This window comes from Mesorhizobium sp. SARCC-RB16n (assembly GCF_008520305.1).
Taxonomy (GTDB): domain Bacteria; phylum Pseudomonadota; class Alphaproteobacteria; order Rhizobiales; family Rhizobiaceae; genus Mesorhizobium.
The window spans coordinates 85966-316651 of the sequence record NZ_ML703264.1; the positions used below are offsets into that span (position 1 = coordinate 85966).

The 230686-nt window shown below is 62.0% G+C and carries 186 protein-coding genes, 3 tRNA genes, 4 pseudogenes and 1 riboswitch; of the genes and pseudogenes, 84 read left to right on the forward strand and 109 right to left on the reverse strand.

What is annotated here, in order from left to right; translation table 11 throughout:
* The first annotated feature begins 308 nt into the window (after positions 1–308).
* From zwf to edd, 3 genes are all read left to right on the forward strand, one after another.
* A complete protein-coding gene (gene zwf / locus C7I87_RS11275) occupies positions 309–1781 on the forward strand; it encodes a glucose-6-phosphate dehydrogenase (protein WP_149904284.1) in 1473 nt (490 codons plus the stop codon).
* Positions 1763–2479: a 6-phosphogluconolactonase gene (pgl, locus tag C7I87_RS11280; protein WP_149904285.1), complete on the forward strand. Its 717-nt coding sequence runs from the start codon at positions 1763–1765 to the stop codon at positions 2477–2479. Before zwf ends, pgl begins: the two co-directional genes overlap by 19 nt.
* 73 nt (positions 2480–2552) lie before the next feature.
* Positions 2553–4376, forward strand: a complete 1824-nt coding sequence (edd, locus tag C7I87_RS11285; RefSeq protein ID WP_149904286.1) for a phosphogluconate dehydratase — start codon at positions 2553–2555, stop codon at positions 4374–4376.
* Between the two features lie 67 nt (positions 4377–4443).
* On the opposite strand, the gene C7I87_RS11290 is transcribed toward edd, so the two are convergent.
* The 4 genes from C7I87_RS11290 to C7I87_RS35195 all read right to left on the reverse strand — a co-directional run bounded on the left by C7I87_RS11290 (position 4444) and on the right by C7I87_RS35195 (position 8836).
* Positions 4444–6096 (reverse strand): vWA domain-containing protein, encoded by a 1653-nt coding sequence (locus C7I87_RS11290; RefSeq protein WP_149904287.1) that lies wholly within the window; start codon positions 6094–6096, stop codon positions 4444–4446.
* A 72-nt stretch (positions 6097–6168) separates the two neighbouring features.
* A complete protein-coding gene (locus C7I87_RS11295; RefSeq protein WP_149904578.1) occupies positions 6169–7167 on the reverse strand; it encodes a GlxA family transcriptional regulator in 999 nt (332 codons plus the stop codon).
* Positions 7168–7195: 28 nt separating this feature from the next.
* Positions 7196–8095, reverse strand: coding sequence for a bifunctional methylenetetrahydrofolate dehydrogenase/methenyltetrahydrofolate cyclohydrolase FolD (folD, locus tag C7I87_RS11300; RefSeq protein ID WP_149904288.1), 900 nt, complete (start codon positions 8093–8095; stop codon positions 7196–7198).
* Between the two features lie 180 nt (positions 8096–8275).
* Positions 8276–8836, reverse strand: a complete 561-nt coding sequence (locus C7I87_RS35195; protein ID WP_188393813.1) for a hypothetical protein — start codon at positions 8834–8836, stop codon at positions 8276–8278.
* Between the two features lie 836 nt (positions 8837–9672).
* On the opposite strand from C7I87_RS35195, the gene proC reads away from it, so the two are divergent.
* Entirely contained in the window at positions 9673–10488 is an 816-nt protein-coding gene (proC, locus tag C7I87_RS11310) for a pyrroline-5-carboxylate reductase (protein WP_149904289.1), read from the forward strand.
* 12 nt (positions 10489–10500) lie between these two features.
* Here proC and C7I87_RS11315 read toward each other — a convergent pair whose 3' ends face one another.
* The 3 genes from C7I87_RS11315 to C7I87_RS11325 all read right to left on the reverse strand — a co-directional run bounded on the left by C7I87_RS11315 (position 10501) and on the right by C7I87_RS11325 (position 12515).
* Positions 10501–10893: a type II toxin-antitoxin system VapC family toxin gene (locus tag C7I87_RS11315; protein ID WP_149904290.1), complete on the reverse strand. Its 393-nt coding sequence runs from the start codon at positions 10891–10893 to the stop codon at positions 10501–10503.
* Entirely contained in the window at positions 10893–11135 is a 243-nt protein-coding gene (locus C7I87_RS11320; protein ID WP_149904291.1) for a type II toxin-antitoxin system VapB family antitoxin, read from the reverse strand. Before C7I87_RS11320 ends, C7I87_RS11315 begins: the two co-directional genes overlap by 1 nt.
* Positions 11136–11201: 66 nt before the next feature.
* On the reverse strand, positions 11202–12515 hold the full coding sequence (locus tag C7I87_RS11325) for an NAD(P)H-dependent oxidoreductase (protein WP_149904292.1): 1314 nt from the start codon (positions 12513–12515) through the stop codon (positions 11202–11204).
* Between the two features lie 337 nt (positions 12516–12852).
* Here C7I87_RS11325 and C7I87_RS11330 point away from each other — a divergent pair, with 337 nt between their 5' ends.
* From C7I87_RS11330 to C7I87_RS11340, 3 genes are all read left to right on the forward strand, one after another.
* Positions 12853–14259: a PTS galactitol transporter subunit IIC gene (locus tag C7I87_RS11330; protein ID WP_149904293.1), complete on the forward strand. Its 1407-nt coding sequence runs from the start codon at positions 12853–12855 to the stop codon at positions 14257–14259.
* 71 nt (positions 14260–14330) lie between these two features.
* Positions 14331–14792, forward strand: a complete 462-nt coding sequence (locus C7I87_RS11335; RefSeq protein WP_149904294.1) for a PTS sugar transporter subunit IIA — start codon at positions 14331–14333, stop codon at positions 14790–14792.
* A gap of 19 nt (positions 14793–14811) precedes the next feature.
* Positions 14812–15099 carry a PTS sugar transporter subunit IIB gene (locus C7I87_RS11340; protein ID WP_149904295.1) on the forward strand — a complete coding sequence of 96 codons (288 nt, stop codon included), beginning with the start codon at positions 14812–14814 and terminating at the stop codon, positions 15097–15099.
* A 35-nt stretch (positions 15100–15134) separates the two neighbouring features.
* On the opposite strand, the gene C7I87_RS11345 is transcribed toward C7I87_RS11340, so the two are convergent.
* The 3 genes from C7I87_RS11345 to C7I87_RS11355 all read right to left on the reverse strand — a co-directional run bounded on the left by C7I87_RS11345 (position 15135) and on the right by C7I87_RS11355 (position 23625).
* Entirely contained in the window at positions 15135–16523 is a 1389-nt protein-coding gene (locus tag C7I87_RS11345; RefSeq protein ID WP_149904296.1) for a multicopper oxidase family protein, read from the reverse strand.
* Between the two features lie 124 nt (positions 16524–16647).
* Positions 16648–18273, reverse strand: a complete 1626-nt coding sequence (locus C7I87_RS11350) for a peptidoglycan L,D-endopeptidase MepK (protein ID WP_149904297.1) — start codon at positions 18271–18273, stop codon at positions 16648–16650.
* 651 nt (positions 18274–18924) lie between these two features.
* Positions 18925–23625, reverse strand: coding sequence for a DUF3320 domain-containing protein (locus tag C7I87_RS11355; RefSeq protein ID WP_149904298.1), 4701 nt, complete (start codon positions 23623–23625; stop codon positions 18925–18927).
* A gap of 598 nt (positions 23626–24223) precedes the next feature.
* On the opposite strand from C7I87_RS11355, the gene C7I87_RS11360 reads away from it, so the two are divergent.
* From C7I87_RS11360 to C7I87_RS11380, 5 genes are all read left to right on the forward strand, one after another.
* Positions 24224–25201, forward strand: coding sequence for a helix-turn-helix transcriptional regulator (locus tag C7I87_RS11360; RefSeq protein WP_149904299.1), 978 nt, complete (start codon positions 24224–24226; stop codon positions 25199–25201).
* A 149-nt stretch (positions 25202–25350) separates the two neighbouring features.
* Entirely contained in the window at positions 25351–26478 is a 1128-nt protein-coding gene (locus C7I87_RS11365) for a metallophosphoesterase family protein (RefSeq protein ID WP_149904300.1), read from the forward strand.
* Positions 26475–29090: an AAA family ATPase gene (locus tag C7I87_RS11370; protein WP_149904301.1), complete on the forward strand. Its 2616-nt coding sequence runs from the start codon at positions 26475–26477 to the stop codon at positions 29088–29090. Before C7I87_RS11365 ends, C7I87_RS11370 begins: the two co-directional genes overlap by 4 nt.
* On the forward strand, positions 29090–32422 hold the full coding sequence (locus tag C7I87_RS11375; protein WP_188393814.1) for a TM0106 family RecB-like putative nuclease: 3333 nt from the start codon (positions 29090–29092) through the stop codon (positions 32420–32422). The genes C7I87_RS11370 and C7I87_RS11375 overlap by 1 nt, the downstream gene beginning before the upstream one ends.
* Positions 32423–32426: 4 nt before the next feature.
* Positions 32427–33110 carry a HEPN domain-containing protein gene (locus tag C7I87_RS11380; protein ID WP_149904302.1) on the forward strand — a complete coding sequence of 228 codons (684 nt, stop codon included), beginning with the start codon at positions 32427–32429 and terminating at the stop codon, positions 33108–33110.
* Positions 33111–33362: 252 nt separating this feature from the next.
* Here C7I87_RS11380 and C7I87_RS11385 read toward each other — a convergent pair whose 3' ends face one another.
* The 21 genes and pseudogenes from C7I87_RS11385 to C7I87_RS11480 form a co-directional block, all read right to left on the reverse strand.
* On the reverse strand, positions 33363–33923 hold the full coding sequence (locus tag C7I87_RS11385) for a hypothetical protein (protein ID WP_149904303.1): 561 nt from the start codon (positions 33921–33923) through the stop codon (positions 33363–33365).
* A 159-nt stretch (positions 33924–34082) separates the two neighbouring features.
* Positions 34083–34457: a hypothetical protein gene (locus C7I87_RS11390; RefSeq protein WP_149904304.1), complete on the reverse strand. Its 375-nt coding sequence runs from the start codon at positions 34455–34457 to the stop codon at positions 34083–34085.
* 79 nt (positions 34458–34536) lie between these two features.
* Positions 34537–37452: a helicase-related protein gene (locus tag C7I87_RS11395; RefSeq protein ID WP_210250628.1), complete on the reverse strand. Its 2916-nt coding sequence runs from the start codon at positions 37450–37452 to the stop codon at positions 34537–34539.
* A gap of 101 nt (positions 37453–37553) precedes the next feature.
* A complete protein-coding gene (locus tag C7I87_RS11400) occupies positions 37554–39365 on the reverse strand; it encodes a phospholipase D family protein (protein WP_149904306.1) in 1812 nt (603 codons plus the stop codon).
* Positions 39362–40573: a DUF6361 family protein gene (locus C7I87_RS11405; protein WP_149904307.1), complete on the reverse strand. Its 1212-nt coding sequence runs from the start codon at positions 40571–40573 to the stop codon at positions 39362–39364. The genes C7I87_RS11400 and C7I87_RS11405 overlap by 4 nt, the downstream gene beginning before the upstream one ends.
* 183 nt (positions 40574–40756) lie before the next feature.
* On the reverse strand, positions 40757–40981 hold the full coding sequence (locus C7I87_RS36740; protein WP_149904580.1) for an integrase core domain-containing protein: 225 nt from the start codon (positions 40979–40981) through the stop codon (positions 40757–40759).
* Positions 40968–41319 (reverse strand): annotated as a pseudogene (locus tag C7I87_RS11415) (transposase); the annotation flags it as partial. The gene C7I87_RS36740 and the pseudogene C7I87_RS11415, both read right to left, overlap by 14 nt.
* A gap of 49 nt (positions 41320–41368) precedes the next feature.
* Positions 41369–41593: a hypothetical protein gene (locus C7I87_RS11420; RefSeq protein WP_149904308.1), complete on the reverse strand. Its 225-nt coding sequence runs from the start codon at positions 41591–41593 to the stop codon at positions 41369–41371.
* A 616-nt stretch (positions 41594–42209) separates the two neighbouring features.
* Complete coding sequence (locus C7I87_RS11425; RefSeq protein WP_246696251.1) at positions 42210–44810, reverse strand: DEAD/DEAH box helicase; 2601 nt, start codon at positions 44808–44810, stop codon at positions 42210–42212.
* A gap of 79 nt (positions 44811–44889) precedes the next feature.
* Complete coding sequence (locus C7I87_RS11430; protein ID WP_149904309.1) at positions 44890–46569, reverse strand: site-specific DNA-methyltransferase; 1680 nt, start codon at positions 46567–46569, stop codon at positions 44890–44892.
* Entirely contained in the window at positions 46547–47755 is a 1209-nt protein-coding gene (locus C7I87_RS11435) for a hypothetical protein (RefSeq protein ID WP_149904310.1), read from the reverse strand. The genes C7I87_RS11430 and C7I87_RS11435 overlap by 23 nt, the downstream gene beginning before the upstream one ends.
* A 152-nt stretch (positions 47756–47907) precedes the next feature.
* Complete coding sequence (locus C7I87_RS11440) at positions 47908–50637, reverse strand: SNF2-related protein (RefSeq protein WP_149904311.1); 2730 nt, start codon at positions 50635–50637, stop codon at positions 47908–47910.
* A gap of 330 nt (positions 50638–50967) precedes the next feature.
* Positions 50968–51600 (reverse strand): hypothetical protein, encoded by a 633-nt coding sequence (locus tag C7I87_RS11445; RefSeq protein WP_149904312.1) that lies wholly within the window; start codon positions 51598–51600, stop codon positions 50968–50970.
* 603 nt (positions 51601–52203) lie between these two features.
* On the reverse strand, positions 52204–52818 hold the full coding sequence (locus tag C7I87_RS11450) for a hypothetical protein (RefSeq protein WP_149904313.1): 615 nt from the start codon (positions 52816–52818) through the stop codon (positions 52204–52206).
* Entirely contained in the window at positions 52802–53200 is a 399-nt protein-coding gene (locus C7I87_RS11455; RefSeq protein WP_149904314.1) for a hypothetical protein, read from the reverse strand. The genes C7I87_RS11450 and C7I87_RS11455 overlap by 17 nt, the downstream gene beginning before the upstream one ends.
* Positions 53197–53691: a hypothetical protein gene (locus C7I87_RS11460; protein ID WP_149904315.1), complete on the reverse strand. Its 495-nt coding sequence runs from the start codon at positions 53689–53691 to the stop codon at positions 53197–53199. The genes C7I87_RS11455 and C7I87_RS11460 overlap by 4 nt, the downstream gene beginning before the upstream one ends.
* 1609 nt (positions 53692–55300) lie before the next feature.
* The gene (locus C7I87_RS35200; protein ID WP_188393815.1) at positions 55301–55465 is read right to left on the reverse strand and encodes a hypothetical protein; all 165 of its coding nucleotides are present in this window, start codon (positions 55463–55465) and stop codon (positions 55301–55303) included.
* A 198-nt stretch (positions 55466–55663) separates the two neighbouring features.
* On the reverse strand, positions 55664–56476 hold the full coding sequence (locus C7I87_RS36745) for an NYN domain-containing protein (protein WP_149904316.1): 813 nt from the start codon (positions 56474–56476) through the stop codon (positions 55664–55666).
* A 42-nt stretch (positions 56477–56518) separates the two neighbouring features.
* The gene (locus tag C7I87_RS11470) at positions 56519–56911 is read right to left on the reverse strand and encodes a hypothetical protein (RefSeq protein WP_149904317.1); all 393 of its coding nucleotides are present in this window, start codon (positions 56909–56911) and stop codon (positions 56519–56521) included.
* A gap of 539 nt (positions 56912–57450) precedes the next feature.
* The gene (locus tag C7I87_RS35945; RefSeq protein WP_149904318.1) at positions 57451–59025 is read right to left on the reverse strand and encodes a site-specific integrase; all 1575 of its coding nucleotides are present in this window, start codon (positions 59023–59025) and stop codon (positions 57451–57453) included.
* A gap of 92 nt (positions 59026–59117) precedes the next feature.
* Positions 59118–59192 (reverse strand) — tRNA-Thr (locus C7I87_RS11480).
* A gap of 125 nt (positions 59193–59317) precedes the next feature.
* Between C7I87_RS11480 and C7I87_RS11485 the strand changes: the two genes are divergently transcribed.
* From C7I87_RS11485 to yacG, 9 genes are all read left to right on the forward strand, one after another.
* The gene (locus C7I87_RS11485; RefSeq protein ID WP_188393831.1) at positions 59318–59530 is read left to right on the forward strand and encodes a hypothetical protein; all 213 of its coding nucleotides are present in this window, start codon (positions 59318–59320) and stop codon (positions 59528–59530) included.
* 129 nt (positions 59531–59659) lie between these two features.
* Positions 59660–60952, forward strand: a complete 1293-nt coding sequence (murA, locus tag C7I87_RS11490; protein WP_149904319.1) for a UDP-N-acetylglucosamine 1-carboxyvinyltransferase — start codon at positions 59660–59662, stop codon at positions 60950–60952.
* 180 nt (positions 60953–61132) lie between these two features.
* Positions 61133–61564 carry a DUF2948 family protein gene (locus C7I87_RS11495; RefSeq protein WP_149904320.1) on the forward strand — a complete coding sequence of 144 codons (432 nt, stop codon included), beginning with the start codon at positions 61133–61135 and terminating at the stop codon, positions 61562–61564.
* Positions 61565–61571: 7 nt separating this feature from the next.
* On the forward strand, positions 61572–62864 hold the full coding sequence (gene hisD, locus C7I87_RS11500; RefSeq protein WP_149904321.1) for a histidinol dehydrogenase: 1293 nt from the start codon (positions 61572–61574) through the stop codon (positions 62862–62864).
* A 6-nt stretch (positions 62865–62870) separates the two neighbouring features.
* Positions 62871–63356 (forward strand): UPF0262 family protein, encoded by a 486-nt coding sequence (locus C7I87_RS11505; RefSeq protein WP_149904322.1) that lies wholly within the window; start codon positions 62871–62873, stop codon positions 63354–63356.
* Positions 63344–63814 carry an arsenate-mycothiol transferase ArsC gene (locus tag C7I87_RS11510; protein ID WP_149904323.1) on the forward strand — a complete coding sequence of 157 codons (471 nt, stop codon included), beginning with the start codon at positions 63344–63346 and terminating at the stop codon, positions 63812–63814. Before C7I87_RS11505 ends, C7I87_RS11510 begins: the two co-directional genes overlap by 13 nt.
* Positions 63815–63901: 87 nt before the next feature.
* Entirely contained in the window at positions 63902–64120 is a 219-nt protein-coding gene (infA, locus tag C7I87_RS11515; protein ID WP_006329283.1) for a translation initiation factor IF-1, read from the forward strand.
* A gap of 18 nt (positions 64121–64138) precedes the next feature.
* Positions 64139–64765 carry a Maf-like protein gene (locus tag C7I87_RS11520; protein ID WP_135881027.1) on the forward strand — a complete coding sequence of 209 codons (627 nt, stop codon included), beginning with the start codon at positions 64139–64141 and terminating at the stop codon, positions 64763–64765.
* Complete coding sequence (gene yacG, locus C7I87_RS11525) at positions 64762–64959, forward strand: DNA gyrase inhibitor YacG (RefSeq protein ID WP_140758913.1); 198 nt, start codon at positions 64762–64764, stop codon at positions 64957–64959. Before C7I87_RS11520 ends, yacG begins: the two co-directional genes overlap by 4 nt.
* Before the next feature lie 14 nt (positions 64960–64973).
* Here yacG and C7I87_RS11530 read toward each other — a convergent pair whose 3' ends face one another.
* The 6 genes from C7I87_RS11530 to C7I87_RS11555 all read right to left on the reverse strand — a co-directional run bounded on the left by C7I87_RS11530 (position 64974) and on the right by C7I87_RS11555 (position 74031).
* A complete protein-coding gene (locus C7I87_RS11530) occupies positions 64974–66344 on the reverse strand; it encodes an alpha-glucosidase/alpha-galactosidase (RefSeq protein WP_149904324.1) in 1371 nt (456 codons plus the stop codon).
* A gap of 19 nt (positions 66345–66363) precedes the next feature.
* A complete protein-coding gene (locus C7I87_RS11535) occupies positions 66364–68031 on the reverse strand; it encodes an ABC transporter ATP-binding protein (RefSeq protein ID WP_149904325.1) in 1668 nt (555 codons plus the stop codon).
* 10 nt (positions 68032–68041) lie between these two features.
* Entirely contained in the window at positions 68042–69178 is a 1137-nt protein-coding gene (locus tag C7I87_RS11540; protein ID WP_149904326.1) for an ABC transporter permease, read from the reverse strand.
* The gene (locus C7I87_RS11545; RefSeq protein WP_149904327.1) at positions 69179–70186 is read right to left on the reverse strand and encodes an ABC transporter permease; all 1008 of its coding nucleotides are present in this window, start codon (positions 70184–70186) and stop codon (positions 69179–69181) included.
* A gap of 136 nt (positions 70187–70322) precedes the next feature.
* On the reverse strand, positions 70323–72404 hold the full coding sequence (locus C7I87_RS11550) for an ABC transporter substrate-binding protein (RefSeq protein WP_149904328.1): 2082 nt from the start codon (positions 72402–72404) through the stop codon (positions 70323–70325).
* A 160-nt stretch (positions 72405–72564) separates the two neighbouring features.
* Positions 72565–74031: an alpha-glucosidase/alpha-galactosidase gene (locus C7I87_RS11555; RefSeq protein ID WP_149904329.1), complete on the reverse strand. Its 1467-nt coding sequence runs from the start codon at positions 74029–74031 to the stop codon at positions 72565–72567.
* A gap of 246 nt (positions 74032–74277) precedes the next feature.
* Between C7I87_RS11555 and C7I87_RS11560 the strand changes: the two genes are divergently transcribed.
* Positions 74278–75153 carry an AraC family transcriptional regulator gene (locus tag C7I87_RS11560; RefSeq protein WP_149904583.1) on the forward strand — a complete coding sequence of 292 codons (876 nt, stop codon included), beginning with the start codon at positions 74278–74280 and terminating at the stop codon, positions 75151–75153.
* Between the two features lie 21 nt (positions 75154–75174).
* Here the strand turns inward: C7I87_RS11560 and C7I87_RS11565 are convergent, their stop codons facing one another.
* From C7I87_RS11565 to C7I87_RS11585, 5 genes are all read right to left on the reverse strand, one after another.
* Positions 75175–77202, reverse strand: a complete 2028-nt coding sequence (locus tag C7I87_RS11565; RefSeq protein WP_149904330.1) for an aldo/keto reductase — start codon at positions 77200–77202, stop codon at positions 75175–75177.
* Positions 77203–77239: 37 nt separating this feature from the next.
* Complete coding sequence (locus tag C7I87_RS11570) at positions 77240–78319, reverse strand: ABC transporter ATP-binding protein (RefSeq protein WP_149904331.1); 1080 nt, start codon at positions 78317–78319, stop codon at positions 77240–77242.
* Between the two features lie 8 nt (positions 78320–78327).
* Entirely contained in the window at positions 78328–79164 is an 837-nt protein-coding gene (locus tag C7I87_RS11575) for a carbohydrate ABC transporter permease (protein WP_149904332.1), read from the reverse strand.
* Complete coding sequence (locus C7I87_RS11580) at positions 79161–80021, reverse strand: carbohydrate ABC transporter permease (protein WP_149904333.1); 861 nt, start codon at positions 80019–80021, stop codon at positions 79161–79163. The genes C7I87_RS11575 and C7I87_RS11580 overlap by 4 nt, the downstream gene beginning before the upstream one ends.
* A gap of 132 nt (positions 80022–80153) precedes the next feature.
* On the reverse strand, positions 80154–81425 hold the full coding sequence (locus C7I87_RS11585) for an ABC transporter substrate-binding protein (protein WP_149904334.1): 1272 nt from the start codon (positions 81423–81425) through the stop codon (positions 80154–80156).
* A gap of 104 nt (positions 81426–81529) precedes the next feature.
* Between C7I87_RS11585 and C7I87_RS11590 the strand changes: the two genes are divergently transcribed.
* Both C7I87_RS11590 and C7I87_RS11595 read left to right on the forward strand, forming a co-directional pair.
* Complete coding sequence (locus C7I87_RS11590) at positions 81530–82402, forward strand: helix-turn-helix domain-containing protein (RefSeq protein WP_149904335.1); 873 nt, start codon at positions 81530–81532, stop codon at positions 82400–82402.
* Positions 82403–82574: 172 nt separating this feature from the next.
* Positions 82575–82650: transfer RNA gene (locus C7I87_RS11595), tRNA-Phe, on the forward strand.
* A 39-nt stretch (positions 82651–82689) separates the two neighbouring features.
* Here the strand turns inward: C7I87_RS11595 and C7I87_RS11600 are convergent.
* The 9 genes and pseudogenes from C7I87_RS11600 to C7I87_RS36755 form a co-directional block, all read right to left on the reverse strand.
* Positions 82690–83448, reverse strand: coding sequence for a KS-MAT linker domain-containing protein (locus C7I87_RS11600; protein ID WP_373424684.1), 759 nt, complete (start codon positions 83446–83448; stop codon positions 82690–82692).
* Positions 83422–84548: pseudogene (locus C7I87_RS36750) on the reverse strand (polyketide synthase); the annotation flags it as partial. The pseudogene C7I87_RS36750 and the gene C7I87_RS11600, both read right to left, overlap by 27 nt.
* A 5-nt stretch (positions 84549–84553) precedes the next feature.
* Complete coding sequence (locus tag C7I87_RS35205; RefSeq protein WP_188393818.1) at positions 84554–85093, reverse strand: LLM class flavin-dependent oxidoreductase; 540 nt, start codon at positions 85091–85093, stop codon at positions 84554–84556.
* Positions 85084–85596: an LLM class flavin-dependent oxidoreductase gene (locus C7I87_RS35210; protein ID WP_188393819.1), complete on the reverse strand. Its 513-nt coding sequence runs from the start codon at positions 85594–85596 to the stop codon at positions 85084–85086. The genes C7I87_RS35205 and C7I87_RS35210 overlap by 10 nt, the downstream gene beginning before the upstream one ends.
* 118 nt (positions 85597–85714) lie before the next feature.
* Positions 85715–86641, reverse strand: coding sequence for a sugar ABC transporter substrate-binding protein (locus tag C7I87_RS11615; RefSeq protein WP_246696254.1), 927 nt, complete (start codon positions 86639–86641; stop codon positions 85715–85717).
* 32 nt (positions 86642–86673) lie between these two features.
* Positions 86674–87672, reverse strand: coding sequence for an ABC transporter permease (locus C7I87_RS11620; protein ID WP_149904340.1), 999 nt, complete (start codon positions 87670–87672; stop codon positions 86674–86676).
* The gene (locus tag C7I87_RS11625; RefSeq protein ID WP_246696255.1) at positions 87669–88667 is read right to left on the reverse strand and encodes an ABC transporter permease; all 999 of its coding nucleotides are present in this window, start codon (positions 88665–88667) and stop codon (positions 87669–87671) included. Before C7I87_RS11625 ends, C7I87_RS11620 begins: the two co-directional genes overlap by 4 nt.
* Positions 88664–89599, reverse strand: coding sequence for a sugar ABC transporter ATP-binding protein (locus C7I87_RS36450; RefSeq protein WP_373424685.1), 936 nt, complete (start codon positions 89597–89599; stop codon positions 88664–88666). The genes C7I87_RS11625 and C7I87_RS36450 overlap by 4 nt, the downstream gene beginning before the upstream one ends.
* Positions 89600–89707: 108 nt before the next feature.
* Positions 89708–90150: pseudogene (locus tag C7I87_RS36755) on the reverse strand (ATP-binding cassette domain-containing protein); the annotation flags it as partial.
* Between the two features lie 312 nt (positions 90151–90462).
* Here C7I87_RS36755 and C7I87_RS11635 point away from each other — a divergent pair.
* The 3 genes from C7I87_RS11635 (at position 90463) to C7I87_RS11645 (ending at position 93255) form a co-directional block, all read left to right on the forward strand.
* Positions 90463–91137, forward strand: a complete 675-nt coding sequence (locus C7I87_RS11635) for a GntR family transcriptional regulator (RefSeq protein ID WP_149904341.1) — start codon at positions 90463–90465, stop codon at positions 91135–91137.
* Positions 91138–91172: 35 nt separating this feature from the next.
* Positions 91173–91502, forward strand: coding sequence for an L-rhamnose mutarotase (locus tag C7I87_RS11640; protein ID WP_149904342.1), 330 nt, complete (start codon positions 91173–91175; stop codon positions 91500–91502).
* A gap of 241 nt (positions 91503–91743) precedes the next feature.
* Complete coding sequence (locus C7I87_RS11645; protein ID WP_149904343.1) at positions 91744–93255, forward strand: UxaA family hydrolase; 1512 nt, start codon at positions 91744–91746, stop codon at positions 93253–93255.
* Between the two features lie 40 nt (positions 93256–93295).
* Here the strand turns inward: C7I87_RS11645 and C7I87_RS11650 are convergent.
* A pseudogene (locus C7I87_RS11650) lies at positions 93296–94259 on the reverse strand (aldo/keto reductase).
* 242 nt (positions 94260–94501) lie between these two features.
* On the opposite strand from C7I87_RS11650, the gene C7I87_RS11655 reads away from it, so the two are divergent.
* From C7I87_RS11655 to C7I87_RS11665, 3 genes are all read left to right on the forward strand, one after another.
* A complete protein-coding gene (locus C7I87_RS11655) occupies positions 94502–95248 on the forward strand; it encodes an SDR family NAD(P)-dependent oxidoreductase (RefSeq protein WP_149904344.1) in 747 nt (248 codons plus the stop codon).
* Between the two features lie 6 nt (positions 95249–95254).
* Positions 95255–96286, forward strand: coding sequence for a beta-ketoacyl reductase (locus C7I87_RS11660; protein ID WP_149904345.1), 1032 nt, complete (start codon positions 95255–95257; stop codon positions 96284–96286).
* 136 nt (positions 96287–96422) lie between these two features.
* Entirely contained in the window at positions 96423–97691 is a 1269-nt protein-coding gene (locus C7I87_RS11665; RefSeq protein WP_149904346.1) for an AGE family epimerase/isomerase, read from the forward strand.
* Positions 97692–97893: 202 nt separating this feature from the next.
* Here the strand turns inward: C7I87_RS11665 and C7I87_RS11670 are convergent, their stop codons facing one another.
* From C7I87_RS11670 to C7I87_RS11680, 3 genes are read right to left on the reverse strand one after another with little or no spacing between them, the layout of a single operon-like run.
* On the reverse strand, positions 97894–100944 hold the full coding sequence (locus C7I87_RS11670) for an efflux RND transporter permease subunit (protein WP_149904347.1): 3051 nt from the start codon (positions 100942–100944) through the stop codon (positions 97894–97896).
* Entirely contained in the window at positions 100941–102059 is a 1119-nt protein-coding gene (locus C7I87_RS11675; RefSeq protein ID WP_149904348.1) for an efflux RND transporter periplasmic adaptor subunit, read from the reverse strand. Before C7I87_RS11675 ends, C7I87_RS11670 begins: the two co-directional genes overlap by 4 nt.
* Complete coding sequence (locus C7I87_RS11680) at positions 102056–103120, reverse strand: efflux RND transporter periplasmic adaptor subunit (RefSeq protein WP_149904349.1); 1065 nt, start codon at positions 103118–103120, stop codon at positions 102056–102058. The genes C7I87_RS11675 and C7I87_RS11680 overlap by 4 nt, the downstream gene beginning before the upstream one ends.
* Positions 103121–103247: 127 nt before the next feature.
* Between C7I87_RS11680 and C7I87_RS11685 the strand changes: the two genes are divergently transcribed.
* Positions 103248–103880, forward strand: a complete 633-nt coding sequence (locus tag C7I87_RS11685) for a TetR/AcrR family transcriptional regulator (RefSeq protein ID WP_149904350.1) — start codon at positions 103248–103250, stop codon at positions 103878–103880.
* 81 nt (positions 103881–103961) lie between these two features.
* On the opposite strand, the gene C7I87_RS11690 is transcribed toward C7I87_RS11685, so the two are convergent.
* From C7I87_RS11690 to C7I87_RS11700, 3 genes are all read right to left on the reverse strand, one after another.
* Positions 103962–105098: a patatin-like phospholipase family protein gene (locus C7I87_RS11690; protein ID WP_149904585.1), complete on the reverse strand. Its 1137-nt coding sequence runs from the start codon at positions 105096–105098 to the stop codon at positions 103962–103964.
* 235 nt (positions 105099–105333) lie between these two features.
* The gene (locus tag C7I87_RS11695) at positions 105334–108486 is read right to left on the reverse strand and encodes an efflux RND transporter permease subunit (RefSeq protein ID WP_149904351.1); all 3153 of its coding nucleotides are present in this window, start codon (positions 108484–108486) and stop codon (positions 105334–105336) included.
* Positions 108483–109559, reverse strand: coding sequence for an efflux RND transporter periplasmic adaptor subunit (locus C7I87_RS11700; protein ID WP_149904352.1), 1077 nt, complete (start codon positions 109557–109559; stop codon positions 108483–108485). Before C7I87_RS11700 ends, C7I87_RS11695 begins: the two co-directional genes overlap by 4 nt.
* A 243-nt stretch (positions 109560–109802) precedes the next feature.
* Here C7I87_RS11700 and C7I87_RS11705 point away from each other — a divergent pair, with 243 nt between their 5' ends.
* The 7 genes from C7I87_RS11705 (at position 109803) to C7I87_RS11735 (ending at position 119263) form a co-directional block, all read left to right on the forward strand.
* Positions 109803–110489 carry a response regulator gene (locus tag C7I87_RS11705; protein ID WP_149904353.1) on the forward strand — a complete coding sequence of 229 codons (687 nt, stop codon included), beginning with the start codon at positions 109803–109805 and terminating at the stop codon, positions 110487–110489.
* A 2-nt stretch (positions 110490–110491) separates the two neighbouring features.
* Positions 110492–111790 (forward strand): HAMP domain-containing sensor histidine kinase, encoded by a 1299-nt coding sequence (locus tag C7I87_RS11710; protein WP_149904354.1) that lies wholly within the window; start codon positions 110492–110494, stop codon positions 111788–111790.
* A 147-nt stretch (positions 111791–111937) separates the two neighbouring features.
* The gene (locus C7I87_RS11715) at positions 111938–112774 is read left to right on the forward strand and encodes a DUF3313 domain-containing protein (RefSeq protein ID WP_149904355.1); all 837 of its coding nucleotides are present in this window, start codon (positions 111938–111940) and stop codon (positions 112772–112774) included.
* Between the two features lie 102 nt (positions 112775–112876).
* The gene (locus C7I87_RS11720) at positions 112877–113236 is read left to right on the forward strand and encodes a hypothetical protein (RefSeq protein ID WP_149904356.1); all 360 of its coding nucleotides are present in this window, start codon (positions 112877–112879) and stop codon (positions 113234–113236) included.
* A 253-nt stretch (positions 113237–113489) separates the two neighbouring features.
* Complete coding sequence (locus C7I87_RS11725) at positions 113490–115007, forward strand: efflux transporter outer membrane subunit (RefSeq protein ID WP_149904357.1); 1518 nt, start codon at positions 113490–113492, stop codon at positions 115005–115007.
* Positions 115008–115090: 83 nt separating this feature from the next.
* The gene (locus C7I87_RS11730; RefSeq protein WP_246696258.1) at positions 115091–115744 is read left to right on the forward strand and encodes an aspartyl/asparaginyl beta-hydroxylase domain-containing protein; all 654 of its coding nucleotides are present in this window, start codon (positions 115091–115093) and stop codon (positions 115742–115744) included.
* 816 nt (positions 115745–116560) lie between these two features.
* Positions 116561–119263 (forward strand): EAL domain-containing protein, encoded by a 2703-nt coding sequence (locus C7I87_RS11735; protein WP_210250629.1) that lies wholly within the window; start codon positions 116561–116563, stop codon positions 119261–119263.
* Between the two features lie 19 nt (positions 119264–119282).
* Here the strand turns inward: C7I87_RS11735 and C7I87_RS11740 are convergent, their stop codons facing one another.
* Positions 119283–119504 (reverse strand): hypothetical protein, encoded by a 222-nt coding sequence (locus C7I87_RS11740; protein WP_149904359.1) that lies wholly within the window; start codon positions 119502–119504, stop codon positions 119283–119285.
* Between the two features lie 858 nt (positions 119505–120362).
* Here C7I87_RS11740 and C7I87_RS11745 point away from each other — a divergent pair.
* The 4 genes from C7I87_RS11745 (at position 120363) to C7I87_RS11760 (ending at position 122789) form a co-directional block, all read left to right on the forward strand.
* Positions 120363–120659, forward strand: coding sequence for an adenylate cyclase (locus tag C7I87_RS11745; RefSeq protein WP_149904360.1), 297 nt, complete (start codon positions 120363–120365; stop codon positions 120657–120659).
* Between the two features lie 334 nt (positions 120660–120993).
* Complete coding sequence (locus C7I87_RS11750; protein WP_149904361.1) at positions 120994–121434, forward strand: hypothetical protein; 441 nt, start codon at positions 120994–120996, stop codon at positions 121432–121434.
* Positions 121435–121682: 248 nt separating this feature from the next.
* Positions 121683–122171: a hypothetical protein gene (locus C7I87_RS11755; protein WP_246696259.1), complete on the forward strand. Its 489-nt coding sequence runs from the start codon at positions 121683–121685 to the stop codon at positions 122169–122171.
* Between the two features lie 282 nt (positions 122172–122453).
* On the forward strand, positions 122454–122789 hold the full coding sequence (locus tag C7I87_RS11760; RefSeq protein WP_149904362.1) for a hypothetical protein: 336 nt from the start codon (positions 122454–122456) through the stop codon (positions 122787–122789).
* Between the two features lie 84 nt (positions 122790–122873).
* Here the strand turns inward: C7I87_RS11760 and ggt are convergent, their stop codons facing one another.
* The 3 genes from ggt to C7I87_RS11775 all read right to left on the reverse strand — a co-directional run bounded on the left by ggt (position 122874) and on the right by C7I87_RS11775 (position 128232).
* A complete protein-coding gene (gene ggt, locus C7I87_RS11765) occupies positions 122874–124613 on the reverse strand; it encodes a gamma-glutamyltransferase (protein ID WP_149904363.1) in 1740 nt (579 codons plus the stop codon).
* Positions 124614–124728: 115 nt separating this feature from the next.
* Entirely contained in the window at positions 124729–126021 is a 1293-nt protein-coding gene (gene rhaI / locus C7I87_RS11770; RefSeq protein WP_149904364.1) for an L-rhamnose catabolism isomerase, read from the reverse strand.
* A 108-nt stretch (positions 126022–126129) separates the two neighbouring features.
* Positions 126130–128232: a bifunctional rhamnulose-1-phosphate aldolase/short-chain dehydrogenase gene (locus tag C7I87_RS11775; RefSeq protein WP_149904365.1), complete on the reverse strand. Its 2103-nt coding sequence runs from the start codon at positions 128230–128232 to the stop codon at positions 126130–126132.
* A gap of 188 nt (positions 128233–128420) precedes the next feature.
* Here C7I87_RS11775 and C7I87_RS11780 point away from each other — a divergent pair, with 188 nt between their 5' ends.
* The 7 genes from C7I87_RS11780 to C7I87_RS11810 all read left to right on the forward strand — a co-directional run bounded on the left by C7I87_RS11780 (position 128421) and on the right by C7I87_RS11810 (position 135562).
* Complete coding sequence (locus C7I87_RS11780; protein WP_149904366.1) at positions 128421–129224, forward strand: DeoR/GlpR family DNA-binding transcription regulator; 804 nt, start codon at positions 128421–128423, stop codon at positions 129222–129224.
* A 54-nt stretch (positions 129225–129278) separates the two neighbouring features.
* Positions 129279–130274 carry a rhamnose ABC transporter substrate-binding protein gene (gene rhaS, locus C7I87_RS11785; RefSeq protein ID WP_149904367.1) on the forward strand — a complete coding sequence of 332 codons (996 nt, stop codon included), beginning with the start codon at positions 129279–129281 and terminating at the stop codon, positions 130272–130274.
* Positions 130275–130358: 84 nt separating this feature from the next.
* A complete protein-coding gene (locus tag C7I87_RS11790; protein WP_149904368.1) occupies positions 130359–131900 on the forward strand; it encodes a sugar ABC transporter ATP-binding protein in 1542 nt (513 codons plus the stop codon).
* Positions 131897–132877 carry an ABC transporter permease gene (locus C7I87_RS11795; protein WP_149904369.1) on the forward strand — a complete coding sequence of 327 codons (981 nt, stop codon included), beginning with the start codon at positions 131897–131899 and terminating at the stop codon, positions 132875–132877. Before C7I87_RS11790 ends, C7I87_RS11795 begins: the two co-directional genes overlap by 4 nt.
* The gene (locus tag C7I87_RS11800; RefSeq protein WP_149904370.1) at positions 132874–133875 is read left to right on the forward strand and encodes an ABC transporter permease; all 1002 of its coding nucleotides are present in this window, start codon (positions 132874–132876) and stop codon (positions 133873–133875) included. Before C7I87_RS11795 ends, C7I87_RS11800 begins: the two co-directional genes overlap by 4 nt.
* Positions 133875–134189 carry an L-rhamnose mutarotase gene (locus tag C7I87_RS11805; protein WP_149904371.1) on the forward strand — a complete coding sequence of 105 codons (315 nt, stop codon included), beginning with the start codon at positions 133875–133877 and terminating at the stop codon, positions 134187–134189. The genes C7I87_RS11800 and C7I87_RS11805 overlap by 1 nt, the downstream gene beginning before the upstream one ends.
* On the forward strand, positions 134186–135562 hold the full coding sequence (locus C7I87_RS11810; RefSeq protein WP_149904372.1) for an FGGY-family carbohydrate kinase: 1377 nt from the start codon (positions 134186–134188) through the stop codon (positions 135560–135562). The genes C7I87_RS11805 and C7I87_RS11810 overlap by 4 nt, the downstream gene beginning before the upstream one ends.
* A 441-nt stretch (positions 135563–136003) precedes the next feature.
* Here the strand turns inward: C7I87_RS11810 and C7I87_RS11815 are convergent, their stop codons facing one another.
* Together C7I87_RS11815 and galE are read right to left on the reverse strand one after the other, a co-directional pair.
* Positions 136004–137254: a D-amino acid dehydrogenase gene (locus C7I87_RS11815; RefSeq protein WP_149904373.1), complete on the reverse strand. Its 1251-nt coding sequence runs from the start codon at positions 137252–137254 to the stop codon at positions 136004–136006.
* 116 nt (positions 137255–137370) lie between these two features.
* The gene (gene galE / locus C7I87_RS11820; RefSeq protein ID WP_149904374.1) at positions 137371–138366 is read right to left on the reverse strand and encodes a UDP-glucose 4-epimerase GalE; all 996 of its coding nucleotides are present in this window, start codon (positions 138364–138366) and stop codon (positions 137371–137373) included.
* A 280-nt stretch (positions 138367–138646) separates the two neighbouring features.
* On the opposite strand from galE, the gene hemA reads away from it, so the two are divergent.
* Positions 138647–139924, forward strand: a complete 1278-nt coding sequence (gene hemA, locus C7I87_RS11825) for a 5-aminolevulinate synthase (protein WP_149904375.1) — start codon at positions 138647–138649, stop codon at positions 139922–139924.
* Positions 139925–139951: 27 nt separating this feature from the next.
* Here the strand turns inward: hemA and C7I87_RS11830 are convergent, their stop codons facing one another.
* Positions 139952–141118, reverse strand: coding sequence for a pyridoxal phosphate-dependent aminotransferase (locus C7I87_RS11830; protein WP_149904588.1), 1167 nt, complete (start codon positions 141116–141118; stop codon positions 139952–139954).
* Between the two features lie 108 nt (positions 141119–141226).
* Positions 141227–141649 carry a large conductance mechanosensitive channel protein MscL gene (gene mscL / locus C7I87_RS11835; RefSeq protein WP_149904376.1) on the reverse strand — a complete coding sequence of 141 codons (423 nt, stop codon included), beginning with the start codon at positions 141647–141649 and terminating at the stop codon, positions 141227–141229.
* A gap of 251 nt (positions 141650–141900) precedes the next feature.
* Here mscL and C7I87_RS11840 point away from each other — a divergent pair, with 251 nt between their 5' ends.
* Positions 141901–145410, forward strand: a complete 3510-nt coding sequence (locus C7I87_RS11840) for a PAS domain-containing hybrid sensor histidine kinase/response regulator (protein ID WP_149904377.1) — start codon at positions 141901–141903, stop codon at positions 145408–145410.
* 65 nt (positions 145411–145475) lie between these two features.
* Here the strand turns inward: C7I87_RS11840 and C7I87_RS11845 are convergent, their stop codons facing one another.
* Both C7I87_RS11845 and C7I87_RS11850 read right to left on the reverse strand, forming a co-directional pair.
* Positions 145476–146135, reverse strand: a complete 660-nt coding sequence (locus tag C7I87_RS11845; protein WP_149904378.1) for a response regulator transcription factor — start codon at positions 146133–146135, stop codon at positions 145476–145478.
* A gap of 122 nt (positions 146136–146257) precedes the next feature.
* The gene (locus C7I87_RS11850; RefSeq protein WP_149904379.1) at positions 146258–146692 is read right to left on the reverse strand and encodes a hypothetical protein; all 435 of its coding nucleotides are present in this window, start codon (positions 146690–146692) and stop codon (positions 146258–146260) included.
* Positions 146693–146799: 107 nt separating this feature from the next.
* Here C7I87_RS11850 and C7I87_RS11855 point away from each other — a divergent pair, with 107 nt between their 5' ends.
* Complete coding sequence (locus C7I87_RS11855) at positions 146800–147150, forward strand: DUF952 domain-containing protein (protein WP_149904380.1); 351 nt, start codon at positions 146800–146802, stop codon at positions 147148–147150.
* Complete coding sequence (locus C7I87_RS11860) at positions 147147–148226, forward strand: quinone-dependent dihydroorotate dehydrogenase (RefSeq protein ID WP_149904381.1); 1080 nt, start codon at positions 147147–147149, stop codon at positions 148224–148226. The genes C7I87_RS11855 and C7I87_RS11860 overlap by 4 nt, the downstream gene beginning before the upstream one ends.
* Here the strand turns inward: C7I87_RS11860 and C7I87_RS11865 are convergent.
* Entirely contained in the window at positions 148219–149559 is a 1341-nt protein-coding gene (locus tag C7I87_RS11865; RefSeq protein ID WP_149904382.1) for an MATE family efflux transporter, read from the reverse strand. The genes C7I87_RS11860 and C7I87_RS11865 overlap by 8 nt on opposite strands.
* A 129-nt stretch (positions 149560–149688) precedes the next feature.
* Here C7I87_RS11865 and C7I87_RS11870 point away from each other — a divergent pair, with 129 nt between their 5' ends.
* Positions 149689–150591, forward strand: a complete 903-nt coding sequence (locus tag C7I87_RS11870) for a histone deacetylase family protein (protein ID WP_149904383.1) — start codon at positions 149689–149691, stop codon at positions 150589–150591.
* 3 nt (positions 150592–150594) lie between these two features.
* Here C7I87_RS11870 and C7I87_RS11875 read toward each other — a convergent pair whose 3' ends face one another.
* The 3 genes from C7I87_RS11875 to C7I87_RS11885 form a co-directional block, all read right to left on the reverse strand.
* Positions 150595–150858, reverse strand: coding sequence for a DUF6460 domain-containing protein (locus C7I87_RS11875; RefSeq protein ID WP_127278856.1), 264 nt, complete (start codon positions 150856–150858; stop codon positions 150595–150597).
* Between the two features lie 97 nt (positions 150859–150955).
* Positions 150956–151789 (reverse strand): glycosyltransferase family 32 protein, encoded by an 834-nt coding sequence (locus C7I87_RS11880; RefSeq protein WP_149904384.1) that lies wholly within the window; start codon positions 151787–151789, stop codon positions 150956–150958.
* Between the two features lie 5 nt (positions 151790–151794).
* Complete coding sequence (locus tag C7I87_RS11885) at positions 151795–152733, reverse strand: hypothetical protein (protein ID WP_149904385.1); 939 nt, start codon at positions 152731–152733, stop codon at positions 151795–151797.
* Between the two features lie 453 nt (positions 152734–153186).
* On the opposite strand from C7I87_RS11885, the gene C7I87_RS11890 reads away from it, so the two are divergent.
* From C7I87_RS11890 to C7I87_RS11930, 9 genes are all read left to right on the forward strand, one after another.
* The gene (locus C7I87_RS11890) at positions 153187–153804 is read left to right on the forward strand and encodes an outer membrane protein (RefSeq protein ID WP_149904386.1); all 618 of its coding nucleotides are present in this window, start codon (positions 153187–153189) and stop codon (positions 153802–153804) included.
* A 187-nt stretch (positions 153805–153991) separates the two neighbouring features.
* A complete protein-coding gene (locus C7I87_RS11895; RefSeq protein ID WP_149904387.1) occupies positions 153992–154378 on the forward strand; it encodes a hypothetical protein in 387 nt (128 codons plus the stop codon).
* A 46-nt stretch (positions 154379–154424) separates the two neighbouring features.
* Positions 154425–155099 (forward strand): response regulator transcription factor, encoded by a 675-nt coding sequence (locus tag C7I87_RS11900; RefSeq protein WP_149904388.1) that lies wholly within the window; start codon positions 154425–154427, stop codon positions 155097–155099.
* Positions 155096–156526 (forward strand): sensor histidine kinase, encoded by a 1431-nt coding sequence (locus tag C7I87_RS11905; RefSeq protein WP_149904389.1) that lies wholly within the window; start codon positions 155096–155098, stop codon positions 156524–156526. Before C7I87_RS11900 ends, C7I87_RS11905 begins: the two co-directional genes overlap by 4 nt.
* Before the next feature lie 125 nt (positions 156527–156651).
* Positions 156652–157677 (forward strand): glycosyltransferase family 2 protein, encoded by a 1026-nt coding sequence (locus C7I87_RS11910; protein WP_210250630.1) that lies wholly within the window; start codon positions 156652–156654, stop codon positions 157675–157677.
* On the forward strand, positions 157670–158371 hold the full coding sequence (locus C7I87_RS11915) for a class I SAM-dependent methyltransferase (protein WP_149904390.1): 702 nt from the start codon (positions 157670–157672) through the stop codon (positions 158369–158371). Before C7I87_RS11910 ends, C7I87_RS11915 begins: the two co-directional genes overlap by 8 nt.
* 117 nt (positions 158372–158488) lie before the next feature.
* Positions 158489–159979 (forward strand): hypothetical protein, encoded by a 1491-nt coding sequence (locus tag C7I87_RS11920; protein ID WP_149904391.1) that lies wholly within the window; start codon positions 158489–158491, stop codon positions 159977–159979.
* A 211-nt stretch (positions 159980–160190) separates the two neighbouring features.
* Positions 160191–162122: an acyltransferase family protein gene (locus tag C7I87_RS11925; protein WP_149904392.1), complete on the forward strand. Its 1932-nt coding sequence runs from the start codon at positions 160191–160193 to the stop codon at positions 162120–162122.
* A 52-nt stretch (positions 162123–162174) separates the two neighbouring features.
* Positions 162175–162248: transfer RNA gene (locus C7I87_RS11930), tRNA-Gly, on the forward strand.
* A 58-nt stretch (positions 162249–162306) separates the two neighbouring features.
* Here the strand turns inward: C7I87_RS11930 and C7I87_RS11935 are convergent.
* The gene (locus C7I87_RS11935) at positions 162307–163068 is read right to left on the reverse strand and encodes a Stf0 family sulfotransferase (protein WP_149904393.1); all 762 of its coding nucleotides are present in this window, start codon (positions 163066–163068) and stop codon (positions 162307–162309) included.
* A gap of 318 nt (positions 163069–163386) precedes the next feature.
* Here C7I87_RS11935 and C7I87_RS35215 point away from each other — a divergent pair, with 318 nt between their 5' ends.
* Positions 163387–163821 carry a hypothetical protein gene (locus C7I87_RS35215; RefSeq protein WP_188393821.1) on the forward strand — a complete coding sequence of 145 codons (435 nt, stop codon included), beginning with the start codon at positions 163387–163389 and terminating at the stop codon, positions 163819–163821.
* Here C7I87_RS35215 and C7I87_RS11945 read toward each other — a convergent pair.
* Positions 163799–164788 carry a LysR family transcriptional regulator gene (locus tag C7I87_RS11945; RefSeq protein WP_149904394.1) on the reverse strand — a complete coding sequence of 330 codons (990 nt, stop codon included), beginning with the start codon at positions 164786–164788 and terminating at the stop codon, positions 163799–163801. The genes C7I87_RS35215 and C7I87_RS11945 overlap by 23 nt on opposite strands.
* Positions 164789–165079: 291 nt before the next feature.
* Between C7I87_RS11945 and chvE the strand changes: the two genes are divergently transcribed.
* The 5 genes from chvE to C7I87_RS11970 all read left to right on the forward strand — a co-directional run bounded on the left by chvE (position 165080) and on the right by C7I87_RS11970 (position 170829).
* On the forward strand, positions 165080–166150 hold the full coding sequence (gene chvE, locus C7I87_RS11950) for a multiple monosaccharide ABC transporter substrate-binding protein (RefSeq protein ID WP_149904395.1): 1071 nt from the start codon (positions 165080–165082) through the stop codon (positions 166148–166150).
* A gap of 165 nt (positions 166151–166315) precedes the next feature.
* Positions 166316–167848 (forward strand): multiple monosaccharide ABC transporter ATP-binding protein, encoded by a 1533-nt coding sequence (gene mmsA, locus C7I87_RS11955; RefSeq protein ID WP_149904396.1) that lies wholly within the window; start codon positions 166316–166318, stop codon positions 167846–167848.
* Positions 167845–169131, forward strand: coding sequence for a multiple monosaccharide ABC transporter permease (gene mmsB, locus C7I87_RS11960; protein WP_149904397.1), 1287 nt, complete (start codon positions 167845–167847; stop codon positions 169129–169131). The genes mmsA and mmsB overlap by 4 nt, the downstream gene beginning before the upstream one ends.
* Before the next feature lie 202 nt (positions 169132–169333).
* Complete coding sequence (araD1, locus tag C7I87_RS11965; protein ID WP_149904591.1) at positions 169334–170326, forward strand: AraD1 family protein; 993 nt, start codon at positions 169334–169336, stop codon at positions 170324–170326.
* 233 nt (positions 170327–170559) lie between these two features.
* A complete protein-coding gene (locus C7I87_RS11970; protein ID WP_149904398.1) occupies positions 170560–170829 on the forward strand; it encodes a hypothetical protein in 270 nt (89 codons plus the stop codon).
* A 62-nt stretch (positions 170830–170891) separates the two neighbouring features.
* On the opposite strand, the gene C7I87_RS11975 is transcribed toward C7I87_RS11970, so the two are convergent.
* Entirely contained in the window at positions 170892–171986 is a 1095-nt protein-coding gene (locus C7I87_RS11975) for a 2'-deoxycytidine 5'-triphosphate deaminase (RefSeq protein WP_149904399.1), read from the reverse strand.
* A 78-nt stretch (positions 171987–172064) separates the two neighbouring features.
* Positions 172065–172142: riboswitch (SAM riboswitch) on the forward strand.
* A gap of 57 nt (positions 172143–172199) precedes the next feature.
* Here C7I87_RS11975 and C7I87_RS11980 point away from each other — a divergent pair.
* Positions 172200–173390 (forward strand): O-succinylhomoserine sulfhydrylase, encoded by a 1191-nt coding sequence (locus C7I87_RS11980; protein ID WP_149904400.1) that lies wholly within the window; start codon positions 172200–172202, stop codon positions 173388–173390.
* 27 nt (positions 173391–173417) lie between these two features.
* On the opposite strand, the gene C7I87_RS11985 is transcribed toward C7I87_RS11980, so the two are convergent.
* A complete protein-coding gene (locus C7I87_RS11985) occupies positions 173418–174569 on the reverse strand; it encodes a ceramide glucosyltransferase (RefSeq protein ID WP_149904401.1) in 1152 nt (383 codons plus the stop codon).
* 219 nt (positions 174570–174788) lie between these two features.
* On the opposite strand from C7I87_RS11985, the gene apaG reads away from it, so the two are divergent.
* Entirely contained in the window at positions 174789–175181 is a 393-nt protein-coding gene (gene apaG / locus C7I87_RS11990) for a Co2+/Mg2+ efflux protein ApaG (RefSeq protein ID WP_140706123.1), read from the forward strand.
* A 91-nt stretch (positions 175182–175272) separates the two neighbouring features.
* Here the strand turns inward: apaG and C7I87_RS11995 are convergent, their stop codons facing one another.
* The 3 genes from C7I87_RS11995 to C7I87_RS12005 all read right to left on the reverse strand — a co-directional run bounded on the left by C7I87_RS11995 (position 175273) and on the right by C7I87_RS12005 (position 178578).
* A complete protein-coding gene (locus C7I87_RS11995) occupies positions 175273–176304 on the reverse strand; it encodes an Hsp33 family molecular chaperone (protein WP_149904402.1) in 1032 nt (343 codons plus the stop codon).
* Between the two features lie 146 nt (positions 176305–176450).
* Entirely contained in the window at positions 176451–177362 is a 912-nt protein-coding gene (gene argF, locus C7I87_RS12000) for an ornithine carbamoyltransferase (protein WP_149904403.1), read from the reverse strand.
* Between the two features lie 16 nt (positions 177363–177378).
* The gene (locus tag C7I87_RS12005; protein ID WP_149904404.1) at positions 177379–178578 is read right to left on the reverse strand and encodes an aspartate aminotransferase family protein; all 1200 of its coding nucleotides are present in this window, start codon (positions 178576–178578) and stop codon (positions 177379–177381) included.
* Between the two features lie 356 nt (positions 178579–178934).
* On the opposite strand from C7I87_RS12005, the gene C7I87_RS12010 reads away from it, so the two are divergent.
* Positions 178935–179453, forward strand: coding sequence for a GcrA family cell cycle regulator (locus C7I87_RS12010; protein ID WP_149904405.1), 519 nt, complete (start codon positions 178935–178937; stop codon positions 179451–179453).
* 135 nt (positions 179454–179588) lie between these two features.
* Here the strand turns inward: C7I87_RS12010 and C7I87_RS12015 are convergent, their stop codons facing one another.
* From C7I87_RS12015 to C7I87_RS12025, 3 genes are all read right to left on the reverse strand, one after another.
* Complete coding sequence (locus C7I87_RS12015; protein WP_149904406.1) at positions 179589–180596, reverse strand: magnesium and cobalt transport protein CorA; 1008 nt, start codon at positions 180594–180596, stop codon at positions 179589–179591.
* A 92-nt stretch (positions 180597–180688) separates the two neighbouring features.
* Positions 180689–181414, reverse strand: a complete 726-nt coding sequence (gene phoU, locus C7I87_RS12020; protein WP_149904407.1) for a phosphate signaling complex protein PhoU — start codon at positions 181412–181414, stop codon at positions 180689–180691.
* A gap of 116 nt (positions 181415–181530) precedes the next feature.
* Complete coding sequence (locus C7I87_RS12025; protein WP_149904408.1) at positions 181531–182796, reverse strand: ATP-binding protein; 1266 nt, start codon at positions 182794–182796, stop codon at positions 181531–181533.
* 105 nt (positions 182797–182901) lie between these two features.
* Here C7I87_RS12025 and ppk2 point away from each other — a divergent pair, with 105 nt between their 5' ends.
* Positions 182902–183813, forward strand: a complete 912-nt coding sequence (gene ppk2 / locus C7I87_RS12030; protein ID WP_149904409.1) for a polyphosphate kinase 2 — start codon at positions 182902–182904, stop codon at positions 183811–183813.
* A 64-nt stretch (positions 183814–183877) separates the two neighbouring features.
* Here ppk2 and C7I87_RS12035 read toward each other — a convergent pair whose 3' ends face one another.
* From C7I87_RS12035 to C7I87_RS12045, 3 genes are all read right to left on the reverse strand, one after another.
* Positions 183878–184627 (reverse strand): enoyl-CoA hydratase-related protein, encoded by a 750-nt coding sequence (locus C7I87_RS12035; RefSeq protein WP_149904410.1) that lies wholly within the window; start codon positions 184625–184627, stop codon positions 183878–183880.
* A complete protein-coding gene (locus C7I87_RS12040; RefSeq protein ID WP_149904411.1) occupies positions 184624–185262 on the reverse strand; it encodes an acyl-homoserine-lactone synthase in 639 nt (212 codons plus the stop codon). The genes C7I87_RS12035 and C7I87_RS12040 overlap by 4 nt, the downstream gene beginning before the upstream one ends.
* 98 nt (positions 185263–185360) lie before the next feature.
* On the reverse strand, positions 185361–186092 hold the full coding sequence (locus C7I87_RS12045) for a helix-turn-helix transcriptional regulator (protein ID WP_149904412.1): 732 nt from the start codon (positions 186090–186092) through the stop codon (positions 185361–185363).
* Positions 186093–186351: 259 nt separating this feature from the next.
* Here C7I87_RS12045 and C7I87_RS12050 point away from each other — a divergent pair, with 259 nt between their 5' ends.
* Positions 186352–187203 carry a transporter substrate-binding domain-containing protein gene (locus C7I87_RS12050; protein ID WP_373424672.1) on the forward strand — a complete coding sequence of 284 codons (852 nt, stop codon included), beginning with the start codon at positions 186352–186354 and terminating at the stop codon, positions 187201–187203.
* 19 nt (positions 187204–187222) lie between these two features.
* Here the strand turns inward: C7I87_RS12050 and C7I87_RS12055 are convergent, their stop codons facing one another.
* Positions 187223–187636, reverse strand: coding sequence for a tellurite resistance TerB family protein (locus tag C7I87_RS12055; protein ID WP_149904413.1), 414 nt, complete (start codon positions 187634–187636; stop codon positions 187223–187225).
* Between the two features lie 158 nt (positions 187637–187794).
* Here C7I87_RS12055 and C7I87_RS12060 point away from each other — a divergent pair, with 158 nt between their 5' ends.
* On the forward strand, positions 187795–189441 hold the full coding sequence (locus C7I87_RS12060) for a lysine--tRNA ligase (RefSeq protein ID WP_149904414.1): 1647 nt from the start codon (positions 187795–187797) through the stop codon (positions 189439–189441).
* Here C7I87_RS12060 and C7I87_RS12065 read toward each other — a convergent pair.
* Together C7I87_RS12065 and C7I87_RS12070 are read right to left on the reverse strand one after the other, a co-directional pair.
* Positions 189407–190267, reverse strand: coding sequence for a thermonuclease family protein (locus C7I87_RS12065; RefSeq protein ID WP_373424674.1), 861 nt, complete (start codon positions 190265–190267; stop codon positions 189407–189409). The genes C7I87_RS12060 and C7I87_RS12065 overlap by 35 nt on opposite strands.
* A 10-nt stretch (positions 190268–190277) precedes the next feature.
* Positions 190278–190913: a S24 family peptidase gene (locus C7I87_RS12070; protein ID WP_149904415.1), complete on the reverse strand. Its 636-nt coding sequence runs from the start codon at positions 190911–190913 to the stop codon at positions 190278–190280.
* Between the two features lie 282 nt (positions 190914–191195).
* Between C7I87_RS12070 and C7I87_RS12075 the strand changes: the two genes are divergently transcribed.
* Positions 191196–192812, forward strand: a complete 1617-nt coding sequence (locus C7I87_RS12075) for an ankyrin repeat domain-containing protein (RefSeq protein WP_246696260.1) — start codon at positions 191196–191198, stop codon at positions 192810–192812.
* 53 nt (positions 192813–192865) lie between these two features.
* Here the strand turns inward: C7I87_RS12075 and C7I87_RS12080 are convergent, their stop codons facing one another.
* The 6 genes from C7I87_RS12080 to C7I87_RS12105 form a co-directional block, all read right to left on the reverse strand.
* Positions 192866–193408, reverse strand: a complete 543-nt coding sequence (locus C7I87_RS12080) for a thioesterase family protein (protein ID WP_149904416.1) — start codon at positions 193406–193408, stop codon at positions 192866–192868.
* Between the two features lie 9 nt (positions 193409–193417).
* Positions 193418–195637, reverse strand: a complete 2220-nt coding sequence (locus C7I87_RS12085; protein WP_149904417.1) for a 3-hydroxyacyl-CoA dehydrogenase NAD-binding domain-containing protein — start codon at positions 195635–195637, stop codon at positions 193418–193420.
* Positions 195638–195650: 13 nt separating this feature from the next.
* Positions 195651–196859 (reverse strand): acetyl-CoA C-acetyltransferase, encoded by a 1209-nt coding sequence (locus C7I87_RS12090; protein WP_149904418.1) that lies wholly within the window; start codon positions 196857–196859, stop codon positions 195651–195653.
* Positions 196860–196893: 34 nt separating this feature from the next.
* A complete protein-coding gene (locus C7I87_RS12095; protein WP_149904419.1) occupies positions 196894–198066 on the reverse strand; it encodes an acyl-CoA dehydrogenase family protein in 1173 nt (390 codons plus the stop codon).
* 46 nt (positions 198067–198112) lie between these two features.
* Positions 198113–199903, reverse strand: coding sequence for an acyl-CoA dehydrogenase (locus C7I87_RS12100; RefSeq protein ID WP_149904420.1), 1791 nt, complete (start codon positions 199901–199903; stop codon positions 198113–198115).
* A gap of 265 nt (positions 199904–200168) precedes the next feature.
* Entirely contained in the window at positions 200169–200630 is a 462-nt protein-coding gene (locus C7I87_RS12105) for a MerR family transcriptional regulator (RefSeq protein ID WP_149904421.1), read from the reverse strand.
* A gap of 455 nt (positions 200631–201085) precedes the next feature.
* On the opposite strand from C7I87_RS12105, the gene C7I87_RS12110 reads away from it, so the two are divergent.
* From C7I87_RS12110 to C7I87_RS12125, 4 genes are all read left to right on the forward strand, one after another.
* Positions 201086–205126 (forward strand): peptidoglycan-binding protein, encoded by a 4041-nt coding sequence (locus C7I87_RS12110; protein WP_149904422.1) that lies wholly within the window; start codon positions 201086–201088, stop codon positions 205124–205126.
* Between the two features lie 192 nt (positions 205127–205318).
* Positions 205319–206242: a sulfite exporter TauE/SafE family protein gene (locus C7I87_RS12115; RefSeq protein WP_149904423.1), complete on the forward strand. Its 924-nt coding sequence runs from the start codon at positions 205319–205321 to the stop codon at positions 206240–206242.
* Positions 206242–207030 carry a TIGR02186 family protein gene (locus tag C7I87_RS12120; RefSeq protein WP_149904424.1) on the forward strand — a complete coding sequence of 263 codons (789 nt, stop codon included), beginning with the start codon at positions 206242–206244 and terminating at the stop codon, positions 207028–207030. Before C7I87_RS12115 ends, C7I87_RS12120 begins: the two co-directional genes overlap by 1 nt.
* Before the next feature lie 170 nt (positions 207031–207200).
* On the forward strand, positions 207201–208457 hold the full coding sequence (locus C7I87_RS12125; RefSeq protein WP_149904425.1) for an Hsp70 family protein: 1257 nt from the start codon (positions 207201–207203) through the stop codon (positions 208455–208457).
* A 2-nt stretch (positions 208458–208459) separates the two neighbouring features.
* Here the strand turns inward: C7I87_RS12125 and C7I87_RS12130 are convergent, their stop codons facing one another.
* Positions 208460–209356 carry a LysR family transcriptional regulator gene (locus C7I87_RS12130; protein ID WP_149904426.1) on the reverse strand — a complete coding sequence of 299 codons (897 nt, stop codon included), beginning with the start codon at positions 209354–209356 and terminating at the stop codon, positions 208460–208462.
* 278 nt (positions 209357–209634) lie between these two features.
* Here C7I87_RS12130 and C7I87_RS12135 point away from each other — a divergent pair, with 278 nt between their 5' ends.
* The 3 genes from C7I87_RS12135 to C7I87_RS12145 are packed head-to-tail and all read left to right on the forward strand — an operon-like array spanning position 209635 to position 214237.
* The gene (locus C7I87_RS12135) at positions 209635–212565 is read left to right on the forward strand and encodes a molybdopterin oxidoreductase family protein (RefSeq protein WP_188393822.1); all 2931 of its coding nucleotides are present in this window, start codon (positions 209635–209637) and stop codon (positions 212563–212565) included.
* The gene (locus C7I87_RS12140) at positions 212562–213296 is read left to right on the forward strand and encodes a 4Fe-4S dicluster domain-containing protein (RefSeq protein WP_149904427.1); all 735 of its coding nucleotides are present in this window, start codon (positions 212562–212564) and stop codon (positions 213294–213296) included. The genes C7I87_RS12135 and C7I87_RS12140 overlap by 4 nt, the downstream gene beginning before the upstream one ends.
* Before the next feature lie 5 nt (positions 213297–213301).
* Positions 213302–214237 carry a dimethyl sulfoxide reductase anchor subunit family protein gene (locus C7I87_RS12145; RefSeq protein WP_149904428.1) on the forward strand — a complete coding sequence of 312 codons (936 nt, stop codon included), beginning with the start codon at positions 213302–213304 and terminating at the stop codon, positions 214235–214237.
* Between the two features lie 3 nt (positions 214238–214240).
* Here C7I87_RS12145 and pdeM read toward each other — a convergent pair whose 3' ends face one another.
* The 5 genes from pdeM to C7I87_RS12170 all read right to left on the reverse strand — a co-directional run bounded on the left by pdeM (position 214241) and on the right by C7I87_RS12170 (position 220234).
* A complete protein-coding gene (pdeM, locus tag C7I87_RS12150; RefSeq protein WP_149904429.1) occupies positions 214241–214957 on the reverse strand; it encodes a ligase-associated DNA damage response endonuclease PdeM in 717 nt (238 codons plus the stop codon).
* A complete protein-coding gene (locus C7I87_RS12155) occupies positions 214954–217488 on the reverse strand; it encodes a ligase-associated DNA damage response DEXH box helicase (protein ID WP_149904595.1) in 2535 nt (844 codons plus the stop codon). Before C7I87_RS12155 ends, pdeM begins: the two co-directional genes overlap by 4 nt.
* A gap of 67 nt (positions 217489–217555) precedes the next feature.
* Positions 217556–218416 carry a C40 family peptidase gene (locus C7I87_RS12160; protein ID WP_149904430.1) on the reverse strand — a complete coding sequence of 287 codons (861 nt, stop codon included), beginning with the start codon at positions 218414–218416 and terminating at the stop codon, positions 217556–217558.
* A gap of 30 nt (positions 218417–218446) precedes the next feature.
* Positions 218447–218797 carry a MarR family winged helix-turn-helix transcriptional regulator gene (locus C7I87_RS12165; RefSeq protein WP_140507608.1) on the reverse strand — a complete coding sequence of 117 codons (351 nt, stop codon included), beginning with the start codon at positions 218795–218797 and terminating at the stop codon, positions 218447–218449.
* A 72-nt stretch (positions 218798–218869) separates the two neighbouring features.
* Positions 218870–220234: a leucyl aminopeptidase family protein gene (locus C7I87_RS12170; RefSeq protein WP_149904431.1), complete on the reverse strand. Its 1365-nt coding sequence runs from the start codon at positions 220232–220234 to the stop codon at positions 218870–218872.
* A 129-nt stretch (positions 220235–220363) separates the two neighbouring features.
* Here C7I87_RS12170 and C7I87_RS12175 point away from each other — a divergent pair, with 129 nt between their 5' ends.
* Positions 220364–221194, forward strand: a complete 831-nt coding sequence (locus C7I87_RS12175; RefSeq protein ID WP_149904432.1) for a tetratricopeptide repeat protein — start codon at positions 220364–220366, stop codon at positions 221192–221194.
* An 82-nt stretch (positions 221195–221276) separates the two neighbouring features.
* On the opposite strand, the gene C7I87_RS12180 is transcribed toward C7I87_RS12175, so the two are convergent.
* From C7I87_RS12180 to C7I87_RS12220, 9 genes are all read right to left on the reverse strand, one after another.
* The gene (locus C7I87_RS12180; RefSeq protein ID WP_149904433.1) at positions 221277–222302 is read right to left on the reverse strand and encodes a type II secretion system F family protein; all 1026 of its coding nucleotides are present in this window, start codon (positions 222300–222302) and stop codon (positions 221277–221279) included.
* Positions 222303–222311: 9 nt separating this feature from the next.
* Entirely contained in the window at positions 222312–223325 is a 1014-nt protein-coding gene (locus tag C7I87_RS12185; RefSeq protein WP_149904434.1) for a type II secretion system F family protein, read from the reverse strand.
* Between the two features lie 29 nt (positions 223326–223354).
* Positions 223355–224860: a TadA family conjugal transfer-associated ATPase gene (locus C7I87_RS12190; protein ID WP_149904435.1), complete on the reverse strand. Its 1506-nt coding sequence runs from the start codon at positions 224858–224860 to the stop codon at positions 223355–223357.
* 23 nt (positions 224861–224883) lie between these two features.
* Positions 224884–226173, reverse strand: coding sequence for a CpaE/TadZ family protein (locus tag C7I87_RS12195; RefSeq protein ID WP_149904436.1), 1290 nt, complete (start codon positions 226171–226173; stop codon positions 224884–224886).
* A 47-nt stretch (positions 226174–226220) separates the two neighbouring features.
* Complete coding sequence (locus C7I87_RS12200; RefSeq protein ID WP_149904437.1) at positions 226221–226952, reverse strand: CpaD family pilus assembly protein; 732 nt, start codon at positions 226950–226952, stop codon at positions 226221–226223.
* Between the two features lie 14 nt (positions 226953–226966).
* Complete coding sequence (locus tag C7I87_RS12205; RefSeq protein WP_149904438.1) at positions 226967–228481, reverse strand: type II and III secretion system protein family protein; 1515 nt, start codon at positions 228479–228481, stop codon at positions 226967–226969.
* Positions 228478–229293 carry a Flp pilus assembly protein CpaB gene (cpaB, locus tag C7I87_RS12210; RefSeq protein WP_149904439.1) on the reverse strand — a complete coding sequence of 272 codons (816 nt, stop codon included), beginning with the start codon at positions 229291–229293 and terminating at the stop codon, positions 228478–228480. Before cpaB ends, C7I87_RS12205 begins: the two co-directional genes overlap by 4 nt.
* Positions 229294–229503: 210 nt before the next feature.
* Positions 229504–230022, reverse strand: coding sequence for an A24 family peptidase (locus C7I87_RS12215; protein ID WP_149904440.1), 519 nt, complete (start codon positions 230020–230022; stop codon positions 229504–229506).
* Between the two features lie 187 nt (positions 230023–230209).
* On the reverse strand, positions 230210–230386 hold the full coding sequence (locus C7I87_RS12220) for a Flp family type IVb pilin (RefSeq protein WP_095198356.1): 177 nt from the start codon (positions 230384–230386) through the stop codon (positions 230210–230212).
* Positions 230387–230686 lie beyond the last annotated feature (300 nt).

Genomic DNA, 230686 nt, shown 5'->3' on the forward strand with positions numbered 1-230686 from the left:
GCGAATAGGATTCGCCCGACCTGCTGTAAGCTTCTGTTTTATGCACGTCGTTATCCCGGAACCGAGGACGCTTCCGGGCGACATGCATTGGCTTTCGTCACATTCACGTTCTATGCTGCAACTGCGAAAGCTTGCGGCAGTCGTCGCTTGTCGACAAGCCTCCGGCTGGCGCCAGTGTCAAGCGCGCACATGTGGACCCAATCAATATCCAGGGATGGTCCTCGATGTGACACCGTGGCACTGGAAAATTTAAATCGATTAGAATATATCAGCCGCGTACTCGCGACCGGCGTCAGAGCGGACAGACCATGACCAGCCAGATCATCCCCGTCGACCCTTTCGACTTCATCATCTTCGGCGGCACCGGCGACCTGTCGGAACGCAAGCTGCTGCCGTCGCTCTACTATCGCCAACGCGACCATCAATTCTCGGAGCCGACGCGCATTATCGGCACATCGCGCTCGAAAATGAGCGACGAGGAATTCCGGGCCTTCGCCAAGCAGGCGATTTCGGACCACGTCAAGCCGGCCGACATCGACGCCAAGGAATTGAAGACCTTCCTCGCCCGGCTTTCCTACGTCTCGGCCGATGCGACGAACGGTGCCGGCTTCGACAAGCTGAAAAAGGCTATCGGCGAGAGCGACCAAATCCGCGCCTTCTACCTGGCGGTGGCGCCGGCGCTGTTCGGCGATATCTCGCACAAGCTCAAAGAGCACAATCTGATCACGCCGAATTCGCGCATCGTGCTGGAGAAGCCGATCGGCCGCGACCTCGCCTCGGCGCGGGCGCTCAACGACTTGGTCGGCGACGACTTCCACGAAAGCCAGATTTTCCGCATCGACCATTATCTCGGCAAGGAGACGGTGCAGAACCTGATGGCGCTGCGCTTTGCCAATGCGCTCTACGAGCCGCTGTGGAATTCCGCCCATATCGACCACGTGCAGATCACCGTCGCCGAGACCGTGGGCCTGGAAGATCGCGTCACCTATTACGACAAGGCCGGTGCGCTGCGCGACATGGTGCAGAACCATATGCTGCAGCTGCTTTGCCTCGTCGCCATGGAGGCGCCGTCGTCGATGGACGCCGACGCCGTGCGCGACGAGAAGCTGAAGGTGCTGCGGGCGCTGAAGCGCATCAACGGCAACGAAGCGCCAAAGCACACCGTGCGTGGCCAATATCGCGCCGGCGCCTCGGCCGGCGGACCTGTGAAAGGTTACGTCGAGGAGCTCGGCAAGGACAGCAACACCGAGACCTTCGTCGCCATCAAGGCCGAGATCGGCACCTGGCGCTGGGCAGGTGTTCCGTTTTATCTCAGGACCGGAAAGCGGCTGGCGACCCGGGTTTCGGAAATCGTCATCGAGTTCAAGCCGATCCCGCATTCGATCTTCGGCGATAGCGGCGCGGGGCCGATCTTCGCCAATCAGCTGGTCATCCGGCTGCAGCCGGATGAAGGCGTCAAGCAGTTCATCATGATCAAGGATCCAGGTCCGGGCGGCATGCGGCTGCGCCAGATCTCGCTCGACATGAGTTTCGCGCAGTCTTTCGACGGCCGCGCGCCCGACGCCTATGAACGGCTGATCATGGATGTCATCCGTGGCAACCAGACCCTGTTCATGCGTCGCGACGAGGTGGAAGCCGCCTGGAAGTGGATCGACCCGATCCAGAATGCCTGGGAAGGCGCCAAGCAGGAAGCACAGGGGTATACGGCAGGCACATGGGGGCCGTCGGCCTCGATAGCGCTGATCGAACGTGACGGGCGGACATGGCACGAGAGCAATTGACCAGCGCCGGCTACAACTGGAACGCTTTTCCCGACCGTCCGCAACTGGCCTCGGCGCTGGCTGGCCGCGTCGCCGACCGCCTGACAAAGGCGATCGGCGAGCGCGGGACGGCGTTGCTGGCTGTCTCCGGCGGCACGACTCCGGCAAAGTTCTTCGCCGCGCTCTCGGCGGCGCCGATCGCCTGGGACAAGGTGGTCGTGACGCTTGTCGACGAACGCTTCGTGCCGGCCTCCTCGCCGCGATCCAATGCCGGGCTGGTTGCCGCGAACCTGCTGCAGAACGCGGCCAAGGCTGCCCGTTTCGTTCCACTCTACCACGAGGCGGCCGGCATCGAGGATGCTGCCGCATCGGACGATGCGGCACTGCGATCCCTGCCCTGGCCGCTCGATGTCGTGATTCTCGGCATGGGGCCTGACGGCCACACTGCCTCGTTCTTTCCCGATGCCGACGATCTGCCGAAGCTGCTCGACCCGGCCTCCGACAGGATGATCCTGCCCGTTCATGCCAAAAGCGCCGGAGAGCCGCGGCTGACCCTGACACTCGCCCGCATCATCGACGCGGGTTTCCTCGCCTTGCACATAGAGGGCGAGGACAAGCGCATCGCCTTCGACAACGCTGTCGCGCCCGGACCGCGCAAGCCGATCCGCGCCGTGCTCGACGCATCGCCCAAGCCCGTGGAGGTTTTCTGGGCGCCCTGACTACAAGTTTATGAGTGGTCCCGGCAACGGCGGGAGGATGTTTCCGGGACCTCGCCTGAAAGGACCTGATGCCATGACCGCAAGACGCGATATCGAAGCCATCACGGAGCGGATTCGCCAGCGCTCCAAACCGGGTCGAGAGCGCTACCTCAGCCGTATCGCCGAAGCGTCGAACCAGACCGCCAACCGGTCGGTGTTGTCCTGCGGCAACCTCGCCCACGGCTTCGCGGTGTGCAGCCCTTCGGAAAAGCTGGCGCTCGGCGCCGACAAGGTGCCCAATCTTGGCATCATCACCTCCTACAACGACATGCTGTCGGCGCATCAGCCCTTCGAGACCTTCCCCGCCGTGATCAAGGAGGCAGCGCGCGAGGCCGGAGGCATCGCCCAGGTCGCAGGCGGCGTGCCTGCGATGTGCGATGGCGTGACACAGGGCCAGCCCGGCATGGAGCTGTCGCTGTTTTCGCGCGATGTCATTGCCATGGCTGCGGCGATCGGCCTGTCGCACAACATGTTCGATGCCGCCGTCTATCTCGGCGTCTGCGACAAGATCGTGCCCGGACTGGTGATCGCCGCACTTACCTTCGGCCATCTGCCGGCGGTGTTCATCCCGGCCGGACCGATGACGACGGGCCTGCCCAACGACGAGAAGGCCAAGGTCCGCCAGCTCTATGCCGAGGGCAAGGCAGGTCGCGCCGAACTCTTGGAAGCCGAGTCCAGATCGTACCACGGGCCAGGTACCTGCACCTTCTACGGCACGGCCAATTCCAACCAGATGCTGATGGAGATCATGGGCCTGCACACCCCGGGCGCTTCCTTCGTCAACCCCGGAACGCCATTGCGCGACGCCTTGACCCGCGAAGCGACGAAGCGGGCGCTGGCGATCACCGCGCTCGGCAATGCTTATACGCCGGTCGGGCGGATGATCGACGAACGCTCGTTCGTCAATGGCGTTGTGGGGCTGCACGCCACCGGGGGCTCGACCAACCACACGATCCACCTGATCGCCATGGCGGCGGCGGCCGGCATCGCGCTGACCTGGCAGGACATTTCCGACCTCTCGGAAGCGGTGCCCCTGCTGGCACGGGTTTATCCGAACGGGCTTGCCGATGTGAACCACTTCCACGCCGCGGGTGGGCTCGGCTTCCTGATCCGCGAACTGCTCGACGAAGGCGTCCTGCACGAGGATGTGCAGACGGTGTGGGGCGAAGGCCTGCGGCCCTATGCGGTCGAGGCAAAACTTGGCGCCGACGGCAGCGTGGTGCGCGAGGCGTCACCGCGTGCCAGCGGCGACGAAAAGGTGCTGGCGCCGTTCAACAAAGCGTTCCAGCCGACCGGCGGTCTCAAGGTGCTTTCAGGCAATCTTGGCCATGCTGTTATCAAGACTTCGGCCGTCAAGCCGGAGCGACGCGTCATCGAGGCGCCGGCCAAGGTGTTCGACAGCCAGCAGGGGCTGAACGACGCTTTCAAGGCCGGTACGCTCACCGGTGATTTCATCGCCGTCATCCGCTTCCAGGGGCCGAAGGCCAACGGCATGCCGGAACTGCACAAGCTGACCACCGTGCTTGGCATCCTGCAGGATCGCGGCCAGCGTGTCGCGCTGGTCACCGACGGACGCATGTCCGGGGCCTCCGGCAAGGTGCCCGCGGCGATCCACGTGACACCGGAAGCGGTCGAGGAAGGACCGATCGCGCGTATCCATGACGGCGACGTCATCCGCCTCGATGCCGATGCCGGCACGCTGGAGGTGCTGGTGCCCGGAACGGAGTTCGCGCTGCGCCGCACCGCCGAAGCCGATCTCATCGGCAACGAATTCGGCTTCGGCCGCGAGCTTTTCGCCGGCTTCCGGCAGTTGGTGGGCCGCGCCGACCACGGGGGCAGCGCCTTCGGAACCGCCTGACGCATTCCATGCGGCATGAAAAAGGGCGGCTCGCGGCCGCCCTTTTTGCTGGTCAAAATCGCAATCTCTATTGCACCGTCAGTTCGACCCGCTCTCCAGCCTTCACGGTCACGGCGCCCTCCTTCTTGGTGTTGTCCGATTTCTCCGAGACCACCGTGTAGTCGCCAGCCGCTAGCGCGGCCTGATACTTCTCGTCATAGGCGTAGCCGATCGACTTGCGATTGCCATTGATGTCCTTCTTCGCCTCGAAAATCTCGATCTTGGAGGTGCCGGGCGCCGTGATCGCCAGCACGCCGGCATTCATGGCGGCCTTGAGGTCCTGGAACTCGCCGACCTTGACGCTGAAAGGCTGTTCCACGACGGCGAGGTCAACCGTCGCGATCAATACATAGTCATCGGGCGGCAGGTCGAACTTGCTGTCGGGGCCATAGGCATAAGTGACCTCGTCGCGGGTGCCATCGATCTTCTTCTTGGCCTTGAGCACCTTGAAGCCGATGCCTGAACCGTCGGCCTTGTCGCCGCCGGCCGTATAATATGCGTTGGCAACGACATGGCCGATGCCGACGATAATGTCCTTGTCGATCACCCTGCCGGCAGCGAGCGGGATCGTTTCTGTAACCACGCCCTGTCCGATCGTGACGGTCACTTTCTCGTCGCCGGCCGGCAACACGACTTTGGTGTCTCCATAATAGGTCGGAGGGTTGTCGGCCCCCGGATAAGCGATCACGACAGCCGCACCGCCGGCCACATCGGCACCTTGGCTGGGGCGCGGATGCAGGATGAGCGTGCCGGCATTCAGGGTGAAAAGCGGCTTGTAGACCTGGCCTGCTTCGATCTTGATCTTCTGCTCGACCTTGGCCTCGCCGTCGCGCGCGACGATGACGTAGTCGCCCGGTTCCAGATTGGCTTTGTAGTCGCCGTATTCGGTGGTGATGTTGTTGCCGCGCGTGCCGTCCGATTTGGCCTTGTAGACTTCCCAGGCATTGCCGTCGGTGACGGGATCGCCGCCCTCGGCCAGCACCACGGTCGGCATGAAATTGAACTCGGGCTTTGCCGGCTCCGGCGCTGGTGCCGGTGCTGGCTCGGGCGCCGGTGTCGGCGCCGCGACGGTCTCGACCAGCGCTTCCTGCAGCGCCTTCTCGTCGGAGGCCTGGATGTACTTGCCCCCGGTGTTATCGGCGAGGCAAGCGATCTGCTTGCCTTCGTCGGCGGTCAGGCCGAAGCCGACCACATCGGCGGTGAAATCGACGCCCGAGGCCTTGAGTTCCTTGCCAAGCGCGCAAGGATCGCCGCCGCAGGTTTCGAGCCCATCGGTGATGAGGACGACCGTCGCCTTGTCCTCGGTGTATCTCAGCGCTTCGGCCGCCTGCTTGACGGCTGCCGTCAGCGGCGTCTTGCCGAGGAACTTCATACTGTCGGCGGCGGCCGAGATGGCGCTTGCCGAACCCGGCTGAGGCGGCACGATGAGCTGGATGTCGTCGCAACTGCCCTTTTCACGATGGCCATAGGCCATGAAGCCGATCTCGTCGTCGGCGGGAACCGATTGAAGCACGGTCCTCAGCGATTCACGGGCGATTTCCAGCTTGGGCTTGCCATCGATCTGCGCCCACATCGAACCGGAGGCATCGAGAATGATGATGACCTTGTTGGCCGCGAAGCCGAATGTCGTCATCGACAAAAGGACGATCGCCGCAGCGACGCTCCGTGCAAGTCCCGCCATCGAAATCTCCTGAGTAGCCACCCCGTCCGCGATGGGGAGGCTATTTGACCTCTCATCGGGACACAAGCCTGCTCAGTACGTCGTGCGGCGCTCTTCAGAAGGCGGGCGGCCAAACTGCAGCCGATAGCTCTGGGCAAAATAGGAATGCGAGGTGAAGCCCGTCGCGATCGCCACATCGAGGATCGGCATGTTGGTCTGACGCAGCAATTCGCGCGCCCGCTCCAGCCGCAGCCGCATATAGTAACGCCCGGGCGTGACGTTGAGATGGCGCAAGAACAGCCGCTCCACCTGGCGCACCGAAAGGCCGGCCGACTTGGCGAGTTGCACCGCCGACAGCGGCTCGTCGAGATGGTCGGCCATCAGTTCGACGATGCGCCTGAGCTTCTCCGACTTGCCCGTCAGGTCGCGCTCCGGCCCGACGCGCTGGCGATCTCCGGCGGAGCGGATGCGTTCATGCTGGAACTGGTTGGCGACGCCATTGGCGAGGTTGGAGCCGAAATCGCCACGCACGATCTCCAGCATCAAGTCGATCGAGGTGGTGCCGCCGGCGCAGGTGTAGCGCTTGCGGTCGATCTCGAAGACATTGCCCGTGCAGTTGATGTCGGGAAAGCGCTCGACGAAGCCGGCGCGGTTTTCCCAATGGATGGTGCAGCGATAGCCTTCGAGCTGGCCCGCCTCGGCCAGCAGGTAGGATCCGACCGACAAGGCACCAAGCGCGTTGCCGCGCCGGCCCCAGCTGCGCAAGGCCGCCAGAACCTTGCTCTTGCCGGGAAATTCGGTGGTCAGGCCAACCGAAACGAAAAGAATATCGACCGGCGGCAGATCGGCGACCGCGTAGTCGATCTTGAGCGGCAGGCCGTTGGAGGCCATCACCGAATCGCCATCGGCGGACACCGTCGTCCAGCCATAGAAATCGCGGCCAAGCAGGCGGTTCGCCGACCGGAACGTGTCGATCGCGGCGGCCAAGGAGAACATGGAGAACTTGTCGACCAGCAGGAAAGCGAACTGCCGGCCGCCTTGAACGGGATCATTCGTGACCGGCCGTTCCGGAGAAACAGGGGGATTCGGCAATGCTGCGGCTTTCAGGGTCAACCCGGGCTCAGAAGGAAGGCCGCTTCAATCCGGCCGCAAGGTAGGCCGAAGCTAACGTATTGGCCATCAACATGGCAATGGTCATCGGCCCGACACCGCCGGGCACCGGCGTGACCGCGCCAGCCGCCTTGGCCGCTTCGGCATAGGCGACATCGCCGACGAGGCGCGATTTACCCTCGCCCTTCTCGGGAGCGGGAATGCGGTTGATGCCGACATCGATGACGGTGGCGCCGGGCTTTACCCAATCGCCCCTGATCATCTCCGGCTTGCCGACGGCGGCGACAAGGATGTCGGCCGTGCGGGCAAGCGCCGGCAGGTCCTTGGTGCGGCTGTGAGCGATGGTGACGGTGCAGTTGGCGGCAAGCAGCAGATTGGCCATCGGCTTGCCGACGATGTTGGAGCGGCCGACGACGACGGCGTTGAGACCCGACAGGTCCTTGCCGCGCACGCGCTCGATCAGGAGCATCGAGCCGGCGGGTGTGCAGGGAACAAAGGCCGTGTCGAGTTCACCGGTGCCGAGCTTGCCGACATTGATGAAATGGAACCCGTCGACGTCCTTCTGCGGCGCGATCGCCTGGATGATCTTGCCTGCATCGACATGGGCGGGCAGAGGAAGCTGGACCAGGATGCCATTGATGGCCGGATCGGCGTTGAGTTCGGCGATGAGCTCGAGCAGCGCCTGCTCTGACGTTTCCATCGGCAGCGTGTGCTGAAGCGAATGAAAGCCGCATTCCTTGGCGGTGCGGGATTTGGAGGCGACATAGACCTGGCTCGCCGGATCCTCGCCGACGATGACAACGGCGAGACCTGGCTTGGCCTTGCCCCTGGCGACCAGTTCGGCGGTCAGCGCCTTGACTGTTCCCACTACGTCTTCCGCAACGCTCTTTCCGTCAATCACTTCGGCCATGAACCACCCTCAACATCGTTCCGCCTGCCGCCTTCGGAAAACACAAAGCAGCGGCGCCGGCAATCTGCAGCGCGGCATTGTCACGAAAATACAAGCCCGCAATCCCGTCAAAGCGCCTTCCCATGCCGTTTACGCGAAACCGGCACGGTTTTGTTCGGCCTCCGCAACTTATCTGGTGGCTCAGAAGTAGCGGCGACGGGTGCGGCTTTCCGTGAGTTCGCGGACCGCTTCGCGGAATTCGCGCAGGCTGGCGCGAATCTCTTCGACCGATGATTGTTCGCCACCCTCCTCGACCGGGAGTGGCCTTGCATGCGGAGCGGCTGGATGGGCCGGCGACTGCGTCGGAGCGGGCGGTGGCGGATACGGCATCCGTGCTGCATAAGGCCCCGCCGCGGCTTGCACGTAGGGATGGCCCGTCTGCGACCGAGGCTGCCCCTGGGGATAGCCCAGCGGCTGCGCATAGGGAGAGGACGGCAAGGGCGGAGCTGGATACGGCGCTTGTCGCGGCATCAGGGGCGAACGCGAGGGCGAGGCCATCTGGCGCCCATACCCGGCATCGGTGCCTGGCTGGAAAGATGATTGCGAATAATCCAGGCCAGCCGCCTGCCGAGGCCCGAAACCGGACTCCGGATAGCCAGGGAATATCGGAGCGTTGGCCGGCCGGCCGTTGTCGGCAAAGGCGGGTAAGGCGAACTCGCTGGACATGTCGTCGTCGGCTTCGGCCGACGGCTTGCGGGACATGGCCTTTCGCAATTTCGATATGAGTGTGCCGATCCTCCCGGGGCTTTCGTCCGCACCGCCATTGGAGGACGGGTCGGCTCTGCCCGTTGCGCGGGATCTGGTTGCATCATGAGCGCGACCCCCCGCTGGAGGCCTTCCGGAGCCAGCCTTGCGCGCGGCATGTCGGGTGGCAGATCGCTGGTGCCGATCTGCCCCCGCGAACGCCAGGCGTCGTCGGCTTCAAACGGCTGCTCCTCGTCAGGGGGGAACCGCGAAGCGCCACCGGCGACAGACTGCGGCGGGCTCGGCTTCGTCTCGCGCCGGGAACGGGCCAGGCGATGTCGGGTGGCGGCATCCTGGCGCCATGAGGGGTCCGCGCGGTCTCCTATCGACACCAGCGACGCGTCGTCCTCGCCACGCAAGGCCTCGCCAAGCGCCAATAAGGAGCGCTCGCGCTTCCAGCCCTCACGGTTTTCCCTGTCAACCATTGTCGTGGAGCTTTACCCTTCAGTCGCTTGGCAGCGACGGCCGGCCATTCGTTAAGCCACGCTAAACAGGCATAGGAAACAAAAGGTTAATTTCCGGAAGATGATGGCAAGGATTCACGCCATGGCTGCAAGAGCTTTCAACACCTTTCTTCATCGCACCATTGCGCGACTCTATGCGCATTCCGCCTCGAGAGCTTCTTCTTCCATCGTGGCGATCCGGTCTGGCTGTTCTTCGTGCTCGGCGTGCTGGGCCTCAGGCAAGTGTCGCTGCGACCGATCGCGGTGCGCACGCCTGCTCATCGGCCCTGAGAGGGCTTTCCCACCGGTCCGCGAGCGTCTATGTCATGCCTTTCCTCGGAGGGGCTCTCGATGACGATCAGGCTTGTTCTCGCCGGCTGCGGCAATATGGGTTACGCCATGCTCTCGGGTTGGCTGAAGTCCAGCAAGCTTGCACCGTCGACCGTTTTCGTGATCGAACCCAACGCCGACCTGCGCAATCGGGCCGCCGCGATCGGCTGCGGCACGGCGGTGGAAGCCGGCGCGATTCCGGCCGATGCCGTGCCTGAACTCGTCGTCATCGCCGTGAAGCCCCAGGTGATCCGTGACGTCACCGCCGCCTACAAGCGTTTCGGCGACGGCCGCACCACTTTTGTAAGCATCGCCGCCGGCACGCCCGTCGCTACCTTCGAGGAAATCCTCGGCCACCGCGCGCCGATCGCGCGCTGCATGCCCAACACGCCCGCGGCAATCGGCAAGGGCATGATGGTGGTGTTTTCCAATCCCCTGGTTTCCAACGACGCCAGGCGTTTCGTCGCCGACCTCTTGTCGGCCAACGGCGAAGTGGCCACCATCGATGACGAGGGCCTGATGGATGCGGTGACCGCCGTGTCCGGATCGGGTCCGGCCTACATCTTCCATTTCATCGAGGCGCTGACCATGGCTGCCGAGAAGGCCGGCTTGCCGGCGGCGACCGCCAGGCTGCTCGCCATGCAGACCGTCTACGGCGCCGCATCGCTCGCCGCCGAAAGCCGCGAGGATCCGGGCGTGCTGCGCCAGCAAGTGACCAGCCCCAACGGCACGACGGCAGCCGCGCTTGGCGTGCTGATGGGCGAGGACCGGCTGACCAACCTGCTCACCGATGCGGTGGAAGCGGCACGGCTGAGGTCGATCGAACTGGGGAAATAAGCGGAATGTCCGCTAGGCGAGATCGGTGTACGAAAAGTCGTTGCCTTTGTAGAGCAACACCGAGCCGTGGCTCTTTGCGCAAGCATAGGACAGGCAATCGGCAAGGTTGAGCTGCGCGGGATGCCCACTTCCCTTTCCGTAGTCTGAAAACGCCTGGATCGCGAGCTTGGCGTCGCCGGCGTCGATCGACACAATTTCGATTTCAGCCTCGTGCAGAAGCGCCTCTATCGCCTTTTCCGCGACCACCGGCTCGATAGCAAGCATCGTAGAAAGCCGCATTGACGCTTCGAGCACCACCAGCGCGGACGTAATCTTGCGAGGTGCAGCCGCGATCCGATTGCTCCACTCGCCGGCATCCCCTTCTCCTGAAAGAATTGCGACGACTACGGAGGTGTCGACGACCATCAGGGATGTCCCCACATGTCGTCGATTTCATCCTTGCTCATAGGTCGGCCGCCGTGGCCGGCTTTGGCTTTAAGTTCATCGGCGATGGCAGCCAGCCGTTTCGCCAGGGGAATGTGCCGGCTCTCCCGTTTCAATTCAGACTCGAGCGCTTCGATAACCGCTTCGGTCATCGAAATCTTGCGTTTGGCGGCGAGCCGCTGTGCCAGTTCACGTGCACGCGGGTCTCTAATCTGGAGGTTCATTGGTCGATCCTCAGCGACATTTGCCACTACAATGTAGTGCATTTGTCATGACAGCGCCACAACGACCTATTTTCCGTACAGCATTTCATCCTGCAGCCGGCGCAAGGCGAACAGCCGTGTCGTCTGGTCGGGCGCCGCATTGTCGGCGGTCAGCAACTCGCCTTTCCTGACCGGTTGCAGCACCTTGCCGCCCTCGAGCAGGCCGACCGGTATCGCGCTCTGGGCGCGGGCTTCGCCGACGGTCATCGTCCAGGAGCGGTAGCAGGTTTCGCCGATCGCATCGAAGGTCTCGCCGGCCGCGAGATCGCGCTTGGCAACGGCGCAAACCTCGGCAACCGGCCGCGGCAACGGCACCATGTCGGGTTTGCCGAACAGCACGATACGGGCCGCTGTCAGCGGCACTTCCAGCGACGTCAGATGGTAGGGCCGGAACAGGCTGTAATAAGGACCGTGGCCGATATGCAGGTCGTCCATGCGCTCGATGATGCGCTGATGCGTCGCCTCGACGATGACGAAGACGCCGGGCGCCACACCCTTGCCGATGGTGTAATCGACGACGCCCTTCTTCAGCAGGAGGCCACCGTCCTCGCGCGGGATCAGCACCTTGACGAGGTCGTCGCGATCGGCCTTGGGACCGTGCATGCCAGGCACGTCAGGCACCAGCCCGGTGGCGTTGGCGATGGCGCACATCTCGACCATGGTCTTGGAGCCGTCGACGAACTCGACCAACATGCGCGGGTTCATATTGCGGCGGGCCGCTTCCTCGCGATAGTCGTCGGGCACGGCATCATGGTTGAGCGGATTGTTCTTGCCCTTGCCGGCCGAGACGATGGTCAGGCCGAGCGCGGAGGCGAACTCGATCAGTTCCATGCAGCTCGACGGCTCGTCGCCGGCACCGACCGAATAGACGACGCCAAGCCGGTCGGCCTGCTGCTTGAGGTAGCAGCCGATGGTGACGTCGGCCTCGACATTCATCATCACCAGATGCTTGCCATGCTCCATCGCCATCAGATCGAAATCGGCGGCGACGCCAGGGTTTCCCGTGGCGTCGATGACGACGTCGATCAGTGGATTGGTCACCAGCATCTCGCTCGAGGTGATGGCTATTTTTCCCGCTTCGATCGCGCCGGTGATTTTCGATGCGGTGTCGGCTTCGACCGCCATCGCCTCGTCACCATAGGCGATGCGGATGGCGTCGCGTGCGGTGTGCGGGCGACGGGTGGAGACGGCGCAGACCGAAATGCCCGGCATCAGCATGCCTTGCGTGACGAGGTCGGTTCCCATTTCGCCGGAGCCGATGACGCCAATACGCACGGGCCGGCCCTCGGCGGAGCGTCTGGCGAGATCGCGGGCAAGTCCCGTCAAGGCGACATTGGTCATGCAGGGATGTCCACAGCTTCTTGATTTAGGGCCGGATTAGCAGGGACAGGTCGCCTGTGCCAACGAAACCACTCGCGGGCGGCGATTCCCAGCGAAAATCCTCCGGGAAAAACGCCTTCACTTTGGCCGATTGGCCCAAAGGGTTGGCAATTGACATTTTTGTGGACAATCGGAATAAAACATTCGTTTCCTGAGAAAGGCAAATGTTCATTCCGTGTTCGAATGTGCATTCCGCCTCTCGTTAGGTTTGGGGAGGCCTTTCCGCCAAGGCGCGGCAAAGGCGTGGGAGATCAACGGAGCATTTCGGGCAGGGCCCCGCGGCTCCAGGGGAGGAAGAATGGATACTCTACTCGCTGGCCTCAAGGGGGCCATCGATACGCTCGGTGCGACAATCCTGCTGCCGATCGTCATTTTCATCATTGCCGTGGTTTTGGGCGCCAAGGTCAGCAAGGCCTTTCGCGCCGCCATCACCATCGGCGTCGCCTTCATCGGTATCAACCTTGTGCTTGGCCTGATGTTCACGTCGATCGGCGACGTGGCCAAGGCCATCGTCACCAACACCGGCATCCATCGCGACATCATCGATGTCGGCTGGCCCTCGGCGGCCGCGATCGCATTCGGCTCCTCGGTCGGGCTGTGGGTCATCCCGGTCGGCATCCTGGTCAACATCGTGCTGCTGCTGACACGCATGACGCGCACGCTCAATGTCGACGTCTGGAATTTCTGGCATTTCGCCTTCGTCGGCTCGCTTGTCGTGGCCGCTACCGACAATCTGGCCTACGGCATTGCGATCGCTGCCCTCGTCGCGGCGCTTTCGCTGCTTTTCGCCGACTGGTCGGCGCGCGCGGTGCAGCAATTCTACGGCGTTCCCGGCATCTCGGTGCCGCACCTCGCCTCGGCGCAGATCCTGCCGATCGCCATCATCCTGAACTGGATCATGGACCGCATTCCCGGCATCAACCGCATCAACATCAACACCGAAACCATCGAGCGCCGCTTCGGCGTGTTTGGTGAACCTGTCGTGCTCGGCCTCATCATCGGCCTCGTGCTTGGCGCCATCGCCTTCTACAATGCCGGCGACCTCGGCACTGTGCTGGCCAAAGTGCTGGGCACCGGCATGACACTTGCCGCGGTCATGCTGCTGCTGCCGCGCATGGTGAAGATCCTGATGGAGGGCCTGCTTCCGGTTTCCGACGCGGCGCAGGAATTCGTGCGCAAGCGCACCGGCGACCGTGAGCTTCTCGTCGGCCTCGATTCGGCGATCCTGATCGGCCATCCCGCCGCGATCTCGTCGTCGCTGATCCTGGTGCCGATCGCGATCATCCTGTCGGTGATCCTTCCGGGCAACCGCGTCATCCTGTTCGCCGACCTGGCGGTCATCCCGTTCATCGTCGCCATGACCGCGCCGCTGGTCAAAGGCAATGTGTTCCGCATGGTGGTGATCGGCACGGTGACCTTGGCGATCGGCTTCTATGTCGCCAACGCGCTGGCGCCGCTGTTCACCAGTGCGGCCGTCGCGTCGGGCTTCAAGCTGCCGGCGGATGCGCTGCAGATCACCTCGGTCGTGGACGGCTTCTTGTGGGTGCCCTACGTGATCATCGAGGCGATCCAGGGACTTGGCCTCGCCGGCATCATCGTCATCGCGGTGATCATCGCCGCGCTGTTCGTACTGTACCGCCGCAATACGCTCGGCTGGGAGCGGGCAGCGGGCGCCGAGGACGAGCCGGTCGAAGGCACCGCCTGAGCGTCAGCGGCTTCAATCTGAAACAATCGTGCGCCTCCCCCGGGGCGCACGATTCATCGACGGAGCAAGACATGTCCGACGGCCTCATGCAGCTTCTGGATCCCGAAGCGATCGTGCTCGGGTCCGATGCCTCGACCAATGAGGAGATCATCCGCATCCTCGCCGGCCGGCTCGAGGCCCTTGGCTATGTCAAAAGCTCCTACGCCGACGCGGTCGTGCGCCGCGAAATGACCATCCCGACGGGACTGCCGCTGGAGCGCGCCGACAATGTCGCGGTGCCGCACACCGATCCCGAACATGTGCTGAAGCCCGGCATCGCAATGGGCACTCTCAGAAAGCCGGTGACCTTCGCCAACATGGAAGACCCCGACGAGACGCTACCTGTCGGCTTCGTCTTCCTGCTTGCCATCAATGACAAGGACAAGCAGATTGAGGCGCTGCAGTCCGTCATGGCCACTATCCAGAATCCAGATGCATTGGACGGCTTGAGGTCGGCGAGGACGCTCGACGACGTGCGTGCCGTACTCGGCTGATAACCAAGGAGAAGCAAAGATGGCCAGACAGAAGACAATTCTCTTTGCCTGCGGCACCGGCATCGCCACCTCGACGGCGGTCAATGTCGCCGTCACCGAAGCGATGAAAGCGCGCGGTCTTACCTTCAACGCGCAGCAGGCCAAGGCAACCGAAGTGCCGGGGCTGGCCGATAGCGTCGACTTCATCGTCGCCACCACGCCGATCTCGGCCTCGGTGACCAAGCCGGTAATCAAGGGCCTCGCCTTCCTCACCGGCGTCGGCAAGGACAAGGTGCTCGACGAAATCGAGGCGCAACTGCGCAAGTAGGCAGCGGACAACGCAAGCTATCGATGGCCTGGCTTTCAGACCACCCTGACGTAGCTCGTCATGCCTGATTTCTGGTGCTCGATGATGTGGCAATGCAGCAGCCAGTCACCGGGATTGTCGGCGACGAAGCCAAGGCTCACCTTCTCATTGGGCTGGATGAGGTAGGTGTCCGAAATCAACGGCTGCACCGGACGCGTCGAGGACGACAGGACCTTGAAGCTCATGCCGTGCAAATGCATCGGATGCGACTGCGGCGTCAGGTTCTCCATGTCGATGATGTAACTTTTGCCCAGCTTCAATTCGGCCAGCGGCGCGGTCGGATCGGGCGTATCGCCCGGCCACGGCACTTTGTTGATCGCCCAGAAACTGTAGCCGAGTGAACCGCATATGCTGTCGCTCGGGACGTTCTCCGCCGTGGCGCTGAGCGCCAGCGAAATATGCTGGGCAGCGGTGAGATCGACCTCGGCCACGGGATTGGCCTCCAGCGATGCAAGATCGCGACTATCGCGCTTGAGCGAGTTGCCCGTCGCGCGCAGCGTCGCCAGCACCTTTGGCCTGGTGCCCCTGACGTCCCGCAGGCTGACGATCGCGCCCTCTTCATCGGGCATGCGGATGACGAGTTCCATGCGTTGCCCCGGCCCCAGCAGCAAGGCGTCGGGCGAAAAGCGCTGTGGCACCGGATTGCCGTCCAGTGCGATGACGTCAGCTTCGGCGCCGTCGACGCGAAAGGCGTAGATTCGGGTGACATCGGTGATTGCAACGCGCAGCCGCACCAACCCGCCGGCCGGAGCGTCATATTGCGGCTGGTCGAGCCAGTTCGCGGTGCGCATCGTGCCGTAGGTACCGGTTCTCGCCGCATCGCGCGGCCGGAACTGGTCGATGAACTGAGCGTCGTCGCCAAGGCGCCAGTCGCGCAGATTGAGGGCATATTCGGCGTCGAATTTCGGATCGTTCGGGTTCTCGACCACGATCACACCGGTCAGGCCGTGCCCCATCTGCTCCAGTGTGTTGCAATGCGGATGGTACCAGAAGGTGCCAGCGTCGGGCGGCGTGAAGGCATAGTCAAAATGATCGCCGGTGTAGACATAGGGCTGCACCAGGAAGGGCACGCCATCCATCTTGTTCGGCAGGCGAATGCCATGCCAATGGATGGTCGTCGGATCGTCGATGGCATTGACGAGACGCGCGGCGAAGGGTTCGCCTTTTTTCATTCGCAGCACCGGAGGCATTCCGGCGTTGCCGTAGGTCAGCACATTGTTGGTCTGGCCGACATCCATGAGCCTCGCCTGGATTTTCGCCGTCTGCAGCACCACCGGCTCAGGCGTGGCCGCGGTCCAGCCGCCACTCCTGCCCATGGCGGCAAGCCCGACCCCGCTCACGCCGGCGATGGCGGCCGTTTTGAGAAGTGCGCGGCGTGTGATCATGTTGCGCTCCAACGGAAAAGCTGACTGCCCTCCACATCTTTTCCGTTCATAGCCGGACTGGCGCCCGTTTGCCAACGACCGGTCAGGCGGCTTCTCGTAGCCAGTGAAAGGATGCGCTCCAGCTTTATTTGAAGCTGGCGATGGGCAGGAATTTCACAGCGGAGCCGGTGAAGCGGCGGTGATCGGACGTCTGTCCTCGTGGCTTGAACCCATCGAGATAGACCTGCTCGGGCGCCGTGCGGATGAGATTGGCGGCAATGATAGTCGCCGCTGCCGACGCGGTTCCGCCGGTGATGCGGCGACCTGTCTCAAGCGGCACAATGACGGCGGTGGTTTCGGGATCGAGACGTGGCTGGACACGGTCGGCCTTCGGGCTGGTCCTGGCACGATCTTCGGGTTTCGACGCAGGAACTGCAATCCGCTGGCCAGCCAGCGGATCGAGACCATCATCGGCGTGATGCATGGCCAGCAAGGCACCGATGGCATCGGCGGGTTTGGCTTCCGGCTGGTGCGCCGCACTTGCCTGGTCCTGCGGTCGCCACGTCGGCACTGGGATGTTGAGCGCCACCATCTCCGGTGCGCCGGCCGCGGCAGCGGCATCCACCTTGGCCGGAGGAATTTCGGCATTGGCTGCCGCCGGCTCAGCCCGCGCTGGAGATGCGCTGGCTACGGCGAGCGGCACGGTTTGCTGGGTTGGAATGCTGGCCGCGAGCCCGGTGCGCGGTGCGAAAGCGGGTAGCGGCACCGTGCCGGGCGCCATCGCCATGACGATCGCTTCAGGCGTCTTCGCAGGCGTTTCTTCGGCCTGACCGGCGGAAGCGATCTGGATATCCGCCCGCTGGGCTGCCTCCGGCGCCACGATGGCGGTGCCCTGTCCGGTCGTCTTGGGTTCACCGGCCTGTTTGGGTTCAACCGACTTGGCCGGCTTGCGTGGCGCAGGCACCGCTTGCGCGGCATCATTCGCTTCGTCCGCCCCGCGCCCACCCAACAGCGACGCCAGCAGACCGCGCGCCGGCCTGCGCTGGCCGCTGTCGGCGCTTGCCAGTTCGATGTTGGGCGTGCCGGCGGCCTTGCGCGATTTGTAGGCCGCAAACGCCTGCTCGTAGCCAGGCAACGGTTTGCCATCGCTCGGCACATGCAGCGTATTGCCGTTCGGGAAGACCCTGGCGAGTTCCTGGCGGCTGATGCCCGGCCAATGCCGCACATTGCCGACGTCCATGTGGATGAAGGGCGAACCGGAGGTCGGGTAATAGCCGACGCCGCCGCCCTGCATCTTGAGGCCGATGTCGCGCAGCTTCTTCAGCGGCACATCCGGCAGGAAGAAGTCCATGGCGCGGCCGACCATGTGCTGGCTTTCCCGGGCCACGCCCTTCGAGCGGCCGCGCAGCATGGCGTTGGTCGCCGGCGAGCGATAGGCGCTGACCACATGGATATAGGCTGTCGAGCCGCTGGCGCGGTAAGCCTGCCAGACCAGGTCGAGCAGGCGCGGGTCCATCCTGGTCGGCTCGTTGCGGCGCCAGTCGCGCAACATGAAGTTGATCTTCTTCAATCCGGCCTGATCGTAACGCCCGTTGCGCTTGAAGACGATCTCGGCCTTCTCGCCCGTATGCAGATGCTGAATTCGCAGAGCGCGCGTTTCGGCGAACGCATCGGTGATGCACATGCAGAAGAAGGCGACCATGAAGGCCGGCAACCGTGTCCACCAGCGGAAACCGCCGGGCGCGTTTTGTTCGCTTTCAATCACGTTCATGCCTTGCACATCGTTCCTGTTTCGGGCGATTTGACGTCTTCGCCGGATCCAGAGCCTTTTTTCAGCGCTCCCCCCGGCGGCGGCTTGGCCAGGCGCACAGGCAGCCATCCGACAACACGTCATGTCGAAGAACAGCATCTTGGTTAATGAATCGTGTCACGCGGGGAACGCGTTTCGACTGGAGATTGCCTAATGCCACTTTTTGGCGGAGGCCATGTCGTCTTCCGGCCGATCACGGCGCGCCAACGGCAGGCGCCGTCGGACTGTCCACATTTCTGGCGGCTGCCGATCGGTACGGACAGACCTGAAGTGCCAGCACAAGGGATGGTTTCGGAAAATCTGGTGCTGCGAGAGAGGATTGAACTCTGAGTAACTTCAGTAAAATCAACCACTTACGTCATCATTTGTAACGCTGTGACGGTCGAAAAATGACCGGGAAAATCACTCCTATCCCGTGGCTTTTTCTGGGCGCCAAAGACCGAAAACCCTCTCTGATTCTTAAAGGCGTTCTAGATCAAGCCTCTATTTAAGAGACCCTGCTTCATGTCCCCAAGCACGACGAATGGAAATCCAATTACGACGAGCCATACGCGCCGTGGTGGTAGATCAGCGCCCGTTGCAAGGCTGGCCAGCGAACTCCCTCGGACTGTGTTATCGCGCTCCGTCGGGCGCCATGAGAGCATCATTGATCACTTCTGCCAAATCGTTTCCGACTCGCTGAAATCCCAAGAGCCGCGCTACCGCGCGGGTTAGGTCCTCGGGCGGCATGCCCCCACTTTCCGAACGAATTCGCTGAGCTGCGGCGGCTATTTCCATGGGTGGGAGATAGGCGGCCTTAAGCAGACTGCCGGTTTCGGCACAGCGGTCCCGGATGGGCGGGTTTTGGGCTTGGTCAGATGTTAAAAGGAATGATCCTGTCCATCTCACCGCGTGGTCTCTCTGCGTAGCGAGACGGGCGGCCCGCCCGGCCGTTTCGACGATACGATTGCCGGCCCGCGATTTGCCGAAAGCAGAAGTAATGCGCCGCGCCACCTCGTCGATGTGGATCGGGCCTTCGATCCCGACGATTTTCACAACTAGGTCCGCAAGCTGGGCAATGGGAGCCTCGTGCGGCTCAAGGCTGGACCGCACGGAAAGCTCGGCGCGGACATAGGCCGGGGCCGTCAAGGTAAGGTGGGCGATTTCGACCGATTGGTCCGCAATTTCCTGCTCCAGCGGAGCTGGCCGGAAAGCCCCGTGATTTGCACCACGCACGCGAATGCCGTCCTCAACCGTCAGCCTCGCCTGGTCAAGTGCTGCGGACAGCCGTTGCATCTCGCGGACACGATGATGGAACCAGTCGGTGCTCCAGATGCGATGGAAACCCCAGCCGAGGTTCTCCAGGACATCCTGACGCAAACGATCACGCTCACGTGCCCACAGGGCGGCATGGTAGGTGGCACCATCGCACTCCACCGCCAACAGATACTGCCCCGGACGATCGGGATGACGCACACCAAGGTCGATCCGGAACCCAGCCGTCCCGACCTGTGCATCAGCCAGATAGCCGAGTGAGCGGATTGCCGCGGCTACATCTTCCTCGAACGGGCTGTCGGCATCGAGGGCGCTGGCCACGCGCTCCTCCATGATTCCGGTCTTGGCAAAGTCGAGGAAGCGTTTCAGAACCCGCGGACCTTCACGTTTGCTGCGCGTTGGGTCGATATGACCTGGGTCGAAGGAGGCGAAGACTTCGCAGCGAACTCTCGCACGGGAGAAGAGGACGTTTAACCGCCGTTCACCACCTTCGCCATTCACTGGTCCGAAAGACATAGAAGCGAGCGGACCGTTGGGCTCCTGCGGTCCATAGCCCACTGAGATCAGGATGACATCGCGCTCGTCACCCTGCACGTTTTCGATGTTTTTGACGAACACATCCTCATGTCGTCCCTCGCGCAGGAAGCCATCCAGCACAGGATCGTGACGGCGCTCGAGTTCGAGCAGCTCAGTCAACATGTCGGCCTGCGCCTTTGAGAAGGCGACGACTCCGAGAGAAAGGTCGGGCCATGCTCGAGCGTGTTCCGCCATCCCTCGCACGAGGGCTTGTGCCTCGATCCGATTGGTGCCCTGGCGGCCAAGTCCGCTGCCACCGCGTGCGTATACGCCTGGAACGCGTCGAAACTTCAATCCGTAGTCATCGTCGAGTTGCAGCGGTGATGGTGGCAGAACAAGGTTATCACCGTAGAATTCGGCATTCGACACCCTGATCAACGATGGATCGCGCGACCGATAGTGCCATTCCAACATTCGCGAACGGAGGCCACGTGCCTCACACAGCGACAGGATGCTTTCCATGTCAGCTGCGGTGGCGCCGAGCGGCGCATCCTCGTCCTCGTCCTCAATATCTTCAACATCGTCGACCAAACGGTCGAAGAACGAAGTCGGGGGTAGTTGCTTCTGGTCGCCCACCACCACGATCTGACGGGCTCGGGCGACGACGCCCAAGGCATCTTCGGGGCGAATCTGGGATGCTTCATCAATCACCAGAAGGTCGACGGTCACACTGTTGGGCGGCAGGAACTGGGCGACCGAAATCGGACTCATCAGCATTACCGGCTTGATGCGTTGCACCATGCTACCCGCATTCTTCATCACCCAGCGGATAGGTTTATGGCCACGCTTGCGTCCGATTTCGCCGCGGATGATACCCATCTCTCCCATCGTGCCGCGCGGCATCTGCTCGAAATGGCGTGACAAGATCAGGGTCTTGGCGGTCTCAATGCGATCTTTCTCCAGCTTGCCGAAAAGATGCACGAGGTCGTGCCGATCGAGCTGAGGTAGCATGTTCAATTGAGGTCGTGCGGCACGTGCCGCGTTCCAGCGGTCCTCTGCGCAGGCATAGGCAAACTCGCGTTCGGCTTCGTGGGACGCGAGACGTTCCTCGTCGACCGCGTTGACGATCGCCCCGGCTCCATTGCCGAATACCGCGGTGATGCTGCGCGCAAGTGCCGCCCAGTTCCCATAACGTCCGGTGTCCGCCGCCATCTGGGCAAAAGCGCTGGCCAGTTCAGGCAGCGGAGCCGTTTCGAGCGAATCGCCGATTCCTGCTTGCGCAAGATCAAGCCGCAATCGGAAAATCGGTGCCCGCAAACTGGCGCTGCAAGCCTCGATGCGGGCCCTTAGGTCGCGCGCAGTGCCGCGCGGATCGGGAAATGCGGCAAGCGCTTCCGTAACGTGAGCTGCCTCGGTAACGGCCCCCGACTGCTTGATCCCTGCCAACCATTCGCTGATGGCGAGCAGGGCCGCGAAAGGTGTGCGCTCACCGCGCCACTCGGCGCCAAGGGCCGTCTCCAGCCAACCTTCTTCCTCGGCCAGGCGTTTGCGTCGATTCTGGACTTCCGCCAGTTCGTCGACCAGCGCCAGTCGCTCTGCGGGTGCTTTAGGCAGCGAGCCTGATAGAAGGCTCGCCAATTCACCGGAAGCGCGGCGATAGGAACCAAAAAGTCGCGCAAAGAAGGAGTTTTGGCCGCGCACGATTGCCTGCCGCACCGCGCCGATACTGGCGTTCCAAGCCGGAGTTGCAAACTTTCCTGCTGCGGTAGCTTGAGCCGCCGCCCAGTCTGCACCAGCCCGCAACGCTTCGGCCTGCCGGGGTTGGTTCGCATTCGGAAACAGCGAAACTACTGATGCCGCTGCCCCAGAGGGGGCCGATCCGAACGCCTCGATCCCTGCGCTAATAGCCGAGATCTCGGCCAGGGTGCGCGGTTTCGGTTGGTGAAGTGTCTGCACAAGGTGCGCCGACGCGCTGCAGAGCTCCGAGATCGCGTTCGTCGCTGCGGCCAATTCGTTCCCAAGGCGCACCAAATCAGTGGGTTGCAGATCGAGATCCATGGTTCCCCGGAATGGATGCGCTTCAGACGGCCCCGCCGTTTCCAGCGCCGCGACGAAACTGGATATCGCCGCCAGCGCGCGCTGGCGTTCCTCCCGTGTCAGAGTCCCCAAACCTTCCTCGGAAATCGAGGGTGCCTTTGCCCCCTGACCGATGAAGCCAATGATTTCCGAGATTGCGCGGAAGGGGCTTTCGTTGCTCGGCGGAAGAGGTGTGTGCAACAGCGCCGTGATCCGGTTCAGCTCGTCACGGGTGAGGCGAAGCTGGGCGGGATCGGCGGCCCCCGGCAAAGCACGCGCACTGGCCATGAGCGTTCGGCCGAGTTCCTGCGCCAGGGCCTTCTTGTTGGCCGTGCGCGAGTGCAGTTCAAGGCAGATGTCGCGCAGTCCTGCCTTTACCAGACGGTCATGCACAACCGAAAGCGCAGCCATCTTCTCGGCGACGAAAAGCACTGACTTTCCATCGTAAGCCGCCGCTGCGATGATGTTGGTAATGGTCTGGGACTTGCCAGTTCCTGGTGGTCCTTGCACCACCAGGCTTGCGCCTCTCCGGACCTCTTCGATCACCTTGGTCTGCGAGGCGTCGGCGTCGATCACCTGGATGATTTGCGACGGATCGAGGTGGTCGTCGAGCTTGTCCTCGGGTCCAAAGAGCGGTGTATCGGCCTCGAACCCCTCGGCCAGAAGCCCGGCAAGCAAGTCATTGTCGGAGAGCGTGCCATCCGGCCAATTCGCCTGGTCGAGGTCACGGTGCATAAGTAGCTTGGCGAAGGAGAAGAAGCCGATCTGCATGCCGTCGGCATCGATTGACCAGCCCGATTGTGCTGAAACCGTTTCGGCCACGAGCGCGAAATACTGCGACGGGCTCCAGCCTTCGATCTCATCGATCTCCGGCAGGACGATCCCGAAATCCTGCCTCAGCCGCTCCTGCAGGGGAAGGTTCGTGGTGATATCATCGTCGCGAGACAAGATATCGAAGGTCGAGGTCCGCTCGTTCCGCACCAGTTGCACCGGCAGGAGGACCAGCGGCGCCTCACGCTGGATCTCGGATGTCGGGCTCTCGCGCCAACGCAGGAAGCCCATGGCCAGATAGAGGATGTTGAGACCCTGTTCTTCTTCCGCCGACTTTGCATCATGAGCCAGTCGCAGGAGACGCCGCGCCAGCGCTTCCGGTCCAAGGGGCGTCTCGATGAAATTGTCGCCATACCTTTCGGAACCGGCTTCGCGATCATCGTCGGACGAGGCGAGCAGCATTTCCTGCCCTTCCTCCACCTTGTCCTTCCCCATCGCCTTGAAGCGCATCCGCTTACCCTGAAGGCGCAGGAGTGCGAAAATGTCGTCCGAGCGTTCGTTGATCGCATTCAGGCAATTCGCGCGCTGATTGGCCCGATTGACGTGGATCAGCCGGTTTCGCGTTCCGGTTTCGAGGAGCTTGCGCCTCGCCGCCTCCAGAACTTTGGAAATCGCCTTTGTGTTGACTTCAAGCATTTGTCTGATCGCGAAATTCAGAATTGCGGATCGAAACAAATCCGGCCCCGGCAGCAGCACAGTTGCCGTCGCACTTCGCGCGCATCATTAAGGCGTTGACCATCCCAAGCCCCTTTTTCTTTTTGTCTGATCTAGACTAGGTTGTTGCCGCTGTTGGAATCAAGAGTTTGCAAGAATGATCACAGGTGAATTGCGTTCAAAAAGCGATACTTTCTAGGAGGCGGCATCGCGAATTTGTTCGAGGTGATCAAGCAGATAACTTTACCCGCTGTTTATGCGCGGGCTGGACGAGGCCGAGCAACATGAGTTTGGCGGTGATTGGTTCATATTTTTGAGCCGTCAGCCATTCTTGATAGTCGTTTCGCACCGGAAGCCCCTCGGGTGGCAGAAAATTTGACCTCACTGGCCCGCACTTACGTCCCCAAAGCCGCTAAAGACAGACTCGAAATCCATAGTCCAAGTGCTGCGAAGAAAAATTCTCTGGGGATAACAGTGGTCGCGCTGCTGTTTGAAGCACGATCTGCCTGTGTATTGTAGAACGGCCGATTCTCGTCACCCGTTGGGCTATTCGAGCATTGGGTCTGTTGTTGGAAACACCATGTCCTATTCCAAGGCAAACGAGCTTCTCAGACTGGCTGATTTCGCTTGCTCAAGGTTCCGCGGCGTCACGCTTACAGATATTTGTGAGCATTTCGAGGTAAGCCATCGAACTGCGCAGCGCATGACCTCAGCGCTCTCCGAGGCATTTCCACACGCTGTAGATGTCGTCGAAGATCAAACGAGAGAACGGCGCTGGATTGTTCGCGAGATCCCACTTGCTAGATTGCGGCTCTCCGGGGATGAGGAGCTCGAGGGGCTCGAATTCGCCATTTCTCGCCTTCGCGAAAGCGGTGATTCAAGGCAGGCTCGCGCTTTGGCGAGTCTTCGTGATCGTCTTCTGGCAGCGCTGCCGGTCACGGAGGCACGGCGCGCGGAAGCTGATGCGGAAGCGATGCTGGAAGTTCATGGAGTTGCCGCAAGGCCTGGGCCATTCGTTGCCGTTGCCCAGGCCGTTACAGACGCAGTGACCGAAGCGCTTCGCGGACCATACAAGCTTCGCTTCAGCTACAATGACAGTCTCCGTGTTGTCGAACCTTACGGCGTTCTTCTCGGAGCACGGCGCTACCTCGTCGGTAGGCAGCCTGACAAAGGACTGAAGCTTCGGCATTTCCGCTTTGACCGAATTAGAGCAGTTGAAGTGACCGACGAATGGTTTGCGCGAGACTTCGATTTTGATCTTGCAGCGCATGCAGCGCGAGCGTTCGGATCATTCCAAGACGATAGCCAGTTCGGTGAGGTCGTGTGGCGCTTCGCTCCTGAAGCGGCCGATCGCGCTGCGGAATGGCGCTTTCATCCTAACCAACGAGTGCGCGTAACTGAAGATGGCGCACTTGAAGTGCGGTTCGAGGCCTCTGGCTGGCTTGAGATGGCCTGGCACCTTTACCAATGGGGGGACACTGTCCAGGTCATCAAACCCAAAGAGCTTGCAGATATCGTTCACGCCGCCCGGAGGGATGATTTTGATGCACTCCCCTGATTGATGTTCACACTTTGTTCGATAATTCAACCTTTCAACGTTCGCGATCACTCCTCTGCATGACAGCTTCTGACACCCTCGCATGATAGCTCATTTGAATTCGGATCGCACTGTTGGGTCCGCCTCAATCTGGCTCTGGTGATCTTCACATGTTTCGTTTTATTCATTCGTCCGATCTGCACCTCGGTCGCAGGTTCGGCAACCTTCCGGAAGACGCGCGCGGTCGCCTGGTAGAGGCGAGGCACGCGGCGATAGGACGTCTGGCCGCTTCCGCACAAGATCACGGCGCAAGCCACGTGATGCTTGCTGGAGACGTTTTTGACACGGAAACGCCGTCCGACGCCGTTTGGCGTCACGCTTTGGCTGCGATGAGTTCCGTGCAAAGCCTTCAATGGTGGATTCTCCCTGGAAATCACGACAGCCTGGCGGCTGAGGCACTCTGGGGTCGCGTCCGCGCCCACGCCCCCGCGAACGTTCATCTTCTTGATGCGCCGGAACCAATCGAGATCGCGCCGCGGGTGGTTGTCCTGCCCGCTCCGGTGCCTCGCCGCTTTCCCGGCCGCGACCTGACTGAGTGGATGCCCCTTTGCGCTACTCCTGAGGACTACCTCCGGATTGGGCTTGCACATGGCGGAGTCCTTACATTTGGGTCCGAGGACGGCGGCGCCGAAATTATCCCCCCCGATCGTGCCAAGTCTGCTCGGCTCGACTACCTAGCGCTTGGTGATTGGCACGGACTGAAGCAGTTCGGCGATCGCACCTTCTACTCTGGCACGCCTGAGCGCGATCGATTCAAGCACGGCGGCCCCGGCACTTGCCTCGCTGTTACTCTCCTGGCTCCGGGCGCGGTGCCGGAGGTCAACACCATTCAGACCGGTCAGTTCGACTGGCAGGAAGCACCACTTCCACTCACACCTGCACAAGATGCAGTAGCTGCCCTGGAGATGCTGTTGCCGGCCGAAGGCAAGGCGAGGCGGGACATGCTTCTCAGAATTCGAGCCACCGGTTGGCTGGGCCTGCCAGCGCGCATGGCGCTGACACGTGCAGCAGAGCTTGCAAAGCCCGAGTTCTGGCATTTCGAATTCGACGATGCAGATCTCGCGACCGAATGCAGCCTGGAGGATCTCGACGGAATTGCGTTGAACGGCGCACTTCGGTTGGCAGCTGAAGGGCTCCATCAGAGGTCTGAAGACGCGGCAACGCCCCCCACGGATCGGGTGATCGCCGCGGCGGCACTTAGGCGCCTTTACAACTATGTGCAGGGAGAGACGCAATGAAGCTCCTCGCGATACGCCTCGATAATGTCCGACGGTTCACCGACCCTGTTGAGATCACGGGTATCGGAACCGGGCTGAACGTCCTTTCGGCCCCGAATGAGAGCGGCAAGTCGACCATCGTTGATGCGCTCCACGCGCTCTTTTTCAAAGGCTACAGGTCTTGGGACAAAGAGGTCGCGAGTCTTGCGCCGCATTCCGGCGGTGATCCTCAAGTGGCGGTCGAAATTGAGATTAACGACAACCGCTTCAAGGTGGAAAAACGTTGGAGCAAGACGCGCAAGGGCGAAGCCAAGGTCTTCCGCGGCGGGCACCTGATCAAGCAGGCGGACGATGCCGAGACATGGCTCGCCGAGGTGCTGAAAGCGCCGAAGGAAGGGGGGCCGGCCGGTCTCCTCTGGGTGCGACAGGGCTTGACCAGTCTCGACGAAGGCGAATCCGCCCACTCAGCACGGCGCGACTTGCTCTCTTCAGTCACCGGCGAGGTCGAAGCAATGACTGGCGGGCGTCGCATGGACGCGACGCGGGACCGTTGTCGGAGGGAACTTGACCGCTACTTGACCAGCAGCGGAAAAGCGAGAGTTGGCGGCCCACTAAAGTCCACGGAAGACGAGGTCTCGGCTCTCGATCTCCGACGCGATGGGCTTGCCGCCAAGGCGGCGTCTCTATGGGCGGAACTTGATCGCCGGCGCAATCTAAGGCGCGAACTCGCCAGTCTTGAAGACGGCGAGCAGGATTCGGGAAGGATGACGCGGCTCGCAGAGGCGGAGGCCGCCCATGACGAGGCATCCCGTCATGCAGAAGCACTTGAGCGAGCGATCGAAGCAGAAAGATCGAAAAGCCTTGAGATGGAACGAGCCCAGGAGAGGCTTGCGACAATCGAGGCCGCGCTTGCTGAAGAACGGAGTGCCGGAGCTGCCCTTGAGTTGGCCAAGGCTGACGCCGCAATCAAGGACGAGCGGCACCGCCAAGCTGAGGGTGTATTCATCGAGGCGAGAAGGAGTTTCGACAAGGCGTTCTCATCTGCCGAGACTGCCTCTGAAATCCTTCGAAGGGCACTACGTGCTCAGACATGCGCTGCGACAGCAGAGCGGCGAGCGGAGCTTACGCTTCGACTGGCCCAAGCCGAAGGCTTGCGGACCGAGCTTGAGAAAGCCGTAGCGGACGCCAAGGTTGGCCTCACAGACAAGGTGCTGCGTCAATTGGAGGACCGGGTTGGAGAGGTCCGGGTTCTACGAAAGGCACGCGAGATAGAGGCCGTCGCTCTCACGATGAAGTATGCCGTTGGGCGGAAAGATGGTGTCGCGCTCAACGGTAAGCCGATGCCCAATGGAAATCGTGTCGCAATACCCGATGGCGCCACGCTGGAGATTGACGGCATTGGACACCTAACGGTCCATCCCGGTGCACAGTCTGCCGCCGATACACTTGCGGTAGCCGAGAAAGCTCTTGCCGACGCACTTGAAGCGTCTGGCTACGAGACTATGGAGACCGCTCGAGCAGCCGCGCATCTCCGTCTCGAGGCCGAAGCTCGATACCGGAGTGCCGAGCACCAGTTAAACGGGGCGGCGCCGCATGGAATCGAAGCCCTGCGGGAAAGTATCGCGCGCCTGCCTGAACCCGTGGAGACGGAACCCGAACTTCCGAGCGCAAGAGAGGCTCAGGAGGCCGAGGTAGCAGCAAAACACGCTCTTGCAGAAGCAACCAGCACACTTGAGAAAGCCCGCTGTGCGTTCCAAATAGCGCAGACGGCCGCGGCCCGTGTTGCCGCAGCCGCAGAAAGCGCAGCGGAGAGGGTCTCCAGGGCGCTCTCCGCAGTCAGCGGCCTCCAAGATGCCGAGGCCGAAAAGACGCGCCTTATGAACGAGCTTCTTGTGCATCGGGCCGCGTTGGCCGAAGCGATTGGACAGCGCCAAGCAATCTTGGCCGTGGCGCCTGATCTTGAAGCGGCGAAGGCTGCATTACAACGTGCACGATCGGTCATCACACGCGCCGAACAGGACCGCCAACGCATTTGCGTTGATCTCGGAAAGTTGGATACGGCGATCGAGATGCATGCTGCGGAGGCCGTCGAGGAAGAGCTGGCCGACGTCGAGATCCGACTGAAAGCAGCGAGGCGCAGACTTGATGAGATCATGTTCGAGGTCTCAGTCCTGCAGATAGTGGACGAGGCACTTGAATCCGCCAGAACTGCTGCACGAGACCGCTACGTTGAGCCCGTCCTGCGGGAGCTTACACCACTCATCCGACTGCTCTGGCCCGAGGCTGAGCTTCGCTTCGATGCCGAGAAAGTCCTGCCGACGGCTCTGGTTCGAGCCGGAACGGAGGAAGACTTTGACATCCTGTCAGGCGGCACCAAGGAGCAGATAGCGCTTCTCGTGCGGCTGGCCTTTGCTCGAATGCTAGCGAAGGCAGGTAATCCCGCGCCAGTGATTCTCGATGATGCGATCGTTTACACCGACGACGACCGCATCGAGCGTATCTTCGACGCCTTGACGCGACAGGCACAAGATCTGCAGATCATTGTGTTTTCATGCCGACAGAGAGCCTTCCGAGATCTTGGAGGTCGGGGCCTCGCAATTATCGGCCAGGAATCTGTATTGGATGCCGCGTAATGAGACGCGACCGCAACGGGCTTCGCCTATCGGCCTCGGACTTGATGCGATTCATGGCCTGCTCGCACGCAGCACGCTTAGACCTCGCACATCTTGCAGGCGAGGGCCCGAAGCCGGCGGTTGACAGTGAAGACGCGGCCCTACTTCAAAGATATGGCGATGCGCACGAAGCGGCCCATCTGGCGCGGCTCGAAGGAAGCGGAAAGAGCATTACCAAGATTCAAAAGGATGGGATCGCCTTTGATGATGCTGTCGAAGCCACTCTCGACGCGCTTCGAACTGGCCCGGACATTGTTTTCCAGGGAGCGCTCGAAGGAGGCATGTGGGGCGGATACTCCGATTTCCTCGAGCGGGTTGATTTGCCCTCGAAACTCGGGGGATTTTCTTACGAGGTTACAGACACCAAGCTGAAGCGCAAACCTGCCCCGGCTCATGTCTTGCAACTCGTCCTTTATTCCGACCTGCTAGCAACTGCCCAGGGCCGTAGTCCAGAACATGCACATGTGGAGCTTGGTGACGGCAAGCGTTTCAGTTTCCGTCTCGCTGAATACGCTGCGTATGCTCGCGCGGCGCGGGAGAGGCTCGAGTCTTTCGTAGTCGAACCAACGAAGACCCGGCCTGTGCCTTGCGCGACTTGTAGCCTCTGCCGATGGCGCGAACACTGCGCGGAAGAGTGGGAGCAAGAGGACAGCCTTTTTCGCGTTGCCGGCATGACAAGAGCTCAAGTCGAAAAGCTTGAGGCCACCGGCATCACAACGATGGCCAATCTCGCCCAACAACGCGGCCGCGTGCCGAAAATGGCCGAGGCGACACTTGAGAAGCTCAGGACTCAGGCAGCACTGCAGCATGAGCGAAAGACTGGCGAACCGACCTATGCGCTGCGGCCTCCCCTTCCCGGCAAAGGCTTCGACCTGATGCCCCGGCCACATCCGGGCGATCTTTACTACGACATTGAAGGTGACCCGTTTTATGCTGAAACCAACACCGAGGGCCTCGAATACCTACACGGGGTCTGGGATGGGAAGGCTTTCAAAGCGTTCTGGGCTCATGATTTTGCGGAGGAGAAGGAGGCGATTGTCGCCCTTTTTGCCCTCTTCGAACAGAGGATAGCGCAGAACCCGCAAGCTCATATCTACCACTACGCATCGTATGAAATCAGCGCTCTTCGCAAGCTCGCCACTCGGCATGGCGTCGGCGAAGCGCAACTCGACCGGTGGCTGAGGGAGCGCCGTTTCATCGACCTCTATGCCGTTGTTCGGGGAGGCGTCTACGCATCTGAGCCATCCTATTCAATCAAGGACATGGAGGCTTTCTACGATCTTTCGCGCACAGGCGAGGTGACGACTGCAGGTGGATCCGTTGTCGCTTACGAGAAGTGGCGTGAAAGCCATGACGCCGCAATCTTGGACGAGATCGAGGACTACAATCGCATCGACTGCGTCTCGACGGAGCGGCTGCGCGATTGGCTACTCGCAATCCGGCCGGAAGGGCGCTGGCTGGAAGTCGGCGAAGGCCACACCGAGAAGTCAGTGGAGGCAGAAACCGAGGTTGACGACCTCACCGAGTTGCTGCTCGAATCCACTCTGCCCGAGGACCGTCGGCGGCTCTTGTATGACCTCGGCGTTTTCCATTGGCGCGAGCGCAAACCTGCTGCGTGGGCTGTCTTCGACGCCGCTGCGAAGGATTTCGACGAGCTCTGCGATGATATGGAATGCCTTGGCGGCCTCGTCGCTGACGGGCCGCAACGGCCGGTAAAGAGGTCGTATGAGCGAGATTACCGATACCCGCCGCAGGAGACGAAGCTCAGGCCTGGCAAATCCTCGCAGTTTGCTCTCGAAGGCGGTTTCGGACAGGTCGGCATCACATCGCTTGACCGGGGTGCTCGCCGGGTAACGCTGAAAATGGGGCCTAGCTCCGGCGAGACGCTCCCGGACCGTCTTGACCTTATTCCAACCTTCGCACGAGATGCCAAACCAATTCCCTCCGCAGTTCGCAAGGTTATCGGAGACCAATGCGGAAAGCGCACGAACAAGGCGGCCGAGGATCTCCTCTCACGCAATCCGCCGCGCTTCAAAAGTGTATCACCGCTTCCCCTGAATGAGGCGGCAGATCCCCTCCGAGGGACCATAGCAGCCATTCGGGCGATGGATGCGACCGTCCTGCCAGTCCAGGGCCCGCCCGGCACAGGCAAAACCTATGTCGCCGCGCGTGCCATCTTGGCACTCGTCAAGGACGGCCATCGTGTCGCCGTCACATCCAATAGCCACGAAGCCATCCGCAACGTCCTTATAGCCTGCGTAGATGCGCTTCGGGATGACGCCGACGTTGGCCTGACACTTGCGCAGGTCCAGTTCGCCCACAAGATTGGGGCCGACACTGGCGAGGCACCGGTTGGTTACGAGGCCATCGCCAGCGTGAGGAACAACGACGATTCTGCACTTGAAACAGCACAGGTAGTCGGCGGGACGGCCTGGCTGCTTTCGAGAGGCCAACTTGAAGGTGCATTCGAATACCTCTTTGTCGATGAGGCTGGGCAGGTTTCCCTCGCAAATGCGGTCGCAATGTCGAATGCGGCTAAGAATCTTGTTCTTGTTGGTGACCCGCGCCAACTTCCTCAGGTGATTCAGGGAGCGCATCCTGATCCGGCAAATCTCTCCTGCCTCGAGTGGGTTCTAGGCGAAGGGCAGAACGTTGCGCCGGACCGGGGGATTTTTCTTCCTGTCACTCGTCGCATGCATCCCGATCTCTGCAGCTTCATTTCATCGCAGTTCTACGAAGGTCGGCTGCATCCACACGAAACGACATCGCGGCAAGCAATCCATTCATTGGGGCTGCCGATTGCCGGCGCATGGCGGATTCCGGTAACCCACCAAGGGCGCGCGCAGGAATGTCCTGAAGAGGTCATTGCAATCCGTGAGAAGATTGACCTTCTGCTTGCCGGAAAATGGACCAACAGTGACGGTTTGGTGCGCACGCTACGGAAGGACGATATCATCGTTGTCGCTCCTTACAACGCGCAGGTGAACGCTCTGGTCGAAGCTTTGCCCGACATCAGAGCAGGAACCGTCGATAAGTTTCAGGGGCAGGAAGCTCCAGTTGCCATTGTCTCAATGACTGTGTCTTCAGCGGAAGAAACATCACGGGGCATCGAGTTCCTTTTTTCCCGCGAGCGGCTCAATGTCGCCGTTAGTCGCGGCAAGGCCCTGAGCCTCGTATTTTTTTCGCCTCGACTTCTGCAAACCTCGTGTTCGACGGTCGAGCAGATTCGTCTCGTGAACACGCTCTGCGCACTTCCCGATATGCCTGCGGAATACGATGAACGGACGGAATGAACCGATGAAGGACAACGCGGCAGCTCGGCTTAAATTCGAGGCGCTCAAGGAAAAGCAGCGTCAACTTCGGGCGGGTTTCCCCGAGAATTTCGGGCTTCGCGTCCATCGGTCGATCAGTTGGATTGGACGGGCTGAAGCCGAAGCCAACGATCCTGCTGCCGCGTTCCTCTTCCTCTGGATCGCATTTAACGCGGCCTACGCGGACGAGCGCGACGTGCGAGGTGAACGTGAAGCGTTCGCATGGTTCTTCGGAATGCTTCGCGACCTCGACAAAGACCGCCGCATCTATGACGCGGTCTGGACACGCTTTCCCGGCCCTATCCGCTTGTTTCTAGAGAATTGCTTCGTCTTTGGTCCGTTTTGGTCCCATCAGAACGGGATCGATGGCTACGACGATTGGGAGCAACGATTCAATGCCGCCAGGCGCGCCTTCCACGGCGCCCTTATGGCCCGCGATACCGCCAACATCCTGTCGATGCTGTTCGACCGCCTCTATGTGCTCCGCAACCAGCTTGTCCACGGGGGTGCAACTTGGAACTCGAGCACCAACCGCAACCAACTTCGTGACGGCGCGGACATCCTCGGGTTTCTCATTCCGATCATGATCGACGTCATGATGGACAACTCCGGCGAGGATTGGGGACGACCATTCTATCCAGTTGTAGAGAACTCGACCGTGTTGCGCTGACAAAATGGCCTGCTGCCGGCCGCAAGAAGCTGTTGTGAATAAACTGCGCGACCCGGCTGCGCCACTGCCGCGATAAATCCAACGCGCATATTGTTAATTGCAGGCAGGCTGAATGTATCTATCGCGATGTTCCGGTCCTTCGGGCCGTCATATGCCGTCCGGTCTGCAGTTGGCCTAGGCACTCAATTTCCCCCGTTCGCCTACGGTTGGCGAGACCTCAAAGGCGCCGACTAGGATCACAGAGGAGTTGATTTAAAGGAATAAGCCGCTCGGATATGCCTTCATCATTCGACCGGCTTCAGCATGCGTGATAACACGTTGAAAATGCGAAAGTCTTTGATCTGAACGCGACTCAGCACCGCAGAAAAGTATAGTTGTCCAATCGTCGTGTGCGTTCAGAGTGGGCCGATCTTGGTGGGTTTTGACAAAGCAGCTTGCACGGAGAGGGTAAGCCTCGGGCTGCCCAAAACGGAAAGGCTCTCCCTGATGCTTGAATTCGATGTGAACCGCCAGAACACGATCTAATGAGTTTCGAAAGAAGAAGATGGCATCGGATTCAAGCCCCTTGCTGCCCTCGATCCGACAACTGCAGCGGCTATCACGACCGCACCAGTAGTTGGCCCAAAAAGGTTGGCTTGTAGGCCGAATTCGCCACCGCACGGCACGCTGCTCATCAATCAGAACGTGACTGCCGGTGTAACTCCCCTCAACAGCCGTGCCTCTGAGCAGCCAATCTCTTACCTCTTGGGAGGTAAATACACTCTCGGCGATCGCATCCAAATAGGGTTGGGCCTTTCCGGAATAGGCAGGCATAGTGCAACCTCCCTCGGAACTATGACGTTACCCGGTCACATCAAATCTCAAAGCCGAGCCTAATCACGTCGTCTTCCTCGCCTGTGGCAATGCGCGTAACGGGACGAAATTCCTGATTACGTCAGCCGGGCGCTTGTGGCCTCTAGGTCCGGTGGGCATCTATTCGCTCCAGTCAATTGTAATGGTTACCCCATCTAGCAGATCGATGTCATCGATAAGCGTCTGGTCGCGATTCGATTTCAGATTGCCGTTGGCGATGCTGGCCATATACCCAAAGTTACTTGCCACTGTGCCCCCGCGTTGGCCCCATTCGGTATCGACGCCACTACCGTCCCCATAGGTCCAAGTCTGCTTACCAACCGGCACGCGATCATATTTCAGGTATTTGGCCATCTGCTTCGCGCGCCGCACAAACTCGGCACGCGAAGCGAATGAAAGTGTCTCCATCCGACCTGCTCCAAAGCTTTCCGCCAAAACATACAAATCATATAGGAATTCGGCCGGCATCGCGACAAGCGAAGCGTCAAATTTCAAATTGAGACACTAGCCCCTTTTCCAGGCATCGCGAAGTGAGACAGACCTACATTTCAGTCCCTCGCTCAGCCCAGCGATGCTACGAGCTGGCGTCCACTTCGGTGGGTCGGCGCAACCCTAAAGCTGACAGATCAAGCGCGAGCGGCTGAAGGTGATCCAGGGCCGCTTTGCCGCTCCTGGTCAAGATATCTAGGAAGTCCTCCTGGTTGGGCTGCCCAAGGGCCAATCGGTAGATGAACCTTTGTTCGCGCAATGCAGCGAAACGGCTGACGTCTCGGCCGAAAGGGCGCTCGAATATGTAGCGGGTTATCTCTGCACCGTCGAAGATCCACCACGGGCGAAGCCCGGACCAGTCGCTGTGGTCAGCGTCAGCGATAGCAGCCAACCGAAGCCAGGGCGACCTGCGATCCTCCCCGTTCCACAGCATCGGCTCGATCTCCCGAGCTAGCCCGCGGCGCACAGCAAGGCCTGCATAGCGTTGAATGCGTCCTTCCCGTTGTTCCAGATCCAGCGGATTGGACGAGAGATCCCAATGCGCAACTCGTGAGCACCATGGGTGGAAGTCCAATCCCTCCTGGCCGACAGAGGTCGTGACCAGCACGTGGGGCCAAAACGGAGTGTTGAAACTCCTTCGCACCTCGTCCGGGCGGACAGGCGTCCGATCCTCCTCACCGGGTTCGGCTGCAGCGGCTTCCGAGTCGCCAAAAGGCACCGCGACGTGACAGCGAAACCTGATACGGTCGCCCCCGCCGATAGGGTGGAAATTGAAGCCGCCAGCCACTAGAGTCAGGGTAGCGCGTAGGTCGTCTGCCATGCCCTGAGCCGTGGACAAGCTCTGGGACTGGATCCAGAAATGCTCGTCCAGAACGCTTTCAAGATTGCCGTCCCAAGCGGCCCTCATAACGCCCTCGACACTGCTAGCGCCGCCCAGCGCCGCGAGCATCACTGGATTATCGAGGTAAGCCCGAAGGCCCTGCCAGCACAGCCTGACTAGTGCTTGATAACCATCACCAAGTGCGCCGCCGGCATGGCGGAGAAGCGCCCGTCCAGCGATGACGCCCGGCGCTGACAAGGCATATTCAGCAAGGTCGGCCAGTTCTAGTGGCGAGATGGAGGTGAGAGCTGGGGTGGCCCTCCAGGCCTCTATGGCCAACTTTGCCTTCGCATCGGCGCCGACGACTCTTTCCCACGCGTCCGCCGAGGTCTCCGCTGTCCCGACCCGCTTCTCAAGGGCGGGCAAGAGACGTCCAATCGGCTGGTGTCGTCGGCGCGCCTTTGCCGTCCCACGATCCACATGGATAGCCGGTCTCAATTCCCTTAGCGCTTTAGCAATTTGCTCTCGCATGCGGCGCCGCACGTTCGCGAGACTCGCGCCAACTCCGGCGACCGCCAAAGGATCGGTGTTTCGGATCAGCCACGGCGACGGATGGAAGGCAGCCATGACCGGATTTGGAGTGTCCGACAGCTTTAGCCTGCGCCGTTTGACATATATCCCATAGCCCCCGCGGTCTCCCTTCAGCCACCGCGACTCCACACCGAAGCTCAACAAGGCCGCAACGCTTGGGGGCGTCGCCTTAAACCGACTGAACATAAGTAGCTTCGGATCAGCCCCCTCCCCGGCCCAGCCGCCCTGAAGGGGCCACCAAGCGAGAGACGGTGCTACCCAAGGCATTGCGAGTTGCTCTGGAGGTGCGGCCGCACCTAGTGCTCGGAGCTTGGCGTCGGGCCAATCGGCCGGCGCGTCCAGCTTGCGCTTCATAGTCTCGTTGACTGTCACGAGGCCCTTCATTGGCTTGAACTCGCGCCCGCGCCAAGCTGCATACCCCACGCCCAGGGACTGGGCCGGCAGGGGCACGGATGACCAATACGCCAAGGCCTCGCTGCGCTGCTTGTCGTCGAACGAACCAACAAGATGTCTATAGGCAGTTACATCCATAGTTGACAGGGGTGCGCGCAGCGGTGTTGTGCCCGTATCAATGCGGTTCAGTGCCAGTCCACCCACCCGCTCAGTGCGAGCCATTACGGGCTCAAGCAACGCCTTCAGCTGATCGCGCAGCCCGGCCGCCTTGCGGACGCCGGCCTCCATTGCAGCGGCATCGCCGTCTCCCGAAGAAACGATCTCATGTAATGCCTCGCCGAAAGACCCAAACAACCTTTCCGACTCGCCGCGCAGGTCTGCTCCGGCGAGGAACTCGATGAGATCGAATAGTTCCTTGTGCGCTTGGGCGCCCCGGCTCTCCTCCCATCGCGTCGCGAATAGTTTGTAGGGCGTCGCGGACAGGAACAGCAGGGCCGGCCCGCGCCGGCCCGACGCCAGAAGCGCCTTCACCAGCGGATTTGCCTGGCCGCCTTTGTCTAGGATGTGCCGATAGCGCTGGAACTCGTCGAAGATGACGATGTCCGGCGGCTGGTGCCGCAGGCTGGCAAGGGCGAGCGCCCGTCGAAGCCGCCCGATGAAGGCGCGTGGCGGCTTCCCCTGTATATGGGCGCGCATTGTGGCGGACACAGGCGCCTCGAACTCATCGGCGAGGGCCTCGCGAAAACGGGCGAGCAGGCCTACGGGCGCGGCCTCCAGCCTTTCCCGCGCGCGCTCAAGGGCACCTGCCCAGCCCGAAGTGGCATCAAGTCGCATGTAATCAGAACCCATCGCCCTCCACGCCGATGGAAAAGCCTTCTCCATCAGCAAGGAGATGTAGGCGCGCTCGCCGATGCGCCCGCCCGTAAGAGCCGAGCCCACTCTCGGAAACGAAGTATGCGGTGTCAGGGCGTAAACCACGACCGGGGTCGTTGGAGGGGCGAGAACCGCGATTAGGGATAGGCGGTCTGGAGTATCGATCGCCCGCTTCCGCTCCGCTTCCGGCAAGAACTCAACCACACGGGTCTTGTTCTGGGTAGCGACCGAAGTCCCGTTCGAGACGTAGAATACGACGAGTGGCTTACTCTTCCGCTTAGCCAACCGTCCGACGATCTCGCGCGCAACCACGGTCTTGCCCAAGCCGACCTCGTCCGCGACTAGGAAACGCCTGAGTCCGGTTTTGGAGGAGAATGCTGTGAGGGCTCGGTCCACCGTTGCAGTCTGGAACCGTTTGGGAGGTCTCATCGTCGTGTCCCTAGTCCGTGGCGGACCATTGTCCAAAGTTCCTTGAAGGCTTCGAGCTGAGCGTGGCCGGCGGGGTCGTCGACGACTGCCTGTTCAAGCACGGCGGGGAGGTAGTCCCTGATGCGCCTATCTGCCCGGTCAAAGCCGTTCCGGTCTCGCGCCCAGGCGCCCAAGATTTCCTCTAGGGTTGGCAATGCCTGGTCGACCCGCCACGCCGGTAGGGTCGAGGGCGGTCTGGCAGGCGGGAGTTCGTCCGATGTCCAGCTGTCGTCATCGCCGGCATTGGCTATCCCAACGAGAAGGCCGGCGATCCAGAGTAGGAAGCCTCGGACCCCGAGAAGACGGACGAAGGCGGCACGGTCCCGGTCGGGGCCTAAGGGCGGTTCCGCTGGCGCGCGCTGCATCCACTCCCGCCGCAACCCATCTTTCGATACGGCGAGTTGTATGAGTTCGGTCTGCTGATCCCGGGGCACCTGACCGAAGGCGATCTCTTGCTGCCCGCGCGGCCAGGGCGCGAAGTCTCCCGTGATAAGCCCGACCTCGAGGTGAATCGTGAGGTCATGAGGATGCGGGGTCGCCGCAGCGTGCACGAGGGTGAGCCCGGTGTCATCGATGCGGATACCGGCCCGCCAGGCGGATGCGACTTGGCTTCGCGCGACGTCCAACACGTCCGCCTCCAACGCGACATCCACAAGTTTCTCATGTGCAATGGGATCGACTGTCCGAGCAGATCCCAGAAGCACGAGAAGGCCTGCCTCTATCGTCTCAGTGATAGAGGCCTGGACGATGATCTCAACGTTCCGGCCTGTCCATGCCCGTGCCGTCGCATTGGCACTCCCAAGCCAGAGCTTGCGTTTCGTCCCCATCCGAAAGTGGAGTAGTTTAGCGTGAAGGCCCGCGTTCAATGTCTCCGTCTCAAGGAGGGCGGCGCCCGCCGTCTCAGCGACGGGAGAGCCAGGGTCGGAGGAAGGGTAGTCGGGCGCATCAAGGGCGTAAAGCGCTCCAAAGCGGGCTGTTGTCGCGGCAAGGCGCTCGATCTCGCGGGTCGTCGACAGGAGGATGCGCCGCCCATCGGCGACTTCGGTCTTGGCAACGTGGTTTAGGAAGGTGGCATCGATGAATGGACTGACCACGGTGAGTGCGTCGACGCGCCTCGGCAGTGTCGGCAATTTCGACCGGCCGTCTCCCTTGGCCATGAAGATGCTGTCGATCCGGGTGCCTGCCGGCGCCCGCCAGCGTAGCGCGGCCACCTCAGCGGCGAGGTGATCGGGCCGGACGCCTGGCAGATCCGCCTGGACGGCTAGAGCGTGGGCGATCCCCTCCACACCTGGGATCACCCGACCCTGGCGGCCGCCTCCGACTAAGACCAAACCGACGTCCAGGTTCTCTGGCGCTGTCAGATTCCGGCTACCGACCCACAGCCGCCATTCCGACGCCTTAACGCCGCAGAACCTGATCAGGGCGGCCTTGGGATGCCAGCTCCCCTCGCGCTCGTCGAACGGGACTTCCCGCAAGAACTGGTCGAGCACGCCGGTGAGTCGCGGCGTGTGGCGCATTTTGGCGAGCCGTCCGCGCTGAACCACGATCCTGGCTTTGCCGCGGAGGGTCTCAATGGCGTCGGCGAGGTCTCTTCGGCTGCCGTCGGTGTCGTCATTGTCACGCGCCACCAGCGCCAACAGGGCCGCCACAATCGCAACCGGGTCCGCGGAATAGGCAGCAAGCAGCGCGAGTTCGACGCCTGCGCCGGGCTCCGGCCGCAGGGCCTTCAGGTATGACTGGCTTGGCCAAGGCGTCGATGTAATCTTCATGCCTGGGACATCCGGATATCGCTGAGAAGTCGTCGGACCTGGCCCCACCGATAATGGAGTGGCTCGGCAAAAGGATGATCTTGCGAACGCCACTCCAGCCGTCGGTTGCGTCCGTCTCCGGTTTGGGGCAGCCGAGCCCGACCTCGCTTGCGACCCTCGGCCATGGCATACACTTCGAGCAGGTTGTCGGGCTGTCGCTTACCAATGTCCAGCCAGGCCAGAGTGGTGACGAGCACGTCGCGAAGTGCGGCAGGCAAAGAGCCTATGTCGTCCTCGACGAGGTTTATGACATGCCGCCCAAGCGAGAGGGCGGGCTCGCGGTGTTCGTGTAGGATCCGGAGTAGATCGTCCCGATGGATGCGAGGCGTATCCTCTTTGCCGTCCTTTCGGTCACGGAGCTCTTCCACCAGGGCGGCGTAGATTGCTCGACCGATCGCGGCAAGGTGGGACATCGCCTCTGCGCGCTCAAGCGGACCGCGGTCACGCCCCGCCCGACTCCTGACAATTGGCTGCGACGTGAACAAGGAGGATGGAGGCTTTATCCCGTCCTTGGTCAATCGGGCAAGCAGTGACAGAGTGTTCGATGTGGGTGGGCTACAGACCTGACTCAGGCGCTCTTTTAGGAAGCTCCCCTCGTCAGCGGTAAGGTCAAACGTAAGCGGGGTATTGGCTGTCCAATTGGCGGGCCGAGCCGGCAGAGTCACGAAGGGCGCGGTGAACCCCATGAGCGGCTCGTTGTCCGCATCCACGGTCCGCCTGGACGGACCCAGGAGTGCACGCACCTTCTGTCGCGTCGGCGGGCGGTCCAGCGGATCGCGGCGCAGAATCCCCCAAGCCGAGAGCGCGGTCCAGTAGATGGTGGACGGTGGGATATCCGCAGGATTGGGATGCACCTGCCCGCCGATAACTCCGCCCTGGCCCGATTCCTTCAAGCGCCCTGCTAGCCTCAGTTCAGCCTGCACGAGCGCACGCTTCGCATCCGCCTCGGGGCGGCCCTGCTGGTCTTCGAACTGCCATGGCACAAACAAAGCGTATCGGGCACGAGTGTGCAGAACCGAGGTGCCGGGGAAAAACCGGTCCGCATATCGCTGATGCAAAGTGAGAAAGCCTACCTCGTCGCGCACACCCTGGCTGCCGTCGTCGAGATGTGCTCGCGCCCGCGCCAATGCGTTGGCCGACAAATACGACCATCCGAACTCAGGATCCAAGTAACCCCCCTAACCCGATTACCATGTGAGCATTTTTCGGTTTGGAATACAATCTCCGATAAGCATCACCGGCGAAATTCAACCCACAAGCATTAATTGCTCTTCTCGCGCAAGATCACGGTCGTTAGATGAGCAGGACTCGTGGATTTCCTGTTGTCAGGATGCTCGGCCGTTCTATGGCGCCTAAGAAGATCTCTTGACCTGAGACCCTTGTTCCCTCCATTTCAATGGAGAGTCCGGCGCTTCATTTCTGGCCTCATGCGGCCTGTTTTCTAGCGCCATTTTTATGGCGAATTCGATGGGCGTGATGTTACCCAGGGCTGAGTGTGGTCTGTTGCGGTTGTAGTCTTCCTTCCATAGTTCGATTGCTGCCCGCGTTTGCGTGAGAGTGGAGAACGCTCGAGCGATCGACGAAAAGAGCCTTGCACGCCCGACGCTGGCTCACCCATGCCGCTCGCAGGCGTGGGCCACAGCGCATCGCTTGGCATCGGGCGTCACCATTTTTTTGCAGCGATATCCTTCAGGATGGCATTGTCCAGCAGCTTCTTCAGCTTGGCGTTCTCCTCCTCCAAAGCCTTCAGCTTGCGGGCGTCGGAAACGTCCATGCCACCGAACTTGGCCTTGTATTTGTAGAAGGTCGCTTCCGAGACCCCGTGCTTGCGGCACACATCGGCGGTCTTCATTCCCGCCTCCTGCTCCTTCAAAATCGCGATGACTTGTTCTTCCGTGAACCGTGAACGCTTCATTCGTCCGTCTCCTTGAGCGGGGCAGACTCTACCAAAAACTGGAGGAGCTTCAGGGTCTCAGGTCACTCCCTATAATGCGGGCGACGGCGCGGACGAGCCGATCATTCAGACTGGACATCTGCTCCCGCCCCCTCTCCAGGCGTTCGAAGATCGGCAGATAGGCGAGGCCGTGTTCCACCTGCGCCTGCGTCAGCAGCGCGACCGTGGCTAGGGCATCGTCGATCTGCTCAAGGATGATTTTTGTATTGGCCCCTATCCTGTTCGACGCCGACATATCGTTGACGTCACTCAGACTGCCGGCCCCTCCGAAGCCCGCGTTTAGCACGACACAGGCGAGAAAATAGGACTCTCGCTTGAGTTCTCCATCTATAAACACAGGCTTATTTCAAATGAGTGAGTGACCGATCGTCGCCAGATTCTGCTGGAGGGTCGAGCTCGGCTAACAGGCCCCCCACCGGCGCTACTCTCATTGATGAGCTTTCCCTGATACTCGGGCATGCGATTAGATGCCCGGTGCCTTTCGCCTCTAAACTCACCAATTCCAAGACATCGGATAGTTGGGTTTCTCTCTGCGGTCTCCCAGAGAAGATCGTTGGCGTCTCCGAAGTAAGCTCGGTAATGACTAATGATCGGAGAACTCTGCAGATCTTGAGCGCAGAAAGGGCACTATTGGTGTCCCTGCGCGGCCAACCGATCCACTATTTCCATGCCTTCTCCGACCCAAGCCTCGCCGCTGCGCCCGAGGTGGCCGAGATGGCCGAGATGGCCGAGATGGCCGAGATGTTCTTGCGCGGAAAGCACCTGTCCAAGCACCGAGCAGGCAAATGGCTAGAGTTTCTGGTGGGAAAAACCTGCCAAATAGGAATCGACGACAGATGCCCGCAGGCGGATCAGGCCAACCTGTGCTTTGCCATCAGGCCGGCAAGCGTCGCGCTTTCGAGAAGCGCGCTTTCGGGCACGATCGCGTAGCCCCAGGGCTTCGAGGCAGTATCCGTCGACATCCGATTGGCATGTTTAACCCACTCGCAAGCCGCGCGTGATTTGTCCTGAACCGTCTGGTCACTCACCTCACCGTCGGCCTTAATCTCAACGATCATTTTGTGCGCCGACATCTCTACGACGAAGTCCGGCTCGTAGGCCTTGCCTGATCGATATTCGATCTGGAATTGGCCAGGGCCTGGCTTCACCCAGCGCAGCACGTCTTTCTCGAATTCGCTGTCGATCAGCGCAGCGAAGCGGCGCTCGGTATCAGACTGGAACTTGTGAAAATTGTAGGGACTCTTGCGGGTGCCTTTGAAGACGTAACTTCTGGTCTCCGACAGTGGCCTCGCAGCCGAGCTTATGTCGAGCATCTTCGCGATGCTGGTTATGCTGACGCTCAGCGGCTTCAGCGACCGAAATGACCTTACAAGCTTTGCCTGGTAGTCCGCCGGCGTCTCGCGATAGTGGCCCTTCATCTGCGCAAAGATGAACTCGGCAATCGCCTTTCCATGCGCGAGCGCGACATTCTCTACATCGTCCTCGGTCGCGAGGTATGTTCGCAGATGTGACACTGCCTGACCGGCGAGCCGATAGAGAAGATCGGATTGTGAGTCGTAGTCGACCTGGTCGTAGTCGATGAGGTGCTTGACGACATAGTTTTCGAGCAGGCCTTCCTTCGGTCCGGAGATCGAGCGGGCTAGTTCGCGCTGGTTTTGGTCCCGTAGGTTCCGGATCAGGATCCGATCGGACAGCGGTTGATATCGGATTGTCTGTAGGCCCGTCAGATCGAAGGCGTCGAACCAGAAATTTACCTCTCGGCTTGGGATGACGACGATCTCAGGAATATCGATCGTATTCTCGGCAACGCTTGCGGTGACGATGCCGACGATCTCTTCGACTCGCGGCTGGGCGACTATGCCCTCCAGCGAGCCCTGGGCAGGCTGCAGGGCACGCCTAATGTCCGCAGCGAGCTGCTTTCGCACTTCGGGCGTCAACAGTTCGTGAACGCCCCCCTTGAGCTGTCGCTCATACTTGCGGGTGATGAAATCGAGCGCTGACTCAACGACCTTCCGGTCATCGACATGTTCGAAGATGGCAGCTTGTTCCTGCATCCCTTGGAATGCTGAGTCTCTGCCGAGCAGGGCTACCTCGAACGAGACAGGAATATCGATCACTCGTTCTGTTTCAGCCGGAACGTCCCCGCCTTTGCCGATCGTCAGCGTCTTGATCTGCACAAGCGAGTCAGCTTCCCTAGCTCGCTTGATCACTTCATCGAAGCGGTCATGCGCAATCACGGTCAGCGTGTCCACCGACTCGACGCCAGTGCGTTCGCCGTAGGGCAGGCGAAGTCCGCGGCCGAGCGTCTGCTCGGTTAGAATGTCGGAAGCAGACGCGCGGAGTGGGATGATCGTGTAAAGGTTGTTGACGTCCCACCCTTCCTTTAGTTTGTTCACATGGATGACGATCTCGGTGAGATTGTCGGTCTCCAGCCCGACCATGCGCTGGATTGCCTCGTCGCTTTCATCACCCCGAAGATTTGAATGAACCTCCGCGACCCGGCCCTTATAGGCACCCTTGAAAAACTCATCGCTTTCGATCCGAGTGCGTAGCGCGCTTGCATGGGTCGTATCCTGGGCGACGACCAGCACGAAGGGATGCACTCGGCTCCGACCTGATTGACGGGCGTAAAGGTCGAGTTCCACCTTCACATGTTCATGATAGTGAATGCCGTCTTCGAGCATTATGAGCTCGAGCTGGTGGTCGTTGAAATCGGCCCGGTTAAAGTCCGCTCGGGTCGCCACTGCAGGTTCTTTCACCATCCCGTCGGCCATGGCGTTGCCGAGCCCATATTCAAAGACGACGTTGCGAAACGCGGTTGACTTGGCGCCGACGGATTTCGGCGTTGCCGTCAGTTCCAGGCCGAGCGCCGGCTTCAATTCGTTTACTGCCCTCATGCCGCCACTTGCGCGATAGCGGTGGGCTTCGTCCATTAGCAGCACAAGATCGGGGAGTGCTGCCAGATAGTCGAAGTAGGATTCGCCGATGGTCTCGCGCATTGTGCGGATGCGCCCCTTGTCCTTGTTGATCTTGTCGACGTTGAAGATGTTGACGATGGCCTCACCGCCGAAGAGGTCGGAGCCTCGCACGCCTCGCCCCTCCTCCCAGGTATCGCCGGTGACTATGACAGGTGGCGTTTGGGCAAACTGGGCAATGCCGCGAAAAACATATTTCGGCGACGCCTGTTTCGAGAAATCGCCGACCAGCTTGTCATAGATCGTCGTATTTGGAGCCAGCACAAAGAAATTCTTCGAGCGGCCCGCTAGGTAGAGCCAAGCAATAAAGGCGCCCATCAAGCGGGTCTTGCCAACGCCAGTGGCGATGGCGAAGCAGAGAGAGGGAAAGTCGCGCTCGAAATCCTGCACAGAAGGATAGGCGACCTGGATTGCATCGAGTGCTGCGACTGAGTCACCGCCCTTCGCAAGGCCAATGCGGCCGACGATGTCAGCCAAGATATCGAGCGACTGCTCCTGTGGCGCGCGCAGCGACAGGCGCTGTGCGATCTGGCGGCGAATTCGGTCCTCACTCATCTCAGGCCTCGTCTTCGTCGGCGCTGAGGTTGAAAAGCGGCAGACCTGAATCCTTCTTGCGGGAACGTCCGAGCGTCCGTGGCTCCTCCGGCTCGTCCAGTGCAAGCGGCAGGTTTCGGATGTTCAGCGAATAGTCGTCGCGGCCCCATTCGCATCTCGACAAGATCGCAGTCGGGATCTTCACCAGCGTCAGATTTTCAAAGGAGTCCGGACTCGCATTGAACGCCTTGCAGCAGATCAGTAGCGAGCGGTCTGGCCCGACGTCTTCCGAGATTTTCCGACACGCATCATGTGTCAGGTTCTGCGTAGTGACGTAAATGAAGTCGGTCTCGGTCGAGAAGCCGTGGTTCCAATATTCGTCGGCGTTCTGAGAAGGCGCGTAGGTAAAACTCATGTGCTTGCACAGCGCCTCGGCGAGCATTGCGGCGTTGTAGTCCTTCGCGATGATCCAGTTGCCATATTTGTCGTGGATGAGAAGTGAGGGTGCGAGCCGGTAGAAACGGAACCCTCCGCCACCCTTCCAACCGACCGTTTCAGTGATACCGCCGGAATCGTCGCCGTCGATTACCTTCTTCAGGCGTGGCACGACGTGGGTCTCGGCGTGATTGCCGAGTTCGATCATTATCCAGCGCCGACCCATCTTGTGCGCGACTGCACCGGTTGTGCCCGAGCCGGCAAAGGAGTCTAGAACCAGGTCCCCGGGTGCAGTAGCAAGGCCTACAATTCGGGCTAAAAGCCGCTCAGGTTTTGGCGTGCTAAATGGGTCTGCGCCAAAAAGTTTGATAGATTCTTGCTTTGCTTCTTGAGTATGACCGACCTCTTCGTGTGACCAAAATGTCTGTGGCGTTATCCCTTCTTTCAACTCAGACAAGAACCTCTTTATCTGAGGAATTGCTGTCCCGTCTTTCCCCCACCATATCCTATTGTCTCTGTGCAAAGCCCAAAATTTACTCTCCTCCACGCGCCAATAATTCTTATTCGGCGGCCCGGCAATTACTCGTCCGGACGGAGACGTAATCGAATATATACCTTTACTGTAGAAATTTCTGGCCGACAAGTCACCTGGCTTCCATCGCCCTCGCGGATCATTGTCAGGGTTTCTATATGCAGCGTTTTGCTTATCTGACCTTGCCATTTGGTTTGGTGACCAACGGTCACCATTTTTTGCATAAACAATTACGTAGTCATGATCTTCGGAAAAGTGGCGAGCTGTTGATTTTGGCGAATAATTCTTGCGCCATATTATTGTGGCCACGAAATTGGCACGCCCAAACACCTCATCGCACAGCACCTTAAGATAATGCGCCTCGTTGTCGTCAATGGTGATCCAAAGCGAGCCGTCGTCTGACAACAGCGTTCTGATCATCTCTAAACGATCGCGCATCAGGTTAAGCCAGAGAGAGTGCTCAACGCCGTCATCATAATGCGTGAAAGCGCTCCCGGTGTTGTATGGCGGGTCGATGAATACGCATTTGATCTTGCCCGCAAAATTCGCTTCCAGCGCCTTCAGTGCCAGTAGGTTGTCGCCATGAACCAGCATGTTGTCGAAAATGTCGGCTTCCGACCTGCGCGCTGCCGCGTAATGCGACAGCGACGGATCTTCGATCAGGATTCGCGGCTCGAGCTTCGGTCGGTCGTCCTTGCCGATCCAGGTCAGTTCAAGCTTCTGTTTTTTCGACATCGCACTCAATCTGTTTGACGTTTGCTGTGGCGGAGACGTGCTCTTGCTCGTCCTCTGGACGCCGACGCGCAAGCAAATCTTCTCGTTCATCCGAAGAAGAATGACTTGCCGACGGCTGCGATCTGACCTGCACGTCTGGCGCCGCTTGGACTGGCGATTGGTCTATTGCTACTTTGACCTCCATTGCCATTTTCAGCTCGTCGGCAAGCCGAGTCCGTCTCAATTCTGCTTGGCGGCGGCTTCGTTCGCGATGTCTCAACGCAATTGCCCGTTTCCGTTCCATTTCTGCGAGGAATTCCTCCGGATTGCGGTTTTCCGGATGGATGCTGATCAGTAGTGAATGGCCCGCAAAATCGCCGTCGCGTGTTGATTTGGCGCCAACATCGCTGACACGCTGCTCCGGCATTGCCTTCGCCGGGATAACTTTGGCACCTCGGACGATCGCGGCCAATTTCTCGCCGCGTCGTTCTTCTAGCGGAATGCGATCCACCTGTTTGCTTCCAAGAGTGTCACTGGCATCCTGTGAGCGCCAACGCACCCGCTGATGGGCATGGACATCACGGTTAACGTGAGCTTGGCGAATGTGGTCGGTCGGTGAAAGAAACGACGGTGTCGACCTCGGCACCGAATCCCGGGCATCTCGGCCATGCCGGACGTTCCAATGCATGGTATAGAGATGCTCGATTTCTCCATGGCAACAGAGAGCGTCCATCACCTCTGCTTCAAAACTGTCCCGAGCCTCTCGGATTTTCATCACCCTAGCTTGCATCCATCTCTGAGCATCCATCTGCTTTCGTTCTAACAGATCGATCTGAGCACTCACACGCGCCTTTTGCTCTCCATCGCGAGGCTCGATCCGTAGCCAACGCCTGAGATTTTCGATGTAACCGTCGACCTGTTCAAGACTGTTGCGGCCACGGTTTTCTAGCCTGCTAACAGCGCGATCGAGATCGGCATCGGACTGTTCAAGCATGGATAGATGCTCAAGATCGCATGCACCCAAGAAATCCCAATAGAGCGCCTCAGACGCCCACTCGAGTTCAACTGGTGGCGAGTCTTCGGGATCTCTTGGAAGTGAGCACCCTAATTCAAAAAACTTAGCAGATAGCCATGGTGAGATTGACTCACCATCGTCGTCGATACAGGCGATTAGCGGAGCAGTCCAAGAACTGAATGACGTTTCCATCGTAGCCCGCGAAACCATTAGCCAGCCCGAACGATATCGAAGAGACCGGACCTCCCAGGCTGGGCCTGAAAAAGAATCAAGATACAAATCGCAAGCAATCGGCAGGCTGGCGAACTCACCGTAACTCGAGCTCGGCGCCCTTCTCATATTAGCTACTCGACCGACCAGCGAATAGTGAAAAGCAGGTTCTTCTGCGGTTGCTGGTTCAAGCTCTCGGCCACCTCGTCGAGCATGTCGGATACTTGTTTTCGCACCTCGCGGCGTCGCTCGTGTTTGGAGAGCTTCAGGTCATCCATCTGGCCTTCCAGCTTCTTTATTTTGCGTCCCAGGTCGAGTTTCTGCTCCATTGACGCATCAGGCGAACGGCGCTCCTTGCGCAGCCCTTTGATCTCGGTGTCGAGCACGCCGATCTGCGCATCTAGCTCGATTTCGATGTCCTTGGCGTAGTTGTCCAGCCGAGTTTCCTCTTCCTCAAGCCAGCGGAAGTTCTGTCTCTTCACCCGATCCGAGAAAGCCGAAAACTGGTTGTCTTCGATGCCCTGAAGGCCAGAAGCATCAATGGGGTCCCGCAATTCCTGAGCTTTTGACGGAATCATAAGCATGCGGTCAGCTGTTTCCGGGGGTATCGCAACTCCATCATCCGTCACGCATGAAAGCAGGAGCTCCTCCCGTGCTGAGTTGCGCGTTTGAATTTGCGCCTTCGAAACACGCAGCAGACCTGATTTCCCTACCAAATTCCTGACGTCGGCGAGCTGTCCGGGAAACGCATAGTCGGCCAGCGTGAAAAGCACCGATGTCGGGCTAGACGGCTCACCTCGCGCCTTTGCCTTTTCGACAATCTCCGTCGCGAGATTTCCGTCTGAGAGCCGAAAGAACTGCCAGTCGTGGTCATCAGCGTCGGGCCATTTGGTCGTCCAGGTCTTGCCTTCGTAGTCGAACCTAAAGATTGCGTCGTGGTGGAACCTGGCGCCTGACAACTCGGCTTGGGCCACAATGATGAGGCGCCGTGTGAAATCATTCACGGCGTTATCGAGTTCGCCTTTGCGACCCTTCAGCCGAGCGACGACATCTTGATCGAGATGCTCCAAAACCTTCGCGCGGGCAGACTGCATGTCCGAATCGATGCGATCCTGCAGCGTGGCTGTCAGAGCGTCGAACTGCTGAACAATTTCGGCCTCGGTTCGGCTGGACTGGACGATACCCAGGACTCGCTGCTCGAAGTCGACGCCGCGTTCGATGGTGCCGAGAACCTCGTCGCTTGATCCGAATACGCCACTGAATAGCTTGAATTTTTGATCGAGCAGCTCGTAGATTCGCTGCTCGGCCTGGTTCTTGCGGTTAAGCATATTGACCACGGTGACGTCGATCTTTTGACCATAGCGATGGCACCGACCAATGCGCTGTTCGACGCGCTGCGGGTTCCATGGAAGATCGAAGTTAATCACGAGCGAGCAAAATTGGAGGTTGATGCCCTCGGCGCCGCTCTCTGTTGCGATGAGGATCGTCTTGTCCTTGCTGCGGAAGGCATCGACAATCGCCGCTTTCATATCTGCGGTCCGCGAGCCGGATACCCTGTCAGTGCCGGCGTGTTCTTCCCGCCAAGCCTGGTAGAGAAACTTGCTGACGGGATCGCTGTTCGACCCGTTCAGAAGCGCGATCTGGCCGTTGTAGCCATTGGCAGCCAACAGCTCGCTCAGGTATTTCTGTGTGCGAACGCTTTCCGTGAAGATTACGGCTTTGCGCTGCCCCCCCTTGCCTGAGATTGCATCGAGAATGCCGGGGAGTTGTGTGAGGAGTTTTTCGCCCTTCGCGTTTTGGCCTATCGACTCTGCTAGGGCCAGGAACGACTTCAGCTCGTCCAACTCGACAGCCAACAAAGCCGCATCAATGACTTGTTCTTCGCCATCCTCTTTGTCCTCCAGTTCCTCAGCGATCTCCGCGATCGTCTCGATGTCGTCGGTAACGGTCTCGTCGACGCGTTGGCGTTTCTCCAGACGTTCTATCAGCGACCGAAGGTAACCGGTGACGGCAAAAGTCGAAGACCCTAGGATTTTGCGGACCTGAAGCACCACGAGTTGGTTGGCACGGTCACCATAGGAGATGGTGTCCTTGCGCTGCAGGAAGCTCGACACCTTCTCGTAGAGTTGGACTTCGAGGCTGGGCGGTTCGAAGTCGAAGACGACAGCGTTACGCTTGGTGAAGTTTATGTGACCGGCCTCCTGAACCTGCCGGCGCAGCGTGCGGTAGCAGACCGGTATAAGGCGCTCGCGCAGCGCCTCGAGAGAGGCAGGCGTGGCGCGAGCGCCAGTGTAGAGGGTCTTGAAGGCCTCCTCGCCGCCAAAATGATTGTCATCAATCATCGACACGATGCCAAAGAGTTCCATAAGGGAGTTCTGTAGCGGCGTTGCCGTTAGCAGCACCTTGAACGGATCCTTCAAGGCGTCTTTCAAGAGCTTCGATCGGAGAGCACCTGGTTTGTAGACGTTGCGCAACCGGTGTGCTTCGTCGAACACCACCAAGTCCCACTTGGTCAATGCGAGTTCATCGGCACATCGCGCCGCGAACTCATAGCTTGAGATAATGATTCCAGGAGCATCGCGGAACGGCTTGGCTCGCCCCTCCTTTTTCAAGATCTTGTAGGTAGCGGACTCCAAGATCGTTGCAGGCAGCGAAAACTTCTCCCGCAGCTCCTGCTCCCACTGCTTGCGCAGTGAGGCCGGGACAATCAGAAGGATACGGCGTTTCTGCTCCGCCCATTTCTGGCCCATAACGAGCCCAGCCTCGATCGTCTTGCCGAGACCCACCTCATCGGCAAGCAGCACACCTTTCGAGAGCGGTGACTTCAAGGCGAACAAAGAGGCTTCGACCTGATGCGGATTCATTTCGACCCGCGCCGCTGTCAGAGACCGTGTGAATGCGTCCTGCTCGAAGCCATCCAACGTTATGCGATGGCTGTGATAGTGCCCCTGAACTTGCGCGTAAGAACCCAAAATTCCCCCAAATTGATCTTACTCGAAACCAGACTGGCAAGTCGGATCGAGGATGCCCCAACGATTTCTACTAAGCCGATTCAAATCTCGCAACCTGGTGATACACAATTCGAGCACTCCCATTTGCTCGCAAAGATGCCAAGGCTATTTTGCTTGTTTGGTATCTATTTTATCCGTTCGAGAGGACAGTGCAGTCGCGGTCTGTCAGAGCCCGGTCAAAACTCATTCCGGGAGCAAGGTCCCGCGCGCCTGGGTGACCGCTATCAAGGCTTTTTTGGAGCGTCGACGGCGCTGTGCCTGCTTGTCCTGCTCGGCCTTTCGCGCCTTGCGTTCCTCGGGGGACATGCCGGCGAGTGACCGGTGCCGCCTAACGGGCCGGCCTTCAGCTTCCTCTCGGTCGAGTTTGGCCGCGTATCTCGCGCGCCGCTGTTCGGCCTTGCGGGCGAGGCGTTGACTGCGGGCCTTTTCCCACGCGTCGGACGGAGGCGAGCGCTCATCGTCCTGCCAAGCGGCACCGCTGCGCTGATATCTCGACGCCATCTTATTGATGGTGGCGAGGCGCTTCTCTGCGGCAGTCTGTTCAACTTGGGGCGTCATGTCGAAGTGATAGGCGGCTGCCGGCGCGGCCAAGCACCCATTGATCTCTTTAAGCTTCACCCGGCACCCAATCTCTGCGTCGGTAAAGGGGCCGTCGATATTGTCGAGCGCTGCCACCACCGGGTCGACGTCGCCGGACGTATCACGGTTGGTCTCATCCAGCGGCGTGCCGGGATTGATATCGTCGTGGAACAGGACGACGTTGTGCAGGAACCGTGCTTCCATTTCGTCGTCAGTGAGAGATCGATCAAGTTCCATGTTTGGCTTCCTATGGGTGTCGAGTTTGTGCGGCCACACGCGTGCGCCTGTCGTTATAGGGAGGGCGATTGCCAGCAGTCGGTCAAAGTTTGTTCAACGATTGTGACATTCCGCAACGAGATACAAACTGCTTCAGCGTATCTAATGCCCGAGGTTATCCCGCCGTCGGCGGTCGGGCCGGAGGATGATTGGGACATTAAGTCAGAAAGCCTGTCGCCTGCTTCGTATATATTCTATTCTTATCTATTCTATGTTACATATATACTAAACAGGCGACAGGCTTTCTGACTCTACACGGCCCTTTCCGGAAAATGGAATGCGGCTACCATTCGACCGGCCCAGCAGTATAGACGTGCGCCCTGCTGACCCGTCGAGATTCGCCTTGTATGCGATCCCACCATTCGACGGATTTTGTTCATCTTCAAGGTAGAGCTCCTGCAGAATAGGCGCGGCTAGGATATGAGCACACCAATACTGCTCATTCACTGAACGTGATCGAGCCTAACCCCGGGCTCGATCATAGAGCGTCGCAAATAGAGCCCGCCCAAGGACCGGCAGGCTTGTTTCTCGTGTCATTCCGCCGGCCGAAGCTAAGCCGCCTGCTTATTCGGTTGTGGCTGTGTCTCGGCCTTTTTCAGCGCTTCGGTCATAGCCTTTCGGAACACCTCGTGATCGGAACACCTCGTGACCGGCGATGTGGTAGAGCGTGGCGAACCTTGGCAGAACGCTTGCAAGTATTTTCATCAACCTGGTCGCCGCCTCGTCCGGGGACATAGACGCCGTTGAATTCGATGGTGCCGGTTTCGAGGTGGTCGACGGTGTTTCTGTCCATGGCGATTCAGCCGTAGCCACCGTCGGGCTTGTGGTTCCTAGCGTTAGTGTGGCCCCTGAGGCCACGGCCGACGTCACGTCATTGGCCGCCGTTCTGCTGGGCGCGTCCTTTGCCGGTGCCATGCCCTCATCCTTGGCATTGGCGATTATGTCCCTTTTTGACGTTGGCACCGGAGATCTTGCGCTTTCTGGTGCACCTCCAGCCGATGCCTTTGTCTTGCCGTTGGATTCAGCGATTGCCTGCTTGATGGCCTTCGATGTCGGCACTGGCTTTCCGGCCTTGAGATCAGCGACAATCTTGTTGCGGACCGGGGCAGCGTTCGGGGCAGCTAGAAGCCGCAAGCTCCCATCAGACAGATCGAGCGCGACGTCAGTGGTCTCGACCATGCGCGCTATGTTCATGAAGTTCTGTGCGTGCGGTCATAGCGAATTCCGCTTCCAGCCACTTGCCGAAATGGCCATGAGCTAGTTTGTCTTTGACTGACAGCAATTCCTTGCCGATTTCAGCGGCGCAGCGTCTGGCGCTTCCGATGTGGCCATGAATACGGCCGGCCGCTTCCTCAGCAAGCTTGGCAACCGCTGGCTTGAAAGCCTTGTAAATGGGGAGCCTAACCGATGCCGATCGCGGCAGGGTCTTGCCTATCGTATGATCAGATGACTTTCCGCCTGCGTCATTTTCGAGGTCGGCCTCGACCTGGCCGAGATCGGCGGAGCCAAGGTCGAGGTCTTCAATCGTCTCTTCGATCGTTTTCGGTGCAAGTTCAGTCATTTTGAATCTCCTCTTGTTTTCCATTGCGGGAGCGACCAGCGCACTTGCTTATCGAGTTGGTCGCGTATTCGGTTGAGGCGCACGATTTCAGCGAGCGCCTCTTTCTTTGTCGCCGCGTTGGTCATGTCTGCGGATTCGAGCTCGGCAATCGCCCGGTCAATCTCTTTGCGCTTAAAACGGGCAATGGCATCGGCAAGACCGGAGGCGGCATCGAGGAAAGCACCAACCATGCGTTCTGCTCGGCCAATTGAGCCGCGGTAGGGTTCGTCCCATGCCTCCTGCCACTGATCGTCAGTGTCAGCGTCAAAGGTCGGCGGCATGACACCAACGCAATCGAGCACTTCCTCGATCACGGCCCAATTGCCGTCGTGGGGCAGAAATTCATTGAACGGCTCCTTCGCAAGGTTGTCAGTGGGATCACCTCCAAGCCTCGCAAGTTCGGCTTTTCGCTGTCGGTAGGCGCGCTGATATTCCGCGGGTGTCTTCACCATGTGTGGCTCCCCAATTCGACGTGGCATTCTCTATTTAACACTTAACTGTTAAATGTCAATCCACGGTCTAGAAGTTTAGTGAGCTTTGTCGCTCGCGGCTGGCGCCGGAAGAAAAAGGCGATTGCCGTAGCTAATGGAGACTGGCCACATGCACTGGACGGCCGCCTACGCGCCACCAGAGGGACCGTCTTCCACATTGGGAAAGCAGGCCCATGCAGACGAGAGACTTTCGAGTCTGGTCACGCCCAACTCCGCAGTCGCGAAAAACGAAACTGTTTCGCTTATGGCGTTGGGGGCCATGCTGATAGGCTGAGTTTTCCGGCCACTTCCAGGTCATTTCTCGGCCAACTAGTGCCGAGCTTCAATGGTCAGTCACCTTGGCTGCGTTCGCAAACGCCGATTAGGTGGTGGATGGGCATACCCGGGAATTAAAGTGGATTTTCCCACCATAGGAGTGCGGAATTCTAACGCTACAGTCACTCTTCAAACCTATTCGCACCTTCTACGCCTTGCTCGTCGCTGAGCCGCCACCTGACTGCGAAGAGGACCACCCGTTGCACTTTGGGTTGATCGGCATTCGGGATCCGAGCGCTTCCCCTTACGGCCTAGGCATCACCCGACCCCCCTCTACAGTGACCTGCACATCGGTCGAATATGTATTCGTCCTTGCGATGCTTGGGTTTCCGATTGGCTGGGAACTTGGGTGTGCCCGCTGTCGGGTGGCTCTGTGGCTTGGTGCCGTCAACGTTGCGGTATGTCTCGTCGCAGGGAGTGATGGCGCTGTATGCCGCGTTTGCCCCGAGCCTTTTGAGGCGGCGGCGCGCATGTTTCCCTCGCGACCATTTTTCAATCGGGTGTTTGAGAGGGAACGTTTCGTCAACTTAGGGTGGACATATTGGCTTTGGTCGAAAGCTGACTTTATGGAATATGTCCCCCTCCACGTGGACATGGACCACTTAGCTGGAGATGGCCGAGCCCGGGAGCAGTCTCGTGATCAGATTTGAATTAGGGCATTCAAGCGTCGAGCATCCCACCAGGAGGGGTGGTTCTGGAATTTTCGTATCTGGTGGCGCCATAAGGCATCCCCATGAACGGACGCGGGTAAACCTAGGACTTCGATCGGCTGGAGATCAATGACGACCGATGTCGATTGGTTCCTAAGGCGCTGAAACAAGGGAGTTCCATTGCTGCCGCCCCGTTGCGGTTCGGATCGGGGTGGAGTTTGGCGAAGGAAGGCTATCAACTTTGAGATACCCTGCCGCGCGCTGAACGCATTGCAGGACGGGCCTGTCCGAGACATCTGTTCTGCACGGCCGATCAGCTTATGCACTGGACGGCGTCTGGCAAATCCCATCGGCTTGCCGCCGTCCAGCACGGTTCCAGATTGGAGAGATCCCGCGCGAACAAGCCCGATCTTGTCCTCGGAATAGCTATTCACCATGACATGGCGATCGAATTGACCGATCGATCAGCTCAAGTCTGTTCGACCCTCGTAGAAATGAACGCCATTTCCCGTGCCTCCCGGCGTGAGTTCGCGGCTATTCTGCCTGATGATCTGAATCGGCTCCATCGCTCGTTATAACCGCGCGGCTGCTGGCACATCGCGCCTTCACTGGGCGCGATGATCGTTACCGGTGTCGGGCTGAGACTTCCTATCTCTGAATGCTGCTTCATCGGCACGCAACTTCCTCATGCGCTTCTGGAAGTCCCACTTCGACACATACGAGGCCGTCACCACGAGCCCGCCGACGACCATCACTAACAAGATCATCATTGGAGCGCCTCCTTCCGGATGATTCGTCCATTTAAATACAGGGGCAGGCGAAAGGAAGGAGCATCGATGTTCTGAAGCACGTCCCAACGGCCAGGTCTGGGCGCCTATAGCAAACGGCCCGATGAGACCGGCGCGCCTTCCAAAGTAACGCCCATACCGATCTGCCTGACAAACACTGGCGGCCATGCCGGGGACGCATTAGCGCACACGACAGCCAACAGGCATTGCGCGTGGCACTCTTCCCGAAGGCGCTGCGCTGCCGATCGTGCTGGTCCCCGCTGGCTGTGGTTTCGAGACTTTCCGTTTCAGTCGTAGTCTAGGCCCCGTATCATCGCGAAGATCGACATCAAGCCCCTTTATGCGGCGCACCAATTCGAGCAGGCTATCGAATCCGTAGGTTCGAGGATCGAAATCTGGTCTCATTCGGATGAGTTGCACCTCTACCTCCCCGATGAGTGCCCAACTGTCCTGGATCTCGGTGTGCGCTATCGCACGTCGGAGCAGAGTGACTGCTTCTTCGACCGGTTGGAGCGATGTCTTGGACGAGCGCCAAGGCATGGTTCGGGGCAGGATGCCGAGGTTCTCGAGATAGCTGAATTTCTTGCATGCGTTGCGAAGCCGTTCGGGGGATTTGGCGTTTCCATATCCAAAGAGTGGGACGCCCTGTTCGCGAATTCTCAGAGCAAGAGGCGTAAAATCGCTATCGCCCGAGACAAGGCATATTGCGCCAATACCACCCTGGTTCAAAAGGTCCATGGCATCGATAACCAAAGCGATGTCGGCGGAATTCTTTCCCCTCCCCGCGCTGAACTGTTGACGTGGCGTGATGGCGTGCCGCTCGAAAGCCCTAGCCCAGGACGCAGACCAAAGCCCTGTGAAGTCGCCATAGCCTCGTCTTACAGTAGCGCACCCGATGGATGCGACTTGATCGAATAACCGATCTGCATATCCGGCTGAAACGTTCTCGGCATCTATAAGCACTGCGACGTTGGGAAGTTGGTGATCGTTCATCAATAGACCACAGGCCAAATGGATCTCGGAGGCAGGCTGTCCTCAGTCCAGCAGGATCTCACGGAGACGCTTCGAGCGCTCATGAGTGAGCTCAGGATCAGCGCGCCCTGATATGCTCCGCAAAGCGGCGATCCACGCGCGTTCGTTCGGCGAATGGTCACGTGTGGAGATCTCTTGGATTTGTCGGAGAATCTCAGGCTTGAAGTATTGCTCGAGCGCAAGGATCCAGAGCTCGTTGCCGTCGCACCCCAGCGCTCCAGCCAAGGCCGGAACACAATCTAAGGGAACCCTGCGTTCGCCGCTGATGAACATATAGATGATGTCGGATTTCGTGAACCCGGCCATGATGGCGATATCCTCATAGCTACACACTGAGGCATTTGCCCACTTTTCGATGTAGCTGGCGATTGGTCTCTTCGATTGCTCCGAAAACATTTCGTTCGAACTCCTGACACACATCTCGATTGCGATCAGATTAATATAGCAAAATTATAGTGGAATTCGAGTCTTTTCTTATCTAAATTTTTTATCAGCAACAAACATTCGCAAATTTCCCTAAATAGCTAATTAGCTATTTCGGTATTCGAGCGTATTCCCCATTTTATACTTTAATTAAAGGCTTTTGCCTGCGCCATGGACGCGATCCGGGCTGGCTCTTTCACGCCCTAAACATTAAATTTGCTGCGCCAGCTGGGACTCGGACGAGCTGAGGTTAACACTATCAAACCCGAGCAGTGCTGCAGGGCGGCGGTCTGGCCCGCATACGCGACCTTGCGGGGGCGCTGCCTTGGGGACCGCAAAGAGCGGTCAATGGCGGGCTTCCCTGATGCGGGAGCGTGTGGCAGAGGCGCCCGACGACTTTGCGACGATTATCGACGGCTGCGGGCATTCCTCGCGCCGCTTCTGGCTGAAGGACCGCACACCGGGCAGTGGCCGCTTGGCGGACAGTGGACTGAATAACGCCTCTGGCGCCACTAAGGTGACAAATCGTAGCGAGGAAACTTATCCAAAGCCGCCTTCTTAGCGGCAATTGTCACGTCGCCGTAGTCATCGCCAGCAGTTCTACCTGCATGCCCTTGGATTGCGTCCAAGATTCGCCTTGAAATCTCCAGCTCTGTTCCGACAGTTTTGAACCGATGCCGCCATGCGTGGTTGGGCGCAACACCCTCGGGGATTAAGTCCAGGGACTGAAGCCACTGGCTCACGCGACCTGCGACTGTGCGTGCGGCTGTGATCCCATCCTTGCCCTTTGTATGAAATAGAGGGCCATCCGGCGCGGCATCGACAAAACTCAGGAAGCCCATTTCGACCAACTGCAGGTGCAGTGGCACGTCCCGATAACCACCAGCCTTTACGGTGCCCGCGTCCGGGGTGATGCGCATGATATAGGTCTCACTTTCCTTGCGGAAGTCTTGCTTTCGCAGCTGGGTGATCTCGGCGATGCGCGCGCCGGTGAAAGCACATAAGATCGGCGACCATCTCTTCGCTGCTGTTGTCGGTGGTGCTTCAGTGGTGCGGGGATTGTCTGTTCTAGCGGGAACATAGTCTCGCGCCTTGCGAAGGATTGCTACGGCTTCAGGTAGGGTGAACCCTTTTTCTCGCGCAAGGGACCTTTTTGGAACCTCCTGCCGGACCTTCTCTGCTACGTTAGATTCCAGGCGATCATTGTCGACAGCCCACGACAGGACGGTGCGCACGCATGCGAGATGAACATCAGAAACCGTTTTGGCTGACAGTGTTTTTAGCAGTTCGTCGCGCCATTCCAAAACTTTCTGTCTCGTCAGACGTCTTGCATCATCGTGGCCGATGAACTTCGTCAGATTAGCGAAAACCGGCCTCCAACGCTTTTCGGTTTCCTTCGCCTTCCCGACCAGCTTCTTTGATGCGATATAGTCGGCGAATAGGCCCTTCAGCGAGACCGGTGGCAAAGGCTCCGGTTCCGGCTGCACGTTCGCCAACATTGGGTGTGATGGCGTTCCGGTGAAGTCGCCTTCATCGCGCTCGGCAACGCGAGCAAGAGCTTCAAACTCGGATATGCACATCGCACGCGCCAAGGTGCGCCAGTCATCAGAGCCTATTTCAGCAGCAGTGTTGCCGAGCTTGCGATATCGCTCAATCCGATCACCGACCAACATCAACAGTTCTTCATCGTGCAGGCGGCCAGCAATTCCATCGCGAAGTTTGGCAATGAGGGCATCGTCCACATAGCCGAAAGAGGCGTAGCGCGAATCGGTGTTGCGCAACTGCTCGTCAAAGGTCAGCCGGGATTGATAGTTGCGTCGTGCTATCTGGTCGGGCGCAAGCGGATAGCGGCCAACGGTGACGGCTCGCACACCGGCTTGCACAGCCCGACGTTCGCCAAGACTGATTTCGTGCTGAATGAGTGCGACTGCCCCTGGAAGCTTCTTCAGAGCCGTTCGATAGTCCGGACCGAGCGCCGTCCTCAGCTCCGTTTTGCCGTTCATGTAAGGCCGAAGCTCTTTAGGAATGACAAGCCGGGCGAAATACCTCCCGTCCCGGTTGAGGAGATTACGCACATCGCCGGCCATCGCTTTTGCCCATTTTGTTACGAGATTTGTAACGTCAGTATGGACAGAACCCCTTGCTGGTCAAGGCATTGAGCAGTTTCAATGGGATAGACTGGTGCTGCGAGAGAGGATTGAACTCTCGACCTCTCCCTTACCAAGGGAGTGCTCTACCACTGAGCTACCGCAGCCGCTGATGGCGGGGCTTCTGCCATATCGAACCGGCAAGCGCAAGGCCAAGAACAACGCTTCTGTGAAAGGCTTTGCCGGATAGCTTTCCATGACATGGCGGTGCCACAATGTTGGCTATCCCTGAATGGCGGGTTGGCTGGTCGCCAGCCGGGGCGAGATGATGAGCGACAAGACAAATCCACCGAAAAGCAGCGAGACAATCCGCAAGAACCGGCTCGCCGAGCAGTTGCGCGCCAATCTGCAGAAGCGCAAGGCGCAGTCGCGCTCGCGCCGCACAGGTGAGGCCGACCAGCGGCCCGACGGGCTCACAGCTTCAAAGGAAATGCGGAAAGATTAACTCAAATCGGCCATTCTTGGACCGGGGTGGGCGAAATCCTATTTCTTGAACCAGATTGGTCAATGGTCTAGACGGGCCGCTACTCAAACGATTGAACCGGCCTTTTCTGGCCGAGAGGGACATTCTCTAATGGATCGCATCAGAATTGTCGGCGGCAACAAGCTTGCCGGAAGCATTCCGATCTCGGGTGCGAAAAATGCCGCCCTGCCGCTGATGATCGCCTCGCTTCTGACCGACGACACGCTGACACTCGAAAACGTGCCGCATCTGGCCGATGTCGAGCAACTGATCCGCATCCTCGGCAATCATGGCGTCGACTATTCGGTCAATGGCCGCCGCGAGAAACAGAACGAGGGCTATTCGCGCACCATCAACTTCTCCGCCCGCAACATCGTCGACACCACCGCCCCTTACGAGCTGGTGTCGAAGATGCGCGCCTCGTTCTGGGTGATCGGGCCGCTGCTGGCCCGGATGGGCGAGGCCAAGGTCTCTCTGCCCGGCGGCTGCGCCATCGGCACGCGCCCAGTCGATCTGTTCCTCGAAGGCCTGCAGGCGCTGGGCGCCGACATCGATGTCGACACCGGCTATGTCATCGCCAAGACCAGGAATGGCCGGCTCGCCGGCAACCGTTACGTCTTCCCGAAGGTCTCGGTCGGCGCCACCCACGTGCTGATGATGGCGGCATCCCTCGCCAAGGGCGAGACGGTGCTCGAAAATGCCGCCTGCGAGCCCGAGATCGTCAATCTCGCCGAGTGCCTCAACGCCATGGGCGCCAGGATTTCCGGCGCCGGCACGCCGACCATCACCATCGACGGCGTCGAAGCGTTGTCGGGCGCGCGCGTGCGCGTCATCCCCGACCGCATCGAGACCGGCACCTATGCCATGGCTGTGGCGATGACCGGCGGCGACGTCGTGCTGGAAGGCGCGCGTCCGGAACTGCTGCAGACGGCGCTCGACGTGATTTCGCAGACAGGCGCGGAGATCACGCAGACCAATTCCGGGATCCGCGTGAAGCGCAATGGCGCCGGCATTTCGCCGGTCGACGTGACGACGGCGCCCTTCCCGGCCTTCCCGACCGATCTGCAGGCACAGTTCATGGGCCTGATGACCATGGCCAAGGGCAAGTCGCGCATCACCGAGACGATCTTCGAAAACCGCTTCATGCACGTCCAGGAGCTGGCTCGGCTCGGCGCCCACATCACGCTTTCGGGCCAGACGGCGATCGTCGACGGCGTGGCGAAGCTGAAGGGCGCGCCGGTGATGGCCACCGATCTTCGCGCTTCCGTCTCGCTGGTCATCGCCGGCCTGGCTGCCGAAGGCGAGACCACGGTCAACCGTGTCTACCATCTCGACCGCGGCTTCGAGCGGCTGGAGGAAAAGCTTTCCAACTGCGGCGCGGTGATCGAGCGTATTTCAGCCTGACGATCCGAGGTCGCCTGGCGAAATCATCTGCGAGGCGTCCTTCTCCCATCACCATAGGGCGATGAGGGGCAGCGCAAAGCTGAGGCAATTGCCTCCAGCAGGATCCCTGTCGCGGTTGCACCGATCGGAAAGACCGCCTAACAGAAAGGCTGATTGCCAACCGTTAGGTGTGAAATCCGCATGGCCTTAAAACTCATTGCGCTCGACGATCAGGATCTGAGCATCGTCTCGGCCCATCTCCAGGACGCCGTGATGAAGGTCTCGGACCTCGAATTCCTGCCCAAGGCCAAGCGTTTCGTGCTGACCATGAACCGTTTCGTGTGGGAGGCCAAATCCGGCCTGTTTCGCCAACACAATGAGCGGCGGCAGGCCGTGCTGCATTTCGACAGGGTGCTGGGCGCCAAGACCAACGGCATCGCCCGCGACAAGCCGGCCGAGATCCTCTCCCTGCTGGCGATCAGCTTCATCGAGATCAGCAAGCCCGCCGGCATCGTCGAACTGATCTTTTCGGGCGGCGGCACGATCATGCTCGATGTCGAATGCATCGAGGCCCGCCTTGCCGATATTGGCGGCGCGTGGGAAGCCACCTCGCGCCCCGTCCACAGGGCTTGAGCACACGATGGCCATCACGCTTCGCCAGTCCGACGCCGATTTCGAGCAGCGTTTCGCCGCCTTTCTCACGACCAAGCGGGAAGTGTCCGCCGATGTCGACGCCGCGGTGCGCGAGATCATCGCGCACGTGCGCGCCGAGGGCGACGCGGCGCTGATCGACTATTCCAGGCGATTCGACCGCGCCGACCTCGAAAGCATCGGCATTGCCGTATCGAAGGACGAAATCGCCGGTGCCTATGACGGCGCCGATGCCCAGACCATCGAGGCGCTCAAATTCGCGCGCGACCGCATTCGCGCCTACCATGAGCGGCAGCTTCCGAAGGACAACCGCTATACGGATGCCGCGGGCGTCGAACTCGGCTGGCGCTGGACGGCAATCGAAGCCGTCGGGCTCTATGTGCCGGGCGGCACGGCGAGCTATCCGAGCTCGGTGTTGATGAATGCCATACCGGCCGTGGTTGCCGGCGTCGAACGTATCGCGATTTGCGTGCCTGCCTCTGGCGGCGCAATACCGCCATTGGTGCTGGTGGCCGCCGACATAGCCGGCGTGTCCGAAATCTACCGTGTCGGCGGCGCGCAGGCGATCGCTGCATTTGCCTATGGCACCGGGACGATAAAACCCGTCGCCAAGATCGTCGGGCCAGGCAATGCCTATGTCGCCGCGGCCAAAAGGCAGGTGTTCGGCACGGTCGGCATCGATATGATCGCCGGTCCTTCCGAAGTGCTCGTCGTGGCGGACGGTAACAACGATCCGGAGTGGATCGCCGCCGACCTGCTCGCCCAGGCCGAACATGACGTGTCGGCGCAGTCGATCCTGATCACCGACGATCCGGGGTTCGGCAAATCGGTCGAACGGGCGGTCGAGCGTCAGTTGCAAAACTTGTCGCGGGGCGATACGGCGGCGCAGAGCTGGCGCGATTTCGGCGCCGTCATCCTGGTTCCGACGATCGAAGCGTCGCTGCCGCTGGTCGACCGAATCGCGGCCGAGCATGTCGAACTGGCCATCGACGACGCCGAAGGCTTCCTCGCGAAGATGCGCAATGCCGGTGCCGTCTTTCTCGGCCGCCACACGCCGGAAGCTATCGGCGACTACGTCGGCGGCTCCAACCATGTTCTGCCGACGGCGCGCTCGGCGCGCTTCTCATCGGGCCTGTCCGTGCTCGACTTCGTCAAGCGAACCTCGGTCCTGAAGCTCGGGCCGGAGCAGCTGCGCATGCTGGCGCCGGCGGCGATCACACTGGCGCAGGCGGAAGGGCTCGACGCGCACGGCCGTTCCGTCGCCATACGGCTGAACATGTAGGCCGGCATGACGGGCTCCGATCAAACCCGCGCAAAACTGATCGATGTCGAACTCGATGAATCGATCGGCCGCTCGACGCCCGACGTCGAGCATGAGCGGGCGGTGGCGATCTTCGACCTGATCGAGGAGAACAGGTTTCAACCTGTCAACGACAGCGGCACAGGGCCTTACCGGCTGAAGCTGTCGCTGGCCGAGTCCCGTCTGGTTTTCGCCGTGGCGCGCGAGGACGGCGCCTCCGTCGTCACCCACATCCTGTCGCTGACGCCGCTCAGGCGCATCGTCAAGGATTACTACATGATCTGCGAGAGCTACTACGACGCCATTCGCTCCTCGACGCCGAGCCATATCGAGGCGATCGACATGGGCCGTCGTGGCCTGCACAATGAGGGCTCGCAGACACTGATGGATCGGCTCTCCGGCAAGATCGACATCGACTTCGACACGGCGCGACGGCTGTTCACGCTGGTCTGCGTGCTGCACTGGCGGGGCTGATCCTGGCCCCCGGCGCCCTGCCCCGCTCGATCCTGTTCGTCTGCGGCATGAATGCCGTGCGCTCGCCGATAGCAGAGCAGTTGGCGCGCCGGATGCTGCCCGCCACCATTTTCGTCGCCTCGGCCGGCGTGCGCGCCGGCGAGCGCGACCCGTTCGTCGATGCCGTGCTTGCCGAGGACGGCCTGACGCTGGGCGAACGTCATCCACGGACGCTGGACGATCTCGAGGACGACTATTTCGACCTGATCGTGACGCTCGCGCCGGAGGCGCATCATGCCGCGCTCGAACTCACCCGCTCGCTTGCCGTCGAGGTGGAATACTGGCCGACGCCGGACCCGACCGGTGCCGGCGGCACGCGCGAACAGATCATGGCCAGCTATCGCGACGTGCGCGAGCGGCTGAAGTTGCGCATAAGCCGACGTTTTTTACTTCCCGAAGCAAAAAACGCGACGGATTAAGCGTGTTCACAAGCGAACGATTATCATATAGGTTCCGCCGAAATTCCAGCCGGGGCGCTGGAACTGCCATCCAAGCAAAGGTATCGAATGCCGAAGGAAGAAGTCCTCGAGTTTCCGGGTATCGTCACGGAATTGTTGCCCAACGCGATGTTCAGGGTAAAGCTCGAAAACGAACACGAGATCATCGCCCATACGGCCGGACGCATGCGCAAGAACCGCATCCGCGTGCTGACCGGCGACAAGGTTCTGGTCGAGATGACGCCATACGACCTGACCAAGGGCCGCATCACCTACCGTTTCAAGTAAGATCAAGACCCGAGCGCGATGAGCATTTTGCAAAAGCTGGTGCTTGCCTCGGGTTCGCCGCGCCGCATCGAACTCTTGCAGCAGGCCGGCATCGAGCCGGACCGTATCCTGCCAGCCGATATCGACGAAACGCCGCTGCGTGCCGAGCATCCGCGTTCGCTGGCCAAACGCCTGTCCAAGGAAAAGGCCGAGAAGGCGTTCGCGTCGCTGAAGACCGAGACCGACTATGCACCGAGCTTCGTGCTGGCCGCAGACACGGTGGTTGCCGTGGGGCGGCGCATCCTGCCCAAGGCCGAAACGCTGGACGATGCCGCCAACTGCCTCGGGCTCCTGTCCGGCCGTTCTCACCGGGTCTATTCAGGCATCTGCCTGATCACGCCGGGCGGCAAATTGCGCCAGCGGCTGGTCGAGACGCGGGTGCGTTTCAAGCGGCTGCCGCGCGAGGAAATCGACGCCTATGTCGCCTCGGGTGAATGGCGCGGCAAGGCCGGCGGCTATGCCGTCCAGGGTCTCGCCGGCTCTTTCGTCGTCAAGCTCGTCGGCTCCTACACCAACATCGTCGGCCTCCCGCTCTATGAGACGGCGGCGCTGCTCTCGGGCGAAGGTTTCAAGACCCATCAAAACTGGTCGTCCGCGCGGCCATGAGCCTCGACGACAAAGTGACGCCGTTGCGGCCCAAGCGCCCTTGCCCCGAATGCGGCAAGCCTTCGGCGCGCGAGACCTATCCGTTCTGCTCGACGCGCTGCAAGGACATCGACCTCAACCGTTGGCTGAAGGGCGCCTATGTCATCTCCGCTCGTGACGACGAGGAAGAACCAGACACCGACGAGCCAAAATGAGACGAGCGCCGCCGTCAGGCGGCTTCGTTCTTACGTTTGACGCGCGCCCAAGCCGGCAGCCAGTCGCCGTGAGCGGCCAGAAGATCGTCGACCAATGACCAGATCTGGTCGAGGTCGAGTTCGGCCGCGGTGTGCGGGTCCATCATCGCCGCATGGTAGATGTGTTCGCGGTTTTCGCTCATCAGCGCCCGCACCGTCAGTTCCTGGACGTTGATGTTGGTGCGGATCAGCGCTGTAAGCTGCGGCGGCAGGTCGCCTATATAGGTCGGCTGGATGCCGGACGCGTCGACCAGGCACGGCACTTCGGCCGCGCAATCGCGGGGCAGCGAGGTGATGCAGCCATTGTTGCGGACATTGCCGTAGATCACAGACGGCTCGCCGGTCCAGACCGAATTCATGATCGAGGAGGCATACTCCTTGGACTCCTCGACCTCGATACGTTGGGCCGAGCGGTGGGCCTGCGCCTGGTCCTTCCAGCGCTCGATCTGCTCGACGCAGCGCTTGGGGTATTCGTCGAGCGGAATGCCGTATTTCTCGATCAGATCGGGGCGGCCGTCCTTGATGAAATAGGGTGTGTATTCGGCGAAATGCTCCGAGCTTTCGGTGACGAAATAGCCCAGCCGGGTCAGCATCTCGTAGCGCACCTTGTTCGGGCAGCGCGGGTTCCAGCCAGGCTTGGGCGCGCGGCCTTCGCGGTAGGAGCGCACGAGGTCGGGATAGAGGTCGCGGTAGGATCCGTCCGGCTGGCGATGCTCGAATTTCAGGTAGAAGGCCATGTGGTTGATACCGGCCGAGCGGTAACGGATATCCTCGTAGGGAAGGTCGAGATCGTGCGCCAGTTCCATCGCCGTGCCCTGCACCGAGTGGCACAGCCCGACCTGCCTGATCTCGGGATATTTCTCCGAGATCGCCCAGGTGTTGATCGCCATCGGATTGACATATTGCAGCATGATTGCCTGCGGGCAGACGGCAAGCATGTCCTCGCAGATCTTCCACAGATGCGGCACGGTCCTCAGACCCCGCATGATGCCGCCGACGCCGAGTGTATCGGCGATCGTCTGGCGCAGGCCGTAAGTCTTCGGCACCTCGAAATCCGTGACCGTGCAGGGCTCATAGCCGCCGATCTGGAAGGCTACGACGACGAAGTCGGCGCCGCTGAGCGCCTTGCGCTGGTTCGTGTAAGTCTCGGCCTTCGCCTTGACGCCGAGCGTGGCGATCAGCTTGTTGACGACGACGGCGCTTTCCTCCAGCCGCTGTGCATTGATGTCCATCAGCGCGATCGTCGCGCCCGAAAGTGCCGGGCGCTGCAGCACGTCGCCGACGATATTCTTCATGAACACCGTCGATCCGGCGCCGATGAAAGTGATCCTGGGGTGTCTTGCCAATGTAACCTCCGGCATAAGTTCAGGCCACGTCGAAAGCGGCTCTGACGAGCCGTTCGGTGTAGGCGGTCTTGGGATTGGTGAGGACCTCGTCGACGGGTCCCTGCTCGACGATCTTGCCGTGCTGCATGACGATGACGCGGTGGCAGAGCGCACGCACCACCTTCAGGTCGTGCGAAATGAAGAGGTAGCTCAAGCCGCGCTCATCCTGCAGCTTGCGCAGCAGATCGATGATCTGCGCCTGGACGGACAGGTCGAGCGCCGATGTCGGCTCGTCGAGCAGGATGAATTCGGGTTCGAGCGCGATGGCCCGGGCAATGGCGACGCGCTGCCGCTGGCCACCGGAGAATTCGTGCGGGAACCGCGAAAGGATATCGCCAGGCATGCCGGCGCTGACCAGTGCCTCGCGCACCCGGTCGACCCGCTCGCGCCGTGTCGCGCCGATGCTGTTGACGATCAGCCCTTCCTCGATGATCTGGCCGATCGTCATGCGCGGATTAAGCGAGGAGAACGGGTCCTGGAAGACAATCTGCATGCGCGAACGCAGCGGCCGCATCTGCGCTCGCGACAGGCCATGGATCGGCTGGCCATCGAAGCGGATCTCGCCGCGTTTGGCGTCGGTCAATCTCAGCAGCGCCTGGCCGAAGGTGGTCTTGCCGGAACCGGATTCGCCGACCAATCCCAGCGTCTCGTGGCGGCAAAGTTTGAGGTCGAGGTCGTCGACGGCGACCAGCTCGCGCCAGTCCGGCTTCATGAACGTGCCGTGGCGCAGCATGAAGCAGACGCGCACGCCGTTCGCTTCGAGGATGGTGCCGCTGCCTGCGGGCAGCGGTTGCGGTCGGCCGCGTGGCTCGGACGCAAGCAATCGCTGCGTATAGGGATGCCGCGGATCGGCGAAGAGCCGTTCGGTGACGTTGTGCTCGCACATTTCGCCATGCTGCATGACATAGACATAATCGGAGAACTTGCGCACCACGGTGAGGTCGTGGGTGATCAGGATCACCGCCATCCGCAGCTCTTTTTGCAGGTTGCGGATCAGGTTGAGGATCTGCGCCTGGACGGTGACGTCGAGCGCGGTGGTGGGCTCGTCGGCGATCAGCACGTCGGGACTGTTGGCGAGCGCCATGGCGATCATCACGCGCTGCCGCTGCCCGCCTGAGAGCTGGTGCGGATATTGCTTGAGCCGCGCTTCAGGTTCGGGAATCTGCACATGCCGCAGCAGCTCGAGCGCCCGCGCCCAGGCTGCCTTGCGGCTCACCTTACGATGCACCCGGATTGCTTCGACGATCTGGCTGCCGACCGTGTAGATCGGGTTGAGCGAGCTCATCGGCTCCTGGAAGATCATCGAGATGCGGTTGCCGCGCAGCTTTCGCCGGGCGCTCTCGGGGAATTTCAGGATGTCCTGTCCGTCGTAACAGATGCTCGATTTCGGTGACACGGTGGCCCGGCGCGACAGCAACCCCATGACGGTGCGCGCCGTCACCGACTTGCCGGAACCGGATTCGCCGACGATCGCGATCGTCTCGCCGCGATAGAGCTGGAACGAGACGTCCTTGACCGCGTCGACAACGCCGTGCTCGACCTTGAAAGCGACCTCGATGTTGCGGGCGTCGATAACAGGCTCTCCCTGACGTCCATCATGGTCGAGGCGGAAGGCTGGTGCGAAGGGTTCGGCGAGTACGACGGTCATCCCGGTCCCCTCAATACGGATCGACGGCATCGCGCAGGCCGTCGCCCAGCGCGTTGAAGGCGAAGACGGTGACGAGCACGAAGCCGACCGGCGACAGGATCCAGGGATAGGTGCCGATGACCGAATAGGTCGCGGTGTCCTGCAGCATCAGGCCCCAGGAGATCAGCGGCGGCTTGACCGCAAAACCGAGGAACCCGAGGAAGGATTCCAGCAGCACCACCGTCGGGATCGCCAGCGTCACGGCGACGATCACATGGCTCATCACATTGGGGAAGATGTGCTGCAGGATGATGCGCCGGTCCGTCGCGCCGACCGCCATGGCGGCGCGCACATATTCGATGCGCGCCAGCGCCAGTGTCTTGCCGCGCACCTCGCGTGACATCTGTGCCCAGCCGAGCGCCGACATGACGATGATGACGAAGGCGAGGAACACATTGGTCGGCGCGGTGACCGGGATCAGCGTCGTCAGCGCCAGGTAGAGCGGCAGTTGCGGGAAGGCGAGCACCAGTTCGACGAAGCGCTGCATCCAGACGTCGAACCGGCCGCCGAAATAGCCTGAGACCATGCCGACCGTGGTGCCGATGACGGTGATGATGAAGACGACCGTCAGGGCGATCATCAGCGAGACGCGCGAGCCGTGGATGGCGCGCGACAGCACATCTCGGCCGAATTTGTCGGTGCCGAGGAAATGCACCGGCTGGCCGTCCGTCGAGGCGAAGAAATGCCGGTTCGCCGGTATCAGTCCGAAAAGCTTGTATGGCGCACCCTCGACAAAGAAGCCAAGCAGCCTCGGGTGGTCGTAGTCAGGGCCGACGATGGGCTGGAACGTGACCGGATCGAGGTCGGCCGAATCGGACAGTGCATAGACCCTCGGCCGTGCGACGAAATTGCCGTCCTTGTCGTGGAAGGACGGCAGCTGCGGCGGAGCGAAGCCGACATCGGTCGCCTTCGGGTCCATCGGCGCCAGGAATTCGGCGAACACGACCATGACCAAGAGCAGCACGACGAGCCAAAGCCCGGCCATACCGGTCCAGGAGCGTCTCAGCCGGCGCCAGACAAGCGCCATGTAGCTCTCATTGCCGCGCGCCGGCGGTACTGTTGCTCGCTCGGCCGGCAGTGGCGGCAGTGAAGGATCTCGTGCCAGCATCTAGCCCTCCCCGAACTGGCGCACGCGCGGATCGAGCAGGACGAGCAGCATGTCGGCGATGATGTTGCCGACGATCAGCGTCGCCGACAGCACCATCATGAAGGTGGCGGTGACATAGACGTCGCCGACCGCCATCGAGCCGACGATCGCCGGACCGACGGTCGGCAGGGCGAAGATGATCGCCGTCTCGATCTCGCCGGTCAGCATGTAGGGCAGCACCACGCCCTGGTACATGACGAGCGGATGCAAGGCATTGGGCACGGCGTGGCGCATGACCACGGCGCTGCCGGTCAGGCCCTTGGCCTTGGCCGTCTCGACATATTGCGCGTTCAGCGTATCCAGCAGATTGCCGCGCATGACGCGCATATTGTAGGCGAGGCCGCCGAAGGTGGCGATCGCCACCACCGGCCAGACATGCTTGACCAGGTCGACGAACTTGGCCCACGACCATGGCGCGCCGCCATATTGCGGCGAGAAGAACGAGCCGATCTCCGACACGTTGAACTGGAAGACCAGGAGATAGACGATGATCAGCGCCATCAGGAAGCGCGGCACCGTCATGCCGAGGAACGAAATCGCCGACAGAGTCGAGTCGATCCAGGTGTATTGCCGGGTCGCCGCCCATATGCCGAAGGTGATGCCCAGCACCGAGGCAAGCAGATGGCAGACCAAAGCCAGAAGCAGCGTGCGCGGCAGGCGCTCGCCGACGACGTCGGCCACCGGCTTGTTGTAATAGAGGCTGTAGCCGAAATCGCCGCGGGTGACGATGCCGCCGATCCAGTTGAGATACTGGACGGGCAGCGGCTTATCGAGGCCGTGTTCGACGCGATAGGCCTGGGCCTGCGCGTCGGCCTCGGCGAAGGAGGCTCCGCCCTGGTTGATCAGCTGCGAGCGGATGTAATCGGCATAATCGCCAGGCGGCGCCTGGATGATGGCAAAGGTGACCAGGCTCAGAATAGCGAGAACCGGTATCGCCGACGCTATGCGCATGAGCAGGAATCGCAGCATGGACGGTCCGCTTCCTCATCTCGCCGGCCGCTCCCTTGGAGGGGCATTCGGAGGGTTGGTTTGTCCCGGCCGCGCCAGCGGCGCGGCCGGGTCTCTCTCAGTCAGGGGAGGTAAACTTACATCGGGGCCCTTAAACTTACATCGGCCCCTTGTCTCCGGGCTTGCCGGGAAGCTCTTCGGGGAACAGTTCGTATTTGGCCTGCTTGTCGGCCGCGACGAAGACCCGTTCGCGGATGATCGAATCCTCTGCCCAGTTGAACATGAAGATCGGTGTACCCTGCGGAATGTTCGAGAAGCGCTTGTTGATGATCAGCGCGCCGGGATATTCCGTCAGGCCGATATTGTAGACGTGCTCGGTCGAGATCTTCTGGAAGTCCCGCATCAGACTGGCGCGCTGGTTGTTATCCGCCGACGAGACGAACTTGTTGACGATGTCGACGAGGTCCTTCTCGAAAGGCATCAGATCGACCTCGCCGCTTTCCGGCGCGCGGTGATCCCAGCTGGTCTTGGGGCCGACTGGAGCGAGCTGCACGGTGTTCTGCACCACGGAGGTCAGCTCCTGCTCATTGCGCCGGATCAGCCAGTCGAAGCGGCCTGAATATTGCGTGGCATCGCGCTGGGTACCGTTGAGCCCGTTGAGCACGATCCGGAGGCCAAGCTTCTCCATCTGCGCGACGACGCCTTCGGCGAGGCTCTTGTCGGTCGTGTAGTCGTTGTTGACCAGCATCACGATCTCGACATTCTTGCCGCCGGCGGTTCCGGCGGGGAAGTTGACGAAACCATCGCCGTCGGTGTCCTTCAGGCCGGCCTTGGCGAGTTCGGCCTTGGCGCCCTCGAGGTCGAAAGGATAGTAGACGGTGGATTTGCGGTCGTAAAAACTGGTGCCCGATGAGAGGCCGCCCGGATAGATCGCGGTGAACGGCCCCTTGACGAGGGAATCGCCCAGCGCCTTTCGGTCAAGCGCCATGGTGACAGCCTTGCGGAAATCCTCGTTGCGGTTCAGTTCGCGGATCGCCTGGCCGCGCTCGTCCGGGTTGCCCCAGCCATTGGCGGAAAAGTTCAGGCGCAGATTGTAGCCGATCAGCCGCGGGCCGAAGGCCAGACGTGCCGGCGCATTCGGCTCCGCCGCGCGCTTCAGAGAGGCGACGAAGTTTTCAGGCTGCTCGAGATTGGAGAAGTCGCCTGCGCCGGCGACCGCCTGCACGTCCCGGTCGGCCCAGGTCGACAGCTTGTAATGCAGCTCGTTGAGATAGGGCAGCTGGTTGCCCTTCTCGTCCACCTTCCAATAGTAGGGATTGCGGCGCATGACGATGATGTCGTCGGCCCGATATTCGACCGGCACCCAGGCGCCCATGACAGGTATGTTCATATATTCCGGCGGGAACGCGTTCTTGAACTGGTCGTAGGTGTTCTTCGAATATTTCGGGTGCTGCGGCTTCAAGATATGCGAGGGACCGGGGCAGAAGGTGCCATAGGCCATTGCGTAGAGGTGCTGTTTCGGGAAGGCGTCCTTGAAGGTCCACTCGACGGTATAGTCGTCGATCTTCTTGAGCGTCGTGCCGACGCCAAAGGTTTCCTGAGTGGCACCATTGAGCGGCGAGACGTTGGGATCCATGACCTCGTCGTCCCAGTAGAACATCACGTCGTCGGCGTTGAATGGCACGCCGTCGGACCATTTGGCGCCTTCGATCAGGTGCATGGTCAGCTTGTGGCCATCGGCTGACCAATCCCAACTTTTGGCGAGGTTGGGCAGCGGCTCGGTGTCCTTCGCCTCAACCTGGAACAGCGGCGCGGTGCGTGTCAGGCACTCGGAAAGGCCGATGTCGATGCCGCCCCAGCCTTGTGTCTGGCCGGCGCCGTAGTTCCAGCCTTCCGGCCGGCCGCCGATGACATGGCGCATCGTATCGCCATAGACGCCGATGCCATCCGGCATATTGCCGGTCTTGAAGACCAGCGGCTCTTTCGGCAGCCGGTCTTTCACCGGCGGCAGCTTGCCGGCTTTGACGTATTTTTCCGTGACCCAGTCGGGCTCGTGATAGGCGGGTAGCGCCTTGAACTCCAGGATGGAGTCGCGCGCCACATACTTGATCTTGCCCTCGGCCGGAAACGTCGCCGGCACCGGCGGGACGGTCGGTTCGGAAGCGAAAGCGTTAAGCGCCGGAACAGAGACGCTCAGCGCCAGTCCAGCGGCAATGCCAATGCTGCGTAGGTTCCTCATTGTCTCTCCTCCCTCGTGTTCAGACGGTTGCTGCTGCTCGTCTTGTTATGCCCTATGCAATTCCGGACGGAGAGCCGCTTCACACGTCTCCTGGAATTGCTCCTGGACGACTGACTGCGATGGACCTGCCTCCCGTGGATCCGCCGCCGCGCCCAATTTTTTAGCCGGCCTGTTTCAGCGCGGCTTTTTCGGCGCGCAACTCCTCGATCGAGCGCACGTTCCGCCGCGCGGCCCCCGCCCATTCCCGCGTCTTGACCGTGGATTTCGACAGCCGCTCCTTGGCCGCCGGAACCGCGTGGGCATATTGCGGCAACCATTGCGCCTGGGCGACGACCATTTCGTCGACCATCTGCCAGACCTCCTCCGGCGTTGACACGGCGCCGACTAGAGGGTCATGCAGCACGGCAAGCTTCAAGAGATCGATGTCGCCGGAGATGGCGGCATGGACCGACATGCGCTGGACGTTGATCGAGGCCATGCAGGTGGCGGCACAGGCTTCCGGCAGCGTGATGCCGGCTGCCATGTTGATACCGAAGCGGTCGACGAAACCGGGCGACTCGATGACGGCGTCCTGCGGCAGGTTGGTGATTACGCCGTTATTCTTGACGTTGAAATGGCCCCGATAGACGCGGTTGGTTTCCAGCGCCTCCAATATGTGGCTGGCATGCTCGTTGGAGCGCTTTGACGCATCGATCGGCTTCGACGCCGCTTCGAGGAATTGCGGGTATTCGGTCTCGAACCAGTTGCGGGTCTCGGTTGAATAGCGGAGGTAGCCGCCGGTCTCACCATGGATCCAGTCCGACATATCGATCCAGCGCGTGATCTCGTCGGGACGCTTGCGGTACCAGGGAAGATATTCGGAGAGATGGCCGTTGCTCTCGGTGGAATAGACGCCGAAGCGCTTGAGCACATCGATGCGCAGCTTTTCCTGCTTGGAATAGACTGGGTGCGCCTCGAAGGCGGCGATCAGTTCGTCCTTGCCGATTTCACGGCCGTTCAGCCGCAGTTCGATGAACCAGGTCTGATGGTTGATGCCCGAACAGACATAGTCGAGTTCCCGCGGCGATTTCGCACCCAGCACCGCGGCGATCTGTTCGGCGCCGTGCTGGACGCCGTGGCAGAGACCAACCGTGTCGACCTTGCCGTATTCGATCGCCGCCCAGGTGTTCATCGCCATCGGGTTGGCGTAGTTGAGGAATTTCGCGTTCGTCTCAGCGACCTCGCGAATATCCCGGCAGAAATCGAGGATCACCGGGATATTGCGCTGGCCGTAGAGGATACCGCCAGCGCAGATTGTGTCGCCGACGCACTGGTCGATACCGTATTTCAAGGGAATGCGGATATCGTCGGCATAGGCTTCGAGGCCGCCGACCCGCACGCAACTGATGATATAACGCGCGCCCTCGATCGCCTTGCGGCGGTCGGTCGTCGCGGTCACCCTGGTCGGCAATCCATTCGCCTCGACGATCCTGTCGAGGATCGCCTTGATCATCCCGAGATTGTGCTCGCTGACGTCGGTCAGTGCGAATTCAATGTCCTTGAATTCCGGCACGCACAGAATGTCGGTGAACAGCTTCTTGGTGAAACCGACGCTGCCGGCGCCGATGATAGCGATTTTGAAACTCATCACCTTCACCTCGATCCAATCGAATGCTACGCAAGGAGCAGCAAGGGAGGAAAGAGGCTACACGCCTTGGCGTGCATGCCATTAAAGCCGGAATTCGGCTTTCTCTCCTCCCGCCCGCTCCTCGATCGCGGGTTATTCGCGTTCTTCGAGGCGGGATTATGCGCTTATTCGCGGGCGCGGCCAGAGAAGGATTATGCTTTCAGGGGTAATTTTGTGCTGCGCGATTTGATCGCCAACGGACAGTCGATGCGGACAGTCTCGCTGCCGCGCGGCCGCCAGCGCCTGCATGCTATGCCGACGAGCACGGGCTATGAGGTGCGCGAGGACGTGATCTATGACTGGGATGGGCGAAAGCGCGGCCAGACACCGTTCACCGTGCTCCAGCATACGATCAGCGGTACCGGCCGACTGCGCTACGAGAACCGGGATTACCGCCTGCAGAAGAACGACACGCTGCTGGTGCTGGTGCCGCACAACCACCGCTACTGGCTGGGCAGGGACGAGCGCTGGGAATATTTCTGGATCTCGATGAATGGCGAGGAGGCGTTGCGCATCCACAAGTCGATCCTCGACGTATCGGGACCGGTCTTTCGGCTGCAGCCGGCGACCATCGATCATCTTGCCGATTGCAGCCTGCGTCTCATCAAGGGGGCCGCTTCGCCAGGTGCTGCTTCGGCGATCGCCTACGAGGCGGCAATGGCGCTCTACGACGATGTGTTCGGCTCGCACGCCTTTGCCGAAAAACAGAGCGCCATGCAGCCGGTCATCGATCACATCAACGCCAATCTCGACAAGGCGCTGCCGGTGGCGGACCTCGTCCAGATCAGCGGGCTCAGCCGGGCCCATTTCTCACGCTGCTTCGCCGAGAGCGAAGGCCTGCCGCCTGCTGAGTTCGTGCTGCAGCAGCGGCTGCAGCGGGCGGCGAAACTGCTGACGAAAGCGGACTTCCTGCCGGTGAAGGAAGTGGCCATCCTGTGCGGTTTCGAGGACGCGAATTATTTTTCGAAGGTCTTCCGCCGGCTCTACGGCACGACGCCCAGCCAGTTCCGCACCACCGGCATGTATGCCAGCTTGCAAACCCCGGCCAAGCGCGGCGCCAGGCTGTCGGACGACGAGACCTGACGCCGCTTGGGCCTTGTTCTGTCAGGCCGCGTGCAGACTGCCACCATCCAGCCACTCGAGTTCGGCGGGCGAAAGCGCGATGTCCAGCGCCCGCAGGCTGTCGTCCAGTTCGCCCAGCGTGCGCGGCCCGATCAACGGAACCGATGGGAAAGGCTGGTTGAGCACATAGGCCAGCGCGATGTGGATCGGGCTCTTGTGCAACCGGGCGGCGAGTTCGATCGCGCGGTCGCGGCGGCCGAAATTGCGCTCGGAGTACCAGACCCGCACCAGTTCCTCGCTGTCCAGCCTGTCGCGTCCGGCGCGGTCGGTGAAGAAGCCGCGTCCCTGGCTCGACCATGCGAAGTTCGGCATCTGCCTGGACGTCAGCCAGGCCTTCCATTCATCAGTGGAGGAGGTGATACAACCCGCCCAGATCGGCTCCAGCATTTCGGCCAGCGAAAAATTGTTGGAGAGCGCGCCGGGCTTCTGCTTGCCAGTGCGCTCGGCATAGGCAATCGCCTCATCCATGCGCTGCATCGTCCAGTTCGAGCCGCCGAACGGACCGCGAATGCGCCCGGCCTTGACCTCGCGGTCCATGGCGTCGACGAATTCGCCGACCGGTACATCCGGATTGTCGCGATGCATGAAATAGATATCGACATGGTCCGTCTGCAGACGGTCGAGCGACTGGGCGAGTTGCTTGCCGATCACGTCGGGATAGCAGAGCGGCGAGTGCGCGCCCTTGGCGATAACAACCGACTGCTCGCGCACGCCACGGTTCCTCAGCCATTGGCCGAGCAGTGTCTCGGTGTACCCGCCGCCATAGACATAGCCGGTGTCGAAGAGATTGCCGCCAGCCTCGAAAAAGGCGTCGAGCAGGATCGACCCGGAGGAAAAGGTGCGAAAATCCTCGAAGCCGAGCGCCACCACGGAGGCCGTTTTCGGCAGGCCCGGAATGCTGCGCTTGCCGATCGCGGTGCCGCCCGGGCGCAAGGGTCGCCCGGAGATGGTGTTGGTCCGCAGCGAGGCCTTCTCGATTTCATATTCCAGCCCCACCGCCGCGCGCCATCGGTCGAGCACGCGCAAGGTGCCGAGGCTGTCGGCCCAGCCCATGCCCGGCCAGGCGAATTCCTGACGCCCGGCGCGGATCGCCTCGCCGGCGGCATCGACCTCGAAGGAATAGACGTGGCGCTTCTCGTTGACGCTGATGGTCTCGCGCGTACCGTCGGCGCCGATCACGTCGATCCGGCCGAGGCCGACATCGCGGTCGCCGCCAGCGAACCAGAAGTCCGGCACCTCAATGCGACCCTTGGTGCCGAAGATACGCAGGACATTGTCCTGGTTGAGCGAGATGCTGCAGGAAACCTCGGCGACGATACCGCCGGGAAAATGCAGGACAGCGGAGGCCCATTCGTCGACGCCGGATCGACCAAGACGGGCGGCGCCGGCGACCTTGTCGGGTTCGGCGAATGGCTCTCCTGCGGCAGCGCCGGCAATGAGGCGCACCATCGAAACGGGATAACCGCCGACATCGAGGATGCCGCCGCCGGCGAGATCGTTGGCATAGAGCCGGTGCTCCGGCATGAAATCAGGCATGGCGAAGCCGAAGCTCGACTTGATCATCCTGATCTCGCCGATGACACCGGACTTGATCATGTCCACCAGCTTCAACGTCTGCGGGTGCAGCCGGTACATGAAGGCCTCGCCAAGGAAGGTGCCGGCTTTGCGCGCGGCATGCATCATCGCGTCGGCCTCGAAGGCGGTCAGCGCGAGCGGCTTTTCGCACAGCACATGCTTTCCGGCTTCCGCCGCCCTGATCGCCCATTGCGCGTGGCCCGGATGCGGGACCGCGATATAGATGGCGTCGACCTCCGGATCTGCAAGCAGCGCTTCATAACCGTCGACGATGCGCGCGCCGGGGAAGCCCTCGGCCAGGCCCGGCTTGCCGGAATTGCGCGCGCCGATGGCGACCAGCCTCCCGGTGCGCGAACCGGCGACGCCGCCGGCAAAGGCCTTGGCGATGCCGCCCGGCCCAAGAATTCCCCAACGAATGGGCGTGGTAGAAGTCATGTCATTCTCCTTACGGGCTGGGAAAAGGGGCGGCTGGTCAGCGCAGCCGCAGCCCTTTTTCGTCGAACAGGTAGGATTTGCGGATGGAAACGGTGATCTCGGACGTATCGGGAACCTTTGCCGCGTCGCGCTGGATCACCACGTCCTCGCCATTGGCGGTCCTGGCGTAGAGGAAGCTCGTGCCGCCCAAATGCTCGACCACGTCGATGGCGACGGTAAGATCAGCATCGCCTTCACCGGCGCCGCCGAAATGTTCGGGCCGCACGCCGACGATGACCTTGCTCCCAGGTTCCGGGGCGGTCTCCGCCAGGGGCTGCGTGATGCGGGTCTTCTCCTCGCCCGCCAGTTCGACCACGACCCCTCTGGCATCACGCCCGACAATGTGGGCCTTGATGAAATTCATCTTCGGCGAACCGACAAAGCCGGCCACGAACATATTGTCGGGATTGTCATAGAGATCGAGCGGCCGGCCGATCTGCTCGACATGACCGCCGCGCAGCACGACGATCCGGTCGGCGAGCGTCATCGCCTCGGTCTGGTCATGGGTGACATAGACCATGGTGGCGCCGAGCTCCTTGTGCAGCCTTGAGATCTCGACCCGCATCTGGACGCGCAGTTCGGCGTCGAGATTGGAGAGCGGCTCGTCGAACAGGAACACCTGCGGCTCGCGCACGATGGCGCGGCCGATCGCGACACGCTGGCGCTGGCCACCAGAGAGTTTCTTGGGGCGGCGGTCCATCAATTCGCTGATGCGCAGTATCTCGGCCGCGCGCTTCACCCGCCGGTCGGTGTCGGCCTTTGGATTGCCGGTCATGCGCAGCCCGAAGGAGAGGTTCTGTTCGACGCTCATATGCGGATAGAGCGCGTAGGACTGGAACACCATGGCGATGCCGCGATCGGCCGGCTCGATATCGTTGACCACCTTGCCGCCGATGGCGATCTTGCCGCCGCTGATGTCCTCGAGTCCGGCGATCATCCTGAGCAGCGTGGACTTACCGCAGCCCGACGGGCCGACGAAGACGACGAACTCGCCATCGGCGATGTCGATGTTGGCGCCGTGGACGACCTCGAAGGCGCCGAAGCGCTTGGCGACATTGGTGAGCGTGACGGTTGCCATTCTGCTCCTTACTTGACCGCGCCGGCGGCGATGCCGGCGATGAAATGACGCTGCAGCAGCACGAAGACGATGAGCATCGGCACGGTCAGCATCACGGCGCCCGCCATGATGCCGCCCCACGACACTTTGGTCAGGCCGATCAGCGTGCCCAGCGCCACCGGTGCGGTCATCGAACCCGGCTGGCTGTTGATCAAAAGCGGCCAGAGATAATTGTTCCAGGAGGCGAGGAACAGGATGATGCAGAGCGCTGCCAGCATCGGCCGCGCCAAGGGCAGTGCGACGAAGACGAAGATGCGCCACTCCTTGACGCCCTCGACGCGGGCAGCATCGAACAGGTCGTCCGGCATCATGGAAAAGCTCTGGCGCATGAACAGCACGCCAAGCGAATTGAACAGCGGCGGCACGATCAGCGCCACCCAGGTGTTGGCGAGCTTGAAGTCGCGCGCCACCATGATGAATTGCGGGATCAGCACCACCGCATAGGGCAGCGTGATGGTGCCCAGGATGATGGCGACGACGACGCTTTTGCCGAAGAACTGGTAGCGGGCCAGCGCCCAGCCGGCCATCGAGGTCAAAAGCACCGACAGGATGGTGTAGGTCACCGCCACGCAAACGGAGATGATGATAGCGCCGACGAAGTCGGTGTCGCGCTGCAGGTTGTTGAAATTGTCGATGAAATTGCCGTGCGGCAGCAATTCGATGCCGGGGCTGAAAATGCCGTTGTCGGGCATGGTCGAGAACACCACCATCATCCACAGCGGAAACAGCCAGATCAGCGCCAGCGGCGTCAGGAAGAGGTGCAGCGCGAGGCTGCGTCTTAGGCGGGACGAGGAGAGCGAGGTCATTTCGGTTCCCTCGTCAGCCAAAGCTGCACCAGCGTGATGGCGATCGCCAGCGCGGCCATCGTGTAGGCAACGGCCGAGGCATAGCCGAAATTGAGCGAACGGAAGCCCTGGCGGTAAAGCAGGAGGCCGAGCGTCTCGGTGCCGCCGCCCGGCCCGCCACGTTCGGTGATCAGGAACGGCTCGGTGAACAACTGCATGGTGCCGATGATCGACAGCACGGCGCAGAAGACGATCACCGGCTTCAGCAGCGGCAGAGTGATATAGAAGAATTGCTTGAGCTTGCTCACCCGGTCGAGCGTCGCCGCTTCATAGACATCCTCGGGAATGGATTGCATGCCGGCCAGCAGGATGATGGCGTTGTAGCCGGCCCAGCGCCAGGTGACCGCGATCATGATCAGCGCCATGGCCGGCGTAACATTTGAGAACCAGTCGACCTTGGGCAGGCCGATGCTGTTCAGGAGCTTGTCGACGACGCCGAAATCGAGGCTGAACATCAGCCGGAAAACGGCCGAATAGGCGACCTCGCCGACCACGACCGGAGCGAAGAAGGCGAAACGGTAAAGCCCCCTCGCCTTCAAGAGCGGCGAGTTCAGAAGAACCGCCATCACCATGGCCAGCGCGATCATCACCGGGACCTGGATGACCAGGATCAGCAGCGTGTTCTTCAGCGCGTTGAAGAAGGCGGGGTCGCCGATCAGGCGGCCCCAGTTGAAGCCGGGCGCGAAGCGCCAGGGCACGGTGCGCGTCGCCTGGAACGAGATCAGGAACGAGGAAATGATCGGCCATACCCAGAAGATGGCGAAGATCAGGAGATAGGGCGTGAGGAAGCGATAGGCCGTGGCATTGCGGTTGCGCATCTTTTCTCCTCCTCCTCCTTTCCGCTTTTCTGTTTTGTGCAAGCAGCAATTGCCGAAGCGGGCTCCGCCCCTCATCCGCCTGCCGGCACCTTCTCCCCGTATAGGGACGGGGAGAAGGAAGCTGTCAGCACCTCAGGACTTGATCGGCAGCCCGGTCGCCGAAGCGATCTGGCTGGCGGCATCGTCGAGTGCCGCCTTGGCGTCGGGATAGCCGCCGGCGAGATACTTGGTCTGCACCGCGCGCACGATGATCTCGGCATCGCTCTGGAACTGCGTGCCGCGGCTCGGAACGACCTTGGGCAAGGTGCCCAGAATGTCCTTCCACACCGCCTGGCCACCCCAGTAGGGCAGGCCCTGGCCGACATAGGGGTCGTTCAGCGCCGAGACCAGGGAGGGGACGAGGCCGAACTCCTTCAGCATGGTGATCTGGCCTTCATTGGTGCCGAGCGTGTATTTCAAATACTCGTAGGCCGCTTGCTTGTTTTTCGACGCCGAAGTGATGGCGAGCGAGGAGCCACCGAGATTGGCGGCGCGCGGACCGTCCGTGGTCAGGCTCGGCATCAGGTAGACGCCCCATTTGCCGTTTTCGCCCGCCGATTCGGTGCGGATGGTGCCTTCGTACCAGCCGCCATAGATCTGGGTGGCGACGGTTCCGGCGGTGTTGTTGGTGATCTTGGTGCTCCAGTCTGCTGACGAGATGATGCCGGCGTCCTTCATCTCCTTGACCTTGGTCATGGCGTCGACGCATTTGGGCTGGTTGACCGTGATCGACTGGCCGTCCTCGGCGAAATAGGCACAGCCCTGCTCGTTGGAGATCATGCGGAAGAATTCACTGTCGCCGTTGAAATCGGCGTTGGTCATCGAGACCCCCGGGTTGGCGGCCTGGATCTTCTTGCCGGCTGCGATGAAATCGTCCCAGGTCTTGATCGATGCCGGGTCGACGCCGGCCTTCTCATAGAAGTCGCGGCGATAGAAAGCGGCGACCGGGCCGGAATCCCACGGCATGGCATAGGCCTTGTCGCCGACTTCGAGTTCGGTGCGCTTGAAATCGGGGAATTTCTTCTGGTCCTCAGCCGTGTAGCCCAGCGTATGCAGGTCGACGAAACAGTCGGGGAACTGGCTCCAGTAATTCTCGGCCTCGCCATTCTCGATGGTGACGATATCGGGCAGGCCGACGCCGCCCGCGGCACAGCCCGCGATCGACTTGTCGTAGGTCGGCTGGTTGCCGAGATCCTGGACCGTGACCTTGATGTCGGGATGAGCCTTGTTGAAGCCGGCAACCGTTGCTTTCAGGGATGAAGCGGCGATATTCCAGCTCCAGATCGTGATTTCGCCAGATTGCGCGAAGGCCGGGGCGGAGCCCAGGGCAAGCGCTAGCGCGGCGCAGGACAGTGTGATGCGCATTGAAATCCTCCCATTTCATTTGCTCTCTCTGCGAGCCTGGCTAGACTAGGCACCGGCAAAGGCCTGTCCCCGACAAAGGGAATACGAAATTGGCGGAAAGTAAGATGCCCGAACGGCCGTTTTACCAGCCCGGCGCCAGCAGCGTGGAAGGCCTGCCGCTGCTGTTGCAGATGTTTCACACCAATCCGCTGGTGATGTTGAAGCCGCACTGGCACGCCCAGGTCGAGGTGAATTTCATCGTCCGCGGCACCGTCCATTACCGCATGAACGAGCACGAAATATCGCTTTCGGCCGGCGAGATGTGCCTGTTCTGGGGCGGCTTGCCGCACCAGATGGACGATTTGAGCGACGACGCCGTCTATGCCGGCGCGCATCTGCCGCTGGTGCATTTCTTCCGGCTGCATCTGCCGGCCGACATACGCCACCGGCTGATGACGGGTGCGACCCTGGTGACCAGCGCCACCGATCAATCCGACAACGACAATTTCGCCCGCTGGAACGCCTACGCCCGCTCTGGCGATCCGGCCAAGGCCGAGCACGCCGTCAACGAACTCCTGCTGCGGCTGGAGCGGGTGCGGTTCGAGCCCTACCGGCTGGTGCCGGAGAACGCCGCCGAGCAGGAAGCCGGCAGCCCTTTCGATCAGCAGTCGTCGCGCAATGTCGGGCGCATGTGCGATTTCATCGCCGAGAATTTCCTCTACGACATCGATTGCGTGAACATAGCGGCGGCCGCCGACATCCACCCGAAATACGCCATGAGCCTGTTCAAGAAGTCGACGGGCATGACGCTCAACGAATATGTCAACCTGTTGCGGCTGAGCTATGCGCAGGCGCTGTTGATGCATCAGGACGCCAATGTGTTGCGCGTGGCCATGGATAGTGGCTTCGGCTCGCTCAGCGCCTTCAACAAATCCTTCCGCAAACTGGCCGGCATGACGCCGTCCGACTTCCGCAAGGGGCTGGCAAGCGCCAGATAGGCGGGCGCACGGCATGGAAACCAGCCCGTCGGGCGGCATTTCTTTTCCTGCAGGAAATCCACATCTGGGCGCTGGACAGTCCGAATTCCCGTGCTATAACCCACGCGCTTTCAAGGGGCGCCCACGGCGTCGCCATGAAATCCGGAATACGAGTTTTCGTTAGCCGGAACAGGCCCAGATAGCTCAGTTGGTAGAGCAGCGGACTGAAAATCCGCGTGTCGGTGGTTCGAATCCGCCTCTGGGCACCATTTCCCCTTCTCCCGACGTTCCCGCGTTGGCTTTGTGTCTCAACCTTTACCTGATCCTTTGGCAGCCGCTGGGTCGGCCGGCTTTGCGCTTGCGCAGCTCACGGCTGAATGCTTCCTGACGGCACATTGGCCGTCGCGGCTGCTCCGAAGCCTTGTCAGCCCGAAGCGCGACGGCTTTCGTCCACGAGATCGATACCGGCAATTGCCGGCAGCGGGAAGCGGCGGCGGGATCCGGTTCCCTTGCGAAAGAAGCCCCTCCCAGGTGACATCGCCGCCATCGAGCCAGCGGGAGATTGCCTCTCGCATGCCGTTGTCCAAGACCGCCGGCTCGACTTCGGCCCGCACTTGCTCCAGGCCGTGGGCGAGGCTGCCCAGCCAACCGGCGAGCGCCTCCTTCGACAGGCAAAAAAAGGCCGCTCGCCGCAGCTTGTGGGGCCGTCCAGCGGCGAGCGTGAAGGAGATATCCGGCAGCGAAGCCGATTGGTCTCGCCGCAGCCATTGCAACAGGGCGTCGGCCGATGCGGCCAACTCCGCATCGTCCTCGCCGGAGAGCAGGAAGGGCAGCGGATGCTCGTGTCCGTCTTCGCTTCGCGCAGGCGCTTCGCCGAGCACGACATGCGCGTTGCAGCCGCCCAGCCCATAGGCATGGACACCGGCCAGGAAGGGCCTGCGCGACGACAGCTCACCGATATCGGTGTTGCCGCAAAGCACGCTCACCGCGCCGGGGCGCAGCGCCGCATCCTCGACCAAATGACGATAGTCGCGCGTTGCCGGCATGGCGCCGTGTCGCATCGCCATGACCACCTTGATGACCTGCGACATGCCGCCGGCCGCTTCGAGAAAGCCGATATTGCCTTTCACGGAGCCGATGCGAAGCCCCTCGCCGAAGATGTCCTGGAACGCCAGCAGCTCGCTGAGATCGCCGCCGCCGCCATTGCCATGCGCCTCGACATAGGCGGCGGCGTGCGGATCGAGGCCATGGCGCGCCCAGGTCCTGGCGATCAGCTCGGCCTGCGCGGACGCGCTCGGGCGCGTCAGGCCCCCCGATGCCGCGCCCTGGTGGTTGACGCCGCTGCCATGGATGACGGCATGGATCGTATCGCGGTCGCTGAGCGCGTTTTCCAGCGGCTTGAGCACCAGCGCCGCCGCGCCCTCGCCCAGCACCTGCCCGCGCGACTCCCTGTCAAAGGGCGCGCTTTCGCCGGTCACGCTGAGCAGTCCCAGCTCCTGCAGCCTGACCAGCCGGCTGGGCTCCAACAGAAGGCTCACGCCGCCGACGATCGCCTGTTCGCACTCACCGCTCCTGATCGCCTCGACGGCGCGGTGGATGGCGACAAGCGCGCTGGAGCAGGCCGTGTCCACCACCTCGCTTGGCCCCTTGAGGTCGAAGACATAGGAGATCCGGTTCGGCACCATCCTGTGCGCCGCGCCGGTGGCGAGATACATGCGCGAGATCTCGTCCCAGTCACCTTCGCGCGCGTAAAACTGGAAGTCGGGATTGTAGACGGAGACGAACACCCCGGTCGTTTTTTGCCGGAAATGCTCCAGCCGGTAGCCGGTGTTCTCGATCGCCAGCCATGCCTCTTCCAGCATGACGCGCTGATGGGGATCGATCGTCTCTGCCTCGCGCGGCGAGATGCGAAAAGCACGTTGTCGAACTCAAACACATCGGCCAGCGCCCCAACCTTGGGCACAGCGATGCGGTCGTCGGCGCACCAGGACCAGCGGTGGCGCGGCGGCGGCGAGAACAGGTCGTGCCCTTCGATCAGCGTTCGGTGATAGTCATCCGGTCCTTCGCTGCCAGGAAAGCGGCACGAAATGCCGACGATCGCGATCGGCGCCGGCCGGACGGCCGAGTGCTCTTGGGGGCCAGCGCTGTATTTCGTCCGCAGGCTCATAACGCTCACGCTTCGACGGTCTCGAAGCTGTGCTTCAGTTCAGCTAGGAAAGGCAGGTTGGCGCGGATGTCGGCGACCGAGGGGCCGTAGTCGAGCAGGCAGGCGATCTCGTCCACGCCGGCCTCTTTGGCGGCAAGCGCGAACGCGCGCGTCTCGGCCACCGTGCCGAACAATGCCGCGGTGCTGAAATAGCGCTCGAAGGAATACTCCGCCATCTGGTCGATCTCTTGGGCCGAAAGCTGGCGGCCGACATCGACAGCACCGCCTTGGAGATGGCTCATCAAGCTGGTCTTGATGTAGTCGAGGAACGGCCCGCGCACCGCCCGATGCACCGTCGCGATATCCTCATGCACGAAGGTGTGCAGCATCAGCGTGACCGTGCCTGTATCGGGATCGTGGCCGGCGCTCCTGCGGCCTTCCCGGTAGAGCGCCGTCTTCTGCGCCAATTGCTCCAGCGAGATGCCGGCAAGCATGGTCAGAACGTTCATGCCGAGCTCGCCGGCGCGGCGGAAGGTTTCCGGCTGCTTGGTCGCGGTCAGCCACAATTGAGTTCCGCCTGCAGCGGGCGTGGATAGGTGAGGATCGATGTCGGCTTGCCGGCGTCGTTGGGGTAGATCACCGGCTGGCCCCGCCACAGGGCGCGGATATCCTCGATGCGCTCGAACCACAGATCGCGCAGGTTCGGATAGGCCGAGGGCGCCAGCACGAAGTCGTTGACGTTCCAGCCGCTCGCCAGTGCAAGGTCGACACGGCCATTGGAGAGATTGTCGACTACCGACCAAGATTCCACGATGCTTGCGGGGTGGTGAAGCGGCACCACAGTGCTTCCTGCCCGCAAGCGGATGTTGGAGGTGATCGAAGCAAGGTAGGCGGCGATCACCGCCGGGTTCGGATAGATGCCGCCCATGGTGTGGAAGTGACGCTCGGGTATCCAGACGGCTTCGAAGCCGTGCCGGTCGCCATAACGCGCCATCTCCGAGATCACGGCATAGGCGCCCCCCGCCTCTTGCGGATAGGAGTTGGAAAAGAAGATCAGGCTGAACTTCATGGTCGGTCCTCGTCGGCCGCCCGCCGGATTCGCCATGCCCGGCAGTGACGCAGCCTGTCATCCAGTCGCCGCGAAGCAACGAGAGAGGCCGGCCCGGGCAACCGGGCCGGCCGCGCGATCAGAATGCCGGTTCGACCGAGCCGACATTGTCCTTGGTGACGACGGTCAGCGGGATCGGCAGCCGGTCCTTGACCGCCTTGCCGTCGATAATCTCGGCCATGGTGTTGATCGCCAGGCGGCCGTCCTCGACGGGCGACTGCACGATGGTCGAGTACATCTCACCGCTCTTGATGGACTCGAAAGCGTCCTTCTGGCCGTTGATGCCGACGATCGGCGGAGCCGCCTTGGACGGATTGGCTTCCTTCCAGGCGTCGATGAAACCGCGCGCCATGGTGTCGTCATTGGCGTAGACGCCGTTGATCTGGTCGCCGAAGCGGGTGATCAGATCGCGGCTCACCACCAGTGCCTTCTGCTGATCGAAGTCGGCGTTGACGGTGTCCAGCACTTTGATGTCGGCATTGGCTTCCTTGAGGCGGTCGTTGAAGCCGCTGACACGGCCGATGGTGGTGCCGTTGCCGGCCTGGCCGGCGATGATGACCACGGAGCCCTTGCCGCCCAGCGCCTTGCTCAGCGAATCCGCCGCCATCTTGCCTTCCTCATAGACGTCCGGCCCGGTGAAGGACTTGATGAAAGGCTTGGCGTCGTCGCTCATCGGCGAATTGATGAGGATCGCCGGGATGTTGGCCTGCTGCGCGCGGGCGAGGCCCGGAATATAGGCCTGCGGGTCGAGCGGCCACAGGATGATGCCGTCGACCTTGCGCGCCACGCAGGTGTTGAGCTGCTCGGTGCCCTTCTGGACGTCGAAGTCCTGGCTGAGGCTCAACACCTCGACGCCAAGCTCCTTGGCGCGCGCCTCGAGCGCCTTGTTGGCCGGCGTCGCATAGGCATGCGAATCCGCCGCCGTCACGTAGCAGACGGTTTTTGCGCTTGCCCACCCGGTCGAAGCCAGAAGCGCCACGGCGGCAATCTTGAGCATGCTTCTCATACTTTTCCTCCCAATCATACTTTTCCTCCCAGTCATACTTTTCCTCCTTGAGTGATTGGATCGTCGCGAACGAGCGCCGGGCGTGTGCCCGGAGCCCTCCCCTTGGTGGTAACGACCCGATCGAGCACGACGAGCAGGATCAGGATCAGCCCGGACACGACCTGCTGGACGTATGCGGGTATGGACTGGAACTCCATCGCGATGGTCAGCGAGCCGATCGTCAGCACGCCGCCCAGCGTGCCGAGCGCGGATCCCCTGCCGCCTTCGAGACGGGTTCCGCCGACGACGACGGCAGCGATGACGGCGACCGTCAGCTCCGAGCCGAAGACGGGCGAGCCGGTGTTGGTGACGAGGCTCTGCAGGACGCCTGCGAGCCCGGCCAGCATGCCGGCGAAAACGAAGCCGAGAAAGACGATGCGGTCCGAGGCGATGCCGCTTTCCTTGGCGGCGGCCGGATTGGAGCCGACGGCAAAGACGTTGCGGCCGGGAATGCTGCGCGTCAGCCAGACATGCAAGAGCACGATCAGGATGATGAACAGCGCGCTGCGGATGGTGAAGATTTCGAGATAGATCTTGGCCAGCGCCAGCGACAGCATGATGTCGGTGCCGGTCACCGGTTGGCTGTTGGTGATCCAGTGCGCGAGCGAGCGGAAGATCAGCATCGTGGCCAGCGTCAGCACCAACGAGTTGACCTTCAGCCCGACGACCAGGGCGCCGTTGATCGCGCCGGCAACGGTGCCGACCAGAATGCCGACGATCGCGGCGGGCAGGATGCCAATCTCACGCTGCAGGATGACCGAGATGATGCCGGCCAGCGCGAACACCGCGCCGCCGGAGAGGTCGATCTGGCCGGCGATCAGAAGCACCGTCAGGCCGATGGCGATCAGGCCGATCGTGGCGGCGCGGTCGAGGCCGAGGCTCAGCGTCGAGGCCGACAGATAGCCAGGCACGACCAACGCCGAGATGACGAGCGTCAGGCCGAGGATGATCACGACGCGGTACTGCGAAGCAAGGACGAGCGCGCGCGTCATACCACTCCCCGCTTGCGCAGTGCTGCATCCATGCCGACGGCGCCGACGATCAGTATGCCGAGCACAAAACCCTGGATCGGCGTACGCACGCCTTGCAGCACCATGACGTTGGTGAGCAACTGTACGAATATGAGGCCGGCGATCGCCCTCGGCACCGAGCCGAAGCCGCCGATGATCGAGACGCCGCCGACGACCACGGCGGTGATGGCGCTGAATTCGTAGCCGGAGCCGATCAGCGGCCGCGCGCTTTGCAAGGTCAGGCCAAGCAGGCCGCCGCTGACGCCGGACGCCAGCGCCGTGATGACGAAGGCGCCGGCCTTGACCGCCTTGACCGGCACCGCGCTCGCCTCGGCGGCGTTGTAATTGCCGCCGGTCGCCAGCGTCCAGCGCCCCCAGAAGGATCTCGACAGAACGAAATGGCCGATCAGCGCGATGACCAGGAAGATCAGCACCACGACCGGAATGCCGAGCAGCCGGCCCTTGGCGAATTCTGCGGACGCCGTGTTCGAGCCGTAGACGATGACGCCGCCGACCGCTGCCTGGACGATGCCAAGGCCGATGGTGCCAACGCCGAGGGTGGCGATGATCGGATTGATGCCGACATAGCCGACGAGGACGCCATTGAGCAGGCCGATCAGTCCGGCCAGCGCCACCGCCAGGACGAAGGCCGGCACCGGGCCGATTAATGGCTGCAGCCCGAGCGAAAGGATCGCGCCGCAGGCGATGGTGGCGGGCACCGAAAGGTCCGCCAGGCCGCCGACGACGAGCACGAAAGTCATGCCGACCACGACGATGCCGACGATCGACATCGAGGTCAGCACGTTGAGGAGGTTGCCGGTGGTGAAGAAGGCCGGGCTGGCGAACGATCCGTAGGCGACGACCGCCAGGATCGCCAGCAAAAGTCCAGTCTTCGACAGCGCATCGACAAGCCTGCTGCCGCGGGTAAAACGGTCGTTGCGGTTCAAGCCGCTGATCTCCATGGCCGCGTCCGTCACGCCGCTTCCTCCCCGGTGGCAAGCGCCATGATGCGCTCCTCGCTGAACTCGGCGCGGGTCAGCGGCTGCGATGCGCGACCGTCTCGCATCACCACTACGCGGTCGCAGACGCCGAGGATTTCAGGCAGCTCGGACGAGATCATCACCACCGCCATGCCGTCGGCGACGAGCTGGCCGATAATGTGATGGATCTCAGCCTTAGCGCCGACATCGACGCCGCGCGTCGGCTCATCGAGGATGAGTACTGCCGGCTTTGCCGCGAGCCATTTGGCGATGACCGCCTTCTGCTGGTTGCCACCTGACAGAAGATTGATGCGCCGCTCGCCATCCGGCGGCGAGATGGAGAACTGCTTGACATAAAGGGCCGACAGCGAGCGGTCGGCGCTGCCCCGGATGCGGCCGAAGCTGGTCAGCCGGCGCAGGATGGGCAGGCTGATGTTCTCGCGCACCGACATGCCCGGCACGATGCCGTCGCCCTTGCGGTCTTCTGGAACATAAGCGATGCCGGCCCGCACCGCCGCCGATGGCGAAGAGATGACGACCTTGCGGCCATTGATGCTGACGCTGCCCTCGACGATCCGCGACAGGCCGAAAATGGCGCGCGCCACCTCGGAGCGTGCGGCGCCAACGAGACCGGTGAGGCCAAGGATCTCGCCGGCCCGCACGTCGAAGCTGACATCGCGGAAACTCGCGCCGTCGCCGATGCGCTCGACGCGCAGCACCGAGGCGCCGATCTCGGCCGCGCTCTTTGGAAAAACGTTGCTCACCTCGCGCCCGACCATCAGCCTGATCATCGCGCCGGCGGTGATCCCCTCGATGGGCCGCGTCTCGATCATCGAGCCGTCGCGCAGCACGGTGACCTCGTCGGCGATCTCGAGCACCTCTTTCAACCGATGGCTGATGTAGACGATGGCGATGCCGTCGTCGCGCATCTTGCGCAGGATCCGGAACAGCGCCGCCGTCTCGTGTTCGCTGAGCGACGATGTCGGCTCGTCGAGGACGATGATGCGCGGCTGGGCAGCATAGGCCTTGGCGATCTCGACCAGCTGCTGCTGGCTGATCGACAGATTGCCGAGACGCTCGCGCGGATTGATCGCGGCGCCAAGCTCATCAAGCACGGCCGCCGCCTTGCGGACCATCTCGCCCTTACGCAGATAGCTCCACTTGCCGGGCATGCGGCCGAGATAGACGTTCTCGGCGACGGTCAGGTCGGGGACAAGATTGATCTCCTGATGCACCATGCGGATGCCAAGCGCCTGCGCATGCGGACCTCGGCGCCGCCGACCCTGATCGTGCCGCTGGTCGGCGCATAGGATCCGTTGAGCACTTTCATGAGGGTGGATTTGCCGGCGCCGTTCTCGCCGACGACCGCGTGAACAGTGCCGAACTTCACGGCGAAATTGACGTTCGAGAGCGCCTTCACGCCCGGAAACGTTTTGCTGATGCCCCGCATGTCCAGGGCACAATCCGCCACCGCAGTCATTCCGGCTTGGTCCTCCCTGGCAAGACGGCCCCGGTGCGCCCCGGCACGGGATCGACGGTCATTTGAAGCGCACAGCCGGCCCCTCAAACCGACCGCGGGGCCTCTCCGCGCAACCGCGCTTCGGCACCCCGCAAACTCCTCCGCCGCGACGTTTATATCGCGACGGCGGGCACTATTGCACTAATATAACAGTTCAAGCTGGTTTTCGGCGACTTTTTAGCGGGGGACAGGTCGCCACATCTCCTGGTGCATTCTGGTTGACATTCTAATATAACTTTATCAATTGGCAGTGGACGAAGGATGGGATTTTTCATGGATCTAGACCCCTCGACCCTCAATCGGGCGCTGCCGCTGCGCGACCAGATCTACAACAAGATCCGCAACATGATCGTCGTCGGACGGCTAAAGCCGGGCGAGATCATTAACGAGGTCGCCATCGCCGAGGCGCTCGGCGTTTCGCGCACGCCGGTGCGGGAGGCGGTCAAGCGCATCAGCGACGAAGGGCTAGTCAAGATCCTGGCGCAGACCGGGACCTATGTCGCGCCGATCAGCCGGGCCGATCTTGAAGAGGCCTATGTCATCCGCCGGGCGCTGGAGATGGAAAGCGCAAGGCGCGCCGCCGTCAAGCTGACGCCGCAGGCGGCGGAACTCCTGGAAGACAACATGGCCGCGCACAAGCTTGCCATTGCGCGAGGACGTTACGCGGTGGCGATCCAGCTCGACGACGTCTTCCATCGTACCATCGCCGAAATCTGCGGCCTGCCGATGATCTGGCGGGCGGTCGACATCTCCAAGGCGCAGATGGACCGCGGCCGTTACATGGCCATCCCCAAGCCCGGCTATGGCGAACAGACCATCGAGCAGCACGAGGCTATCCTCGACGCCCTGAAGCGCCACGACTCCGAGGGCGCTGCGCAGGCGATGGAGAGCCATCTGGAGACGTCGTTCCGCAACACGCTCGAAGTCGCCGCTGAACTGCTCGACTGAACGACCGCGCGTCCACAACCAGGCGAGACCAGCCTATGAAGCGAATGGGGCTTTGCATCGGCCTGAAGGCCGAGGCGATCGAAGAGTACAAACGTGTCCACGCCGCCGTGTGGCCCGAGGTGCTCGACGCCATCAGCCGCGCCAACATCAAGAATTATTCCATCTTCCTGCGCGAGCCGGAGAACCTGCTTTTCGCCTGTTGGGAGTATCATGGCGACGATTTCGCGTCGGACGCCGCGCACATGGGCGAATCGCCGGCAATGCGCAAATGGTGGGAGCTGTGCGATCCGATGCAGCAGCCGCTGCCGACCCGCATGCAAGGCGAGTGGTGGGCGGCGATGGAGGAAGTTTTCCACCTGGACTGAGCGTTGGCCGCGCCAATCGGGATCGATCGAGCCATCCACTCCGTGACGAGCGCGAGCCGCTTCCGAGCCGTTCGTGACCGCATCTCCAGCGACCGAGCACAAGGCAAAGTCCACAGCCTTGATCCCAACCTTGAGGCCTATGTCTGGCGTCGCGGCTTGACCACTGACATTCTATTATATTAGTATTCCGATTCACCGATATCTCGCCGCGGGACTGGCGAGCGCTTCTTCAGAGATTGTAATGGCACGCTTCATCAGGCTATCGCCCGCCGACAACATCGTCCTGGCGGTAGACCCACTGGCGGCCGGCGAGAAGGCCGGCGACATCGCCGCGAGGGCGCGCATACCGCGCGGCCACAAGATGGCCATGCGCGACATCCCCGCGGACGAACCGATCGTGAAATACGGCCAGACCATCGGCTTCGCACGCGGATCGATCACGGCCGGGGACTGGGTGCACGAGCACAATGTTTATTTGCGCGATTTCGAACGTGACTACGGCTATGGCGAAACCGCCAGGCAGACACCTGTTCTTCCGGACGACGAGCGGGCAAATTTCATGGGTTATCGCAGGCCGAACGGCAAAGTCGGCACGCGCAACTACATCGCCGTCCTGACCTCGGTGAACTGCTCGGCCAGCGTTGCACGGTTCATCGTCGAGGAGGTCAACCGCTCCGGCATCCTGCGCGACTATTCCAATATCGACGGCATCATTTCGCTCGTACACGGCACCGGCTGTGGTATCGACACCAAGGGTCCGGCCTACGATCTGTTGAAGCGCACGCAATGGGGGTTTGCCACCAATCCCAATGTCGGCGGCGTGCTGATGGTCGGGCTCGGCTGCGAGGCCTTCCAGATCCCGCGCTGGATGCAATCCTACAACATCGAGGAAAGCACCACCTTCCGTACGATGACGATCCAGGAGACCGGCGGAACACGCAAGACCGTCGATGCCGGCGTGAGGGCCATCGTCGAGATGCTGCCGACAGTCAACGCCGCTGAGCGCACGCCGCAGCTGGCCTCCGAACTGGTGCTGGCGCTGCAATGCGGCGGCTCGGACGGCTATTCCGGCATCAGCGCCAATCCGGCGCTTGGCGCCGCGGTCGACCTGCTCGTCGCGCAAGGCGGAACCGCAGTGCTGTCGGAGACGCCGGAGATCTACGGCGCCGAGCATCTTTTGACGCGACGCGCCGAAAGCCATGCCGTCGGCGAAAAACTGATCGAGCGCATCCGCTGGTGGGAGGATTACACCGCCCGGCACGACATGGAGATGAACAACAATCCCTCGCCCGGCAATAAGCTCGGCGGATTGACGACGATCCTGGAAAAGTCACTCGGCGCGTCGGCCAAGGGCGGCACCACCAACCTGCGCGCTGTGCTGGAATATGCCGAGCCGATCAACGAGCGCGGCCTCGTCTTCATGGACACGCCCGGCTACGATCCGGTCTCGGCAACCGGCCAGGTGGCCCGCGGCGCCAACATATTGTGCTTCACCACGGGGCGCGGCTCGGCCTTCGGCTGCAAGCCGACGCCGTCGATCAAGCTCGCCTCGAACTCGTACATCTTCGAGCAGATGCACGAGGACATGGACATCAATTGCGGCGACATACTGGACGGCGTGACGTTGGCTGAGAAGGGCCAGGAGATCTTCCAAGAAATCTTGCGCGTCGCCTCCGGCGGGCGCACCAAGTCGGAAGCGCTGGGCTATGGCGACAACGAGTTCGTGCCGTGGAGCCTTGGCGCGACCATGTAGCGCCCGCAACGATCCGGCTCCGCGCCGGGCCGGGGCGCGGTCAGGAAATCAGCCTCTTGCTCTCCAGCGCCTGCCACAGTTCGTCCGGCAGCGCCCGCTCGAACCAGCCGATGTTCTGCCGCACCCGGTCCGGATGCTTGGCGCCGATCAGCACCGAGGTCACCGCGCGGTGCTTGTGAGGAAACTGGATGGCGGCCGCGGCGGGCGGCACGTCGAAGGCGGCGCAGGCTGCGGCCAGTTCATCGACCTTGCGGGCGACGTCCTGCGGCACGTCCTGGTAGTCGAACTTGCGGTTGCCGCTGTTGCCGGCGGCAAGGATGCCGGAATTGAAGACACCGCCAATGACGATCGACATGCCTTCGGCCAGCGCCTTCGCCAGGAGTGCGTCGGCGTTCTGCTCCAGCAGCGTGTGACGGCCAGCAAGCAAGGTGCAGTCGGGGCGCGCCTCGTTCATGGCGTCGACCACCACTTCGGCCTCGTTCACGCCGAGCCCGAAACCGCCGATGATGCCGGCATCGCGCAAGTCCGACAGCGCCCGGAAGCCACCGCCCTTGGTCAGGGCCGACCAGTGGAAGGCGGCGGCATCCGCGTGGGTGATCCGGCCGATGTCGTGGACGAACAGCATGTCGATCCATGCCCGCCCCATGCGCTGCTGGCTGTCGTCGAAGCTGCGCATGATGGCGTCGTAGGAGTAGTCGAAGACTTCGCGCAACGGCAGGCCGTTGTGCCAGCCGGCATCGAGCGGATTCTTCTCGGCTTCCGGCGGCAGCGGTCGGCCTGGCCGCGCGCGCCATCAACCGGCCAACCTTGGTGCTGACGACGACTGGCGCTTGCGGTGCACGCTCGCGCAGGAAGAAGCCAAGCATGTGCTCGGCCCGGCCGAGGCCATACATCGGCGCGGCATCGAAATAGCCGATGCCGGCATCGAGTGCTGCCTGCAGCGTCGCCATCGAGGTCTCGGCATCGACCGGCGCGTAAAGCCCGCCGAGCGATGCACAGCCCATGCCCAGCGCCGTCAATTCCAACCCCGTGGTGCCCACGGCGCGCCGCTCAGTAACCTTCACGCGATCCTCCTTCGCCCGGTCCGCAAAATTCCGGGTATGATGGTTGCGAGGCTTGTTACACTAATATAACAAAGCCAGGCAACTCGGATCGAAGCCCGGACAGGCCACCTGTTCCGGCGCATCGCAACTGGTGTTTGTCACCTGGGAATCCGCGACAAACTGGACGGGAGGAAACGCTCGACATGAACAGGATCGATCTGGACGGTCAGCACGCGATGGTGACCGGCGGCGCCCAGGGACTTGGCTTCGCCATGGCCAAGCGCTTTGTCGCCTCGGGCGCCACCGTGACGCTCTGGGATATGGACGAAGCACGTCTCGAAGCCGCGAGGAAAGAACTCGGCAAGGCCGCGACCACGGTGGTGGTCGACATCTCAGACTGGGACGCAGTGAATGCTGCCCGGGCCAGGACCGAGGAGATCGCCGACAAGATTTCCATCGTCGTGAATTCCGCCGGCATCGCCGGGCCGGCCGTGCCGCTCGACGTCTATGACATCGATACGTGGAAGAAGATCATCGACATCAACGTCAACGGCACCTTCTACGTCAACCGCGCCGTCGTTCCCGGCATGAAGGAGCGCAATTACGGCCGCATCGTCAACATCGCTTCCGTGGCGGGCAAGGAAGGCAACCCGAATGCCGCCGCCTATTCGGCCTCGAAGGCGGCCGTCATCGGCCTGACCAAGTCGCTCGGCAAGGAGCTCGCGCAATATGACATCGCGGTGAACTGCATTTCGCCCGCTACCGCCCAGACCCGCATCCTCGAACAGCTCACGCCCGAGCATATCGAATATATGCGCTCGCGCATTCCGCGTGGCCGGCTGCTCGAAGTCGATGAGGCTGCCGCGATGGTCGCCTGGTTGGTCTCGAAGGAGAACAGCTTCACCACCGCCTCGACATTCGACCTGTCGGGCGGACGCACCACCTATTAGCTGTAATTGCAGGCGCATATCAGCCTCGACTTTTTCGTCGTGTTCTCGTCGCTAGCTTCGCTGGGTCTCGCCGGTGGCAGCGATTATGCCTATGGCTGCGCCTTCCAGAACGCTTTCGCAGACTGGCGTGGCAGAGCCGTGGCGGCCGGGCAAAGACACGGCGCCAGCCACGCCATCAACTGGTCGCGCTGGCGGTGGGACAAATACGTCACCGCCAGTTTCGACGACTGGTTCGCATCGCTAGGCTATTCGTTCCTCGACATCGATACCGGGCTCGACGCCTGGCGCGCGATGATGCAGGGCGCGGGCACTGAAATCTTCGCCCTCAATGGTTGGCCGGATCGCATCTTCGACCACCTCGATGTCGAGGCCGGATTGCTTCGTTCGACCCAAGCGGTGGACAACCCCGAGATAGCGAAGCATGCGCCGCGCGAACCCAACCCGAGGGACGCTGCCGTCGCCCTGACATCCGACCCCGCGAAGAGTTCCGTGCCGCCACGGCAAGGCAGCGCCGCGGTGGCGCCGCTCGCCGGCGAGCCGACCGGCGGACTTCAAGATACCCTGGCGGGAATCGTCCGCGACCTGCTCAAGCTCGACGCGCTCAATCCGCAGACCCCCTTCCCCAGCCGCGGCCTCGATTCCGTCATGGCGATCCGGCTGATCGTTCTCGTCGAACAAAGGCTGTCGCGGCGTCTGACACCGAAGGAACTGCTGCAATATCCGTCGGTAGCCGCTTTGGCCGACTACATGCTTTCGGCCGAACCAAGGAGCGGAAATCCGGATCTCGCGCCTGTCGAGGAACTGGACGCTATCACGACCTATCTGGCGTCGAGCCTGAAGCGGATGCTGCAGGCCGATGAGATCGCGGCCGACGCCAAGTTCGGGCAGATCGGCGTGGATTCGATCATAGCCGTCAAGCTGGCCTCGGAGTTCGACAAGCGCTTTGCGATCGGCATCTCGCCGCGCTGGTTCATCGACTTCCCGTCCATAGACCGCATGGCGCATGAGATCGAAAAACGCCGGTCCGTCAGGCAGTGACGCGCAGGGTAATTCCGCCCACAGCCGATTGATGCCCCGACGGGTTCATTCGCAGGCCTGATTGGGTCTATAAAGGGCGGCGCGCCAGTCCGGCGCGGACAATCGCCAGCCTGTCACGCACAACAGGAAAGATCGCATGCCGGAATTGCCCTTTACGTCGTCGAGCTCCGGGGCCTGGCGCGATGCGCCGTGGCATCGTTCCTGGTTGAAGAAGCGGGCCGATATCCTGTTCGATCTTTTCGATCCGGTCGCCATCAACCCGCAAGGCGGTTTCTTCGATCTCGACCCGACCGGCAATCCGCTGCCGGGCAGCGCCGTCAGGCAGATCCACACCACCGCGCGAGCCGTCCATTGCTACGTTATCGCCAGCCTACTCGGCCGGCCCGGAAGCGACCGGATGATCGATCACGGCATGCGCTCTCTCTGGCAGTCGCATCGCGACGCGAAGCATGGCGGCTATATGTGGTCACTCGACGACGGGGGACCGAGAGACGCAAGCAAACAGGGCTACGGCCACGCCTTCGTGCTGCTTGCGGCCTCGAGCGCGAAGCTGGTGGGCCATCCTTTGGCCGACGGCATGCTGGGCGACGTCACGACGATTCTCAACGACCGGTTCTGGGAAGAACAGCACGGCGCCATTACGGAAGAGTTCGAGCGCGACTGGAGGCCGATGCGCGGCTACCGAGGCCAGAATTCAAACATGCATCTGACCGAGGCGTTGATGGCCGCCTATGAGGCGACCGCAGATCAGGACTATCTGCGCAAGGCGGAGCGCATCGCGGATCTGATCATCAACCGCCGTGCCCGCGAATGCGATTTCCGCGTCGCGGAGCATTTCGACGAGCAATGGGCGATCGACCGCTCCTACAAGGCGGTCAACGAGATGTTTCGCCCGTCAGGCACGACGCCGGGTCACTGGCTGGAATGGGCGAGGCTGACCCTCCAGCTATGGGTGCTGGGCGGCAAAAAACAGGACTGGATGCTGGAGGCCGCGGAGACGCTGTTCCGGCGCTCAGTGGAATTGGGATGGGATGAAGCCAAGGGCGGCTTCTTCTACACGCTAGACTGGGCCGATAAGCCGGCATTCCGGTTCAAGCCCTGGTGGCCGATCGCCGAGGCCGCGGGCGCGGCCTCCTTCCTGGTCGAGCACCGCCCGAGCGCCTTCCATGAAGAATGGTACCGGCGCATCTGGAACACGATCGCCGAGGCCTATATCGACCGCGAGCATGGCGGGTGGTTCGAGGAGCTGGATGAGGGATTGCAGCCGGCGCATTCGCTGTTTGTCGGCAAGGCCGATTTGTACCACGCACTGCAGGCCTGCCTGATACCGCTCTATCCGGCGCAAGGGAGCCTAACGAACGTGATCCGCAAACGATATGACGCTCCCTCAACAAGGATTTCTTAGACCGCGGCTGAATCCGCCAAGGCGTCCGACGCAGGCCGCTCGAAGAGGGCCCAACGCCGCCTCCAGCATGAAGGACTGTTCGGGCAGCGGTTCGGCGTTGCCGGATGGCCGGGCTCTGGACGGTTGAGGAAAGCATCCGCGGCCAGAATCCCCGCGCCCGCGGCTCCGTGCGCCCGCCGGATCGAAAGCGGATAGCCTCGCGTCATCGCTGTTCGACATCGCGCGGTATCCTGAACCAGGTGACATAGAGAGCAGGCAGGAACAGGAGGGTCAGAACCGTTCCTACGATGATGCCGCCCATCATCGCGTAGGCCATGGGTCCCCAGAATACCTCGCGAGAGATCGGGATGAGGGCAAGGGTGGCCGCGGCCGCGGTCAGCATGATGGGTCGCATACGATGCTCGGTCGCTTCCACCACCGCCTTCCATGGCGGCGTTCCCGCAATCCGCAGCTCTTCGATCTGGACGATCAGAATGACCGAGTTGCGGATGAGAATCCCAATGAGAGCCAATATGCCCAGCAGCGCAACAAAGCCGAGCGGCGCCTTGCTGAGAAGCAGTGCCGCAACAACGCCGATGAGTGCCAATGGCGCGACCGCGAAGACCAGGAACAAGCGGTGGAAGCTCTGGAGCTGGATCATCAGAAGCGTTGCCATGGCGAAGAGCATAATCGGCGCGACGGCAACGATGGGTCCTTGCGCTTCGCCGCTTTGCTCGACGGATCCACCGACTTCGACGGAATATCCCGCAGGCAAGGTCTTCTTGAAAGCCTCGACCCTGTCTGCCAGCGCCGCCACGATGGTCGCCGGCTGAGTCGCACCGCTCACGCCAGCTTTGATCGTGATGGTCGGAATCCGGTCGCGCCGCCAGATTGTCGGTTGCTCGAGCTCGTAGCGGAACCTGGCTACCGAGGAGAGCGGGACCGTCTGACCGCTACTGCTTGCCAATTGGAGGTCGAGCAGTGTGTCGATCGATCCGCGCTCCTTCGCCTCGGCTCGGTCAATCACGTCGACCAGATAGATGTCATCCCGGACCTTTGTTACGGTGTCGCCTTCGACAACACCATTCAAGGCCGTGGCAATATCCTGCGAGGACACGCCAAGCTGTCTTGCCTTGTCCTGAAGAACGTCGATCTTCACCACGCGCGCCGGCTCGCTCCAGTTGGATGCAAGATTGGTCAACAATGGATGCGAGCCAACGATCAGCCCAAGTTTCTGCGCAAGGTTGCGCACGGTCTGAAGGTCGGGGCCGGACACACGATACTGAACCGGCTTGCCAACCGGCGGCCCGATGTCGAGGAGCTTCACATAGGCGTCGGTCCCAGGGAAGGTTTTCTGCAGATACTCCTGGAGTTCCCGCCTGAGCTTGTCGCGGACGTCGAGACCTTTGGTCACAATGATCGTCTGTCCGACAGAGACATCGGACGGCTGGACATCGAACGACAGGATGAACCGGGGGGCTCCCATCCCAACGTAAGTCGACCAATGGTCGATATCGCGATTGCCCGCGAGCTTCTCGCGCTCGAACTGCGCCATCTGCCGGCTCGTCTCGCTGATGGAGCTGTTTTGTGGAAGGTTCCAGTCAACGATGAGTTCGGGACGGTCCGAGTTCGGAAAGAACTGCTGCTGCACCAGCGACATGCCACCGAGCGATATGGCGAAGACGAGCACGGTCGCAGCGATCGTCAGCCATCGCCACCTTAGGCAGAACTGAAGCAAGCGTGAAAACACCCTCGCGAACCACCCCTTCCGCTCGGCGTGCTTTTTCATCGTCTTCGGCAGTATCGTCACGCCGAGGAGCGGCGTGAACACCACCGCGACCACCCATGAGACAACAAGGGACACCGCAACGACGACGAAAAGGGTGAAGACGAACTCGCCGGCGCTGCTTTTGTTGAACGCCACCGGGATGAAGCCTGCCACAGTGACGAGCGTGCCGGTCAGCATCGGAAAGGCCGTCGACGTATAGACATGGGTGGCGGCCTTCCTCAGGCTGTCCCCCATTTCCAGGCGCGCCACCATCATTTCGGTGGCGATCATCGCATCATCGACCAGAAGACCAAGAGCGATGATAAGCGCCCCAAGCGAGATTCGTTGAAGCGAAACGCCGGTATACAGCATCACCACGAAAGTGATGGCGAGAACGAGCGGGATGGAGATCGCCACGATCAGACCAGCTCTCATGCCCAAGCTGATGAAGCTTATGACAAGCACGATGGCGATCGCCTCGAACAAGGCGTGCGTGAAGCCCGACACCGCTTCGTCCACCACGGCTGGCTGGTCAGAAACCTGGTCCACGGACACGCCGGCCGGCAGCTCCTGAGCGATGCCGTGCATCGTCTTTTTGAGCGACTCGCCGAACTCCAGGAGATTGCCGCCTGCTTTCATGCCGACTGCAAGAGCAATCGCCGGCTTGCCGTTGAAGCGAAACAGGGAGGTCGGAGGATCGACATATCCACGCGTGATCGTGGCTACGTCCGTCAGTGGAAAGAACCGGTCATTCACTCTCAGGTTGATCGCTCGCAGCCCTTCCTCGGAAACGAAACTGCCACCGACGCGCAGCGCAATGCGTTCGGCTCCGGTATCGATGAAGCCGGACTGGGTGATGGCGTTCTGGGCCTGCAGCGTCGAGATGAGCGCAGAGCGATCGATGCCGAGAGCCGCCATTTTGCGCGTCGAGAATTCGAGATAGATCGCCTCGTCCTGTGCTCCGACGATGTCGATTTTGCCAACATTCGCGACCGTAAGGACCTTCGTTCGGGCATCCTCCACCAGATCGCGCAGCTGGCGTTGGCTCAGTCCATCGGCGGAGAAGGCGAAGATATTGCCGTAGACGTCGCCAAACTGGTCGTTGAAGAATGGACCGACCACGCCAGAGGGGAGGTCATTGTGAATGTCGGCGATCATGTTGCGCACGCGCGACCATGTGGGGCGGACATCCCTGGCCTTGGTATCCGCCAGCAGATCGACAAAAATAACGGTCTGGCCAGCTGTGGTGATGCTGCGGGTATGATCGAGATTGTCGAGTTCCTGCAGCTTCTTCTCGATGCGATCGGTGACCTGTTGCGTGATCTCCTGCGCGGAGGCTCCCGGCCATTGTGCCTGGATCACCATCGTCTTGATGGTGAAGGAAGGATCTTCTTCGCGCCCGAGCTGGACATACGCGAGGGCGCCAGCCAGCGCGAAGGCGACCATGAAGTACCAGACCAGCGAGCGATGCTCGAGCGCCCAGTCAGAGAGGTTGAATTTTTTCACGGACGCTGTCCCTTTTCGAGTTTTACTTCCTGACCGGCGCTGAGTTCGTTGACGCCGGCGATAGCCACCACTTCGCCCGCCCTGAGGCCCGACAGGACGCGGACTTTTGGAGCGTTGGCGGACCAGCCCTCGATCTGGACGGACCGCAAGGAGACAGTCTGGCTGGCGGGATCGATGACCCAGACATTGCTGGCGCCGTTCTTCAGGAGGATTGCGGTGGCCGGGAGTGCGATTGCGTCTTCTCTTTGCATGCCGGCGGCGGTCGTCGTCACGACCGAACCGAGCCGAAACACGTCAGGCGATTCATCCAAGCCGATCTTCAGCCGGTGCGTGCGGGTAGCGGTGTCAGCCTCCGGCCCAATTTCGCGCAGAGACCCGGATGTGCGGAGCGCGCTATTGAGCTGGAGAGCGATGTCGAAACGGGTTCCGAAGCGCAATGCGCCGAGCTGCGCTTCGGGAACGTCGACCACTACATCGAGCTGTCCCAGATACGCCACCTTCAAAACGGACTGGCCGCCTGTCACCATCTGTCCGACTTCGACCGAGGTCGCTGTAACGACGCCGTCGAACTCGGCTTTCAACTCGGCATAGCCTAGCTGCGCGCGCGCCTTGTCGAGACTGCCGCGCGCTTTCGCAACGCTGGCCTTGGCCGACTTCAATCCTTGCTCAGCAAGTTCCAGGTCGGCGGCGCTCCCCGCGTTCATGAGGGCGAGTGCCTGCTTACGCTTCTGAGTGATCTCGGCGTATTGAAGCTGCGCCGTCGCATTGCGCAGGTCCGCCTCTGAACTTCTTACGGCAAGCTGGAGAGCCAGAGGATCGATTTCGGCCAGGACGTCGCCCTTGTGAACCAAATCCCCGATTTCGACCTTGCGCGAAACCACACGCCCCAATGTCCGGAAAGCGAGCTCGGTTTCGGTCCGCGCTTGCACGACACCGGCAAAAGTTGCGCCACTCGGCTGGTCCGTCTTGGCAACAGCCGACTTGATCAGGCGTGGAGGGGTGGCAGGTTGCGCATCGGCTGGCCGATCGTTTGCAACAGAAGCAAATGCCAAGCTAAGCGCGAAGATGACGAAGGACAGGCCGACCGCAAGCCCGATGAATGAGCCGCGGGTCATGACTTGTTCTCCCAGGCCACCACTCGGCCATCCTCAAGAAATTTTCCACCCTCTATGACAACCAAATCTTCGGGACGTATCCCGTCGGTCACGATGAAGTCTTTGGTTCGATATCGAGCGACTGTGATCTTTCGCATCGAGACCGAACTGTTCTTCCTGTCGATGACCCACACGGCCGGTTCGCCTCCGTCAGACGCCATGGCGCTGGACGGCAGGATGATCCCCTCCTGCGGCGGAGCCCTGAATTCTCCGACCACGGGGGTACCGAGCGGCCAGTCCGCAGACTCCGGGAGCGCCACCTTTACGCGGACCGTTCCCGCCTTCGTATCGATGGTGGGAGAGATTTCCCCGATTATTGCCTGCGCCTTGCGCGTCCGATCACCGATCGGCGCGATATCGACGTCGACCGCGGGCCGCCCTTCCAGGAAGAAGGCTTCAAACACGTTGAACACAGCGTCTCGCGGACCATCATGGGCAAGCGCAAAGGCCGCCTGCGCGGCGGAAACCACCTGCCCAATCTCGATGTTGCGCGAGGTGATGACACCGTCGGCGTCGGCCTTGAGTTCGGTATAGGAGAAGGCGTCGAGCGCGGTAGCAAGCGAGGCTTCTGCCAGTTGCAAAGACGCTTGTGCGGTCAGCAGGTCGTTTTGCGCCTGATCGTAGGTTGCTCTTGCGACGGCCTGTGTTCGAAGCAGCGCCTCGTAGCGGTTGAAGGCGAGCGTCTTCTGTTCGAGCGTCGCCTTGGCCGAATCGAGCCCAGCTTGAGCGATGCCCACATCGGCCAGCTGCTCGGTGTTGTCGATGCGGGCCAGGATTTCGCCCTTGCGCACATGGGACCCTACGTCCACCCGTCGCTCGATAACCTTTCCGCCGGTGCGGAAAGAGAGGTCGGTTTGGATTCGTGCTTTGACCTCGCCGGTGATCTCTGCCCCCGGCTGATAGTGAGTCTGCGACACGCCGACGGCACGTACTTGTTGCGGCAGTGCCGTGCTGCCTGCCGCGTTGGCGCCGGCCGAAAAAAGCCAAGCGAATGCGAATACCGTTGGTCGAAAAAGTTGCATAGGCTTCACCACCCGTTTGCAATTGCGAGAATGACAGGCTACTATCACTGACTATCGGGTTAGTCAACAGTCAATGACTATCTAGTCAGTCAGCCTGCATTTTGGGGCCAGACGGAAGGAGAACGGAATGGAAAAAATCGGAACAAAGCTCTCGCGCGCAGAACAGAAGGCCCGACGCCCCCAGGAAATCCTGGAGGCCGCGTTCGAGGAATTCACCGCGAACGGTTATGCAGCTACGCGCGTGGAGGACGTGGCCGCCCGCCTCGGAGTGACCAAGGGAACGATCTATTTGTACTTCCCCACGAAGGATGAGCTCTTTGAGGCGATGCACCGACAGATGTCGGCACCCTTCTCCGACCTGCGCGCTTCGGTCGCGGTCTTGGAGGGGTCATGCTCTGAACGTCTGAGGGCCTTGGTTCGCCTCGCCTACGAAAAGGTTGCAAACGACAGAAGGATAAGGGAATTGCTGCGTCTGGTCTTAGCCGAGGGCGCACGTTTCCCCCACATGGTCGATCGGCACTATGAGGAGTTCATCGCTCCGGTGGAGGACGCTATAGGCGCACTTGTCCGGGAAGGGGTATCATCGGGAGAATTCCGCCGAACGGCCGTTGCGGTCGCACCAGCCGTGTTGGTTAGCCCTGTCCTGCACGCGACCTTCTTGCGCCTGATGTTCGCGGATCGAAGGCCCTTTGACGAGACCACCTTCATGGAGGCGCATATTGATCTCGTCCTCAATGGTCTGCTGATGCGGAACGGTTGAGCCAGATCTCAACCTCAGCCTTCCGCGAGTTCGAACGGCGGCGGCACGAACGGATGTCATGGGCGGTAGGCCAACGATCGATCACCTGAAAAGCGGGCTGGTTTTCCATACGGTTCCTGCAGCGCCCTCGTCATATCCGAGCTTATAGACCGTCCGCATATAGTTGGTGTTGAACGGATCGGACATCGAATATGGCACCTGCGCGTCGATCGATGCGAGATGGAAATGTGCCCCGGTCAGTTTTGAATAGTTGTAGAGGGCAGTTAGTGCGCTCTGTGTCTGCGACTTGACGAAGATCGTGTATGCCCGCGCGATCACGGACAGGGTCTTGTCTGGCGTGGCGGCAAATTCCGGCATGAGTGCGTTGTTGACGATCACGTAGAAATTGACGCTTTGTCGTTTGCTTGCCAGGCGGGCGCTGCCTGTCAGGAAGACCTGCGGAAAGGTCAGGATCTGTGACGCGGAGCCGCCGTCGGAATGCATCTCCTCGAAGGAGCGCCCCGCAGACGCGGCCTTGATCATGACCGCTGGATAAACCCCTGGAATGCTTGCCGACGCCACCAGGATGTCCTGAAAGAGCTTCAGCGCATCCGGACGGCCGCTGTTGGCGATGACGCCCATGTTCCACACCACGGCGCGCTGGGTATCCAGGTTGGTCGTCAAGATGAGGAGGCGACGGCCTTTGCGGTGTTCGGCAGCGACCTGCTGGAGAACATTTGGCGTAATGTAGCGCTCTATCATCCGTCGCAACGGGTCGTCTTTCAGCAGGCTTGCTCCAAACAGTCCACCAAGGCGTTTGCTTCCGACAAGGTCTTCGGCCACGCCGCTGGTATAGAGATGCACCAGCGTGTCGTCATAGGCCGAGCCCAGGAATGCGAAAGGCGCGATCAAGGCTCCCGTGCTTACACCGGTGACGACATCGAACCGTGGGCGGGTCCTGGCCGCGCTCCATGCCGCAAGCACGCCGACACTGAAGGCGCCGCCGGCGCCGCCGCCAGAAAGCATGAGGCCATCGATCTTGTCCCGCTTTGTCGCCGGAAACCAGTCGACGGCATTGCGTGGCACCTCGTCGAGCCGGGCGTCGAGGTAGGAACGGATTTCACCATAGCCGGCGATCGAGGCTTTTTCCGCCTCGCCTGCGTCATGAGCTCTGTCCAGTGTCTGCACGCAGCCGGCCAGGATGAAGGCGACCGGAACCAGGACTGAAAATACTCGCATTGGGCACATTTTCAAAAACTTGCTGATCTGCAGGGGAGACTTGGCGTTGATCCCGCCGTGACGGGTTCGCTCGGATCCATGAGAATTGCCGGGAGGCTGACGTGGGTCGCGAATGTACCAGACCTTGCGATCCCGCCTTGATCCCACCGCCTCACTTTCGGCAGCCAAACCTTCGAAAACGCCAGAAGGATCATGATGCAGATAAGAGTAACGGCAAGCACGCTGCGAAGGTTGATCATCCTTGCGCATGCTCTCGCTTCGTAGCGCCACGATCAAACGCGATGACTTGCCAATCTCCTGAGGGATGCGGTTCGTTGTCGGCTGGTTCGACACTCGGCTCGCTCCAGCGCACGAGCCGCTTTAGCGCCATCAGCAGGTCGTCGACGAATGTGAAGATGACCGGGATGACGATGAGGCTGAGCAGCGTCGAGGTCATCACCCCGCCGATCACCACGATGGCCATCGGCTGGCGGAAGCTGGAATCTCCGCCTACCAGGCTAAGAGCGACAGGGAGCATGCCCGATGCCATCGCAACGGTGGTCATGACGATGGGCCGTGCGCGCTTGTGGCAGGCATCGATGAGCGCGTCGAACCTAGCCATCCCCTGGCGCCGCGACATGATCGCATATTCGACAAGAAGGATCGAGTTCTTGGTCACGACGCCCATCAGCATGAGCAGCCCGATAACGACCGACATCGAGAAGCTGGTCCCGCTTATTACCAGCGGCAGCAGCGCACCACCGAGCGAGAGCGGCAGAGCCATCAGGATGGTGAATGGCTGCAGGAAATCATGGAAGAGCAGGACGAGGACTGCGTAGATGCAGAACACGCCGATGGCCATTGCAAGGCTGAAGCTCTGGAACAGTTCCGAACTGCGCTGAAGTTCGCCTTGCTCCACAAGGGTCACGCCCGGCGGCAAGTGGTGGAGGGCCGGCAGTGCCTGTGCCTCTTTGTGAACATCGCCAAGGATGCGGCCGTTGAGTTCGACGGAGACGGTGACATTGCGCATTCGATCGATGCGGTCAATCTGGGAGGGACTGCCGCCGATGCGGATATCGGCGATCGATCCGAGATCGACGCTACCGTTCGCGCCGGCCACCCTGATGTTCCTGATGTCGTCTAGGTTTCTGCGCGTTTCCGGGCTGAAGCGGACGACGATGGGGACCTGGCGTTGCGGCAGATTGAGTTTTGGCAAGTCGGAAGAATATTCGCCGCCTGTCGCCACACGCACCGCGTCGGCGATAGAGCTTGACGTCACGCCAAGTGCTGCCGCGCGCGCAAAATCGGGGGTGATCTGAATCTCGGGCGCCTGCCTGGATGCGGTCGACGTCACCGCTCCGATGCCGTGCAGCGTGCGCAGTTGCTCCTCGAGCGCGGAGCCTGCTCCATCGAGAGCGCTGGGATCGTCACTGGCAAGGGTGATCTCGAGCTTGGTTCCGTTGGCGCCGCCACCGACTGCGATCTGCACGCCGGGCACGACGGAAAGAGCCTGCCGGATATCGTTTTCGATTTCGGACTGCTTGCGTTTGCGTTCTTCGATCGGCGTCAGCATGACGACGAGCGTTGCCGTGTTGACACTGGTCGTGGTCGCTACGTCGGGACCGCCGCCGGAAGACGCCGAACCAACCGACGCGTAGACATGCGTCACGTTGTGAAGCTTGCCGATGATCTCCGCGGCCTTGCCGCTCACGGCCTGCGTCTGCTCGATCGTGGCGCCGGGCTGCAGGGTCAGCGTGACCTGGGTTCGCGCATCGTCGGCGGCGGGCAGGAAACCCGATTTCAGGAAAGGGACGGTGGAAAGTGAAAGTGCGACGGCAACAATGGTCACGAGAACCGTGGTCTTCCTGTGATTGAGGGACGCCTTCACGATTGCCATGTAGGCGCGCATGATACGGCCGTCCCTTTGCTCGGTTGCCTTGGCCTTCATGAGATAGGCGGCCATCATCGGCGTCAGCAGACGTGCGACGACGAGCGACGCCACGACGGCGACAGCAGCCGTGACGCCGAACTGGCGAAAGAGAAGCCCCGGTATACCGCTCATGAAGGCGGTCGGCAGGAAGACAGCGACCAGTGTGAACGTGGTGGCGATGACCGCCAGGCCGATCTCGTTGGCCGCTTCGAGCGCGGCATCGATAGGCCGCTTGCCCATCCGAAGGTGTCGGGCGATGTTCTCGATCTCGACGATGGCGTCGTCGACGAGGATACCGACCACCAGCGACAGCGCAAGCAGTGTGACGATGTTCAGGGTGAAGCCGGCCAGATACATGACCAGGAAGGTCGGTATGACCGACAGGGGCAGCGCCACCGCCGATAGGATTGTTGCGCGCCAGTCCCGCAGGAAGAGCCAGACGACGATGATCGCCAGGATCGCCCCCTCGAGCAGCATGTGCATCGAACCATTGTAGTTGTCGATGATCGGGCCAACGGTACTGTAGGCTTCGTCGATCTGTACGTTGGGATGCGCGGCCGTGAACCGTTCCATCACCTTCCTGACATCGGCCGCGACGCTGCTGTCCGAGAATCCGTTCGAACGCTTGATCTCGACCGCAATGACGGCCTGGCCATTCAGAAATGCCATCGCCGAGCGTTCGGCGAAGCTGTCCTTGACGGAGGCTATGTCGTCGAGACGAACCTGCTGTCCATTGGCGAGGGGAATTCGGAGATCCTTCAGATCCTCGACCGATGCAACGGCACCGAGTGTCCGCAATGTCTGCCGGGTGCCGCCAACCTCGCCAAGGCCGCCCGACGTGTCCGCCTGGACCGACTTCAGTTGCGCCGAGACCGTGGCCGCGGTGACGCCGAGCGAGGCCATGGTGGCGGGATCGAGGTCGATATGAACCTCGCGATCGACACCGCCGACACGGCTGACTTGTCCCACTCCAGGCACCGAGAGGAGCGCCTTGGTCATGTCGTTGTCGACAAACCAGGAGAGCTCGGTCTCATTGAGAGCGGTTGAACGGATTGCATAGGTGACCAGCGCGGCATTCTGCACCGTGACCTTGGTGACGCTGGGTGTCTGCATCTGCGCGGGCAGATCGGCCTTGGCGCTGTCCACGGCATTGCGGACTTCGTTCAGGGCTTCTTCGCTGTTCTTTTCCAGTTTGAAGGAGACGCGGATCGACACGGTGCCGTCGGTGACCGTCGTGGTGATGTGGTCGAGGTAGCTCAACGAGGCGAGGTTGTCCTCGATAATGCGAGCGACCTCCGTCTCGAGCTGCGCGGGAGCCGCACCGTCGAGTGTGGCGGTGACGCTGATGGTCGGAAGGTCCATATCGGGAAAGTTCTGGACGGCCAGATGCTTGAATGCCAACAATCCGCCGACAGTAAGCATTGCGAACAGCAATATCGCCGGTACTGGATTGCGGATGGACCATGCCGAGAAGTTCATAGACCCTGCTCCGCAATGGTCACGAGGTCGTTGTCCGACAGAAAGGCTCCGCCGGAGGTCACAACCTTCGAGGATTGGTCGATTCCGGAGACGATTTCGACTTCGCCGCCTTGGCGGCGGCCGGTCTCCACCCGCACCCTTCGCGCTCGCTTGTCGGGATCAACGACAAAGACATAGTTGATGCCGTCGCGAAATACGATTGCGGTGTCAGCGATGGTCAGAGCTGGGGTGGTCTGGAACTCGATGCTGCCGGTCACGTAAAGCCCGACGCGCGGCCGGATGTCGGCGGGAAGCGCGACATAGACGATGGCACGGCCGGTGTTGGCGCTGATCGAAGGTCCGACAAGCCTCACCTTGCCCTGAATGGCACGATCGGCCAGGCCGTTGATACCGACACTCAACCCTTCCGAAATATGGGAAAGATAGCGAGCCGAGACTTCCGCCTGCCACTCGACACGCTGCTGGCGCACCAGGCGGAACAGTTCGGTACCGGAGGAGACGACGGCGCCAAGCTCGGCCGAACGGGAGGTGATCAGGCCATCGTCGATGGCAGATATGGTCGTCTGGTCGAGTTTGATCTTCTGGCTGTCGAGAGCCGCTTCTTCCGACGCAAGGCTCGCCTGCGCCGTCTGCTCGTCCGTCAACCGTTCGGTGATGCTCTGATCTGAAATGGCACCGGTCTTGCCAAGTTGCCGGGCCCGGTCCGCATTCGCCCTGGCTTTCGCCAGATTCGCCTTGGCCGTCTGGACCGCAGCCTCCTGCTTTCGAATATCTGCAAGCACGCTGTCCTGCGACAGCAAGACAAGCGTCTGCCCTTTCGTCACGACGGATCCGACATCCGCCATGACGTCGGTGATGCGGAGGCCGCTCGTCTCGGAGGCGATGATCGCTTCCTGCCATGGCTTCAGCCAGCCGCTCGCGGGAACGGTCTGCGGCCATTGCCGCTGTTTCGGCGTTGCCAGGGAGACCGTGAGGGCGGGTGCCTGATGCTGATCCGCCACTGCAGTGTGGAAGGGAAGCAGCAGCGCTGCCCCAACAAGGGCGGTCTTCAATACGATGGACAGTCTTCGCAACGTTACGATCCTTGAAGTTCGCTCACCAGCGCTTTCCCCAATCCGCAAATCGGCAGACATTTCTCTGGTGATAGCGCAGCCGTCGGGGCGAGCCGTTTCCAGCCCACAACCGATGTCATCAGGTTTCAAGGCTAGCCGAACGAACGTTAAGTGCCGTCAAGTTCATGTTAAGCTGGGTAAAATCCTGCCGCTGACCGGTGTCCATGGTGTACAGGAGGCCGGAATGAATGACGGACAAAGCAGATGAACAGAGTTCTCCTCATCGACGATGATGTCGAGCTGACGACACTTCTGCAGGAATACCTGACGGAAGAAGGCTATGAGGTCGTAACCGAAACGGACGGTCGCGCAGCCATAGCCGCTGCTGCCGGCAATTCGGCGGACATCATCGTGCTCGATATCATGATGCCGCGAATGAACGGCATCGAAGTCCTCCAGAGGATCAGGAAAGTGAGCCGGATCCCAGTGCTCATGCTGACGGCAAGAGGCGACGACATTGATCGGATTTCGGGCCTGAATCTCGGCGCTGATGACTATGTGCCAAAGCCCTGTTCACCGGGAGAGCTCGCGGCCAGGCTGCGCGCCATCCTTCGTCGTGCGAGCCAGCCCGCGGCCGGTGCATCCACTGATGTGCTGAAGGCTGGGCGGCTGGTGATCCATCCCGGCAGAAGGAGTGCGGAGTGGGACGGACAGGTTTTGGATCTCACCGGCACCGAGTTCACCCTGCTCGAAGTGCTCGCTCGCAATGCCGGGCAGTTGGTATCGAAGCAGGACATCTCGAAACGTGCCTTCGGAAAGCCTTTGACTCCGTTCGACCGCCGCATCGATGTCCATATCAGCAGTGTTCGCCAGAAGCTCGGGCTGAGAGATGACGGGCAATCCTGGATCCAGTCTGTCCGCGGGCAAGGCTACCAACTTCTGGTGGATTGATCATGCCGCGGCTGTTTTGGAAGTTTTTCACGATAATCTGGCTGACGCTTGCCGCGGTTGTCGTGGTCACAATCCTGTTCGTCAATGCCTTCCTGACACCTCCCTTCGTTCCGCAACTGGAGCATCAGAAGCGCCAACTCGTTCTCGACCTGGCGCAAAACGTGCTTGCAAGGGATGGCGAAGACGCAGCGGCGCATTTTGTCGGCACGAGCGAAGATACGGCACCGCTTGGCCTCACGATTTCCAGGGTCGCGGACTCCGGCGCTTGCCCTGACCAGAATACAATTGAGACAAGAGCCGTCTTGAAAGACGGCGTCTGTTACCGGATCTCCGTCTCCGAACAATCCGGCGTCATTCTTGAGAGACTTGCCCAGTTGATGCCCTGGCTCGCTATCATGGTCTCAAGCGCAATAGCGGCGGCGGCACTTGCCCGATATCTCATCCGTCCCGTCGTGCACCTTCGCGACGGGTTGAGCGCGCTAGCCCACGGTCGTTTCGATGTTCGCATCGGTGACAGGATGGCGGGCCGCAGGGACGAAGTCACCGCACTCGCGCATGATTTCGATGCCACCGCCACGCGACTGCAGGAGCTCCAGGATACACAGCAGCGGCTCTTTCACGACGTGTCTCACGAACTGCGTTCGCCTTTGTCGCGGCTACAGGCCGTTGTGGGCGTGCTACGGCAAAATCCGACGAAACTCGAAGCCATGCTGGACCGCATGGACCGGGAAGTCGAACGGCTCGATGCGCTGGTCGGAGAAGTCCTGACACTCGCAAGGCTGACAATGAAATCGGGCCTTCCGCTGCAAACGCAGATGTTGGACGTGGTAGATCTCCTGAACGAAATCCTGGGGGATGCAGCGTTCGAGGCACAGGCAAGGGAGGTCTCTATCACGACGAGTGTCGACGGCGTTTTCCTAGCCGAGATCGAAGGTGAACTGATCTACCGCGCATTTGAAAACGTCGTCCGAAACGCCGTCAAATACACGGCCAAGTTTTCTCAAATATCCGTGCTTTGCGAGATGACAGACGATCTCCTGACGGTTCGCGTCGTGGATCAGGGACCAGGCGTCGGGCGAGACGAACTCGAACGGATCTTCCAGCCGTTCTCGCGCGGCAGCCACGCGATGCCGAGAGGCGGGTATGGTCTCGGCCTTGCGATCACGAGGCAGGCGGTCGAGCGTCACGGCGGGCGTGCCTTCGCTTCGCTTCCACATGGGGGCGGCCTGGCCATTACCCTGGAGGTCCCTCGCAAGCCGACCGGGCATGGCCTGGAAGGCAAGCTTGCAAGGAGCGCTTAAGAGCCCCTTTCCACATGGAATCATCAGTTGAAGGCCGGACAAGCCGCGAAGCCTTTCAAGTTTTACCCAACTTTACACTTCCTTTACGGCCATTAACGCTGGCATCGCTAAAGCTGAACCCAAGATCCCTGTTCAGAAGATTGGCAAATGACCTTCAGGTTCCAGCTACGTGAAACGTGCGCGCGGGCGACGCTCTGTATCGCCCTATGCGTATCGATTGCTTCTTGCGCCAGCGTTCCCCTTCGTCAGGGGACGTCGCTTGGTTCCTATGAAGGAATGGCAAAGTCGGGCGGCACGCAGACGAAGGCAAAGCTGCGCGTGGACTCGGGATCAGTCCTTACCGCAAAGACGGTACGTATCATGCCAACCTCGGCACAGACCGTCGGCACCTTCGATCCCAAGGATCTGGCGCTGGTCGACAACGCGATCGATCGATCGCTTTGCACAAGCCTCAGCGATCGCTTCAAGGTCGTGGCTGCGGACCAACCGGCGGACCTCGTGGTCCATGCAACGATCACCGATATCGTGGCGACAAACAAGCTGGCCGCGGCGACATCCACCGTCGCCTCGCTCGGCGCTTCGGTGGTGTCCGTCCCAATGCCGCGGCTCCCGATCGGCCTCGGCGGGATGGCCATCGAAGCCGAGGCGGTCGGCCAGGACGGATCACAGAAGGCGGCCATGTTGTGGTCGCGCGGCGCGAACATGCTCACGACAAAGGCCCGGGTATCCACGGTCGGCGATGCCTATTCACTCTCTTCCGCCTTTGGTTCCGACTTCGGCCGCATGCTGGTCAAGGGCCAGGATCCGTTCAAGGAGACGGTGGTGATGCCGTCCATGCAAAAGATTAAGGCATCGCTTGGCGGCAATCCAAAATACGAGGCCTGCAAGGCATTTGGATCGGCCCCCGGCATCAAAGGCGCCGTCGCTGGTCAGCTCGGGCTGCCGCCGGGCTGGACCGACAAGGGTGCGGCAGCCCGCCAGTAGAAACCACGGCGCCGGCCGAGGCAGCACCCGCGCCTCTACCGTCCTGTCCACTCACCCGCGGCAACTGCTCGCCGCACTTCCGAAATCAGCCAGGAGACCGAAATGAAGATGAAACTACTCGCGGCAGCAACGTCAGTGCCGCTGCTTGCCTCAGGCGCATCGTTTGCCGCACAGGAACAGGCTTTCCTGGCTCCGCAGAAGGCTGCCGCCATACTGGCCGACGGCTCTCCGTGGTCGGCCGATACGCCTGATGGCAAGACGCTCAAATTCACCCTCAAGAAGGATGGCACCGGAAGCATACGCGGCCCCATGCCGTTCACGCTTTCCATCACCTGGACGGTCCGGGGCGACGCGATGTGCATCACCGGGAAGATGGGCACCAAGTGCCTTCGGTTTCGCGACGTCCCCAGAGGGCTTCAGGGTTGGGACGGCGACAAGCCTGACCTGAAATTCAGCCGCTGAAGGCTTCAGGTCTCACTGACCTTCAACTCCAAACGATTCGCTTCTCATTGAAGCCGAACAGGAATGCCGCCGTTCATAATACCGCCACCGCCCCCCACCGCTATCCGAATATCGGCCCCAATGTCGGAACGTCCCTCACGACACGAGGACTGGTGCGCGGACCGCTATCAGGGCGGCATCGGCCCAGGGGCGACGTAGCGTCCTTGACCAACACCTCACACTTGCAAAGCCACAACTGTCGAGATCCGACCCTATGACCATCGTCTCTGCCTGCAGAAAAGCTTCGTCCCTTCGAACCGGGGCAATCAAGGTTGCGATCTGCCTCTTGAGCACCTCGACCTTCACTGGATGTGTCGTCGGGCCGGACTACCAGCAACCGGCACTGACGATGCCTGCAACCTGGGACGGCCAGAAGGCCGCCAAGCCGGCCGGGCCGGCGCAGTTGTCGAAATGGTGGGAGCGACTGCGCGACCCGGAACTCAACGCGCTTGTCGAGGAAGCAGTTGCCGGCAATCTCGATGTTGCCACCGGAAAAGCCAGGGTCCGCGAAGCAAGGGCGAGCTACCGCCAAAGCGCAGGAACATTGTTCCCGTCTGTCGACGGCTCGGCGTCCGTAACACGCACCAAGGCGAACGCAATCTCATCGGCCGGCACCACCAGCGATGCGTACAGTCAGTACCAATCCGGCTTCGACGCCAGCTGGGAGTTGGACCTGTTCGGCGCCAACCGCAAGGCCGTCGAGGTCGCTCGCTACGGGGTGGACGCGGCCCAGGAGGAACTGCGGTCGACCTTGCTGACATTGGTCGGCGATGTCGTGTCCAATTATGCGCAGGCGCGCGGCTATCAGGCGCGCGTCGCGCTCGCCCGGCGTTCGGCAGCCTCGGAGAAGGAGACCGCCGAGCTGACCCGCGCGGTGGCTGCAGCCGGTACAGCGACGGCGGCGGACGTCGCCAAGGCGACCGGACAGGCCAGCAGCACGGAGGCCGCCATCCCCACGCTGGAAGCGAGCTATGCCGAAGCCGTGCATCGCCTTTCGGTGCTCACCGGCCGGCCGCCGGCGGCGCTCGACGAGCGGTTGAAGCGCGGCGCGCCAATCCCGGCGCCGCGCCTGCCGATCCCTGCGGGTATTCCGGCCGACATCTTGCTTGCCCGGCCGGATGTGCGCATGGCCGAGCGGCAGTACGCGCAGTATACGGCCAAGATAGGCCAGGCTGAAGCGGCGCGCTATCCTTCGGTCAGCCTGACAGGGAATATCAGCACGACAGCCTACAAGCTTGGCGATATCGGCAAGAACTCCACGGTCGGCTGGTCGTTCGGGCCGACGCTCAGTGTGCCGCTCTTCGATGCCGGCCAGCTCAAGGCCGCGATCGATGTCGCCAAGGCCCAGCGCGACCAGTATTTCGTCGCCTACCAGGCCTCCGTGCTGAGCGCGCTGGAGAACGTCGAAAACGCGCTCGTCTCCCTGGCGCAGGAGCGCATCCGGAGCGGCAAGCTCGCCGCCTCGGCAAAAGCCTACAGCGAGGCGGCCGGGCTGGAGCGCACGCTCTACAAGGGCGGCGAGACAAACCTTCTCGACGTGCTTGACGCTGAACGGTCGGCCTATTCGGCCGAGGACACGCTGCTGCAAAGCCGCGTCCTGATCGCGACCGATTATATCGCCCTCAACAAGGCGTTGGGCGGTGGCTGGGATGGCACGATCGACAGCGCCAAGCCCGAAATCGTCGACTTCAAGCAAGGTCCAAGGTTGGCGGCGCAAGCAGCGACACAATGAACGACCTTGATCGCCAACTCTCCGTTTCATGATGTCCTTGAGGCAACGAGATGTCCCAAATTTACGACCTTGTATCCGCTCTGGTGCGGCGCATCTACGAAAGACGTATCGACGCGCCGGCGATCCTCGATACTACCACCGACTTTCCCAACGCGACAAAATTCACGGCCGCCTGGCAGGCGATCCGCAGTGAAGCGCTTGCCGTGCACCTGGGCAAGGTGCCTCGCTTTCACGATATCATGCCGGAGCAAGCCGAGATCTCGGCCAATGACGGTCTTGATTGGCGAATGTTCGTACTCAAAGCCTACGACATTGCAGTGTCCGAAAACCTTGCGCGAATGCCCGTCCTTGCCCGGCTGCTTGCCGAATGCCCCGAGGTGAAGTCGGCGGCGATTTCGTTCCTCGCCCCGCGAAAGCACATTCCCAGCCATCGCGGACCCTTTAGGGGCATAATGCGATTTCATCTTGGCTTGGCCATTCCGCGACAGGCGGATGGCCGCCCGGCGACTGTCATGAGGATCAACCATCAAGAGAAGCGGATCGCCGATGGAGAGTGCATGCTATGGGATGACACCTTTCCTCATGAGGTTACAAATCATGCCGATCAGGCTCGTGTCGCCCTGCTTCTGGATGTCTGGCGCCCAAGGATGCCGCCGGACATGGAGCTTCTCTCTCGGCTGATCGTCCGCGGAGTGCAGGTCGGGATGCGCCGTAGAGGCGTGTCCTTCACCGGTTGAGCTGCGTCGGGAGCGATCGTACCGCAAGCCCCAGAGTAACCCGAATCCTCGCTTCGGCGGACCAGCCACACGGCCACCCCCTGGCCGCGCGCAACCCGCCGGATGACGCAGCCGAACCGGAGGTCTGCTTCTCTGCACGGCAGACACTTCTCGCCACCGCCTTCCCCGCAATGGCGACAACTCCGGCCGGCTGCGCCGGCCGGCCGGGTCATACCCAATCACCGGCCGGCCGGTGTTCTTTAGAAGCGGCAAGCACGTTCGTCGCTTCCGCTCAAATCGAGCACCGGGATTCGCGATGATGTGGGAAACCTTGATGATACCGCGGCGACTAGTGTCTTTCGGCGTTGGCTCTGGCGGTCGGCCGCCACACTCACCGCGTGCCGCCAGCCCCGCCCATTAATTACCCGCAGATGAGCTCTGCTCAACCGCAGCAACGAATCCTGAACTCGCAAGTCGTTGGGTGGGGGAGCAAAATCCTGCTCCAGCGAGATTCTTGGCTTTGAGGCAGGCATGACGCGCCTTTGTCGAAGCAATCTGTGTCTCATATGGCAACAGACGCCGCGCAAGGCTCATGGCCGATCTGCCGATCGAACGCTGATACCGGCGAACTGCTGTAGCGCAACTCGCTTTGTCTTATAGATGACTGTCGCTTCAATTTCCCGCCGCCGGTCTGCCAAATGGGCAACCAGATGATATCTAGACCAATCTGCGAAAGACGTTCACGGACAATTAGTAGACATCAATTAACATGGCGGCGATCTTAGCTCATTGCTTGCAAAATTGTTTTGCTCGGCAGGCGGAATTGGAGAACGCTACTTGGTCGCGGAATCGTCAGTAGCCGCTGTGGAGACAGCCGGTCAGACGCATCTGGCCGCGCTATCGCAGCTGGCCGTTGCCTCCTATGAAACCCTGGAGCGCGAGCTCAGGGCCACGATTGCCGTGCTCGAAGCCCAGGCACGACGCTTCGAGATGGCAATCGACAATATCCCGCAAGGCATTTGCTTTTTCGACGTCGATGAGCGGCTGATCCTGTGCAACCGCCGCTACGTCCAAATATACGGCATCGCGCCTGACAAGCTGCAGGCGGGCATTACACTTGCCGACGTCGTCGAACAACTGCTCGCTGCGGGAACATCCGCGATGGACGGCCCGGCCTATCTGGCTTTCGCCCGCTCGATCAGTTCCAGCACCGGGCCGAGGATCTGGATCGCCGAACTCAAGGACGGTCGCATCATCCAGGTTGGCCGTCAGCCGATTCCCGGCGGGGGCTGGGTGTCGACACATGAGGACGTCACCGAACTCGCCGCCAGCCGTGTGATGGTCAGCGAACGCGTTTCGCTGCAGGCGCTGATCGACTGGGTTCCCGACTATCTATGGGTCAAGGATTCCGAAAGCCGCTTCGTCGTGGCCAACAGGGCCCTCGCCGCGGACCATGGCAGGCAGGACCCGAGCGAGATGATCGGCCTCAACGACTTCGACCTGCACGCGCCCGAACTCGCACGGGTGTTCCGTGCCAACGAGCAGGACCTGCTGCGCAGCGGTCAGCCGATTGTCGACAAGGAGGAATTCATCGTCGATGCTTCGGGGACCGGCAAATGGCTGTCATCGACGAAAGTACCCCTGCGAAACGCCGAGGACGAAATTTTCGGCCTGGTTGGCATCGCCCGCGACATCACGGCGCGCAAGCAAGCGGACGATCTGCGGCATGGACAGGCGCATATCCTGGAGATGATCGCGACAAGTGCGCCGCTTCCCGAGGTGCTCGAACGTCTGATGCGCCTCATCGAGTCGCAACTGAGCGGTATAGTCGGCTCGGTGCTGCTGCTCGACAAGGACGGCACTCATCTGCACCACGGTGCGGCGCCCAGCTTGGCGAGGGAGTACACCCACGCCATCGACGGCACCCGCATCGGCCCCAAGGTCGGCTCCTGCGGCACCGCCGCCTATCGGCGCGAGCCTGTCATCGTCACCGATATTGTGAGCGATCCCCTATGGGAGGATTTTCGCGATCTGGTGAGGCCCTATGGCTACCGTTCCTGCTGGTCGACGCCGATCCTGTCGCATACCGGCGTGGTGCTCGGCGTCTTTGCCATGTATTCGAAGACGGTGCGCGAGCCGACAAAGGCCGAGAGCAATCTCATCGATTTCACCACCCGCATCGCCGGCATCGCCATCGAGCGCAAGCTTGCCGAAGACCGTATCCATTTCATGGCCAACCACGACACGCTGACCGGGCTGCCCAACCGCGCCCTGCTCGGCGACAGGCTCTCGCAGGCCATCCTCTATGCCCAGCGCTACGGCCGCTGGGTGAGCGTGGTGTTCATCGATCTGGACAATTTCAAGCTTGTCAACGATACGCTCGGTCACAACGCCGGAGACATGCTGTTGAAGGCCGTCGCCAGCCGCATGGTCGAATGCGTCAGGGCGACCGATACCGTCGTGCGGCTAGGCGGCGACGAATTCGTCGTCGTCCTCTTCGACCAGGATCCGAATGTCGACCTCATTGCCGCGACTTTGCAGAAGATCCGGACGGCAATCGCCGAGCCCGTTTGCCTGGGTGAGCATCACATCAGGGCAACGGTCAGTATGGGCGTCGCTAATTACCCCGATGACGGCGCCACGACGGATGTGCTGCTGGCCAACGCCGATGCCGCTATGTACCGCGCCAAGGAGCTCGGCCGCGACAATTTCCAGTTCTATGCGCCCGAATTCAACGCGACGGCCCAGGAGAAATTCCTGCTGCAGGAGGAGTTGCGCAACGCGCTGGCGCGCGCCGAGTTCACACTGCTCTATCAGCCGCAGGTCGATCTTCGCTCCGGCAACGTCTTTGCCGTCGAGGCGCTGATCCGCTGGAACCATCCGAGCCTCGGACTGATCGCGCCGATGAAGTTTATCCCAATGGCCGAGGAGACCGGCCTGATCGTGCCGATCGGCAACTGGGTGCTGCACGAAGCCTGCAGACAGAACAAGGCCTGGCAGGACGCAGGCCTGCCGCCGCTGGTGGTGTGCGTGAACGTATCGGCAAGGCAGTTCAAGGAAAAGAATCTGATCGGCCACGTGGTCGATGCGCTGACGGACAGCGGCCTGGAGGCGAAATACCTCGAACTCGAACTGACCGAGAGCCTGATCATGCAGAATGTCGAGATGGCAGTGGCGACGATGAACCAACTGCAGAGCCTTGGCGTGCAGATCTCGATCGACGATTTCGGCACCGGCTATTCCAGCCTCAGCGCACTGAAGACCTTTCCGGTGGCGCGGCTGAAGATCGATAAATCCTTCATCAACGATCTCGCTACCGATGAGAACGACCAGGCCGTCGCCAGCGCCGTGATCTCGCTTGGACAGAAGCTCAATCTGCGTGTAATCGCGGAAGGCGTCGAAACAGACAATCAGATAGCGTTCCTGCGCAAAAATAACTGTGACGAGATGCAGGGCTATCATTTCAGTAAGCCGGTCTCCGCCAATGGGATCGCGAGACTGCTCGACAAGGAGCAAGGTGGTCACACTTCGCCAGAATGAGATCCATTGGCGAAGCCGCCTATTTGCCGTACCTCTCTTCCAGCGCGTTGGCGAAGCGCTCGCAAAGCAGTTCTCCGGTCGCCGCAGTTAAGTGAAGGCGCAGGCGGCTCCCTTGGAGATCCACCAAAGTCATGACAATTCCTCGATCGGAATATCCGGCCTCCTCAAGGACGTCGGTGACAACGAAATCCTGTATCTCACGGGCCCGCTGTGTATCTTTCGGCATCATTGTTTCCAGCATCGAACTGATCGTGGGCAGAAGCCTCCGTCAGTCTGTCAGACTTGCGACTGCCTAAATTAGCAGATCAGCCAACCACCCGTCGATACATTAGTGATAACTAATTGTCTTTGATCGTTACGGACAAGTAAGAGCTCCGAAGATCCCTGCACCAAAAAGTGTGGAGGAGAGGACGATCTTGCTAGCTCACGTGCTAAGAACTATCGGCATCTAGGATATAATTCAGGTGCATCGGCACGGGAAATGACAGTGCGACATTCGGGAGCAAGAACCAACCCACAGAAATATTTTGTTGGTATTTCTGTTGGCTAGCATCGCCACCTTGCCAGTCGCAACCATCTGAAAAGAAGGAGAATTTCTTTCTTTTTTAATTCCGCTTCTGGCACCATCATTTAAAAAAGAAAATCAAGTGCTTGTGGAGTGATCCCCTGATCGCTCTCGTACCGCATGCGCGTGTTGCAGGCGCATGCGCGTGTCGTCGCTTAGGTTTTCTTGTCGCCATTGGGGTTTGGTGCCGGCGCCTCTCGCACGTCTCGCGGTGGCGGATCGACATGCTCAAGCTCTGACGGTGCTTCCTCGTCCGGCCGACTGACGGGCGGCTGCGGGCCGGGGTTCGGCTGTGGTTCCTTGATCTTGGCTGGCATATCCAGTTAACCGGAATCCATGGGTCCTTGTTCCCTTTTGCCTTAAAAGAACCCGGAGGCCGAAGCCGCCGAGCCAAAACGTGTCACGGTGAAACAAGCAGATCACAGGTTTGCGATAGTCGGGATGAATGGTGGTCCGAAAAGCGTTTCAATTTTAGTCGCCGGGTGCTCACAAGACCCCGAGCACTCAAAATCAAACGCGTTTGGGAGAAGGATCATGAAACATCTCCTCATTCCGATGATGGCAGGCTTGCTCATAGGTTCCACCGGCATGGCCTTGGCCACAAATGTCCACACGGTGACGGGCACGACAGGTCAGCCCGGCCAAACCATCGGAACTCCTCAAACAGGAAGCGCGACCCCTGGGCACGCCAGCTCTGCTCCGGGCTCAGCCTTCAACCCGGATGGAAATGCTGGAACGCATTACGCTGGCACCCAGCCACAAAACTCGAAAAATCCGAAGAGCGTATCTCAGTACGACGTGGCCGGCTTCCAGCAGTCCCATAATCATTAGGTGACAGCACGGTGCGCGGAACAACAGGCCCGGCCGCCGAAGCAGCCGGGCCGACGCATCCGCCAAGTTTGACGCCACTTGTCGGCGTGGTCCAGGCGTCGGGGAATTCGTCACCACCACGCAAAAATGCGGCGAATCTGCTGCCCCCGAACGTTTTCTAACCCTCTGATTTCGGATTTTATCGGGATTAGGCCCTTTCCTTCGGCTTGGTGGGGGCTGTTACAAAGGTCGATAGACGGAACGACTTTGCTCTCGCCGTGCGTCTGGTAGATTCAATTTGCTTGGTGATCCACCAACCCTAGGGCAAACTTCCCGCGGGGCTGCAGGAGGTGAAATGAAAGCACGCGCAGCAACGCTTGGGGATCTCGAGGATGTCTTCCATGGCCTGTCCAAGCGGATGTCGGACGAGTACGCGGCGGCCGGCAAGGACAGCAAGATCGCCTACGACAATCTGATGATGAACTTGAAGGAAGGCCGGGCGCATGCGCTGGTCGAGGACGAGAAGGCCGTGGCGATCATCGCCTGGCATGAAAACAGCGATGCCGCCGATACGCTGTTTGCCGCGCAGGAGGATTTCTTCCGCGCCTCGACCGTCCGTTTCTGCAAGCGGCATATCAGGCACATCCAGGCGCTCGCCGGCAACCTTCCCATCCACTCGCGCAGCTGGCTGCAGGGGCCTGACGTCGCCAGATGGTTCGGCATCATCGGCTATGTCGAACGCGGTCAGGAAAACGGCGCCAATCTGTTCGAACTGCCGCCGGCCCGCCTCGGCTAAGGAACCCTGGCTGGCGGTAGGTGTTCCTCCTTGCCGCGAACGCCGACTGTATCTCGCCATCGCCCGCGCAAATCGGGTCACCGTATTCGCCTCCAATCGCTTTAACTCGGCGGCCTTGCGAATTGCACACTCGGCCGCCTTATGGACTGCCTCAGCAAGCGGCTTGCGCAGGGCGAGATTTGGCGGGATGTTGCTGGAGGGCAACCGGGGCCAAACCGGCAGGCCGAGATCGATATGGCTGCTGTAAAATGTCGCGAGCTTGCTTCGCCTTTCTTACCTTTGTTGCCTTGCTGACGCCGGTAGAGGCAAGCGAGCGTATGTCTCATCTGTTTGACCGCTCCAACCTGCCGGTCGCCTATTTTCGCGAATCGGATCTTGTGACCGCATACACGACTGCAATGGCGCGCTTCCGTCTGCAGCTCGCAGGGCGTGCCGGCGAAACCAATCTTGCGATCCCTCTCGAACCATTGCTTTTGCGGGCGGAATTCCGTGCGCGGACATGGCGCTCGGCGGACGGCAGCTTGTTGCAAGGCTTCGCCGGCAAGGGCGGCTTCCGGTTGACTATCGGTAACTGCCTGGCGCGTATTTGCGCAGCCAGCGAATGCAGCGATGCCGGTTGGCCGGTTTACGCCTGCAGCGACGGACGCAAGCGCAAGATGTCCGTCACAGATTTTGTGACGGCAAGATTTGATGGCATCCCCTATCGTCGACTGAGCGCCTCCCCTTCACAGGAATGATGGCGCGAGGTGCCTCTTACCGAGGCAGGTGTTCAGCAAGGGGGGTATTCCTTTGCCGCACCGCGAAAGCCGCCTGTACCGCGCGGTTAACCGTCGCCGGCAGGGATCGGAGGCCACAAACCCAAGAAGGCAGGTGACGCGATCCGGCAACAGCTCCAGAAATCCGTCAGCAAACCATCCCCGAAAGGGCCTGAAGGCGGTGCAGGGCGCATCCGCCACAGCGCGATCGGGTTGCGCTCGGCAGGCGTTGATGGTTTGTTGCCGGTCAGCGGAGAACCAGTGATGCGAGAATCCATGGGTCAAGACGAATACGGGTCTTTCGATCCGGACGATCTGCCGAATCTGAATGCAATCGGGCCAGCCATGGGCAGCGGCAACGACTTCGAGAAATACGCGGTCGCCGTGATCATCGTGTTCGGCGCCCTGATCATCGGCGGGCTGATGGCCGCGTCGATGACTTTCGGCCATCGCAACGGTTTCCTGTTCGCTCTGGGCGGTGCCACGTCGGCCTGGATATCGGGAAACGCGCTGCTGCTCGACCGGCCACGCATCTATGCGCTGTTCGTCGGCATCGCCGCCTTGATGCTGATTGCATCGACCATCACGCTGGTGACCTGATGGTTCCTGCCAGGCCATGAGACGGAGCCCGGTCCCGAAGGGCGGAATCCGGCCTCGTCCGGCAAGGAACAGGCTTGCGGCCTGTCAATATCCAAGCGCTTCGCCCGATGCCGCGCGGCTGTCGATGGCGCCATTGTAGCGCGCGCCGCCCCCCTTCTCGATTTCCGCCAGGCTCTTGCCGCCAACGAGAATGCCCGCCGCCTGGCCCCAGCTCTGGTCAGCGAGATCGAGGTGATAGCCCATCCCGGCCAACAGCCTTTCTGTATCGGGCGAAAGGCCGAACGGCTCGATGTAGACAGTGTCGGGCAGCCACTGGTGATGGATACGCGGCGCGTCGATCGCCTCCTGGATGTTCATGCCGTGGTCGATCACGTTGACGATCGCTTCCAGCGTGATGGTGATGATACGCGAGCCGCCGGGGCTGCCGATGACCATGAACGGCTTGCCATCCTTGGCCACCACGGTCGGGCTCATCGAGGATAGCGGCGTCTTCTTCGGCTGGATGGCGTTGGCTTCGCCCTGGACGAGGCCATAGAGGTTGGGCACGCCGGGTTTCTGAGTGAAGTCGTCCATCTCGTTGTTGAGCAGGATGCCGGTGCCGTCGGCGACAACGCCGGCGCCGAACGAGCCGTTCAGCGTGTAGGTGACCGCGACCGCGTTGCCGTCCTTGTCGATGATCGAATAGTGGGTCGTTTCCTTGCTCTCGCCAAAGCCCTTCGGCATCAGGTCTTGCGACACGCCGGCGCGGAACGGATCGATCTTGTCGCGGATGTCCTTGGCATAGGCTTTATCCAGCAGCTTGGAGACCGGGTTGTCGACGAAATCGGGATCGCCGAGCGCAGAATTGCGGTCGACATAGGCATGGCGCATCGCCTCGACCATGACATGGACGGTCTCGGCCGAGCCGGCGCCGAGATAGGACAGCGGATAGCCTTCCAGCACGTTGAGGATTTCGCAGATGATGACGCCGCCCGAGCTCGGCGGCGGCGAAGAGATGATCTCGTAGCCGCGATAGGAGCAGGTGACGGGTTTCAGCTCGCGCACTGAATATTGCTCGAAATCGCCCTTGGCAAGAATGCCGCCCTTGGCGCCGCTCGCCTTGACGATCGCATCGGCGATGGCGCCTTTGTAGAAGGCATCGGGACCTCTCTCGGAAATGGCCGAGAGCGACGCGGCAAGGTCGGGCTGAACCAGTTTCTCGCCGATGCCATAGGGCTTGCCGTCCGGTTTCAGGAAGGCGGCGGCCGCCGCTGGGTCCTTCGCCAATCTTTCAGCGCTGCCGGCGAATGAGGCCGCATCGCCCTGGTTGAGGACGAACCCGTCCTTGGCGTAGGCGATTGCCGGGGCCATCAGGTCCTGCCTGGACAAGGTGCCGTATTTCTCGCGTGCCATCTCGAAACCGGCCACGGAACCGGGTATGCCGACCGCCAGATAGCCGTCGAGGCTGGCGCCCTTCACCGGGTTGCCGTCCTTGTCGAGATACATGGTCTTGGTCGCGGCAAGCGGCGCTCGCTCGCGGAAATCGAGGAAAATCGATTTGCCGTCCTTGAAGCGGATGGTCATGAAGCCGCCGCCGCCGATATTGCCGGCATTGGGGTAGACGACGGCCAAGGCATAGCCGACGGCGACCGCGGCATCGACGGCGTTGCCACCCTTTTTCAGAACCTCTACGCCGACTTCAGAGGCCAGATGCTGGGCCGTGACGACCATACCGTTCTCGCCCTTAGCCGGTGCTGGAGAGGCAGCAAAAACGGCCGTCAGGGGCCCAAGGGCGAAGGTCAGCGAAAGGCTGGCGGCGATCAGTGTGCGACGGGTGAAATGCATGGCAGGTCTCCGGGCGGGGACACCTAGAAAACCCTCTCGGAGAGACCGAGTCCATTCACAAAATGGGCTCCCACGAAGCACGTCGTGAGGGGAACATCCTCAGTCGAAACCCGCCTCAGACAATCCCACCCGAGCCACCGGCAACCGCCGGCCGTTCCGCCGCGACCTTGGCCCGGTAGCCCGCCGCCCGGTAGGCAGCGATCGGATCGATGGCGCCGCCGGTCTTGAGCCGCGCCATGGCCAGGATCGGCTCGACATCTGTGCGGTAAGCCGCCTTCAGCGCCTGCGTCGCCATCAGCGCGTCATTGCCATCCTGAAAACCTTCGAGCGCCTTGCGGTCGACCAGCAGCGCCTGCGCATAGGCGCGCTGCACCTCGACCGCCGACAGCATCAGGCTTTCGATGGGGTCAGTGACGTTGTGGCTCTGGTCGAGCATATGGGCGGGATCAAAGCCCTCGGCGCCGGAAAGCTCGGCATCGACCAGCTCATTGAAGACCAGGAACAGCCGGTAGGGGTCGATGGAGCCTGCGTCGAGGTCGTCGTCGCCATATTTCGAATCGTTGAAGTGGAAGCCGCCGAGCTTTTTGAACTGGATAAGCCGCGACACGATCATCTCGATGTTGACGTTGGGCGCGTGATGGCCGAGGTCGACGAGGCAGAACGCCTTGTCGCCGAGCTCCTTGGCGATGATATAATTGGTGCCCCAGTCCTGGACGACTGTGGAATAGAAGGCGGGCTCGTACATCTTGTGTTCGGTGAAGAGCTTCCAGTCGTCCGGCAGCCCGGCATAGACCTCCCGCATGGCGTCGAGATAGCGCTCGAATGCCTTGGCGAAATTGACCTGGCCGGGGAAGTTGGAGCCGTCGCCGATCCAGACCGTCAGCGCCCTGGAGCCCAGCGTCTTGCCGATTTCGATGCATTCGAGATTGTGCTCGATTGCCTGGCGACGCGTGCCGGCATCGGCATGCGACAGCGAGCCGAACTTGTAGGACAGCGTCTGGTCCTTCGCATCGGAGAAGGTATTGGAGTTCATCGCATCGAAACCGAGACCGAAGCGGGAGGCCGCCTGTTTCAGCCGGTTCGGATCGGCCTTGTCCCATGGAATGTGCAGCGAGACGGTCGGGGTCGCCTGCGTCAACTGCTTGATGACGGCGCAATCCTCGATCTTGTCGAAGATATCGCGCGGCTCGCCGGCGCCGGGAAAGCGCGCAAAGCGCGTACCGCCGGTGCCGACGCCCCAGGAGGGAATCGCGACGGCGAATTTCTCGACCTTGTCGCGGATGGCATCGATGGCGATGCCGCGCCGGTCGAGGCGCTCGCCGAGTGAGGCGTAATCGCGCTCGAGGTTGGCTTTGTGCGCGGCGTTGTCCTTGTCGACGACGCCGGCGGAAATGATGGATTCGGACACTGCTATTCCTCCCAAAATGCGTTCCGTCAGCGCTGCCCCTCATCCGGCCCTTCGGGCCACCTTCTCCCCGTATAGGGACGGGGAGAAGGGAAGCGCTTCGACGTTAGCTCAGCGTGTAAAACTTTGCGCGTTGCCGGCGTCGACATTGATGATGTTGCCGGTCGACTTGGCCGACATGTCGGAGGCTAGGAAATAGATCGCCTCGGCGATGTCCTCCGGGAAGACCGAGCGCTTCAGCATCGAGCGCGAGCGATAATGCTCTTCGAGGTCGTCGGTCGACATCTTGTAGGCGGCGGCGCGTTGTTCCTTCCACTCGCCGGTCCAGATTTTCGAGCCGCGCAGCACCGCGTCCGGGTTGACGACATTGACGCGGATCTGGGCTTCCGCGCCCTCCAGCGCGAGACAGCGCGCGAGATGGATCTCGGCCGCCTTGGCGGTGCAATAGGCAGCGGCGTTGGGTGACGCGGCGAGACCATTCTTGGAAGCGACGAAGACGACGTTGCCGCCGATCTTCTGCACCCGAAACAGCCGGAATGCTTCTCGCGAGACCAGGAAATAGCCGGTCGACAGGATGTCCATGTTCTTGTTCCACAGCGCCAGCGTCGTCTCCTCGATCGGTGCCGAGGACGCGAGGCCGGCATTGGAGACCAGGATGTCGATGCCGCCGAACTCAACCGCCGTCTCGGCAAAGCCGGCGACGACCTGATCCTCGGAGGTGACGTTGATCAACACCGGCCGGACGAAATCCTTGCCATAGGCTTTTGCCAGTTCCTCATTGGCGCCGGCGAGAGCCGTCTCATCGATATCGGCCAGCACCACGCAGGCGCCCTCACGCAGCAGGCGGCTGGCTGTGGCCCGGCCGATGCCGCCGGCGCCGCCGGTGACCAGCGCGATCTGGCCGGCGAGAGACTTCGGCTTCGGCATGCGCTGCAGCTTCAGGTCCTCGAGCAGCCAGTACTCGATGTCGAAAGCCTCCTGTGGGGGCAGGCCGACATAGGACGAGACGGTGGACGCGCCGCGCATGACGTTGATGGCGTTGACGTAGAATTCGCCCGAAATGCGAGCCGTCGCCTTGTCGCCGGCGAAGGTGAACATGCCGACGCCGGGCATAAGGTAGACCACGGCATTGGGGTCGCGGATGGCCGGCGAATCCGCATGCTTGCAGCTGTCGTAATAGGCCTGGTAGCCGACGCGATATTCGGCAACATCATCAGCGAGCCGCGCGATGACGGCATCGACATCAGGCTTTGCCGGATCGAACTCAATGACCAGCGGCCGGATCTTGGTGCGCAGAAAATGATCGGGGCACGAGGTGCCTAGTGCGGCCAGCAGCCGCAAATCCTTGGAGTTGACGAATTCGAGTACGGCGGCGGAGTCGTCGAAATGGCCGAGCTTGTGGCTCTTTTCCGAGATCAGGCCGCGAATCCTGGGCATCAGCTTGGCGGCGATCGCACGACGGGCAGTGGCGTCGAGCGACCTTACCACCTCGCCACCGAAGATCGCCACGCCTTCCGACCGGCGCTCGAACCATTCGATCGCCTGGTTGATCACAGAAATCGTCGTCTCGTAGCACTCCTTGGGGGTGTCACCCCAGGTGAACAGGCCGTGGCTTTCGAGGATGACGCCCTTCGCGGTGGGATGTTCGAGGCAGAATTTCTCCAGCCACAGGCCAAGTTCGAAGCCCGGCCGTTTCCATGGCAGCCAGCCAATGGCATCGCCGAAGATTTCATTGGTCAGCGCCCTGGAATCCTTCGCCGCGGCAATCGCGATGATGGCATCGGGATGCATGTGGTCGACGAAAGGCTTCGGCACATAGGCATGCAGCGGCGTGTCGATCGAGGCCGCGCGTGGATTGAGGTTGAAGGTGCAGTGGGGTAGATAGCCCACCATCTCGTCCTCGTGCTCGACACCGCGATAAAGCCCCTTCAGCGCCCGCAGCTTGTCCATGTAGAGGGTGGCGAAGCCGTCAAGCTTGATCGAGGCGCTGTCGCCGCCCGAGCCTTTCACCCAAAGCACCTCCACATTCTCGCCGGTGAGCGGATCCTTCTGCCATATCTTCGAAGATGTGTTGCCGCCGCCATAATTGGTGACGCGCTTGTCGGAGCCGAGCGTATTCGAGCGGTAGACCAGAAGTTCGGGCTCGCTCATCCCCTTCGCCTTCACATCATCCCACAGATTGGCGAGGCGCGAGCCGGAGCGCTTGTCGAGCATAGGTAAATCCTCCCTTGGAGTGCGAACGATGCGCTCCTTTTTCGCCCGGGAATGTCTACGCAAGAAGCGAGCTTGTCAATCACAAACGATCAAAATCAATCATATTGCACTGCACAATGAAATTATATGATCGGAAATGATTGACACTGCTCGTTTTGGGTGCCTAGATGTTGAGGCAGGGAGGAACCATGCACGAAAAAGAGCGCCACAGGATCATTCTGTCCGCCGTCCAGGAAAAACCTGTGGTGACGGTGCAGGAAATGGTCGATCTGACGGAGTCCTCCGAGGCGACGATCCGGCGCGATATCGCGGCACTCCATGTCCAGAAACGTCTGCGCCGGGTGCGCGGCGGCGCCGAGGCCATCTCGCCGCCGCAGTTCATCGGGCTGGCCGGCCGCCCCTTCTCCGTCAACGAAACGCTCAATGCTTCGCAGAAGCGAGCGATCGCTCGCGAAGCGGTCGAACTGTGCAAGGACGGTGAGCCGATCATCATCAATGGCGGCACCACCACCTTCCAGATGGTGCATTTCCTGACCGGCCGCCGCATGCCGATCTTCACCAATTCGTTCCCGATCGCCGAGCACCTGCTCAAGCACTCGAAGAACACGGTGATGCTGTCGGGCGGCACGATCTATCGCGAGCAGAACATCATCCTGTCGCCCTTCGACAATGACGTGACGCGCAATTTCTACGCGCGCCGCATGTTCATGGGCGCTCAAGGGTTGGGGCCGCTCGGCCTGATGGAGGGCGATCCGCTGCTGATCCAGGCGGAGCAGAAGCTGATCGACCAGGCCGACGAACTGGTGGTGCTGGTCGATTCCTCGAAATTCCGCAAACGCTCCAGCCTGATCTTGTGTGGTCTCTCGCGCATCGCCACCGTCATCACCGATGACGGCATCGAGGACCGCGAAGCCAAGATGCTGGAAACCGCGGGGGTGATGCTGATCGTCGCCCGCAAGTCGACAAAGGAAGAATCTTCACTGCAGGCCTGAGACACCTCACGCCCGCAGCGGCGATGGAATGCAACACTCAAGGGAGGAAATTCGATGAGCTTCTTGAAGAAATTGATGGTGACGGCCGCGTTTTCGGCAGCCATGTTCGTGAATGCCGCCTACGCGGAAAACGTCAAGATCGCGCTGGTGGTGAAGTCGCTCGGCAACGGCTTCTTCGATGCCGCCAACAAGGGTGCCGAAGAGGCAGCCAAGGAACTCGGCGACGTCGACATCATCTACACCGGCCCGACCAAGGCGACCGCCGAGGCGCAGATCGAAGTGGTCAATTCGCTGATCGCGCAGAAGGTCAACGCCATCGCGATTTCCGCCAATGACGCCGACGCGCTGGTGCCGGTGCTGAAGAAGGCCATGGAGCGCGGCATCACCGTCATTTCCTGGGATTCGGGCGTCGCCAAGGAAGGCCGCCAGCTTCACCTCAACCCGTCCGACACCGGCCTGATCGGCGAGACCATCATCAAGCTCGCCGCCGACTATCTGCCGGAAGGCGGCGACGTCGCCATCCTGTCGGCCTCCTCGACTGCGACCAACCAGAACGCCTGGATCGAAGCGGCCAAGAAGGTGCTGCCGGAGAAGTTCCCCAAGATCAAGCTCGTCGCCACCGTCTATGGCGATGACGACTCGGCCAAGAGCACCGATGAAGCCAAGGGCCTGCTGAAGTCCTATCCGAACCTGAAGGCGATTATCGCGCCGACCACCGTCGGCGTCGTCGCCGCGGCCCAGGTGGTCACCGACGAGAACCTGATCGGCAAGGTCAACGTCACCGGCCTGGCGCTGCCGTCGGAATTCAAGAAGTTCATCGACAACGGCGCCAGCCAGGCGGTTGCGCTGTGGAACCCGATCGATCTCGGTTATTCCGCCGTCTACCTCGCCCATGACCTGGCGGTGAAAAAGGAAGAGGCCAAGCCGGGCGCGACGCTGTCGATCGGCCGTGTCGGCAAGGTGACGCTCGACGACACCAATTCGGCCGCGATGGCTCCGCCCTTCAAGTTCGACAAGAGCAACATCGAGAAGTTCTCCAAGATCTATTGATCTCTGCGCCTTTCAAGCAGGCGCGGCGGGGCTTTGGTCCCGCCGCGTCTTCAACGGAACCTGATTTCAGGGCTTGATACGGATATGGACACGACGGCCCAACACAGCAAGACGAAGGAGCGGCCTCCAGCTTCTGCTCCACGCCTGACGCTGTCCGGTATCTCCAAGAGCTTTCCCGGCGTGCGGGCGCTGCACAATGTCAGCCTGTCGTTGTATCCCGGCCAGGTGACCGCGCTGATCGGCGAGAATGGCGCCGGCAAGTCGACGCTGGTCAAGATCATGACCGGGATCTACCAGCCCGACGCGGGCACCATCAGCATTGACGGCCAGACCGTGACCTTGCCCAGCGCGCATGCCGCGTTCGGCCACGGCGTCACCGCCATCCATCAGGAAACGGTGCTGTTCGACGATCTCAGCGTCGCCGAAAACATCTTTCTCGGCCATGCGCCGCGCTCGCGCTTCGGCACAATCGACTGGCGCACGATGCGCAAGAATGCACGAGAAGTGCTCGACACCATGCATGCCGGCCATATCGACGCCGACGCCCGGCTCAGGGATCTCGGCATCGCCAACAAGCATCTCGTTGCCGTTGCCCGCGCCATGTCGATCGACTCCCAGATCGTCATCATGGACGAGCCGACGGCCGCCCTTTCGATGAAGGAGATCGAGGAGCTTTTCCTTCTGATCGAATTCCTCAAGGAGCAGGGCAAGGCAATCCTGTTCATCAGTCACAAGTTCGACGAGATCTACCGCATCGCCGACCGCTACACGGTATTCCGCGACGGCGAGATGGTCGGCGAAGGCCTGATTAAGGATGCCGGCCAGAGCCAGATCGTGCGCATGATGGTGGGCCGTTCGGTCGACCACATCTTTCCGCAGCGCAAAGCCGAAATCGGCGCGCCGGTGCTCTCGGTCTCCGGCCTGTCGCACCCGACCGAATTCAACGACATCGGCTTTGAATTGCACAAGGGCGAAATCCTCGGCTTCTACGGCCTTGTCGGCGCCGGGCGCAGCGAGGTCATGCAGGCGATATCAGGCATCACCCGCACGTCGAGCGGCACGATCACGCTGGAGGGCAAGGCGATCGCGCCGAAATCGGCGGCTGAAACAATCGAGGCCGGCATCGTCTATGTGCCGGAGGAACGCGGCAAGCAAGGCGTGGTGATCGGCCTGCCGATCTTCCAGAACGTTTCCCTTCCGTCGCTCGCCCGCACCTCCAAATCCGGCATGCTTCGGCTGGCGGAGGAACTTTCGCTGGCCCGTTCCTACACCGAGCGGTTGGACCTGCGCGCCTCCTCTCTCAGCCAGGATGTCGGCACGCTCTCGGGCGGCAACCAGCAGAAGGTGGTCATCGCCAAATGGCTGGCGACCACGCCCAAGGTGATCATCCTGGACGAACCGACCAAAGGCATCGACATCGGCTCCAAGGCCGCCGTGCACGGTTTCATGGCCGAGCTTGTCGCACAGGGCCTGTCGGTGATCATGGTGTCGTCGGAACTGCCCGAAATCCTCGGCATGTCCGACCGTGTCGTCGTCATGCGCGAGGGTCTCGTCGCGGCGGTCTACGACAACAAGGGACTGGACGCCGAGACGCTGGTCAGGACGGCAGCGGGGATCGCGGCATGAAGGCTTTCCTCAAATATCGTGAGATCTGGCTGCTTGCGGCAATCGTCGTGCTGATCGGGCTGATCTCGACGCGCTTTCCGGCCTTCGCCGACCCAGCCAATCTGCGCCAGGTGTTCAACGACACCTCGATCCTGATGATCCTGGCGCTCGGCCAGATGGTGGTCATCCTGACGCGCTCGATCGACCTGTCGATGGCGTCCAATCTGTGCTTCACCGGCATGGTGGTGGCGATGCTGAACGCCGCCCATCCGGCGGTCCCGATCCCGCTGCTTATCGTCATCGCGCTGGCGGTCGGGCTGGTGCTCGGCGCCATCAACGGCCTGCTGGTATGGCGGCTCAACATCCCCTCGATCGTAGTGACGCTGGGCACGCTGACCATCTATCGCGGCGCCACCTTCGTCATCTCGGGCGGCGCCTGGGTCAATGCCGACAAGATGAGCCCAGATTTCATCGGCTTCCAGCGCGCTGCTTTCCTCGGCATTCCTGTGCTGTCCTGGATCGCCATCCTGGTCATTGCGCTGTTCTTCGTGCTGATGACGCGTACCGCGCTCGGCCGCTCGATCTATGCCATCGGCGTCAACCCGACGGCATCCGTCTATGCCGGCATCGATGTCGGGCGGACCAAATTCATCGTCTTCTGCATCTCCGGCATGATCGGCGGCCTTGCTGGCTACCTCTGGATTTCGCGCTATGTCATTGCCTCGGTCGAGGTCGCTAATGGCTATGAGCTGAACATCATCGCCGCATGCGTCATCGGCGGCATCTCGATCGCCGGCGGCATCGGCTCGGTCGGCGGTGCCGTGCTCGGCGCGCTGTTCCTCGGCATCATCTCCAACGCGCTGCCGGTCATCAACATCTCGCCTTTCTGGCAGATGGCGATTTCAGGCAGCGCCATCATCCTAGCCGTGGTGCTCAACGCACGCGGTGAACGCCAGCAGGGCCGCATCATCCTCAAGAAAGTGGAAGCGGTGACATGACCGACGTCCCTGCCCCGCGCCACATTCCCGACCGGCTCGACAAGCCGTTCTCTTCGGCGATCTTTTCCTGGGAAGCGCTGCTGGTCGTGGTTGCTATCGCCATCTTCGCCATCAACAGTTTTGCTTCGCCCTATTTTCTCGATCCGTATTCGTTGTCCGACCTGACTTTCAATTTCACCGAGAAGGGTCTGATCGCCTTCGCCATGGCGCTGCTGATCATTTCCGGCGAGATCGACCTGTCGGTGGCCGCCATCATCGCGCTCGCCTCGACCATGATGGGCATGGCTGTGCAAGCCGGCGCCGACACGCCAGTGCTGGTCCTGATCGGCATCGTCGTCGGGCTCGGCTGCGGCGCCTTCAACGGGCTGCTGGTCACGCGGCTTGGCCTGCCTTCCATCGTCGTCACCATCGGCACGATGAGCCTGTTTCGGGGCATCGCCTTCATCATCCTCGGCGACCAGGCCTACAAGGGTTATCCCGAAAGCTTCGCCTTCTTCGGCCAGGGTTACGTCTGGTGGGTGGTGTCGTTCGAACTGGTGCTCTTCCTCATCGCGGCCATCATCTACTGGTTTGTGCTGCATCGGACGAGTTTCGGCCGCCGTGTCTTCGCCATCGGCAACAACCCGGTCGCGGCACAGTTTTCCGGCGTGCGCGTCGGCCGCATAAAATTCATCCTGTTCTGCCTCACAGGGCTGATGTCGGGCATTGCCTCGGCGTTGATCACCTCCCGGCTCGGCTCGACGCGGCCGTCGATCGCGCAGGGCTACGAACTCGAGGTGATCACCATGGTGGTGCTCGGCGGCGTCAGCATCCTTGGCGGCGCCGGCAGCATCGTTGGTGTCGTGCTTGCCGCCTTGATCATGGGGCTGGTGACGTTCGGGCTCGGGCTGCTCAACGTGCCCGGCATCGTCATGTCGATCTTCATCGGCCTTCTGCTGATCATCGTCATTGCGCTGCCGATCATCTGGCGGCGGTTGCGCGGGGGACGCCTGGCCTGATGCCCGAGAAATACGCGTTCAAGATGATGCTCAAACCCGGCATGAAGGCCGAGTACAAAAAGCGCCACGATGAAATCTGGCCATCGCTGGTCGCGTTGCTGAAGCAGGCCGGTGTGTCCGACTACTCTATCCATCTCGACGAAGAGACCATCCTGTTCGGCGTGCTGTGGCGGCGCGATGGTCACGGCATGGACGACCTGCCCAAGCACCCGGTCATGCAGCGCTGGTGGGCTGAAATGGCCGACATCATGGAAACCAGGCCTGACAATGAACCGGTGGCGGTGCCCCTGGAAATAATGTTCCATATGGAATGAGCGTGATCCGCCACATCGCCGTCATCGATATCGGCAAGACCAATGCCAAGGTGGCGCTGGTGGATCTCGCCACATTGAGCGAGGTGGCGCTGCGCCGCGTGGCGAACGCGCCAGCGCGGCGGGCGCCTTACCCGCATCACGATGTCGAAGCGCTGTGGGCGTTCATTCTCGAGAGCCTTGCCGGCCTCGATCGCGAACAGCGCATCGACGCCATTTCGATCACCACCCATGGCGCGACAGGCGCGCTGGTCGATGCCTCCGGCGAACTCGTGCTGCCGGTTCTCGACTATGAATTCGACGGGCCTGATGAGCTTGCGGAAGACTATGACGCAATCCGCCCGCCCTTCGCCGAGACCGGCACGCCACGCCTGCCGCTCGGCCTCAATCTCGGCGCGCAATTCTTCTGGCAGCAGCAAAGTTTCCCGACGGAGTTCGCGAACGCCGTCGCGATGCTGATGTACCCGCAATACTGGGCGTTGCGCCTGACCGGTGTCGCGGCCAACGAGGTTACCTCGCTCGGCTGCCACACCGACCTGTGGAACCCCTGGACGGCGGATTTTTCCTCGTTGGTCGACCGCCTGGGCTGGCGCGACCTGATGGCGCCCGTGCGGCCGGCCAGAGATCGCCTAGGCCCGATCCTGCTCGCGCTTGCGGAGCGGACCGGGCTCTATCCACAAACGCCGGTCTTTTGCGGCCTGCACGATTCCAACGCCTCCCTGCTGCCGCATCTCCTGTCCGATGCGCCGCCCTTCTCGGTGGTCTCGACCGGCACCTGGGTGGTGTCGATGGCGGTCGCCGGCAGGACGGTGGCGCTAGATCCGGCAAGGGATACGCTCGTCAACGTCAATGCACTCGGCGAACCCGTGCCCTCCGCACGGTTCATGGGCGGCCGCGAATTCTCGCTGCTGACCGAAGGCTCGGCACAGAACTGGAACGATAGCGATGTCGCCGCGGTGCTGGCACGCAAGACGTTGCTTTTGCCTTCGATCCAGCAAGGCTCGGGGCCGTTTCCGCATCACACCGCAGCATGGCGCAAAGGAGAGGCGATCCCTCCCGGCCAGCGCTTTGCCGCCATCTCCTTCTACCTGGCGCTCATGACCGCCACCTGCCTCGACCTCATCGGCGGCGATGGTCCGACGACAGTCGAGGGACCTTTCGCGCGCAACCACTTGTTCACGCGGATGCTTGCCGCGAGCACCGGCCGCGCGGTCATCGCATCGGAAGCCGCTACCGGCACCAGCATCGGGGCCGCGCTGCTGGCATCGGATCGGGGAACGGGGCACGGCAAGGGTCAGACACAAGATCCGCCGGCCGATCCTGCCTGGGCGGATTATGCAGGCGCGTGGCGGGCGGCGGTCGAGGCTATAGGCTGATCAAAGGATGCGCTTGCCGAAGGCCCGCGCGGTGCGCACGATGTGGCCAAGGTCGATGGCGACTAGTGGTCCCGACATTTTTTACTCTGAGTTTGTAGAACCTATCAGGCAGATGCATCTTCCGTACTGTTGTCCAATCGGCGTTAAATATAGCGTAGTTGGTGGTCCCAATGCCGGAAACCAGAGCTCTTGTATGTGGCCACGTCTTTCGCGCAGAGAGGCGTGTCGCATTGGTCGTTCGTCATTCCGATGGCGAGTGGCAATTGACGTGTGGCGAGCATGATCATCCCGCAAACTGTGGAGATTTTGAAGTCGTCGGTCTTAACCATTTGACCGAGCGCCAAGAAAATCTGGCAGAGATTGGCGTACTTGAGCCCGGCTGGCTCGCAGAATGGGTGCGAGACGAATGGACTCGATGTCGCCACGACGATTAGTTCTCGCTCAGCTCCTGTAGATCAATCCCTGGGGATCGATCTCCGGTTTACGGCCGGCGACGAGGTCGGCGAGGAATTTTCCCGAGCCGCAAGCCATGGTCCAGCCGACATGACCGTGGCCGGTATCGAGGTAAAGGTTGCGGTATTTCGCCTGGCCGATGACCGGCACCGAGTTGGGCATCATTGGCCGCAACCCCGCCCACAGCTCGGCCTTCTTCTCGTCGAAGGCACCGGGGAACAGGTCCTTGCCGGTTCTGAACATGGTTGCAAAGTCGCTGGGTTTGTGGGTGCGGTCGAAGCCGGTGAATTCCGCAGTCGAAGCCAACCGCAGTCGATTGCCAAGGCGCGAATAAGCCATCAGCTGATCCTCGTCGGCGCCGCCCATGGTCGGCCCCTTGCTCTCATCCTCCAGCGGAATCGTCGCCGTATAGCCCTTCACCGGATAGACCGGCAGGTCGATGCCGTAGCGCCGGCCGAGCAGCCCGCTTTCGGGACCCATCGATATGACGACGGCGTCACCGGTGACCGGTCCGGCCGAGGTCATCACCGCGCGGATCCGGTCACCCTCTATGTCGAGGCCCTCGACCGTGGTGCCGTAAAGAAACCTCACGCCAAGCCTTTCGGCGGCATAGGCGGCCAAATTTTCGGCGAACTGCCGGGAATCGCCGGTCTGGTCGATCGGCGAGTAGACACCGCCGGCGATCTTTTCCTTCGCGCCGGCGAGACCTGGTTCAAGTTCGACCAGCCGGTCGCGGCCGACGATCTCGATCGGCAGGCCATGCTCGGCCAGATAGCGGTAATTGTCGGTGCCGGCGTCGAGACTGTGCTGCGAGCGGAAGAAGTAGAGAATGCCCTTCTTGCGCTCGTCGTAATGGATGCCGGTGTCGGCGGATATGGCGTTGATGCAGTCGCGCGAATAGAGAGCCAGCCGCAGCTTGACCTGGCTGTTGGCACGCAGGCGGGCCACCGTGCACTGGCGCACGAAGCGCAGGCTCCAGGCAAGGAAATAGGGATCGAAGCGCAGCCGCACCTTGATGCCGAGATCATGATTGTAGAGCCCGCGCAGGAACGTCTTAAGTGCCGCCGGCGAGGCCCAGGCGGTGGCATCGCCAGGAGACACGAGCCCGGCATTCGACTGGCTAGTGCCCCGCGCCGGCGCCGGATGGCGCTCGATCACCGTGACCTCGTGACCGTCGGCGGCCAGGTAATAGGCGGCCGCCGTCCCGACGACGCCAGCTCCAAGCACCGTTATTTTCATGCCATTCCCCAAAGCTCTCGCGGCACCGCGCCTCCACGCTGTGTCGCGAATGCTTCCATAGCGCGTCGCCGCGCGCCTTGCGAGCCCTGGGGCCTGTGAGCCCCTGGGAAAGCGCGTCAGCCCCGCGCGGAGTTCTTGCTGGTCAGGATGCGCTCCCAGGCGAGCGCGTCGTTGACGATCTGGTCGAGATCGTCGCGCTGCGGGGTCCAGCCGAGTTCCGACCGGGCGAGATCGGAATTCGCAACCACCGCCGCGGCGTCGCCGGGACGCCGGTCCCCCATCCTGACCTCGAAATCATGGCCGAAGGCGCGGCGTACGCTGTCGATCACTTCGAGCACCGAATAACCATGGCTGTAACCGCAATTGGCAACGAGGCTGGCGCCGCCGGCGCGCAGCCGCTGCAGGGCAAGGCGATGCGCGGCGGCCAGATCGCTAACATGGATATAGTCGCGCATGCAGGTGCCGTCAGGCGTCGGATAGTCGGTCCCGAACACCTGCATGAAGGGGCGCTTGCCGAGCGCGGTCTCGCAAGCGACCTTGATCAGATGGGTGGCGCCCGGCGTCGACTGGCCGGTGCGGCCCTTCGGGTCGGCGCCGGCGACATTGAAATACCGCAGCGCCGTGTAGTGTAGGTCATGGGCCATTGCCGCATCGCGCAGCATCCATTCGCTCATCAGCTTGGACAGGCCATAGGGCGATTCCGGCGCCAGGCGGGCGTCCTCGCGCACCGGTTCCAGCCCGGCGCCGCCATAGACGGCGGCTGTCGAGGAGAAGATGAAATTCGGCACGCCTTCGCGCACCGCGGTTTCGATCAGCGTGCGTGTCTTCGAGGTGTTGTTCTCGTAATAGGCGAGCGGGTCGGCGACCGATTCCGGGACCACGATCGAGCCGGCGAAATGGATAATCGCGTCGACCTTGTTCTCCCTGATGACCGAGCCCACCAATTCCTTGTCGGCGACATCGCCTACGACCAGTTTTGCTTCAGGCGCCACCGCCCATTCGAAACCGGTCGAAAGGCGGTCGAGAACGACCACGCTTTCGCCCGCATCCAGCAATTCCCAGACCATGTGGCTACCGATATAGCCAGCGCCGCCTGTCACCAAAACCGTCATCCCAAGTCCTCGCTTACCCAAGATTTATCGGAAACTGTCTCAACGACCGCCTTACTGGAAAGCCTGGCGGATGGCCATTAGAACTCTTGGTAACCGGCGTTCACTTGATGTGGCATCGTGCTGAAACAAAAGTGATCCATTGAGCGTGCCGTGAAGTGGGAATAGGCCACGATCCGCCAACGTTAGGAACAGGTGCGGGGCGTGGCATTTTGACCAAAATGGCCCGGTGGACGACCAATAGGGCAATGATTATGATCCCGCGCAAAATTGGGAAGTCGACATGAATTACCAGCGGTTCTTCGAAGAAGCGATCGACCAGCTCCATGCCGAGCGTCGCTACCGCGTCTTCGCCGACCTCGAGCGCATCGCAGGCAAGTTTCCGCGCGCCATCTGGCGTTCCAATGGCCGCGCCGAGGAAATCACCGTCTGGTGCTCCAACGACTATCTCGGCATGGGCCAGCACCCTGATGTCATCGCCGCGTTCCAGAACGCGGCCGGCAAGATGGGCTCGGGCGCCGGCGGCACCCGCAACATCTCCGGCACGTCCAACCCGCTGGTCGAGCTCGAGCAGGAGCTTGCCGACCTGCACGGCAAGGAAGCCGCCCTGGTCTTCACCTCCGGTTTCGTCTCCAACGAAGCCTCGATTTCGACCATCGCCCGGCTTTTGCCCAATTGCCTGATCATCTCGGACGAACTGAACCATGCCTCGATGATCGAAGGCGTGCGGCGCTCGGGCGCCGAGAAGAAAATCTTCCGCCACAATGACGTCGCGCATCTGGAAAGCCTTTTGCAGGCGGCCGGGCGCGAACGCGCCAAGCTGATCGTATTCGAGAGCGTCTATTCGATGGATGGCGACATCGCGCCGGTGAAGGAGATCGTCGAGCTTGCCGAGCGCTACAACGCCATGACCTATATCGACGAGGTCCATGCGGTGGGCATGTACGGGCCGCGCGGCGGCGGCATCACCGAGCGCGAAGGCCTGGCCGACCGTATCGACATCATCGAAGGCACGCTCGCCAAGGCCTTCGGCACGCTTGGCGGCTACATCACCGGCACCAGTGCGGTGATCGACGCGGTGCGCTCCTATGCGCCGGGCTTCATCTTCACCACCGCGCTGCCGCCGGCGATCGCCGCCGCGGCCACAACATCGATCCGGCATCTGAAGCGCTCGCAGGCAGAGCGCGATGCCCAGCAGCAGCAGGCGAGCCGGACCAAGCAGATCCTGTCGGCGGCCGGCCTGCCGGTGATGGAATCCGCCACCCATATCGTACCGGTGCTGGTTGGCGATCCCGAACTCTGCAAGATGGCCAGCGACCGCCTGCTTGGCGTGCACGGCATCTATATCCAGCCGATCAACTACCCGACCGTACCGCGCGGCACCGAGCGGCTGCGCATCACGCCGACGCCGTTCCATTCCGATGCGCTGATCGCCGAACTGCAGGATGCGCTGGTCGAAACCTGGGACGCGCTCGGCATTCCCTATGGCTCGGCCGGCCGGCCGGCCGTCGCGAAAAGCGACCGCATTATTCCCCTTCTGGTGCCAAAGTCAGGCGGCTGAAGGCAGGCGGCGGAAGCCGCCGCCTGCTCAAACAGTCTTCATCCACCTTGCCAGCCGGTTTGCCGCTTCCTCGAGCTGGTCGAGGCGGCGGTGGAAGCACAGCCGCAGGAACGCCTCGCCACCGGGGCCGAATGCGGTGCCGGGCGCCAGGCCGACATTGGCCTTGTCGACAATGTCGAAGGCAGCGCTGCGTGAATCGGTGGTGCCGTCGACCGTGAAGAACAGATAGAACGCGCCCTGCGGCACGGTGAAGCGTGCCTTGCCGGTGGCGCCGAGAATGCCGCAGACCAGGTCGCGCGCTTTCCGAGCCCGCTCCACCTGTTCGGCGACGAAGGCATCGCCCTCGTCGAGCGCCGCGACCGCGCCGCGCTGCATGAACTGGGCGACGCCCGAGTTCGAATACTGGATCAGGTTCTCGAACACCTGCTGCAGGCTCGGATGCGTCTTGATCCAGCCGACGCGCCAGCCGGTCATCGCCCAGTTCTTGGAGAAACTGTTGACGAACAGGATGCGGTCTTCCGCCTCCGCGATATCGAGGAAGGACGGCGCGCGGCCATGACCATAGTGAAACAGCGAATAAATCTCGTCGGCGATGATCCAAAGGTTTTTCGCACGCGCGAGATCGAGGATCGCCCGCAAGGTCTCATGGTCGGCGGTCCAGCCGGTCGGATTGGACGGCGTGTTGATGAACAACGCCTTCGTGCGCGGCGTGACCGCCGCCGCGACCTTCTCGACGTCGCATGACCAGCCATTTCCGGAATGGTCGAGCGTGACCGGCACCGGCACGGCGCCCGCGATCGCGGCGGCGGCGTCGAAATTCGGCCAGGCAGGCGAAAGGTAGATCACTTCGTCGCCGGCTCCCGCAAGCGCATCGAGCGCCAGCTGGATGGCATGCATGCCTGAGCCGGTGACGATGAATTGCTCCTCGGGGAAGGTTTTGGCGAAATGCCTGGCGTAGTAGCGGGCAAGCGCCTGCCTGAGATCGGGGATGCCCCTCTGCCAGGTGTAGAACGTCTCGCCACCGGCCAGCGCCTTCGACGCGGCATCGGTGATGAAGGACGGCGTCGGCAGGTCGCCCTCGCCGGCCCAGAGCGGGATCAGGCCTTCGCGCAATCTGCCGTAGTTGACGACGGCGACGATACCGCTTTCAGGCGCGGCCAGGGCCTCGGGGCGCAGGGTCTGGATCAGGGTCATCGGCGGGTCCGTTGTCTCGGGCATTCGTAAGCGCTGCTTACCAGATACGAAAACAGAAAACCCCGGCCGCGAACGACCGGGGTTTTGGTCCAGAGGAACCCTATCCGTCTATCGCCTGGCCAGCAGATCGCGGATTTCGGTCAAAAGCTGTACGTCAGCAGGCGGAGGGGCTGCCGCTGGCGCGGGCTTTTCTGTTTCCAGGCGCCTGCGCATGTTATTTACGGCCTTGACCATCAGGAAGATGATGAAGGCGAGGATGATGAAATTCAGCACCACGGTGATGAAGCTGCCATAGGCGAAAACTGCGCCTTGCTTTTTGGCGTCGGCCAATGTGGTGGCGTTGACGGCCGAGGAAAGCCCAAAGAAGTAGTTGTTGAAGTCCAACCCGCCGAAGATCGCGCCTACGATCGGCATGATGATGTCGTTGACCAGGGAATCGACGATCTTGCCGAACGCAGCGCCGATGATGACGCCGACGGCCAAGTCCATCACGTTGCCCTTGGAAATGAATTCCTGGAATTCTTTCAGCATTCGACCCTCCTTATCGTAACCGGCCGTTCTGCCGCTCCCACCTCTCCGGCACCGGCCCAAATCCAACATAACAAAAACCGGAAGTTGCAACATGGGCAAAAAGGAGAAAACAGCCGGTTTCTCCTTACCCTGCGTTACCTCTTTGAAATCAGACGCTTCATGCGCCCAAAGCGGTGATGGACTCGAACGCCAAGCTGTGATTGCGTCTGAGCGGACAGGTTAAAAATCGGCACAGGGAGGATCTTGCCGGCGTGCAGGGCTTGTTCATCGTCATCATCGCGATCGCCTACGTGACGCTGCTGTTTGCCATCGCCAGCCTGGGCGACCGCCGCTCGGCTTTGTCAGGCCCCGGTCGGGCGCGGCCCTTCATCTATGCGCTCAGCCTTGCCATTTACTGCACGTCCTGGACCTTCTTCGGCTCGGTCGGTCTCTCCTCCGAGCGCGGTCTCGAATTCCTCGGCATCTACACCGGCCCGGTGCTGGTGTTCGTGTTCGGCTTTCCGCTGCTCAACCGCATCGTGCGGCTGGCCAAGACCGAGAAGATCACCTCGGTTGCCGACTTCCTCGGCGCGCGGTACGGCAAGAGCTTCACCGTGGCCGCGATCGCCACGCTGATCGCCACGATCGGCGCCGTGCCCTATATCGCGCTGCAATTGAAGGCGATATCCGGCTCGGTCAGCCTGATGGTCGAGCACTATACGGGCTCGCCGCCCTCCTTCGATCCCTTCGTCAGCGACATCTCGCTGGTCGTCGCCATGCTGCTTGCGTTGTTCGCGGTTCTGTTCGGCACACGCCATGCCGACGCCACCGAACACCAGGACGGGCTGGTGCTGGCGGTTGCGGTCGAGACCGTGGTCAAGCTCGCCGCGTTCCTGGCGATCGGCCTCATGGTCACCTTCCTGATCTTCGGCGGTCCCGGCGACACGTTCGACCGGCTGGCGGAGACTGGCCAGGTACGGCAGGCAATGGGCTATTCGACATCGCTCGCCACCTGGCTGGTGCTGACGTGCCTGAGCGGCTTCGCCATCATCCTCCTGCCGCGGCAGTTCTATGTCACCATCGTCGAGAACCGCAGCGAGGCCGAACTGCGCACCGCGACATGGGTGTTCCCGCTCTACCTCGTGGCGATCAACCTGTTCGTGCTGCCGATCGCCTTTGCCGGCCTGACGCTCGTCGGCACAAGGACGAGCAGCGACCTTTATGTGCTGTCGCTGCCGTTGTTCAGCGGCCACGATTTCCTGGCCATGGCCGCCTTCATCGGCGGCCTGTCGGCGGCAACTGCCATGGTCATCGTCGAGAGCGTGGCGCTGTCGATCATGATCTCGAACGACCTGATCATCCCGCTGTTCGTGCGCCGGCTGTTGCGGACGACCACCTCCGAGAACGAGGATTGGTCGACGCTCATCCTCAATGTGCGGCGGGCATCGATCTTCATCCTTCTATTCATCGCCTTTCTCTACTATCGCGAGAGCACCAACAGCGCCCGGCTGTCCTCGATCGGCCTGATGTCCTTCGCGGCGATCGCGCAATTCGCGCCGGCCCTGATCGGCGGATTGATCTGGCGCGGCGCCAACGGCCGCGGCGCGGCACTCGGCATGGTCGCCGGCATCCTGGTCTGGGGTTACACGCTGCTGGTGCCGTCGCTCGTCGCGCCCGATACGGGCATCATCGTGCATGGACTGTTCGGCTTCGAGGCGCTGCGGCCGCAGGCGCTGTTCGGCACCGTGGCCGAACCGCTGAACCACGGCGTGCTGTGGAGCCTGTCGGTCAACGCGCTGTTCTTCGTCTTCGGGTCGCTATCGCGCGCGTCGGTGCCGCTGGAGCGCATCCAGGCATCGATCTTCGTGCCGCGCGAGGCCGGCCCGATGCCGAGCCTGCGCCGCTTCCGCACCGCCATCACCGTCAACGACCTCAAGGATACGATCGCACGCTATCTCGGTGTCGAACGCACCGAGCGGTCCTTTCAATCCTTCGAGAAGAGCAACGGCACCTCGCTGCACGGCCACGAGCAGGCCAGCATGGACGTCATCCGCTTTTCCGAGCAGCTATTGGCCAGCGCCGTCGGCTCCTCCTCGGCGCGTCTGATCCTGTCGCTGCTGTTCCGCCGCCACGACCGCGAATCCCGCGACGCCTTCCGCCTGCTCGACGACGCCACGGAAGCGCTGCAGCACAACCGCGACCTGCTGCAGATCGCGCTCGACCAGATGGAACAAGGCATCACCGTCTTCGACCGCGATTTCCGGCTGATCTGCTGGAACCGCCAGTATCGGGCGCTGTTCGACCTGCCCGACGAAATGGGCCAGGTCGGCGTTTCGCTCGACCAGATCCTTCGCCATCTCGCCGAGCGCGGCGACATTCCAGGCGACCAGCGCGTGACGATGCTCAACCGGCTGACCAGCTTCGTCAGCCCATGGCAGATGGAGCTGAAGACCAGCGGCCGCATCCTGGAACTGCGCTCCAACCCGATGCCGGACGGCGGCATCGTCGCCACCTATGCCGACATATCCGGACGCGTCGAGCAGGACCTGGCGCTGAAGCGCGCCAATGAATCGCTGGAGCAGCGCGTCAAGACCCGCACCATCGAACTGACTGGGGTCAACGAGGAATTGACCCGGGTCAACGAGGAACTGGCGCAGGCGCAGATGCTCGCCGAGGAGGCCAATCTCGGCAAGACACGCTTCCTCGCCGCCGCCGGTCACGACATCCTGCAACCTTTAAATGCCGCCCGGCTCTATTGCTCCTCGCTGATCGAGAAGGCCGGCAAGGGGCCGACCGGCAAGGCGGCCATCAACATCGAATCCTCGCTGGAATCGGTCGAGACTATTCTGGGCGCCGTGCTCGACATTTCGCGCCTCGATGCCGGCGCGATGAAGCCTGATGATACCGCCTTCCGCCTTGATGGCCTGCTGCGCCAGATCGGCAATGATTTTCGGCCACTGGCCGCGGAGAAAAAGCTTGGCCTGACGATCATGCCGTCGTCGCTTACGGTGACGACGGACCGCAACCTGTTGCGCCGCCTGATCCAGAATCTCGTTTCCAACGCCATCAAATACACCCGCCAGGGCCACATCCTTGTCGGTGTGCGGCGGCGCGGCGACCTGGCCGAGATCCAGGTCATCGACACCGGCATCGGCATTGCCGGCGACAAGCTGAACACCGTCTTTCATGAGTTCACCCGGCTGGATGAAGGTGCGCGCGAAGCCGAAGGTCTTGGCCTCGGCCTCTCCATCGTCGACCGCATCGCCCGGGTGCTCAGGCTCGAAATCCGCATCTTCTCCAACCCGGGCAAGGGCACGCGGTTTTCAGTCATCCTGCCGGTGGCAGCCGCACAGGAGCCGCGACGCGAGGTCGAGACCAGGGCGCCGGCCCGCGCGGCGGCTTCGCTGTCCGGGCTGCATGTGCTGTGCATCGACAACGACGTCCGTATCCTCGAGGGCATGCGGCTGCTGCTCGAAGGCTGGGGCTGCAATGTCGCCACGGTCACCGGTTCGGGGGATCTGGACAAGGCCGCGATCGACCGTACGGACATCGTGCTTGCCGACTACCATCTCGACCGCGAAACCGGTCTCGACATCATCATCAGGCTGCGCGCGACGCACGGCAACGACCTGCCGGCCGTGCTGGTGACGGCCGACCGCTCCAACGAGGTGCGAGCCGCCGCGGCAGGCCTCGACATCCCGATGATCAACAAACCGTTGAAACCGGCGGTCCTGCGTTCGATGATGGCCAGGTTCAGGCCGATGGTGCGGGCGGCGGAGTGACGTCGAAGCGCCCAGGCCCATCGCCTGTCTCAGCGAGAATGGTCGCGAGCACCAGGCGCCGGCCTTCAGCCCGCGGGGTGCAACGGGTCGCTGCCGATCTTGGACAGCAAAATCACCGCCTGGGTGCGGCTGTCGACGCCGAGCTTCTGCAATATCGCCGAGACATGTGCCTTGATGGTGGCTTCGGAGACGCCGAGCTCATAAGCGATCTGCTTGTTGAGCAGGCCTTCGGCCAGCATGCCGAGCACGCGTGTCTGCTGCGGGGTCAACGCCTGCAGCCGCTTGATCAGGTCCGATATTTCGGGATCGCGTTCGACGCCGAGGTCGACGCCGACAGGTGCCGCGATATCACCGGCAAGCACCGACTGCACGGCGCCGCGGATTTCTTCCATGCTGGCCGACTTGGAGATGAAACCGGAGGCGCCGAGATCGAGAGCGCGCCGGATGGTCGCTGGATCGTCATGCGCCGACACCACGACCAGCGGCACCGCCGGATGGATGCCGCGCAGCGAGATCAGGCCGGAGAGGCCGCTAGCGCCAGGCATCGACAGGTCGAGCAGCACCAGATCGACATCTTCATTGGCCACGACCAGCGCCTTGGCGCTTTCGAAATCGCCGGCCTCGTGAATGGCGCTGACATTGCCGATGCCGGCAAGCGCCTCACGCAGGGCTCCTCGAAACAGCGGGTGATCGTCGGCGATGACGAAAGAATAGCCTGACGGCAAATGTCCCTCCCCGAATCCCCGATTTACTGCTTTTTGCGGGATCAGTCGGACGATTATGAGGGGCCGCGCGCTGTTTTCAAGCGGCAAAGCCAGCGCGGCGCGTTTTCCCTCGTCTATAGCGCTCAGGTCTTCTGCGAGTTGAGCTGGGCGCCGCCGTCGCTGTCCTTGTCCATATCCTTGACGATGCCCATGAACCCTTTCAGGAAGCGCTCCATGTAGCTCATCGTCTTGTTGAAATCCTCTTCGCTCGGCAGTTTCGATTCGAGGCGGGCGGAGAGCGAATTCTCAAGCCTCGTGACGCGCTCGTCCATTGCCTTCATCGAGGTCTGCAAGCGATCGACTTCGTCCTGGTAGGCGGCGCGTTCATCGGCCGCCATCTTGCAGACGAGCTGGCCCGAACGCTCCTCGCAGATCGACATCGCGCCGGTTTGCGTATCCATGCGGATATAGCCGGTGGCCGACTTTTCCAGCCGGTAGCGGTCGGTTTCTTCAGAGTAAGCAGAGGCCGCGACCAGAGAAACGAGCGCGGCGGGGATCAAGATGTGCTGCAGACGCATGTTGTCCTCCATGGCCAAAGCCTGAAATATCGCATGTTTGCGCCGGAAATAGGGAAGACCGTTGGCGTGGCCTTCCCCGCGCGACTGGTTCGGATTATAGCGCAACCATGTCACAGATTATCTACAAGATAACCCCGCAAGCGCCTTGGCGCGAGGCCGAAGCCAATGGCCGCTTCACCGGAGCGCCGATCGACATCGTCGACGGCTTCATTCATTTTTCGACGGCAGAGCAGGCCGAGGAGACCGCGGCAAAGCATTTCTCCGGACAGACCGACCTTCTGCTGGTCGCCATCGATGGTGCCAGCCTGGGTGATGCGCTGAAATTCGAGGTCTCGCGCGGCGGCGCGCTGTTTCCGCACCTCCATGGCGTGCTCGACCTGAAGGCGGTGCTCTGGGTCAAGCCGCTGCCGCTTGGGGCCGACGGTACCCACCAGTTCCCCGCCCTGGAGGGGCAATGAGCGTGCTCGACCGGATCGGCCAGAAACTGCTGTTCACCTTCGATCCGGAAACCGCGCACGGCCTGTCCATCGCGGCACTGCGCTGCGGCCTGCCGGTCGGCGCGCGCATGACGCCCGATGCACGGCTGAAAGTCGACCTTTGCGGTCTCGATTTCCCTAATCCGCTCGGCATGGCGGCAGGCTATGACAAGAACGCCGAGGTGCCGGACGGGCTGCTCGGGTTGGGCTTCGGCTTCGCCGAGGTCGGCACCATCACGCCGCTGCCGCAATCCGGCAACCCGAAGCCGCGCATATTCCGGCTGACATTGGATGAAGCCGTCATCAACCGGCTGGGCTTCAACAATGAAGGCCATGCGGCGGCCGAAAAACGCCTTGCGGCGCGCAAGGGGCGCGGCGGCATCGTCGGTGTCAACATCGGCGCGAACAAGGACAGCACGGACCGCGTCAGCGACTATGAGCGAGGCGTCGCCCGCTTCGCGCCCCATGCCAGCTATCTCACCGTCAACATTTCCTCGCCCAATACGCCGGGCCTGCGCACCATGCAGGCACGCGAACAGCTTGGTGAACTCCTGTCGCGCGTCATGGCCGCGCGCGCCGCGGCATTGGCGCAGCCACCGGTTTTCCTCAAGATCGCGCCGGACCTGGTCGAGGCCGAGCTGGAGGATATCGCCGCCGAAGTCATGGAAAAGCGGATCGACGGCGTCATCGTTTCCAACACCACGATTTCACGGCCGGCGCTGCGCAGCGGCAATGCCGCGCGGGAGACCGGCGGGCTTTCGGGAAAGCCGCTGTTCGAGCGTTCGACCATCGTGCTGGCCAGAATGCGCAAGCTGCTCGGGCCGGACATGGCCATCATCGGTGTCGGTGGCGTCAACTCAGCCGAAACCGCACTGGAAAAGATCCGCGCCGGCGCCGATCTCGTCCAGCTCTACACCGGCATGATCTATGCCGGACCGGCGCTGCCAGGCCGGATCGTCGCCGGGATGGCACGCTTTGCTGAAACAGAGAACCTCAGGTCGATGCGCGAATTGCGCGACAGTCACCTTGACCGATGGGCGTCGAAGCCGCTCAGTTGAACGCGGTTTGCATCCGCAGCCGCAAGATCGTCAGTAGGCTCAATCCCCGCACCAGCAGGAAAACGTGCAAAGCGGCCCACAGGCCGTGATTGCCGAAGGCGGGCGCCAGCGTGATCAGTGCGGCGGCAAAGACGAGGAACGACAAGAGCATCATGTTGCGCATGTCGCGTGACCATGTCGCGCCGATGAAAACGCCATCCATCTGGAACGCCAGCACGCCGCTCAGCGCGGTGAACGCCGCCCAGGGCAGGTAGGTATCAGCTACGGCGCGGACCTCTTGCGATGTCGTGACGACGGCGACCAGATTGGCGCCCGCCAGCAACAGCACCAATGTCGCGCCACCGGCCAAGCCGAAGCCCCAGAACAGGGTCAGGCGGACCGCCTGCCGGAAGGGTTGCGACGCACGTGCGCCGATGGCGCGGCCGGCGAGTTGTTCGGCGGCGGTGGCGAAACCGTCGAGGAAATAGCCGGCGACGAGAAAGAAGTTCATCAGCACCGCATTGGCGGCGAGCGTCACCGTGCCGAACTGCGCGCCCTGGCGGGCGAACAGCGCGAAGGCGGCAAGCAGTGAGAACGAACGGATCATGATGTCGCGGTTGAGCGACAGCATCCGCAGGAAGGCGCCCATGTCGAGCAAGCGGTGGCGAGGCAAGGGCGGACTGGACCGGAACCGGCGCACCACGATCGCGAGACCAAGCAGCATGGCGAGGAATTCGCCGGTGACGGTTGCCCAGGCGACGCCGGAAACGCCCCAGCCAAGTTCAAGGCCGAGCAGGAAGCAGAGCGCGATGTTGATGCCGTTGAGCACCAGTTGCAGGACAAGCCCGAGCCCGCCCTCGCCGCGCCCCAGCACATAACCGAGGACTGCGTAGTTGATCAGCGAGAACGGGGCGGCGAGCAGCCTGATCCTGACATAGACGCCCATCGCCTCGCTGACGCGTGGTCCGGCGTCCATGAACCACTGGCCGCCAACGGCGATGAGCGGCGAAAGCGCTGCCAGCACGACGCCGGCAACGACCGCGATCAGCACGGCGCGCCAGAACACCGCCTGTTCCTCGAGAGCGTCTCCACGCCCGAAAGCCTGAGCGACGAGGCCGGTGGTGCCCGAACGCAGAAAATTGAAAGTGGTGAAGACGACGTCGAAAGCCAGCGCGCCGGCCGCCAGGCCGCCAAGCAAGGCGGCATCCCCGAACTGGCCGACCACAGCCGTATCTACGAGGCCAAGCAGCGGCGTCGTCAGATAGGCGAGCGTCATCGGCACGGCGATGGCAAGCACCGAGCGGTTGGTGACGGAAAAGGCCCTGGCGTCGGTCGGGATGGCACCCTTGTCCAAGGATTGCTGCCTTGCTGATTGCGGCTTGATCGGGGAACCGATGTGCCCCATTTTCCGGCCACCGCGCAATCGCTCTTCCGCGACGGCCAACCGAAATCCCGCTCTGGCGCGAGCCGCCGGACCAGTCTCATGCCCCTGCAGATCGTCCATCATCCCGACTACGACGCCGGCTTCGCGACCAACCATCGCTTTCCGATGAGCAAATATCCCCTGCTGATGGAGGCCTTGCGAGCACGCGGCCTGGCCGAACCCAATGCGCTCAACATAGCCGAACGCGCGCCGGCATCATGGCTGAAGCTCGCCCATGCGGCCGCCTATGTCGACCAGGTCCTCTCCTGCTCCGTGCCGGAAAAAATCGAGCGAGAGATCGGCTTCCCGGTCGGCCCGCGCGTCTCGCTGCGCGCACAGCTTGCCACCGGCGGCACGGTGGCGGCGGCGCGGCTTGCCTTGCGCCATGGCATCGCCTGCAACGCCGCCGGCGGCAGCCATCATGCGCGGCGCGCGCAAGGCGCCGGCTTCTGCACCTTCAACGACGTCGCCGTCGCCTCGCTGGTTCTGCTTGAAGAGGGCGCCGCACAGAACGTCCTGGTGGCCGACCTCGACGTGCATCAGGGCGACGGCACGGCGGACGTTCTGAGCGATGAGCCGCGCGCCTTCACCTTTTCCATGCATGGCGAGCGCAATTACCCCGTGCGCAAGATCGCCTCGGACCTCGATGTCGCGCTGCCCGACGGCACGGGCGACGACGCCTATATCGAAAGGCTGGCCGCCGTCTTGCCGGAGCTGTCGGCCAGGGCGCATTGGGACATCGTCTTCTACAATGCCGGCGTCGACGTCCATGCCGGGGATCGGCTCGGCAGGCTGGCGCTTTCCGACAGCGGCTTGCGCGCCCGCGACGAAATGGTCATCGGCCATTTTCGGGCGCTTGGCATTCCTGTCTGCGGTGTCATCGGCGGCGGATATTCCACCGATGTGCCCGCACTTGCCCAGCGTCACGCCATCCTGTTCGAGGTGGCGTCGGGCTATGCCTGAAAGTCACTTCCGGTAGTTGGCGATCCTGAGCAGGATGAAAGCCGGCACCACGATCGCGGCGCCAAGCAGGATGTAGCCGAGGAAGCGGTCGATGGCGTGGAAGCCGAGATTCCAGAGATCGATGAAGAATTTCTGGATGCCGTAAAACACATCCATCGGCGACCAGCCGAAGGCGTTCATGACCAGGCCGACGAGAAAGGATACCACCAGCAGCTTCAGGACAACCCTGAGCGGCGAGTCGCCGAGAAAGCGCGTCAGTGCGGACAAGGCCGTCTCCCGATTGAGATGCCCGGACTCATGGGCACGGCCCAGAGATACGTGCTTGGCGGCCATCCATCAAGCCAGCGCGCGCCAAGGAGCGTTGCTAGCTTCCGACTGCCACTGAAAGCCCGCAACGCTCAAGCATCTGCGCCAGAGGCGACCCCTGTGGAACGGCGCGGTCCATCATCCAATGGCGGAGCGTATGGTCGAACAGATGAATGCACAGAGTGCGCGTCGTGCCGATATCCGAAAGCGAAAGGTCCGGATCGAGCAACATTGCGACCTGATGGTGACTGAGCGGATAGAAGACGTCGATGGGCACCGCGTGACCGATGTCGCCGGCCCTGCTGGCGAAATAGGTGAGCGCCTCAGGGCCTAGCCGGCCCCAACTGTAATTGGAAATGTGGATTGGCAGGCCGATGAATTTGCGCAACCTGTAGCGCATCAGCTTGGAGCGGTTGAGCCACGGCACGATGTAGTACGGATCTTCCGCGAATTTCAGCATCTCAAGCAGTGTCCGGCTGCCGGCGGGCAATTTCAGCACGGCGCCGTTAAGTTGGTCGCTCGACTGGTAGCCGAAGATATAGTCCTGTTTCGGGATGGGCTTGAGGCAAAACACGTCGCAATCGACGTACAGCCCGAGCCCTGCTTCCAGGATCTTCAAGCGGTAGAGATTGGAAAAGAGAGACGGACTTCCGTTCGACCTGTAGTGGACAATCCGGTCCTTTGCCATCAGGTTCGAGGCGTCGACGGTTTCGACACCTGGCGGAACATTGCGCGGGATGTCGTAACAATGAAGATGCACCCGGTGGCCCGCCAGCACGAAGGAACGCAGGCACGCGGCATGCAGGTCGTCCAGGGCTGCTCCGATCCAAACGGCATTGACGACAGGTTCGATGGCGCCATCCGGCGCTGCCTCCGGACGTTGCCTGTCCATGCCGGTCACTGGCCCTCGATGCTCCTGACCTCTGCAGTGAAATCGCTGATGATCCTGGCAGGCGACCGCAGTTCACGCATGGCTGCCCTGTATCCGGTCGCCCGTTCCTCGAGTCCCCGCATGGGCTGGCAGAGGTCCCTCAGGAGATCGACCCCATGGCCGCCATATGGGCGAAAATACCGCCCGGCCGCCGCATCCAGCGAACCTGCCGGCAACCCGACTGGCACGCAGCCGGCATAGGCACATTCAATATATTTCATCAGCTCGACATTGTAGCGTGTCCCGCAAAGGAAGAAGTGGGTGAATTGCGCCGCAAGACCGACATAGCGCGCATGGGTGATGTCATGACGCGGCGGCTTTCCATGTTCGGGATATCCCGGATGCTTCAGGTCGAAGATAAGCAGTCGCAGCCAAGGAAATCGCGAACGCCGGCGACGCAAGGCGTAGCGCACCGGGTATAAGGTTTTGGAATTGCTGCCCGACAGGAAGACCCTGCGGCGACGGATCGCCAAGGGGATCTCGACCTCCCGCGAGGAATCGTAGGGATAGGGCAAATGGACCACGCGAGAGACTTTCAGCATCTTTACGAATGCCAGGAATGGTCCCTCGGGATCATAGGTCGTGGCATAGTGAACGCCGGCATGGTCGCCGCAATCGAAGATGAACCTGACACAGGGGTTGGTTGTCTCCGGCATGTCCGAATCGCTGACCCGGAAAAAGAGCGTGGGCCTATCGCTTGCGGGGAGTGCCAGTTGCATTTTCAGCACCTCGACGTCGCCGGGCTCCAGGCGATTGTCGACGACGGCGATCTCGCAATCGCCCCGGCCCATCTGGCTGATTGGTCGGATTTCCCATGACAACGGGCTGGCGAAGGCCGGGCCCACGCCTGGGTAGATTGCCTTGTCATACGGATGCGTGTCCGAATGGAAATAGATGATCCGCAAAGCAGTTCCCCCGAATTGCCCTGGTACCAGCGAACTGAGGCCCCACTCTGAGGGCCGATTGCCGTCAGGTTTTGTAGGCTCCCGCGCGTCAGGCGGGCAACCGGGAAGCCTGTTCATCTCGAACAAGTGATCGAGTTTCCCGGCTCCCCGAGGTCCACAATTCTTAAAATGAGGAACGAATTCATTTTAATTTATTGAAAATAAAGCACAAAATCGTCGATTTCCAGTTTTGCGCAATGTGCGTGCAATTTTCACTTGCGAGATATCAGACGTCTTTCAGGTGACGGACCGCGCGGCGCTCTGCCCCCTACCACCGCCGGCGAAAGCCGGTCCCCAGAACCGGGCGACCATCCCTGAAAGACACTCATCGGAGCTGACCGCCTCAACGGTCAGGCTCCTCAGCAATTAACCAGCGTATCGGGTGCGGATACGCGTTTGTGTTGGAGTAATGCATTGTCCCCTCAAGCAAAGATCGTCCTGACGGCGAGTGCCCTCGCCCTGTGCTTTCTCGGGCCGGCGATGGCCGCCGACCTATCCCCCGCCTACAATGATCCTCCTGCCTTCCAGTGGAGCGGCGCCTATGTCGGCATCCATGGCGGCACAGCGTTCACCGGGATGCCGAACCCGTTCGCCGGCCGAAACGGCTTCAGCGGCGGCGTCCAGGCCGGCTACAACCAGCAGATGGGTCCGGCGGTGCTCGGCGCCGAGATCGAAGGTTCCTATCTGGGTGGCGCCGAACACGATGTCCGGGGCGGCAAGATCAAGGAAAAATGGCGCGGCGCGGCAAAGGCGAAGGCCGGCGTGAGCTTCGACCAGACGTTGCTGTTCGGAACCGGCGGCGTGGCCATGACCAGGTTCGACAAGGGCGACGGCGTGAGGAGCAGCGACGGATGGAAGGTCGGTTACCTCGTCGGTGCCGGCATCGAGCAGGGCTTCGCCGGCGGCCTCTCGGCCAAGGTCGAGTACGACTATGTCCGCACCCCCGGCGTGGAAACGACATCGGCCCTTGGCAGATCCAAGGAGACGATCGGCAGCCATGAGTTGAAAGCCGGCATCAACTACCGGTTCTAGAAGCAGCCGATGACCGACCTCGATCGCGCGATGGCCGCAACGGCATCGCGCGATCTTGTTGTTTGATGCATTGACGCCCGGACGCGGACGTCTGCTCGAGGCAAAGAGCATTCCGTGCTTGTCGCAATGTCGATGTAATCTTCGCAATCTAGGTCCCTTGCGTGAATTTTCACCATGGGAATCAGCAATGTCCACGCATCGCCCCGGCCAGCGGACGTCCAAGCTATTGCCCATTGCGACCGCGCTCGCATTGGCCGGGTGCGCGTCCGACATCATGAAGAACTATGTCGGACAACCGGTCGAATCGGTCGTTCTGGATTACGGGCCGCCAACGGCGATCGTCGACCTCGGCCAGGGAGAGCGCGCCTATCAGTGGCGCCAGGTCTCGACGTCAGCGGTTTCCGGGACATCCAGCGGCGAAGGTCGCCACACAAGACACGGAACCGTCTATGAAGAGACCGAAACGCGCGGCTATATCGAGCGTCAGGAATGCTTCTACACATTTTACGCCCGTGGTTCCGGCGGCCGCTGGTTCATCACCAATTTCCGCCGGCCGAAGCTGGAATGCGAATGAACCGCCGCACCGCAAATCCGGCGGCCGCGGGTGAAGGAGAACGCCAATGCGCGTCCTGCTGATCGAGGACGAACCGGAAATGGCCTCCGTCCTGAAGGCCGCTCTGGAGCGTCTGGACATCATCGTCGACCACGCCGCGACCTTGGCCGACGCAGAGGCGGTGGCTCGTCTGGGCCATCACGACGCCGTGGTGCTGGACCGTCGGCTGCCGGATGGCGACGGCCTCAGCCTGATCCCGCGCCTGCGCGCCTTGCATCTGGATGTGCCTGTCATCGCGCTGACGGCGATGAGCGGGTTGGACGACCGGGTTGCCGGGCTCGATGCCGGCGCCGACGACTACATGGTCAAGCCTTTCGCCACGGTGGAACTCGTCGCGCGGCTGCACGCCCTGCACCGCCGCTCGTTCACCTCGCGCGCCAACCAGACGATGGTCGGCCGCCTGACCTATGATTTCCGCCATCGCGAGGCGCTGATCGAGGATCAGGCGCTCGATTTGCCGCGACGTGAAAGGCTGGTGCTCGAAACGCTCATCCGCCGGCCGGGCCGGACCATCATGCGCGGCGCTCTCGAGGAGGCCGTCTACGCCCTGGACGACGAGATCGGCTCGAATGCGCCCGACGCGCATGTCTCGCGGCTGCGCCGCAAGCTCGACGATGTCGCCGCCGGCATCGAGATCCGAGCGATCCGCAATCTTGGCTATCTCCTGCGGGCAGCCTCGTGAAGAAAGTGCGCACGCGCTCGCTGCAATGGATCCTGGTCCGCCGGCTGATCCTGCTGCAGGCGGCGACGCTGCTCCTCTTCATCGTGCTGTGCGCGGCGGCCCTTTGGATCGCCAATCCGAGCCTGCTTATCGACAACGAGGCTGCCGTGGCGGCCGTCAAGGATGCCGTCGGCCGGGACAAGGACGGCAGGCTGATTGTCCGTGAAACGGAAGACCTCGCCGCGTTTCGCCAGAGCTTCCCCAATGTCTGGTACATCGTTCGCGACGATAGCGGGCAAAGCGTCCGTTCGGGCACGATACCGGATGTCTACACCAGGGACTTCGGTGGCCTGCTCGGCGAAGCAGACCACGCCACTATCGGATTCTCCGACAAGGACATGCGGCCGGAAGCCTATATGGAAAACGCCTCGACCAAAGCCGGCGCAGTCCAGATCATCGCCGCGACACAGTCGTCGCGCCAGGAGACCGACGGGCTCGAGATCAACATTTCGGCCACGGTGGAGGTCGCCCGTTATCCGGACGGCAGCAGGAACTGGGAGCGCGCGCTGCCGGCGCTTGCGCTCGTCATCGCGGTCCTGCTGCTGCCCATCGTCCTGGTCATGGGCGCCACCACGCTGGTGACGACGCCGGCCGTGGTCCGCCGCTCCTTCGCCGGCCTTGTCGAAACCGTCCGCCAGGCTGCCCGCATCGATATCGGTACCCGCGCGATGCAGTTGCCGGTCAAACACGTGCCGCAGGAGATCGCGCCGCTGGTGCATGCCTTCAACGAGGCTTTGGCCCGCCTCGCGCAGGGATACGACCGGCACAACCGTTTCCTCACCGACGCGGCCCACGAATTGCGAACGCCGATCGCCATCCTGCGCACACGCGCCGAGTTGCTGCGGCAGGAGCCGCAAAGTGTGCGGCTGCTGCATGATATCGAGCGCCTGTCGCACCTCGCACAGCAACTGCTCGACCATCAATTGCTCGACCGTCCATCCGACCAGCGCGAGATCGTCGATCTCGACGATCTGGTCAGCCGGGTGGCGGCCGACTTCGCGCCGCTCGCCATAGAAGCCGGCTACGACCTTGCCTTCGAGCCTTCGCCCGACAAGACACGCGTCGAGGTCAACGTGTTGCAGATCGAGCGAGCGCTCGCCAACCTCGTGCGCAACGCCATCGAGCATGGCGGCGGCGGCGGTACCATCACGATTGCGATCGACAGGACGGGTGGCATCGAAGTGCGAGACGAAGGCCCGGGCATTCCCGTGGAAGAGTGCGAGAATGTCTTCGAGCCGTTCTATCGCCTGCAGCCGCAGTCGCGCGGGGCGGGGTTGGGGCTGAACCTCGCTCGACAGATCGCATTGCTGCACGAGGGAACGATCCGGATCCTGTCGGGCTCATGGCGCGGCGCCCGCATCCGCATGGAACTGCCGATTCGTTCGTGACGCGGGCCGTTTACGCCGCCAAACGCATGGCGGCCGGGCCAGCCAGTGGCCGCGCCGATCCCTGACTTATCTGTTTTCTAACCAATTGCCGCTATTGCCATGTCCAAAGCGGGAGCCAGGCTTTGGTGGGAACGGGAAAAATCGGCACGCACCGGGCACCCATGTTGTCGGTCGTCGTGCCTTGCTACAATGAACGCGACGGCGTGGCGGAGCTTCATCGACGCGTCAGCGCGGTATGCCTCGAGCAAAGCCTCCCCTACGAGGTCGTGCTCGTCATCGACGGGGCAACCGACGGCACCCGCGAGGCCATTTTCGAACTGGCCGAAAAGGACGACCATGTGGTCGCTATCGATCTTGCACGCAATTACGGCCACCAGATCGCCTTGAGCGCCGGGCTGGAATTCTGTCGCGGCCAGCGCATTCTCATTCTCGACGCCGATCTCCAGGATCCGCCCGAACTGCTGGGTGGGATGATGGCGAAGATGGACGAAGGCTTCGACGTCGTCTACGGCCAAAGGGTGAAACGCGACGGCGAGAGCTGGTTCAAGCTGGCCTCCGCCTCGATGTTCTACCGTCTGCTCGGCAGGATGGTCGATGTCGAGATCGCGCCGGACTCCGGAGATTTCCGGTTGATGAGCCGCCGTGCGCTGGACCATCTGATCGCAATGCCCGAACGCTACAGGTTCATTCGCGGCATGGTGAGCTGGATCGGGCTGAGGCAGGTCGCCTTCCCTTATGAACGGCACCGGCGCTTTGCAGGCACCACCCACTACCCGCTGAAGAGGATGGTTCTTCTGGCGATCGACGCTATGACCAGCTTTTCGATCGTGCCTTTGCGCTTTGCCTCGCTGCTGGGGATGATGTCCGGCCTGCTCGGCCTGCTCGTGCTTGGCTATACGCTGTTGGAATGGTCTGTCGGCAATGTTCTGCCCGGCTGGACGAGCCTTGCCGCGATCATGCTCATCCTAGGCAGCGTCCAGCTTCTGGTGCTGGGCATCTTCGGCGAGTATCTCGGCCGCATGTACATGGAGACGAAGCGGCGGCCGCTCTATTTCGTCAACGAGATCGTTTCGCGTGGCCAGTCGGCCAAGGACAGCGATCTCCCGGTCCATCGCCTGCAGGAGATGGCAAAGAGAGCCGCCCGTGCTTGAGGCCGAATTCGACCAGTTTGCGCGCGAGTACCAGGAGCAGCATGCCGCGAGCATAAGGCTTAGTGGCGAGACACCGGAGTTCTTCGCGAAATACAAGATCGACGACGTCGCTGCGACACTGGGACGGGCCGGCGTGAAACCCAGGCGCATACTCGACTTCGGCGCCGGCGTCGGCAATTCGCTCGGCTACATGCGCGCAGCGTTTCCCGACAGCGAGATCGTCCTGCTCGATCCTTCGCGGGAATCGCTCGACATCGCCAGCAAGCGCTTCCCCGATCAGGCCGCGTTCACGCATTTCGACGGCCAGACAATCCCCTTCGCCGACCATAGCTTCGACCTTGCCTTCGCGGCCTGCGTCTTCCATCACATCCCCGAGAATCTCCAGATCGGATTGTTCGCCGAGATCGGCAGGGTGCTGGCCGATGGCGGCAGTTTCTTTGTCTTCGAGCACAATCCGTGGAATCCACTGACCACCCACGCGGTAAGGAATTGCGCCTTCGACGAGAACGCGGTCCTGATAAGCTCGCCTGAGATGCGCAGGCGAATGGCCGCGGCGGGTCTTTCCGGCACTCGGATCGTCTATCGGATTTTCTTTCCCAGACCGCTTGCAAGGCTGCGGCCGTTCGAGCGTTTCCTGACCAAGATACCTGTTGGAGCCCAATATTTTGCGCATGTGGTCAAGCCGCTCGTTTGACTGTCCAAGGATGCTGCTATCTGGCGCCGTCGGCCTGTTTAACACGACGTTCGGCGGCGGCGCGGATGCCCCCCGATCGGTCGACAAGAATAGAGGCGAAATGGCCTGGAGCGCGACATGAACCAGGCTGAGGCAATCGTTCCGACCACGTCGCGGCTTGGGGATGCACAGCGCATCAGGCTGATATTCTGCCTCTTCGCGGCCTCCATTACAGCTGCTGCATTGGCACCATCCGCAGGCTCGGTCCTCAAGGATCCCGACAGTTGGTGGCAAGTGAAAGTCGGGCTGGATTTCCTGGTAAACCGGGCATTTCCAACGGTCGATTCCTATTCCTACACTTTTGCCGGGCATCCGTGGATCGCGAAGGAATGGCTGGGGCAGGTCTTTCTGGGCCTTGCCTACCGTACCGCCGGCTGGAATGGTGTCGCCACGCTGATCATTGCGGCGATAGGGCTGACAGTCTTCGTGACGGCATGGTTCCTCAGCGCGTCGCTGAAGCCGATAGTGGCGGTAGCGCTGACATTCACCCTGGCCTTTCTGATCGCACCTATCTATACGGCGCGCCCCCATGTCTTCACCCTGCCGATCATTGTCATCTGGACGGCGGTGTTGTTTCGTGCGTCGGCAGAGGAGCGGGCTCCGCCGTGGTGGCTGCTCGCGCTGGTTGTGCTCTGGGCCAACCTGCACGCTACCTTCACTTTGAGCTTCGTCATCGCCGCCTTCGCCGGTCTCGATCTCCTGACGCGCACCGGCCTGTCGAAACCCGCTCTTTTGGCGAAGTGGGTGGCGTTTGGCTTGCTCTGTCCGCTGGTCTGCCTGATCCATCCCTATGGTGTGCAAGCCATCCTGGCCACCTTCACCGTCGCCCATGGCAATGAAGCGGTGCCGCTGATCGTCGAGTGGCGGCCGTTCAATGCCCAGGAACAGGCTCCCCAGGAAGCCGCGATACTGGTGGCGTTTTTCGGGCTTCTGACGTCAAGGCTGCGGATCGGCTGGGCCAAGGCGTTGTTCATCGTCTTCACCTTGCATGTCTACCTGTCGCATCTGCGCTTCGTCTATCTGTTTTTCCTGCTTGTTCCCCTGGTGGTGGCGGTCGAAGTCGCGCGCCAGTATCCCGCCCTGTCGGCAAGCGCCTGGCTGAGCGAAAAGCGTGATGGGCTGGAAAAATTCTTCGCCGGCCAATTCCATCTGCTCTGCGGCGCGACGTCGGTGTTGCTGGTCGGCGCGATCCTTACGCTCAATAACGCCTACCAGGTCGCGCCGAGCCCGACCACATCCGCCGGCGGTGCCCTTGCATTCGCCAGCGATCACCGCCTGTCCGGCAATGTGCTGAATTCCTACAATTTCGGCGGCACGCTGATTTTCCACGACATCAAGACCTATATCGATGGCAGGACGGACCAACTGTTCCTGGGCGGGTTCACGAAAACGGATGAGGCGACAGGGCAAACCGGCGGAAAGCCGCTGCTCGAGGCCCAGTTGAAGAAATACGCCATCGGCTGGGCGCTCCTTACTGCCGATGACACCCGCATCCCCTTCTTCAATGAGCTGGGCTGGAAGCGAGCCTATGCCGACGATTATTCCGTGATCTACCTACCCAACAGCTGATTCACCCGATCCCGCAAAACCGGCGTCGCCGGCGTTCGAAGGCCTGGCATTCACCTTGACAGGGATGTTGCAGTGCAGCAAAATTATGCTGCAGAGCACGGTCCGTGAGACCTATGAGCCAAGGTTTTTCGCACAATGGGGATCGCCGTATGAAGAGCATGTCAAGCGCCGTCGCACGGCCTTCGCAGGCCACGGCAAACGAACCGGTCAAATGAACTACAGGCGCGACATCGATGGCCTGCGGGCCGTTGCGGTGCTGCCAGTGGTGCTTTTCCATTTCGGCGTGTCCGCCATTCCCGGGGGCTTCACCGGCGTCGATATTTTCTTTGTGATATCGGGCTATCTGATCAGCGGCAGCCTGCTGGATGATCTCGAGCGCGGCCAGTTCTCGATCGGACGTTTCTACTGGCGTCGCGCAAAGCGCATCCTGCCGGCGCTGACCTTCGTCATCCTGCTTGCAAGCATTGCGGCCTGGTTCATCCTGCTGCCATCGGACCTGCACGAATTCAGCCTCAGCGTGATCGCCGCCTCGACCTTCTGGTCGAACATCTATTTCTGGAAGACGACGAACTATTTTTCGATCGACGCCGAATTGCGGCCGCTGCTGCACACATGGTCGCTTTCGGTCGAGGAGCAGTATTACATCTTCGCGCCGATCCTTATGTATCTGATCTACCGGTATGCCTCGAAGCGCTGGCTGGTGGTACTTCTGCCGATCGCCATCGGCAGTTTTGCCCTGGCGGTCATGGCGACCACGCTGGCGCCGACGGCCGGCTTCTACCTCTTGCCGACACGCATCTGGGAACTGGCGCTGGGCGCCATGCTGATGCTGAAAAGGCCACCGCCGCTCGCCAGCCGGGCGGCAACGGAACTGGTCGGCCTGGCCGGCTTTGCCCTGCTCGCATTCGGCTTCCTGACGATTTCGGAGAGCGATCCATTTCCCGGCTACAATGCCCTGTTTCCCTGCATCGGAACCGCCTTGCTCATTTACGCAGGGCAGAATCACGCGGACCGGCCCGTGCCTGTCGCCACGCGTGTGCTTCAATTCGCTCCGATGGTCTGGGTGGGGCTCATCTCCTATTCGCTCTACCTTGTTCACTGGCCGATCAATTCCTTCGTCCATTACCTCTCGCTGAAAGCGATCTCGGTGCCGACGATCGTCGCGATGACGGCGGCCAGCTTCGCCCTGGCGACCTTCTCGTGGAAATATGTCGAGCAGCCTTTCCGACAGAAGCGGGCCTTCACCGCGCCCCTGCCGATCTTCGCCTTTTCGGCGACGGCGATCGCCCTGCTGTGCGTCGGCGGTCTGGCCGGTGCGGTCGGCAACGGGTTCCCGCAGCGGTTTCCCGATTTCTCGACGCAACGGATCCTGGTGGGCGACTGGCGCAACGGTGTCTGCTTCAACGAAGGCGAGAGCCGGATCGAGAACTGGAATCTAGCCGCCTGCACGCGCACGCATGGCTTTGCCACCAATGTGCTGCTGTGGGGCGATTCCTTCGCGGCTCACTACGTTTCGGGCCTGGAGGCCAACGCGCAGAAAATCCAGGCCAACGTCATCCAATATACCTATGCCGGCTGCCCTCCCAACCTGTCCTACTTTTCCTATGCCAGGCCGAACTGCACCCGCTTCAACGAACGGGCGCTGTCGATCATCCGCGATGCCAACATCCAGGCGGTGATCCTGAGCGGTCGGTGGACGGACTACCAGGCCAGGGGCTTCGACGGACTGCAGACGACGATCGACCGGCTGCGCGACATGGGTGTCAAGGTCTATGTCATCGGCCAGTCTCCGGAGTTCATCGCCGACGTCCAGAAGATCGCTTTCTTTGCAAAACACGAGGGCGCCGCAAACACATCCTGGCCGATGGCCATGGATCCCGACATCAACAAGCAGGTACAACTCTTCGCCAAGGGCGCGACCTTCGTCGATCCGCTCACCTATCTGTGCGACGCCGCCGGCTGTTCCTACGCGGATGCCGCCAGCAAGCAGTTTCTCTATTTCGACTATGGCCATTTTTCTTCCGCCGGCGCGACGCTGGCCATCTCGAAATACTGGCCGAGCTTCGCCGCAGGCGGCGAAGTCGCAAAGGCCAGGGAACAGGCGCCGACCGTCACCGGTGAGCTGGCGAAGCCCGCATTGTGAGACCGGTTTGCGATTGCCCGAAGCCATGCCGTCATGATAACGAGGCTGCAGCGCGGGTATGATGTAATGGTAGCCTGTCAGCTTCCCAAGCTGAACGCGCGGGTTCGATTCCCGCTACCCGCTCCAGCCTGAGGCCGAAAAGTCTGTTGGCCTACACTGGAACCTGCCCGGCTGTCGGGAATGCCTAGGCCTGGGCAGTTCGCATCTGCTTCTTGAGCAGGAACCGGGCGAGGTTGTTGATATTCCGCGGCGCCACCTTCTTGGGCAGATGCGCCAGCAGACCTTCCGATTTGACGTCGTTGCGGAACCGCTCCGCCCAGTCTTCGGTGAGGCTGTCCCGCTGCAGGCGCAAATTCGTCTCGAACTCTCCGTCCGGCATTTCCATCGACAACTGCCGGGCCACCGACGCGACGTACGGACGAGGATTGTCCAACAGATCCTCGTAATAAAAGTGATCGTAGTGCAGATCGGCCAGTCGCAGGTAAGCTTCCCAGAAGGCATAGCTTTGCTCGATCAGGAAATAGGCCTGACAGATGCCGGCAAAGTCGTATTGCGGAACCAGATCCGCGCCGTCCATCGTGCTTCTCCAATGGCCTGACGCCTTTGCCCGACAATAGGAAATCGCTTGGCGAAGACGGTCCCGCCGCTCCAGCAGGACCAAACCCATGGCATGGCGCCGACCACATTCCGCCAGGAAGTCGACTCCATATTTGGCCTGCGACCAGTGAAGGTGCCGGGGAAACAGCTTCACGGCGAACGCGCCGTTTGCGGTCCCGCCGTGGTCGATCACGGCGGACAGCAGATCATCGAAGGATTTCGGCTTGCACCCCAGATTGGTCGTGTCGAGCCACTCGGCCGACTTGCCGAACAACCCCGTGCTGTTTGTGAGGCTGCCAAGCCATTCAGAACCGCTGCGGGCTTCGGTCAGTATCGCCACGCCCTTCATGTGTGCCGATAGTCCGCAGCCCGAGCGATGTCGATTGCAGAATGCCGTTCTTCTTGATGGTCCCCCGGCATGGTCAAAGCTCCACTTAAACAGCGCCTCAACGGACAAAGGCTTATATGTTCCGTCGATTCGATCTTAGGATAAGCTAAAATGCGGCCCCAAACACGTTACAGTTGGTTAATCAACGCCACGCCTTGGGCTCGAAGAGCCTGAACATGTGCGCAAAGGCCGGCCACGCAGCGGATGGCCGGTCCTTGCCTCAGCCAGAAGCGGTTACAGCCAGGCCCCAGCCCATACACGCTCGCGCCAGCAGCGGACATGGCGGCGACCGTGGCGCCAGTAGCGGCGGCAAACCCTGCGCCAGACGCGGCGGCGACCGTGGCGACGACGCCAGTGGCCATAGTGGCCACGATGATGCCAGCGATGCCCGTGGCGATGGGAGACCTGCTCCAGCTCTGCTCCGTCATCCCCTTCGAAGAGGGCCGGATCCGGCTTGTCAAGTTGATCGAGAATTCCGTTGCCCTGGGGAATACCGGCAACCGCGCGGCCGGGTCTGGCCACGCCCGCAAACACCACCGCCCCCGCAAGGCCAAGCATTCCAGTAAGAAACAACCGACGTTCCATAAAACCCTCCGAGTTGTTGACCATCGACACCTCGTTCCCTCGCCCGAAACAGGCTCCAGCGCGCATGCCGATCGGTTTGAACGCGCCGCGGCGGGTTCTCGTTCCATCACCCCACTTCGCGCAGGATGAAATCATGCAGCATCTTGGCCGCCGGCGACAGGACGCGATTCCTGACCGTGATCAGGCTGTAGGGTCTCACCTCGATGTCGAATTCGGTCTGGACGACATCGATTGCGCCGGCAAGGCCGTCCGGGTTCTGGATGAACTTCGCCACCTGCACCGAGACCGGCGCTATGGCATCGGATTGCGCGACCATGACCAGCGTGAGCAGCAGTGAGCTGGTATTCAGGATCCGGTCCGGCAGCGCGATGTTGCGGTTCAGGAAGTTGCTCTCCATCGCCTGGCGCAAGGGCGAACCGCCCGACTGGAAGACCCAGTCAAAGGCAGCGGTGTCTTCCAGCCGCACCACATTACCCCTCGCGAGCGGGTGGCCGCGGCGCACGATCAGGCAGGCCTTCTCGACGCCGATCACACGGGATTCGAACAGCCGCGGATTGAGGTCGTCGGGAATGCGGGCGATGATGAAGTCGTGGCGCGAGGCGATCAGCTCGCGGGCGAGCACATTGGAGGTTTCGACCTGCATGGTGATCTCGATGCGCGGGTAGATGCGGCGGATCTCGCGAATCGCCGGCACGGCCAGTTCGATCGCCGGCGCGGTCACGGCGCCGAGGAACACCGAGCCGCCCTTGCCGGCCTTGAGCTCGGCAATCTCGCGGTCGGCTTCGCGCATCTCGAGCAGGATCGAGCGGGCCCGCCTGGCAAGCGCCTGGCCATAGGGGGTGAGGGTCACGCCGCGCGGCAGCCGTTCGCACAGCTTCACGTCGAGCACCGCCTCCATCTCGGCGATCATGCGCGAGGCGGCCGGCTGGGAGATGTTCATGACCTGGGCAGCGGCGCTCACCCGTCCGTGATCGTCGAGGGCGGCGATCATGCGCATGTGGCGCAAGCTCAAGCCACTGCGCAGGAGTATCTCCCCGTCTGCCGGGAGCTTCTCATAACTTACTGGAATCGCATCGGGATCGCGCAATGCCGCCATGATCTTCCAGCCTTTCCGCCGGTCCTTTCCGCATGCTAGATCATACCGGTTTCGGTATAGCAACCACCAAAGATCGCATTTGACAGTTATGGCAAAGGGACCCACCCTTCGCGCGTTCCGAGGTGCAAGGGTCGGTAACGACAAAAATCGTATCGATTGAAACTGCGTCGCGGAGCCGATTGGGAGGATACCGGAGATCGATAAAGCCGACAGCGGCGCGTTTGCGCTCCTGTCTGGCTGCGCGGCCCGCGAAGCCCCGAGGTGTCGCGTCCATCAACCAGGGAGAGTAATGTGAAGATCATCAAGACGCTGGCCGCCGTCGCGGCCCTTGGCATCGCTGCCATGAGCTATCAGGCGCATGCGGCCGACAAGGGTCTTGTCGGCGTGCTAATGCCGACCAAGACCTCGCAGCGCTGGATCAATGACGGCGACGCCGTCAAATCCCAGCTCGAGGCTCTCGGCTACACCGTCGACCTGCAGTATGCGCAGGACGACATCCCCAACCAGCTCAGCCAGCTGGAAAACGAAATCACCAAGGGTCCGAAGGCGCTGATCATCGCCTCGATCGACGGCACCACTTTGTCGGATGCGCTGCAGAAGGCCGCTGACGCTGGCGTCGTCGTCGTCGCCTATGACCGCCTGATCAAGAAGACCGCCAATGTCGACTATTACACCACCTTCGACAATTTCGGCGTCGGCGTGATCCAGGCGAATTCCCTGGTCAAGGGCCTCAAGGAGCGCTTCCCGAACACCAAGCCGTGGAATGTCGAACTGTTCGGCGGCTCGCCAGACGACAACAATGCCTTCTTCTTCTACAATGGTGCGATTTCGGTCCTGCAGCCGTTGATCGACGACGGCTCGATCAAGATCAAGTCCGGCCAGATGGGCATGGACAAGGTCGGCACGCTGCGCTGGCTGGCGGCAACCGCCCAGGCCCGCATGGACAACCTGCTCTCGGCCAACTACTCGGACGGCAGCCGCGTCGATGGCGTTCTGTCGCCCTATGACGGCCTGTCGCGCGGTATCACCGCATCGCTGCGCGCAGTGGGCTACGGCACGGCCGCTCAGCCTTGGCCGATCGTGACCGGCCAGGACGCCGAGACCGCCTCGGTGAAGCTGATCATCTCGGGCGAGCAGTACTCGACCGTGTTCAAGGACACCCGCGAACTGGCCAAAGCCACTGTCGGTCTGGTCGACAAGGTGCTCTCGGGCGGCAAGCCCGAGGGCCTCGACACCAAGACCTACAACAACGACGTCAAGGTCGTTCCCTCGATCCTGTTGACGCCGCACGAAGTCGACAAGTCGAACTACCAGAAGCTGGTCGTCGACTCCGGCTACATCAAGGCCGAAGATCTGAAGTAATCTTGGCTATAAAGTCAGGGGTCCTGCGCGACGCAGGGCCCCTTTTCGTTCACAAGCGACCCCGGTATTGTTTCTGCCGGCCTAGAGCAATTCCAGGAAAAGTGCGTAGCGGTTTTCCGTCAGGAATTGCGTAAAAACAAGAAAGTCTAGGAGGAGCTTGCCCTGATGACCTCGACGATTTTGGAGATGCGCGACATCACCAAGACGTTCCCCGGCGTGAAGGCGCTGTCGAACGTCAACCTCAGCGTAGAGGAAGGCGAGATCCACGCCGTGGTCGGCGAGAACGGCGCCGGCAAGTCGACACTGATGAAAGTGCTGTCGGGCGTCTATCCCGCAGGCACCTATGACGGCCAGATCATTTTTCAGGGCCAGGAATGCCAGTTCAAAGGCATTCATGACAGCGAACACAAGGGCATCGTCATCATCCACCAGGAGCTTGCTCTGGTGCCGATGCTGTCGATCGCCGAAAACATTTTCCTCGGCAACGAACACGCCAGCTACGGCGTCATCGACTGGGACGCCAACGAGGCGCGCACTAGCGCCCTGTTGAAGAAAGTGGGCCTCAGGGAGGACCCCAAGACCCTGATCACCAATATCGGCGTCGGCAAGCAGCAACTGGTCGAGATCGCCAAGGCGCTGAGCAAGGAAGTCAAGCTGCTGATCCTCGACGAGCCGACCGCGTCGCTCAGCGAAAAGGACAGCCAGGCGCTGCTCGACCTGCTGCTCGAATTCAAGCGGCAAGGCATGACCTCGATCCTCATCTCGCACAAGCTCAACGAGGTGAACCGGGTCGCCGACAAGGTTACCGTCATCCGTGACGGGCGCACTATCGAGACGTTGGCCAAGCAGGACATTTCAGAGGACCGCATCATCACCTCGATGGTCGGCCGCTCGCTCGACGACCGCTATCCGCCGCGCGAGCCTGACATCGGCGACGTCGTGTTCGAGGTGAAGAACTGGTCGGTCTATCACCCGATCCATGCCGAGCGGCAGGTGATCAAGGGCATCAACATCAACGTGCGCAAGGGCGAGGTGGTGGGCATTGCCGGGCTGATGGGCGCCGGTCGCACCGAATTCGCCATGAGCCTATTCGGCCGCTCCTATGGCCGACGCATCACCGGCGAGGTGCTGCTTAAGGGCAAGCCGGTCGATGTCTCCTCGGTGAGCAAGGCGGTCCAACACGGCATCGCTTACGTGACCGAGGACCGCAAGACCTATGGTCTCAACCTTATCGACCATATCAAGCATAACATCACGCTGGCCAATCTCGGCGGCGTCTCGCGCCACAGCGTGATCGACGACATGCGCGAGCTCGCAGTTGCCAACGACTATCGCAAGAAGACCAATATCCGCGCCTCCAGCGTCTACCAGATGACCGGCAATCTTTCCGGCGGCAACCAGCAGAAGGTGGTGCTGTCGAAATGGCTGTTCGCCGATCCGGAAGTTCTGATCCTCGACGAGCCGACGCGCGGCATCGATGTCGGCGCCAAGTACGAGATCTACACGATCATCGCGCGCCTCGCCGCCGAGGGTAAGGCGATCGTGGTCATCTCGTCGGAAATGCCGGAATTGCTCGGCATCACCGACCGTATCTATGTCATGAACGAAGGGCGTATCGTGGGCGAAATGCCCGCAGCGGACGCGAGCCAGGAAAAAATAATGCGCGCCATCGTTCGGGGAGAAGGAAAAGCAGCATGAGCACCGAAAGCGCACCCGCCCCGCAAGGCAACGTCGCCGAAGAACAGCGTCCACGCATCGCCGTCTCGGCGCTGACGACGAACCTGCGCGAATACGGCCTGATTATTGCGCTGATCGTCATCATGCTGTTCTTCCAGTTCACCACATCGGGAACGCTGTTCAAGCCGGTCAACCTCAGCAACTTGGTACAGCAGAACTCGTTCATCATCGTGATGGCGCTGGGCATGCTGCTGGTCATCGTTTCCGGCTATATTGACCTCAGCGTCGGATCGGTCGCCGGCTTCATCGGCGCGCTGGCCGCGAACATGATGGTCATCTGGCAGCTCGGACCGCTCAGCAATCCGCTGGTGGTTTCGATCGTCTGCCTGATCGTGGGCGGCCTGATCGGCGCGGCGCAAGGCTATTGGATCGCCTATCACCGGATACCGAGCTTCATCGTCACGCTGGCGGGCATGCTGATCTTCCGCGGCATCTGCCAGGCGCTGCTGGGCGGCGGATCCTCGGTGGGGCCGCTTCCAGACGGCTTCAAGGCGCTGAGTTCCGGATTCATCCCGGATGTCATCGGTCCGCTGACGCTGATCCCGCCGACGGTGAACGCGGCCGGCAAGACCATCCTGGGAAGCGGCCTGACGTTGCACATGACGACGGTGGTGCTCGGCCTTATCGCCGTGCTGGCCTATGCCTATTTCGGGGTCAGGACGCGACGCAAGCGCGAACGCCACGGCTATGAGGCCGAGCCGTTCCCCTTGTTCGTCATCAAGACGCTGGTCGCCAGCGCGCTGGCGCTGTTCCTGGTCTATGAATTCGCCAGCTACAGGGGCCTGCCGGTGGTGCTGCTCGTCATGGGCGTGCTGATCTCGCTGTTCGTCTTCGTTACCAAGCGTATGACCATTGGCCGCCGCATCTACGCGATGGGCGGTAACCCCAAGGCCGCGCAATTGTCGGGCATCAACACCGAGCGGCTGACGCTTCTGGTGTTCATCAATATGGGCGTGTTGTCGGCGCTCGGCGGCCTGATCATCGCCGCGCGTCTCGGCCAGGCCGTGCCGGCCGCGGGCCTCGGCAGCGAACTCGACGTGATCGCGGCAGTCTTCATCGGCGGCGCCTCGGCCATGGGCGGCGTCGGCCAGGTGATCGGCGCGGTGGTCGGCGGCTTCATCATGGGCGTGATGAACAACGGCATGTCGATCATGGGCGTCAATGTCGACTGGCAGCAGGTGGTCAAGGGACTGGTGCTGCTCGGCGCCGTCATCTTCGACGTCTACAACAAAAACAAGGCTTGAGGCCGGGGGCGAGGACTAGGAGGCATACGGGTTCTAGATCGCGAAGCTGCCGGCAGCCCGTCGGCACCAAGAAGTCCGGGGAAGGACCAGGCTCGCGAACGCAATCCGGACGAAGCGTTTCAACCGTGGCGCGTTCCCGCGCCGCGCCGGCAAGGTTTTGCCCATTGGCAGCCGGATACAGATGAATGAGAGAGGACTGATCATGCTGATCTCGCAGATTCTCGACGACGCCGAGACGATCCGTGTCGTTGCCCGCAGCGGCGGGAAGACCCGGATCATCAACGGCGCGCGCAGCGTTTATTCGCTGGCGATGGAGGCCGCCCGCACCGGCGTTGGACTCGCCACCCTGATCGAGCGCAAGGGGCTTGGCGAGACGGTCGATCTCGACGCCGCCTACAAGAAGGGGCGGCTCTTGTCGCCGATCAATCACCCCGATCCGGCGCATCTGCATCTCACCGGCACCGGTCTGACGCATCTCGGCTCGGCGGCGACGCGCGATTCCATGCACAAGAAGCTCAGCACCGACGGAGAGGAACAGCTCACCGATTCCATGAAGATGTTCCGTATGGGGCTGGAAGGCGGCAAACCCGCGAAAGGCCAGATCGGCGTGCAGCCGGAATGGTTCTACAAGGGCAACGGCACCATGGCGGTCGCGCCTGGCGCGGCGCTTATTTCACCGGCCTTTGCCAAGGATGCCGGCGAGGAGCCCGAGGTTGCCGGGATCTATGTCATCGGCGACGACGGCGCGCCGTTCCGCGTCGGCTTCACGCTGTCGAACGAATTCTCCGACCATGTGACGGAGCGCGTGAACTATCTCTTCCTCGCCCACTCCAAGCTGCGCAATGCCTCCTTCGGGCCGGAGATCCTGATCGGCGACCTGCCTTCCGACATCCGGGGCACGTCGCGCATCATGCGCGACGGCAATACGCTGTGGGAAAAGCCGTTCCTGTCGGGCGAAGCGAACATGTCGCACACCATCGCCAATCTCGAACATCATCATTTCAAATATTCGGCGTTCCGCCAGCCGGGCGACGTGCATGTACATATGTTCGGCACCGCGACGCTATCTTTCGCCGACGGCATCAAGACCGAGGCCGGCGACGTCTTCGAGATCGAGGCCGGGGATTTCGGACTGCCGCTGCGCAATCCGCTGGAAATCGAAAAGCCGGTGAAGGTGGTGGTGAAGGCGCTGTGAAGCGCCAGACGTCAATACGTCATCGATGGTCCTATGACAGGCTTTGACATATGGTCTTAAGTTATTTGCCTGGCGCCGTACGAAGCCTTGGCTTCGCGCTCTTGCTCGCGCACGTGTCATCCGTCGCTTATGGAGCCGCGCAGTGCAGTCCCAAATCCTATGGCGAAGCACTCGGACTTATGAAGAACCGGCTTATGACGTCCGGTTACTCAAGCCCTCAGGTCGAATTTCTGATGCAAAACGCCGACCGGCGAATGTCCACGCTTAGCCGTGCGCAACTGAACGAGGCTGCCAAGCCATGCGGGATAGACTCAGCCCGAGCCCATGTCCTCGGCTGCCTGGACAAAATCCTGTTCCCCTTGCAAGGATCAAAGGCTTCGCTCGACGCTGCAAGGCAGACACGCATCTGGGGTAAAACGCAACTCGCACGGCGCGAACTGCTTTTCATCGGCAGCTTCAATGCATGTCTCGGCATTGCGAAAAAGCGCATGTTTCACGGCTAGTCAAAGTCGATCGAGCCTGGAGAGGTCAGCTAAAAGTTCTGCATGGCCTCATGGTGCCAGGATCAGCGCACGGCGCGAAAATGCTTGGATAGTTTCAGGCCTTGCGCCTGGTAGTTCGACCCGAGATCGGTTCCGTAGAGCGCTTGCGGCCGCTTCAGCATGTGCTCGTAGACCAGCCGGCCGACGATCTGGCCATGGTCGAGGATGAAGGGAACTTCGTGGCTGCGCACTTCGAGCACCGCCCGGCTGCCGGTGCCGCCGGCCGCCGAATGGCCGAAACCCGGATCGAAGAAGCCGGCATAGTGGACACGGAACTCGCCGACTAGCGGATCGAAGGGCGTCATCTCGGCTGCGTAGAGCGGCGGCACATGCACCGCCTCCTGGCTGACGAGGATGTAGAACTCGTCTGGATCGAGCACCAGTTCGCCGGCGCCGCTCTTGTGGATCGGCTCCCAGAAGTCGAGGACATCCTGGGTGGCACGCTTGTCGACATCGACCAGCCCGGTGTGATGCTTGCCGCGATAACCGACCAGCCCATCCTTGTCGCCGTTGAGGTCGATCGACAGGGCGATGCCGCCGCCGGAAATGTTCGGCGGTTCGGTGGCGACCAGCATCTCGGCGCGGTGCAGTTCATGCAGTTCGGCTTCCGATAGCAGCGCGTTGCCGGTGCGAAAACGGATTTGAGACAGGCGCGAACCGGTGCGCGCAATGATCGGGAAGGTGCGCGGGCTGACTTCGAGATAAAGCGGCCCATGATAGCCAGCGGCGATCTTGTCGAACTCGTGGCCCCGGTCGGTCATGACGCGGGTGAAGATGTCGAGGCGCCCGGTCGAACTCTTCGGATTGGCCGAGGCCGAAATGTCAGCCGGCAGGGCCAGACCTTCGAGCAGCGGCACAATGTAGACGCAGCCGGTTTCGAGAACCGCGCCTTCGGTCAGATTGATCTCGTGCAGTTGCAGCCGATCGAGCTTTTCCGAAACCTTGTGGTTGGGACCTGGCAGGAACGAGGCGCGCACGCGCCAGGCCTTTTCGCCCAATCTGAGGTCAAGGCTGGCAGGCTGTATCTGGTCGGCATCGAGCGCACGCGGCGACTTCAGCGCGCCGGACTGGAAGAGCGCCGAAATGTCCTGATCGGGAAGAATGCCTGTCTGCCGCAAAGTCTGGCTCCTGGGCCGTTGGTACAAACCTCTTAATGAAGCCGGCAATTGACGCAAGCGTGACGCGGGTCTAAAGGGTCGTTATCCCGTGGTGATTTGGCCGGTCGGCTTGCAGCCACGTTAAACAAGTCGCTAAAGGACCGTCGGGCCGCAAGGCCGTATGGACCGGTTGCGACTTTTCGCGGCCGGTTTTTTTGTGTCTGGAACAAAGCGATGAGCACCAAGAAGCGCAACTGGAAACCTCAGACGGCACTCGTGCATGGCGGAACCCTGCGTTCCGGCTTCGGCGAAACCTCCGAGGCGATGTACCTGACCCAGGGCTATGTCTACAAGACCGCCCAGGCGGCGGAAGCCCGCTTCAAGGGCGAAGAGCCCGGCTTCATCTATTCGCGTTACGCCAACCCGACAGTCGACATGTTCGAAAAGCGCATGTGCGCTCTCGAAGGCGCCGAGGACGCGCGCGCCACGGCGTCGGGCATGGCCGCGGTGACGGCGGCCCTTCTGTGCAGCGTCAAGGCCGGCGACCATATCGTGGCGGCGCGCGCGCTGTTCGGCTCCTGTCGCTGGGTGGTCGAGACGCTGGCGCCGCGCTATGGCATCGAGGCGACTTTGGTCGACGGTACCGATATCGCCAATTGGGAAAAAGCGGTCAGGCCGAACACCAAGCTGTTCTTCCTGGAAAGCCCGACCAATCCGACGCTGGAAGTCGTCGACATAGCAGCCGTCGCCTCGCTTGCCAATTCGATCGGCGCGCGGCTTGTCGTCGACAATGTCTTCGCCACGCCGCTGCAGCAGAAGCCCTTGCAGCTTGGTGCGCACATCGTCGTCTATTCGGCCACCAAGCACATCGACGGCCAGGGCCGCTGTCTGGGCGGTGTCATCCTGTCGGACAAGAAGTGGATCGACGAAAACCTGCACGACTATTTTCGCCACACCGGCCCCAGTCTGTCGCCGTTCAATGCCTGGACCTTGCTGAAGGGCCTGGAGACGCTGCCGCTGCGCGTACGTCAGCAGACGGAAAGCGCCGGCAGGATCGCCGACTTCCTCGCCGAGCAGCCGCAGATCGCCCGCGTCATCTATCCCGGCCGCGCCGACCACCCGCAAGCCGCCGTCGTCAAGAAGCAGATGTCGGGCGGCTCGACGCTGATCTGCCTCGACGTCAAGGGCGGCAAGCCGGCGGCCTTCGCCCTGCAGAACGCCCTCGACATCGTGCTGATCTCGAACAATCTCGGCGATGCCAAGAGCCTGATCACCCATCCGGCGACGACGACGCACAAGAACCTGAGCGACGAGGCCCGCGCCGAACTCGGCATCGGGCCAGGTACGCTCAGGCTATCGGTCGGCCTGGAGGACGCCGACGATCTGCTGGAAGACATTGCACAGGCGCTGAAGGCCGCCAAATAGGCTGTTTAGGGGCGTCGTCCGCAGCGATCAGGCGCGCGACGGCGTCTCTTCCAGTTCGGCGGCCTTGGTGCCGATGGTCATCGCGTTGCCGCGCCAGTCGACAGCGCCGCCAAGCCAGCCACGCGTCCACATCGCCGGCAGGATCAGGTCGCGCGCCATTATGGCCGCGATCATGCGCGACGACAGGTACCAGCCCTTGGACCAGGCCAGGGCACATTCCGGAAGGTAGAAGGCGGCCAACACGACGATGGCCGTGAGCGGCAGGCTGAAGCCGGCGCTTGCCGCCGCAACCAGCGCCAGGACCAGCGGCACCACCGCGCCGGTCAGGATCTCAGGCGCGAAGAACAGCGGGAAGGTGACGCGACGCAGGCGCGCCCAGCGGGCCTGGCGCGACCAGATCTCGCCAAGCGTACGCTGGCCGAGCGGCTGCTCGAAGGGCGCGGCAACGAGATTGACGCGCAGGCCGAGGCCGTTGACGAGCTTGGTCGCGGCGGCGTCCTCGGCGATCTCGGCGGCCAGCGCGCGGATGCCGCCATTGGCATCCAGCATCGACTTGTTCCACAGCATGCTCTTGCCTTGGGCAAAGCCAAGGCCGAGCGCCTCGCCGGCATACTGCCAGCGCGCCTGCAGCGTGTTGAGGAAGGCGCATTCGACCTCGGCCCAGAAGCCGTCCGGCCGCGAACCGATCGGTGTCGAGCAGACAAGGCCGGTGTCGGGCCGCCATGCCGCCATCATGTGCTCGACATAGTCCCTCGGCATCAGCACGTTGGAATCGGCAAGAATGACCCAGTTGTGGCGCGCCGCTTCCCAGCCCTTGACGCAATTGTTGAGCTTTGGATTGGCGCTGACACGGTCATCGCCGATCAGCAGCCGGGCTGGAACCTTTGGAAAGCGGCCAATGGCCGCGCGGATCAGCTTGACCACCGGATCGTCGGCATGGGCGACGCAGAAGATCAACTCATAGCGCGGCCAGTCGAGCGCAAAGGCGCGTTCCAGCGTCTCATGCGTGAACGGCTCGGCGCCACGCGAAGGGACCACGATCGACACCGGTTGCGACTTGCCGGCTGGCGGGGCGATCGTGGTGCGCCGTTTCAGCTGTGAGGCGGCGAGCAAAATACTGGCGGCGTTTGAAAGAATGAGTGCGGTCGAAAGCGAGGCGGCTATGAAGGTGAGTTCCATCGAGATCTGGTCACTCCGGAAAGGCGGCCCGCACGTGGCCGTTTTCAACAGTTCGACAGAGCGCCGAGTCGCCCGGTTCGTGCACACCACCATTGTCGTGTGTCACTTAAATGACATTCTTTGCCGGCACCTGCGGTTCAAGGTCAGGCGCGACAAGACGCGCACGTTGACCTGCTCGCCGGGAGCGTCGAAACTCGTCGGATTGTTTTGGAGCCGCTCATGTACCGCGCCGTGACGCGCAACATCGAAGTGCAGGTCAGGCCGTTCTATCTCGAGGACCGTTCGGATCCCTCGGAGAACCGCTATGTCTGGGGCTATCAGATAACGATCGACAACCAGTCGGACGAGTTCGTGCAGCTTCTGTCGCGCTATTGGCACATCACCGACGGCACTGGCCGTGTCGAGGAAGTGCGCGGCCCGGGCGTCGTCGGCGACCAGCCGGAACTCAATCCCGGCGACAGCTATCAGTACACGTCCGGTTGCCCGCTTTCGACACCGTCCGGGATCATGGTCGGACGCTACACGATGCGCAACAAGCGGGGTGAGACGTTCGACATCGCCATTCCCGCCTTCTCGCTCGATCTGCCGGGGACAAGGCGCACCGTGAACTGAGCGTCGGACGCAGCTATTCGCCGAAGTTAGCGCTGCCCCTCAACCGCCCTTCGGGCACCTTCTCCCCGTAGAACGGGGAGAAGGAAGGACCTTACTGAGCTGCAAACTCTGCCGGATCGAAGTCGTACTGGGTCGAGCAGAACTCGCAGGCGACGTGGATGCCGCCATCCTCGGTGCTGTCCTTGATCTCCTGTGCGGAGAAGCCCTCGAGAATGCCGCGGATCTTGTCCCTGGAGCAGGAGCACCGATCGGTGACGGGAACGCCGCCGAAGACGCGCACGCCATGCTCGTGGAACAAGCGATAGAGCAGCCGCTCGGCGCCGATGGTCGGGTCGATCAGTTCGGTCGGCTCGATGGTGCCGAGCAAGGCCAGCAACTCCTGCCAGGAATTGTCTGTGGGATCATGGATCTCCTCGCGCGGATCGCCATCGCCACCCGGCAGCTCCGGAATGCGCATGCGCTCGGGCGATTGCGGCAGGAACTGCGCCAGGATACCACCGGCGCGCCACTGCTCGCGCGCACCGCCGACACCGGGGGTCAGCAGCTTGGCGACCGAGAGCCTGATATCAGTCGGGATCTGTTCCGACTGGCGGAAATAGGTGCGCGCCGCGTCTTCCAGCGTTTCGCCGTCGAGTTGGACGATGCCCTGATAGCGCTGCGTATGGGCGCCCTGGTCGATGGTCAGCGCCAGCACGCCGCTGCCAAGCAGCATTTGCTGCGAGGTCTCTCCGGCCGCAATCAGGGCCTCCAGCCGGTCGGCGTCGAAACGCGCATAGGCGCGCAGCGCCGACGGCGTGGAAAAGTCCGCGACCAGCATGTCGACAGGCCCGTCGGTACGGGTCTGCAGGATGAACTTGCCTTCGAATTTGAGCGAGGTACCGAGCAGCACCGTCAGCACACAGGCTTCCGCCAGCAGGCGGGCGACCGGCTCGGGATAGTCGTGGCGGCCGAGGATGGCGTCGAGCATCGGCCCGAGCTGCACCGTGCGGCCACGCACGTCGAGCGGACCGACCTCGAAGGGAACGACGTGATCGTCGCCGGCGTAGCCGAACTCGCCGAGTTTGGGGTGATGTTCAGTCACTTGATGGCTTTCCAACATGACAAAGCTCCAGGGCGCGGCCATGCGGCCCTGGTGGGCACATGCGTCCAAACGCGCTTGATTTGCGTGATGCGGCGCAGATAGGCATCGCGCCCCCGCAGATCAAGCGCCCAGGCATTTCAGACGCCCACGCATTTCAGGCGCCCAGACACATCAAGCACCAAGGCACATCAAGCACCGAGGCACCAGGCAAGCACGGCCTTCTGGGCATGGAGCCGGTTCTCGGCCTCGTCGAACACCACCGAATGCGGCCCGTCGATGACCTCGTCGGTCACCTCCTCGCCACGATGGGCCGGCAGGCAATGCATGAACAGGGCGTCGGGCTTGGCCCTGGCCATCAGCGCCGCGTTCACCTGATAGGGAGAGAAGACATTGTGGCCGCGGGCACGGTGTTCCTGCCCCATCGACACCCAGCAGTCGGTGACGATGCAGTCGGCCTGATCGACGGCTTCCTCGGGCGAGCGGGTGAAATGCAGCTTTCCGCCATGCGCCTTGGACCAATCGATGTGCTTCTGGGCCGGTTCGCTGCCTTCGGGGACGGCGACGTTGAGATTGAAGCGGAACCGTGCCGAGGCCTCGAGCAGCGAGTGCAGCACATTGTTGCCGTCGCCGGTCCAGGCAATCGTCTTGCCGGCAACCGGCCCGCGATGCTCCTCGAAAGTCATGATGTCGGCCATCAGCTGGCAAGGGTGGGTGTCGTCGGTCAGCCCGTTGATCACCGGAACGGTGGCATTCTCGGTCAGCTCCAGCAAACGCTCGTGCGAGGTGGTGCGGATCATGATCGCGTCGACATAGCGCGACAGTACCTTGGCGGTGTCGGCGATGGTTTCGGAGCGGCCGAGCTGCATCTCGGTGCCGGTCAACATGATGGTCTCGCCGCCAAGCTGGCGCATGCCGACGTCGAAAGAAACGCGCGTGCGCGTCGACGGCTTGTCGAAGATCATCGCCAGCACCTTGCCTTCGAGCGGCCTGGTCCGCTCGCCGGCCTTGAGACGCGCCTTTCGCGTCACCGCGTCATCCAGCATGAAGCGCAAATCGCCTTCGGAAACGGTGGAAAGATCAGTGAAATGGCGAACTGACATCAGGAATGGTTCCGGATTACTTCGCGGCGGCGGCGGCAATGGCCTCCGACAGGCCCTTGGCGCCAGCACGGATGCGGTTGAGCGCTTCGTGGACCTCGGCATCGGTGACGGTGAGCGGTGGCAGCAGACGAATGACGTTGTCACCGGCCGGAACCGCCAGCAAATGCTGGTCGCGCAGCGCCATGTTCACCTTGCCGTTGGGCATCGCGCATTTGAGGCCAAGCATGAGCCCGGTGCCCCTGATGTCCTCGACAATTTCGGGGAACTCGTCGGCTATTGACGCAAGCCCCTGCTTCATCTGCAGCGCCTTGCGCTGGACATCCTCCAGGAAGCCGTCTTCCAGCACGACGTCGAGGACGGCGTTGCCGACCGCCATCGCCAGCGGATTGCCGCCGAATGTGGTCCCGTGCACGCCGGCGGTCATGCCGACGGCCGCCTCGTCGGTGGCAAGGCAGGCGCCCATCGGGAAGCCGCCGCCAATGCCCTTGGCGATTGCCATGATGTCGGGCGTCACGCCCGACCACTCATGCGCGAACAGCTTGCCGGTACGGCCAATGCCGCACTGGACCTCATCGTAGATCAGAAGCAGACCATGCTGCTCGCAGAGCTGCCGCAGCCGCTTCAACGACTGTGTCGGTACCGGGCGGATGCCGCCCTCGCCTTGCACCGGCTCGATCAGGATCGCGGCGGTCTCGGGCGTGATCGCCTTCTCAGCCGCGTCGATGTCGTCGAAGCCGACCTGGTCGAAGCCTTCGACCTTGGGTCCGAAGCCTTCGAGATATTTGTACTGCCCGCCGGCCGCGATGGTCGCAAGCGTGCGGCCATGGAAGGCGCCTTCGAAGGTGATGATGCGGAAGCGCTCGGGATGCCCCTTGACGAAGTGGTAGCGCCGCGCCGTCTTGATCGCGCATTCCAGTGCCTCGGCGCCGGAGTTGGTGAAGAACACCTTGTCGGCGAAGGTGGCATTGGCCAGCCGCACGCCAAGCCGGCTCTGGCCAGGGATCTCATAGAGATTGGAGACGTGCCAGAGTTTCGCCGCCTGCTCGGTAAGGGCCGCGACCAGATGCGGATGGCTGTGGCCCAGCGAATTGACGGCGATGCCGCCCGCGAAATCGAGATATCGCTCGCCCTTGTCGGTAATCAGCCAGGTGCCCTCCCCACGATCGAAGGCCAGGGGTGCGCGAGCAAAGGTCTCGTAAAGCGCCGAACCGCTCATTATATGCGTCTCCGGTACCGGAAAATCAAAAAAGCCGCCAAAGCGGCGGCCTTCTGCGGCTTATCGTGTTTTTCGGTCACGAAGTCAACGAAAACGTCGCGTAGTTGCGCGCGGCAAGCCCCCTGACGCAACGCCGGCTCATGAGCGACCGGGCAAGTTGGGGAAAACCGAAAAAACCGATTCGTGTTGCACTTGGGACTCTTGTCACCGAGTCAGCGCATAGAGTAGTTGTAGACGAGAAATAACTAGATTTCGTGCGGCGGACCTAATCACCAGATATATGTGGTGTCTGCCCCAGCAGTGGTGCTGGGTCGGGAATGGATTCTGATTGCCGCACGCTTATGAGGAGCGCGGTCATGAACTGGACTGACGAGCGGGTAGAACTCTTGAGAAAACTGTGGTCGGAGGGTCTGAGCGCAAGCCAGATTGCTGCGCAGCTTGGAGGGGTCAGCCGCAACGCGGTCATCGGCAAGGTGCACCGGCTGAAGTTGTCGGGCCGCGGTCGTGCGACGGCGACGCCGGCACGCCAGAAGAAGGCATCGCAGGGATCGACTGTCCAGAAGTCGGTGGCGCGCGCAGCGAGCACGGCACGCCATGTCACGACTTCGATCGGCGCGACGGCCCTTCAGACGCAATTCGATGCCGAACCCGTGGCAAGACACTACATCCGCCCGGTCGAGAACGTCGTGGTACCGATCTCACGGCATTTGCAGCTCGTCGAACTGACCGAGCGCACCTGCAAATGGCCTAACGGCGATCCGCTTTCGGAAGACTTCAACTTCTGCGGCAACGAAGCCGCCGAAACCGGTCCCTACTGCAAATATCACGCCCGCGTGGCGTTCCAGCCAGCGGCGGAACGGCGCAGGAGCCGATAGGCGAATAGCGAATAGCGAATAGCGAATAGCGAATAGCGAATAGCGAATAGCGAATAGCGAATAGCGACGGGTTGCATTGTCCGACAGGAAGCAAGCAGTTTTTGCCCTACTCGCTATTCCCTATTCCCTTCTTTTTCACAGCCAACCGTTCTTCCTGAACCGCCAATACAGGAAGCAGCAGATCAGCGCGATGATGGTCAGCACCATCGGGTAGCCGTATTCCATTTTCAGCTCCGGCATGTCGGTAAAGTTCATGCCGTAGATGCCGGCGAATGCGGTTGGCACCGCCAGGATGGCCGCCCATGAGGCGAGTTTCTTCGAGATCGCCGTTTCCTGGCTTTGACCGACCAGAAGACTGGCCTCGAAGGCGAAGGCCAGCACCTCGCGCAGGCTGTCGACCTTCTCCTGGACGGTACGGATATGATCCGTCACGTCGCGGAACAGCGGGTGCATGGCCGAATGGATCTGCGGCAGATCGGCGCTGGTCAGGCGGCGGCAGACTTCCACCAGTGGCAATGCCGCGTTGCGCAGGCGCAGGAGGTCGCGGCGCAGCATGTAGAGGCGTTCAATGTCGGGGCCGGTCATCGGCTTCAGCAAGACCTGGTCCTCGATCGCCTCGACCTCGTCCTCGATCTGCTCGAGCACGGGCATGTAGTTGTCGACGATGAAATCGAGAATGGCGTAGAGGACGAAATCCTCGCCCTTGGCCAGCGAATGCGGGCAGCTTTCCCAGTGCTGGCGCACGGCGGCATAGGAGGTCGACGGGCCGTGCCTGACGCTGACGATGTAGCCTGAGCCGACAAACAGATGTGTCTCGCCGAAGGTGACGCGCCCATCGATCAACTGCGCCGTGCGGGCGACGATGAACAGCGCGTCGCCATATTGTTCGATCTTCGGCCGCTGATGCGGGTGCTCGGCATCCTCGATCGCCAGCTCATGCAGATGAAACTGCGCCTTGACGCGCAACAGAAGTTCGCGGTCGGGTTCAAGCAGCCCGATCCAGACGACGTGTCCCGACTTCTTGGCCCATTCGCCGGCTTCCTCGATCGGAATATCGGCGATACGGCGCCCGGCGGTATAGACACCGCAGGCGATGATGCCCGACGTCGGCGGCGAGGGCTTGAACTCCCGGACATATTCCACCGCAGCCTCCCGAAAGCATTGCCTTCCCTGGGGAACCAGCAAGCCCGGGATAGCTTAGCGCAATATGATCAAGCGTTCGAGAGGACGTGCGTTCACTTCACCGGTAGCGCCGTGGGGAGGCCGATCTTATCCGTCTTGTCGCTCTTTGGCCGCTCGGCCGGCATCTGGTCGCCGGTGACGATGTAGTAGATGGTCTCGGCGATGTTGGTGGCGTGATCGCCGATACGCTCGATGTTCTTGGCGCAGAACAGCAGATGTGTACAGGGCGTGATGTTGCGCGGATCTTCCATCATGTAGGTCAGCAATTCGCGAAACAGCGACGTGTACATGGCATCGATCTGGTCGTCGCGGTCGCGCACGAAGCCGATCTTGTCGACCGAACGGGACGCGTAGACGTCGAGAACTTCCTTCAGCTGGGTCAGCGCCAGGTTGGCCAGGGCCTCCAGGCCGCGGAAAAGGCTGGTCGGCTGACGGCCGTCGATGACGGCGACCACTCGCTTGGCGACGTTTTTGCCGAGGTCGCCGACCCGCTCGAGGTCGGCCGAAATGCGGATGGCGCCGACGATCTCGCGCAGGTCCGTCGCCATCGGCTGGCGCTTGGCGATGATGACGATCGCCTTGTCGTCGATCTCACGCTGCCCCTCATCGAGCACGAGGTCATCGCGAATGACCTTCTGGGCCAATCCCGGATCGGCATTGACCAAGGCGGCGACCGCCTGCTCGACCATGCGCTCGGCATGGCCGCCCATCGCGGCGATGCGCTTGGAGAGATATTTCAGTTCCTCGTCAAAGGCGCTCATTGTGTGAACGGACTGCATGGACGAAATGCCTTCCCGCGGGGTGTCTTGATTTTGAGTCGTTTCCTCGAATCCCCGCTGATACGCTAACCGGATGACAGAAAAAAGAAACGGTGCCGTGGAAAACTAGGGCAACATCAGTGCGCCGGCAAATGGACCGAGAAGGCGGCGCCCTTGCCGACCTCGGACCTGATCGTCAGCCTGGCGTTGTGACGCGTCAGGATGTGCTTGACGATCGACAGGCCAAGTCCCGTACCTTTCTGGGTCCGGCTGGTCTCGACATCGATACGATAGAAGCGCTCGGTAATGCGCGGGATATGTTCTTCGGGAATGCCGGGGCCAAAATCCCTGATCGTCACGTCGATGCCTGGTTCGGAACCATCTTCGCCGCGCGCGATCGACACCACGACGCGCCCGCCCGACTGGCCGTATTTGCAGGCATTTTCCAAAAGGTTCTCGAAGACCTGGAACAGCTCGTCGCGATCGCCCGGCACATCGAGCGGCCCCTTGGCGAAATCGCGCTCGATGGCGACATTGTTTTCCCGGGCGAGCGGCCCGAGCGAATCGATGACGCTGTCGACGGTCTGGCGCAGATCGACCTCGGTTCCCGGCTTCAGATAGGGCTTCATCTCCAGCCGCGACAGCGACAGCAGGTCATCGATCAGGCGCGCCATGCGGCCGGTCTGGTTCTGCATGATCTGGAGGAACTGCTCGCGCGCCGCCGGATCGTTGCGGGCCGGTCCGCGCAGTGTTTCTATGAAGCCTGCGATCGAGGCCAGCGGGGTGCGCAACTCGTGACTGGCATTGGCGATGAAGTCGGCGCGCATGCGGTCTATGCGCCTTGCCTCGCTCTGGTCCTTGAAGACCAGCACATAAAGGTCGGTCCCATGCCCGACCGAGGACGCGCTGACCCGGTAGGCTCGTTCGACAGGCAGTTTCTCGGTGTAGTCGACCACATCCGAAGCGACAGTGCCCGACAGAACACTGTCCAGCAGCGCCTGCATTTCAGGCGCTCGGAATTTCAGCGGCAGCGATATGTCGGGCGCGATGCCGCCAAAGGCGGCAAAGGCGGCGGCGTTGGCGTGGACGATGGTGGCGGCCTGGTCGAAGATGATGAGCGGATCGGCGACGGCGGCCGCGAGATATTCGCCCGACAGGCGCTGCAAGCCCATCGCCTCGATTGCCCCGGCGCTCTCGGCGGAATGGCGCGCACCGCCCTCCGGCAATATTGCCGCCGCCAGCAGCAGGAGCAGCGCCGGTACCAGCACATAGGCGGAAATACCCGCGAAGCCATAGGCGATCAGAACCGCCACGACCCCGGCCGCGAGCAGCCAGCGGCGGTTCCACAGCCGGGCGGCGATCGCTTGCCCCGTGCCTTTCTGTTCTGCGCCCAGGTCGGTCATTCGCGCGCCCAGCCTCCACCGGTCACACGGCGACGGAAACTTCCGCTGGACCGCTCCGGAGGCTCCCAATAGCATGAGTCCGGATGCTGGAAAGGGTTCGTCTGCATGAATAATAAGGCCAAGGAAAATTCCGTCACACCAACTTCAGGTCCGCTAAAAGTCAGGATCGGCGGTAAGGAACGGGAGTTCGATATCGAGAATCCCGTGCTTCCGGACTGGGTCGAAGAGAACAAGCTGGCCGCGGGCGGGTATCCTTACGACAAGAAGATGAAAAGCGAGGAGTATGACGAGACGCTCGAGCATTTGCAGATCGAGCTGGTCAAGGCGCAAGCATGGCTGCAGGCGACCGGCAAGCGGGCGATGGCGCTGTTCGAGGGGCGTGATGCCGCCGGCAAGGGCGGCACGATCTTCGTGCTGCGCCAGTACCTCAATCCGCGCACGGCGCGCAACGTTGCGCTGACCAAGCCGACCCCGACGGAGCTGGGGCAATGGTATTACCAGCGCTATGCCGACCATTTCCCGACGTCGGGTGAATTCGTCACCTTCGACCGCTCCTGGTACAACCGTGCCGGCGTCGAGCCGGTGATGGGTTTTTGCACCCCCGAACAGCACGAGAAATTTCTCGACGAGACGCCGCATTTCGAACGAATGATCGTCAACGACGGCATCCATTTCTTCAAATTCTGGCTGAACATCGGCCAGGAAACGCAGCTCGAGCGCTTTCACGATCGCCGCTACAGCCCCCTGAAGAACTGGAAGTTCTCGCCGATCGACATTGCCGGCATCACCAAGTGGGACGATTACACCAAGGCGCGCGACAGCATGTTCGAGCGCACCCACAAGGAGTTCGCGCCATGGATCATCGTACGGGCCAACGACAAGCGCCGCGCGCGGCTGGCGGTGATGCGTCGCATCCTCCTGTCGCTGCCCTATGAGGGGCGCGATCTCGATATTGTCGGCAAGGAAGACAAGAAGATCATCGGCGAAGGCCCATCATTCCTGGGCAAGCAGGACTGACGCTTCTTGGCGCCGCGCAGCCAAAGGCAGCGCGGCGCCATTTATGAGCGCCCTTGATCCGGCTCTAGGCCGCCAGGCGCGCGATCCGCTGCAACCGTCGCAGCGTGGCGTCGTCCTGCAGCGCCTGCTGGAACAGCGATATCTCCTCATCGATGCGCTCGCAAAGTGCCGTGGTGTTGCCCTTGAGCAGGCCGCGCGTCTGCAGCAACGCAGCAACCGGCTTTTTGGCGAGTTGCCTGGCCCGGCCGAGCGTCGCCTCCTCGACGCCGCCTTCCGGGACGATCTCGGCGACGAGGCCGAGCGCCCTGGCGTCCTCGGCACGAAGCGTGTCGCCGAGGCAGAAGAAGCGGAAAGCTCCGGCATAGCCGAGCTTCTGCGGTGCCAGGATGCTGGTCGCCGCGTCCGGCACCAGGCCGAAATCGACGAACGGCACCCGGAACGTGCTTTTTTCCGACGCGATCACCATGTCGCAATGGAACAGGATGGTGCAGCCGACGCCGACGGCATCGCCGTCGACACAGGCCAGGATGGGCTTTGGAAACGTCGCCAGCATGCGGAACATGTCGGTGACGGCGGCGATCAGCTTCTGATGCTTGGTGGCATCCAGGAATTCGGAAAAATCGCCGCCAAGGCAGAAGCAGCCCGCCAGGCCGCGCAGCACGACGACCCGCACCTCATCGTTCTCGGCGGCTTCGTGGAACGTCCTGGCAAGGCTCTCATAGGCCCTCCTGTCGAGCACCGGCCGGCCGTCATTCGACGATACGGTGACGATCAGCGCGTGGTTGCGCAGTTCGGGTTGCGGGTGCGCGTTCATGACGCCCTCCTTTGGCCGAACATGTCGGGATATCCCCTGGCCAGTACGGGTGCATGATGATTGCGGCGCGAACGCACCACGTCCAGCGTGTGCTCGTTGAAGGTGAGCAGCGTCGCCACGACCTGCTGGTTGCCATAGGTGCGCTGATAGCCCAGCGGCGTCGCCAGGAAGTGCAGCTGCAATGCGCGCAGCACCCACATCGGCTCGAATTCGATGATCACCTTGTCGACGCCGCGCTTCAGACCCCACTCGACGAAACCGGCTATCAATTCCGTGCCGACGGTCGAGACGCCGCGCCGGCCATCGCGAAAACCCGGAGCCACCGCATAGCGGGTCAACTCCCAGATGTTGGGGCCCGCCGGCGGCGTTCCTTCGGAGAGATCGGTCAACACCTCGGTCAACAGATGCGGCCGTGTAGTTGGCAACATCCGCTGATAGCCCGCGACTTCATTGCCCCTGATGACGATCTGATGCACCGCCTCGTCATGATCGAACTGGTCGACCTCAAACCCGTCGGGGCGACGCAGGTCCTCCCATCCCATTTCCTCGACGAATATCCGATAGCGCAGCCGATGGACGGCTTCCCAGAGGTCGGGGCGTTCCATCAATTCTTTGGTCGAAAGACAAAAAAGCATGCCGTAGTCTCCTGTGTTTCAGGGGAAGATACGGCCGTGCTTCGGTGCGAAAATTGCGTGATCACGTAGGCGAGAAGTTCTAGGCCGGCACGGCCGACCTAGCTAATGTAGCCGCGCCTTATCGCCTCGGCGACTGCCTGCACCCGGTTGACGGCACCGAGTTTGCTTTTGGCGTTAAGAAGATGTTTCTCCGACGTGTGTTCGGAGATGCCGAGGATTTGCGAAATCTCCCATTCGGACTTGCCGACCGCGGCCCATTGCAGGCATTCGCGTTCGCGTGGCGTCAGCTCGATATGGTCGATGGTCTTGGTCGGCATGGTGTGAAGCTGCATGGCGCGGCCAACAGCATAGGTCGAAACCAGCGAGACCAGGCCGAACTCGGCTGCCGACAGCTCCACAGCCTCGCCCCCCAGGGACACCATGACGATTTCGCCGTCGAGCGTGATCAGCGGGAAGGCGAGCCCGTCACGCAGCTTGAAGGCGCCGGCATCGCCCATCACTTCGCCACTGCTCTTGTCGATGCGAAGGCCCTGGGCGGCTTCTCGCCATTGGAACGGCGCCTGCAGCTGTTTCATGTGACTGACGACGGGATCGTGATCGACATAGTTGCGCGTCACATAGCGCTCGAGCCATTCGACCGGCCAGTCGCAAAGCAGCACATGCTGCTTTTGCTGACCCGTCGGCGTGCCCGGCTGCGGAACGGTTCCGGCCATGAGTGCGGTCAGGCCGAACTCCGATGTTACGCCCAACAGTTTCTCGCAGACCGCGGCCGCCGTTGCGGCGTGCTGTAGCTGGTCTATGTATTCCAGCGTCCGATCGAACTGACTCATCGCAACACAACCCCATGTTGCCTCATGCATTGAAGTCCATGGTCCACGCCTTGCCGGCACTTCGCCACCGACCACGAATTGCAAAGCGCCCGCTTCCGGTTGTGGTTCTCGACCCTGGTACCCCCACCAGGGCAGCCACCGCTGTTTGCAAATCCAGCAAACCATATCCTGAAATCGACGCGTTGAAATCAAAAAGCATTGTGCCTGTACCATTTTCATTCCAGAACCGACGCAAGCACGAGTGCGGCGGAGTTCTATCGTGGGGTTCCAATGGAGGTTCCAGGTCCTGGCAGCGGTGCTCATCGCGGCACTGGCTTGGGTTCCCGGAGCAAGCGCGGCTGAGCCGCAGGTACCGGTGCTGTGGGACGCCAAGGAGCGGCTGCCCAAGCCGGATCTTTCGGCACTGCCGCGGCTGCGGTTCCTGACGACCACAGATTTTCCGCCCTTCAATTTCCTCGACGGCGCGGGAAAGCTGTCCGGTTTCCATATCGACCTGGCGCGCGCCATCTGCGCGGAACTCGGCATCGTCGACAAGTGCCAGATCCAGGCCTTGCCCTGGGCGGAGCTTCAAGGCGCGCTCGAGAAAGGTGAAGGCGAAGCGATCATCGCCGGCATTGCCGCAACACAGCAGTCGCGCCAGACATACGCCTTCTCGCGCGCCTACCTGCAGTTCCCGGCGCGCTTCATCATGCCGAAGAACAAGGCGCTGGCGGAACCGATCTTCGACAAATTGCACGGCAAGCGCGTCGGCGTGATATCAGGCTCGGCGCATGAACGCATGCTGCGTGACTATTTCAGCACGGTCCAGGTCGTGCCCTTCGACGGACCGGAAGCCCTCTACGGCGATCTCAAGGCCGGCAAGATCGACGCGGCCTTCGGCGACGGCATGCGCTTCGCCTTCTGGCTCGGCGGCTCCGATGCCGCCGGCTGCTGCCGCTTTGCCGGCGGCCCCTACCTGGCGCCCGAATATCTGGGCACCGGCATGGCGATCGCCACGCGTGCGGACAATCCGGCGCTGGCCGCGGCACTCGACTACGCATTGCAGGAGATTTCGATGAAGGGCACATTCGCCGAATTCTACCTGCGCTATTTCCCGGTCAGCTTTTTCTGATCCGGCGTAACGCTCGCCTTCAGGTGAGCGTGCGAAGCCGCGCCTTGGCCGCACGGCCGATGGCCGCCACTGTCAGCGTGTCGAGATCGAGCTGGCGGCGGATCAACTGCAGCACCCGCACTTCCTCCATGCGCATTTCGAGATCGACGGCGGCCACTTCGAAGGCCGCCGCATAGGCCGTGTCGCGCAATCGCTCCGGCAGCGCCTCCGCAACCTGGGTGAGGACACCCTCCAGGCCATCCTTTTCATGCAACAGCTTCTGACAAGCCTGAGCCACGGCAACCAGCCGGTCCTGCTTGAAATCCTCGAACACCGGCCATGAACGAACTACGTCGCCGATCCTGGCCAGTTCGACGTCGGTCATGTCCCGGTCGGAGGCCGAGGTGATGACCATCAGGTAGATCAGGGCTTCATGTGGGGTCGGCGACGGCATTCTTCACTCCTTGAGCGGGCTCCGAAGGTAGGAAGGGGAGCCTGAGGCCGCAAGGAAAAAGCGCCCCACGCGTTGACGCTCCGGCCACGCGCGCCTAGAGACCGGTTGAAAATCGACACTTGCAGCCAGAGCGGCGAATAATTTTGGAAAACAGAACCATGGCGGGATCAAACATCATCGATCTCAATCCCGAACTGCTGACGGCGGCGGCCGAGAGCAAGGCATGGCCGTTCGAGGAAGCCAAAAAGATCATCGAGCGCTACAAGGGCGCCGACTTTCCCGAAACGATCCTGTTCGAGACCGGCTATGGGCCGTCGGGCCTGCCGCATATCGGCACGTTCGGCGAAGTGGCGCGCACCTCGATGGTGCGCCATGCGTTCCGCGTGCTGACGCAGGACAAGGTCGCGACCAAGCTCTTGTGCTTTTCCGACGACATGGACGGCATGCGCAAGATACCCGACAGCGTGCCGGATCGCGCAGCGCTCGAGCCGTATCTGCACAAGCCGCTGTCATCGGTGCCCAACCCTTTCGGCGGTGACTATGCGAGCTTTGCCGACCACAACAATGCAATGCTCTGCCGCTTCCTCGACACGTTCGGCTTCGACTACGAATTCGCCAGCGCGACGCAGTACTACAAGGCCGGCCGCTTCGATGCGATGCTGTTGCGCGCCGCCGAACGCTACGATCAGATCATGGCGGTCATGCTGCCGACGCTCGGCCCGGAGCGGCAGGCGACCTACAGCCCCTTCCTGCCGATCTCGCCGAAGAGCGGGCGCGTGCTTTACGTTCCCATGAAGCATGTCGACGCCAGGGCCGGCACCATCACCTTTGACGATGAAGGCACCGAAACCACGCTGCCGGTCACCGGCGGCAAGGTAAAGCTGCAGTGGAAGCCGGACTTCGGCATGCGCTGGGCGGCCCTTGGCGTCGACTTCGAGATGTTCGGCAAGGACCACCAGACCAATGCGGTGGTCTACGACCGTATCTGCAACATTCTGGGCGGGCGGGCGCCGGAGCATTTCGTCTACGAGCTGTTCCTCGACGAGAACGGCCAGAAGATTTCCAAATCGAAGGGCAACGGCCTGACCATCGACGAATGGCTGACCTATGCGCCGACCGAGAGCCTGGGGCTCTATATGTACCAGCGGCCGCGGCAGGCCAAGAAACTCTATTTCGACGTCATCCCGCGGGCAGTGGACGAATATTACACCTTCCTTGCCGCCTACCCCAGGCAGGACTGGAAGGAGCGGCTGGGCAACCCGGTCTGGCATATGCATGACGGCAATCCGCCCGCCATCGACATGCCGGTGCCGTTCTCGCTGCTGCTCAACCTGGTAAGCGCCTCCAATGCGCAAAACAAGGATGTCCTGTGGGGCTTCATCTCGCGCCACGTGCAGGGTGTGACACCGGCCACCCATCCCGAGCTCGACCGGCTGACGGGCTATGCGATCCGCTATTTCGACGATTTCGTGAAGCCGACGAAAACCTTTCGACCGGCCGACGAGGTCGAGCGCGAAGCGCTGGTGGCTCTCGAAAAGGCACTTGGCGACTTGCCGGCGGGCGCCACCGGCGAGGCTATCCAGAACGCTTCGCTCAACGTGGCGCGCAAGATCGAACGCTACCAGGATCATTCCAAGCAGAGTCCGGAAGGTGGCCCCGGCGTTTCGGGCGCCTTCTTCCAGATGATCTATCAGGTGCTGATCGGCCAGGAACGTGGCCCACGCTTCGGATCCTTCGCCGCTCTCTACGGCGTCCCCGAGACCCGCTCGCTCATTCAGAAGGCGTTGGCTGGTCAGCTGGCTTGAGGACACCGCCGTCCTCTTCCAGGATCGAACCCGGCGCCTGAGGCGCCGGGGCGGTGGCGGCCGGCGCCGCTGGGATGCCGGCGAGATTCGGCGCCGGTCCGAAAATGCCCTTCTTCGCGCTTCGTGCCTTTTCGCCGGCCTCGACATAGGGCCCGCCCTTGGCGGCGCGCGCCCAGCCGTTTTCGACCAGCCATTGACCGACATCCAGCTTGCCGATCCGGCACTCCGCCGCGATCCGGTCGCGACCACCTTCCGGCGGCACCAAGCAGACCACGGCGCGGCCGCGCAGGAAGGCGCGGAACGCCGTGCGCGCACGGACGCCGCATGGCCAGGATTTGCCGTCGGTGGTGCAGGTCTCGTCCTGCCCGACGACATCGATGCCGGAAACGGCGACTGAATAGCCTTTCGCGTCGATCAGGCCGGCTGCCGGCGCGACCGGCTGGAACAGCTTCGTGCCGTTCCAGTCGTCGGGCATCTTCGGCTTGGGCGGCACGGCCAGCGCCAGCTTGCTCAGTGGTTCGCGCGGCTCGACCCGCTCGAGTTCCCCGGCGGGCAGTTCCGGTGGCGCGACGACATCCGGATCGATCGCCCGCGAATGCACCGCCGGCTTTGGCGGCTGCGGAGCAGCCGGCGCGGGAATGGCTGCAGTAGCCGGCTCTTCAGGCCCGGCATCGGTGCCTGCTTGAGAGACAGTGTCAGCGGCAGGGTCGATCTGGTCCACCGCAACACTGCTCTCGTTTCCTTTCAGCGTGCGTCCGCCGGCGACGACCAGCGCGGCCATCACCGGGACCATCAGAAGCGCCAGGACAAGATGAGGAAGTCGCACCCGTTGCACCCTATTGGCTTGCCCAGACGATCCGCGCCACCCATTCGACCTCGCGCATGGGGATGTCGCGGTCCGGATGCTCCGGATTGAGCGAGACCAGTGCGATCGCCTTGGCGGTCTGGCGCTCGAGCACCTTGGCCATCACCTCGCCTGATGTGGTCTTGACGACGACGCGGTCGCCCTTGCGGGTGGTGGCGCCCGGCTCGACGATGAGGACGTCGCCGTTGCGGTAGAGCGGCAGCATGGAATCTCCCTGCACCTGCAGCGCATAGGAACTTTCCGTCGATTGCGCCGGCAATTCGACGAGATCCCAGCCCTGCCCCGCCGGAAAGCCGGCATCGTCGAAGAAGCCGCCGGCGCCTGCCTGGGCAAAGCCCAGCAAGGGCACGGCGCGCCGGCTGGCGGGCAAAGCGCCCCGGCCTTCGATCAGTCCCGTAAATTCGTCCAGCGAAGCGCCCGTTGCCTCGATGATCTTGGCCAGCGATTCGGTCGACGGCCAGCGCGGCCGGCCATCGGACGACAGGCGTTTCGATTTGTTGAAGGCTGTCGAATCAAGACCGGCGCGCCTTGCCAGACCCGAAGCCGAAAGCGAATAGCGCTCGGCCAGAGCGTCTATGGCGGCCCACACGCGGTCGTGCGAGAGCATTTTGCGCGCTCCTTCGGGACAGGAAAAAATGCCTTGCCTGTCTAACCCGCGACCAGTTGGTTGTCCATCGTTTCGATGAGGGATCGCCGGCAGCGCGGCCGCTTGTGATAAAGCCCGTATCCTTATTGACCGCCGCGGGAGGATGGCCCTATGTTCAGCCTGCGGTGCAAGCCGCATCCGGGTCCGCGGGAAGGGTTGAACCCACTTGCCTTGATGATCTTGTAGCCAAACCTTTGTGCTGCCGATTTGCGGACCTTCGGCACTTCACGCACGGAGGTTTTTATGAAGCAGCTCCCCAACCGGCCCAATCTCGATCTGTTGAAGAAGCAAGCAAAGGAATTGCTCGCGGACTACAACCGCGGCGATCCGGATGCGCTTGAGCGCCTTCGAAATGCTCTGCCGGCAGCCATGGGCAAGTCCGACCATGCGATCAAAAGCCTAGCCTTGCGTCTTCATGATGCCCAGTCCTGCCTTGCGCGGGACTATGGGTTCCCGTCCTGGTCGGACATGAGCAGCTTCGTCGCGGCGCAGCGCGCTTACCGCACCGACCGCGCCGGCTCGATCCGCAATTGGGCGGCCCTCGTCTATGCCGGCGACATAAGCGGCGGTACGAACCGGGCGAGCCCGGTCGCCGCGGCGCGGATGATCGAGCAGCATCCTGACCTCATTACAGGGGATCCTTATCTCGCCTGCGCTGTTGGCGATGAAGCCATCCTGCGCGGCTTGACGGAGCGGAACCCAGGATGGATCAATCGCCCGGGCGGTCCTCTCAACCTGCCGCCGCTGGTTGCGGTGACGCATTCCAGTCTTCTCCGGCTGCCACGCTTTCGCGAACCGCTTCATGCCTGCGCCGAACTGCTGCTCGAAGCAGGTGCCGACCCAGACCAGGCTGTCGGCAGCCGTTGGCCGCCGGCGTCCGTGGAAAAGCGCTCGGAACAGTTCCCGCTGTCCGCGCTCTACGGCGCCGCCGGTCAAAACCACGATCCCGTGCTGACGAAGCTGCTGCTCGAGGCCGGCGCCAATCCGAACGACGGCGAGTCGCTTTATCACTCGCTCGAAAATCCGGACTGCACCCGGCTGCTGCTTGCCGCAGGCGCGCGCGTCACCGGCTCCAATGCGCTCTATCGCGTTCTTGACCTCGACAGCATCGAGGCGCTGCGCCTCCTGCTCGCGACACCCGATGCCAATCCGAACGAAGGCGCCACAAGCCAGCCGACTTCCGATTGGGGCAGGCCGCTTTTGTGGGCGATCCGGCGGCGGCGCTCTGCCGCCCATATCGAAGCGCTGCTTGCCGCCGGTGCCGATGCTTCGGTTCGCACGCCCGACGGGGCGAGTGCCTATCTGGTCGCCCTGCGCTTTGGGTTGACCGATGTCGCCGCCCTGCTGCGGCGATGGGCAGACAATGGACCGCTTCCCGATGACGAGCAGTTCATCGCCGCGTGTGCCGCGGGCGACGGGGCGACGGCTCGGCGGATAAAGGCCCGGCACCCAGACTTGCCCCACTCGCTGTCGGACACGCAGTTGCGCCTGCTGCCGGAGCTTGCCGCGCAAGGCTGCACCGAGGCGGTGAGAGCCATGGTCGATCTGGGTTGGCCGATCGCCGTGCGCGGCGGCGATTGGGATGCCTCCGCGCTGAACCACGCGGTGTTTCGCGGTCACGCCGATCTACCCGCTTCCTGCTCGAACACGGCGCCAACTGGAAAGAACAGCATGGTTTCGGCGGCGACGTGCGCGGAACGCTCGGATGGAGTTCGGTCAATGAACCGGAGGCGAACGGCGACTGGCTTGGTTGCGCCGAGGCGCTCGTTGCGCATGGGATGCCGAGCGGACGGTCGGACCCGAATGGCTCGCGGAATGTCATCTTCGAGGATCGTACGATGGTCTTTTCGGACGAGGTGACAGATTTCCTGCTCGGTGCGGCGGCGTGACGAATACCGGGCTTCGGAGCGCGATCAGGTCCGTTTGGCCAAGCCGCGCAGTCCCTGGTGGGAGGTCATGAAAATGCGTTCCGCCTCGGTCGGTGGCCGCGGGCTCACCGCGCGGCCAAGCGCGGCGACAACCTCGTCAATGTCGAGGAAGCTACGCGCCTTGCGGTCGTAGACACCGGCCGTGGTCATGATCAGGGCGGCCGTCTCGCCATTGTCGAGGACGAAGCGGTGCTTGCCGATGACCTGGGTGCCTTCCCAGGTCTCGATCGAGGACACCACTTCGAAGCGCCGCCACAGCCGGATCTCGCGGGCGTAAACGGCCTGCAGCCCGCCCATCATCGGCGCCCAGCCATTCTTCCTCGCCAGCGTGATGAGGCCGGCGCGGACAAACAGGTCGATGCGGCCAAGATCCGCCAGCATCATGTAGCGCGCATTGTTGAGATGGACGTTGAAATCGATGTCGGTCGGCAGGCAGCGAAACGCCAGCCGGCCTTCACCACCCATCACATAGGGGCCACGGCTGCGCGCCGTGGCCAGCATGCGCGCCATGCGCGCCCAGACATACATGACGCTATGTCAGGCTGCCTGCTTCACGTCGCCCTTGGCATAGGGATCGAAGCGTCCGTAGAAGGTCTCACCCTTCTCGGCCATGTCGAGGAGCAGTTTGGGCGCCTTGAACTCGGCGCCATACTTCTTCTGCAGCCCCTTGGCGATCTTGACGAACCGTTTGGCGCCGATCCCGTCGATGTAGGACAGCGCGCCACCGGTATAGGGCGCGAAGCCGAAAGCCAGGATCGAGCCTACATCGGCCTCGCGCGGATCGGTGACGATGCCTTCCTCCATCACGCGTGCCGCTTCGAGCGCGATGGTGACCAGCAGGCGCTGCTGCAGCTCCTCATAGTCGACCTTCTCCGCGTCGAGTTGCGGATAGAGCTCCTTCAACCCCGGCCACAGCTTCTTCTTCGCGGGCTTGGCCGGGTAGTCGTAGAAACCCTTGCCATTCTTGCGGCCGAAGCGGACGTGGTCGTCGACCATGATGTTGATCAGCGCCATCTGTCTGGGGTCGACGGCCTTGTGGCCGAGATCCTTGATGGTCTGCTTCATGATCTTCTGGGCAAGATCGATCGCCGTCTCGTCGGTCAGCGCCAGCGGTCCGACCGGCATGCCGGCGGCCTTGGCCGCGTTCTCGATCATCGGCGCAGGCACGCCTTCGATCAGCATCTTGTAGGCTTCCGACATGTAGCGCAGCACGCAGCGGTTGACGTAGAAGCCGCGCGTATCGTTGACGACGATCGGCGTCTTCTTGATGGCGCGCACGAAGTCGATCGCGGTCGCCAGCGCCTTGTCGCCGGTCTTCTTGCCGAGGATGATCTCGACCAGCATCATCTTGTCGACCGGCGAGAAGAAGTGGATGCCGATGAAATTCTTCGGCCGCGCCGAATTCTTCGCCAGGCCGGTGATCGGGATGGTCGAGGTGTTGGAGGCGAAGATCGCCGACGACTTGAGCACGGCCTCCGCCTGTTCGGTGGCGTTCTTCTTGACAGCGGAATCCTCGAACACAGCTTCGACGACGAGGTCGCAGCCGGCGAGGTCGGCATAGTCAGCGGTTGGCGTGATCAACGAGAGGAGCTTGTCCTTCTCCTCGGGCTTGGCGCGGCCCTTCTTGACCTGATCCGAGACCAGGCTGTCGGAATGCGCCTTGCCCTTCGCGGCCGCCTCCATATCCCGGTCGAGCAGCACCACCGGAATGCCGGCCTTGGCGGTGACATAGGCAATGCCCGCGCCCATGAAGCCGGCGCCGAGGATGCCGATCTTCTTGAACTTGGTGTCCGGCACCCCGGCGGGGCGGCGCGCGCCCTTGTTCAGTTCCTGCAGCGACACGAACAGCGAGCGGATCATCGCCGCGGCTTCCTTGCTCTGCATGATCTCGGTGAAATAACGCTGCTCGATCCGAAGCGCGGTATCGAACGGCACCAGCAGTCCCTCATAGACGCATTTCAGGATCGCGGCGGCGGCCGGGTAATTGCCATAGGTCTCGCGGCGCAGGATGGCGATGGCCGGCGGCCACAGATTGGCACCTGCCGCCGAATAGATCGGCCCACCAGGCAGCTTGAAACCCTTCTCGTCCCAGGGCGCCACCGGCTTGAGGCCGTTCCTGATCATCGCCTTCGCGGTCTCGACCAACTTCGCCGGTTCGGCGATCTCATGGATCAGGCCCATCGACTTCGCCTTCTGCGGCGACAGGGTCTGGCCGGAGGTCAGCATCTGCAATGCCTGTTGCTGATCGGTCAGCCGCGGCACGCGCTGGGTGCCGCCGGCACCGGGGAAGATGCCGATCTTCACCTCGGGGAGCGCCATCCTCACCTTGTCGGAGTCGGCGGCGACGCGACCATGGCAGGCGAGCGACATCTCGAAGGCGCCGCCCATGCAGGTGCCGTTGATTGCCGACACCCATGGCTTGCCACAGGTTTCCAGCTTGCGGAACAGACCGGTCATGATGCCGGCATTGTCGAACAGCGCCTTGGTCGCCTTTTCAGCATCCTTGACCTTGTCAGTGGCGAAAGTGCTCAGCATCTTCTGCAGCAAGGTGATGTCGGCGCCGCCGGAGAAAGTGTCCTTGCCGGAGGTGATCACCGCGCCCTTGATGGCGGCGTCGCCGGCCACCTTGTCCACGATGGCGTTCAACTCGCGCATCACCTCTTCGGTGAAGACGTTCATCGAGCGGTCCGGGCTGTTCCAGGTGACCAGCGCGATGCCGTCGGCGTCGATGTCGAGGGTGAAATTGGTGTAGCTCATCGTTCTCTCCCCGTCAGACGCGTTCGATGATGGTTGCAGTACCCATGCCGGCACCGATGCAGAGTGTCACCAGCGCGGTGTTCAGGTCGCGGCGCTCGAGTTCGTCCAGCACCGTGCCGAAGATCATCGCGCCGGTGGCGCCGAGCGGATGGCCCATGGCGATGGCGCCGCCATTGACGTTGATCTTGTCGTGGGGGATCTCGAAAGCCTGCATGTAGCGCAGCACCACCGAGGCGAAGGCCTCGTTGAGCTCGAACAGGTCGATGTCCGACAGCTTCATCTTGGCGCGCTTCAACAGTTTCTCGGTGACGTCGACCGGGCCGGTCAGCATCAGCACCGGCTCGGAGCCGATGTTGGCGAAGGTGCGGATGCGCGCGCGCGGCTTGAGACCCATCGCCTTGCCGGCCTTCTTCGAGCCGAGCAGCACGGCCGCCGCGCCATCGACGATGCCGGACGAGTTGCCGGCGTGGTGGACGTGGTTGACCTCCTCGACCTCGGGATGCTTCTGCACCGCCACCGCATCGAACCCGCCCATTTCACCAGGCATGATGAAGGACGGGTTGAGCGAGGCCAGCGACTGCATGTCGGTCGATGGCCGCATATGCTCGTCATGGTCGAGAATGGTGAGACCATTCTGGTCCTTGATCGGGATGACCGAATTCTTGAAGCGGCCGTCGGCCCAGGATTTTGCGGCGCGCTTCTGGCTTTCGACCGCGTAGGCATCGACGTCGTCGCGGGAAAACCTGTATTTGGTGGCGATCAGGTCGGCGGAGATGCCTTGCGGCACGAACCAGCCGGGCAAGCCAACCGAAGGGTCCATGAACCAGGCACCGCCGGAGGCGCCCATGCCGACACGCGACATGGATTCAACACCACCGGCGATGACGATTTCATCGGCGCCCTGTGCGATCTTGGCGGCGCCGAAATTGATGGCGTCGAGACCTGACGCGCAAAAGCGCGAAATCTGCATGCCGGGCGCCTTGGTGTCGTAGCCCGCCTCGAAGGCGGCGGCGCGCGGAATGACGGAGCCCGCCTCGCCGACAGGGTCGACGCAGCCGAAGATGATGTCGTCGACCGTGCCGGTGTCCAGCCCATTGCGGTCGCGCAGGGCTTCCAGTGTCCTGGCGGCGAGCCGCACCGCCGGCACCTCGTGCAGCGATCCGTCCTTCTTGCCCTTGCCGCGCGGCGTGCGCACGGCGTCATAGACATAAGCTTCGGCCATTTTCATGCTCCTTGGGTTCGCTGAAGAGAGCTGCTCAGAGCGAGCGTCCGATCAGCAATTTCATGATCTCGTTGGTGCCGCCGTAGATGCGCTGGACGCGAGCGTCGCGGAACATGCGGGCGATCGGATATTCATTCATGTAGCCATAGCCGCCGTGCAATTGAAGGCATTCGTCGACGACTTTGCCCTGCAGGTCGGAGAGCCAGTACTTGGCCATCGAGGCCGTTACCGGATCGAGGCCGCCATTGATGTGGCGCGTGACGCAGTCGTTGTAGAAGACGCGGCCGATCGTGGCCTCGGTCTTCAATTCGGCCAGTTTGAACTGGGTGTTCTGGAAGTCGATGACCGCCTTGCCGAAGGCCTTGCGCTCCTTGACGTAGTCGATGGTCAGCGCCAGCGCCCGCTCGATCATGGCGATCGCCCCGGTGCCGATCTGCAGCCGCTCCTGCGGCAATTGCTGCATGAGCTGGACGAAGCCTTGTCCCTCTTCATGGCCGAGCAGGTTGGAGGTCGGCACACGCACGTCGTTGAAGAACAGCTCCGACGTGTCGTTGGCCTTCAGCCCGATCTTGTCGAGGTTGCGGCCGCGCTGGAAGCCTTCGACCTCGTCAGTCTCGACGATCATCAGCGAGGTGCCCTTGGCGCCCTTCTCCGGATCGGTCTTGGTGACGACGATGATGAAGTTGGCGAGCTGGCCATTGGTGATGAAGGTCTTGGAGCCGTTGATCTTGTACTGGTTGCCATCCTTCTCGGCCCGCGTCTTGACGCCCTGCAGGTCCGAGCCGGCGCCAGGCTCCGTCATGGCGATGGCGCCGATCAGCTCGCCGGTCGCTAGCTTCGGCAGCCATTTCTTCTTCTGCTCTTCCGAGCCGTAATGGAGGATGTAGGGGGCGACGATCGAATTGTGCAGGCCGATGCCGAAACCGTCGACGCCGACATGGCCGATCGCCTCGATGATGGCGCTCTCATGCGCGAAGGTGCCGCCGGAGCCGCCATATTCCTCCGGCATCGAGGCGCAGAGCAGGCCGGCGGAACCTGCCTTGAGCCAGCTTTCGCGGTCGACCATCTCGTTCTTCTCGAACTCGTCGTAGCGCGGTGCGATCTCCTCCGACATGAAACGGGAGGCCATGTCGTAGAGCATGCCGACCTCGTCGGCCGCCCAGGCGGGTTTCGGCAAAGAGAGCACTTCGGCGGGATTTGTCGCCACGATTTCCTCCGCGTATCGACAGACAGAAAGGCCAACGAGACCGAGTTTAGAACGCTTCCGCCGGCAGGGCCATCAGCGTATCGGCGCCGCTCGAAATACGGGCGAGGTGCGCCGAGGTCTCCGGCATGATCCGTTCCATGAAGAAGCGCGCCGTCACGACCTTGTTGTCGTAGAAGGGCTGGGAGCCGTTGACGCCTGTCTTACCCTGTGCCGCCTTGGCCATCTGCGCCCACATGTAACCCAGCGCAACGAGACCGAAGAGATGCATGTAGTCGGTCGAGGCCGCACCCGCATTGTCGGGCTTGGCCATGCCGTTCTGCAGCAGCCACATCGTCGCCGCCTGCAAATCGTTGAGGCCCTTCTTCAGACCCTTGGTGAACGGCGCCATCTTTTCGTCCGTGCGGTTTTCCTCGCAGAATTCGCCGACCTCCTTGAAGAAGGCCTGTATGGCGCGGCCGCCATTCAAGCCGAGCTTGCGGCCGACGAGGTCGAGCGCCTGGATGCCGTTGGCGCCCTCATAGATCATGGCGATGCGGGCATCGCGCACGAACTGGCTCATGCCGTGCTCTTCGATATAGCCGTGACCGCCGAAAACCTGCTGCGCCATGACGGCGTGGTCGAAGCCCTTGTCGGTCAGCACGCCCTTGACCACCGGCGTCATCAGGCCGGTGTAATCGTCGGCCGCCTGGCGGTCCTTGTCGTCGGCGGAGCGGTGCGCGACGTCTGACTTGATCGCAGTCCACAGCGCCAGTGCACGGCCGGCCTCGTTGAAGGCCTTCATGGTCATCAGCGAGCGGCGGATATCGGGATGGACGATGATCGGATCGGCCTTCTTGTCCGGCGCCTTCGGCCCCGACAGCGAGCGGCCCTGCAAGCGGTCCTTGGCATAGGCGACGGCGTTCTGGTAGGCGATCTCCGACAGCGAAAGGCCCTGCAGGCCGACGCCGAGGCGGGCCTCGTTCATCATCGTGAACATCGCCTTGAGGCCGCCATTGGCCTCGCCCAGCAGGGTGCCTTCGGCCTCGTCATAGTTCATGACGCAGGTCGAGTTGCCGTGAATGCCCATCTTCTCCTCGATGGAACCGCAGGAAACGGTGTTTCTTGTCCCCGGATTGCCCAATGCGTCGAGCTTGAGCTTCGGCACGATGAACAGCGAGATACCCTTGACGCCTTCCGGTGCGCCCTCGATGCGGGCCAGCACCAGATGGACAATGTTGTCCGACAGGTCGTGCTCGCCGGCCGAGATGAAGATTTTCTGGCCTGAAATCTTGTAGGTGCCATCGCCGTTCGGCACCGCCTTGGTGCGCAGCAGGCCGAGATCGGTGCCGCAATGCGGCTCGGTCAGGTTCATGGTGCCTGTCCAGGTGCCCGCGACCATCCTGGGCAGCCAGGCCGCCTTCTGCTCGTCGGTGCCGTGGGTGATGATGGCCGCGATCGCACCCTGGGTAAGGCCGGGATACATCATCAGCGACATGTTGGCCGACACCATGTATTCGGCCACCGCCGTGTGCACGGCATAGGGCAGGCCCTGGCCGCCGAACTCGACGGGGGCCGCCAGACCCATCCAGCCGCCTTCGCGATACTGGTCGAACGCTTCCTTGAAGCCCTTGGGCGTGGTCACCGAGCCGTCTTCGCGGCGCACGCAGCCTTCCATGTCGCCGACGCGGTTGAGCGGATGCATGACGTTCTCGGCGAGCTTGGCCCCTTCGGCGAGAATTGCCTCCAGCACGTCAGGCGTCGCGTCGGCGAATCCGGGAAGGTTCGAATAGCGCTGATAGCCCAGCACTTCGTTGAGCACGAACAGCGTGTCCTGGACCGGGGCCCTGTAGATCGGCATGCTTTTCCTCCACCATGCGGATTAGGCCCCGAAATCAAGCCGTGCGCGGCAAGCGGGCCAATGTCGAAGTCGCAATAGCAAATATTGACGTTTGCGTAAACGTCAATATTTTCGATGCGACAAGATTTCCGCCGCCAAGGGCGCGGAGCCTAGCGTTGCGGCATTGCGCAAGCCAGCGCGAAACAGCAGGTCACGACTGCGAAAAGCCGCGCGGCATGGCCACGCGGCTTTGATGGTGAAGGGTCCGACAGTGCCGGAGAATGGCTTAGCTCGCGACGCTCGCCTGCGGCGCCGTACGCTCGGCCAACATCTGGCGCACCGCCGACATCGAGCCGCTGAGCTCATTGATGGCGTCGTCAATCAGTGCCCGCTGCTTCTGCAGGCGAGCGAGCTGCTTCTCCGACTTGTCCAGCGCCAGCCGCAACTGCTTGGTGTTGGAACCGGTCGGATCGTAGAGGTCCATCATCTGCTTGACGTCGCGCAGCGAGAACCCAACCTTGCGGCCGAGCAGGATCAGCTTCAGCCTGGCCTTGTCGCGGCGCGTATAGAGACGGGTCGAACCGTCGCGCTGCGGGTTGAGCAGGCCCTTGTCTTCATAGAAACGCAGCGTGCGCAGCGTTACGCCGTACTTTTTGGCCATTTCGCCGATGCGGGACAGATCCTCGCCGGCTTCGACAGATGCATTATTGGTATTGGCCGCGGTCTCGCTGGCCGAGATAAGCTTCATGGTTACTGGCTTCCCCGTCTGGTGGCGTCGCGGTCCCGGACCATGCGTCGCCTGACTGGAAGCGGGGGCGTGCTTCCGGCCGTGGTTTCGACAAACAAATCGCAAAACAGCACAGCTAATGCGCCATTTACGTTTACGTCAATTCTATACCGATAGCCGCCTCATGACGCAAGGGCGTTTTGGGAACGGTGCTTTATGCCGCACCGGAAGTCGCGACAGCCAACTTCCTTGCAACTTCTTAAGCTTGGTTAACGCGTTGTTTACCACGTTGGGCGAAATGTGCGCGTGTCGGCTACCCGTGGTTATCCTGTATCGAATTTTTCACGGTTTTTCGGAGCGCGGGTGAAACCCGGGAAGCTAGTCTTCCACCGTGGCATGGAAGCGCGGTCGCCTCGTTCCGGCAAGGACTTGGGGAGCTGGTCGCAAGCCGGCCAATCTGAAAGACGGACGCACCGATGAACAGCAAGCGGTCCTACCTCGACACACTCAATGCCGGCAGGCAGCGCAAGCCACAGACCACGCTCGAGCAGCTGAACCGCTCGCTGGAGACCCTGGAACAGCGCCTGGGGCAGACGCGCGAGGACGCGACGGCACGCCCCGTTCCTCGCCAATATGGCGCCGACCCGCGTTACCCCGCCGCCGAACCGCGTTATCCCGCCGCGCAGCCGACAGCGCAGCAGCGCTGGTATGAGGATCCGCAGCCGGCGCCGCGTGCGCACAACCCTGCGCCGTCCCCTGCCTTCGACCAGAATTACCAGGCGATCGCGCGCGACATCGACCGCGTGCGCGGCCAGGAAGACAGCGTCGCCATGGTCGGCAAGATCGCGGGCGAGTTGCGCGGCATGCGCGAGGAGTTGCGCCATCAGGTAACTTCAGGCCTGCAGCGCGAATTCGACGCGCTGCGCAACGACATCGACCGCGCCTTCCAGGCGAACACCAAGCCCGGCGCGACAGGCAAGGGCAGCGCCGAACTTGGCGTGGAATTCGAGCGGCTCTCCGGCGCCATCAAATCGCTGTCGGAAAAGAGTGACGACAGGAGCGTCAACCTGCTGCGACTGGAACTCGAGCAGGTCAAAGCCGCGCTCGACACGCTGGCGCGCGAGGAGAGCGTGCAGAAGGTCGACCGCCGCTGGGACGATTTCGACCGCCGTTGGACGGCTTTCGAGGACCGCGTCGACGCCGACCAGCGCAAGCGCTCCGACGATCCCGCCATCGCGGCCCTGACCGACCGGCTGGAGCAGATCAGCAACGCCGTCAACAACCTGCCGGAATCGCTGTCGCTGCGTTCGCTGGAGGAAAAGGTCCGCACACTGGCCGGGGCGGTCGACCATTTCGCCAGCCAGCAGGACAATCGCGGCGGCGGCACGCTGGCCATGATCGACGAGCGGCTGGACGAGATTTCCCGCGCCATCGTAGCCTCGACAGTCGCCGCACAGGCGAATTCAATCGACCACGAAGCCTTCGAACGCATCGAGAAACGGATCGACTCGCTCGCCCAGCAGATCGAGGAAGTGGCACAGGACCGTCCCGGCAATGTCGTGATCGACCGGCTGAACACGCTGTCGAGCCGGGTCGATGACCTTGCCAGCCGCGCCAACCTGCCCGAGCAGGCGATGGAACGACTCGCCAAGCAGATCGCGCTGATCGCCGACAAGATCGATCAGGCGCCGGCCATGCCCGACGCCGACTATATCTTCCACGGGCTGGAACAGCGCTTCGACGTGCTGTCAGGCATGATGGAGCGTCGCCAGGGCGACGCTATCGAGCAGGGCAACATGCTGTTTCGCGATCTCGAGCGCCGGCTGGACGAGGTTGCCGACCGGCTGGACCAGCGCAGCATGCCCCAGGTCGACAGCGCCGGCATCATGGATGCCATCGATGCCCGCTTCACCGCACTGGCCAAGCGCATGGAAACACGCGCTCCCGATCCCACCGGCGAGGCGGCGATCCGCGGGCTGGAGAGCCGGCTCGAGGATATTTCAAGCCGGCTGGACGCTTCGGCGGCCCAGGTGGCCGGCATCGATCCGGCGCTGATCCGCAGCCTGGAGGCACAGGTCGCTGGCCTGTCGGCGCATCTTTCCAAGCCCAGCACGCCGCTGCCGGACTTCGAGGACATCAGCCCGCGCCTCGACGAAATCGAAAAAGCGTTGGCCGGCACCCGCGATTCCATCCTCGGCGCCGCACGCGAGGCGGCTGAAAACGCGGTGCGCTCGCTGGCCGGGACGAGCACCAATACGGCCGCCGTATCCGGCCTCGCCCAGGACCTGAAGACGCTGGAGACGTTGACCCGGCGTTCCGACGAGCGCAATTCGCGTACCTTCGAGGCCATTCACGATACCTTGCTCAAGATCGTCGACAGGCTGGGTTCGCTGGAAACCAGCGAACCGTCCGAAGCGGTAAGCGAACTCCTGGATGCGGCTCCGACCAAACCGGGCGGCTGGCGCGGCGTGCGGCGGCCCAAGATGGCCGTCAACGCACCGTCGATGACCATGGACGAGCCGCTGCCGCTGACCGGCGACATGGCCGATCTGGACGCGCGTGCCGCGGCCATATTGCGCGCCGAGCCTGCTTCATCCGGCGAGCCGGCACTGCACGTCGAAATGGGCTTGTCTGCCCGGCCGGGCGCCCGCTCGCCCGCGGAAGCCGCCGCCGCTGCCGCGATGGCCGCGCTCGGTTCCGACACCATCGCAGGAAGGGACCAGCCGGCGAGTCGCAAGTCGATGTTCGGAGGGCTGGCGCGCGCCTTCAAGGGCAAGAAGTCGGCGGATGTTCCGCCGCTGGCCGGCTCGGCGCCGAGCGCCGATATCCCGAGTGTCGATCTCGACGAGCCGCTCGACCCGAAAGTCGCCAACCGCCCGCTGGAGCCGGGATCCGGCGCGCCCGACCTCAATGCCATCATGAAGCGGGTGCGCGATGAACGGGGACAACCGGCAAAGCCCGGCGACAGCGACGCGGCGAAATCGGACTTCATCGCCGCTGCCCGACGCGCGGCCCAGGCGGCCGCGGCCGAGGCCGACGCCCTGAAGCGCCAGTCGACGATGAAAGGCCCGGTCAAGGCGCTCAGGATAGGCGACCTGCTCAAGGCGCGGCGCAAGCCGATCCTGATGGCGGCGGCAGCGATCATGCTGGCGCTTGCCGGCCTGCAACTCGGCAAGGCGTTTCTCTCGGATCCCGCCCAGGTGGCGAACAACGACGCGGCCCCGATCGTTACCTCGCAGCCGGTGAAGACGGCCTCTGTCGATACCGCCAGCCAGCCGAAGACCCAGGCGCAGCCGGCGGCGACGGACGGCGCGCCGGCCCGTGCCGTTAGGCAGGCCGAACAATCCGTGCCGGCAGGCAAGGACGACATGGCGGCGCAGACCGTCATGGCCATGCCGTCTGATACGGATGCGATGCCAGATACGGCGCCCGCCGCCGAGCCCGCTCCGGCACCGGTCGCGTCGGCCATGACCTCCGGCCCAAGCACAACCGCTACCGACACTATGGCATCGGCCGCGCCTGTTGCTCCGATGACCGCTGCTCCTACCATGACGGATCCGGCACCGGCCGCTGTCGCGCCAGTGGCGACCGAGGCAACAGCCAACGACACGACTGGCGCCGTTGCGCCCATGAACAAGGCGGCGGCGACAGCCGCGACCAAGTTCGACATCCCGGCCGATGCCGGCCCGGCCGCCTTGCGTGACGCCGCCGCTGGCGGCGACGCCAAGGCACTGTTCGAGGTCGGCTCGCGCTACGCCGAGTCGCGCGGCGTCAAGGAAAACATGCCGGCTGCCGCCAAATGGTACGAGAAATCGGCGGAACTCGGCTTCGCGCCGGCCGAATACCGCATCGGCAATTTCTACGAGAAGGGCATCGGCGTCGCGCGCGACATCAAGAAGTCGAAGACCTGGTATCAGCTCGCTGCCGCGCAGGGCAACGCCAGCGCCATGCACAATCTGGCGGTGCTATTCGCCATGGCCGCTGACGGCGTGACCGACAATGAATCGGCCGCGCACTGGTTCCAGGAGGCCGCCGACCTCGGCGTCAAGGACAGCCAGTTCAATCTCGGTATCCTCGCCGCCAAGGGCGTCGGCATGAAGCAGAACCTGGAAGAATCTTACAAGTGGTTCGCGCTTGTCGCCAAGACCGGCGACAAGGATGCCGCGGCCAAGCGCGACGAGATCGCCAATGCACTGCGGCCTGAGCAACTCGAGCGGGCGCGCGCCGCGACCGAATTGTGGAAGGCCAAGCCGCTCAACGCGACAGCCAATTCGGTGGACATTCCCGAATCCTGGCAGGAAGGCACGCCGCAGACGACCGCCGGCATCGACATGAAGAAGGCGGTCAAGAACATCCAGCTCATCCTCAACAAGAACGGCTATGACGCCGGCGGCGCCGACGGCGTGATGGGCGACAAGACCAAGAACGCGATCATCGCTTTCCAGACCGCCAACAACCTGCCGGCGACCGGCGCGGTCGACGAGAAACTGGTCAAGGCATTGCTGGCGCGCAAATAACGGCAGAAGCGTCGTTTCCACGACGCCCTTGCCATACATTTGCCCGTTAACTGATTGAGTTGTTTTTTGTTTCGGCGCGGTGGCGGGGTTTGACCTCGCTGCCGCGTCGGCGCAAGAGAAAATTGGCTTTTCGATGCGATACTGTCCGCAACGGCTTTATTCGCCGACAGGCAAACTGATCGAGACTGACGGGTGGGCATCTATCTCCCGATCGCGGAAATTTCCGTAAACGTCTTCGTGCTGCTGGCCATGGGCGCCGCGGTGGGCTTCCTGTCGGGCATGTTCGGGGTGGGTGGCGGCTTCCTCATCACGCCGCTCTTGATCTTCTACAACATCCCGCCGGCGATCGCGGTCGCCACCGGCGCCAACCAAGTCATCGCTTCTTCCGTCTCCGGCGTGTTGTCGCACATGAAGCGAGGGACGCTCGACTTCAAGCTCGGCAGCGTGCTCCTGGCCGGCGGCGTCGTCGGCTCAACCGGCGGCATCTACGTGTTCGGCCTCCTGCGCAGGCTCGGCCAACTCGACCTGTTCATCTCGCTGCTCTACGTCGTGCTGCTCGGCACCGTCGGCGGGCTGATGCTGGTCGAGAGCATCAACGCCCTGCGCGCCACGCGCAGCGGTGCGGCACCGGTGCTGAAGAAATCCGGCCAGCACAACTGGATCCACCGCCTGCCGCTGAAGATGCGCTTCCGCGCGTCAAAACTGTTCGTCAGCGTCATTCCGGTGCTCGGGCTTGGCGCCGGCATCGGCTTCCTGTCGTCGATCATGGGCGTCGGCGGCGGCTTCATCATGGTGCCGGCGCTGATCTATCTCTTGAAAGTGCCGACCAATGTCGTCATCGGCACCTCGCTGTTCCAGATCATCTTCACCTCCGCCTACACGACGCTGGTTCACGCCACCACAAACCAGACCGTCGATGTGATGCTGGCCTTCCTTTTGATGGCAGGCGGCGTAGCCGGGGCGCAATATGGCGCCAAGGCCGGCCAGCGGCTGCGCGGCGAGCAGTTAAGAGCCCTGCTGGCGCTGCTGGTGCTGGCCGTGGCGATCCGGCTCGCCACCGATCTGTTCGTCACGCCGCCCAACCTTTATTCGTTGTCCGGCGTGGGCCTCAACTGATGAAAGGACTGAAAGCGCTCGCAGCCGTCGCTCTCTTGTCCCTGACCGCCGCCGCGCCTGCGAAGGCGCAGACACCGCTTACGGAAGGCATCCAGATCGGCCTCTCCACCGACGCGGTGTCGATCACCGCCGGTTTTTCAGGCGCCGACCTGACCATTTTTGGTTCGCTCGAAAATCCCGACCCGCTGGTGGCACGCCAGGGCCGCTACGACGTCATCGTCGTGCTCGAAGGGCCACCCAAACCGGTGGTGGTGCGCCGCAAGGACCGGGTGCTGGGCGTCTGGGTCAATCTGGATTCCGAGACCTTCGAGAACGTGCCGGTGTCCTATTCGGTGGCGACGACGCGGCCGCTGCAGGACATCACCGAACCCAACAGCTACAAGCAACTGTCGCTAGGCGCCTCCAACCTCTATATGCAGCCGGCCGATGCCGGTGACAGCCCGGCGACGATCGAGGAATTCACGGCGGCACTGCGCGAGCGCAAGGCTGCCGCCGGGCTCTACAGCGAGAATGTCGGCGGCGTGCAATTCCTGTCGCAGAACCTGTTTCGCGCCACGGTCAGGCTGGCACCGAATGTGCCGGTCGGCACGCACAAGGCGCGCGCGTTCCTGTTCAAGAGCGGCCTGTTCATCAAGGAGAGTTCGGCGCAGCTCGAAATCCGCAAATCGGGTTTCGAACAATCGATCTTCCGCGTCGCGCACGACTATTCGTTCCTCTACGGCGTGTTCGCCATATCCCTGGCCATGGTGACGGGCTGGCTCGGCCGGCTGGTGTTCCGTAAGGATTGATGCTCCGGGAAAAGAGGGGTTCCCCTTTTCCCCGCCATGCGATAAACCGCCGCCTCCCGGCCCAGGGGCAAACACGCACATACAATTCGCCAGAGCGGTCCGGCCATCCGGATGACAGCGCGATGCGTCGCCGCTGTTTTGCCGCCACGAAACAATGACAGGAGGCTGCAATGCATCAGGCATTCGGCGGCATCGACTTCGGCACGTCCAATTCCACGGTGGGCGTGATCCGGAACGGCAAGGCGCGGCTGGTCCCGCTGGAGGGCGAACAGCCCACTTTGCCAAGCGCCGTGTTCTTCAACTTCGAGGACGGCCATACCTATTTCGGCCGTCGCGCGATCGGCGATTATACCGACAGCATCGAAGGCCGCCTGATGCGCTCGTTGAAGAGCGTGCTCGGCAGTTCGCTCGCCCACGAGAAGACGCGTATCAAGGCGCGCCAGATCGGCTTCATCGACATTATCAGCCTGTTCATCGGCCATCTGAGGACGCGGCTGGAAGAGGACGCCGGCGGTTTGGTGGAAAGCGTGGTGCTCGGCCGGCCGGTGCAGTTCGTCGATGACGACGCGCAAGCCGACGCGAAGGCGCAAGGCGAACTCGAGAAGGCTGCCCGTGCCCAGGGCTTCAAGCACATCGCTTTCCAGTTCGAGCCGATCGCGGCGGCGCTCGACTACGAACAGAAGGTGACGCGCGAGGAACTGGCGCTGATCATCGACATGGGCGGCGGCACGTCCGACTTCTCGATCGTGCGGGTCTCGCCGGAGCGCTCGCGATCGACCGATCGCAAGGACGACATCCTGGCCAGCCGCGGCATCCACATCGGCGGCACCGATTTCGACCGGCTGCTCAGTATCGCCCATGTCATGCCGCAGCTCGGCTACCTCTCCGCGACCAAGGACGGCAAGCGCAATCTGCCGGCCAGCTATTTCATCGACCTCGCCACATGGCAGCGCATCAACCTGGTCTACACCGCCAAGGCGATGACGCATCTGCGCCAGATCCGCTACGAGGCCGCGCGCGCCGACCTGGTCGACCGTTTCATCCACATCGTCGAGCACCGCTACGGGCACGCTCTGGCAGCGTCGGTCGAGAAAGCCAAGATAGAGCTGACCGACAGGTCATCGGCGGACGTGGCGGTGAAGCTGCCCGACGCGGCGTTCGCCGCCGGGATCACGCGCGACGGGTTGGAAGCCACGATCGCGCGGGACATCGAACGGGTTAGCGAAACGGTGGCGCAGACCATCCGCGATGCCGGGGTCAAGCGGTCCGACATCACCGCGGTGTTCCTGACCGGTGGATCGACGGCGATCCCGCTGGCAAGGCGGGAAATCCTGTCGCTGGTGCCGCAAGCTTCCATTATCGAAGGCGATATGTTCGGATCGGTCGGGCTTGGGCTGGCGCTCGATGCGCAGCGGAAGTTCGGCTGACCCTACCCTGACCCGTTCATCTCCGCTCCCAAATGCGCCTTCAGCGCCATCTGGGCCAGGCTTGCCTGACGGTCGCGATGGCTGATCATGGCGAAGTCGCGCTTCGGCAATTCGATCGGCACGGCTCTCAGGCTCCCCTCGGCGACCGCGCGCCCGACGACGAGCTCCGAAATGATGGTCGCGCCGGCACCCGCCTCGACAGCCTGGCGAACCGCCTCGTTGCTGGGCAGCACCAGGAATATCCTGAGGTCGGCAAGTGAAATCCCCTCGCGGCGCGCCAGGTCCTCCAGCACCTCACGCGTGCCGGAGCCGCCCTCGCGGATGATCCAGCGCAGGCCGGTGATGTCGGGGCGGCCCGGCGCGGTTTCGGCGATCTTGGGATGGGAACTGGCAACGACCAGCATCAACCGGTCGGTATCGACCTTGGCGCGGCGCAATATGTCGGACTCGGTGCGCCCTTCGACCAGGCCGAGATCGGCGGTTCCATCGAGCACGCTGGCCTCGACCTGCCTTGTATTGCCGATGGTGACGCTAAGCCTGACGGCCGGATAGGCCTCGTGGAACGAGGCCAGCCGGCGCGGCAGCCAGTAGCTGGCGATGGTCAGGCTGGCGGCAATGGAGAGGCTGCCGGCGACCGTTTGCGAAACATGTTCCAGCACGTTGCGGGCGGCGGCGGCCCGCTCCAGCACCGCCTTGGCCTCGGGCAGGAACCTGTGGCCGGTTTGGGCCAGCTCGATGTTGCGGCCGACGCGATTGAACAGATGGACGCCGTGCTGCTCTTCCAGCGCACGGATGGCGGCCGATGCCGCCGACTGGGAAATGCCCAAAAGCTCCGCCGCCTTGGTCATATGACCGCGCTCGGCAACGGCGACGAAAATGCGCAACTGATCCAGGGTCATGCGCGCATTAAGAACCAATATCGATCGAATTTACAAGAACAACTGATTAGACGGATCGATAGCTTTATTCTACTTTTTCATGCGAGATTAGAAAAAATTGGCCTGTAGGTCGCAGAGAAGAAAATGATCGGGCGGTTCAGATCCCTGCTTGCGCATTGGAGCCGCGGCATAAGGCGACGGTTGGCCGGCGACCGCTACCATCCTGAAGAACATTATATGCGCGGCCCCGGGCCGAAGACGCGAGCCAAATCCGCCGGCAGCGCGAGCACCACGGGATCATGATGCAAGGACCGCCGCGCGGCGCCAATTCAGCCCCCTCGCAACGCCAGCTTGCCGACACGCGCGCGCCCGATGAAGGCGACGGCGTAGACACCTCGCCTAATGTTTCCGACAGCATCGCCAAGACGACCTGCTACATGTGCGCCTGCCGCTGCGGCATCGATGTCCATATCAAGGATGGCAAGATCCGCTATATCAACGGCAACAAGGACCATCCGGTCAATCGCGGCGTGATCTGCGGCAAGGGCAGCTCCGGCATCATGCAGCACTACAGTCCGGCCAGGCTGAAGAAGCCATTGCTGCGCACCGGCCCGCGCGGCTCGGGTGAGTTCCGCGAGATCGAGTGGGAGGAAGCCTTCTCGATCGCCACCGAGCGGCTGTCGACTATCCGCCGAACCGACCCTAAGAAACTCGCTTTCTTTACCGGGCGTGACCAGTCGCAATCCTTGACAGGCTGGTGGGCGAGCCAGTTCGGCACGCCGAATTTCGCCGCCCATGGCGGCTTCTGTTCGGTGAACATGGCGGCGGGCGGGCTCTACACGATCGGCGGCTCGTTCTGGGAGTTCGGCGAGCCCGATTGGGACAACACGAAATACTTCATGCTGTTCGGCGTCGCCGAGGACCATGACTCGAACCCGATCAAGATCGGGCTCGGCAAGCTCAAGGCGCGCGGCGCCAAGGTGGTCTCGATCAATCCGTGCCGTACCGGCTACAATGCGATCGCCGACGACTGGATCGGCATCCGGCCTGGCACTGACGGCCTGTTCGTGTTCGCGCTTATCCACGAACTCCTGAAGGCCGGCCGCGCCGACCTAGACTATTTGCTGCGCTACACCAACGCGCATGTCCTGGTCATTCAGGAACCTGGCGCAGCCGATGACGGGTTGTTCGTGCGCGACAACGACGGCAATCCGCTGGCATGGGACAGAGTGGCGAAGCGTCCGGTGAGCGCCACCGATGCCGACGCCAGACCGGCACTGACAGGCAGCTACGACGTCGATGGCCGCCGCTGTGTGACGGTATTCCAACTCATTGCGGACCGCTATCTCGACGAGAGCTACGCACCCGACGCGGTCGCGGAGCGTTGCGGCATCTCTGCCGGAACGATCCGCCGGATCGCCGCCGAACTGGCCCATGTCGCCTTCGAACAGGCGATCGAACTGCCGGTCGCATGGACCGACTGGGCCGGGCGCCGGCATGAGACGATCAAGGGACGACCGGTTTCGATGCATGCCATGCGCGGCATCTCGGCCCACTCCAACGGTTTTCACACCTGTCGCGCTATTCACCTGCTGCAGGTGCTGCTGGGCACGGTGGACGTGCCCGGCGGCTTCCGCTTCAAGCCGCCGTACCCCAGGTCGGCGCCGCCGGGCCCGAAGCCGTGCGGCAAGGACGTGAGGCCGATGACGCCGCTCGGCGGCATGCCGCTCGGTTTCGTCTGTGGACCCGATGATCTGCTGGTTGACGAAGCGGGCACGCCGCTGCGCATCGACAAGGCCTATTCCTGGGATTCGCCACTTGCGGCGCATGGCCTGATGCACACCGTCATCCGCAACGCCTGGGCCGGCGATCCCTACCCGATCGACACGCTGATGATGTACATGTCGAACATGGCCTGGAATTCCTCGATGAACACCGTCGAGACCATGGCCATGCTCACGGACCATGATGAAGCGGGCAACTACAGGATCCCCTTCATCATCTATTCCGACGCCTACTATTCCGAGACCGTGCCGTTCGCCGACCTCGTCCTGCCCGACACCACCTATCTCGAGCGTCATGACTGCATCAGCCTGCTGGACCGGCCGATCAGCCACGGCGACGGGCCGGGCGACGCCATCCGCCATCCGGTCGTCGAGCCCGACCGCGACGTCAGGCCGTTCCAGTCGGTCCTGATCGAACTCGGCGCACGGCTTGGCCTGCCGGGCTTCGTCGAAGAAGACGGCTCGGCGAAGTACCGCGACTACGCCGACTACATCGTCAATCATGAACGCACGCCCGGCATAGGCCCGCTCGCCGGCTGGCGCGGCAAGGACGAAACCTCGATCGGCAAGGGCGAAGTCAACCCCAACCAGTTGCAACGCTACATCGACAATGGCGGTTTCTGGCACCACGACTTCACCGACGACCAGCGCTACTACAAGATGGCCAACCGCTCCTATCTCGATTTCGCGGTGCAACTGGGCTTCATCCCCAAGGCCGAGCCGATCGTCTTCCAGCTCTATTCCGAAACGATGCAGCGTTTTCGGCTGGCCGCGCGCGGACATGGCCGGGTGGTGCCGCCGCAGAGCGAACGCGAGCGCGTCGAGACCTACATGGATCCGCTGCCGTTCTGGTACATGCCCTTCGAGGAAGCAGCCGTGGACCTGGAGAAATACCCGCTGCACGCGCTGACGCAGAGGCCCATGCACATGTACCATTCCTGGGGTTCGCAAAACGCGTGGTTGCGGCAGATCACCAGCCAGAACCGGCTGTTCGTGCATCACCGGACCGCGGCCGGCCTTGGCCTTGCCGATGACGACTGGGTGTGGATCGAGAGCATCAACGGCAAGGTGAAGGGGCAGATCAAGCTGGTCGACGGGGTAAACGAAAGCACGGTCTGGACCTGGAACGCGATCGGCAAAAGGCGCGGCAGCTGGGGGCTGAAGGACGATGCAGCCGAGAGCAATCGCGGCTTCCTGCTCAACCACATCATCGGTGACCAGACTTCCGCTGATGCGCAGGGCAAGCGCTACTCCAACTCCGATCCGGTGACCGGCCAGGCCGCGTGGTTCGATCTGCGCGTGCGCATCGTCAAATGCGCGGCTGAGGAAGCCGGTTTCACCGAGCCGCGGTTCGAGCGTTTTCACCAGCCGCCGCATTTCGAGCCGCCGCCCGACATGCTCACTTTCGGTGCCGGGTTTCGGCAGGCAAGAAAGGCGGCCCAATGACCTGTCTTCCAAGTCCAGGCGGCAAGAAGCTTGGCCTCGTCATCGACCTCGACACCTGTGTCGGCTGCCAGGCCTGCGTCACCGCCTGCAAGGAGTGGAACACCGGCGGCCACATGGCGCCGCTGACCGACATCGACCCTTATGGCGGCCATGTCGACGGGGTCTGGTTCAACCGCGTGCACAGTTACGAGCATATCACCGAGATGGGTGGGCGCACGGTGAACTTCCCGCGCTCCTGCCTGCATTGCGAGACGCCGGCCTGCGTCACCGTCTGCCCGACCGGCGCCTCCTACAAGCGGGCGTCCGATGGCATCGTGCTGATCGACGAGGACAAGTGCATCGGCTGCAAACTGTGCAGTTGGGCCTGCCCTTACGGCGCGCGCGAATTCGACACGGATGTCGGCGTGATGAAGAAATGCACGCTCTGCGTCGACCGCATCTACAACGACAACCTGGCCGAAGGGGACCGCGTGCCGGCCTGCGTCGCCGCCTGCCCGACCAGCGCCCGGCATTTCGGTGACCTTGGCGACCCCCAATCCCCCGTGTCGCAACTGGTTGCGGAGCGTGGCGGTGTCGACCTGATGCCGGAACTCGGCTATCACCCGACCAACAAATACCTACCGCCGCGCGCACACACGCAACGTGCCGCATCGGTTGCCGCTCCCGCGCTGGAGCCGGTACGGGCCGAGGGCGGTTTCCTTGGCTGGGTCGACCGCATGCTTTCGAACTGACCATCATGCATCCCGCTTTTTCGGTCGTCTTCTTCACCACCGCCACGGGTGCCGGCTATGGGCTGCTCGCGCTGCTCGGCGTGCTCGGCCCGCTCGGCTTCATCGCGCCCGATTTCTGGACGGGCTTCGTCGGCATGGGACTGGCGCTCGGCCTGATCGCGGCCGGCCTGTTGTCGTCGACCGGCCATCTCGGCAGGCCTGAACGCGCCTGGCGGGCGTTCTCGCAATGGCGCAGTTCGTGGCTGTCGCGCGAAGGCGTCGCCTCGGTCGCAACCTTCATTCCCTCGGGACTTTTCGGCGTGGGCTGGATCTTCCTTGGCCGCCTCGATGGCTGGGTGGCCGCTGCGGGCGTTCTGGCCAACTTCGGCGCCATTGCCACGGTCTGCATGACCGGCATGATCTATGCCTCGCTGAAGCCGATTGCGCAGTGGCACAGCCCCTATACCTTGCCCGGCTATCTCATCTTCTCGGCGATGAGCGGCTGCGTGCTTCTAAACGCGGTGTTGCAAGGGTTCGCTCTCGGTTCGGAAATCCTCCCGGCATTTTCGGTGCTGCTCACCTTGCTTGGCTGGGGCTGGAAGCTGGCTACCTGGCGCCACAACGACCAGCTAGAAATCCAGACCAATGCGAACACCGCGACCGGGCTCTCCGGCGGCACGGTGCGATCCCTGGAATGGCCACATACCGAGGAAAACTACCTGCTCAAGGAAATGGGCTTTCGCATCGCGCGCAAGCACGCCTCGAAGCTGCGCCGGATCGCGCAGGCGCTGGCCTTCGGCTTGCCGATCCTGCTGCTGCTTGCCGCCTTCGCCTTGCCGTGGCCGTTCGCGGCGGCGTTGTCGGTGCTTGCCGCGATCGCCCAGTTCGGCGGCATGCTGGTTGAGCGCTGGCTGTTCTTCGCCGAGGCGAAGCACACGGTCATGCTCTATTATGGACGATAGATCTCAGCCTGGCCGCAGCATCGAGCGGGAGATGGCGAAGATGCGCTCAGTGCCGAGCATATAGGCCATCAACGTTTCCAGCCGGAACAGGCCGGCATAGGCGCTATCGAGCACGTTGAGCGAGCCGGTATAGGCACCGAAGGCCGGCATGATCATGCGGCCGCCGTCGCCTGCAAAGCAGCGCCTGCGCACCGAACGGCCTTGTTGCACGATGCGGGCGCAGGGATGGAGGTGGCCTGAAATCTCGCCTTCAACCCGCACCTTCGACGGCTCGTGCCGGAACAGCAGCGAGCCTATGGCAAGTTCCCGCACGGTCTCGCCGGGCAGGTCCGCAGGCGCTTCCGGATCGTGATTGCCGGCGACCCAGAACCAGTCGCGGCCTGCCATCAGCGCTTCCAGCCGTTCGCGAAAGCTCGAATGCATGCGTTCGGCGCCGCCGCCGTCGTGAAAGGAGTCGCCCAGGCTGATGACGATCGAGGGCTGGTAGTCTGATATCACCGCTTGCAGCCGCAGCAAGGTCGCGCCGGTATCGTAAGGCGGGATCAGCGTGCCGCGCCTTGCCAGCGACGACCCCTTTTCCAGGTGCAGGTCGGATACCGCCAGCAGCTTGAGCTCCGGGAAATAGAGCACGCCGCGCGGATCGCAGACGGCACGCTCGCCAGCGATGCCGACAAGGTCGGCCTCGGCGGTCAGCGATGCTCGCGCCAGCGAGAAATTCATGTCTCAACCATCCCAGGCCCCATGGCCTCCTCGACCAGTGTGGCCGCATCCATCAGGAGTGTTTCATCGGCCTCGCCGTTCACCGGCATCTTACCGATCTCGAGCATGATCGGCACGGCAAGCGGCGATATCTGTTCGAGCGCCTTATGCATGATTCGACCCTGGATACGCGAGAGCATGTCGGCAAGTCTGCTGACATCGAGCAGGCCGGTCGCCGCATCGGCACGCGTCGCCTGAAGCAGGATGTGGTCCGGCTCATGGCTGCGCAGGACATCGTAGATCAAGTCGGTCGAAACCGTGACCTGGCGGCCGCTCTTCTCCTGGCCGGGGTGGCGTTTTTCGATCAGTCCCGAGATCAGCGCGCAGTTGCGAAAGGTGCGCTTAAGAAGCCAGCTGTCGGCCAGCCAGGCTTCGAGATCGTCGCCCAGCATGTCCTGGTCGAACAGCGCGCCGAGTGAAGGCTTCCTGGCTTTGAACATCGCGCCCATGTCGCCCAGGGACCATATGGCGAGCGCATAGTCGGTGGCGACAAAGCCGAGCGGCCTGGCGCCCGCCCTGTCGAGGCGACGGGTGAGCAGCATGCCGAGCGTCTGGTGCGCGAGCCTGCCCTCGAAGGGATAGGCGACCAGATAGTGGCGGTTACCGCGCGGAAAGGTCTCGATCAGCAAATCGTCGCGCTTGGGCAGCATCGATTTGTCCGACTGGAACCGCAGCCAGTCGGCCACCTGCTCCGGCAGCTTCTTCCAGCGCTGCGGATCGTCCAGCATGATGCGGACCTGCTCGGCAAGGTAGGTCGAGAGCGGGAACTTGCCACCGCCATAATAGGGCACCTTGGCATCGCTGCCGGGCGCGTTCGAGACGAAGCATTCATTTTCGCGGATGCCTTCGAAGCGCAGCACCTTGCCGGCGAACATGAAGGTATCGCCATGCGTCAGCGTTTCGAGGAACGCCTCCTCGATCTTGCCGAGCACGCGGCCGCCGTGCGACGCCGCGCCTTTGCTGCCCGCCTTGACGTAGCGCACGTTGAGCGCCGGCACCTCGATGATGGTGCCGACATTCAGCCTGTATTGCTGGGCGACGCGCGGATTGGATACGCGCCACAGCCCATCCTTGTTCAGGCGGATGCGGGCGTAGCGCTCGTAATTCTTCAGCGCGTAGCCACCGGTGGCGACGAAATCGACGACGCGGTCGAATGTCGGACGATCGAGGCCGGCATAGGGTGCCGCCGTTCGCACCTCTTGATACAGGTCATCGGCGCGGAACGGTGCGCCGCAAGCGCAGCCGAGCACATGCTGCGCCAGCACGTCGAGCCCGCCATTGACCAGCGGCGGCGTATCCTGCGCGCCGAGATAATTGGCGTCGAGTGCGGCCCGGCACTCCAGCACCTCGAAACGGTTGGCGGGGATCAGGATCGCCTTCGACGGCTCATCCATGCGGTGGTTGGCACGGCCGATGCGCTGCGCCAGCCGGCTGGCGCCCTTCGGAGCACCGACATGCACGACTAGATCGACATCGCCCCAATCGATGCCTAGATCGAGCGTCGAGGTGGCGACGATGGCGCGCAGCGCGTTCTCGCCCATCGCCTTCTCGACGCGCCGGCGCTGGGCGACGTCGAGCGAGCCATGGTGTAGGGCGATCGGCAAGGTGTCCTCGTTGACCCGCCACAATTCTTGGAACAGCAGCTCCGCCTGGCTGCGTGTGTTGACGAACAGCAAGGTCGTCTTGTGGCGCTTGATCTCGCTGTAGATTTCCGGCGTGGCGTAGCGCGCCGAGTGCCCCGCCCACGGCACGCGCTCCTCGGAATCGAGGATCGAGATTTCGGGTTTCGCCCCGCCCGTCACAGTGATCAATTCCGCCATGTCACCTGGTGGATTCTGGCTGACCAGCCAGCGCCGCAATTCGTCCGGCTCGGCCACCGTGGCCGACAACCCGATCGTCTGCAGGCCCGGGACAAAGCTGCGCAGCCGCGCCAGCCCAAGCGCCAGCAGATGGCCGCGCTTCGACGTCACTAGCGAATGCAATTCGTCGAGCACGACATAGCGCAGGTCCTCGAAGAAGCGCCTGGCGTCTCCTGCCGCGATCAGCAGCGCCAGTTGCTCTGGCGTGGTGAGCAGGATATCGGGCGGCGCAAGCTTCTGGCGCTGGCGCTTGTGGGCGGGGGTGTCGCCGGTGCGCGTTTCGATGGTGACGGGCAGACCGATCTCCTCGACCGGTTTGCCGAGATTGCGCTCGATATCGACGGCCAACGCCTTCAGCGGCGAGATGTACAGCGTGTGGATACCGCGCCGCGCCTGGCCTGGTTTCCGCCTTGGCCTCACGGCCAGTTCGGTCAGCGACGGCAGGAACCCGGCCAGCGTCTTGCCGGCGCCGGTCGGCGCGATCAACAGCACCGATTGCCCGGCTTGGGCCTTCGCCAGCAGGTCGATCTGATGCGCGCGCGGGGACCAGCCTTTCTCGCCGAACCATTTTACGAATGGTTCGGGCAGGACGACGGCGGCATTCTGGTCGGCGAGGCGCGGCAGCTCGGTCACCCGCCAGAGGTAGCGCGGCAGCGCGAGATCGCCAAGCAGAATCGGAACAAAACGGGATCGAAAAGCCTTACGGCCGCCGGAACCCCGTCGGTCCGCCATAGAGGTAGCCGATGCGGGCGATGGCTTCCTTCAGCCCTTCGCGCGACACCAGCATGGTGTGGCCGTTGGCGTGGATCATGGTTTCGGCGTCGGTCATGATGGCGACATGCCCTTTCCAGAACACCAGGTCACCACGTCGCAGCCCCGAAAGATCAGGGCCCGGCTGAAGCGGCTCGCCGACCGAATTGGCCTGCATGTCGGAATCGCGCAGCACCTCCCTGCCGGTCATGCGCATGGCCAGTTGCACCAGGCCGGAGCAATCGATGCCGAAGCCGGAAACGCCGCCCCACAGATAGGGGGTGCCGAGAAACGTCTCGGCCACGGAGACATAGTCGCCGGCCACTTCGCCGATCGGCCGCAGATGGCCAGCGATCACGGCTTCACCGGAGGGCAGCAGTGCGTAGTGCGTGCCGCGTGTTTCGGCGGCACCCGTCACGGTTACCGTCGATCCCATCGACAGTTGCCCGGTGATCGGAAAGCGCAGATCTGGACCGGGATAAAGGAACGTACGCGGCACCGAGACGATATGGGTCGACGCATGGTCCCGCCCGCCCAGCATAACGTCGGCGACATAGCCGACATAGCCGTCTCGCTCGGCCTGAATCCACGCCCAGCCTTCTCTATCCTCGAAAACCAGCACATCGTCGCCGAACAGAGCTTGCGTGTTGACGCCCGAATCCAGCGTCGGCGCCTTGCGGATATCTGCCACCGGGACCGAAATCCGCGCTGGCCGGCCCGCCACGAAACGGTCGGCAACGACCTCTCCTTTCAACCTGGCATCGGCGAGATCGGAGCGGAAGGCATGAAGGCGTGCGTCGTGGGCGGTCAAGATCGGCAACCTTGTTGAATGGCACTACAGTCAGATCGGCAAGTCGTGGGCCTTGGCGATGATACCATCGCCGAAGCGCTCGACAAAGAGCGCGCCCTCGACGGTGCGCTTGATCAGGACATTGCGCTTGTCGAGCTCGTCGCGATGGCGCGACACCAGTTTCAGCGCGCCCATCGTGTCGAGCGCGCGCGTGATGACCGGCTTGGTGACATTGAGGCGGGCGGCCAGCCCACGCACGGTGTGCGGCGGCGGATCGAGATAGATGGTGAACAGGATCGCCGTCTGGCGCATGGTCAGGTCCGGCGCGTCCTCGCGCACCTGCGACAGCATCACTTGCTGCCACAGTCGCAAGGCCTGGCTCGGGCGCATCGCAATCGACATCGCGCCAGCATGACGCCAAATTGTTTCGGTTCCGTTTCAGTTTCGGCAATTTGCCGGCTCTGCCTGCAAGCATCAGCCGTAGCGTGTCGAGATGATCCGCTCCAGAGCGCGGATTGCTTGCGCCTCGCCGCCGGCTGGGCCGTGCGGACGATCGGCGGGGTTCCAGGCGAAGATGTCGAAATGCGCCCAGCTTGCCGTCTTCTCGACGAAGCGTTTAAGGAACAGCGCCGCGGTGATCGAACCGGCGAAGCCATCCGTGGTGACGTTGTTGATGTCGGCGATCTTCGACGACAGTTTCGCGTCGTAGGGCCGCCATAGCGGCATGCGCCACAGCGGATCCTCGACCGCCAGCGATGCCGCCGCCAGCTCCGAGGCAAGCGCCTCGTCATCGGTGTAGAAGGGCGGCAGGTCCGGGCCAAGCGCGACGCGGGCTGCTCCCGTCAGGGTCGCCATGTCGACCAGGAGCCGCGGTTCCTCCTCGTCGGCCAGCGCCAGCGCATCGCCCAGCACCAGCCTCCCCTCGGCGTCCGTATTGCCGATCTCTACTGATATGCCCTTGCGGCTCGTCAGCACGTCACCCGGGCGGAAGGCGTTGCCGGCGATGGAATTCTCGACCGCGGGGATCAGCACTCGCAGCCGCACGTTCAGTCCGGCAGCCATGATCATCGAGGCCAGGCCCAGCACATTGGCCGCGCCGCCCATGTCCTTCTTCATCAGCAGCATGCCGGAAGAGGGCTTGATGTCGAGGCCGCCGGTGTCGAAGCAGACCCCCTTGCCGACCAGCGTCACCTTCGGCGCTCCCTGAAGCCCCCATGTCATGTCGATCAAGCGCGGCGCGCCGGATGAGGCACGGCCGACGGCGTGGATCATCGGGAAATTCCGCTGGAGCAGATCATCGCCCTTGATTACCGACACCTCGGCTTTGTGCGCCTCGGCCAGTGTCCGCACGGCTCGCTCCAGATCGTCCGGTCCCATATCGTTGGTCGGCGTGTTGACGAGGTCGCGTGTCAGGAAGACACCGTCGGCGATGCGGCGAACGCGCTGCGCATTAACCCCGGCCGGCAATTCGAAGCGCAGCGCCTTGCCCGGCTTCTTGCCATAGCGGGTAAAGACATAGCCGCCGAGAGCCAACGCGATCGCCGCCAGTTCAGGCTCGGCCGGCGCCGAGGCGAAAAACCAGTCGCCTTCCGGCAAGGTTTTTGCCAGCGCGCCGACGGCGAGCGCGCCCTCACCCTCGCCAAGACCGAACATGGCGCCGCCGAGCGCTCCGTTCTCGCCGGGCACGACCAGCGTCCTGCCGGCCTCGCCGGAAAAGCCGTTTGCCCTGGCCCAAGCGACAATGGATGGCGACAGATCGGCCGCCTCCAGGCCGTCCCTGGCGACCAGATGGATCGGCAGCGGGTTCTTCAGCTTGTTCTCGACCAGTTCCACGGACATCAAGATGCTTCTCCTGCCGAGCTTGAGCGAGTCGGCGTTTCTTAACTCTCCGTTAGGGTTAACAGAATATTTCTGCGGGAGGGAAGATGGCCACGCAATGGCTACGCGCATGAATGGAGGCCGGTGCCAATGCCGATCAACCGCACGATGAATGTCAGGGGAAAGCGGCTCGTCAGCACGGCTTTTGCGTTGGCGCTCGCGGCAGGCGTCGCGGGATGCGCGACCGACAAGCTCACCACCGGCTCTATCGGACGCACCAGCGGCAAGCCGCTGGAGACGATGTCGGCGGGAGAATTGCACAATGCCACCGCCGCTCTTGGCCAGTCCTACGCCAGGAACCCCAACGACAAGCGCATCGCGACCAACTTCGCGGCCGCGCTGCAGATGGATGGCGATGCCGACCAGTCGCTTGCCGTGATGCGCAAGCTGGCGATCGCCTATCCGAAGGACCGCGACGTACTCGCCGCCTATGGCAAGGCGCTGGCCGCCAACGGCCAGTTCGAGGCGGCGCTCGATGCGGTGCGCCGCGCACAGACGCCGGAATATCCCGACTGGAGGCTGGTCTCCGCCGAAGGGGCCATACTTGACCAGCTCAACCAGAAGAATGAGGCGCGGCAGCTTTACCGCAAGGCCCTCGAACTCAAGCCCAACGAGCCTTCTATCCTTTCCAATCTCGGCATGTCCTACGTGCTGGAAGGGGATCTGCGCACCGCCGAGACCTATATGCGGTCGGCCGCCCAGCAACCGAACGCCGACAGCCGGGTGCGCCAGAACCTGGCGCTCGTTGTCGGCCTGCAGGGCCGTTTCGACGAAGCCGAGAAGATCGCCTCGCAGGAACTTTCGCCCGAACAGGCACAGGCCAACGTCGCCTATCTCAGGCAGATGCTGGCCCAGCAGAACGCCTGGACCCAGCTCAAGGATCAGGACAAGGCGAAACCGGCGAAAACCGCCACCAACTGATCGCCGTGCTTACCGCAAATCGTAAAAGCCGCGCTCGATTGCAGCGCGGCTTTTTGTTTCCGCAGACGGATTCCGCGTTGGTTTACTGGTTGGTCGACGCAGGCGCCCCGGAATGATCGCCGAAAATACCGCGCTGGCTGACCTGGATGCCCGCCGGCCCCAGGATGATGGCGAACAGCACCGGCAGGAAGAACAAGATCATCGGCACGGTGAGCTTGGGCGGCAAGGCGGCTGCCTTCTTCTCGGCGGCGTTCATGCGCATGTCTCGGCTTTCGCTGGCAAGCACGCGCAGCGCGTGCGCCACCGGCGTGCCGTAGCGCTCGGCCTGGACGAGCGCCTGCGACACCGACTTGACCGATTCCAGCCCCGTGCGACTGGCCAGGTTCTCGTAAGCCTGCTTGCGTTCCTGCAGATAGGAGAGCTCGGCGTTGGTCAGGATGAATTCTTCCGCCAGGGCCACCGACTGCGCGCCGATCTCGTCGGCGACCTTGCGCAGCGCGGCTTCCACCGACATGCCGGATTCCACGCAGATCAGCATCAAGTCGAGCGCATCCGGCCACGCCATCTGTATCGACTGCTTGCGCTTGGTCGCGCGGTTGTTGACATAGAGGACCGGCGTGTAGAAGCCGCCATAGGCAACCAGGACGCAGACGAACAGCCGGATCACCAATGGCTTGTCGGGCAATCCTCCAAGCACGAAAATATAGATCAGACCGAGCGCGAAGCCGACAAAAGGAAGCACCAGGCGGAAGAACAGAAAACGCGTTAGCGGATTCTGTCCTCGAAAGCCGGCAACCTTGAGCTTTTGCAAGGTGGCCTCGTCGGCCAACGCACGCCGCAGATCGAGCCGGTCGACAATGTTGCGCATGCCGACCGACTGTTCCTCGCGCAGACCCTTGCGGCGGCGATCGGCCTCGGTCGCAAGCCGCGCGCGCTGCTTGGCGCGAAGCTCATCACGCTCGAGCGCGACTGATTTCATGCGCGACTTGAGCTGGTTTCCGCCAAGCGCCGGCAGCAGCGTAAAAACGGTTGCGAACACGGCTATAGCGACCAGCAGCGCAATCAGGAAGCTGGGATCCGTCAGTGATTTGATGACTTGTTCGGTCATGCCACGGCCCTAGACTTCAAAGTTCATCATCTTGCGCATCACGAAGATGCCGATCGACATCCAGACGGCGGCGAAACCGAGTATCAAATGGCCGACGCTGGTCGTGAACAGCGGCATCAAATAGTTGGGACTGGAGAGATAGACGAGAAAGGCGACGATGAAAGGCAAGGCGCCGATGATGGCGGCGGATGCCTTGGCTTCCATCGACAGGGCCGCGACCTTGGCTTTCATCTTCTTGCGGTCGCGCAACACGCGCGAAAGGTTGCCCAGCGCCTCGGAGAGATTGCCGCCGGCCTGCGACTGGATCTGGATGACGATGCCGAAGAAACTCGCCTCGGTGCACGGCATGGTTTCGGGCATACGCAAGGTCGCGTCGGGGATCGACAGGCCCATCTGTTGCGAATCGACTATCCGGCGAAACTCGGTCTTTACGGGCTCAGGCGATTCATTGGCGATCAGGCGTATGGCGTCGTTCAGCGGCAGGCCGGACTTGACCGCCCGCACGATGATGTCGAGCGCGTTTGGAAATTCGTTGAGGAATGACTTGACGCGGCGGGTACGACGAAAAGAGACGAACCAACGCGGCAGGCCGAGCGCTCCGGCGAGCAGCACACCGGGCAAGACAATCATCGGTGCACCGACTACGAACGCGACGATTGTCAGCGCGAGGCCGCATATGGCCGAATAGATGTAGAAACGCTCGATCGACACCTTCATCCCAGCCTGGCGAAGCTGGGCTTTCAGCGGCGGTTTCTTGATGGCGGTGTCCTTGGTCTTCTGCTTCTCGTCGAGTTCCTTCAGTGAATCCTGCACCGATTTACGGCGCTTGGCCGCGTCCGCCGCGCGGTCGCGCGTCGCCTTGACGACAGAACGGTCGGTCTCGGCGGCTTTGATCGTTTCAAGCCGCTTTCCAGTCTGCTTCTCATTGCTGATCTGGTTGAACAGGAATGCATAGGCGACCGCGCCGGCGCTGAAGCCGGCGAGCACGACAAACGCCAATACGGTGCCGTCAATTCCAAACATCGACCAGAACCTTCACGCCTGCGGGTGCGTCAGTCAGCACGTTTCTCCATGGCCTCGAGCGCTATGGCGAGACGCTGCTCCTCGCCATAGTATCGAGCTCGCTCCCAGAAATGGGGGCGGCCGATGCCGGTCGAGACGTGTTCACCCAGCAGCCTGCCGTTGGCGTCCTCGCCCTTGATGTTGTAGAGGACGATATCCTGGGTGATGATGACGTCGCCCTCCATCCCGATCACTTCGGTAATATGAGTAATGCGGCGCGAACCATCGCGCAGGCGCGCCGCCTGGATTATCACGTCGACCGAACCGACGACGATTTCGCGCACGGTTTTCTGCGGCAGCGAATAGCCGCCCATGGCGATCATGGATTCGATACGGTTCAGGCATTCGCGCGGGCTGTTGGAGTGGATCGTTCCCATCGAGCCGTCATGGCCGGTATTCATCGCCTGCAGAAGATCGAAGACCTCGGGTCCGCGAACTTCGCCGACGATGATGCGTTCGGGCCGCATGCGCAGGCAGTTCTTGACCAGGTCGCGCATCGTCACCTCGCCCTCGCCCTCGAGGTTGGGCGGACGCGTTTCCAGGCGCACGACATGCGGCTGCTGCAGTTGCAGTTCGGCCGAGTCCTCGCAGGTGATGACGCGCTCGTCACGGTCGATGTAGTTGGTCAGGCAGTTGAGCAATGTCGTCTTGCCGGAGCCGGTACCGCCCGAGATGACGATGTTGCAGCGGACACGGCCGATGATCTTGAGAACTTCGGCACCCTGCGGCGAGATGGCGCCGAACTTGACCAGCTGATCCAGCGTCAGCTTGTCCTTCTTGAATTTGCGGATGGTGAGCGCGGTGCCGTCGATGGCCAGCGGCGGCGCGATGACGTTGACGCGCGACCCGTCGGGAAGACGGGCGTCGCAGATCGGGCTGGATTCGTCGACGCGGCGGCCGACCTGGCTGACGATACGCTGGCAGATGTTGAGCAGCTGCTGGTTGTCGCGGAATCGGATGCCGGTCTGTTCGACCTTGCCGTTCACTTCGATGTAGACGTTCTTGGACCCGTTGACCATGATGTCGGCGATGTCGTCGCGCGCGAGCAACGGCTCGAGCGGACCATAGCCAAGCACGTCATTGCAGATGTCCTCGAGCAATTCTTCCTGCTCGGCGATCGACATCGCGAAGTTCTTGATTGCGATGATATCGTTGACGATGTCGCGGATTTCCTCGCGAGCGCTTTCGGGATCGAGCTTGGCGAGTTGCGACAGGTCGATCGTATCGATGAGAGCCGAGAAAACCTGACTCTTGGTATCGTAATAGGTTTCGCTCTTCTCGCGGCCCTTCCTCTGTTCCGGCGCCATGGGTGGCGCCTCGACCGTGCGCCTGGCCGGTGGCGCGACAGGCGCGCTCGGCGCGGCCGCGGGCCGGGAAAGAACCGCAGTGTCCGCCGAAACCGCGACGGCCGGCGCGATCGGCGCTGGCGCCGGTGCCGGCTGGCGAAATTCCGGCTGGAACCGGTTGCCGTCGTCGTTGCCTCTTTTACCGAACATGACCGACTACCGACCCCATTGCGTCACTTCTTGTTGCGCGAGAGCTTGCCGAGCAGGCTGCCCAGGCCAGCCTTCTTCTTCGCCCTGATTTCGCTGCGGCCTGTCAACACATGAGCAATTTCGTTGATCGTGGCCACAACCGGGTTCTTGGCATCCATCTCGCCCAGCATGCGCCCGTTGTTTGCCGCATTGCCGAACAGCACGGGGTCAAAGCCGATGACAGACATCGGTGTCAGGCCCAGCGGCTCGGCGAAGTCGGATGGCGAGATCTCCGGCCGCTTGGGCACGCCGGCCTGGTTGATGATCAATTTCGGCGGCGGGTCGTTCGGGCGAAGCCGCTTAAACATGTCGACCAGGTTCTTGGTGTTGCGCAGATTGGCCAATTCCGGCGTCGCCGTGATGACGATCTCGTCGGCCTTGACCAGCGTGTTCTTGGCCCACCCCGTCCAGATATGGGGAACGTCGAGAACAAGGAGTGGCACGCTGCGCTGCGCGGTATCGACAAGTTGCGCGAATGCATCGGGATCGAAGTCGTAGACGCGTTCCAGCGTCGAGGGCGCCGCGAGCAGCGACAGATGCTCGGCGCATTGGGTCAGCAGCCGGTCGAGATAGACTTCGTCGATGCGCTCGGGCGAGAACACGGCCTCGGCAATGCCCTGGGCCGGATCCTGATCGAAATTGATGTTGGCAGTGCCGAAGGCGAGATCGAGATCGGCGACAACGACCTCGGATTTGAACAGGGAGGACATTGCCCAGGCAACATTGTGGGCGATCGTGGAAGAGCCGACGCCGCCCTTGGCGCCGACGAAGGCGACCGAGCGGCCGAGCGGTTCAGCATCCGGATCGACGAAGATCGACGACACGACGCTGACGACGTCGGCCATCGACACCGGCGCGATGACATATTCGGAGATGCCGGAGCGGATGAGTTCGCGATAGAGACCAACATCATTGTAATGACCGATCACCACCACTTTCGAGGATGGATCGCAGTATTCCGAAAGCTGGGCGAGTTGCTCCAGCAGTTGCTTGGGTTCGCTGCGCGATTCCAGCAGGATCAGGTTCGGTGTCGGCGCCGACTGGTAGAACTCGATGGCGGTGGGAACGCCGCCCATGTGGACCTTGAGATGCGCCTTGGTCATGCGGCGGTCCTCGCCGGCGCGCTGGACCGGATTGGCAACGCCCTCCGTCTCGCAGAATGCCTGGATCGAAATGCGCGGAACCGGCCGCAACGCCTGCATCGCAGCGACGTCCTGCGGCGAGGTATCACCGCCCTCCACGGTAGCGTCATAGGCAAGGTTGCTCATGGTCATGCTCTTTCCGTGGCCTGTTCCTGGCGTCGCTTCTTTCCAAGGGCGGCTTAATAAGTCACTTCCGAGTTGCCGAGGAATTCAGTCGAAATGCCCCGGGTTCGGTACAAGTCTATAACCGCGCCACGATTTTCCGCGTCGATGGTGGTCTGCTTGCGCGGCCCGAGCAGATCGGCGGGATTAGCCATCTGGGCGGCAAGATTGTTCTGATAGGAGCAGCCGAAATCTGCGTAGTGCTTGTTTTCCGACGTTTCCACCAGATCAGCGGGCCAACGTCCGCATTTGTCGGTCTGTGCCCTCACCGCGATATAGGAGACGCGAACCGGGGCTGACGCCTCGCTCGATCCAGCCTGATAGGAAACCACGACGATCCGGTTGCGCTTGACGCCGCTGGCGACCGCGAGCCGAGCGAAATCGCGGCCGGCCGCCGTCGCGGCAACCTCGTTGGCCGACCCGCTTGGAATCTGGATCGTCAGCGTCGGAGCTGCGCTCTTGTCGTAACCGTCGAGGAAGCCCAGAAGCGTGTCGCGCTGCGAGCCGGTCATGCCACGGTCGCCGGCGCCGACAGGAAGATCTATCTTCTGGTTCTTCTCCGCGATGACGATCGGATGATTGGTGCGATAGTCGTCGGGGATGGCGCCGACGGTAACGCTGTCGCGCTGGGCACAACCGGCCAGTAGAGCCGATACCGCCACCGCCATGATCGGAAGGGTCCGCAGGCTTATCCGAGAACGGCCGGAGCGCATCGCCGTGGTCCTTGCCTTCAATGCTGACTGAGACATGTCCGCTTTCCCGTTCACTTGTAGATGAAGCCGACAACGCCGTGGTAGCGGCCGTTGGGCTTGTCGGTCTGCATGGTGCCGTAGACGCGATTGACCTTGCCCAGGAACATGGCGGCACCATCGCTGGCAGCGTTGAAATTGTCGTCCGGCTTGGCGAGATCATTGCGCGCTACCGGCTTTACCAGATAGGGCGTGATGATGATGACGAGCTCGGTCTCATTGCGCACGAAATCCCTGCTGCGGAAGAGTGCGCCAAGCACCGGGATCTTCGTCAGCCCGGGCAAGCCGTTGACGGCTTGCCTGACATCGTCGCGAACCAGTCCAGCGATCATCATGGAGCCGCCGGAGGGCAGTTCCACAGTCGTATCTGCAAGACGCTTGCGCAGTGACAGGGCGTTCATGCCGATACTTTTATTGTCCGTGGATGACGAAACGGACCCCTCGGTCGTCGGTTCGGAAACCGAAGTCCTGACTTTCAGACTTATCCGGCCAGGCGACAAAACCACCGGCTGAAATTCCAATCCGATTCCGTACTCGATCTTATCGACGGTATAGGTCTTCAAGCCAGTCTGGTTGTCTTGCGATACATTCGCTGAGACGCCGCTCACCATGTTGTATTCGCCACCGACCCTGAAGGTCGCCTTCTCACCAGATACGGCGGTCAGGGTCGGTTCGGCCAACGTCTTCATGACCCCCGACTGCTCCATGGCGTTTATATATGCCTGCAGTGCGGAGGAGCCGATGCTCAAGCCTGCGTTCGACAGTGGCTTGCCGAGACCGGTGAAAGGGTCACTGAGCGCGCCATAGCTGATGCCGTTGCTGCCGCCACTGCCGACCATGTTGACACCGAGCTGCTTCATCACGGAGCGGCTGACTTCGGCCACCGTCACCTTCAGCGTGACCTGGTCGTCACCGATGATCTGCAAGAGATTGACAATCTTCGAGGTACGGCGTTGCGTGTCCGGGTTGTTGATGTCGACGCCGCTCTGGGCCGAGCCGCCTGCTGCCGTTTGCGAATATTGTCCCGTCGTCGCTTCACCGCCCGAGACGAAGATCGTCGCCAGGTCGACGGCCCGTTTCGCGTCAAGCGGCGTGTCGACGGTACCGGTCAGGATAACGTTGTCATTCAGCAGTTCCACCTTGACGGCCGAGGTCGGAAGGAAGCGCTTGATATAATCCTCCAGGCCGGCGACGTCGCGCTCGATGGCCAGGTCCAGGCTGGCGATCTGTTCGCCGTTCGGCCCAAAGACGAAGATGTTGGTTTCGCCGACCGCCTTGCCAAAGAGGTAGATACGCCTTGCGGTGCGGGTCACCGCGTCGGCAACAGAGGGATTGGCGACAAGAATGTCATAGGCATCGCTCGGCAGGTCTATGACCACCGATTTGTTGAGGCCAAGCTTGACGCGCTGTGTGGCCGTCGTGGCTGTTACCTGCGTGCTCTTCGCCTCGACGCCCTGCACATTCGCTCCGACGAGCAGCAGGCCGAATGCCGTGGCTACGATTGCCGGCAGTTTAGCGCTTAGCCTCATTTCCTTGCCCCTACTTCGGAAACTTCGCCCGACTTGATCAATCTCACTGTCCCCTTGCGGCCATTGCCGGAAACGAGATAGTCGGCCTCGCCCACATTCTTTTCCTGGGTGTCCGTAATCGCCCGCAGCGCCAGTGTCAGGCGATCCGCCATCTGCTGGGCGACGGTGATGATCTCTGCCTGTTTGGGCGTCAGCTCCAGCGTGGCCGTCTGGCCTACCTTGGTCTTCTTGCCCTCCTCGTCCTCCTGGATGGTCTGGTCGATTGCCAGGACGCGGATGTTCTTGAGGATGGTTTCGGTGTTGAAGCCGGAGCCGCCGCTGTTGGCATCGGCCCTGCGGGTCATGATGACGTCGACGAAATCGTTTGGAAGGATGAAGCCGCCGGCTGAAGTGTCCGCCGATATCGTCGTTGCGACCGCCCGCATGCCGGAAGGCAGGATGGCCGACATGAAGCTTTGTCCCTCGCCGATCAGCTTGGAGCGCCGCACCGGCTCGCCCGCGTACATCGCCACGCGGGCAACCGACCCCTTCAGTTTCTCCAAAGCGTCGGGAGCGGTAGCCTTGGTAATGAAATTCGCGTTGATGCCGTTAGCCGGCCAGGACTGCCAGGCGATGTTGTTTTCGAGCTGGGTGCCCATCGCGACATCGCCAGAAAGCACAAGCACGTCCTGCAGAGGAACCTCGGGAGCCTTCTGGCCGGACTCGACGACGATCTGGGGCGGTGGTGTGGCGACCATGTTCTTCGCCACATAGCCAGCACCCCCCGCCGCGGCCACCGCCACGCTCAGAATAATCAATCGGGATGCTGGCATCTGTCCGAACCCTCGCCCTTGGCAAACCACGTAGCCAAGCCGGACTTTGCAGCGGCAATCGTCAAAACAAGGTTAATGCAATGCTTACAGTCGTGATTAATTTAAGGTTTACATAAATTGGATGGATCGCGTCGCGATGCGCAGAAAGACTGGGCCGCGACTACGCAAAGCCGGCGTGCAAGGCATCTCGGGCGACAAAATTTGATGAATTCAGCTTGCCAGCCTTGCCAGCGCCCACACCATCAAAGGCGAATCCGGGTAGGTCAGCAGGCCACCCAGGCCGAGCGCGATCCCGTAGGGAACACCAGCTGACTCTTCCGCGAAATGACGCAGGAATGGATTGCGTCCGGTGAAAATCGCCAGCGGTGACTTCCGGTAGAGCAGGATCGCGATTGTCAGAAGACCGCCGATGATTGTCGAGGCGACAAGATATTCGACGAGATGCACGTTGAGCCCCATCCACACGGCCGTGCCTGCCAGCAGCTTGGCGTCGCCACCGCCCATGCCACCCAGTGCGAACAGGCCGAACGTCACGCCCAGGACGATGGCGCCGGCGGCAAAATGCCAGCCGTAGGCCGCCCATTCCATGCCCGTCAGCGGCGCCACCAGCGCGAAGACGACGACAAGCAGCACCGGCACGCGATTGGCGATCGTCATCGACAGCATGTCGGAGATCGCGGCAAACAGCATGCAGAACGGAAAGACGACGAAGATCAGGGCTTCAAGCATCGGCGATTGTGCCTATCGTGCGAATTCCACAGAAACTTAGTCTAGGCTGGTTCGATTAACGATTGATGAGGTCCTTAGTAAAAAGACGACTGTTTCCGCTGCGCCCCGAGACAAGTAAAATAAAACAGGGGCCACCCTATGGCGGCCCCTGTCCAGGACGCAATCTGAGCTATCAGCAATAAGCAGATTAGCTGCCGCTGGTGTTCAGGGTGGTTCCGATGGCGGTGAACTTGGCGTTGATGGCATTGCCGAGTGCGCCGGCACCGGTGATGATGGCGAGCGCGATGAGCGCGGCGATCAGACCATATTCGATAGCGGTCGCGCCGGATTCGTCCTTCACGAAACGTGCAAAAAGGTTAGACATTCGAGAGCTCCTACTCCACGTGTTACAGCACTTCCGTCAACTTCTGTGATGGTTGATCGGATGCTGGCAATCTAGGGAGAAGCTCTTTCGATCGGCTTAATAAACAGCCTTACCGATTCCTTTCCCGGCTCGAACCAAGTGCGTGGTTAACCCCACACTAAGCGCTGGCTAATATCCCGTTTCGCGGGTCAACGCCGTAAAAGGCAAGGGCCCAGGGAGGCTTGCGGCCCCTGCGCAGATCCGGCCATGCGGACAGCCATGTCGACCAGTACATCCGAGGACGGCATGCCGACTTAACCG

Excerpts from the sequence above, each read along its gene's own strand:
- C7I87_RS11800 (WP_149904370.1), top strand. The coding sequence starts at position 132,874 with ATGACCGACGTCCCTGCCCCGCGCCACATTCCCGACCGGCTCGACAAG.
- C7I87_RS12055 (WP_149904413.1), bottom strand. The coding sequence starts at position 187,636 with ATGCCGTCGCCGACCCCACATGAAGCCCTGATCTACCTGATGGTCATC.
- C7I87_RS11495 (WP_149904320.1), top strand. The coding sequence starts at position 61,133 with ATGGCCTTAAAACTCATTGCGCTCGACGATCAGGATCTGAGCATCGTC.
- C7I87_RS11855 (WP_149904380.1), top strand. The coding sequence starts at position 146,800 with ATGTCACAGATTATCTACAAGATAACCCCGCAAGCGCCTTGGCGCGAG.
- C7I87_RS11635 (WP_149904341.1), top strand. The coding sequence starts at position 90,463 with ATGGATCTAGACCCCTCGACCCTCAATCGGGCGCTGCCGCTGCGCGAC.
- C7I87_RS11440 (WP_149904311.1), bottom strand. The coding sequence starts at position 50,637 with ATGAATCCGCATCAGGTCGAAGCCTCTTTGTTCGCCTTGAAGTCACCG.
- C7I87_RS11455 (WP_149904314.1), bottom strand. The coding sequence starts at position 53,200 with ATGACTGAACTTGCACCGAAAACGATCGAAGAGACGATTGAAGACCTC.
- C7I87_RS11830 (WP_149904588.1), bottom strand. The coding sequence starts at position 141,118 with ATGACCCTGATCCAGACCCTGCGCCCCGAGGCCCTGGCCGCGCCTGAA.
- C7I87_RS11585 (WP_149904334.1), bottom strand. The coding sequence starts at position 81,425 with ATGCGCATCACACTGTCCTGCGCCGCGCTAGCGCTTGCCCTGGGCTCC.
- C7I87_RS11935 (WP_149904393.1), bottom strand. The coding sequence starts at position 163,068 with ATGAAGGGCGTGGCGATACTGACCGAAGCCCGCAGCGGTTCTGAATGG.
- C7I87_RS11980 (WP_149904400.1), top strand. The coding sequence starts at position 172,200 with ATGAGCACCAAGAAGCGCAACTGGAAACCTCAGACGGCACTCGTGCAT.
- C7I87_RS11790 (WP_149904368.1), top strand. The coding sequence starts at position 130,359 with ATGGACACGACGGCCCAACACAGCAAGACGAAGGAGCGGCCTCCAGCT.
- mmsB (WP_149904397.1), top strand. The coding sequence starts at position 167,845 with ATGAGCACCGAAAGCGCACCCGCCCCGCAAGGCAACGTCGCCGAAGAA.
- C7I87_RS11725 (WP_149904357.1), top strand. The coding sequence starts at position 113,490 with ATGACCATCGTCTCTGCCTGCAGAAAAGCTTCGTCCCTTCGAACCGGG.
- C7I87_RS12195 (WP_149904436.1), bottom strand. The coding sequence starts at position 226,173 with ATGACCATGAGCAACCTTGCCTATGACGCTACCGTGGAGGGCGGTGAT.
- C7I87_RS11335 (WP_149904294.1), top strand. The coding sequence starts at position 14,331 with ATGTCCGACGGCCTCATGCAGCTTCTGGATCCCGAAGCGATCGTGCTC.
- C7I87_RS11675 (WP_149904348.1), bottom strand. The coding sequence starts at position 102,059 with ATGACCCGCGGCTCATTCATCGGGCTTGCGGTCGGCCTGTCCTTCGTC.
- C7I87_RS11400 (WP_149904306.1), bottom strand. The coding sequence starts at position 39,365 with ATGAAGATTACATCGACGCCTTGGCCAAGCCAGTCATACCTGAAGGCC.
- C7I87_RS12070 (WP_149904415.1), bottom strand. The coding sequence starts at position 190,913 with ATGCTCTCGCACGACCGCGTGTGGGCCGCCATAGACGCTCTGGCCGAG.
- C7I87_RS12200 (WP_149904437.1), bottom strand. The coding sequence starts at position 226,952 with ATGTCTCAGTCAGCATTGAAGGCAAGGACCACGGCGATGCGCTCCGGC.
- C7I87_RS11580 (WP_149904333.1), bottom strand. The coding sequence starts at position 80,021 with ATGCGCAACCGCAATGCCACGGCCTATCGCTTCCTCACGCCCTATCTC.
- pdeM (WP_149904429.1), bottom strand. The coding sequence starts at position 214,957 with ATGAATTTCTCGCTGGCGCGAGCATCGCTGACCGCCGAGGCCGACCTT.
- C7I87_RS11920 (WP_149904391.1), top strand. The coding sequence starts at position 158,489 with ATGAACCAGGCTGAGGCAATCGTTCCGACCACGTCGCGGCTTGGGGAT.
- C7I87_RS11805 (WP_149904371.1), top strand. The coding sequence starts at position 133,875 with ATGCCCGAGAAATACGCGTTCAAGATGATGCTCAAACCCGGCATGAAG.
- C7I87_RS11970 (WP_149904398.1), top strand. The coding sequence starts at position 170,560 with ATGCAAAACGCCGACCGGCGAATGTCCACGCTTAGCCGTGCGCAACTG.
- C7I87_RS12105 (WP_149904421.1), bottom strand. The coding sequence starts at position 200,630 with ATGAAGCTTATCTCGGCCAGCGAGACCGCGGCCAATACCAATAATGCA.
- C7I87_RS11995 (WP_149904402.1), bottom strand. The coding sequence starts at position 176,304 with ATGGCCGCGCCCTGGAGCTTTGTCATGTTGGAAAGCCATCAAGTGACT.
- C7I87_RS36450 (WP_373424685.1), bottom strand. The coding sequence starts at position 89,599 with ATGCGCGACGACGGCATCGCCATCGTCTACATCAGCCATCGGTTGAAA.
- C7I87_RS11880 (WP_149904384.1), bottom strand. The coding sequence starts at position 151,789 with ATGGACAGGCAACGTCCGGAGGCAGCGCCGGATGGCGCCATCGAACCT.
- C7I87_RS12120 (WP_149904424.1), top strand. The coding sequence starts at position 206,242 with ATGAAAGGACTGAAAGCGCTCGCAGCCGTCGCTCTCTTGTCCCTGACC.
- C7I87_RS11590 (WP_149904335.1), top strand. The coding sequence starts at position 81,530 with ATGCCCGAACGGCCGTTTTACCAGCCCGGCGCCAGCAGCGTGGAAGGC.
- C7I87_RS12085 (WP_149904417.1), bottom strand. The coding sequence starts at position 195,637 with ATGAGCTACACCAATTTCACCCTCGACATCGACGCCGACGGCATCGCG.
- C7I87_RS11945 (WP_149904394.1), bottom strand. The coding sequence starts at position 164,788 with ATGGCGGCATTGCGCGATCCCGATGCGATTCCAGTAAGTTATGAGAAG.
- infA (WP_006329283.1), top strand. The coding sequence starts at position 63,902 with ATGCCGAAGGAAGAAGTCCTCGAGTTTCCGGGTATCGTCACGGAATTG.
- C7I87_RS12060 (WP_149904414.1), top strand. The coding sequence starts at position 187,795 with ATGGCGGGATCAAACATCATCGATCTCAATCCCGAACTGCTGACGGCG.
- C7I87_RS11345 (WP_149904296.1), bottom strand. The coding sequence starts at position 16,523 with ATGATCACACGCCGCGCACTTCTCAAAACGGCCGCCATCGCCGGCGTG.
- C7I87_RS12130 (WP_149904426.1), bottom strand. The coding sequence starts at position 209,356 with ATGACCCTGGATCAGTTGCGCATTTTCGTCGCCGTTGCCGAGCGCGGT.
- C7I87_RS11640 (WP_149904342.1), top strand. The coding sequence starts at position 91,173 with ATGAAGCGAATGGGGCTTTGCATCGGCCTGAAGGCCGAGGCGATCGAA.
- yacG (WP_140758913.1), top strand. The coding sequence starts at position 64,762 with ATGAGCCTCGACGACAAAGTGACGCCGTTGCGGCCCAAGCGCCCTTGC.
- hemA (WP_149904375.1), top strand. The coding sequence starts at position 138,647 with ATGAATTACCAGCGGTTCTTCGAAGAAGCGATCGACCAGCTCCATGCC.
- C7I87_RS11850 (WP_149904379.1), bottom strand. The coding sequence starts at position 146,692 with ATGCGTCTGCAGCACATCTTGATCCCCGCCGCGCTCGTTTCTCTGGTC.
- C7I87_RS11575 (WP_149904332.1), bottom strand. The coding sequence starts at position 79,164 with ATGACCTCGCTCTCCTCGTCCCGCCTAAGACGCAGCCTCGCGCTGCAC.
- mmsA (WP_149904396.1), top strand. The coding sequence starts at position 166,316 with ATGACCTCGACGATTTTGGAGATGCGCGACATCACCAAGACGTTCCCC.
- C7I87_RS12110 (WP_149904422.1), top strand. The coding sequence starts at position 201,086 with ATGAACAGCAAGCGGTCCTACCTCGACACACTCAATGCCGGCAGGCAG.
- C7I87_RS11780 (WP_149904366.1), top strand. The coding sequence starts at position 128,421 with ATGCACGAAAAAGAGCGCCACAGGATCATTCTGTCCGCCGTCCAGGAA.
- C7I87_RS11470 (WP_149904317.1), bottom strand. The coding sequence starts at position 56,911 with ATGTTTTCGGAGCAATCGAAGAGACCAATCGCCAGCTACATCGAAAAG.
- C7I87_RS11760 (WP_149904362.1), top strand. The coding sequence starts at position 122,454 with ATGCGAGAATCCATGGGTCAAGACGAATACGGGTCTTTCGATCCGGAC.
- C7I87_RS11360 (WP_149904299.1), top strand. The coding sequence starts at position 24,224 with ATGTCCTATTCCAAGGCAAACGAGCTTCTCAGACTGGCTGATTTCGCT.
- C7I87_RS11755 (WP_246696259.1), top strand. The coding sequence starts at position 121,683 with ATGTCGCGAGCTTGCTTCGCCTTTCTTACCTTTGTTGCCTTGCTGACG.
- C7I87_RS12220 (WP_095198356.1), bottom strand. The coding sequence starts at position 230,386 with ATGTCTAACCTTTTTGCACGTTTCGTGAAGGACGAATCCGGCGCGACC.
- pgl (WP_149904285.1), top strand. The coding sequence starts at position 1,763 with ATGGCACGAGAGCAATTGACCAGCGCCGGCTACAACTGGAACGCTTTT.
- C7I87_RS12135 (WP_188393822.1), top strand. The coding sequence starts at position 209,635 with ATGATGCAAGGACCGCCGCGCGGCGCCAATTCAGCCCCCTCGCAACGC.
- C7I87_RS12010 (WP_149904405.1), top strand. The coding sequence starts at position 178,935 with ATGAACTGGACTGACGAGCGGGTAGAACTCTTGAGAAAACTGTGGTCG.
- C7I87_RS11350 (WP_149904297.1), bottom strand. The coding sequence starts at position 18,273 with ATGAACGTGATTGAAAGCGAACAAAACGCGCCCGGCGGTTTCCGCTGG.
- C7I87_RS11750 (WP_149904361.1), top strand. The coding sequence starts at position 120,994 with ATGAAAGCACGCGCAGCAACGCTTGGGGATCTCGAGGATGTCTTCCAT.
- C7I87_RS11720 (WP_149904356.1), top strand. The coding sequence starts at position 112,877 with ATGAAGATGAAACTACTCGCGGCAGCAACGTCAGTGCCGCTGCTTGCC.
- C7I87_RS11485 (WP_188393831.1), top strand. The coding sequence starts at position 59,318 with ATGGCGGGTTGGCTGGTCGCCAGCCGGGGCGAGATGATGAGCGACAAG.
- C7I87_RS11810 (WP_149904372.1), top strand. The coding sequence starts at position 134,186 with ATGAGCGTGATCCGCCACATCGCCGTCATCGATATCGGCAAGACCAAT.
- C7I87_RS12215 (WP_149904440.1), bottom strand. The coding sequence starts at position 230,022 with ATGCTTGAAGCCCTGATCTTCGTCGTCTTTCCGTTCTGCATGCTGTTT.
- C7I87_RS11655 (WP_149904344.1), top strand. The coding sequence starts at position 94,502 with ATGAACAGGATCGATCTGGACGGTCAGCACGCGATGGTGACCGGCGGC.
- C7I87_RS35215 (WP_188393821.1), top strand. The coding sequence starts at position 163,387 with ATGGCGGCGACCGTGGCGCCAGTAGCGGCGGCAAACCCTGCGCCAGAC.
- C7I87_RS11680 (WP_149904349.1), bottom strand. The coding sequence starts at position 103,120 with ATGCAACTTTTTCGACCAACGGTATTCGCATTCGCTTGGCTTTTTTCG.
- C7I87_RS11645 (WP_149904343.1), top strand. The coding sequence starts at position 91,744 with ATGGCACGCTTCATCAGGCTATCGCCCGCCGACAACATCGTCCTGGCG.
- C7I87_RS12080 (WP_149904416.1), bottom strand. The coding sequence starts at position 193,408 with ATGTATGTCTGGGCGCGCATGGCGCGCATGCTGGCCACGGCGCGCAGC.
- C7I87_RS11560 (WP_149904583.1), top strand. The coding sequence starts at position 74,278 with ATGCGGACAGTCTCGCTGCCGCGCGGCCGCCAGCGCCTGCATGCTATG.
- C7I87_RS11705 (WP_149904353.1), top strand. The coding sequence starts at position 109,803 with ATGAACAGAGTTCTCCTCATCGACGATGATGTCGAGCTGACGACACTT.
- C7I87_RS12040 (WP_149904411.1), bottom strand. The coding sequence starts at position 185,262 with ATGCTTTTTTGTCTTTCGACCAAAGAATTGATGGAACGCCCCGACCTC.
- cpaB (WP_149904439.1), bottom strand. The coding sequence starts at position 229,293 with ATGCCAGCATCCCGATTGATTATTCTGAGCGTGGCGGTGGCCGCGGCG.
- C7I87_RS12170 (WP_149904431.1), bottom strand. The coding sequence starts at position 220,234 with ATGTCCGTGGAACTGGTCGAGAACAAGCTGAAGAACCCGCTGCCGATC.
- C7I87_RS11445 (WP_149904312.1), bottom strand. The coding sequence starts at position 51,600 with ATGGAACTTGATCGATCTCTCACTGACGACGAAATGGAAGCACGGTTC.
- C7I87_RS11385 (WP_149904303.1), bottom strand. The coding sequence starts at position 33,923 with ATGCCTGCCTATTCCGGAAAGGCCCAACCCTATTTGGATGCGATCGCC.
- C7I87_RS11775 (WP_149904365.1), bottom strand. The coding sequence starts at position 128,232 with ATGCTCGACAAGCGCTCCGGCTCGCGCCTCGCCAATCTGTGGGATGAT.
- C7I87_RS11375 (WP_188393814.1), top strand. The coding sequence starts at position 29,090 with ATGAGACGCGACCGCAACGGGCTTCGCCTATCGGCCTCGGACTTGATG.
- C7I87_RS11715 (WP_149904355.1), top strand. The coding sequence starts at position 111,938 with ATGACCTTCAGGTTCCAGCTACGTGAAACGTGCGCGCGGGCGACGCTC.
- C7I87_RS11600 (WP_373424684.1), bottom strand. The coding sequence starts at position 83,448 with ATGGCGATGCGACACGGCGCCATGCCGGCAACGCGCGACTATCGTCAT.
- C7I87_RS11860 (WP_149904381.1), top strand. The coding sequence starts at position 147,147 with ATGAGCGTGCTCGACCGGATCGGCCAGAAACTGCTGTTCACCTTCGAT.
- folD (WP_149904288.1), bottom strand. The coding sequence starts at position 8,095 with ATGGCCGAAGTGATTGACGGAAAGAGCGTTGCGGAAGACGTAGTGGGA.
- C7I87_RS11895 (WP_149904387.1), top strand. The coding sequence starts at position 153,992 with ATGTCCACGCATCGCCCCGGCCAGCGGACGTCCAAGCTATTGCCCATT.
- C7I87_RS35210 (WP_188393819.1), bottom strand. The coding sequence starts at position 85,596 with ATGAAGTTCAGCCTGATCTTCTTTTCCAACTCCTATCCGCAAGAGGCG.
- C7I87_RS12175 (WP_149904432.1), top strand. The coding sequence starts at position 220,364 with ATGCCGATCAACCGCACGATGAATGTCAGGGGAAAGCGGCTCGTCAGC.
- C7I87_RS11870 (WP_149904383.1), top strand. The coding sequence starts at position 149,689 with ATGCCCCTGCAGATCGTCCATCATCCCGACTACGACGCCGGCTTCGCG.
- apaG (WP_140706123.1), top strand. The coding sequence starts at position 174,789 with ATGTACCGCGCCGTGACGCGCAACATCGAAGTGCAGGTCAGGCCGTTC.
- C7I87_RS11555 (WP_149904329.1), bottom strand. The coding sequence starts at position 74,031 with ATGAGTTTCAAAATCGCTATCATCGGCGCCGGCAGCGTCGGTTTCACC.
- murA (WP_149904319.1), top strand. The coding sequence starts at position 59,660 with ATGGATCGCATCAGAATTGTCGGCGGCAACAAGCTTGCCGGAAGCATT.
- C7I87_RS12100 (WP_149904420.1), bottom strand. The coding sequence starts at position 199,903 with ATGCCGATCTACAGGGCCCCGGTCCAGGACACGCTGTTCGTGCTCAAC.
- ggt (WP_149904363.1), bottom strand. The coding sequence starts at position 124,613 with ATGCATTTCACCCGTCGCACACTGATCGCCGCCAGCCTTTCGCTGACC.
- edd (WP_149904286.1), top strand. The coding sequence starts at position 2,553 with ATGACCGCAAGACGCGATATCGAAGCCATCACGGAGCGGATTCGCCAG.
- C7I87_RS11690 (WP_149904585.1), bottom strand. The coding sequence starts at position 105,098 with ATGCGAGTATTTTCAGTCCTGGTTCCGGTCGCCTTCATCCTGGCCGGC.
- C7I87_RS12005 (WP_149904404.1), bottom strand. The coding sequence starts at position 178,578 with ATGAGCGGTTCGGCGCTTTACGAGACCTTTGCTCGCGCACCCCTGGCC.
- C7I87_RS11450 (WP_149904313.1), bottom strand. The coding sequence starts at position 52,818 with ATGGTCGAGACCACTGACGTCGCGCTCGATCTGTCTGATGGGAGCTTG.
- C7I87_RS12075 (WP_246696260.1), top strand. The coding sequence starts at position 191,196 with ATGAAGCAGCTCCCCAACCGGCCCAATCTCGATCTGTTGAAGAAGCAA.
- C7I87_RS11535 (WP_149904325.1), bottom strand. The coding sequence starts at position 68,031 with ATGACCGTCGTACTCGCCGAACCCTTCGCACCAGCCTTCCGCCTCGAC.
- C7I87_RS11925 (WP_149904392.1), top strand. The coding sequence starts at position 160,191 with ATGAACTACAGGCGCGACATCGATGGCCTGCGGGCCGTTGCGGTGCTG.
- mscL (WP_149904376.1), bottom strand. The coding sequence starts at position 141,649 with ATGCTGAAAGAATTCCAGGAATTCATTTCCAAGGGCAACGTGATGGAC.
- C7I87_RS11370 (WP_149904301.1), top strand. The coding sequence starts at position 26,475 with ATGAAGCTCCTCGCGATACGCCTCGATAATGTCCGACGGTTCACCGAC.
- argF (WP_149904403.1), bottom strand. The coding sequence starts at position 177,362 with ATGTCAGTTCGCCATTTCACTGATCTTTCCACCGTTTCCGAAGGCGAT.
- proC (WP_149904289.1), top strand. The coding sequence starts at position 9,673 with ATGACGATCAGGCTTGTTCTCGCCGGCTGCGGCAATATGGGTTACGCC.
- C7I87_RS11315 (WP_149904290.1), bottom strand. The coding sequence starts at position 10,893 with ATGGTCGTCGACACCTCCGTAGTCGTCGCAATTCTTTCAGGAGAAGGG.
- C7I87_RS11710 (WP_149904354.1), top strand. The coding sequence starts at position 110,492 with ATGCCGCGGCTGTTTTGGAAGTTTTTCACGATAATCTGGCTGACGCTT.
- C7I87_RS11435 (WP_149904310.1), bottom strand. The coding sequence starts at position 47,755 with ATGGAAACGTCATTCAGTTCTTGGACTGCTCCGCTAATCGCCTGTATC.
- C7I87_RS11320 (WP_149904291.1), bottom strand. The coding sequence starts at position 11,135 with ATGAACCTCCAGATTAGAGACCCGCGTGCACGTGAACTGGCACAGCGG.
- C7I87_RS11325 (WP_149904292.1), bottom strand. The coding sequence starts at position 12,515 with ATGACCAATGTCGCCTTGACGGGACTTGCCCGCGATCTCGCCAGACGC.
- C7I87_RS11540 (WP_149904326.1), bottom strand. The coding sequence starts at position 69,178 with ATGCTGGCACGAGATCCTTCACTGCCGCCACTGCCGGCCGAGCGAGCA.
- C7I87_RS12180 (WP_149904433.1), bottom strand. The coding sequence starts at position 222,302 with ATGACCGAACAAGTCATCAAATCACTGACGGATCCCAGCTTCCTGATT.
- C7I87_RS11545 (WP_149904327.1), bottom strand. The coding sequence starts at position 70,186 with ATGCTGCGATTCCTGCTCATGCGCATAGCGTCGGCGATACCGGTTCTC.
- C7I87_RS11430 (WP_149904309.1), bottom strand. The coding sequence starts at position 46,569 with ATGTCGAAAAAACAGAAGCTTGAACTGACCTGGATCGGCAAGGACGAC.
- C7I87_RS11695 (WP_149904351.1), bottom strand. The coding sequence starts at position 108,486 with ATGAACTTCTCGGCATGGTCCATCCGCAATCCAGTACCGGCGATATTG.
- rhaS (WP_149904367.1), top strand. The coding sequence starts at position 129,279 with ATGAGCTTCTTGAAGAAATTGATGGTGACGGCCGCGTTTTCGGCAGCC.
- C7I87_RS11505 (WP_149904322.1), top strand. The coding sequence starts at position 62,871 with ATGACGGGCTCCGATCAAACCCGCGCAAAACTGATCGATGTCGAACTC.
- C7I87_RS11665 (WP_149904346.1), top strand. The coding sequence starts at position 96,423 with ATGCCGGAATTGCCCTTTACGTCGTCGAGCTCCGGGGCCTGGCGCGAT.
- C7I87_RS12045 (WP_149904412.1), bottom strand. The coding sequence starts at position 186,092 with ATGAGTCAGTTCGATCGGACGCTGGAATACATAGACCAGCTACAGCAC.
- C7I87_RS11550 (WP_149904328.1), bottom strand. The coding sequence starts at position 72,404 with ATGAGGAACCTACGCAGCATTGGCATTGCCGCTGGACTGGCGCTGAGC.
- C7I87_RS11615 (WP_246696254.1), bottom strand. The coding sequence starts at position 86,641 with ATGAGAAGCATGCTCAAGATTGCCGCCGTGGCGCTTCTGGCTTCGACC.
- C7I87_RS11740 (WP_149904359.1), bottom strand. The coding sequence starts at position 119,504 with ATGCTGGAAACAATGATGCCGAAAGATACACAGCGGGCCCGTGAGATA.
- C7I87_RS11330 (WP_149904293.1), top strand. The coding sequence starts at position 12,853 with ATGGATACTCTACTCGCTGGCCTCAAGGGGGCCATCGATACGCTCGGT.
- C7I87_RS11795 (WP_149904369.1), top strand. The coding sequence starts at position 131,897 with ATGAAGGCTTTCCTCAAATATCGTGAGATCTGGCTGCTTGCGGCAATC.
- C7I87_RS11380 (WP_149904302.1), top strand. The coding sequence starts at position 32,427 with ATGAAGGACAACGCGGCAGCTCGGCTTAAATTCGAGGCGCTCAAGGAA.
- C7I87_RS12140 (WP_149904427.1), top strand. The coding sequence starts at position 212,562 with ATGACCTGTCTTCCAAGTCCAGGCGGCAAGAAGCTTGGCCTCGTCATC.
- araD1 (WP_149904591.1), top strand. The coding sequence starts at position 169,334 with ATGCTGATCTCGCAGATTCTCGACGACGCCGAGACGATCCGTGTCGTT.
- C7I87_RS11565 (WP_149904330.1), bottom strand. The coding sequence starts at position 77,202 with ATGACTTCTACCACGCCCATTCGTTGGGGAATTCTTGGGCCGGGCGGC.
- ppk2 (WP_149904409.1), top strand. The coding sequence starts at position 182,902 with ATGAATAATAAGGCCAAGGAAAATTCCGTCACACCAACTTCAGGTCCG.
- galE (WP_149904374.1), bottom strand. The coding sequence starts at position 138,366 with ATGACGGTTTTGGTGACAGGCGGCGCTGGCTATATCGGTAGCCACATG.
- hisD (WP_149904321.1), top strand. The coding sequence starts at position 61,572 with ATGGCCATCACGCTTCGCCAGTCCGACGCCGATTTCGAGCAGCGTTTC.
- C7I87_RS12190 (WP_149904435.1), bottom strand. The coding sequence starts at position 224,860 with ATGTTCGGTAAAAGAGGCAACGACGACGGCAACCGGTTCCAGCCGGAA.
- C7I87_RS35200 (WP_188393815.1), bottom strand. The coding sequence starts at position 55,465 with ATGATGATCTTGTTAGTGATGGTCGTCGGCGGGCTCGTGGTGACGGCC.
- C7I87_RS12165 (WP_140507608.1), bottom strand. The coding sequence starts at position 218,797 with ATGTCGATTGCGATGCGCCCGAGCCAGGCCTTGCGACTGTGGCAGCAA.
- C7I87_RS11365 (WP_149904300.1), top strand. The coding sequence starts at position 25,351 with ATGTTTCGTTTTATTCATTCGTCCGATCTGCACCTCGGTCGCAGGTTC.
- C7I87_RS11815 (WP_149904373.1), bottom strand. The coding sequence starts at position 137,254 with ATGAAAATAACGGTGCTTGGAGCTGGCGTCGTCGGGACGGCGGCCGCC.
- C7I87_RS11520 (WP_135881027.1), top strand. The coding sequence starts at position 64,139 with ATGAGCATTTTGCAAAAGCTGGTGCTTGCCTCGGGTTCGCCGCGCCGC.
- C7I87_RS12205 (WP_149904438.1), bottom strand. The coding sequence starts at position 228,481 with ATGAGGCTAAGCGCTAAACTGCCGGCAATCGTAGCCACGGCATTCGGC.
- C7I87_RS35195 (WP_188393813.1), bottom strand. The coding sequence starts at position 8,836 with ATGTCCCGCAAGCCGTCGGCCGAAGCCGACGACGACATGTCCAGCGAG.
- C7I87_RS12145 (WP_149904428.1), top strand. The coding sequence starts at position 213,302 with ATGCATCCCGCTTTTTCGGTCGTCTTCTTCACCACCGCCACGGGTGCC.
- C7I87_RS12185 (WP_149904434.1), bottom strand. The coding sequence starts at position 223,325 with ATGTTTGGAATTGACGGCACCGTATTGGCGTTTGTCGTGCTCGCCGGC.
- C7I87_RS11570 (WP_149904331.1), bottom strand. The coding sequence starts at position 78,319 with ATGGCAACCGTCACGCTCACCAATGTCGCCAAGCGCTTCGGCGCCTTC.
- C7I87_RS12025 (WP_149904408.1), bottom strand. The coding sequence starts at position 182,796 with ATGACCGACCTGGGCGCAGAACAGAAAGGCACGGGGCAAGCGATCGCC.
- C7I87_RS11745 (WP_149904360.1), top strand. The coding sequence starts at position 120,363 with ATGAAACATCTCCTCATTCCGATGATGGCAGGCTTGCTCATAGGTTCC.
- zwf (WP_149904284.1), top strand. The coding sequence starts at position 309 with ATGACCAGCCAGATCATCCCCGTCGACCCTTTCGACTTCATCATCTTC.
- C7I87_RS36745 (WP_149904316.1), bottom strand. The coding sequence starts at position 56,476 with ATGAACGATCACCAACTTCCCAACGTCGCAGTGCTTATAGATGCCGAG.
- phoU (WP_149904407.1), bottom strand. The coding sequence starts at position 181,414 with ATGCAGTCCGTTCACACAATGAGCGCCTTTGACGAGGAACTGAAATAT.
- C7I87_RS11290 (WP_149904287.1), bottom strand. The coding sequence starts at position 6,096 with ATGGCGGGACTTGCACGGAGCGTCGCTGCGGCGATCGTCCTTTTGTCG.
- C7I87_RS12125 (WP_149904425.1), top strand. The coding sequence starts at position 207,201 with ATGCATCAGGCATTCGGCGGCATCGACTTCGGCACGTCCAATTCCACG.
- C7I87_RS11460 (WP_149904315.1), bottom strand. The coding sequence starts at position 53,691 with ATGGTGAAGACACCCGCGGAATATCAGCGCGCCTACCGACAGCGAAAA.
- C7I87_RS11685 (WP_149904350.1), top strand. The coding sequence starts at position 103,248 with ATGGAAAAAATCGGAACAAAGCTCTCGCGCGCAGAACAGAAGGCCCGA.
- C7I87_RS11900 (WP_149904388.1), top strand. The coding sequence starts at position 154,425 with ATGCGCGTCCTGCTGATCGAGGACGAACCGGAAATGGCCTCCGTCCTG.
- C7I87_RS12035 (WP_149904410.1), bottom strand. The coding sequence starts at position 184,627 with ATGAACGCGCACCCGCAACCCGAACTGCGCAACCACGCGCTGATCGTC.
- C7I87_RS11620 (WP_149904340.1), bottom strand. The coding sequence starts at position 87,672 with ATGACGCGCGCGCTCGTCCTTGCTTCGCAGTACCGCGTCGTGATCATC.
- C7I87_RS11985 (WP_149904401.1), bottom strand. The coding sequence starts at position 174,569 with ATGGAACTCACCTTCATAGCCGCCTCGCTTTCGACCGCACTCATTCTT.
- C7I87_RS12090 (WP_149904418.1), bottom strand. The coding sequence starts at position 196,859 with ATGGCCGAAGCTTATGTCTATGACGCCGTGCGCACGCCGCGCGGCAAG.
- C7I87_RS11355 (WP_149904298.1), bottom strand. The coding sequence starts at position 23,625 with ATGCTTGAAGTCAACACAAAGGCGATTTCCAAAGTTCTGGAGGCGGCG.
- C7I87_RS11340 (WP_149904295.1), top strand. The coding sequence starts at position 14,812 with ATGGCCAGACAGAAGACAATTCTCTTTGCCTGCGGCACCGGCATCGCC.
- C7I87_RS11420 (WP_149904308.1), bottom strand. The coding sequence starts at position 41,593 with ATGTCGGCGTCGAACAGGATAGGGGCCAATACAAAAATCATCCTTGAG.
- C7I87_RS35945 (WP_149904318.1), bottom strand. The coding sequence starts at position 59,025 with ATGGCCGGCGATGTGCGTAATCTCCTCAACCGGGACGGGAGGTATTTC.